The organism is Mycobacterium sp. SMC-13, from assembly GCF_045311035.1.
Classification (GTDB): domain Bacteria; phylum Actinomycetota; class Actinomycetes; order Mycobacteriales; family Mycobacteriaceae; genus Mycobacterium.
In genome coordinates this window covers 1-226854 of sequence record NZ_JBJIAI010000006.1, presented here as the reverse complement: position 1 = coordinate 226854, position 226854 = coordinate 1, and the positions used below count along the sequence as shown (strand labels likewise).

Here is a 226854-nt window from a genome sequence, read left to right as displayed (position 1 = left end):
ATCCACTCCGCGAAGATGGGATCGTTCAGGTACAGGCTCTTGCCCATCTTGCGGTGCTGCGCACCGAAACCGGCGAGCACCCACACCGGGCCGTTGGTGACCGGGCCATCGGCGGCCAGCACCAGCGGGCTCTGCTTGCCCTCGGCCAGCGCCCGCAGACCCTTGACGGCTTCGTCGTGGTCGTGCGCGAGAATCACTGCGCGCGAACGGCCGTGGTTGCGGCGCGACAGCGAGCGACCGATGGACTCCAGCGAGTAGGACCGGCCCACCTCGCTGTCGATCCAGTCCGCCAGCTCAGCGGCAGCCGACTTCTTGCGCGAGGTGAGGAAGCCCGAAACCGCAAGCGGGACAATGCGCTTGACCGGCTCGGCAGCCTCCAGCTCGGCGCGGCCGGCCTCGATCAGCTCCAGCGCCCGCTCGGTCAGGCCGGGGAGCTCGGGCTCGTCGTCGGTCCCGTAGCCGTAGAACTCGGCGTCACCACGCGTGTCGTTGTCGTCGTCGATGAACTCGCCGTACTCGTCCATCTTGACGCCACCCACGTAGACGGCGCCCGCATCCGAGGCCGGCTTCTCCTCGGCCACAACCTCTTTCGGCTCCGGCTCGACGAGGTCACTGGGCAGCACCTGACGCATGACGATGTGCGCGTTGGCGCCACCGAAACCGAAACCGGAGACACCGGCGATGGCGTGACCGCTGTAACGCGGCCAGTCCGACAGCTCGGCGTTGACCTTGAGGTGTTCCTTGTCGAAGTCGATGTACGGGTTGGGGCCCGCGTAGTTGATCGACGGCGGCAGCTTGTCGTGGTACAGCGCCAGCGTCATCTTCGCGACGCTGGCCGCACCGGCGGCCGACTCCAGGTGTCCCACATTGGATTTCACGGCGCCCAGCAGCGCCGGCTTGTCGGCGGCGCGGCCACGGCCCACGACGCGGCCGAGCGCGTCGGCCTCGATCGGGTCACCCAGGATGGTGCCGGTACCGTGCGCCTCGATGTAATCGACGGTCTTCGGGTCGACGCCGGCGTCCTTGTAGGCCTTGCGCAGCACCGCTTCCTGCGCGTCGGGGTTCGGGGCCAGCATGCCGTTGGAGCGGCCGTCGTGGTTGATGGCCGAACCGGTGATCACCGCGAGGATCTCGTCACCGTCGCGACGGGCGTCGGCGACGCGCTTGAGCACGACCATGCCGCCACCCTCGGAACGGGCGTAGCCGTCGGCATCGGAGCTGAACGACTTGATGCGGCCGTCCGGCGCCAGGACGCCGCCGACCTCGTCGAAGCCGACCGTCACCATCGGGGTCACCAGGGCGTTGACACCACCGGCGACGACGACGCTGGCCTCACCCGAGCGCAGCGCCTTGACGCCCTCGTGGATCGCGACCAGCGACGACGAACACGCGGTGTCGATGGCCATCGACGGCCCGCGGAAGTCGAAGAAGTACGACACCCGGTTGGCGATGATGGAGCTCGCGGTGCCGGTGATGGCGTACGGGTGCGTGATCGACGGGTCGGACACCGACAGGAAGCTGTAGTCGTTGGTCGAGCTACCGACGAACACGCCTACCGACTCGCCGCGCAGCGACGACGCCGGGATACGGGCGAACTCCAGTGCCTCCCAGGTCAATTCGAGCGCCATCCGCTGCTGCGGATCGATGTTGTCGGCTTCCATCTTGGCCAGCGCGAAGAACTCGGCGTCGAAGCCCTTGATGTCCGACAGGTAGCCGCCGCGGGTGCGGGCCTTGGCCACGCGCTCGGCGATCCGGGGCTCGGACAGGAACTCTTCCCAGCGGCCCTCGGGCAGGTCGGTGATGGCGTCGCGGCCTTCGACCAGCGCCCGCCACATCTCGTCGGGCGTGTTCATGTCACCCGGGAAGCGGGTGGCCAGGCCGACAATCGCGATGTTCATCGCGTCGTCGTCGGCGTCGCGGGACCAGTCCTCGGCGTTCGCGGCGTCCGTGTCTTCCTCGGGCTCGCCCTCGACGATGACCTGCGCCAGCGACTCGATGGTCGGGTGCCGGAACGCCACCGTGGCGGTCAGCGTGACACCGGTGAGGTCCTCGATATCGGACGCCATGGCGACCGCGTCGCGCGACGCCAGGCCGAGCTCGACCATCGGCACCGACTCGTTGATGGAGTCCGCCGGCTGACCGGTGGCATTGGCCACCCAGTTGCGCAGCCACTCCCGCATCTCCGGCACGGACATGCCGTTAGCCCGAGCGGGAACCTGCCCCTCCTGCGGCGAAGTGTCGATTTCGTTCGAATTGTCTTCGGTGTCAGTCATTTTCACTGTTCACTTTCGCCGCCGGACAGGGTTGCCGGGTGTGGGTCAGTTCAGATCGTCGGGGAAGGCGTTGGCCACCTTGCCGCTGCGCAGCGTGCCGTCCAGGTACGCCGCACGGGTGGCCCGGCGGCCGATCTTGCCGCTGGAGGTGCGCGGGATGGCGCCGGCCGCGGTCAGCAGCACGTCGCGCACGGTGACGCCGTGACGGACCGCGATGGCGGCCCGGATGTCGTCGACGATCGGCTGCGGTTCGAGCTTGTGCGCGCCCGGGGCCCGCTCGGCGACGATGACCAGCTGCTCGGAGCTGTCGTCGGGATCGCGCTTGAGGCCCGAGTGGGCGTCGGCGAAGACCTCGTCGGGCAGCTGGTTGGCCGGCACCGAGAACGCCGCGACGTAACCGACGCGCAACGCCTTGCTGGCCTCCTGCGCCGAGTACTCGAGGTCCTGCGGGTAGTGGTTACGGCCGTCGATGATCACCAGGTCCTTGACGCGGCCGGTGATGTACAGCTCGCCGTCGTGGTAGGCGCCGTAGTCGCCGGTGCGCACCCAGGTGGCGTCGTCGGCCGCGCCCTCGGCGTGCGACGGGCTGGTGCGCGACTTGAGGGTGTTCTGGAACGTCTCGACGGTCTCCTCGGGCTTGCCCCAGTAGCCGGTGCCCATGTTGGCGCCGCTGATCCAGATCTCGCCGATCTGGCCGTCGGGCAGCTCGGTGGCGGTCTCGGCGTCCACGATGACGGCCCATTCGTCGACACCGACCTTGCCGGCGCCGGCCTGGGCGACAGCCTTCGGCGAGTCGTCCGGAACCACCACGAAGGTGCCGGTGTTGAGGGCGTCGCGATCCACAGACACGATGGTCGGCTCCGCCGCCGACGGGGTCGTCGACACCATCAGCGTGGCCTCCGCCAGACCGTACGAGGGCTTGATTGCCTTTGACGGGAAGCCGAACGGACCGAAGGCCTCGTTGAACCGGCGCACGGTCGCGGCCGAGATCGGTTCGCTGCCGTTCAGCACGGCCTTCACGTTGGACAGGTCGATGTTCCCCTCCTTCGGCACGCCACGGGCCGCGGCGTGATCGAAGGCGAAGTTCGGGGCCACCGAGATGACGCCACCGGTGTCGGTGTCCTTGCGGGCCATCTCGCGAATCCAGCGCTCGGGCCGGCGCACGAAGGCCGCGGGGGTCATGAACGTGAAGCTGTGGCCGATCATCGGCGCGATCAGCGCGGTGATGAGACCCATGTCGTGGAAGAACGGCAGCCAGGACAGACCGCGGTCGCCCTCTTCGCCTTCCAGGGCTTCGACGACCTGGACCACGTTGGTGGCCAGGTTGAGGTGGGTGATCTGCACACCGGTCGGGATGCGGGTTGAGCCCGAGGTGTACTGCAGGTAGGCGACGGTGTTCTCGTCGATGTCCTCGAACGGGATCCAGGTGGCCGCTACCTCGTTCGGCACGGCATCGACGGCGATGACGCGCGGACGCTCGTTGGCCGGGCGGCTGCGGAAGAACTTGCGCACGCCTTCGGCAGCGGCGGTGGTGGTCAGGATGGCCGACGGCTTGCAGTCGTCGAGCACGGCGTGCAAGCGGCCGACGTGGCCCGGCTCGGACGGGTCGAACAGCGGCACGGCGATGCGGCCGGAGTACAGGACGCCGTACATCGCGACGAGGTAATCGAGGTTCTGCGGGCACAGGATCGCGACGCGGTCGCCGACCTCGGTGACCTGCTGCAGACGCGCGGCCACGGCTTTGTTGCGGGCGCTGAACTGGGCCCAGGTCAGATCTTTGGCCTCGCCGTCACGCTCGATGGAGAAGTCGAGGAACCGGAACGCCAGCCGGTCGCCGCGGACCTTCGCCCAGCGTTCGACGTGCTTCACGATGCCGGCGCCGTCCGGGAAGGTGATCTTCCCGTTCTTGATGAACGGGTTGTGGAACGCCATCAAAAATCTCCTGTCACAGCCTGCCGTTCTGGCTACGTCGTGTGCAGCCAGTCACGCCAAATCCCGGCAAATGGTACCGGGCAGTAGCGATATGCCACCCCAAGATGCACGGGTCGATGATAAGACCGTGCTCTTAGCTATCTCTTAATGTTAGGTGACGCGAATTCGCAGGCCAAATCGCCCCACCTGTTTTGTACTGACCAGTAGCCAACCTGTGATGTCAGCCGTGTTTGGGGTGCGGCGCATCCTCGACGAGCTGCTTGGCCCAGTTCAGTGTCCACTGCGTCGAGGTCTGGCCGTCGAGGGTCCAGAACTGCGGCGTGTTGTACAACGCGTGCACCGGTCCCGCGGCGCTGCCGGACAGCGTCGCGAGCGTGCTGGGCAGGTTGACGACGTTGAACGCCTCGGTCGGCGCCGCGCAGATCAGGTCGCCCTTTCCGCAGATCTCGTTGACCCGGTCGTTGAGCGCGCCGAAGCCGCCGACACGCGGTCCCGTCATGTTCAGCCCCAGCATGCCGAGCGGCAGTTCGTGCAGTGTGATCTCGGCGCCCTGTCCGGGCGGGTTCGGACCGATGTCCTTGCCCACGTCGGGCTGACGGCGACCGTCGGCGATCAATGTCACGCCCAGCACCAGGTCCTGGTCGATGGGACCGCGGCCGTTACCGATGTCGCTGGCGATGTCACCGGCGATCACCGCGCCCTGCGAGAAGCCGATGATCACGAAGCTCGTCAGCGGGCACCGCTCGTTGATCGCGGTGATCTCCTCGACTGCCTTCTTCTTGCCCTCTTCGCGGCTGTCGTTGTACGACATCTGGTTGTCCGCGGCCAGCGGGTTATGGAACTGCGCGGTGTAGGGCACGGTGTACTGCGCCAACCGGTCGGCGCCGAACTGCTGGCCGAGCGGGTTGCTGACGTTCAGCAGCAGCGCGATGGGGAACGACGGCGTCGGGTTCAGCGGGTCGAGCGCCCGTGACGACTCCCAGGTGCCCGGGATCGAGATCAGCTGCACATCGGGGCAGTCGGCCGACTGGTACGCCGGCCGTGGCTTGGACGGCTTCGTGGTGGGACCCGAGGTGGGCGGCTGCGCCGACGGCGGCGTCGGGCCCGGAATCTCGCCGGGCTGACGCAGCCACACCACGATCGCGAAAGCGACCACGATGACCAGCAGCGCCACCGCGCCCGCCGCGGCAATGGCAAGGATGCGATGGCGGCGGCGCCGATTATTGGTGGCCATGTGGTGTGAGGTCTCCTGCGGGCTGAGTCAAACGGTTGTCATCCGAATCTAGTCAGCAGGCATCACGGACTGGTCACACCGACGGGTTCCGTCGGCAATATCACTCCGGTGGAACTAGCGGATGACGCTCACCAATTCGCCCGACATGGCACCGAGCTGACCGCTCCAGCTGCCCCAGTCGTGCTGCGGGCCGTCGGGGAAGTCGAAGTGCCCGTTGTGGCCGCCGACGCTGCGGTAGTGCGCGTAGAAGGCGCGGTTGCTGCCCTGCGCCTGGTCGCAGTAACCGATCATCGCGGCCGGGTCACTGCAGGTGACGGTCGACGGGCTGAACACCCAGATCCGGGTGTTGTTCTGGTTCAGCAGGCTCACGTGCACATCCGGGTCGTGCCACTTCCAGCGGCCCAGCTGCGGGGCGCCCCACATGCCGTAGGTGTCCACGCCGCCGAACTCGCGCATCCCGGCGGTGATGGCGCCGTTGAACGTCGTCGACGACGGGGTCAGGAATCCCGACAGCGAGCCCGCGAAACGGAACCGGTCCGGGTGGAACTCGGCCAGGGCCAGCGCGGCGGTGCCGCCCTGGGCCGCACCGACGACGCCGTGGCCGTTGGGGGCCAGGCCCTTGGTGGCGGCCAGATAGTCCGGGAGCTCCTGGCTCAGGAATGTCTCCCACTGCTTGCTGCCGTCCTGCTCCCAGTTGGTGTAGAAGCTGAACGCGCCGCCGGCCGGTGCGACGACCGAGATGCCCTTACCGGCCAGCGTGCCCATGGCATTGCCCGCGGTGACCCAGTTGCTCACGTCGGGGCCGGCGTTGAAGGCGTCGAGGAGATACACCGCGTGCGGACCGCCGGCCTGGAACGTCACCGGGATGTCCCGGCCCATCGCGGCCGAGGGCACCATCAGCGTCTCCACGCCCGCGGCCCGGGCCGTTCCGGTACCCGTCAGCAGGCCGCCGGCGAGCACAACCGCCGCCGCCGTCCCAGCCATCGTCCGGAACATCCCCCGCATTGCCTGCAGCCCCATAACCAACCTCACCTGTTCGTGATCGTCGAGCGTCCTGAACCCGCGTTGTAGTGAACCACATCACCTCGGCGGATGGTGACCGAACAACGGGAGGGAACGTTGCCACGGGGTGCCGCGGTGTGGGCCGGTCAGGGCATAAACGACTGGCGGCGACGACCCGTGAAGGTCGCCGCCGCCAGTGCGAGTTGTTGCCAGAGGATTTACCTCGGGATCAGGTTGTTACGCCTGGCCCGAAGCACCCAGCACACGCTGCAGGTCAGGCTTCATGGCCTGCAGCTGCTGGCCCCAGTAGCCCCAGTCGTGGGTGCCGCTGTTGGGGAAGTTGAACACACCGTTGGTACCACCGGCAGCCAGGTAGGTCTGCTGGAAGGTGCGGTTGGTGCGGATGGTCAGGCCCTCCAGGAACTTGGCCGGCACGTTGTCGCCGCCCAGGTCGCTCGGGTTGCCGTCGCCGCAGTAGACCCACAGACGGGTGTTGTTGGCGACCAGGGTGCCGATGTTGACGAACGGGTCGTTGCGCTTCCAGGCGTTGTTCGGGTCGCCAGTGGAGCCCCACATGTCGTCGGCCTTGTAGCCGCCGGCGTCACCCATCGAGATGTTGACCAGGAACGGCCACCAGCCCTCGGACAAGTTCAGGAAGCCCGACATCGAGCCCGCGTAGATGAACTGCTGCGGGTGGTAGATGGCGAGGGTCATCGCGGCCGAACCGGCCATCGACAGACCGACAGCAGCGCCACCGGTCGGCTTGACCGACTTGTTGGCCTGCAGGTAAGCGGGCAGCTCCTGGGTCAGGAAGGTCTCCCACTTGTAGGTGGAGCAACCGGCCTTGCCGCAAGCCGGCTTGTACCAGTCGCTGTAGAAGCTGGACTGGCCGCCGACCGGCATGACCATCGAAATGCCCGAGCCGTTGTACCACTCGAAGGCGGCGGTGTTGATGTCCCAGCCGTTGTAATCGTCCTGCGCACGCAGACCGTCGAGCATGTAGACGGCCGGCGAGCCGGCGCCACCGCTCTGGAACTGGATCTTGATGTCGCGACCCATGGCCGCGGACGGAACCTGCAGGTACTCAACCGGCAGACCGGGACGCGAGAAAGCCCCTGCAGTCGCCGTTTCACCGACGACACCGACAAGACCGGGCAGCGCTGCCGCGGCAACGGCCGCAACCGCCATCCGGCGCGGCATGGCCTTGGCCATCGACCGCATCTTCCCAACGAAACTCATACCGCTCCCTAATCTTTCCTATGACGGCGTACGGACAACCCTCATCCCCGCCTCTGCCGTTGAGGTGACGATCAGGCCGGGCGCACACGCCCGAGTGGTTATCGCCGCATGGTTCACCGGCGTTACCTACGCTTCAGACCGTGCCAGCGCTCGTGCGCTGAAACTACGGACCGGTAGCCGGTAAGCCAGTGTAAGGGGTCGACAGCCTCGGAGGCACATCGAGCCCACAGCGGTGCAGCTCGTATAACGGCACGCGATCGATCCGGTAACGGGTAAATGTGAACGCGTGTACCAGATTTGACATGAACCGGTGGAAGCCCATCGGCGCGCGCACCGAACTGAGCATGGTCTCGGTCTCCGGGCATGTCAGCGCGACCGCCGCCTGCGCCACCCAGTCCTCGTCCAGGTACGTCGGAATCCACGGGCGCTTGCGCAGGTACGGACCCTCGGCGACCGCCCAGTCCGGGAACAGGTCCTTGTCGTGGCCGATGCGCGCGTCGTCCAGCCGCGCCGTGTGGGCGGCCAGCGGGTTGGCGAGGCCGATCTGGTCGATCACCCGGACCTCGAGCGGCAGGTTCATGCCCATCATGCCCAGGTTGGTGAAAAAGACTGTGTGCGGACCTTTTTCGAACCAATTGGGCGGGGGTGGCGACGTCGGGTCCGGAACCGGCGGCGGCATGGCCGGAACCACGTCCCACTGGTCGTAGTTGCCCGACGGCAGCAGCAGCGCCCCCACCGGGGTGTTGTCGATGGCCGCCAGCACCGCCCGCATGCGCGGATAGTCCAGGTAGTCCGCGGCCGTCAGCGGATGCGCGTGCCCGGTGGCCTGCGAATAGAAGCGCCGTTCGTCGACGATGCCGGAGTAGGTCACGCGGGTGGCGTCATATCCGAGCCCTGGCGAGTTGGCCGCCCACAGCGACCAGCCGACGACCGCCAGCCACAGGGCCGCCGTCGTACCGGCGAGCGCGTAGCCGACCTCGCGGGCGATGTTCTTGCCGTCGGGAAGCACGATCGGAATCACCGCAACCGGGATGACCAGGCAGAACAGCGGAACCAGCAGCACCCGGCCGTGCATGAAGTCACCACCCTGGCGCAGCCAGTACAGGCCCTGCACCAGGCCACTGCCGGCCATGAAAATCACTACGGCAGTGGGACTTTGAATCCGGCGGGCCAGAGTGCTGTAGCCGCGCGGCGCCGACTGGCCCCACCACGGCCGGCTGTGAGTGACGAACAACACAATCGCCAGTGCCACCGTCAGCACCGCAGGCACCCACAACAGATAGGGCCGGTTGAAGTTGCCGAGGTAGACGAAGCCCTGCTGCCACTTGGACCCGGTGGCGTCCTTGGCCAGCGCCGTGATCGGCACCAACAGTCCGTAGTAGCCCATCCGGAAGATCTCGTAGGCGATCGGGAGCAGGCCACCGGCCACCAGGATGACGACGCGGCGGCGCCGGCCCCGGGCCGCGACCAGCAGCATGACCAGGGCCACCCCGCCGATCAACGCCAACTCGGGCCGCACCAGGACCGACAGACCGGCCAGACAGGCCAGGGCGCCGTCGAACCGGGCGCTGGTGAGATTGGCGTCGGCTTCGCGGCCCTCGGCGGATGCGCGCACGGCACCGCGGACGGGAGGAGCGATCGAGCTCTGGCACCAACACACCATCATCCACCAGAGCAGCCCTAGGTAGGCCATGATCAGGCCGTTCTCCAGGCCCGAGGTGGCGAAGTCACGCGCCGGCGGCACGGCCATGTAGACGAGGGCGCCGGCCGGCACCAGCAACGCGCGGCGGCCGCGCAGTCCGGGGGCGTACAGCCGGCCGGTGCCGAGCATCGCGAAGACCAGGCCCGCCACACTCAGCGTCAGCGCCAAGACCAGCGCCACGTACTCGAGCTGCACCGAGCCGCCGATCCAGGCACCGACGGTGACCAGATAGGTCCACAGCGTCGAGGTATTGGACTCGACGCGCTCACCGACGTTGAAGACGGGGCCGTTGCCGGCCAACAGGTTTCGCACCGTGCGCAGCACGATGAGGCCGTCGTCCGCGATCCACCGGCGCTGCCAGGCGCCCCAGCCAAACAGTGCGGCGGACACCACGACGCTCAACCACAGACTGATCCGCGCGGCCCGGCCATACGGGAAGACCGGCCCGCGCAGCAATTGCCGAGCGGGCGAATCGGTCACCGGATCAGTCCGGGCAGAATCGCGGCGACGAGCGTCGCGACCAGGGCGACGCCCAGCAGCTGCAGCACCCGGTCGTTCAGCACGATCTCCTCGGGCTCACCCGCCGCGCCACTGTCGACGTCGACGGCGTAACGCAGGATCGCGATGGTGAACGGCACCAACGACACCGCGAACCACGTGCCCTTGTTGCCCTCGAAGGCCCACAGGCCGTAGCAGAGCACCACGGCAGTCGCCGACAGCGTCCAGACGAACCGCAGGTAGCTGCTGGTGTAGGACTCCAGTGCCTTGCGGATCTTCGCGCCCGTGCGTTCGGCGAGTTGCAGTTCGGCGTAACGCTTTCCGGCCGACATGAACAGCGAGCCGAACGCGAACACCAGCAGGAACCACTTGGACAGCGGGATGCCGGCGGCGACACCACCGGCGATGCCGCGGAGCGGAAACCCGGAGGCGTTGATGCAGATGTCCAGCACCGCTTGATGTTTCAGGCCGAAACAGTAGGCCAGCTGGGACGCGATATAGACGGCCATGACGATCGCCAGGCTGGGCGTGAGCCACCACGAGATGGCCAGCGAGCCGACACCGAGCACGACGGCCAGCGAGTAGGCCAGCTGTACCGAGACGACGCCGGCGGCGATCGGGCGGTACTGCTTTGTCGGGTGCAGGCGGTCTGCTTCCACGTCGCGGGCATCGTTGATCAGGTAGATACACGACGCAGCCATGCAGAACACCACGAACGCGACGCCGACGGCTTTGAGCACCTCGGTGTAGCTGTAGTGCGCCTGCACGCCGAGGGCTGCCAGCGGTGCGACCAACACCAGGACGTTCTTCACCCACTGCCGCGGCCGCAGCGCCTTGACGATGCCGGCGGCCAGGTTCTTTGGTGGCCCCAGCTCCTGCGTCACTTCGGTCATGCCCCAGCCTTCGGTTCGCGCTTTGCAGTTCGCTCGGAAATCGCGCCGACTGATTCGGCGACCGCGGTTCCCACCACGACACCGGTCAGGACGTCAGTGGGATAGTGCACGCCGAGAACCAAGCGCGACAACGCCATCGGCGGCACCAGGAACCACGGCAGCGGCAGGCCCGTGGCCCGGCCGATGAGGATCGCGGCGGCGGTGGTCGACGTCGCATGCGCCGACGGGAAGCTCAGCCGGCTCGGGGTGCCGACGTTGACGGCGATGGCCGGGTGTTGCGGGCGTTCACGTTTCACGACCCGCTTGATCAGCACGGCCGCCGCATGCGCGAAGAAGGTGCCGACACCGGCCGTCACCCAGGCCCGGCGACGCTGCGGTTGCAGCAGCGCGCCCAGACCACAGACGGCGAACCAGCCCAGGCTGTGCTCACCGAAGTACGACAGCACCCGGGCGCCGGCGAGGACGCCGGGACGGCCGGTCAGTGCGGACTGGACGCCGACCAGGATGGCGTCCTCACCGCGCGGGACGTCGGCAATGACGTCACCCTCGATGCCTCCAGCGCCTTCGAGGCTCACCGGGCACCGGCCGATTCGGGCTGGGAGGCCAACAGCACGGTCTCCCACCTCTCCTTGCTCGTCAGCTCCGGCAGCGCGTTGCGGTAAACCTTCCGCAGGCGGTTGAACCTGCGGGCCAGCAGCGCCTGACGCTTGAGCGATTCCCGCAGCAACTCGAACATCTTCTCGCGGTCGCGCTGGCGGTAGACGACACCGCGGCCGTCGGCAGTGGTGACGGTGACACCGTCGACCATGCACAGCGAGAACCAGCGGGCGTCCTGCGTCGCGACGTTGATCTGCGGCCGCACATGGTGTTCCGGGTCGTGCGGCTTGAGCTGGTTGACGACGCCACGAGTGAGCCGGATCGCGATGGCCGGCGGGCTGGTGGGAATCTTGACCTTCCGGCGCCACTTCTTGTCCGATGGCGCGGGCAGCGAGGTGGCGCTTTCCAGCACAACGGCGTCGGGGTACTCGTTACGCATGGCGCGCACGTCGGGCAGTGCGGACTCGAGGATGGTGAACAGGTTGTCCGGCCCGGCGAGGAAGTCGTCCATCGCCCGGTTCTGGATGGCCACCGTCGAATACTCAAGGCACAGCAGGTGTTTCATGGTCGCCTTGAAGTGGCTCGCAACCAGGCCACGGATGTTGCCGTCCCAGTGCAGCGCCGCCACGACGAGGCGGTTGCGCAGGTGGAAGTACGCCTGCCAGTCGATGGCGTCGTCCTTGTCGCTCCACGCCATGTGCCAGATCGCCGCGCCGGGCAGCGTCACCGTCGGGTAGCCGTGTTCGCCCGCACGCAGGCCGTAGTCGGCGTCGTCCCACTTGATGAACAGCGGCAGCGGCTGCCCCAGCTCCTCGGCGACGGCGCGCGGGATCATGCACATCCACCAGCCGTTGTAGTCGACGTCGATGCGGCGGTGCAGGATTCGGCTGCGGTACTCCTCCTCGTCGGCGAGGGGGTACTTCGCGAAGTTGTGGTCGTACTCGGCGTTGATGGCGTGCGTCCACATGAAGTTGGCCGAGTCGACCATCTCGCCCATGACGTGCAGGTGCGAGGGCTCCTGCAGGTTGAGCATCTGGCCACCGACCAGGGTCGGCGTCTTGGCGAACCGGTTGAACGCCAGCGCCCGCAGGATCGAGTCGGGCTCGACGCGGATGTCGTCGTCCATGAACAGAATCTGTTCGCAGTCAGTGTGTTTCAGCGCTTCGTACATCACGCGGCTGTAGCCGCCGGAGCCACCGAGGTTCGGCTGGTTGTGGATGGCCAGCCGGTCGGCCAGCGGGGCCGCCGCGGCCGCGAAGTCGGGGTGGTCCTTCACCTTGTTCGCACCCTGATCAGACACGATGACCGCGCCGATCACCTGGTCCACCAACGGATCCGACGTCAGCGCCGCGAGCGCGTTGACGGCGTCCGCCGGCCGGTTGAAGGTCGGGATACCGATCGTGATGTTCGCCCGCCCGGGCGCTTCCACGGGCGCGTACCAGCCGGCGCCCAGCACCGTCACCGCGGTGTCGGTGGTGATGTCGAACCAGATCCAGCCACCGTCCTCGAACGGCTCCAGCCCGATCTCGAACTCGACCACTGCCGGCAGGCCGTCGTCGCCGCTGGCGATCTCGCTGCCGCCCACGGTGATTCGGGCGCCGGTCGCCTTCGAGCGGTAGACGTCGACACGCGCGCTGCCGGTCAGCTCGACGCGCAGCACCACCGAGGTCAGGATCGACCAGCGGCGCCAGTAGCTGGCCGGGAACGCGTTGAAGTAGGTGGCGAACGAAACCTCGGACTCCCCACCGATTTCCAGCGTGGTGCGGGTCGGGGCGTGCGCGCGCCGGGCGTTGGTGGACGACTCCTCGATGTACAGCTTGCGGACGTCGAGGGGCTCACCCGGACGGGGCAGGATGACCCGCGACAGCAGGCTCACCGCACGGGACTCTCCCGACGCCAATGCGCCGGACGGGATGTCGCTCATGGTCTTCAGCTACTTTCTGTACCGGCGTCGCCGAGTGCCGCGCCGTCACGCAGATGCGGCATCAGCACGTTGTCGTACATGTTCAGCGCACTGGCGATGGCCATGTGCATGTCGAGGTACTGATAGGTGCCCAGCCGGCCCCCGAACAGCACTCGGTTCTCCTCGGTTTCGGCCTTGGCCCTGGCGCGGTAGGCCGCCAGGATCGCGCGATCCGAATCGGTGTTGATCGGGTAGTACGGCTCGTCGTCGTCGTTGGCGAAGCGCGAGTACTCCCGCATGATGACGGTCTTGTCCGTCGGGTAATCCCGCTCGGGGTGGAAGTGCCGGAACTCGTGGATGCGGGTGAACGGCACGTCGGGGTCGTTGTAGTTCATGACGGGCGTGCCCTGGAAGTCTCCGATGGGCAGTACTTCCATCTCGAAGTCCAGCGTGCGCCAGCCCAGCCGGCCCTCGGAGTAGTCGAAGTAGCGGTCGAGCGGGCCGGTGTACAGCACCGGCGCGCCGGGGCTCTCGGCCCGCAGCTGCTCGCGCACGTCGAACCAGTCGGTGTTGAGCACGACGTCGATGCGCTCGTCGGCGGCCATGTTCTCGAGCCACGCGGTGTAGCCGTCGACCGGCAGGCCCTCATACGTGTCGTTGAAGTAGCGGTTGTCGAAGTTGTAGCGCACCGGCAGGCGGCTGATGATCGACGCGGGCAGGTCCTTGGGATCGGTCTGCCACTGCTTGGCGGTGTAGCCCTTGACGAAGGCCTCGTAGAGCGGCCGGCCGATCAGCGAGATGGCCTTCTCTTCGAGGTTCTGCGCGTCGTCGGTGTTGATCTCGGCGGACTGCTCGGCGATCAGGGCCCGCGCCTCGTCGGGGCTGTAATAACGCCCGAAGAACTGCGACACCAGGCCCAGCCCCATCGGGAACTGGTAGGCCTGGCCGTCGTACATGGCAAAGACGCGGTGCTGGTAGCCGGTGAAGTCGGTGAACTGCCGCACGTAGTCCCACACCCGCTGATTGGAGTTGTGGAACAGGTGGGCGCCGTACTTGTGCACCTCGATGCCGGTTGTGGGCTCGGCTTCTGAGTAGGCGTTGCCGCCGAGATGGTGACGGCGCTCGACGACCAGCACCCGCTTGTCGAGTTGGGTTGCCGCGCGCTCGGCAATCGTCAGTCCGAAGAATCCGGAGCCGACGACGATGAGGTCATAAGGGCCGGAGGACTGGGTCGCAGCGCCCCGGGAATCAGCGGAGGTCATCGGCGTTCAGGGTATCCGACAGAGGCCGTTCGGCCCGAAAACACCCGGTCGGGTCGGGCAGTGCGCGGGCCGGTCGCAATTCGCTCACGATTCCGCATCGTCACTCTAATCCCACTAATCACAGCTTTAACATCGATGACGTCAGTACCGACGACTCAGCAAGCCAGCTCGAGCCGTACCCCACAGATTGAGGAGACTTCCGTGCCTAACCGACGTCGACGCAAGCTCTCGACAGCCATGAGCGCAGTCGCCGCCGTGGCCGTCGCAAGTCCGATCGCACTCGTGGCGGTCGCCGAGATGACCCCGGCAAACCCGACTCCGCAGCACCGGGAATTCGTCCAGGCCGCGCTCGTGACCGACCTCCCCAACGAGGTCATGTCCGCGCTGTCGCAGGGCCTGTCCCAGTTCGGCGTCAACCTGCCGAACCTCATGGGCGGAGCCGCGAGCTCCCCCAGCCCCCTGACCGGCGGCCTGTCCCCGCAGACCGGCCTGACCCCGGGCCTGGGCACCAGCCCCAGCCTGGGCGCCACCCCAGGCCTGACCCCGCCGGCCGGCCTCACGCCGCCGGCCGGCCTGACCCCGGGCCTGGGCACCACCCCGGCGACCGGTCTGACCGCACCCGGCCTGACCCCGCCGACCGGCGCGACCGCACCCGGCCTGACCCCGCCCACCGGCCTCACCGGCACCAGCCCGTCGGCACTGACGCCGGGCCTGCCCGGCGCCGGCCTGCCCAGCGCCGGTCTCACGACCCAGGGCGCGACCCTCCCGAGCGTGAGCACGCCCGGACTGACCGCTCCCGGCCTGAACGCCACGGGTCTGACCACGCCGTCGATCAGCGCGAGCCCGGCCGGGCTCGGTGCCGCCGGCATGCCGATGACCGATCCCAACGCCAGCCTGGGCCTCGGCCCCGGCCAGGGCCTCGGTGGCAGCTACCCGATCCTCGGCGACCCGTCGGTCGGACTGGGCGGCGGCGACGGCCTCGGCCTCGGCGCGGCCCCGAGCAGCGGCGGCGGCGGACTGATCAGCGACCTGACCAGCGCGGCCAACCAGCTGGGCGCGACCCAGGCCATCGACCTGCTGAAGGGCATGGTCGTGCCGGCCATCACGTCGGCGGTCAAGTCCGCTCAGGCCGCCCCGGCGGCAGCCGCCGCGGCCGCACCGGCAGTGGCCGCTCCCGCGGTCTGACATCCGTCACACACAACTGAAGACCTGTAACCGAGACGGCACCGCAGAAGCCCCAAGGCTCTGCGGTGCCGTTGCGGCGTCTTGCAGAGAATTGACAGCCCAGTAATCCGTGTCGAAACACGGGTAACACCTGACACATACGTAACATTCGCGCTGTGCCGCGCCGTCGTCCCGCACCGTCAATACTGTTGTCCGCTCTGGCGGCGACCGTCGTGATGGTGCCGTTGGCCGTCAGCGGCATCCCCAACATCCCCGGCCTGACGGACGACAAGCCGTCGGCGCCGGAGCTCCACACGCAGCCACTGGCCGGCGTCGGGGGCGGACAGACCGTCCGGGAAATCCATCAGGACACTCCCTTCTCCCTGGTCGCGCTCACGGCGTCGGACTTCACCGGAACCTCGGCCCGGGTGCGCGCCCAGAAGGCCGACGGATCCTGGGGCCCCTGGTACGAGGTCGAGGCGCCAGATGGTGTCGGCGAGGCGCGCGCCACGACGCGCGGCACCGAACCCGTGTTCGTCGGCCGCACCAAAACCGTCCAGATCGCGGTGACCCGGCCCGCCGAAGCCGCTGCCACGCCACCCGCCGGCGACCGGCCGCAGGGTCCCGGCCTGGGGTACCGCCCCGTCGACGTCGAGAAACCGTTGGGCGCCAGCATGAAAGCAGTGCTCATCAGTCCGCCGGAGGCTCCGGCCGATGTGCAGTTCCAGCCGACCGCGTTGTCGGCGCCGAACCAGCCACCCAACATCATCAGCCGGGCCCAGTGGGGCGCCAACGAGAGCGTGCGCTGCGGACAACCGGTCTATGACCCGGGCGTGCGCGCCGCCATCGTGCACCACACCGCCGGCAGCAACGACTACGCGCCCGAGGATTCCGCGGGCATCGTCCGGTCGATCTACGAGTACCACACCCGCGAATTGGGTTGGTGCGACATCGCTTACAACGCCCTGGTCGACAAGTACGGCCAGGTTTTCGAGGGCCGGTTCGGCGGCATGACGCGCCCCGTCGAAGGCTCGCACACCGGCGGATTCAACGTCGACACCTGGGGTGTGGCGATGCTCGGCGACTTCGACGCCGTGCCCCCGACCCCGCTGCAGCTGAAGATGACCGGCCGGCTGATCGGCTGGCGGCTGAGCCTGGACCACGTCAACCCGCTCGGCAGCGTGGTGCTGACGTCGGGCGGCGGCTCGTTCACCCACTTCCCCGCCGGCGCGACGCCGACGCTGCCGACGATCTTCACCCACCGCGACGTCGGCAACACCGACTGCCCGGGTAACGCCGCCTACGCAGCCATGGGCGAATTGCGGGATATCGCAGCATCTTTCACGGCCCCACCGGGCGCCCTCAGTGCGATGGACATGCTGCGCGGCGGTGCCATCTTCGACAAGTGGCAGGCGATGGGCGGGGCGTCCGGCCCGCTCGGCGTCGCCACGTCACCGGAGGCCGCGGCCGACGGGCACACCCGCTACGCCACGTTCGACCACGGCGCCATGTACTGGTCACCGGCCACCGGCGCCCAGCCGCTCACCGGTGCCCTCTACGACGCCTGGGGCGCACTGGGTTTCGAACGCGGCGCACTCGGACTGCCGACCAGCGGCGAAATCGCCGAACCGCAGTGGATCGTGCAGAACTTCCAGCACGGCACTCTCAACTTCGACCGCGAGAACGGGACCGTCACGCGCGTCATCGACGGTGTGCCGCAAGAACTTCCGCCGCCGCCGAAGCAGGAGCCGGTGCAGCTCGAGCGGTTCAGCCGCATCGAGATGCAGAGCTGACCCGCTAGAGCCACCAGCGTTCGAGCACCCGGGCCACCCCGTCGTCGCTGTTGGTCGTGGTGACCTCGTCGGCAGCCTCGAGGGCCTCCGGATGCGCATTGCCCATCGCCACTCCCAGGCCGGCCCAGGTCAGCATCGGGATGTCGTTGGGCATGTCACCGAAGGTGACGACGTCGTCGGCGGTCAGACCCAGCGGGCGGATGATCTCGGCGACTCCCGTGGCCTTGCTGATGCCCAGCGGCACCACCTCGATGAGCCCGTTGTTGGTCGAATAGGTCAGGTCGCCCGTGACGCCGACATGCGGGGCCAGCGCCGCGGCCAGATCGGCACTGTGCGCGCCCGCCTTGCGGATCAACAGCTTCACCGCCGGCACGCTGAGCATGTCCTCCACCGACACCTCGGTGTTGTCGGGGTTGTGCCAGGCATGCTCGTAGCCCGGCGAGCTCGCGAACTGCGGCATGGACTCGTCGAACGCGGTACGGCCCACGCGTTCGACCGCCAGCCCGACGCCCGGGATCACCCGAGTGGCGATCTCGGCCAACTCGCCCAACGCATCCGGGCTCAAGGTGTGGGCCGAGACGATGCGGTCCGTCGCGGAGTCATAGAGCACCGCACCGTTGGCGCACACCGCAAGCGGCGACAGTCCCAGGGCGTCCACCACCGGCGGTATCCAGCGCGGCGGCCGGCCGGTGGCGAGCACGAACTTCGCGCCGTTCGCGACGGCGGCCTGCACGGCGGCGCGGGTCCGCGGCGTCACCCGCTCATGGGTGTCGAGCAGCGTGCCGTCGACGTCGGTGGCGATCAGCGCGGGCAGCATCACCGGCCCCCGGCTTCCCGACGGGCCCGCTCGGCCTTCTCCAGCACTTCGGCCTCCTCAGGCGTCGGGGCGCCGCCACCCAGCCGGCGCGGCACCCAGTACTCACCCGCCGGGTGCGGGTATTCCTCCTGCACCGCATGGAGCTGATCGGTCATGGTCTGCTGCAGCATCGCCATCACCTGGGCCACCGGACCGTTCGCCGAGATCGGCGCACCCACCCGAACGATGACCGGAATCTTCTTGCGCCCCAACCGCTTCGGGTGGTCCTTGGTCCACATCCGGTGCACACCCCAGACGATCACCGGGATGATCGGCACCTGCGCGTCGAGTGCCATCCGGGCCACGCCGGTCTTGAACTCCTTGAGCTCGAAACTGCGGCTGATGGTGGCCTCCGGGTACACCCCGACCAGTTCACCGGCGCGCAGCCGCTCGACGGCGACGGGATACGCGTCGCCACCGGAACTGCGGTCGACGGGGATGAGCCCGGCCCGCTTGACCAGGAAGTTGCCCATCGGCACCTGCTGCACCTCGGCCTTGAGCATGAAGCGCACCCGGCGGCGGCGATGGGTGGCGGCCAGACCCGCCGGCAGGAAGTCGACGTAAGCGGTGTGGTTGATCGCGATCACCGCACCGCCGGTATCCGGAATGTGTTCCAGCCCTTGGTAAGTGATCCGGGTTCCCGTGGCGGCGACGGCCGCCTTGGCGGCAATCTCGATGCCGCGGAAAACTGGCTCCATGGCGCTACTCCGGCGCACCTTCCGCCTGCCGCGCCGCCCGACGTGCCGCTTTCTCGCGGGCTTCGTCGAGGTCCATCTGGTCGGCCTCGGCCAGCGTCGGCGCCCCACCACCCAGCCGGTGCGGCACCCAGAACTCGCCGGCGGGATGTTCGGGATAGCGGTCCTGGACCTCCGACAGCAGGTGCTGCATCCGGGCGTGCAACAGCGCCGTCAGCTCGGCGGCGGGCAGCGTCGGGTAGATGGGCTCACCGACGTGGATGAAGATCGGCACCTTGGGGCGGCGCATGTTGCGCGGATGGCCCTTGGTCCAGATCCGCTGGGCGCCCCAGATGATGTGCGGGACGATCGGCACGTCGGCCTCGATGGCCATGCGGGCCGCGCCCGACTTGAACGCCTTGATCTCGAAACTGCGGCTGATGGTGGCCTCGGGGTAGACGCCGACGAGCTCGCCCGCCTTGAGTTGCTTGACCGCCTCGGCGTACGAGTCCGCGCCGCTGCCGCGGTCGACGGCGATGTGGCGCATCTTGCGCATCAGCCAGCCGCCGTACTTGTTGTCGAAGACTTCCTTCTTCGCCATGAACCGCACCTTGCGGCCCCGCTTCTGCATGACGGCGGGCAACCCGGCGAACGTGAAGTCGAAGTAGCTGGTGTGGTTGATCGCGACCACCGCGCCGCCGCTGACCGGCAGGTTCTCCGCGCCGGTCACGGTGAATTTCAGACCCTGTGCCCGCCACACCGTGCGCGCCAGTTTGATCACGGTGCCATATACCGGTTCCACGGGATCAGCCTAGTGCGGACCGCCGGTACTACGCCCGGAAAGGTAGGCAAGGCTAGTCAGGTGACCTTCCCCAGCGGACCTGTTCCCGTTCCCGACGTCGTCCACGCGCTGGCAGCCGGCCGTCCCGTGACCGCGGTCTGGGAGAACGAACTCGGCGGCGTGACGTTCGCCATCGGCGCCGGCGACGAGTACGTCAAGACCTATCCCGCCGAGCACGCGCCGTTGCTGACCGACGAGGCCGTCCGGCTGCGCTGGGCCGGCCGGTACATCGCCGTCCCGCCCGTGCTCGGCGAGGGCGCCGGCTGGCTGCACACCGTCGGCCTGCCCGGCCGCTCCGCCGTCGACCCGCGCTGGGCCGACGATCCCGAGACCGCGGCCCGCGCGATCGGGGCCGGACTGCGGGCCATGCACGACGCGCTGCCCGTCGCGGACTGCCCGTTCGGGCGGCCCTCCTGGGTCGGGGTGGTCCCCGACCCGGACCGGCTCGTGGTCTGCCACGGCGACGCGTGCTCGCCGAACACCCTGATGAGCGACGACGGCGCGTTCGTCGGGCACGTCGACATCGGGGACCTCGGGGTGGCCGACCGGTGGGCGGACCTGGCGATCGCCACCATGTCCCTGGACTGGAACTACCCGGGCAACTACGAGGCCGCCCTGCTGGACGCCTACGGAGTGGTGCGCGACGACGAACGCATCGCCTACTACCGCTCGCTCTGGGACGCTCCGGAATCCGGCTAGACTCGCTGGCGAACTCGTCACCGCCAAAAGGGGCATTAGTGCAGGTCACAAGCGTTGGACACGCCGGATTCCGGATCGATACCGCCGCGGGCAGCATTCTGTGCGACCCGTGGGTGAACCCTGCCTACTTCGCGTCATGGTTCCCGTTCCCCGACAACAGTCAGCTGGACTGGGACGCGCTCGGCGACTGCGACTACCTGTACGTCAGCCACCTGCACAAGGATCACTTCGACCCGGAGCACCTGCGCGCCCACGTCAACAAGGACGCGACGGTGCTGCTGCCCGACTACCCGGTGCCGGACCTGCGTCGTGAGCTCGAGGCCCTCGGCTTCCACACGTTCTTCGAGACCACCGATTCGGTGAAGCACCGCGTCAGCGGGCCCAAGGGCGACCTCGACGTCATGATCATCGCGCTGCGCGCCCCGGCCGACGGTCCGATCGGCGACTCGGGCCTCGTGGTGTCCGACGGCGAGACCGTCGCGTTCAACATGAACGACGCCCGCCCGATCGACCTCGACATGGTGGCCACCGAGTTCGGCGACGTCGACGTCCACATGCTGCAGTACTCGGGCGCCATCTGGTACCCCATGGTCTACGACATGCCGGCCCGGGCCAAGGAGGCCTTCGGCACCCAGAAACGTCAGCGGCAGATGGACCGCTGTCGCCAGTACATCGCGCAGGTCGGTGCGACCTGGGTGGTGCCGTCGGCCGGCCCGCCATGCTTCCTGGACGCCGAATTACGTTGGCTCAACGACGATCACGACGATCCGGCCAACATCTTCCCCGACCAGGCAGTGTTCCTGGACCAGCTGCGCAGCCACGGCCACGACGGCGGGCTGCTGATGATCCCCGGCACGGTGGCCTCGTTCACCGGGCCTGCACTGGACTCGCTGGTGCATCCGATTCCCGACGCCGAGGCCGAGGCGATCTTCACCACCGGCAAGGCCGCCTACATCGAGGCCTACGCCCAGCGCATGGCGTCCGTGCTCGCCGCCGAAAAGGCCTCGTGGGCACCGGCTTCCGGCGATTCGCTGCTGGAGCCGCTGCGCGCCAAGTTCGAGCCGATCATGGTGCAGAGCGACCAGATCTGCGACGGCATCGGTTATCCCGTGGAGCTCCGCATCGGTACCGAGACCGTGGTGCTGGACTTCCCGAAACGGGCTGTGCGGGAGGCGATTCCGGACGAGAAGTTCCGCTACGGCTTCGGTATCGCACCCGAGCTGGTGCGCACCGTGCTGCGCGACGACGAGCCGGACTGGGTCAACACCATCTTCCTGTCCACCCGGTTCCAGGCGTGGCGGGTCGGCGGCTACAACGAGTACCTGTACACGTTCTTCAAGTGCCTGACCGACGAGCGCATCGCCTACGCCGACGGCTGGTTCGCCGAGGCGCACGACACCTCGGCGTCCATCGAGCTGGGCGGCTACGAAATTCAGCGCCGGTGCCCGCACCTGAAGGCCGACCTGTCGAAGTTCGGGATCGTCGAGGGCAACACACTGACCTGCAATCTGCACGGCTGGCAGTGGAACCTGGACAACGGCCGCTGCCTGACCTCCAAGGGTCATGAGTTGCGGAGCGCCAAGCGGTGACGAGCGCCCAGTCCGGCGCTCGCCCGGACGCGCATTACGACGACGGCCAGATCTTCCTGGACCGGCAGGCGATCACGTTGCGCCGCTACCACTTTCCGTCGGGCACGTCGAAGATCATCCCACTCAGCGCGGTCCGTGGCTACAAGGCCGAGTCGCTCGGCTTCATCATGGACCGGTTCCTGATCTGGGGCGGCACCGACCCGCGCCGCTGGTTGCCGCTGGACATCTGGCGGCCCATCAAGTCGACGCTGGTGACCCTCGACGTCGTCGGCACCACCCCGGCGCCGGCGTGTACCCCGTTGCGGCCCAAAGAGTTTCTGGCCACGCTCGACGAGTTACTGGGAGAGCAGGCCGCTCGCCGACAGTGACCAAATGGCGGCTGCTACCACCTGGTGCCGTCGAGCCCGGGAATCACGCACCGCCCGTCCGCGGCGACGCGGCCGATGAGCATGCCGTCGTAGCCGGTGCAGGACGAGTTGAGCGGCTCGCAGGTGTTGATGGACGTGATCACCTTGTCCTGGCCGCACGGGGTACCCGGGGCAGGCGGATCGGCGGCGGCCACAGCAGCGCTGAAGCCCAACGCGAGCATCACCGTGGACGCGAGGACGAGAGAGCGGGTCGAGTCGAACATCATGGACACCTCCGGCCGATGGCCCCGACGTGCACCAATGCTACGCCGAAACCGGCGAGGTGAACCCGGCTAATTCGCGGTCCGCACCGTCTGCAGCAACTCCGAGACGTCGTCGGAGGCGGTGTCGTACACGCGCACGATCGCCCGGTCGCCCGGCTTGAGGTAGGTGGACTCCCCCAGCTCGGTGTAGCGCGTCGCGCCGATGCCGACGAGCAGATTCCTCGGGTGACCGCTCGCCACCATCAGGGCGCCGACATCCTCCAAAGGTGTGTCGTCCGAACCCTTCTGGTTCGCCAGCCGGTCCACGATCCAGTCCAGCAGCTGTGTCCCGTAGTACGAGTAGCCCAGCAGCGGGCTGTCCTGGCCGTACGCCTGCTCGACGCCGCTGCCGTCGTCCAGGAAGCTCGCCAGCCGCAGCGACGACGTCGGACCGTCGGGGCTCAGGTCGTCGATGGCGAAGAACTGCGGGGCCACCCCCTTGGACGCCGAACCCCAGTTCTTCTTGTGGCTGATCTTCGGCGCGTTGGGCCGGCGAATGGAGCAGTCGTTGAACGCGCCCAGCGCGAACGGCCGCAGCCCGACCACCCGGTCGCCCGACCACGACACCTCGCACGCCAGCCCGACCTCGGGCTCGATCTGCAGGTTCAGCGGGGTGTCACTGACCGGCAGCTGCACCGCATCGGTGGACAGCGGGAACTCGCCGAGAAACGTGTCGCTGCCCGGCGCGTACCACGGAAAAATGCCCTTGGGTGCCCCGCCCTCGGACCGGACATTGACGAAATCGACTGCCTCCCCGGCCTGTTCGAGGTGCCCGGCGAAATTGCCCGCCACCCCGAAGCCGAACCAGCCACGCATGTCGTCCAGGTCGAGATCGATCATGGCTGCCACCCTACTGCGGCCGTGACCAGCACCGACAAGCCACAACCAAGTCGCGCTTAAGTCACGGGCACCACGCTGTGCGCAACCGATCACGAGGAGTCTGCTGTGCCCACCTCCGTCCCCGCCGTCAGCGTCGCACCCCGCCAGGCCGGCGAGCCCAAGCCCGACCTGCTGGGCATCAGGCTGGCGCACCGCGCCATGCTCGTCGACCTGGTCCGGCTCACCGAGCTGGCCAAGGCCGTGCGCGACCGCGACGTCATCTGCACGCCCGCCCGGGCTCGCGCCATCTCGCAGTACATCGAGATGCTGTGCGACTCGATCCATCACCACCACAGCACCGAGGACACCGTGCTGTGGCCGGTGATCCAGGCCAGCGTCGGCGCTCACCTCGACCTGAGCGAACTCACCGACGACCACGCCGCGCTGGACCCGCGCCTCGATCAGCTGCGGGCGCGCGCCGCGGCGTTCCGGCTGTCCAACGGTGACCGCAAGGTCGCGTTCCTCATGGCGTTCGAACTGGCCGAACTCACCGCGCTGCTGACCGAGCACATCAACGACGAAGAATTCGACCTGTTCCCGCTGATCACCGAGCACGTATCGGTGGACGACTGGGAGGACGTGGAGGCGGCCGCCCGCGCCGGCAGCCGGATGTCGTTCGACGGCCCGCGTTCACTGGCCGTGATGACCGACGACGAGCGCGCCTCGATGGCAGGCAAGTTGAGCATCGGGTTGCGGGCGTTTCTCGCGGTGCTGATGTTCCGGCATAGGCGCGTCGTGCGCACCGTCTTCGGCGACCTCGCGGAGAGCCGGTACGAGGCCCTGGCCGGCTAGTCGATGAAACTCAGCGCCTCGGCGGCGAGCCGGGACCGCAGCGCGTCGGCGGCCTTGCGGTAGGCGCGGGCCTCGTCAGGCCGGCCCAGCGCATCGGCGGCCGCTGCCAGCGCGTCGTCGACGGGCCCGACCATGAGCCCGTCGACCCCGAGCCCGGCGATGCTGCCGGAGTAGCGCTCGAGTTCGGCTGCGCGGGCCCGCACCTCGTCGAGGTCACCCATCGCGACCGCGGCATTGACGCGCAGGACGGTGAACGGCACCCAGAAATAGGCCCGCTCAATCGGTTTGCGGTCCGGCCAGAGCGCCCGGGCCTCGGCCTCGCGGTCCCGCGCGACCAGCGCCAGCACCGCCGCGTCCAACGCGGCGACCGAAATCTCGCGGTAGAAGAACACCAGCTCGTCGGCCAGGGTGCCCAGGTCGCCGAGACAGAACTCCCCCGTCACCCGGCCGACCATCGCGAGCTTCGCGCCGTTGGCGGCGCCGTTTTCGGCCATCCGCGCGGCGAGGTCGGTGTAGGCGCTCACCGCCTCTTCCAGCCGGCCGGCGAGCAGGTACATCCGGGCCTGGAACAGCCCCAGCACGCCGAGCAGATGGACCAGCTGGCCGGTGCTCGCGCGCGCCACCGCGAGGTCGACGTGGCGCTTCGCCGTCGCCAGGTCGGACCGGTTGCCGGCGGCCAGCGACAGCAGCCAGTGCGCCACCGCCTGGTAGTCGGCCTGCTCGGCGGCCTCCGCGGTCTGCAGCAGTTCGGCGGCGAGCACGTCGCGCTCGCCGTCCAGGTCGGGGCCGAGGGCGCAGAAGGCGTGCACGTTGAGCGCGGTGCACAGCAGGCGGCCCGCCCCCGGATCGTCGGCGTACACCTGCCGGGCCAGCGCGAGCATCTCGGTGCTGGCGGCCAGCGCACCCTCCGGATCGTTGCCCTCCAGCTCCACATAGAGCGCCTTGAGCAGCCGGATGCGGTCCGCCGCAGAGACGTCGCCGGCCAGCACGTGCCGCAGCAGCCCAATCATCTGGCCGTCGGATTCGTCGTACTCGCGGTCGCGCCACACCAGCGGGGTGTCCCACGCCGTGAGGATGCGCACCACCAGGTCATCACGCGACCGGCCCGAGACCAACTGCAGCGCGCATTTCATCTCACTGCGCGCCGTGACGGCGTCGCCGGACTGCGCGAGCGCGGCGATCAGGCCGCAGCGGACCTCGATGTCCTGGTCCAGCATCGCCACGCTCGGCGCCAGCTGCCGGCTGGCGGCGAGTTCGAGCATCTGGACCGCGGCGCGCCACTGCCGGGCGGCTTCGGCATGCGCCCCGACCGAACCCGCGTCCCGAGCGGCGGCGGTGGCGAAATCGGCTGCGGCCAAGGCGGTTTCCGCGGTAGCGGAGGCGACGGCGTGGTGGGCCAGAGCGGCCGGATCGACCGAGCGACCGGGTGCGCGCAGCAACTCGAGCGCCGCGGCGTGCAACCGCGACCGGCGCAGTTTCGAGGTGTCCTCGTACAGGGTGTCGCGGACCAGCCCGTGCGCGAACTGCAGCCGGCCGGGTGTCGGTTCGTCAAGCAGGCCCAGCAGCACGGCCGGTTCCAGTGCGTCGAGCAGATCATCGGGGTCACTGCGGCCCAGTTCGGCCAGCAGGTCGACGTCGATGTCGCGGCCCAGCACGGCCGCTTGACGCAGCGCGGTGACCGTCGGGCCGGGCAGCCGGGCCAGCCGGCGCCGCAGCACATCGCGCACCCCGACCGGCACCGACGCCCACACCGCATCGGGCCCCTCGGCGGCCATCAGCCGCGCCAGTTCCCGCACGAACAGCGGGTTGCCGCCGGTGCGTTCGCGCAGCAGGCGCAGCGCCTCGCCACTGGTCGTCAGTCCGCAGTCGGCGGCGACGGCGGCCGTGGCCGCGGCGTCCAGCCCGCCGAGAATCAGGTGCGCCGACGTGTGCACCGTCAGCGCCGCCCGCGCCACCTCGAGTTCGCCGCGATCCTCCGACGGGCGGTACGTCGCGATGACCAGGACGCGACGGTCCTGGGTGCGGTCGGCGACAAGCCGCAGCAGCTCCAGCGTCAGGCCGTCGGTGCGGTGCAGGTCGTCGAGGACGACGGCCAGCGGCTGCTGCTCGGCGACGGCGCTCAGAGCGTCGGCGACCGCCTGCCCGAGCCAGAACGTGCCCTGCTCGGCCGCGGCGCCGTCGTGCAGCAGCGGGGCCAGCGCCTGCCGGTCCTGATCCGTCGCATCGCCCAGCTCCCGGAGCACCTCGGTCCACGCCCAGCCCGCGGGCGCGCCGTGGACCTCCTGGCACCGGCCGTGCACGGTCCGCCAGCCGGCCGCGCGCAACCGGGCCGCGGCGGCCGCGGCCAGCGTGGTCTTGCCGGAGCCCGCCTCGCCGCCGATCCACAGCACCGCACTGGCACCGGCGGCGACGCTGCGTGCCGCGGCGTCGATGGCTGCGAGCTCCTCGGCCCGGCCGTACGCGACGAGGCCCGCCGGTTCGCGCGGCGCCGCGTCCGGGATCTCCGGCGCCGTCGCCCGGACCGGCGCGGGCCGCGACGGTTCCAGATGGTCGGCCTGCCGCAGGATGTCGCGCTCGAGATCGCGCAGCGCGCGGCCGGGCTCCAGGCCCAGCTCGTCGATCAGGTGCTCGCGGGTGCGCCGCAGTACCTCGAGCGCGTCGGCCTGCCGACCGGTGCGGTACAGGGCGGTCGCCAGGACTGCGGCCGCGCCTTCGCGACCCGGATGCGCGGCGACGTGTCCTTCCAGCGCCGCGACCGCGGGGCCGTACCGACCGAGCTCGACATGCGCGGCGGCATGGCTTTCCACCGCGGTCGACCGGAGTTCGGTCAGCCGTGCCACCTCCGGCACCGCCCACAAGGCGTCACCGGCCCCCGCGAACGGCTCACCGGCCCAGCCGGCCAGCGCCTCGTCGAGCAGCTGGGCGCGCCGCCGTGGGTCTGATTCGTCTTGCGCCGCAGTCACTTTCGCTTCGAAGTACCAGGCGTCGACGGCGTCGTCCGGCAGCCGCAGGCAGTATCCGGGCGCGGCGCTGACGAGGATGCGGGCCGGTGCCCGGCGCTGGCGATCAGGCTCCAGGACGCGGCGCAGATGCGAGACGTAGACCTGCAGCGCCGACAGCGCCTTGGGCGGCGGTTCGCCTTCCCACAGGTCGTGGATGAGCCGGTCGACCGACACCGTGTGCCCGCGGGCCGCCACCAACCGGGCGAGCAGCGCCCGCTGCATGCGCGCGCCCAGGTCCACCGGATCGGCACCGACCCAGGCCCGCACCGGGCCGAGCACCGTCACCCGCACCGGTTGTGCCACCGTCATGCCCCCGCCGACGTGGTTTCTTCTACTTGGGCTGTAACACCGAGGTGCCGACGTACGGCACCAACGCCTCGGGCACCCGGACACTGCCGTCGGGCTGCTGGTGGTTCTCCAGGATCGCGACCAGCCAGCGCGTCGTGGCGAGCGTGCCGTTGAGGGTCGCCGCCGTCTGCGGCTTGCCGTTCTCGTCGCGGTAACGCGTGGACAGGCGCCGGGCCTGGAATGTGGTGCAGTTCGAGGTCGACGTCAGCTCGCGGTAGGCCTGCTGTGTCGGTACCCAGGCCTCGCAGTCGTACTTGCGGGCCGCCGACGAACCGAGATCGCCTGCGGCGACGTCGATCACGCGGTAGGGCACCTCGATCATGGCCAGCATCTGGCGCTGCCAGGCGAGCAGCTTCTGGTGCTCGGCCTCGGCGTCCTCGGGCTTGCAGTAGATGAAGGCCTCGACCTTGTCGAACTGGTGCACGCGGATGATGCCGCGGGTGTCCTTGCCGTAGCTGCCGGCCTCGCGGCGGAAGCACGACGACCAGCCGGCGTACCGCAGCGGACCCTCGGACAGGTCCAGGATTTCGTCGGAGTGGTACCCGGCCAGTGGCACCTCCGAGGTGCCGACGAGGTACAGGTCGTCGGCCTCGAGGCGGTAGATCTCGTCGGCGTGCGCGCCGAGGAATCCGGTGCCGCGCATGACTTCCGGGCGCACCAGCACCGGCGGGATCATCAGGGTGAACCCGTTCTCGGTGGCCAGCCGGACGGCCAGCTGCAGCAGACCGAGCTGCAGCAGGGCGCCCTGGCCGGTGAGGAAGTAGAACCGCGAGCCCGACACCTTGGCGCCGCGCTCCATGTCCAGCAGGCCGAGGGCCTCGCCCAGTTCGAGGTGGTCCTTGGGGTTCTCGATCTCCGTCGGCGTACCGACGACATCCAGCACCTCGAAGTCGCTCTCGCCGCCGGCGGGCACGCCGTCGATGATGACGTTGCCGATCGCCAGGTGTGCGGCGGTGAACGCCTCTTCGGCCGCGACCTGTCGGGCCTCGATGTCCTTGATCGCCGCGGACAGTTCCTTGGCCTTCTCCAGCAGCGCGGGCCGCTCTTCCGGCGAGGCGGCACCGACGAGCTTGCTCGCCGCCTTCTGGTTGGCGCGTGCGGTGTCTGCCTCGGCGATGGCGGCGCGCCGGGCCGCGTCAGCGTCGAGCAGCGCATCCACGAGGCCGGGGTCTTCGCCACGGGACCGTTGCGATGCCCGTACCCGGTCCGGATCTTCGCGGAGCAACTTGAGGTCGATCACGGGCGTCAGACTACTTTTGTCGCCGCGGCCGTGGAATGTCGAGGGCCTCTAGCGGGGCACGGGCACAACCACATAACAGTACAACTGCAACTCTTGTCACAGCTCCTACGGCGGCTGTCACAATGGAACCGATGTTGGACGCACCCCCGGCAGTCGAACAGGGCCTGGACACGCCCCCAGACGCGCCGAAGACGACGACCACCTGGCAGCAGCGCATGCATGGCATGCATGCCACCGGGACGCAGCGCGCGCTCGTCCTCACCGCGCTCGGCGGACTGCTCATCGCCGGTGTCCTCACCGTCATGCCGGACGGCTCGCTCGGTCCGACCGGACTCGGCTTCAACACGGGCCGCGTCAACGCCGGCCGCGTCAGTGACACCCTCGACCACGCCAAGCCCGGTGAGTGCTTGAACTGGCCGGATCGCTCACCCGACGCCGTCGAGATCGTCGACTGCAAGAACGAACACCGCTTCGAGGTCGCCGAGTCCCTGGACATGCGGACGTTCCCGGGCAGTGAATACGGCCCCGATGCCGCGCCGCCGTCCGACGCCCGGATCAAACAGATCAGCCAGGAGCAGTGCCAGAACGCGGCGCGCGACTACCTCGGCCCGCGCTACGACCCCAACGGCAAGTTCGCGGTCAGCCTGGTCTGGTCCGGCGACAAGGCCTGGAAATCCAAGGGACAGCGCCGCATGCTGTGCGGCCTGCAGCTGCTCGGCCCGAACAGCCAGCAGCTGGCCTACAAGGGCAAGGTCGCGGACGTCGACCAGTCCAAGGTGTGGCCGGCCGGCACCTGCCTCGGTATCGCCCCGGCGACCAACCAGCCCATCGACATCCCGGTCGACTGCTCGGCGCCGCACGCCATGGAGGTCACCGGCGCGGTCAACCTGGCCGACAAGTACCACGACGTCATGCCGGCCGAACCCGACCAGCTGGCGTACATCAAGGACAACTGCACCAAGGCCACCGACGAGTACCTGGCCCCGGTGCAGCTGCGCGCCACCACACTGACGCTGATCTACAGTTCCATCGCGCTGCCCAGCTGGACCGCCGGCAGCCGGCAGGTGTCCTGCAGCATCGGTTCGTCGCTCGGAAACGGCGGCTGGTCGACGCTGGTCAACAGCGCCAAGGGACCGCTGCTGATCAACGGGCAGTCGCCCGTCGCACCGCCGGCCATCCCGGAGGAACGGTTGAACCTCCCGCCGATCCCGGTCGTCGAGCCGCCGGTGGACACGTCGTCGCAGAGCTCTTCGTCGTCGTCGTCTTCGTCTTCGTCGCAGGGTTCGCAGTCCGGCTCCTCCAGCCAGTCGAGCCAGAACCAGCGCGACCAGCAGACGTCGCAGTCGCCGCAGGGCAACCAGCACATGCCCGGCCAGACCGACACCTCCAACCAGCACGGCAACACCACCCCCGGCGGCCCTCAGCAGCAGCAGGGCAACACATTCCTCAACGGCCCGCCGCCCGCGCCGGCGCCGCCGCCCGGATTCGGCGCGCCGCTGGACGGACCGCCGCTCGAGGAGGCACCCGCACCGGCGCCGGCCGGACCCGTGGGTGGGGGTGCACCCCCCGGACCGGTGGTGCCCGCGCCCGCGCAATAGCCATGCCTGTCCGTATGGGGCAGCAGCGGTTCGAGGAGCTGGTGTCCGACGCGCTCGACCTGATCCCGCCCCGCCTCGCCGCGGCGCTCGACAACGTCGTGGTGCTCGTGCAGCCGCGGAACCCCGACGATCCCGGCATCCTGGGCCTGTACGAGGGCGTCGCGCTCACCGAACGCGATTCCTTCTACGCGGGCGCGCTGCCCGACACCATCACGATCTACCGTGACGCGCTGCTCGACATGTGCGACTCCGAGGAGGAGGTCGTCGACGAGGTGGCCATCACGGTGATCCACGAGATCGCCCACCACTTCGGCATCGACGACGAGCGGCTGCACGAGTTGGGCTGGGGCTGAGCAGCGCGGCAACGCGGTTTTGTCGGACCGCGGTGCTACAACAGAGGTCATGAGCACCACCTGCCGCAATTGCGTGGATGGGCTGGCGCACTGCCACGGCACGGTCATCGTGCACGTGGGCCTGCCGGCCGAATGTACCGACGAGATGTGCGCGCTGCCCGAATCCGAGCACACCCTGCGCATCGACTGCGACGTGGTGGGGTGTGGCTGCGCAGAACCCGCGATGGGTCTGCGCGCCACCGGATAGTCAGGCCATCGGGTCGGGCGCCGGCGGCGCTTCGGGGTCGTGCCCCGGGTAGAACGGCGGCGTCTTCGCACCCCACTGCACGCAGCTCCACCGGCCGTCGGTGATCGGGCTGAGCACCACGCATTCGGCGTTGAGCAGGTGATGCTCCAACGCGAAATCGGCGTCCACACCGGCCAATTGGGCGGCCACCAGCCGGATCGCGGCACCATGGCTCACCACCACGATGTCCCCGACCCAGTCGTGATCGTCGAGGCTGCGCACGCGCAGGTTCGTCAGCACCGGCACGTACCGATCCAGCACCTCGCGGCCGGTCTCGCCGCCCGGCATGGCGACATCCAGCTTGCCGCGCTGCCAGTCCTCGTAGATGGCGTCGAACTGCTCGATGGCGGCCGCGTCACTGCGGTCTTCCAGATCGCCGACCTGCACCTCGTGGATCCCGTGCGCCTCGACCGGATCGAGGCCCAGCCCATCTGCGATCTCGGCGGCGGTCTGCTGGGCGCGGGCCGCGACCGAATGCACGACGAGGCCGACGGGGTGTGCCCAGTCGATCCCGAAATCGCGAGCCTGCTGCCGGCCGAGTTGGGTCAGCGCCGCTCCCGGCGGCCGGGTGTCCAGCCGCTTGGCGACGTTCGCCTCCGACTGCCCGTGCCGCACCAGAACCAAACGGCCACTCATCCGCGTTGCCCCTCTCTCAACCCCGCCAACCACTGCGCTGCCTCATCGGTGACCGGCGGCGCCGCGCCGGCAGCCACTCCGGTCGGCCACGACCCCAGGTACCGCACATCGGCCACCCGGCGGTGCAGCGCCTTGAGCGCCTCGGCGACCGGCGCGTCGTCGATATGTCCGACACAATCCAGGAAAAAGATATACGTGCCCAATTCCGTTCTGGTGGGCCGAGATTCGATGCGGGTCAGATCGATGTCCCGGATCGAGAACTCCGTCATCGCGGAGACCAGGGCACCCGGTTCGTTGCGCAATCGCAGCACGACGGACGTCCGGTCGGCGCCGGTGCGCGGCGGCGGCGGACCGGGCCGGCCGACGAGCACGAAGCGCGTTCTGGCGTTGGGCTCGTCGACCACACCGTCGGCCAGCGAGTCCAGTTCCCACCGCGCGGCCGCGAGCGCGGTACTGACACCGGCGTCCACCAGACCTTCGGAAACCTGCTGCGCCGCACCGGCATTGGAGATCGCGGGCACCAGGGTGGCGTGCGGCAGCTGGTCGGCCAGCCAGCGGCGCACCTGGGCCGCGGCCACCGGGAACGCCGCGATGGTCGACACCGCAGCGGCGGTGACCCCCGGCCGGACGACGATGCTGAACGCGACGTCGAGCGTGTGCTCGGCGAAAATCTGTACTCCGCTGCCCGACGACAGGCTGTCCATGGTCGGCAGCACCGAGCCCTCGATGGAGTTCTCGATCGGCACGCACGCGTAGTCCGCGTCTCCCGCCCGGACGGCCTCCACGGCCGCGCTCGAGCTGTCACAGGCGACCGGTTCGAAATCCGGGTCGCCGGCGACCAACTGCAGCATGGCCGCTTCAGTGAAGGTGCCTTGCGGCCCGAGATAGGCGATGCGTGCCACGCCGCAACCCTACTGGCTGCCGGTCGGCCGATGCCCGCGACGCGGGCCTTTCGATAGGCCTTGCGCCAACACTCCGCGATAGTTAACTTAGGCTTACCTCACTTACTAGCGAAGGCGGGATATGCGCGACCTCACGACGACAATCGCAGCACCGACCACGGCCGAACGTGTCCGCAGCGCGTGCGCCCGGGCCGCCGACGCGACCCTGGCCGCCGACGGCGTCACACCGACGACCACGCCCGTGCATCACCTGCTGGCTGACGGCTCCGTCGCCCTGACCGTGCCGGCCGCGGGCCTGCTCGCCGCCACCGTCACGGCCGCCGGGGCCGGTGGCGTCGCCGCCATGCTGGAGCTGACCGACCTCGCCGCCCTGCCGCTGCGCGAACGGGTCCGCTCCCTCGTCTGGTTCCGCGGACGTCTCCACGATGTGCCGTCCGCCCGCGTCCCGGTCATGCTCGACCTGATCGCCTCAGAGCACCCGCACCCGGCATTGCTGCAGGTCAACACCGGCTCCGGGGCCGGTGACACCGACACTCCCTACACGCTGGTCCGCCTCGAGATCGAGTCCGTCGTGGTGGCCGACGCCACCGGCGCCGAGTCGGTGCCCGTCGGCGCGCTCCTGGAAGCCCGGCCCGACCCGTTCTGCGCCATGGAGTCGCACTGGGTGCAGCACATGGAGAGCGCGCACCGCGACATGGTCGACCGGCTCGCCAGCCGGCTGCCGGTGACGCTGCGCCACGGCCACGTGCGCCCGCTGGGCCTGGACCGCTACGGCGTCCAGCTGCGCATCGAACGCGAAGACGGCGACCATGACGTCCGGCTGCCGTTCACCAAGCCTGTCGACGACGTCACCGGCCTGAGCCGAGCCATCCGCACCCTGATGGGCTGCCCGTTCCTCAACGGGCTCCGCGCGCGCAAGATCTGAGCGCGTCGATGAGCCGCTTGCGCGAAGAGCGTCAGGGCGATGAGCCGCTTGCGCGAAGAGCATCAGGACGATGAGCCGCTTGCGCGCCGAGCATTAGACAAGCGCCGGTTACCGTAGCTGCGATGACCGGGCCGCAGCAGGAACACACCGAACGTCGCGCGCTGCGCCTCGAGATCGCCGTGGTGCTGGCCGTGACGTTCGGCCTGTCGGCCTACACGGCCGTGGTCAGCCTGGCCGAGGCCGTCATCCTCGGCTTGTCGGGGCAGAAGGTCGCGCTCAACCGCCGTCGCTCCCCGATCGACTTCATCGACTTCCTGCTCAACCTCAGCCCCGTCATCACCCTGGTCGGCTGGGGCTTCCTGGCGCTGTACCTGTTGTGGCGCAGCGGCTTCCGGCCCGCAGCGATCGGTCTGGGCCGCTTCCGGTGGCGCCCCGATCTGCTGGGCGGTCTGGGCCTGGCCGCGCTGATCGGTCTGCCCGGACTCGGGCTGTACGTGGCCGGCCGGGCGCTGGGCATCGGCGTGGATGTCGTGCCGAGCACGCTCGGCGACACCTGGTGGCGGATTCCGGTGCTGCTGCTGATGGCGTTCGCGAACGCCTGGGCCGAAGAGATCATCGTCGTCGGGTTCCTGCTGACCCGGCTGCGCCAGTTGGACGTCTCGGCGACCAAGTCGCTCGTCCTGTCGGCTCTGCTGCGCGGCGCCTACCACCTGTATCAGGGTTTCGGCGCCGGACTCGGCAACATCGCGATGGGGCTGGTGTTCGGGTACACCTGGCGGCGCACCGGCCGGTTGTGGCCGTTGATCATCGGGCACGGCGTGATCGATGCGGTGGCGTTCGTGGGCTACGCGTTGGCCGCCCGTCATTTGGGCTGGCTGCACCCGGCGTAATTCCGGGGCGAATTCCGCGCGACGTCAGCCAAGCCTTACCTATTCGCATTCAGCAATTCGAATTAATGGATATTGCATACGTCACACCGGGTAAGGATATGCTTTCCTGAATTAGGTTGACCTTGCATGACAAGGCCATTTGACCTGCACTATCTTCATTTTCATGACCGACGTGACGCGCCTCGAGACGAAATTCCACCAACTGCTCCAAGAACAGATTCGAAGCGAATTCGGCGCGTCTCAGCAATACATTGCGGTGGCCGTCTACTTCGATGGCGAAGACCTCCCTCAGCTCGCCAAGCACTTCTATGCGCAGGCCGTCGAAGAACGCAATCACGCCATGATGCTGGTGAAGTATCTGCTCGACCGCGACATCGACGTCGAGATCCCGGGCGTCGACCCGGTGCGCAACAGCTTCGCCTCCCCGACCGAGGCGCTCAAGCTCGCGCTCACCCAGGAACGCGTCGTCACCGAGCAGATCAGCCGGCTGGCCAGCGTGGCCCGCGAAGAGGGCGACTACCTCGGCGAGCAGTTCATGCAGTGGTTCCTCAAGGAACAGGTCGAAGAGGTCGCGACCATCACCACGCTGGTGAAGATCGCCGACCGCGCCGGCGAAAACCTGTTCAACCTCGAGGATTTCGTCGCCCGTGAACTGGCGGGCAGCGGTGCTGCCGACCCGACCGCGCCCGCGGCCGCCGGCGGCAACCTCTAGGCGGTCAGGCCTAGGCGTCCTGCCCGGCGTCCTGGCCGGTGTCCCGGCCCGCGCCCGTCAACCCGTTCTGCAACCAGTCCTTGGTTCGGCCCGGGTGATTGGTGGCGACCCAGCCGACACCGAGATCCGCGCAGTAGCGCACGTCCTCGTAATGGTCGACGGTCCAGCAGTACAGCGCACGCCCGTGCGCGGCGGCATGGTCGACCAGTTCGGGGTGCTCACGCAGCGTGGTGATCGACGGGCCCACTGCCGTCGCACCGACCGTCGTCGCCGCGCTGCCGCCCAGGTACCGCGACGTCTCGCCGAGCAGCACGGTCGGCAGCATCGGTGCGGCCCGGCGAATCCGCCACACCGCCGCCGCCGAGAACGACATCACCACGGCGCGGGCAAGGTCGGCGGAGGCCGGCGCCGCGATGCCGTACCGGTGCAGCAGGGCGAGCACCTTGCTCTCGACGAGCGCGCCGTACCGCACGGGGTGCTTGGTCTCGATGAACAGCTTCACCGGCCGGCCCCAGTCCAGCGCCAGCCGGATCAGGTCGTCGAGGGTGAGCAGGCCGGCCGCACTCTGGCCGCCGTCGGCCCGGCTGGGATGCCATGCGCCGTAATCCAATTCGCGCAGCTGCGCCAGGCTCATCTCACTGACCAGCCCGGTGCCGTTGGACGTGCGGTCCACCTTGCGGTCGTGCACGCACACCAGATGTCCGTCGCGGGTCAGCCGGACATCGCATTCGAGGCCGTCGGCGCCCTGGCTCAGCGCCAGTTCGTAGGCCGCCAGCGTGTGCTCGGGCCGCTCGGCCGATGCGCCACGGTGTGCCACCACGAAAGAGCTGTGGCGTGTGCCGTCCGTCCCGCCAGTGCCGTCCACGCCCATGGTCCTATGCTGCCGGTTCCTCCGCTGTGGGCTCAACCGGAACCGCCGATTGGGCACCTGATTCTTCGGCCTGCTCCGCGTCGACGACGACCCAGCGCTGTGCGGGTGCGTCGGCCTGCGTCCGCTCGAAGGCGTGATAGACGCGCAGGACCATCGCCAGCGACAGCATGCCCATCAGGTACGCGATGACCGTCACCTCAGTGCTGTCGGCGATGCCCTGCGGGTCCGTCGCGAACATGCCCACGATGGACCAGGCGACAACCAGACCCGACACGGCCCAGATCGCCCACCAGATGCCGATCGGGCGGCGCAACGCATTCACGCGGTTCTCGGCCGTGGCCATCTCGGTGACGAACACCGGCGCGAGGAACATGTTGACCACCGGGACGAGGCAGCCGACCCACAGCACCCAGCGGCGGCGCGGCTCGGTGGTGCCGGCGCGGTGATAGGCCGCCGCGCGGCGGGCGATCAGCCAGTTGGTGAGCACGATCGCCGTCGCCAGCACCGCGAACAACGCGACGACGCCGGCCGCGACGCCGAGCCAGCTGCCGGCGAGGGCGACCCACGGGTTCAGCAGCACGGTGCGGTTGATCAGCAGCAGGACGTAGCGCACGACATGCATCAGCGCCGCGGCGCCGAGCGCGATCATCGTGATGGCCGCGACCGTCTGCACCACAGCGGTCGACGGTCCGCGATGCGTCTGCTCCGGCTCGGCGGCCGGCCCGGAATCCTGGGCGAACTCTTCGGTCAGGCCCCAGCGCGGAATGTGGTCGTAATGCGGGGTCGGCCCCAACGGGGGCCGCTGCCGCCGTGGCTTCGGCGCAGGACCCGGCCGCACGGCGATCCACCGGTATCCGCGCGCCGACTTCGTCTGCCCGGCCGGCGTCTGCGCGTCGGGGGCCAGCAGCGGACCGCGGCAGCGCGGGCACCACTGACGCTGGCGATCACGCACGTTCCAACGCGTCGAGCACCGGGAACAGACCTGGATCACGGAACCAGCCTACGGGCCCGTCAGACGGCGCCGGGGGCGCCGTCGTCGGTGACGATCGCGCGACCGGCACCGGCCCACGCCAGCATCCCGCCGTTGACGTTGATCGGCTCGAACCCATTGCGCGCCAGGTAGTGCGAGACCTTCAGCGACCGGCCGCCGGCATGGCAGATGACGTACAGCGCGGCGTCACCGTCGATCTCCCCCAGCCGGGCGGGCACCTCGCTCATCGGGATGTGCTGGGCCCCTGCGGCGTGGCCACGGGCCCACTCGTCGTCTTCCCGCACGTCGAGCAGGACCGCGTCCGAGTCGAACGCGGTGGGCAACTGATCGACGTCGATCTGCGGCACGTGCACATCATCCATGCGTACATGCTGGCACGGGCGGGGCTCACGCCACCACCGCACGCCATGACAGCAATCGCAGAACTATCCACAGTTTCCACAGGTTCATCCACAGGGCGACGGGAGGCCCGCCGACGGCCGTACCGGCCACAGCGCGCCGAACGCATAATTGACTGGGGATAAACAAGGGGCCATTGGTCCCCGTTGATCAACAGGCCGACACGCGGCGTGAGCGAAAAAGCTTGCCGGGCTAAGTAAATCCGGGGCCGCAAATCCGGCCCGCCGCCGATGGGGCCCGATTTCCCCGTCCCGCCGGCAAACGGTTATGATCGGCGTCACAACATCGGGTTGTGACAATCCTCACTCCGCTCGAAATCGGGAACTCAGGGTTGTTCTGGCAGGTCAGGGAGTATGCAATGGCGGCACATCCGTTGCGTCCGGGTTCGGGCGCATCGCCCGAGTGGCAATCGGCGTTCCCGTCCCGCACACACAGCCAACTCGTCGCGTGTGTCCGCGCCGGCATCATCGCGCTGGTCCTGCTCGTCGTGCTCGTTCTGATCGTTCTGGTCTAAAGGCCCAACAGGCACCGATCCCACCCCTGTTCCGGGGGTGTCCTTGCGGTGCGCGCAGCGATGGAGCAATGTGGTCTGGGATCTGTGGACGAACCCCAACTAGGGTCGTTGATCCCGCACGCGATCATCTAAGGAAGGAATCCTGTGGCTGAGTACACCCTGCCGGACCTGGACTACGACTACGGCGCCCTGGAGCCGCACATCTCCGGTCAGATCAACGAGATCCACCACAGCAAGCACCACGCGGCCTACGTCAAGGGCGTCAATGACGCGGTGGCCAAACTCGAAGAGGCGCGGGCCGGCGACGACCACGCCGCGATCTTCCTGAACGAGAAGAACCTGGCCTTCCACCTCGGCGGCCACGTCAACCACTCGATCTGGTGGAAGAACCTGTCCCCCAACGGTGGCGACAAGCCGACCGGCGAGCTGGCCGCGGCCATCGACGACCAGTTCGGTTCGTTCGACAAGTTCCGCGCGCAGTTCACCGCGGCCGCCAACGGCCTGCAGGGCTCGGGCTGGGCGGTGCTGGGCTACGACAGCCTGGGCGGCCGTCTGCTGACCTTCCAGCTGTACGACCAGCAGGCCAACGTGCCGCTGGGCATCATCCCGCTGCTGCAGGTCGACATGTGGGAGCACGCCTTCTACCTGCAGTACAAGAACGTCAAGGCGGACTACGTCAAGGCTTTCTGGAACGTCGTCAACTGGGCCGACGTGCAGGAGCGCTTCGCCGCCGCCACCACCAAGACCAACGGTCTGATCTTCGGCTGATCTCGCGCTTTCCGGTAACGGGGCGTCGCGCATGTGCGCGGCGCCCCGTTCTCGTTACCACCGAAGCCCCCATCTCGCGAGCCGGAAGCCACATTCGGCCCACGTGACACTTCTGGCACTCGGGCCATCTTGCGTGCTAACGCGTCACTGCCGCACCCTGGAATCAGCGATCCACTGCCGTATCGACTGATTGCTGATCGAGTACCGGAGGGCAGCCATGGAGAGGTCTGGGCAAGCCGTCGAGATCGCGCCGTTCCATTCCGGCGGCGCGTTGAAGGGGTTCGTGGTGTCCGGCCGGTGGCCCGATTCCACCAAGGAATGGGCCCAGCTACTGATGGTCGCCGTCCGGGTCGCCTCGCTGCCCGGGTTGCTGGCAACCACCACCGTCTTCGGTACACGCGAAGAACTGCCAGAACATCCACAGCCGGGCACCGTCGGCCTCGTTCTCGCCGAAGGGCCCGTTGTTGGCGAAGCAGCGGTGACACCCGGATACTTCGCCGAGCATCAGCCGACGGCCCTGTTGATGCTCCACCCGCCCGCCGAGACGACACCCTCCCTCCCGGAGTGCCACGGCGCCGCGTCGGGGTGCCTGCTGCTACCGGGACTGCCTTACCTGGGACTGGAACATCGCGCCGCGTGGGTCGAAGCCGAAGCCGACGGCACCATCACCTCGATGGTCAGCAGGGTCGGCGTCGATCCCATCAGCCATCCCGACACCGCCATTCTGGCGATGCTGCTTGCCGCTTGACCCAACGGTGGGTTAACAGCAAAGAGGTCGGGTAATTCGCCATGTCGCCGGCCGGCGGCCCAGGGCGCTCCCCTTCCTGCTCACGCGGTTGCCACGTCCTGCCGCTCGGGTTAATCGTCGGTACGCTAATGGCAAACACTTCGGACGACACCGAGCGCCCGACACCCGGATTGCTGAATCATCCCCCGCCCGACAGCGATTGTGACGCGACGTGCAGCCGAGGTCCGGGCAAAATAGCACACGCGTCAAAATTTGCCTCATCAGGCCGCCGACCGGGACCGGGATCCACCCCCAGAACCCCAGCTCGGAGCCCTTTGAGCCGACAAATTTGGTAGCTGGAGCGACTTTTCCGTGGTTTGCACTTGGTTCCCGGCGCAACTCTCGCTACGATAGTCAGCAAATAGTGACACTGACGCCTGCGGATATCGCTAAGTGGAGGAATAACCGATGAGCATGACGTTCGCCGCTCGGCTGAACCGGCTGTTTGACACCGTCTACCCGCCCGGACGCGGCCCCCACACATCTGCCGAGGTGATCGCCGCACTCAAGGCCGAGGGTGTGACCATGTCGGCCCCGTACCTGTCGCAGCTGCGTTCGGGCAACCGGACCAACCCGTCTGTCGCGACCATGGCTGCGCTTGCCAACTTCTTCCGGATCAAGCCGGCTTACTTCACCGACGACGAGTACTACGAGAAGCTCGACAAGGAGCTGACCTGGCTCGCCAACATGCGCGACGAGGGCATCCGCCGGATTGCCGCTCGGACGGTCGGCCTGTCCCCCGAAGCCAAGAAGGACCTCGCCAACAAGGTCGACGAGCTGCGTCGCCAGGAGAACCTCGACAGCTGAACCGGTTAGCCCTATCGGGCTCGACCACATTACGACCAGCGGATTCCGTTAATCCGCTGGTCGTACTGCTTTCACGCGCCCGACGGACGCCTTCGGGGCGGTTCCGGGCGCATCCGCCTTACCCTGCCGATCCAGCTCGCGGTACTGCGCGGCAATCGCCAGAATCCACTCCCGATCCGAATACGTCGCGGGCTGCCTGAGCCAGCTCGGCCCCGGGAACTTCGTCCGCGAACCGCCCTTCGGACGGCTGCTACGGCCGTCGTAAATCCAGCTGGCCACCCGCCGCGCCTGCACATCCGGCGCCACGTCGACGCGTCCGGAACCGGCGGCCTCACCGGCACCGTCCAGGACGGCGGTGGCCTCCAGGTACAGCGCATCGGAGATCAGCGACATCTGCTCGGCCACCCGGAAGAGCAGCGGACCGCGGGGCCGCACACCGATCCCGATGTTCGGATGGCGGCGGCTCAATTCGGCGAGCAGCGGGGCGATGGTCCGCAGTTCGCGCCGCGCCCCGAACCAGTCCTCGACACTGGGCAGCAGCGAGCCGCTGGCCACCACCAGCATGGCGCAGCCGAGAATCGTCGCCGCCGCGCCGACACCGACCAGTTGAGTGCTGCCCACCGCCCGCAACAGGATGAAGGCGCTGGCCAGCACGATCAGCACGATGCCGACGCTGAAGACGAACAGGGCGCGGCCCCTTCGGGTGCGGTTGGAATTACGCACCCCGGCCCACGCCACCAGCGTCAGCGCCAACAACACGTACAACAACGGCAAGAGCCACGACAACGAGTTGCCGCCCGAACCCAGATTTCTGCGCAGGTACTCCTCGGGCGCCATCTCCGGCTGCTGCGGGGTCAGGAAGAACAGCACCAGCGTGAGCAACGCGATCGCCCCGGCGACGCCGTACTGGGCCAGGGCGATGCGGCGGATGACGAGCGGTTTACGACTCGACGATGCGGAGGTGATCATCACGCAACTGCCTGCGGCACAAGCGATCAGCGCCACCTGGCTGAGCATGCTGGACACGTTCGGCCAATGCAGGATGGTGTCGAGCAGGAGCGTGAGCGGCTCCCAGTTCAGTGCCGCGACCAGGCCGAGGCTGCCCAGCGCAACGATCATCGCGGCACTGACGAGGGACTGTTTGTTGACCAGCGCCCAACCGATACGCAGGCCGGTCGCCAGGCCGAGCAGGCCGGCGATAACCCAGATGATCAACCAAACGCCTCGCCGAGACGGATCTGGACGATCGAGGAGCGGTCAGAAGGCAGCCGGCCCAGCCGGTGGATGAGCAACGCGGCGAAATCCTCGGCTTCCTGTTCGGCTTCCTCACCGGCGGGCCCCATACAGCCGGTCCGCTGATTCAGCATGTAGCCGATGAGATCGGAACTCGCCAGTTCCATGGAGTCGCGGGCGGCCTCGACGACGGACACGCCCTCATGACCCAGCACCAGGTGGCCGAGCTCGTGGGCGAGGGTCCGGTCACCGGCCGGCAGTCCCTTCTGCAAGAGGAACACGTCGCGGTCGTTGTACTGGCGCCACTGCCCACAGACGCCGGGCGGCAGGTCGGCCATGGTCACCTCGATCGGGCGGCCACGGTCCTCGCTGACTGCTTCGACGAGACGGGCAAGTGAGACCTCGCCACGTCGCGGGGCAAGATCCAGCACCGAATTGACTGCGCGTGTGACACGGCGGCTCGCGGGCATGCCGAACCCCCTTTCGCTGCGATTGGCACGGTTGCCATCAATTGTGCCGCAGACCCATTGCCTCAGGTCATAAATCGTGCAGTGCCGCTGCGGCGGACCACGTGACCAGCGCGCGCCTGCCGGTAGCCGACCAGGCCACCGGCGCCCGTCAGGATGAGGATGCCGGTGAAGCCGGGAACGGCCACCGCGGCCACCTCGCTGAGACCGGCTGCGCGCAGGTAGTCAGGATATCCGGCGCGGAACGCGGGTTCAGCGATGATCTCGTTCTTGGTGCCGAACGTGGTCGGCTGCGGCGACCGCACCGCCGGGAGTTCTGCCGGGGCGCTGACGACGACCGGGTTGTCGAGCTTCAGCGCGGGAAACGCCGGCGTATCCAGCACCGGCGCCAGCGGTAGGCCCGCAGCCGGCACCGGCATGCGGTTCGGGCGCCCGACGTTCAGGTTCATCGTCGGAACGACTTGTGCACTCAGCATCGACAGCGACGTCTGCATGAAGGGCAGCGACGTCGCGGCGTCGAGCGTCGCGTTGGTGAGCCCTGCGACGAAGTCATAGACCGGCTCGATGTGGGCGAGGACGAAAACCGGGATCGCGGCGAGCTGCGCCAGCACCGGGATGTTCGACATGTCGGGCAGCTGCGGGAGCTGATCCCACTTCGGCAGTCGCGGCACCAGCGACGCCAGCGGGATCTTCGTCAGATCGATGCTCTGCACGGCCCCGGTCGGCGACGTGTGGACAGCCGCGGACGGCAGGGAGAACGTCAGACCCATCAGGTTGATGCTGGTGGTCGGTCCGGCCGGGGTCGCCTTGACCGTCGCCTTGGTGGGTGACGCGGTCGGCGACGCGGGGCTGTCCGAACCGCTTCCCGGCTTGACGCCGCCTGCGGTGGGCAGGCCGGGCAGGCCTGGCAGCTTGGGCAGACCCGGGAGCGACGGCAGGCTCAAGATGTTGGGCAGGCTCGGGAACCGGATGGCGGGGACGCTCGCCGCGGTCGCGGGCGCGGGACCGGTCGCGGCCGCCGGCTGCGGTTGGCTTGTCCCGCCCGTCGTCGCGGGTGCGGTGGTGCCGGACGTCGCACCGGTTTCCGTCTGCTGAGTCGACGAGCCGGCCGACGGCTGATGTTCGCCAGCGGCCGCGTTCGGCGTTCCAGAATCCTCGGGCCGCCCCGGAGAAGCGACATTATTTTGTTTGCTGGGGGCGTTGCTTTCAGACGCATTCTTGCCGGATTCACCGGTTTTGCCGGGGTCGTGAACACCGGCTTCAGAACCACTCTTGGCAACGCCGCCGGAGGCACCGCGCTTATCCTTTTTGCCGCCAGAACCGGCGCCACCGGGCGACGGCGCCTGTGACTGGCCGTCCGTCGGCTTGGCCGGCCGCGCCGGGGCCTTGTGCCCGCCACCAGCGGACGAGCTGCCACCGGGCTTCGTGCCGCCGTGAGAAGCCCCGCCACCGTGGCCACTCGAGTCACTACCAGAAGCTGCCGTATCAGCGAAGGCGTTCGCACCACCCAGGCCAGCGATCAACAGCCCAGATGCCATCAGCGCGGCAGCTGTAGCTATTCGTTGGCGTGGCGCCATCGTTCCCTCTGCTTTCATGGCATCAAAAACCCGCTCCGATGAATTCCTAATAATTGTCGCACAGCCGTCGGACTTTGTTTGCTGGATAAAGTAGCGAGAAATGTGGGAAATTCCACCCCCGAATTGCGGCGGAATTCGACCCATGGCCCGATGCCCGATTCGGGCCCACGGACGATAAGGTGACGTCACCATCGCAGCAAGATCGTGCACACGTGTCGAGACGACCGGGAGGTCAGCCGGAATGGGCCTGTTCAAGCGACGCAAGAGCCGGGCAACCCGTCGCGCCGAGGCGAAGGCGATCAAGGCGAAGGCGAAACTCGAGGCACGGCTGTCCGCCAAGAACGAGGCCCGGCGCATCAAGGCGGAAGGCCGTCGGCAAACGAAACGGGACCGGGCCGGCGTCAAAGCCCAGCGGGACAGCGACAAGATGGCACTCAAGGTTGCTGAAACGCAGCTGCAGGCGGTCCGTGAAGGCAAGCTGCTGTCGCCGACCAAGATTCGCCGGCTGCTGATGGTGTCGCGAATCCTCACCCCCGTTGTCGTGCCCGTGGCGTACCGGGCCGCGATTGCCGCGCGCGGTCTCATCGACCAGCGCCGCGCAGACCAACTGGGTGTTCCGCTGAGCCAGATCGGGCAGTTCTCCGGCGCCGGCGGCGCGCTGTCCGCCCGGATCGCCGGTGCGGAGCGCTCGCTGCGCCAGGTCGCCGAGAACAAGCCCAAGGACGCCGAGACCAAGCAGTTCGTGGCGACGCTGTCGAGCAAGCTCGCCGATCTGTCCGCCGCGGTGACGGCGGCGGAGAACATGCCGGCGCCGCAGCGGCGGACCGCGCACGCCGCCATCGAAAGCCAGCTCGACGGCATCGACGCAGACGTCCTGGCCCGCCTCGGGGTGTCCTGACCCACCCGGAGGAGCACCCGCATGGCAGACGAGCAGAAGTCCCCCGACGAGGAGTCGCAACCCGGCGTCCCCCCGAAGGAGACGCCGGCCAAGAAGACGCCCGCGAAAAAGGCGCCCGCGAAGAAGGCTCCAGCCAAGAAGACGCCCGCCAAGAAGGTGCCGGCGAAGAAGACGCCCGCCAAGAAGGCCGCAACCACCGCGCCGGCCAAGAAGGCCCCGGCGAAGAAGGCTCCACCGAAGGTCGCGCCACCCGCACCCCCGCCTTCCGAGGCGCCCGCGCCCCAGACGCCCGCTCCCGAGACCCCGGCACCCGCACCCCTGCCCGTGCTCGACCTGACTCCGCCCGTGCCGCAGCGCTCGCAGGTGCCGGTCACCGCGGTGATCGTCGCGAGCGTTCTGGCCCTGCTCGTCGTGCTGCTGGCCCGACGCCGCGCCGCCGGCTGACTCCGCGCCCTGAGATAATCGGCGGGTGACCATCGAACCCCGCGCCACTGCCGACCTCGTCGACGAGATCTATCCCGATGTCCGCAGCTGCGATCTGCAGCTGCAGAACTACGGCGGTCGAACCATGTTCGCCGGCCGCATCACCACGGTGAAGTGCTTCCAGGACAACGCCCTGCTCAAGTCGATCCTGTCGACGCCGGGCGACGGCGGCGTCCTCGTGGTCGACGGCGACGGATCACTGCACACCGCCCTCGTCGGCGACATCATCGCCGGCCTCGCGCACGACAACGGCTGGTCGGGCGTCATCGTCAACGGCCCGGTGCGCGACGCGTCGACGCTGCGCACCATCGACGTCGGCATCAAGGCGCTGGGCACGAACCCCCGCAAGGGCACCAAGACCGGCGCCGGCGAGCGCGATGTCGAGGTGACCTTCGGCGGCGTCACCTTCGTCCCGGGTGACATCGCCTACTGTGACGAGGACGGCATCGTCGTCGTCACACCGTGACATCAACACGGAAAAGCCCCCACCGTGAGGTGGGGGCTTTTCTCGTCTGACGGATCAAACCGTCACTGCGGCACGGTGTTTCGTGAACTGCAGCGCCTGCTCGTCGACCTTGCCGTACCGGATGGTCCGCATGTCGAAGAAGTAGTTCTGCTTGAGCTTCCACGGCGCTTCCGAACCCGACTTGGGCAGGCTGTCCATGGCCCGCTTGAAGTAGCCGGGCGTGAAGTCCATGAACGGCAGCTCGTCGACGCTGTCGCCCGGGTGCTGCGGCTCGACGCGGTCGAATCCGTTGGCGTCCATGTAGTTCAGCACGCGGCAGATGAACTCGGACACCAGGTCGGCCTTGAGCGTCCAGGACGCGTTGGTGTAGCCGAAGGTGATCGCCATGTTCGGCACGCCCGACAGCATGAGGCCCTTGTAGGTCATGCAGGACGGCAGGTCGATCGGCTCGCCGTTGCGGTTGGCGGTCGCGCCACCGAACAGCTGCATGTTCAAACCCGTTGCGGTGACGATGATGTCGGCCTGCAGCTCCTCGCCGGAGGTCAGCTTGATGCCATTCTCGGTGAAGGTCTCGATGGTGTCGGTGACGACGCCGGCCTTGCCCGAGCGGATGGCCTTGAACAGATCGCCGTTGGGCGCCAGGCAGACTCGCTCGTCCCACGGGTTGTAGCGCGGGCTGAAGTGCTTGTCGTAGTCGAAGCCCTCCGGCAGCCGGCGCTCGGCCATCTGGCGCAGCGCCTTCTTGAACACGGCCGGGAACTTGCGGGCGAGCTGGTACTGCCCGGTGCTGTAACCGATCTGCTTCCAGCGGTTCACGAAGTGCGCCAGGTGCTTCGGCAGATATTTGTTGGCCTGCTTGGCAATCGGGTCCTCGAGTGGCAGCGCACCGATGTAGGTGGGCGAGCGCTGCAGCATGGTCACGTGCCCGGCGCCGCCGTTCACCAGTGACGGGATCAGCGTGACGGCCGTGGCGCCGGAACCGATCACGACGATGTTCTTGCCGGTGTAATCGAGGTCCTCGGGCCAGTGCTGCGGGTGCACGATCTGGCCCTTGAAGTCGGCCGCGCCGGGGAACTCGGGCGAGTAGCCCTCGTCGTAGTTGTAGTAGCCGCTGCACACCGACAGGAACGACGCGGTGACCTGCTTTTCCTCGCCGCCGGCGGTGATGTTGATGGTCCAGCGGTTCTCGGCGTCCGACCAGTCGACCGAGGTGACGTGCTGGCCGGTGCGGATGTGCTGGCGGATGCCGTTCTCGTCGGCGGCCTCGTTGATGTAGTTCCAGATCGACTGGCCGTCGGCGATCGACTTGGCCGACTCCCACGGCTTGAACCGGAAGCCGAGGGTGAACATGTCGGAGTCCGAGCGGATGCCGGGGTACTTGAACAGATCCCAGGTGCCGCCGATGTTCTCCCGACGCTCCAGGATCACGTAGCTCTTGGTGGGGCAGCGGTCCTGGAGGTGCCAGGCGGTGCTGATGCCGGAGATGCCAGCACCGACGATGACAACATCGAAGTGTTCGATCATGGTACCGACGGTATCAACATGGTGTTGAGTCGGTCAACGGTGTGTTGAAAAACTCGACAAACTGTTAGGCTCAGCTGCGTGAGTACCGCTGCGCAGACCCGGGCGCCCCGGGGCCGTCGTGCGGCACGCCCCTCGGGCGACGAGCGCGAAGCGGCCATCCTCGCCACCGCAGCCGCCCTGCTCGAGCAACGCTCGTTCTCCGAGATTTCCGTCGATGACCTGGCCAAAGGCGCCGGCATCTCCCGCCCCACGTTCTACTTCTACTTCGCGTCGAAGGAAGCCGTGCTGCTGTCGTTGCTCGATCCGCTGATCAAGCGCGCCGACACCGGCTTCGACGGCGCGCTCGAGGACATGCCGGCGGACCCGAAGAAGGCCATCCGGCACGGCATCGAGATCTTCTTCAGTTCATTCGGCTCGCACCCGGCCACCGCCCGGGCCGGCGTCGAAGCGGTCAGAACAGTTCCCGAACTCCGCGAGTTCTGGGCCGGGCTCATGCAGAAGTGGATCAACCTCACCGCCGCACTGATCGCCGCCGAACGCTCGCGCGGCGCCGCGCCGGACACCCTGCCCGCCCGGGATCTGGCCACCTCGCTGAACCTGATGAACGAGCGCATGATCATGGCCACCCTGGCCGGCGAGCCGGGCGCCGTCGCGCACGACGACGTCGTGAACACCCTCACCCACATCTGGCTGAGCAGCATCTACGGCTGAAGTCCGCCACTCTTGCGCTACATCGCGTAATCCGGCAATTCGATGTCGTCGCGGAATTCCCGCCGGATCACCCAGGCCGCCAGTGCCGGGATATCCAGCAGCCGGCTGACGCGGTTACGGGTCCAGAGGCCGACCGAGGTCCGCGGTGCCAATACGCCCGCGAAAGCTCTGGCGGACTCTTGTTTGCCCTCGATCAGCGGTTGGACCAGCTGCTCATAGCGGCGAAACGCTTCACCGTGCTCACCGCCGGACCGGTCGAGTTCGCCTGCGAGCACGTACGCCTGGAGCATCGCCAGTCCGGTTCCCTCGCCCGCCAGCAACGACACGCACGAAGCTGCGTCCCCGACCAGTGCGACGCGACCCTGCGACCAGCGGTCGATCTTGATCTGACTGACCCGATCGAAGTACAGATCCTCGGCCCGATCCAGCGCGGCGAGGATTGCCGGGCACTCCCATCCGTCATCGCCGAAAACCCGCCGCAAAGCTCTCCGGACAGCGGTGCCGTCGGCCGTCTCCGCAGCGGTCAGCTGATCGTCGGAGACGATGAACAGGAACAGGGTCTTATCGTTCCGCTGCGCAAACCGGGCGACCACGCGCCCAGGCCTGCCGTGGGCGAGGTAGACGAGTTCATCGCGCGAGCGGTATCCGTCGGATTCGAATGCCGCGACCCAATAGCCCAGCTGCCTCTGGAATGTGGGGTCAGTGCCGAAAACCAGACTGCGCACCGTGGAATGAATGCCGTCGGCGCCGATCACTAGGTCGAACTCGCGGTGCCCGCCGTGTTCGAGCACGACCTCCACTCCCTCGTCAGATTGTTCGATCGCGGTGATCCGGTCGCCGAACACCGTCTCGACGTCGTCTCCGACTGCCTCGTAGATCAGCCTCGCCAGCTCGCCGCGCGGCAAGCTGATGTATCGCCCGTCGAAGACCCGCCGGAACGGGCTGACGGCGAACCCGCCTGTCTTGCGGCCGCGGCCATCGACCAGCCGGACCTGCTCGATCCCGTAGCCTGCCCGCTGTATTGCATCCGCCAAGCCCATCCGCTCGGCGATCGCGTAGCCGACGCCCCAGAAGTCGATGAGGTAGCCGCCGGTGCGTAGCTGCGGCGCCGTCTCGATCAGCACCGGGTCATGGCCGCTGCGGGACAACCAATAGGCCAGTGTCGGCCCGGCTATGCCCGCGCCACTGATGGCGATCTTCATGAGGTCGTGTCGAGCCGCAACTCGACCATCGGGAGCGCCGTGTGGGTTGGGCTCACTTCGGTACCCAAGGTCTGGTCGAGGACGCCTTTGAGTCGGGCCCAGGCGCGCGGATGACGGTCGATGTACGCACCCAGTGCCCGGTCGGCGGCCGACGGTGGCAGCACCCGCGCCGTCGCTGCCGTCGGCGGGCGGCTACCGGCGTAGACCCGCACCCGCGGATTGGCCGAAATGTTGCGGAACCAGTGGGCTTTCGTACCGAATCCGGAAGCCACCACGTAGGTAGCGGCCGACGGATGGTCGATGACTTCGAGGACGACGTAGCGGCGTGCCCCCGATGTGCGTCCGGTGTGTTCCAGCATCAGCATCCGCGATCCGAACAGCGCGCCCGCACGGGTCCGATAGATCCAGATCGGCGCGCGTACCAAGCGTCGGCACCGCAGCAGCCTGGCACCGCCGGCCGCCAAGCCACCAGTACGGGGCGTGGACATTGTTGTCTCCCTACCTTTCTCGCGCACTGTCGATGAGGCCGCTCACGTGGTGCCAGGCGATCCGGTCAGGCCATCGCGGTAGATGGCGAAGGCTTCGGTGGCCCAGCGCTCCATGCCGGCGGCGGTCAGCGGGTCGACCCCGAGCACTTCCGCGACGCGCCGACGCAGCATGAGCACCGCCAGGTCGTTGAGCAACAAGAAGGCCGCGCGCACCGCCGGATCGTCGCCGGCATCCGCCGTTCCGGCCGCCACCATCGCGCCGAGCGCGTCCTGGCTGATGGCGTACAACCGGGCGAACAGAACGGATCCCATTGCGCCGCCGGCGATCAGCGATCGGCCCAGGTAATCCGGAATCGGCGACTGTGGCGGCAGGTGGACGGCGAAGGCCTCGAGCAGCGTCGGCGTCGCGGAGGGCTGCGTGCCGTCTTGGACCGGTGCTGTCACCTCGGTCAGCAGCGCCTCCAGGGTCTGCACGACGTAGTTGTCGACCGCGTCCACCAGTCCGTCTTTCGAGCCGTAGTGCCGGACCAGCAGCGCGGGCGAGACACCAGCCGCGGCGGCGATGTCGCGCATCGTCACCGCGTCGGCACCGCGCTCGGCGAACAGGCGCAGGGCCTCGTCGCGAATCCGTGCCCGCGCGGTCCGGTCGTCGACCATGGGTGAATGCATGTTCACCAATGTAAACAATTGTTCAGCCGAGCGCCAGGCATTCATCGATGCGAACATATGTGCGAAGATTGGCCGGTGTCGGACGTTGAAGCAGCCGCGATCCTGCATGCCGACCTCGACTCGTTCTACGCATCGGTCGAGCAGCGTGATGATCCCGCGCTGCGCGGCCGGCCGGTGATCGTCGGCGCCGGTGTGGTGCTGGCGGCCAGCTACGAGGCCAAAGCGTTCGGCGTGCGCACCGCGATGGGCGGGCATCAGGCCCGCGGCCTGTGCCCGCAGGCCATCGTCGTGCCGCCGCGGATGTCCGCCTATTCAGAGGCGAGCCGCGAGGTCTTCAAGGTTTTCCATGACACCACGCCGCTGGTCGAGCCGCTGTCGGTCGACGAGGCCTTCCTCGACGTCAGCGGCCTCGGCCGGGTGTCCGGCACCCCGGTGCAGATCGGGGCAGCGTTGCGGGAAGCGGTGCGTGAGCGTGTGGGGCTGCCGATCACCGTCGGCATCGCGCGCACCAAGTTTCTGGCGAAGGTCGCGAGCCGCGAAGCCAAGCCCGACGGACTACTACTGGTGCCGCCGGACCGCGAGCAGGCCTTCCTGCATCCGCTTCCGGTGCAACACCTCTGGGGCGTCGGCGCCAAGACTGCGGAGAAGCTGCGCGAACACGGCGTCGAGACGGTGGCCGACGTCGCGGCCCTCACCGAGTCGGCGCTGGGCGCCATGGTGGGCGCGGCCATGGGGCGTCAGCTTTTCGCGTTGTCGCACAACATCGACCGCAGGCGTGTCACCACCGGCGTGCGACGACGGTCCGTCGGCGCCCAGCGCGCGGTGGGACGGCGTGGAAACACCATGTCCGACAACGACATCGACGCGATGATCATCAACCTGATCGACCGCATCACCCGCCGCATGCGCAGCAGCGGCCGAACCGGCCGGACGGTCGTCCTGCGGCTGCGGTTCGACGACTACAGTCGCGTGACGCGCTCGCACACCATGCACCGCGCGACCGCGTCGACCGAGGAAATCCTCACGGCCGCACGTGGATTGGTGGCGGCCGCCGGACCGATGATCGCCGAACGCGGCCTGACGCTGATGGGGTTCTCGGTGTCGAACGTCGACACCGCCGGCACCGAGCAGCTCGAGCTGCCCTTCGACGGCGAACCCGACACCGCCGCGGTGGACTGCGCCGTCGACCTGGTGCGCCAGAAGTTCGGCAACGCGTGCCTGACGCGCGGCGTGCTGGTCGGCAAGGACCCCGGCTGGGAAATGCCGATGCTGCCGGAATAGCGCGGAACGAAGCGGCGTTGGCGGAGTCATGCCGAGAAAACTGACCGAAGCCGAGCGTGAACAGTTCCTCGCCGACAAGCACGTAGGGGTGCTGTCCGTTGCCGCCGAAGATGGCCGTCCGCCGTCGAGTGTCCCCATCTGGTACGACGTCACCTCCGACGGGCTGATCCGGATCAACACCGGCGCCGGCAGCCGCAAGGCGAAGCTGATCCAGCAGGCGGGCGTAGTCTCGCTCGTGGTCCAGCGGGAAGAGCCTCCCTACCAGTACGTGATCGTCGAAGGCTCGGTCGTCGACACCGCCACGCCCGCGCCGGAAGACGCACGGGAAGCCATCGCGATCCGCTATCTGGGGGAAGAGGCCGGGCGCGAGTTCGTCCGTTCGATGGCAGGTGTTGCCACCGTCTTGTTCACTGTCCGCCCCGACCGCTGGCTCACGGCCGACTTCTCTGAAGAGGTCTAACCCACGCGATACGTCCATCCCGCATCGGCGACGCACTGCTGGATCGGGACCTTGATGTCGTCGGTCGTGATCAGGTGGTGCGTGCAGTTCGAATTGCCCGACCAGAACAGCTTCAGGTCGCCGGTGTCGTGGCACTCGATCCATTGGCCTTCGGCGTCCTGGCGCCATTCGACGAGGTGATCCACCGCGTGCAGGAGCCGGCTCTCGGCATCCAGGCGCAGATGGATTTGGAAGGTCAGCGCCACGGCCAGGTCTTCGAGCACCTGTCGCCAGTCCGGATCGTCCGACTTCCACTCGGCCACGAGGTCGACGCCCTCGGGAGCGCCGTCGCGGATGAGCCACGGGCGCGCCGGACTGTTCAGCTGCAGTAGCCGGTCGTGCAGGGTCACTTACCGGGGATGATTTCGATGCTGAGTGCGATGTCGGAACCCCGGATATCCGCGACTCGCGCCGTCGCGTGGCGACTCGTCTTGCCCGTGACGACGGTGCAGGTCTGGGTGGCCCCGATGGTGGCCTCGATGCCACCGTCGCAGGACACGGAATCGATGTTCGACGCGGTCTGCGTGCTCAGCTTGTTCTTGACCGCCGTCTCCAATTTGTCCTTGGACATGGTGGTGGCCCCGCTACCGACGTGAAACGAACACGAGGCCAGCAGAACTGCCGCAGCCAGCGTGGCGACCCGACGCGCTTTCGATCGAAGTGCCATGTTCACCGAGTATGCCCGCACACCGGCTTCAGAACTGCGCAACCACAAATCCCGACAACAGCACCAGGAATCCGCCGACCTCACCGAGGATCAGCGCCACCATCCCGGCGTGCAGACCACCGCTGGGGTGCTCGAACTGGTTGGTGGTGTCCTGCCGGAGCCCATGCTGGATGTACGCGGCGATGGCGACGACGAAGAAGAACACCAAAACCATTGCGGCCGTGAGGTTCACCCACGCCGGCCAGGAACTGAGCTGGACGAACACCGCCACCAGCAGTGTGGAGAACGAGTACAGCAGCGCGGCCCGGTGTGCGATGTCGACGTAGGGGTGGGCCAGATGGTCGGGGTTGACGGCCATCTGCCGGTACTTCCAGATGCCGAGGATCAGGGCCAGCAAGAAGATCAGGCCGGCGGCGAAAAGCGTGATGACGGTTGCGGTACCGAGAACCATGCGCCAGACGCTACGCGGCGGCCCAGGACAGCAGTCGCTCGACCGGCCAGGTGTTGACGATCCGGTCCTGCGGAACACCGGCATCCAGCGCCCGCTGCGCCCCGTAGCCGAGAAAGTCCAGCTGGCCGGGCGCATGCGCGTCGGTGTCGATCGAGAACAGACACCCGGTGTCCAACGCCATGTTCAGCAGCCGGGTCGGCGGGTCGCGCCGCTCAGGGCGCGAATTGATCTCCACCGCAACATCATTGGCGGCGCACGCCGCGAACACCGCTTCCGCGTCGAACTTCGATTCCGGCCGGGTGCCGCGCGAGCCCTCGACGAGGCGACCGGTGCAGTGACCCAGCACGTTCGCCTGCCCACCGGACACCGCGCGGACCATGCGCCGGGTCATCGCGGCGGCGTCCATGGCCAGCTTGGAGTGCACGCTGGCGACCACCACGTCCAGCCGCTCCAGCAGTTCGGGTTCCTGATCCAGCGAGCCATCTTCGAGGATGTCGACCTCGATGCCGGTGAGAATCCGCATCGGCGCGAACCGGTCCCGGATTTCGTCGATGACGTCCAGCTGCTGACGGAGCCGGTCCGGACTGAGCCCGTTCGCCACGGTCAGCCGCGGCGAGTGGTCGGTGAGCGCACAGTACTCGTGGCCCAAACGCTGTGCGGTGGCCATCATTTCACTGATGGGCGCCGAACCGTCGGACCAGTTGCTGTGCAGATGCAGGTCGCCCTTCAGCGCAGTGCGCAGCGCTCCCCCGCCCAAATCTGCTGCCGCCGTACGAAGTTGGACGAGCGCGTCGGGCTCACGACCGGCCCAGGCCTGCGCGATCACGGCTGCGGTCTTGGGTCCGACGCCGGCCAGCGTCTGCCAGCCGTTGGTGCGGCCCAGCTTCTCGCGTTGTTCGGGTGTCAGCGCCTCCACCACATCCGCGGCCTTGCGATAGGCCATGACGCGACGGGATTCCTCACGAGCGCGGTCCTTATAGAAGGCGATCTCCCGCAGCGCGGCCACTGGGTCCATGGCATCCAGTCTGCCAATGCGCGGAGGAAACTCACAGGAATTAGGAGCCCGTCGTGACTAGTTTCAATAAGCGTGCGATTCGCCTTCAAAACCTCACCGCAAGACACCACCTGGTCGGACATGCTCGCCGTTTGGCAGGCTGCCGACGACATCGACGTGTTCGAGTCCGGCTGGACCTTCGACCACTTCTATCCGATCTTCTCCGATTCGACCGGCCCCTGCCTGGAGGGCTGGGTCACGCTGACCGCGCTGGCGCAGGCCACCAAACGGCTGCGGGTCGGCGTCCTGGTCACCGGCATCCACTATCGACACCCGGCAGTGCTGGCCAACATGGCGTCCGCGCTGGACATCGTCTCGAACGGCCGGCTGGAGCTCGGTATCGGCGCCGGTTGGAACGAAGAGGAGTCCGGCGCCTATGGCATCGAGCTCGGCTCGGTCAAAGAGCGGTTCGACCGCTTCGAAGAGGCCTGCGAGGTGCTCAAAGGCCTGCTCAGCCAGGACACCACTACCTTCGACGGCAAGTTCTATCAGTTGAAGGACGCCCGCAACGAGCCGAAGGGGCCGCAGCAGCCGCATCCGCCGTTCTGCATCGGCGGTAGCGGCGAAAAGCGGACCCTGAAGATCACCGCCAAGTACGCCGATCACTGGAACTTCGTCGGCGGGACGCCGGAAGAGTTCGCCCGCAAGCGCGACGTGCTCGCCGCGCATTGCGCCGACATCGGCCGCGACCCCAAGGAGATCACCCTGTCGGCGCACGTCCGGCTCGGCCAGGACTGCGACTACCGCAAGGTGGTCGACGAGGCTGCGGGCCTGGGCGCCGAAGGCCTGGACCTGGCGATCATCTACATCCCCCAACCGCATGACCCGGCCGTGCTGGAGCCGCTGGCCGAAGCCATCCGGGACTCAGGCCTGCTCACTGCCTGAGATACGGCAACCGCCCGGAGCCGAGAATTCGGTTCCGGGCGGGCGTGCGTTCTTAATTATCGCGGAGGTCACAAATCGATAACGATCAGCAAAGCAGCTGACGTTACTGCCGAATACCGTCGGCCAGAGCGGTCGAGCGAGCGCTAGACGCCGAAGCGGACCATGTCCGCAGCGGTGACCAGACGCTCGTTCTTGGCCGGAAACTCACGGCTCTTGACCGGGTGGCGGAGCAGGGACCAGGCAATACGTCCCATGCGTGAACGCGATAGCGGGTTGTTGTACACGGTGATCACTCCTGCGGTCGGCGATTGGTTGCACCGTGGGGCCAGACTATCGCACGGCCCCCGCGATTTCATTACAACGCCGGTCATCGGCAAACCTTTGGAGGCGCGCCGAAAGTAACAGCGGCGTGTCGCGTGTGACTGGTGTGATTCATGTTGCGGAAGAAGCCCTTAATGGCCTCTTAATTTAAGAGAGTGACCAGCCGGGCAAGTGACCCACCAGACAATATGAGCTATGTCACTCGGGTGAATCAGACCGGAAGCTCGCGCGGCTTCCGGAACACGTCATCCAGTGTGACGGTGCGCAGATTGCGCTCCTTCAGCAGATCGACCAGTTGGCCGTAGACGTGCGTCACCGGCAGGTGGTTGAGATGGCCGATGACCACCGTCTGCTCCGTGAAGTACTTGCCCGCCATCTTGAGGATGTAGTCCTCGGTGACGATGTTCTCGTCGCCCAGCGATCCCGTCCACATGGTCGGCGTCGAGTAGCCGAGCTCCGCGGCGATCTTGTCGACGATCGCGTTGTGGCTGCCGTACGGCGGCCGGTAGTACGGCCGGGAGTCGACCCCGAAGGTCGACTGCAGGAACTTGTGGTTGCGCTCCAACTGGTCGACGATCTCGTCCTTGGACAGTTTCGCCAGGTCCGGATGCGACCAGGTGTGGTTGCCCAGCTGAATCTGGCCCGACTCCACGAGCGGCAGCATCAGGTCCCGGTTCTCGGTCCACGACTGGTAGCGGCCGTTGACGAAATAGGTGAGCCGCATGCCGGTGTCCCGTGCGAGCTTGGTGTACGCGCGCACCACCTCGGAACTCACGCCGTCGTCGAGCGTGATCGCCACGCGGTTGCCGGCCACGTCCGGCAGGCTGCTGAGCTCGCCGCCGCCCGGCAACGCCAATCCCATGCCCCGCTGTACCGGTTCCTTCGGAGCCTTCGGCGGCGCCGCGGCCACGGTCGCGGCCGGTCCGTCGACGGCGCACCGCGCCAGGCCGACGCCGGCCACCACCGAGGCCGACAAGCCCACGAGAAAGCGTCGCCGGCTCAGCTCGGAGCCGGCGAACAGGGATGCGGGTGCGCTGGTGTAGTTCGCCATAAGTATTCAGTTCTGGTCGATCGGGACCCGAACCGATCAATTGTGCAACTCCAGTCACACCAGCCTCACGCGACACACCCGACGGTATCGAGTCGTTATCAACGGCATCATCAGGTACCGAGGCGCGCCCCGACCGCGCTAGACGCGAGCAGGCACCTCGTCGTCAAGGAATTCCGGCGGGTAGTCCCCGAGATCGTCGGCACTCATGGCCGTCGCGCCCACCACACGCGGCTCCGACGTACTCAACCGCAACCAACCGACCGCACCGATCAGGAAGCACAGGTACACCAGCGGATACCAGCCGCTCATCACTTGGCCGATCCAGAACGGCCGCAGGTCGAGGAAATTCCAGTACACGCCGCTGAAGTACATCGTGGTGTGGTTCCGGCCGGGTTTGTGCAGCGTCCACATGAACACCGCCGCGAACAAGCCGGCGGCACGGTACGCCCAGCCCCGAGCCCAACCACCCTGCGTCGTACAGGCTTTCCCGACGAGCCAGAAGATCACCGGCGCGAACCAGACCCAGTGCGCAGCCCAGCTGAACGGCGAGACGGCACAACCGGTCAGGCCCACCACCACGAGAGCCAGGGCCTGCTCGCCGCGGCGGTGGGCCCACCACGCCACCGCCAGTCCGGCAACCAGGACCAAGAGGCTCAGGGTGATCCACAACCATTCAGGCCGTGGAAGTGGTGCGAAGAAGCGCGCGAGAAAGCCGTTGATCGACTGGTTCGCCAGGTGATCGATAGGCGCGATGTGCGTGGTATCTCCGAGGTGACTCCAGAACCAACCGCTGTCCGCCGGAAGGAATGGCCAGGTACCTACCATCGTTGCCACGAAAGTCCCTGTGGCAACGGCAAAAGTACGCCATTGTCGAGTCAGCAGCAGGTACGGCAGGAACACCAGCGGCGTCAGCTTGATGCCCGCCGCCAGCCCCAACCCGATACCTCGAGAACGGGAAGCTTTGGGCCGCAACAGATCCAGCAGCACCATCGCCATGAGCAGCACATTGATCTGTCCCCACCAGAGCGTGGCCTGCACCGGCTCGACATCTATGACCGTCACGCCGAGTGCCGCGCTGACCGTCGCCAGTCGCCAGTCAGCGCGAACGCCGGCCAATCGCATTGTGCGCCAAGCCAACAGCGCCAAAAGCCCTACCGACAGGACCAACAGCGACCACTTCGCGACTTCGAAGCCGGCCAACGCGAAAGGGGCAAGCAGCACTGTCGCGAACGGCGGGTAGACGAACCACGCCTCTTTCAACGCCGGCGTCTCGTACAACGGCTTGCCGTGCCAGAGCCCATCGACCGCAGCTCGGTACGTCGACAGGTCGAAGTCGTTCTCCATCAATCCGAAGAACTTCACATCGAACGGCACCAGCTGGTTGTGCACCACCAACGCCAGTATCGCGACCGCGACCGCACCCAACACCACTGGATGCGGCAGTCGCGTCGGCCCTCCCCCACTGCTCACCGGCCGATTTTATCGAGCAGTGCGTGCGGCGCCCGTCGCCAATCTGCACCACCCATGCAGCGTGAGAGTCACCGGTTCTGCGTTCCTGACGTGAAAAAACCGTGGCCCGGCGGTGCATCGCACCACCGGGCCACGGTTGATTGTCAGATCAGCGCTGCGGCGCAGCCGTCGGCTTGATGGGCTTCGGCAGCGCCGACTCACCCATCAGGTAGCGGTCCACGCCGGCGGCCGCGGCGCGGCCCTCGGCAATGGCCCACACGATCAGCGACTGACCGCGGCCCATGTCACCGGCGACGAAGACGCCGGGCACGGTGGTCTGGAAGTCGTTGTCCCGGGCCACGTTTCCACGGTCGGTGAGCTCGACGCCCAGCTCGGTCAGCAGGCCCTCACGCTCGGGGCCGACGAAGCCCATGGCCAGGAAGACGATGTCCGCCGCGAGTTCGAAGTCCGAACCCTCGACCTTCTCGAACTTGCCGGCCTTCATGACGACCTCGTGCACCTTCAGCGCCGAGACCTTGCCGTCGGTGCCCACGAACTCCTCGGTGTTGACCGAGAAGACGCGCTCGCCGCCCTCTTCGTGTGCCGAGGACACCCGGAACATGAGCGGGTAGGTCGGCCACGGGGTCGACTCGGCGCGCTCCTCCGGCGGACGCGGCATGATCTCGAACTGGTGGACGCTCTCGGCACCCTGCCGGTGGGCGGTGCCCAGGCAGTCGGCGCCGGTGTCACCGCCACCGATGATGACGACCTTCTTGCCCTTGGCCGTGATCGGCGGCTCGCCGTCGGGTCCGAGGACGTCGTCGCCCAGCTGCACGCGGTTACCCCAGGGCAGGTACTCCATGGCCTGGTAGATGCCCTCGAGCTCGCGGCCCGGGATCGGCAGGTCACGCCATGCGGTCGCGCCGCCGGCCAGGACCACCGCGTCGTAGTCTTCCTGCAGCTGCTCGACGGTGATGTCGACGCCGACGTTGACGTTGGTCCGGAACTGCGTGCCCTCGGCCGTCATCTGCTCCAGACGACGGTCGATGTGCCGCTTCTCCATCTTGAATTCCGGGATGCCGTAACGCAGCAGACCACCGATGCGGTCGGCCCGCTCGAGCACGGTCACGTCGTGGCCGGCGCGAGTCAGCTGCTGGGCAGCGGCCAGACCGGCCGGTCCGGAACCGACGACGGCGACCTTCTTGCCGGTCTTCACGTCCGGGATCATCGGCTTGACCCAGCCCTGGTCGAAGGCGTTGTCGATCAGCTCGACCTCGACCTGCTTGATCGTCACCGGGTCCTGGTTGATGCCGAGGACGCACGACGCCTCACACGGCGCCGGGCACAGCCGCCCGGTGAATTCCGGGAAGTTGTTGGTGGCGTGCAGGCGCTCGATGCCGTCGCGCCAGCGGTCCCGGTACACCAGGTCGTTCCACTCGGGGATGAGGTTCCCGAGCGGACAACCGTTGTGGCAGAACGGGATACCGCAGTCCATGCAGCGCGAGGCCTGGACCTGCAGGGTCTCCTTGGAGAACTCCTCGTAGACCTCTTTCCAGTCCTTGAGGCGCAGGTCGACCGGCCGGCGGACCGGGGTCTGACGGTGGGTGTGCTTGAGGAAGCCGTTCGGATCAGCCACGAGCGGCCGCCATGATCGCTTCGCTGACGTCCTCGCCGGCGGCCTCGGCCCCGGCGATCGCCTCCAGTACCCGCTTGTAGTCGCGAGGCATCACCTTGATGAACTGCTCCTTCTGATTCTGCCAATCGGCCAGAATCCGCTGTCCCACAGCCGATTCGGTGCCATCGACATGGGCGGTGATGATCTCGTGCAGCCACAGTTCGTCGGTGGCGTCCAGCGCATCGAGATCGACCATCTCGCCATTGATGTTGCCCGGCAGGGCGCCCTTCGGGTCGTAGACGAAGGCCATACCGCCGGACATACCGGCGGCGAAGTTACGGCCGGTCTCGCCGAGGATGACGACCTTGCCACCGGTCATGTACTCGCAACCGTGGTCGCCCACGCCCTCGACGACCGCGACGGCGCCCGAGTTACGCACCGCGAACCGCTCGCCCACCACACCGCGCAGGAACGCCTGCCCGCTGGTGGCACCGAACAGGATCACGTTGCCGCCGATGATGTTCTCCTCGGCCACGTAGCCGGCGGGCGCGTTCTTCGACGGGCGCACCACGATGCGTCCACCCGAAAGACCCTTGCCGACATAGTCGTTGGCGTCGCCGTTCACCCGGAGGGTGATGCCCTTGGGCAGGAACGCGCCGAAGCTGTTACCCGCCGAGCCGTCGAACGTGATGTCGATGGTGCCGTCCGGCAGACCCTGGCCGCCGTGAACCTTCGTGACCTCGTGGCCCAGCATGGTGCCGACGGTGCGGTTCACGTTGGTGATCTTCATGGCGAGGCTGACCGGCACCTCGGACTCGATGGCGTCCCGGCACTCGGCGATCAGCTGCTGGTCGAGCGCCTTGTCCAGACCGTGGTCCTGGCTCGACGTGCAGTACAGATCCTGCTTCATGAAGGCCGACTCCGGTTCGTACAGCACCGGGGTCAGGTCCAGCTTCTGCGCGCGGTAGTGCGCGATGGCCTTGCTGGTGTCCAGCGCGCCGACCTGGCCGACCATCTCGTTGATGGTGCGGAAGCCCAGCTGCGCCATGAGTTCGCGGACCTCTTCTGCGATGAACAGGAAGAAGTTCTCGACGAATTCCGGCTTGCCGGTGAACCGCTCGCGCAGCACCGGGTTCTGGGTGGCCACACCCACGGGGCAGGTGTCGAGGTGGCAGACGCGCATCATGATGCAGCCCGAGACCACCAGCGGTGCGGTGGCGAAACCGAATTCCTCGGCGCCCAGCAGCGCGGCGATGACGACGTCGCGGCCCGTCTTGAGCTGACCGTCGACCTGCACGACGATGCGGTCGCGCAGACCGTTGAGCAGCAGGGTCTGCTGCGTCTCGGCCAGGCCCAGCTCCCACGGTGCACCCGCGTGCTTCTGCGAGGTCAGCGGCGTCGCACCGGTGCCACCGTCGTGCCCGGAGATGAGCACCACGTCGGCGTGCGCCTTCGAGACACCCGCGGCGACGGTACCGACGCCGTTCTCCGACACCAGCTTCACGTGGATACGGGCCTCGGGGTTGGCGTTCTTCAGGTCGTGGATCAGCTGCGCCAGATCCTCGATCGAGTAGATGTCGTGGTGCGGCGGCGGCGAGATCAGGCCGACACCCGGGGTCGAGTGGCGCACCTCGGCCACCCACGGGTACACCTTGTGCCCCGGAAGCTGACCGCCCTCACCGGGCTTGGCGCCCTGGGCCATCTTGATCTGGATGTCGGTGCAGTTCGTCAGGTAGTGCGACGTCACACCGAAGCGGGCCGACGCGACCTGCTTGATGGCGCTGCGCCGCCAGTCGCCGTTGGCGTCCCGCTCGAAGCGCTCGACGTTCTCGCCGCCCTCACCCGAGTTCGACCGTCCGCCAAGGCGGTTCATGGCGATGGCCAGCGTCTCGTGGGCCTCGGCCGAGATCGAGCCGTAGCTCATCGCGCCGGTGGAGAACCGCTTGACGATCTCGCTGGCGGGTTCGACCTCGTCGATCGAGATCGGTTCGCGCACACCTTCTTTGAACGTGAACAGGCCACGCAGGGAGGCCATGCGCTCGCTCTGGTCGTCGACCAGCTTGGTGTACTCCTTGAACACCGAGTACTGCCCGGTGCGGGTGGAGTGCTGCAGCTTGAACACCGTGTCCGGGTTGAACAGGTGGTATTCGCCCTCGCGGCGCCACTGGTACTCGCCGCCGACCTCGAGCTCACGGTGTGCCCACTCGTCGGGCCGGTCGAGGTAGGCGAGGCTGTGCCGCGCCGCGACGTCGGCCGCGATGTCGTCGAGGTCGATGCCGCCGGTCGGACAGGAGATGCCGGTGAAGTACTCGTCGAGCACGCGCTGGCTGATGCCGACGGCCTGGAACAGCTGGGCGCCGGTGTAGGAGGCCAGCGTCGAGATGCCCATCTTGGACATCACCTTCAGCACACCCTTGCCGGCGGCCTTGACGTAGTTGGCCTTGGCCTGGTCGCTGGTCAGACCGGTGATGACACCGCGGTCGACCATGTCCTCGACGGTCTCGAAGGCCATGTACGGGTTGATGGCGGCCGCGCCGACACCCACCAGCATGGCCATGTGGTGCACCTCGCGGGCGTCACCGGACTCGACCACGAGGCCGACCTGGGTGCGGGTGCGTTCCCGGACCAGGTGGTGGTGGACGGCCGCCGTCGACAGCAGCGACGGGATCGGCGCAAGCCATTCGTTGGACTCACGGTCCGACAGCACGATGATGCGGGCACCGTTGCGGATGGCCTGCGACACCTTGGTGCGGACGTCCTCCAGGGCGCGGCGCAGACCCTCTCCACCGTCGGCGACGGGGTACAGGCAGCTGATGACCGCGGCGCGCATGCCGTGCTTGCGGCCCCGGATCTCGTGGTCGGGGTCGACGCAGATCAGCTTGGACAGGTCGCCGTTGCGCAGGATCGGCTGCGGCACGACGATCTGCCGGCACGAGTTCTCGTCCGGGTTCAGCAGGTCACCCTCGGGGCCGATGACGCCCGAGAGGCTGGTGACGACCTCTTCGCGGATGGCGTCCAGCGGCGGGTTGGTGACCTGTGCGAACAGCTGCTGGAAGTAGTCGTAGAGCATCCGCGGCCGCTGCGAGAGCACAGCGATCGGGGTGTCGGTACCCATGGAGCCCAGCGCCTCGGCGCCGGTGCGGGCCATCGGCACGATCAGCTGATTGACCTCTTCGTTCGTGTAGCCGAACGCCTGCTGGCGCAGCACCACGCGGTGGTGCGGCATCTTGACGTAGTCGCCCGGGGGCAGATCGTCGATGTGGAACAGGCCGTTGTCGAGCCACTCCTGGTAGGGGTGCTCGGCCGCGAGCTTGTCCTTGATCTCCTCGTCGTCGACGATCCGGCCTTCGGCCATGTCCACGAGGAACATCCGGCCGGGCTGCAGGCGCATCTTCTTGACGACGGTCGAGGGGTCCAGATCCAGGACGCCGGCCTCAGAGGCCATGACGACGAGCCCGTCATCGGTGACCCAGATGCGCGAGGGGCGCAGGCCGTTGCGGTCCAGGACCGCGCCGACGATGGTGCCGTCGGTGAAGCACACCGACGCGGGTCCGTCCCACGGCTCCATGAGCGATGCGTGGTACTGGTAGAACGCCCGGCGGGCGGGGTCCATGGTCTCGCTGCGTTCCCATGCCTCGGGGATCATCATCAGCACGGCGTGGTGCAGCGGACGTCCACCCAGGTGCAGGAGTTCGAGCGCCTCGTCGAACCGTGCGGTGTCCGAGGCGCCCGGCGTACAGACCGGGAAAATCTTGTTCAGGTCGTTGTGGTACCCGAACACGTCGGTGTGGATGAGCGCCTCACGGGCCCGCATCCAGTTCTCGTTGCCGTTGACGGTGTTGATCTCACCGTTGTGCGCGACCCGGCGGAACGGGTGCGCCAGCGGCCACGACGGGAACGTGTTGGTCGAGAAGCGCGAGTGCACGATGCCCAGCGCGCTCTTCATCCGCTCGTCCTGCAGGTCCAGGTAGAACGCCTTGAGCTGCGGGGTGGTGAGCATGCCCTTGTAGACGATGGTCTTGCCCGACAGGCTCGGGAAGTACACCGTCTCGCGACCGGGGCCGTCCTGGCCCGGGCCCTTGGTTCCCAGCTCGTGCTCGGCGCGCTTGCGGATGACGTAGGCGCGGCGCTCGAGCTGCATGCCGTCGGCGCCGGCGATGAAGATCTGCCGCAGGGTCGGCATGGCGTCACGCGCCAGCGCACCGAGCGACGACTCGTCGAACGGCACATCGCGCCAGCCCAGGACCTGCAGGCCCTCGGCTTCGACGATCTTCTCGACGGCCTCGCACGCCAGCTTGGCGTCGCGGGCCGACTGCGGCAGGAAAGCGATGCCCGTGGCGTAGCTGCCTTCGGCAGGAAGCTCGAAGCCTTCCTCGGCGCACACGGCGCGGAGGAACTCGTCGGGAACCTGCAGCAGGATGCCTGCGCCGTCGCCGGTGTTCGGCTCGGCACCTGCGGCACCGCGATGCTCCAGGTTCAGCAGTGCCGTGATCGCCTTGTCGACGATGTCGCGGCTCCGACGTCCGTGAATGTCCGCGACCATGGCGACGCCACAGGCGTCGTGCTCATGCGCGGGGTTGTACAGCCCGACCTTGCTGGGTCCGCCGTGCTGCGGCGCCATTCCCACCTAACCCTTCACCATCTTCTTTACGAAGCATCGCTTGACCGCCGCTTTCAACGGCGTCAGCGGACTGAGCGACGGTATGCCAGCGTGCAGCACTGAACGACGGGCCGTCCCGCTCGCCTCGATTGAGACAAAACGATATGACAAACCCGGCCTGACATGCCAACTTAGGCAGACCTAATGAGGTTGCTGTGACTGTGTTGCACAGCACTCTAAAGCTACCGGTCGGTAGGGCCAATTTTATTGGAGCCCTTGCGTTTTCGCCAATCAATTCCGGTCACACCCCGACGGGGCCCACCTGCACCACTGGTCACGACACCGCAATATGGTTTGCTAGAAGTCACATTTACGCAGGCTGTTACCAAAAGTTTATTTGCTGCAAAGATTGCTCAGATTCTTAGATTCCGGGCCGGTCAGCGGGCACCCGCCGGTCACCTTTGAGCTGCTATTCAGCAACAGCCGGGCTCCCGGCCGCCCACCGGTGGGATCCTCGAAATGCTGTTTGCTGACCCGGCTTTTTCGACAGGAATTGGAGGGTTCGACCAAATGAGTGCTCCCACGATGACACACAAGCTGGCGGCGGAGGCCGTCGGCACCTTCTGGCTCGTGCTCGGCGGTTGCGGCGCCGCGGTCTTCGCCGCCAATCCCACCGAACACACCTCTATCGGCATCGGATTCCTCGGTGTCGCAATAGCTTTCGGCCTCACGGTACTGACGGGCGTCTACGCCTTCGGCACCGTCTCGGGCGGCCATTTCAATCCCGCGGTCACGCTCGGCGCGGCCCTGGCCCGGCGGATCGACTGGAAGGCACTGCCTAGGTACTGGATCGCCCAGGTCATCGGCGGCCTCATCGCCGGCGCGGTCATCTACTGGATCGGCAGCGGCCAGAAGGGCTGGTCGGCGACCGGCAACATGGCCGCGAACGGTTTCGGGGACCACTCCCCGGAACATTTCGGCCTGGCGTCGGTGCTCATCACCGAAATCGTCCTGACCGCGATGTTCCTGTTCGTGATCCTGGGCTCCACCGACGCCCGGGCGCCGAAGGGCTTCGCCGGACTGTCCATCGGCCTGTCCCTGACCCTGGTCCACCTGATCTCGATCCCGATCTCCAACACCTCGGTGAACCCGGCCCGCTCGACCGGCGTCGCGTTCTTCAACGGCAACGGGGCGCCGACGCAGCTGTGGGTGTTCTGGCTGGCGCCGTTGGTCGGCGCCGCCATCGCGGGCATCGCCTATCCGCTGTTGTTCGGCACGGCCGAGACGGATCACGAAGCCGACGTCGTGGCCGCCGCCTAGATTTCCTTCAGGCTGGGAATCGCCTGGCGCGCACCGAATCTCGGATTGCGCGCCAGGCCGCTGGCCTCGAGCAGCCGTACCGCCCGATGCCGGTGCGGCCGGAGCGGTTCCAGCAGTTCGACCATCGCGGCGTCGTCGATCGGGTGGCCCAGCAGGGTCCAGCCCACCATCTTGGCCAGGTGATAGTCGCCGACCGAGAGCGCGTCGGCGTCGCCGAACGCCTTCTGCACCGTCTCGGCGGCCGTCCAGAGCCCGACTCCCGGCAACGACATCAGGGCCGTGATCGCGGTCTCGGCGGTCAGCCGCTCCAGCGCGTCGGCCCGCTGTGCGCAGCCGACCAGGGTGCGGGCCCGGCCCGGATCCACGTTCGCGCGGTGGAATTCCCAGGACGGGATGCGGCGCCACGCCTCGGCAGTCGGCGGCAGCCGCATGCCGGCCGGCGCCGGGCCGGGCGCAGGTGCGCCATACCGCACGGTGAGCTTGCGGAACGAATTCCACGCATCCCGGCCTTGCACCCGTTGCTCGAGGATCGCCGGGACCAGTGCCTCCAGCACCCGTCCGGTCCGGCACACGCGCAGGTGCGGCACGCGGCGCCAGGCCTCGGCAATGGTCGGTTCGGTGGGTGCGAATCCCGTGGCGTCGTCTTCGGCGCCGACCAGCGCGGGTAGGCGGTCCAGGAACTCGGCGGCGCCGTCGCCCCACACCTCGCAGTCGACGGTCCTGAGATCGGGTGAGCTGAGGCGCGCGGTGACCCCGCCGGTGCGCATCAGGCTGGTCCGCCAGATGACGCCGTCGACGGTCCGGAAGGTCGGATCGGTCCCTCCGCGGCGCAGCGGCGACAACGTCAGGCCGAGGCCGGCCGGGCCGTCCAGGGCCAGGCTGGCGGTGGGCACGGCTCCAGGTTAGGCGGGGTGCACCACGATGTCGGCCTTGTCGGGGTAGAACGCCACCCGGCCGGCGATCTCAGCCACCGCGGGGTACGGCTGTTCGTACGTCCAGATGACGTCTTCGACGCCGCCGACGTGGTAGTAGCCGGCGTCACCCTTGTACGGGCAGTAGCTGGTGGTCGTACTTCGGGACAGCTCCGTCTGGTCGACGTCGGCGAGCGGAACATATTGCACCGCTGGGTAATTCGACTCTTGCAGAGTGAGTGCGTCAGTGGTGTCCGCAACCACGCGGCCGTTGACCGTCACGGTGACACGTCCGGCGGTCGGCGTGATGGTGATGGGGTGAGCCGCACTGGGCTCGAGCACGGGACGCTCGGTCATGTTCAGTGCAACACCTTTCCCGGCGGCGCCGATTCCCGACATGACGCTGGGCCTGTCACCAGTGACAGGCCCAGCCATCAGACGGCAACTACTGACGGATTACAGCGCAATCCAGATGCCGAAGAACCAGAAACCCCACGCCATGAAGCCTGGATCCCACACCGGGTAGACGGTGTAGCCCCAGTAGTCGAACGGGGGCGGCGGCGGTGCCCACGGCGGGGGCGCCACCCAGATGATGTTCGGCCTGGGCGGTGGTCCCCAGCCCCACGGCCCAGGACCATGGCCCCACGGCGGCGGGCCGCCACGCCAGTGCCAGTCGCCCGGTCCCGGGTCGCCCGGCCTGGGGTGCCAGTTCCCCTGGTCGCCGGGATGCCAGTCCCCACGGCCATTGTCGTTGTCGCCCGGGTGCCAGTCGTCGTGATTGCCCGGGTTACCTGGCGGTGGCCCACCCGGCCCGCCGCCGGGATCACCGGGGTTTCCAGGTGGACCGCCGGGGTTTCCAGGTGGACCGCCGGGGTTTCCGGGCGGACCGCCGCCACCCGGTCCGTGTCCGTTACCCGGACCGTTGCATACCTGCATCGGCGGGCAGGGTGCAGGCTTCGCCTGCGCGATATTGACTCCTAATCCCATAATCGCCGCGCTCACACCGGTGGTGAGCGCGGTAGCTGCCACAAACGTCTTTTTGCTCATATCAACCCAACTCCTTCGTTGGAAGGTGCCGTCACGCGGTATATCGCCGGGATACCCCGAAACGGTTACCGCAAAGATCGAGCATTCTTGTTGCGCCACCGACAATTACCGCTTGCCCAACCCCAGGACGGTCTGTCTACGATCAGCGCCATGACCGCACAGGGACCCGCCTCCGTCACCGCCGCCATCGAGATCGCCGCCAGCCCGTCGGCTGTCTACGCGCTGCTGACCGATCTGCCCACCTTGGCCTCGCTCGCCGAGGAGGCACACACCATGGAGTGGCAGAAGGGGTCCTCGGCGGTACCCGGTTCGGTGTTCAAGGGACACAACCGCAACGGCTCGAAGACCTGGACGACCAGCTGCACCGTCACCGAAGCCGAGCCGGGCAAGACGTTCGGCTTCGCCGTGAAGTCCTCGATCGTGCCCATCGCGCACTGGCGCTACGACATCACCGAGACGCCGAACGGCTGCCGGGTCACCGAGTCCACGTGGGACAACCGGCCGGGTCTGTTGAAGCTGTTCGCCGCCTCGCTCACCGGGGTCGCCGACCGGGACGCGGCCAACGCCGAGAACATCCGGCTGACGCTCGAGCGGCTGAAGGCCCGCGCCGAGGCCGCCTGACCGGGCCGGGCGGTCAGCCCCACGAATACCGGTGGTACTGCGACATGTGGCGCATGCCGGGCACGGCGCGCATGACGGCGGCCATCACGCGCAGTCCCGTCGGCAGCAGGTTGTAGCCGTCGGGGCCGAGGGCGGACTCCCATGACAGCAGCCGCAGTCCCGGCACTGCCGACAGGACGTCGTCGGGGCCGTCCATGGCCCACTTCAACGTCGCGCCCGAACGGCGCACCACGGAGTTCGTCCACTGCAGCTTCACACCGAGCCGGCTGAAGGCATCGAATTGCAGTTCCCCACTTGGGAAATGCGCCACGATGCGACGGAACAGTGCCTGGCCGTCGGCCTCGCTGAGGTACATCGTGAGGCCCTCGGCCAGCATCAGTACCGGGCGGTCGGCCGGGATGCCGGCGAGCCACGCCGGGTCCGTCACCGATGCCGGGACGATGTGGCAGTGCTCGCGGGCCGGGTAAAGCTGACGGCGCAGCTCGGCGACCTCCGGGTAGTCGATGTCGTACCAGTCGACGCCGGGTCCCGGGTCCAGCCGGTAGTGTCGGCTGTCCAGTCCGCAACCCAGGTGCAGCACAACGGCTTCCGGGTAAACGGCCAGGAACTGCCGGGCCGTCTTGTCGAAGTAGGCCGACCGCAGCGTGACCCCCGGCGACCTGGCGGCCGTGATCGTGGTCTGCGACCAGTCGTAGTCGATGCGGGCGACGACATCGCGGGCGTAGGTGTCGTGCAGCACCGACTTCGGCAGGTCGGCGTCCAGTGCCTTGGCGTACAGCGTGGCCAGCATGGTCTGCGGTGCCCCGGTCAGGTCCACCTGCAATCTGTCCGTCATGGCTTCGACGCTAGCCGCGGTAGGCCTTGCCGCGCCACGACTTAACGCTGCACGGCGCGTTGTTCAGCCCCGGGATTTCTGGGCCTGCCGAGCCTTTCGCAGGCCCACCCAGAACCGCGCCGCTTCCCGCACCGCGTCCTCGACGGGCCTTGGCTCCCAGCCCAATTCAGCCCTCGCCTTGCTGCAGTCGACGGGCGCCTCAGCGCGCATCAGTCGCAGTGACGCCAGCGACATGTGTTCGTCGGTGCCCTTGAGCCGGCCTTTGACGGTGCCCAGGGTGGCGAGTGTGTACGTCACCGGCAGCGGCAGCGACTTGGCCGGCGCCGGCACCCCGGCCTCGGCCGCGGCGATGCGCGCCACCTCGGCATTGCTGATCATCTTGTCGGAGATCAGGTATCGCTCACCGGGCCGGCCCTTGTCGGCGGCCAGGATCAGCGCGCGGGCGGCGTCGTTGACGTCGACCGCTTCCAGCTCGATGCCGCTCATCACGAACGGCAGCTTCCCGAACGCGGCGCCGGCGATGATGGCGCCGTGCGGCGTACGGCCCCAGTCCGTTCCGCCGTACGTGGTGGACACACACATCGCGACGGCCGGCAGCCCGCGTTCCCGGGCGTACTGCAGCACCAGTTTCTCGGCCTGCACGCGCGAGCGCACGTACGGCGGCAGCGTGCGCTCGTCGGCGATGTCGTCCTCGGTGGAGACGAAGCCGCGCTTGCGCCCCACCGTGGCGTAGCTGCTCGTGAAGACGAATTTCCTTAGGCCCGACGCGATTTCGGGTTCAACCGCGACGTCCAGCACATTGCGGGTGCCCTCGACGTTGGTGCGGAACAACGGCGACGGATCCCGGAGCCAGCCGCGGGTGTCGACGACGCAGTAGTAGATGACGTCGGCGCCGGTCATCGCGGCCCGCAGGGTGTCGTTGTCCCAGATGTCGCCCTCGTAGCGGGTGACGGCGAGGTCGTCGATGCCGATGGTGTTGGCACCGGCCCGAACCATGACCCGCACGTCCTCCCCGGCCGCCACCAGCTGCCGGGTGACGTGCGAGCCGAGATAGCCGTTGGCCCCGATGACAAGCGACGTCATCGGCGTCCCCTACCGCCGAACTTCTGCATCCACTCCTCGGCCACCTCCGGCAGCGTGCCCAGCGCTTCGGCCTTCTTGCACCACGCCATGGTGGCCTCGAGGAACTTCATGGGGTTGTAGATGTCTTCCTGCTTGCTCCACAGGCCGTCGCCCGCGTACGTCATGATCGAGATGTTGGTGGCGCCGATGATGGTGCCGTCGCCGGGATCGCGCATGGGGTTGTCGAGCTCGCAGATGACCCGACCGGTCGCCTCGTCGTACACCTTCCACAGCGACGGGAACGACGTCATGTAGCTGCCGGGGAAGTTCTCCATGGTGTTCCAGATCCAGGGCCGCACCTCCTCGCGGCCGTGCATGGTGCCCATGGCGTGTTCGATGTACAGCACGTCCTCGGTGTAGTGGTCGGTCCACGGATCCCAGTCGCGCGTCTGGGCGGCGCGGTCCACGGTCTGCTCGAAGACGTCGAATGCCGCGATGAGTTCGTCGCGACTGAAGGTGTTGCCCGTCACAGGAAAACTAGAACACGTTCTAGTGACGTTTGTCGAGCACTTGCGCACTCGCCGGGAGTTCGGTTCGCTGGAATCAAAGCGAGGAGGCGTACATGACCGACACTGCGACCGCGATCCTGGCGGGCGGCTGCTTCTGGGGGATGCAGGACCTGATCCGCAAGCAGCCGGGTGTGCTCAAGACCCGGGTCGGTTACACCGGCGGGACCAACGATCACCCGACCTACCGCAACCACCCCGGCCACGCCGAGGCCGTCGAGATCATCTACGACCCCAGCCAGACCGACTATCGGGCGCTCCTGGAGTTCTTCTTCCAGATCCACGACCCGTCGACCGTCAACCGGCAGGGCAACGACGTCGGCACCAGCTACCGCTCGGCGATCTTCTACACCGACGACGAGCAGAAGCGCATCGCCGAAGACACCATCGCCGACGTCGACGCCTCGGGTCTGTGGCCCGGCAAGGTGGTCACCGAGGTGACGCCGGCCGTCCCGTTCTGGGAGGCCGAGCCGGAGCACCAGGACTACCTGGAGCGCATCCCCAACGGCTACACCTGCCACTTCCCGCGGCCGGGCTGGAAACTGCCCAAACGAGCGTGATTTGTGCACGATTTTCCGCGCGGGCCGCGGAAAATCGTGCACAAATCGCTAGGTGGCGGCGCGCTCGGCGATCAGCCGGGCCACGAGCTCGGGGTGCTGGTCCGGCAACCAGTGGTTTGCGCCTTCGACGATCTCGAACTTGTACGGCGCGTGGACGAACTGCTCGGTCGGCAGGGCACCCTTGCGGCCGAGCGCGATGTCGCCGTCGCTCCAGATGTATGTGGTCGGCCGCGTCACCGGGATGAACGCCGATTTCGGGTTCACGAACGGCATGGCGCGGTACCAGTTGAGTGCGGTGGTCAGGGCCCCGCTGTCGAACACCTCGGCCCGCGTGACAGCCAGCGCCTCATCGGTCATTCCGCTGCGCGGCATCGCCAACTGCGCGAACCGTTCGCCGAGCCACGGCAGCTGGAAGATCAGCATGTAGTACGAGTGCAGCGCCTGCGTCCCGACGGCCATCGCCTTCAGGAAGGCACCGGTATGGGGCACCGACACCGCGGTGAGGGTGCGCACCAGCTCGGGTTTGGTCGCCGTCAGCGCCCAGGCGATCGCGGCGCCCCAGTCATGCCCGACCACGTGCACCGGCCCGCCGACCAACTCGATCAGCGCGGCGACGTCGTCGGTCAGTTTGGGGATCGTGTACTGCCGCCGGCCCTTCGGCCGGGCACCGGGCGAGTAGCCGCGCTGATTGGGCGCCAGCGTCCGGAAACCGTTGGCATGCAACAGCTCCGACACGGCAGTCCAGGACTCGGCGGTCTGCGGGAAGCCGTGCAACAACACCACGACATCGCCGTCGACGGGGCCGGAGTCGACCACGTCGAAGGTCAGTCCGTCATGGCGGTACTGCGTAATCCGTTCGGTCACAGCATGAACCTACAGCGGGGTGACCCGCCGGCGTAAGGTCACGCGGCCGCCGTCTTTGGGCGTGTAGGCCACACCCCGCGAGAAGACCTTCTCCCCCGGCGCGCTGCTGACCTGAATGGCGAAGTGCCGCAACACCGTCCGCAGCACCACGTCCATCTCGACCTGCGCGAACACCGCCCCGACGCAGCGCCGGGTACCGCCGCCGAACGGCAGGAACGCCAGCGGCGGACGGCGCCCGAGGAAGCGCTCCGGGTCGAACCGCTCCGGATCGGCGAATTCCTTTGCGTCCTCGTGCATGTGGTCGATGGCGACGATGATCGAGAAGCCCCGCGGGATGACCCATTCCCCGAGCTGGAAGGTCGGCGCGTACACGTGCCGGCCGGCGAAGTCGATGATGGTGCGGATGCGTTGCACCTCGAGGATGGTCGCCTGGCGGTACTCGTCGGTGTCACCGGCTGCCACCTCGTCTTCGAGACGGCGCAGCACCTCGGGGTGGCGGGAGATCCGTTCGAAGACCCACGCCATGGTGGCCGCGGTGGTTTCGTGGCCGGCGGCCAGCAGTGTCAGCAGTTCGTCGGCGATGTCGCTGCGGGACATCGCCGTTCCGTCCTCGTAGGTGCTGCGCAGCAGCAGCGCCAGCACGTCGTCGCGGCTGTCGAGATCAGGGTCGGCCGCGACCGTGTCGATGAGTCTGCCGACGACCTCGTCGTACCGGCGCCGGTATTCGGCGAGCCGGCCCCACGGCGTGAAGCGGCCGTAGGTGCGCGGCGGCATGGGCAGCACCGCCAGTCGCGACCCCAGGGTGACCCACGGCGGGATGATGCGCCGTAGCTCGTCGAGGTGGTGACCGTCGGCGCCGAACACCGCGCGCAGGATGGCGTTGAGGGTGATGTGCATCATCGGTTCGAGCGTGGGGAACGACTTCCCCTCGGGCCAGGACGCCGCCGCACGCAGCGTCTCCTCTTCGAAGATGCGCTCGTAATTCTTGATGCTCTTGCCGTGGAACGGCGGGGTCAGCAGCTTGCGGCGCAGCCGGTGCTCGGAACCGTCGAGCGCGAACACCGATCCGCTGCCGAGGACGCGGGACAGGTTCGGCTGGATGTTGCCGACGTCGGCGGGGTTCGCGGCGAACACCTGCTTGGCCAACTGGGGGTCGGTCACCATGACGGCGCGGCCGAAAACCGGTGCATCACAGGTGAATACCGGACCGAGTCGCGGCACCATCCGGTTGACGAACCGGCGCCGATTGGTCGCGAACGCGACCCCTTGAAGAATCTTGGGCACTCCGGTCGCCGGTGGCAGATGGATCGCCGGGGCGCACTCGGTGAGTTCAGCGGTGACGGTTTCGGTCATGGCACGCTCCAAACCACTGTTTACGCGGTACCACGGTGTACCGCGTGGTTATCCGGTACGGTACCGGCTGGTACCAAAGGTGACAAGGGTTTTGGGAGAGCGATGGCAGGCAGCGAGGTCAACGCGGCGCAGACGGCTCCGCAGCCGTTCCGCGGGCGGCTGCTCGACGGGCTCGCCACCTCCCTGGAGACCCGGGGCTACCGCGACACCACCGTCGCCGACATCGTCCGGAACGCCAAGACCTCCAAGCGCACCTTCTACGACCAGTTCGCCAGCAAGGAAGAGTGCTTCGTCGAACTGCTGCGCTCCAACAACGACGACCTCATCGCCCGGATCCGCGCCGCCATCGATCCCGATGCCGACTGGGAGCAGCAGGTGCGCAACGCGGTCGACGCGTACGTCGCGCACATCGCCTCCCGGCCCGCGATCACCTTGAGCTGGATCCGGGAGGCGCCGGCGCTCGGTGACGCCGCGCTGCCACTCAATCGCCTGGCCATGGAGCATCTCACCGACATGGTCGTCGACCTCACCAGTGGTTCGGGGTTCCAGCGTGCCGGCATCGCCCCGATCGACCGGCCGGTGGCCCTGATCCTGCTCGGCGGTCTCCGCGAACTCACCGCACTGCTCGTCGAGGACGGCCGCGACGTCGCAGAGCTCACCGAACCTGCTGTCACCGCCGCGCTCGCGATGCTGGGCACCCGATCGTCAGCGCAGCATCAGCCGCGCTGACTTCTCCAGCCGCGCGGCGATCTCGTCGTACGACGTGAACCCCATGCCGGCCCGGACCAGCGCGCCCGAATAGAGCATCTCCAGCGACTCGATGACATCGTCGTCGACGTCCGGACCGAGCGCCGCGGCCAGTCGGGAGCGGATATCCGCGGCGATGCGCTGCCGCAGCACCTCGACGTCGGGGTCGCGGCCCAGCAGCGCGTTGGTGACGGCGCCGGCGAACTCCGGCTCGTCGATCACCAGTAGTGCGATGTGCCGCAGCACCTCGGTCACCCGCGTGGCAGGATCGTCGGAGTCATGCGCCGCGGGCGGCGACGACGCCAGGCGACGCCAGAACACCTCGGCGACCAGGTGTTCCTTCGACGAGAAGTAGGTGTAGGCCGTCGCCGCGCCGACACCGGCGTCGGCCGCGACCCGGCGGACCGTCAGCCCCGCGAAGCCTTCGCGGCGCAACAGGTCGAGCGCGGCACGGCTCAGCCGGTCGACCGTATCGGCCTGTTTGGCCGTCAACCGGCGCCGGGTGGGCTCAAGCGCCTGTTCAGACACGTGTCCGGACGCTACGGCAACGGGCGAACCGCAGCAAGCGGTCTACCGTGGACACATGCGGGCGTTGATCGTCGTCGACGTGCAGAACGACTTCTGCGAAGGGGGTTCCCTCGCGGTGTGCGGTGGCGGTGAAGTGGCCCGCGCGATCAGCGATCTGCTGGCCCGGCGCGAGTACGACCACGTCGTCGCCACGGCCGACCATCACATCGACCCGGGCGCGCATTTCTCCGACCAGCCCGACTACGTGACGTCGTGGCCGCCGCACTGCGTCGCCGGGACACCGGGCGCGCAGTTCCACCCGGAGCTCGACGTTTCCACGGTCGAGGCGGTGTTCCGCAAGGGCCCGTACTCCGCGGCCTACAGCGGGTTCGAAGGCGAGGACGAAAGCGGCACCACACTGGCGGACTGGCTGCGCACCCGCGGCGTCGACGAGGTCGACGTGGTCGGCATCGCCACCGACTACTGCGTCAAGGCCACGGCGGCCGACGCCGCCGACGCCGGGTTCCGCACCCGCGTCCTGCTCGATTACACCGCCGGGGTATCGGCCGAAAGCACGACGAATGCCGTTGCCGCCCTGAGAGATTCCGGTGTGACGGTCGCCTGAGGCACTTCCCGTCGCTCCGCTCGCCCCTAACGCGTCGGATCCACCGGCCGGCCCGACCACCGCGGCAACCGCCCGGCCTGCAGCGCCCGCACGCCCTCCTTGGCGTCGTCATGCGCCATCACCGCGAGATGAATCTCGGTCTCCCGCCGGCCCACCTCGTCGCGCGACAGGTCGAACGAGTCCCAGAGCAGCCGCTTGCTGGCGGCCACCGACATCGGCGCGGTGTTGTCCGCAATGTCGTGGGCCACCGCCAGCGCGGCCGGCAGCACCTCATCAGCGGGCAGCACGCGGCTCGCGATGCCGAGCTCCGCGGCGCGGCGGCCGTCGAAAGTCGTTCCGGTCAACAGGATTTCCGCGGCCCGGGCGATGCCGACCAATCGCGGCAATGCCCAATGCGAGTAGGCGTCCCCCACCACCCCGCGGCGCACCTGCACGACGCCGTAGCGGGCGTCGGCGGCGAAAATCCGGATATCGCACTGCAGCGCCAGGGTGAGCCCCAGCCCGATGGCGTGCCCGTTGACCGCCGCGATCACCGGCTTGCTCAACGACCACGCCGGAACCGGGATGCCGGCCGCACTGAACTCCGGGCCCGGCGCCGCGAACGTCTCGTCACCCGCGGCCAGGTCGGCCCCGGCGCAGAACGCCGGTGGCGCCCCGGTCAGCACGACGGCACGCACGTCGTCTGCCTGGTCGCACCGGGTGTAGGCGTCGGCGAGTTCTTCCCGCATCCCGTCACCAAAGGCGTTGCGCCGCTCGGGCCGGTTCAGCGTCAGCGTCACCACACCGCCGTCGAAGCCGGTCAGCAGCGTGCGGTATGCGGGGAACACCGCCCGAGTAAACCACGATTCTGCAATACCTCTGTAACAGAGCTATTGTTGAGACGTGCCCGCCCACACCGCTCCCGTCCCGGACCTCACGACCGACCTGTTCCACACGGTCGGCACGTTCCGCCGGCAGTTGCGCCGGACCGCCGGCGGGAGCTTCGCGGGCGTCACCCAGTCGCAGGCCGAACTGCTCAGACTCGTCGGCCGCCGGCCCGGCATCTCGGTTCGGGAAGCCGCACAGGAGTTGGGCCTGGCCGCCAACACCGCGTCGACCCTGGTCTCCAAGCTGGTCACCGACAACCTCCTGGTCCGCACCGTCGACCCCGACGACCGCCGCATCGGGCGCCTCCGGCTGACCGAGCCGGCCCAGCAGCTCGCCGATCAGACCAGTGCCTCCCGCCGGGCCGCCCTCGATGTCGTGCTCAATCAGCTCAGCACCGAGCAAATCGATGATCTGTCAAGGGGTTTGACCGTCCTGGCCGAGATGACCCGAATGCTCCAGGAGAGCCAGCCATGAGTACTCCCGCAATCGAATGCGATCACGTCACGCACTGCTACGGCGATTTCACCGCCGTCGACGACCTGAGCCTCACCGTCGACGTCGGGGAAACCATGGGACTGCTCGGCCCCAACGGCGCCGGCAAGACCACCCTGGTGCGCCTGCTCACCACCCTGACGCCCGTGCAGCACGGGCAGGTGCGCATATTCGGGCTCGACGCCGGCCGCCGCACCATGGATATCCGCCAGAACCTCGGCTATGTGCCGCAACAACTCTCGATCGAATCCGCCCTCACCGGACGCCAGAACGTCGACCTGTTCGCGCGGCTGTACGACATACCGCGCCGCGAGCGCCGCGACAGGGTCGACGACGCGCTGCGCGCCATGCAGCTGCTCGACGTCGCCGACCGGCCCGCCAAGACCTACTCGGGCGGCATGGTTCGGCGACTCGAGCTGGCGCAGGCCCTGGTGAACCGGCCGTCGCTGCTGATCCTCGATGAACCCACCGTCGGCCTGGATCCCATTGCGCGCGACAGTGTCTGGACCCAGGTGGCGAACATGCAGCGGGAGTTCGGCATGACGGTCCTGCTCACCACGCACTACATGGAGGAAGCCGACGCGTTGTGCGACCGGGTTGCCCTCATGCACCACGGCGTCTTGCAGGCCGTCGGGTCGCCCACCGATCTGAAGGCGTCGCTCGGTCCGGCTGCCACGCTCGAGGACGTGTTCCGGCACTACGCCGGGTCCGACCTGTCCGGGGACGACGACCGCCAGACCTTGAAGGACGTCCGCGCTGGAAGGAGGACTGCCCGTCGTGTCAGTTGACGTCGAACTCGTCGCCGCACCGCGCGGCGCCAGGCGCATCGGCGGGCTCGCCCGCCGGATGGGCGCCTTCGCTCTGGTCGAGTTGCAGAAGCTGCGCTACGACCGCACCGAGTTGGTCACGCGGACAATCCAGCCCGCCCTGTGGCTGCTGATCTTCGGCCAGACCTTCTCGCGGCTGCATGTCATCAACACCGGCAGTGTGCCGTACCTGTCGTTCCTGGCGCCGGGGATCATCGCCCAGTCGGCGCTGTTCATCTCGATCTTCTACGGCATCCAGATCGTCTGGGACCGCGATGCCGGCATCCTGGCCAAACTGATGGTGACCCCGTCGCCGGCCTCGGCGCTGATCACCGGCAAGGCGTTCGCGGCGGGAGTCCGCTCGATAGCGCAGGTGATCGGAGTTCTGGTGATCGCCCTGCTGATGGGCATCCATCTCAGCTTCAACCCGCTGCACATCCTGGCCGCCATGGCGGTGGTGATGCTCGGGTCGGCGTTCTTCGCTTGTCTGTCAATGACTCTGGCGGGCCTGGTCCGCAACCGCGACCGCCTGATGGGCATCGGCCAGGCCATCACCATGCCGCTGTTCTTCGCCTCCAACGCGCTGTATCCGGTGGACATCATGCCGGGCTGGCTGCGCGCGCTCTCCACCGTCAACCCGCTGTCGTACGAAGTGAACGCGCTGCGCTCGCTCCTGCTGGGCACGCCCGGCCACACCCTGCTGGACATCGCGGTCCTGGCCGTCGCCGCGGTGGTGGGCATCGCTGCGGCCTCGGCCCTGCTGCGCCGCCTGGTGCGGTGACGAACGCTGCGGCATTGGTGTCGTATCGCTCGGTCCTGCCTGCTGCGGCCTGAACAGCTGTTAGGTTCAACCCATCCGGCGGGGGTCAAGATCAACAGCAGTGCCTCAGATTGGAGTAAACGTTGCGCAACGTCACCAAGATCGCTGCAGCAGTCTTCACCGTCGCGGCAGTTTCCGCCGCCGCCACCGAAACCCTGTCCAACAGCCCGGCCACCATCCCGTTCATCCCGACGGGCATCAGCCAGTCGGCCAGCAGCGTCGGCTTCGCCGACTCCGACGTGTATGGCATGAACGCCGACGACATCAACCACACCTTCGACCTGATGTCGGCGACGGGCGTGCGCACCGTCCGCATCATCATCCCGTGGGCAGGCATCGAGGGCACCCAGGGCAGCTTCAACTGGGGCCAGGTCGACACCGTCGTCGGGGCGGCCAACGCCCGCCACATGTCGGTGGTCGGCGCGATCGTCGCGACACCGGCCTGGGCCGTCGCACCCGGTGCCATCCCGATCAGCAGCCCGCCCGCCTCCGCCGCGGTATACGGCGATTTCGCCGGCGCGGTCGCCGCGCACTACCGGGGCCGGGTTGACGCCTACGAGATCTGGAACGAGCCCAACGCCGTGATGTCGTGGACCTCCGGCCCGCAGGGCCCGGAGCCCGCCGTCTACGCCGACATGCTCAAGGCCTCGTACCCGAAGATCAAGGCCGCCGATCGCGGCGCCGTCGTCATCGGCGGTGTCGTCGGCGCGGTCGTGTCGTTCGGCTCGCTGACCCTGGACCCCGTCACCTTCATCCAGCGCATGTACGCCGCCGGCGCGGCCGGTTCGTTCGACGCGCTGTCGTTCCACCCGTACCACTACAACCTGAAGTTCTCGGCCGGCGCCGGCGTGCCCAACTCGCCGCTGAGCCAGACCGACGGCATCCACCAGGCCATGGCCGCCAACGGTGACGGCGGCAAGAAGATCTGGGCCACCGAGTACGGCGAGCCCAACTCGGCTGTCGACGAGGCCACGCAGGCCGACTACATCCGCGACTTCCTGGCCAAGTGGCGCACCCTGCCCTACGCCGGTCCGTCGTACATCTACACCACGCGCGACCGTGTCACCGGCAGCTCGAACCCCGAGGAATCCATCGGCGTCTACCGCTCCGACTGGACCCCGAAGCCGGCTCAGGCCGCCGTCAAGGCCATGGCCTGACGGTCATCGTCGGCGGTTGGTACACCTAACCGCCGACGATGTTCGCGATCGCTCCCAGCGGCAGGTCCAGCCAGTGCGGCCGGTGCCGGGCCTCGTATCCGGCTTCGTACACCGCCTTGTCGAGCTCGTAGGCGGCGAGCAGTTCCGCGTCGGGCTCGGCACCGCCGGCCTCGGCATAGCCTGTGCAGAACGCCGCCCGGTTGCGGTCGGCCCATTCCCGCGCACGCGCCGCGAGTTGCTTGCGGCGCTGCTCGTTGCCGCCGCCCTCGGTCAGCCGCTGGAACGCCGCGTACTGATAGGACCGCAGCATTCCGGCGACGTCCCGCAGCGGTGAGTCGGGTACCCGGCGCTGATCCAGTGACTGCCCGGGTTCGCCTTCGAAGTCGATCAGCAGCCAGGTCTCGGGGGTGCGCAGCACCTGGCCCAGATGCAGGTCGCCGTGAATCCGTTGCACCGTGATCGGCTGCCCCTCGAGCGCGCGGTAGCGACCCTCGATGGCCGCGGCGTACTCGCGGACCTGCGGCACCGACGCGGTCACCGCGGCCAGCCGCTCCAGCATGGTCTCGACGGGAAACAGCGCCGTGGCGGTGCCGAGTTCGGCGGCCAGCGTGGCGTGCACCGCGGCGACGGACTGGCCCAGCCGCTCCGACTCGCCGGCGAAGTCACCGCCGACCTCGTTGGCGTACAGGTCGCCCTCGGCGTACAGGTCCCGGGTGCTGGCGACCGCCATGTCCCAGCCCTCGGCGGCGTTGTCGGCGAAGCGGGCCAGCATGCCCAGCGCCGTCTCCGGTCCGCCGTCCAGCGACATCGTCCCCAGCAGCGGCGCCACATGCGGGCTACCGGCCCGGCCGAGCACCCGGGTGAGCTCGATGTCGGGATTCACGCCGGGTGTGACCCGGCGGAACAGCTTGAGGATGGCGGCTTCGTCGAACACGACGCTGGTGTTGCTCTGTTCGGCGCCCATCACGCGCGCCGTCTCGCCCGCCGGCAACTCGGCGTCGGACTCGGCGGCGAATGAGACCGGACCGACCGTCGCCGAGTCGGCGATCAGGCGCAGCAGCAGGTTCGCGACTTCCGGGTCACCCAGCGCGTCACCGACCTCGCCGTCGCCCTGGCGCAGCACCAGCTGGTACCGCTCGCCGGGGCCGTCGTCGTAGCTGACGTCGAGCAGCACCAGGTCGATGTCGTCGCGCAGCGCCACCACCAGTGCTGGTTCGGCATCGGCCAGCTCCCGGTTGCGGCCGGCGTACCAGCGCTGCTGGGTCAGGTATTCGGTCAACTGTGGATCCATCACGGCTCCTCACCGACGGGCGCACGCAACGAGAACCAGTAGAAACCATGCCCGGGCAGTGTCAACAGGTAAGGCAGTTCCCCGATGCGGGGGAATTCGACCTGGCCGGTCAGTTCAACCGGCGTGTAGCCGTTCCAATGCTGCAGGTTCAGTTCGATCGGCTGGGGAAAACGGGACAGATTGTTGACGCACAAAACAGTGTCAGCCTCACCACCATCTCGCACGAGCTCGCGCACGTAGGTGAGTGCCGACGGATTGGAGCCACCGAGTTCCCGGAACGAGCCGACGGCGAACGCGTCGTGCCGCCGCCGCACCGCGAGCATGGTGCGCGTCCAGTTGAGCAGGGAGTTCGTGGTGTCGCGCTGGGCTTCGACGTTCACCGCCTGATATCCGTACACCGGGTCCTGGCTCGGCGGGACGTAGAGCCGGCCGGGGTTGGCGGTGGAGAACCCGGCGTTGCGGTCGGCCGACCACTGCATCGGGGTGCGCACGCCGTCGCGGTCACCCAGCCAGATGATGTCGCCCATCCCGATCTCGTCGCCGTAGTACAGCACCGGGGACCCCGGCAGCGACAACAGCAACGCGGTGAACAGCTCGGTCTGGTTGCGGTCGTTCTCGAGCAGCGGGGCCAGGCGCCGGCGGATGCCGACGTTGGCTTTCATCCGCGGATCCTTGGCGTACTCGGAGTACATGTAGTCGCGCTCTTCGTCGGTGACCATCTCCAACGTGAGCTCGTCGTGGTTGCGCAGGAATATGCCCCACTGCGCGAGGTCCGGTATCTCCGGGGTCTGCGCCAGGATCTCCGAGATCGGGAACCGGGACTCCCGGCGCACCGCCATGAAAATCCTTGGCATCAGCGGGAAATGGAACGCCATGTGGCATTCGTCGCCGCCCGTCTCGGGGTCGCCGAAGTATTCGACGACGTCGGCGGGCCACTGATTGGCCTCCGCCAGCAGGACCCGGCCGGGGAATTCGTCGTCGACCACCTTGCGGCAGCGCTTGAGGAAGGCGTGCGTCTCGGGCAGGTTCTCGCAGTTGGTGCCCTGACGCTCGAACAGGTAGGGCACCGCGTCCAGCCGGAATCCGTCGATCCCCAGCTTCAGCCAGAAGCGCAGCACGTCGATCATCGCTTCCTGCACGGCCGGGTTGTCGTAGTTCAGGTCGGGCTGGTGGGAGAAGAAGCGGTGCCAGTAGAACTGCTTGCGCACGGCGTCGAAGGTCCAGTTGGACTCCTCGGTGTCGACGAAGATGACGCGCGCGTCCTGGTACTTCTCGCTGGTGTCACTCCAGACGTAGTAATCGCCGTAGCGCCCCGAGGGGTCGCGACGGGACTCCTGGAACCAGGCGTGGGCATCCGAGGTGTGGTTCATCACCAGGTCGGTGATGACGCGGATGCCGCGCTTGTGCGCGGCATCCAGCAACGCGACGAAGTCCTCGACGGTGCCGAACTCCGGCAGCACCTTGTAGAAGTCACGGATGTCGTAGCCGCCGTCACGCAGCGGCGAATCGTAGAACGGTGGCAACCAAATACAGTCGACACCAAGCCATTTCAAATAGTCGAGTCGCTCGGTGAGACCGCGGAGGTCACCTGAGCCGTCGGCGTCTGAGTCGTAGAAGGCGCGGACCAACACCTCATAGAAAACCGCGTGCTTGAACCAGGTGCGGTCCTCGGGGAGGACTCGCGCGTGTCCGAAGTCTGCGGCGCTTGGATGTTCCACGCCACCGTTGGAGGCGTCCATCGTCAACCAACGTACCCGCGCCTGGGTAGGGTGCAAACGTGGCGACACGCGATCATGGCGACCCAGGTGATGCTCCGACAATCCCGCCGCCGCTGGCCGAAATCGTCAACTCGACGCGGCCCTCGGCCGCTGAAGAGGCCCGCACCATCGCGGCGTCGACCAACACCGGGACCCTGGCAACTCTGACGGCCGACGGCGATCCGTGGGCGTCGATGGTCACCTACGGACTGCTCGGCGGTTCGCCGGTGTTGTGCGTCTCGAATCTCGCCGAGCACGGCCGCAACCTCGCCGGCGATCAGCGGGCCAGCATCTCGATCATCGCGGCCAGCACCGACAAGGATCCGCTGGCCGGCGGCCGGGTCACCCTGGCCGGCCGGGTGGCGCGGCCGGACGGCGCCGAACGCGACGCCGCCCGGGACGCCCATGTCGCGGCGGTACCGGCCGCGAAGTACTACATCGACTACACCGACTTCGCCCTGTGGGTGCTGCACGTCGACCGGGTCCGATGGGTCGGCGGCTACGGCCGCATGGACTCGACCACAGGAGCGGATTACGCTGCGGCCCAGCCGGATCCGGTGACGCCCTCGGCCGCTGGGGCCATCGCTCACCTGAACGCCGATCATGCCGACTCACTGGCGGCCATGGCCCGGGTCCTGGGCGGTTACCCCGACACCGAGTCGGCGACCTGCACCGGCGCCGACCGCTACGGCCTGGACTTGCGGGTCAACACCGCCCGCGGCATGGCGTACACGCGGGTCGGCTATGCACAGCCACTCCAGTCCATCGATGAATTACGTTCCGCGACAGTCGAATTGGCTCGACTGTCCCGTCAGGTTTAGGATTCGCACCATGTCTGATCGCCCCGCGAGCTGGGAAGCCGCATTCGACCTGATCCGCACCCGCGGCTACGAGCGCCGCGAGGAGCCGTTCCGGCTCGCCAGCGGGCAGCTCAGCCATGACTACATCGACGGCAAGTTCGCCATCGACAACGGCGTGAGCATGACGATCGTGAGCAAAGCCGTGGCCGAACTCGCCGCGTTGCGCGGCATCGAGTTCGACGCCGTCGGCGGCCTGACCATGGGCGCCGACCCGCTGGCGCACGGCGTCGCAATGGTCACCGGCAAGCGGTGGTTCTCCGTCCGCAAGGAGCAGAAGGCGCGTGGCCGCGAGCAGTGGATCGAGGGCACCCGGATCGAGCCGGGCATCCGCGTCCTCCTGGTCGACGACGTGATCAGCACGGGCGGCTCGACGGAAATCGCGTACGAGCGGGTCGCCTCGCTCGGCGCGGTCGTCACCGGCGTCATCCCGATGGTCGACCGCGGCGACATCGCCACCGAGCGTTTCGCCAGGCGCGGGGTGCCGTTTGCCGCGCTGGTCAGCTACCGCGATCTGGGCATCGAACCGGTCAAGGACGTCTAAAGCGCGGACACGCGCGCCGATACCGAGCAATTGGCGCGACCCACCCCTAGCATCTGGGAGGTGGCTGACAGCGACGACCCAGAGCGCGAACTATCGCCGGGTGGCGTGCTGGAATCAGCCGCCGAGGAGCCGGACGACGACCCGGACACCGATCCGTTCCGCGCCGTCGACCCGGGGCCACACGGCACGGGACCGTTTGCCGGTCCGACGACCGGTTCGTTCGTCATCCCCGAACCGGAGCCGACGGGCGACACCTTCGACGCGTTCAACACCGACACCTGGCGGTTCCGCGAGCCGCCACCACCCTGGTACCGCAGGAAAGATGCCCGCCTGCTGCTGATCGTCGTCGCCGTCGCGGTGGTCGCTCTCGTGATTTCGCTGGTGGTCCTGGCCACCCGCCGGGATTCCGGATCCGACGAAGCCCCGGTCGAACCGTCACCGACGACGACCACCACCACGACGACGCAGGCCCCGTCGACCTCGTCGACGCCCGCTCCGCCGCCGCCTCCCCCACCGCCGGCCGAACCGCCTCCGGCCGCGGCACCCCCGGCGTACCACGCGCCGGCCGCGCCGCCCGCACCGACGCGTCCGCCGGAGATCAACGTGACCCGCATGCCCATGAGCGTCGCCCCGAACCCACACCGCCGCTGATGACCGATCCCGCCGCCCTGTTCTCCGCCGCGCCCGTCGCGGTGCTGGCGACGGTGTCCGGCGAGGGCCAGCCGCATGTGGTCCCCGTGGTCTTCGCGGTCAGCGGGGACCGGCTCTATACGGCGGTGGACGCCAAGCGGAAGTCGACGCAGCATCTGCGGCGGCTGGACAACATCGCGGCCAACCCGCGCGTGAGTCTGCTCGCCGAGGAATACGACGACGACTGGTCGCACCTCTGGTGGGCGCGGGCCGACGGCATCGCCACCGTGCACCCGAGTGGCGACGAGATGGCGATCGGTTACTCGCTGCTGCGGGCCAAGTACCACCAGTACGACCGGGTGGCGCTGGACGGCCCGGTGATCCGGGTCGCGATCAGCCGATGGAGTTCGTGGCACGCCTGAACAGCTTGAGTCTTGTGCCGACGGTTGCGACAGGAGCATGGTGGACGTGAGTCGTCGATAGGGGCACGCCATGGCCGACAAGTCGAATAGCTCATCCGGAGCCGCGCCCAGTGCGGACAGTCCGGCCGCGATCCGAAATGTGGTCCTGGTGGGGCCATCTGGGTCCGGCAAGACCACCCTGGTCGAGGCGCTGCTGCTCCATGCCGGCGTGCTGACGCGGGCGGGGACGGTGCTCGACGGCACCACGGTCTGCGATCACGAGCCGGCCGAAGTCGAGCAGCAGCGGTCGGTGGGCTTGGCGCTCGCCTCGCTTCAGCACGGCGCGGTGAAGGTCAATCTGCTCGACACCCCGGGCTACGCCGATTTCGTCGGCGAACTGCGGGCCGGGCTCCGCGCCGCCGACTGCGCGTTGTTCGTGATGGCCGCCAACGATGTGGTCGACGCTGCCACCAAGGCGCTGTGGCGCGAATGCGCCGACGTCGGAATGCCGCGCGCCGTCGTGGTGACCAAGCTGGACCACGCTCGCGCGACGTTCGCCGGAGCGGTGCAGTCCGCGCAGGAATCGTTCGGGGACAAAGTGATTCCGCTGTACCTGCCCGAGGGGGACGGGCTCGTCTCGCTGCTGGCCGACGATGCCACGTTGATCGAGGGCATCATCGAGGAGTCCGAGGACGAGACGTTGATGGAGCGGTACCTGGGCGGCGAACAGATCGACAACGCGGTGCTGGTCGCCGACCTCGAGCGCGCGGTGGCCCGCGGCTCGTTCTTCCCGGTGATCCCAGTGTGCAGCACCACGGGTACCGGAGCTGCCGAACTGCTCGACGTCATCGCCCGCGGATTCCCTTCTCCCCCAGAGCATGTACCGCCGCAGGTGTTCACCCCGGCCGGTGTGGAGAAGGCCGCGCCCGCCTGCGATCCCGCCGCACCGCTTCTGGCAGAGGTGGTGAAGACGACGTCGGACCCGTACGTCGGCAAGGTCAGTCTGGTCCGGGTGTTTTCCGGCACCATCAGGCCCGACACGACGGTTCACGTGTCGGGCCATTTCAATTCGTTCGCCGATCCCGCCGCCGGATGCGCCGCACACGACGACCACGATGAAGACGAGCGCGTCGGCGCGCTGTCGTTTCCGCTGGGCCGCAAGCAACGTCCCGCGGCCGAGGTGATCGCCGGCGACATCTGCGCCATCGCACGGTTGACGTGCGCCGAGACCGGGGACACCTTGTCGGACAAGGCTTCCCCGCTGGTGTGCCGGCCGTGGAGCATGCCGGCACCGTTGCTCCCGATGGCCATCGTGCCGCACGCCAAGACCGATGAGGACAAGCTGTCGGTGGGGCTGGCCCGGCTGTCCGCCGAGGATCCGACGCTGCGTATCGAGCAGAACCCGCAGACCCACCAGATCGTGTTGTGGTGCATGGGCGAAGCCCATTCCGCGGTGGTCCTGGATGCGCTGTCACGGCGGTTCGGGGTCGCGGTCGACACCACGGAGCTGCGCGTCCCGCTGCGAGAGACGTTCGGCGGCAACGCGAAAGGTCACGGTCGGCATGTCAAGCAGTCCGGCGGGCACGGACAGTTCGCGGTGTGTGACATCACCGTCGAACCGCTTCCGGAGGGGGCCGGGTTCGAGTTCGTCGACAAGGTCGTCGGCGGTGCGGTGCCGCGGCAGTTCATCCCGAGCGTCGAGAAAGGCGTCCGCGCCCAGATGGATCGGGGCATCTGCGGGTACCCGATGGTCGACATCCGCGTGACGCTGCTCGACGGCAAGGCACACAGCGTCGACTCGTCGGACTACGCCTTCCAGCTGGCGGGCGGCCTGGCCCTGCGCGAGGCGGCCGCCGCCGCATCGGTGAATCTGCTCGAACCCATCGACAGCGTGCACATCGTGGTGCCCGACGAAATGGTCGGCGCGGTGATGAGCGACCTGTCGGGGCGGCGCGGCCGCGTGCTCGGCACCGACACCGCCGGCGACTCCTGCACCGGCATCGACGCCGAGATTCCGGAGATCGAGCTGACCCGGTACCCGATCGAACTGCGGTCGTTGTCCCACGGCGCCGGGTCCTTCACCCGCTCCTTCGCCCGCTACGAGCCCATGCCCGAGGCGGTGGCGGCGCGGGTGCGCTGACCCCGCCGCAGTGACCCACGACTTTGGCAAACCTGATCGTGACTGACATCACCCGATGTCATAGTGTCGTCAGATTCGTGCGCGCGCGGGCGGGCACCAGGGATGTCAAAGGGGACACCTGTGGGGACACAGTCGGGGCTCAGTCTGCGTAAATCCGGTCGGTACCGCCTGGCAGCGATTGCCGCGGCCATGGGTATCGCCGCGGCGACCAGCCAGAACGTCGCCTGGGCCGAGACCGGGACGACCGATTCGCCAGGCACCTCGACCAGCCAGTCCGGACCGCAGAAGCCCGGTCCAGCCAAATCCAAGCCGGCGAACACCGACAAGAAGGACAAGAAGAAGCCAGGCAAGAAGGCCGGCAAGGCCGAGACCGGCGCGGACAAGTCCGGCACGTCGGGCACGAAGCCGGACACGGCGCCCGATACGTCGGTCACTGACCCCAAGTCAGACGCGGATCCGGAAGCCAAACCGGAGCCCACGTCCGACCCGAAGCCGGCCGCCAAGCCCGACCCCAAACCGGCCGTCAAACCGGCGAAGAAGGGCTCCGATTCGGTCAAGCCTGCCGGCGACGGCAAGAAGGCCGCGAAGCTCCAGCCCGCCACCGCGAGCGCGCCGGCCAAGGACGCGACGGTCAGCTCCCCGGCGGCCGCCACACCGGCTCCGGTCGCCGACGCCACCGCCCCCGCGCCGGTCAAGACGCCTGCGCCGACCACCCGGTTCGCGGCCCTGTCCGCGACCAACAACACCGTCGGCACCCTGACGACGCCGACGCCGACGCCACCGCAGCCGCTGAACCCGATCGCGAAGATCATCCAGCTGCCCGGTCACCTCATCAACACCGTTCTGCAGGTGCTCGATCTGACGGTCTCGCAGAGCGGCCCCAAGAGCCCGTTCAACTGGTCGCCGATTTCCGAGGCGCTGTTCGCGGGCTTCCGCCGCATCGAGGACATGCTCGGGCTGAGCAAGACGCCCACCGCGGCGCCCGTCGTCCCGGAGCTGACCTACACCGGGCCAACCAGTGGCGACACCCCGACGGTGGAGCAGTTCCTGAACGCCTCGGCCAACGCCTATGTGCTCGGCGCCCAGCCGGGCGATCTGAAGCCGTTCACCGTCAACGGTTTTCAGATGCAGACGTTCAATCCGTTGTCGGGCGCCGTCGGCAAGGCGTGGGTGACGCCCGAGGGCCAGATCATCGTCGCCTACCAGGGCACGACGGGCGGCACCAACCTGTTGTTCCACCCGCTGATCGCGCTGTCGCAGATCTTCACGGACATGCAGATCATCTTCACGCACACGACGCCGCAGGCGTTCTGGGACTCGTTGGCGTTCGAGCGGAAGGTCGAAGCAGCGGCCCTCGAGCAGGGTTACACCACCGACGACATCTTCGTCACCGGTCACTCACTGGGTGGTTGGGAGGCCCAGTTCGTCGCGCAGAAGACCGGTCGCGGCGGCATCGGCTTCGAAGGCCCCGGCCTGAACACGTCGGTCCCGGGCAACGGCATCAACTCGAACTTCGTGAACATCGAGACCTACGGCGACACCGCGGCGTACTTCGCCACCGACCTGCCGGGGCTGCAGCCGTTCATGCCGGCCTACGACCCCACCGGCGGCAGCAAGCCGCACTACGGCAACATCGTGATGATCGGCGACCCGGATGCGGTGAACCCGCTGTTCAACGCGTCCGCGCTGTGGGGCCCGAACCCGATCAACAACATCATCTTCGCCGTCGACATCCTCGGTAACTTCTTCGAGCACCACCTGCCCGGCATGCAGGCCTACAACCTCGGCGTCGCACCGGATCCCGGTGTGGTGCCGTGGCTGGGCTCCTACACCGGGCCGATCAACGACTGGGGCGACCTCGACATCTACGAACTGCAGCAGGCCGCCTCCGACGCCGGTGTCCTGATCGCCCCGTGACAGGGATTTGTGCACGATTTTCCGCGGCTGGCGCGGAAAATCGTGCACAAACCCCCGCTGATGGAACCGCGGCGCCGCCGCAAACGTCCGAATCTGTGTGCTCGACGACTACCTTCGCCGCCACGACGGCGTAATCACCCGCGCCCAAGCCCTGACCGCGGGGATCAGCGATGACGCCATCAGCCGCCGAGTCCGCTCCGGCCACTGGCTGCGCTGCGCTCCCGGAGTGTTCTTCGTCGACGATCGCGCATTCAGCGATGCGGCCCGCGTCCGCAGTGCCGTGTGGTCCTACGGCCCAGCGGCCACCGCCAGCGGACTGGCCGCCGCGTGGTGGCTGGGGATCACTCACTACGCGCCGGAGACGGTGGAAGTCACCGTGCCGAAGGTCAGCAATCACCGCAAGCGCCACGGCATCCGGGTCCGCCGCCGTGACTTGCAGCCACAGGACATCGTCGAACGCGACGGTCTGCGAGTCACCGCGCTTCCACTGACCGTCATCGAAGCCGCGACGCGGCGCGGCGGTGGCGCCAGACTCATGGACACCGCGTTGCAGCGTCACGTCGAGCTGAAGAAACTCTGGGAGGTGCACCTGCGCAACAAGGGACGACACGGATCGCCTGCGGCTCGGATACTGTTGCTGGCCGCCGAAGACGGGGCCCGGTCGCAGGCTGAACGCCTACTCGTAAAACTTTTGCGCCGTAACAAGATCACCGGGTGGAAGGCCAACTGCCCGGTCGCCGGATACAAAGTCGACATCGTGTTTCCGGCAGCAAGACTCGCCATCGAAGTCGACGGCTGGGCCTATCACAGCAGTGCTGACGACTTCGAGAACGACCGAAAGCGGCAGAACGCCATCTCGCTGCTCGGTTATCAGATTTTGCGGTTCACGTGGCTCGACCTGACCGAATATCCCGACCGGGTGCTCGCCGAAATCCGGAATGCCCTGCTGTCCAGGCACGCCGCCTGAAAATTTGTGCACGATTTTCCGCGGCAACCGCGGAAAATCGTGCACAAATCCCTGGGTCAGAGCAGGCCGAGCAGCTGCAGATCGGTGATGTACTTGACGATCACCGGTGCGGTGACATGCGGGATGTCCTTGTCCGGGCCCAGCTTGGCCTCCTGCACCGCCTCGCGGAACACCACCACCGGCGCGATCGACCCATTGTGCGGGTGCTCGGGCTTCTGGTAGTTGTGCAGCAGCGGCAGCAGTGACGCCTGGCGCTGCCGGTCCGGCAGGGCGCGCAGCGTGGTCTCGAACCGGGCCAGCCATTCGGCGTAATCATCAACGCGGGCAATGGAATACCCGGCCTCGATCAGCCAGTCGACGAACTCGTCCATGCCCAGGCCGTCCGAGTGCGGGTTCATCACGTGGTAGGTGACGAACTCGCCCGCGGGGCGCACACCGAGCGTGTCGATGGCCTCGGCGATGAACTCGACCGGCAGGCCGTCGTAGTGCGCGGCCTGCCGGTTGCCCTCGGCATCCAGCTCGTAGAAGGACTTCGGCGCGATGCCGGTGGCCACCAGCGAGAACATCATGCGGGTGAACATGTCGGGCAGGTTGAGCTGTCCGGCGTACGACGTGTCCGCGAGGATCATGTCGCAGCGGAACACCGAAACCGGCAGTCCGCAAAGATCATTCGCCTCGCGCAGCAGCACCTCACCGGCCCACTTGCTGTTGCCGTAGCCGTTGGCGTAACCGTCGTGCACGGCGCGCACGGGGCTCATCACGCGCACGTCGGCCTCTTCGGTGAACGTGCCCGGGGCCAGCTGGTCCCCGACACCGATCGTCGAGACGTAGATGTACGGCTTCTGCCGCGTGGTCAGCGCGATGCGGATCAGCTCGGCAGTGCCCAGTGCGTTCGGTCCGAACAGCTCGCTGTACGGCAGCACGTGGTTCACCAGCGCGGCCGGGTCGACGATGACGTCGACCTCGTCGGCCAGCCGTTGCCAAACCTGCTGCGACAGGCCGAGATTCTCGTCACCCTTGTCGCCGGCGATGACTTCGAGGTGATCGGCGGCCAGGGCCTGGTAGTGCGCCAGCAGCTTCGGGTCCCCGGAGTCGAACGTGGCGTCGAGACGGGCCCGGGCCTCGTCGTCGGACTTGGCGCGCACCAGGGCGATCACCTTGCCGTCGACCAGGTCCATGCGCTCCAGCCACTCCAGCGCCAGGTAGCGGCCCAGGAATCCCGTTGCGCCGGTGAGCAACACGGTGCGCACCTCGGCGGCCGGTCCCGGCAGCGACGGCGCGGCGGCCAGCGTCGCGGCATCGATGAACTTGTCCAGCGTCAGGTCCGCGGCCCGCACCTCGACGGCGTTCTTGCCGTGCACCGAGCTGAAGCTGGGACGCTTGGCGCCACCGCTGCGCTCGTTCTCGATGTAGGCGGCCAGCGCTGCCAGGTCGTTGGCGGGGCTCACGATGATGCCGACCTGGACCTCGACGCCGAAGATCTCTTCCAACAGGTTGCCGAAGGTCAACGCCGACAACGAGTCTCCGCCGAGATCGGTGAAGTGGGCGTCGGCCGACACCTCGCCGGACGCACCGAGCAGCGCGCTCGCCGCGCGGATGACGGTCGGCAGGGCGGGGCCCTCGGCGCCGTGCTGCCGCAGCTCGCGGAGTTCGTCGGCCTGTCCGGCGGCAAGACTCGCGTACAGGTCTTCCAGCGCCGGGCCGTAGTGCGCCTTGAGCTTCGGCCAGGCCAGCTTGCGGATGCCGGTCAGCAGCCCGTTCTCCAGCGAGAACGGTTCGGTCTCGATGATGAAGTCGCGGGGGATCTCGTAGGACTGCAGCTCGGCGGCCTTGGCGACCTCTTGCAGCGAGTCACTGATCCGCTGCTTCAGTTCGGCGGAATCCCAACGGGCCAAGGCATCTTCGGTCGGCACGACGACGGCCAGCAGGTAGGGCTGGGCGCTGTTGCCGTAGACGTAGATCTGTCGGACCAGCGGGCTGTTGTTGCTGAATGCCGCCTCCAGCTTGGCCAGCGTGACGAACTCGCCCTGCGCCAGCTTCAGCACGTTGTTGCGGCGGTCGACGTACTGGATCTGGTCGGGGCCGATCTCGGCGACGACGTCGCCGGTGCGGTAGAAACCGTCCTCGTCGAAGACGCTCGCGGTGACTTCGGGCCGCTTGTAGTAGCCCGGGAAGAGGTACTGGGTCTTCACCAGCAGCTCACCGCGCGGGTACGGCTGGTCGGTCAGGTAGTAGCCCAGGTCGGGCACGTCGACCAGCTTGTAGTCCAGGGTCGGCGGGCGCTGGATGACGCCGTCGAAGAAGACCATGCCGGCCTCGGTGGAGCCGTAGCCCTCCAGCAGGTGGATGCCGAGGAACTTCTCGACCCACGCCTTCAGCTCGTCGGTGATGGGCGCCGAGCCGGTCATCGCCTTGATGTAGCGGCCACCGATCAGATTCTGGCGCATGTCGGCCATCACCTGCTGCTCGATGTCGTCGCGCTCGGCCTCACCGGTGCCGGCGGGCACCAGCTTGTCGACGCGGCTCTGGAATTCCAGGTACAGCATCTCCCAGACGCGCGGCACCAGGTTCAGCTCGGTGGGCCGGGCGAGCGCGAAATCCTCGAGCAGAGTGGACAAGTCGCTCTTGGCGGCGAAGTAGACGATGCCGCCGTTGGCCAGGCTGGAGTACAGGATGCCGCGGCCCATGACATGGCTCATCGGCATGAACGCCAGGTTGATCGACGCCTCGCTGGGGCCGAACCACGCCGTGCTGGCCCGTCGCCAGAAGCTCGTCATGTTGCTCTCGGGGTACATCGCACCCTTGGGCGCACCGGTCGAGCCGGACGTGTAGATCAGCAGGGCCAGCGGATCGGCCTCGTCGAAGACCGGGGTCGGGACGTCGGGCAGTTGACGGCCGCGGCTCAGCAGGTCGCCGAAGGTCTCGACCGTGACGTTCAGGCCGGCCAGCGCGTCGCGCGCCTGGTCGATGGCGTCGCGCTCGTCATCGACCTCCGGGTGGTGGTCGAACACCAGGAACCGGGCGGGTGCGGGGCCACCGACCGCGAGTTCGACGGCGTCGGCGACGTAGTCCGCGCTGACCGCGATCAGTACCGGTTCGGTCTCGGCGACGATCGGCAGCAGCGACGACGCCGCGGAGCTGGTCTGCAGCGGCACCGAGACGGCGCCGATCTGCCCGAGCGCGGTGTCGATGACGGTGTAGTCGGTGCTGGTGAAGCCGAGGATGGCGACGCGGTCGCCGGCCTTGACGCCGTCGGCGTGCAGGGCGGCAGCGACGGCGCGGATGCGGTCCCACAGCTCCCCGTAGGTGATGGTGTCGTACTTCGGCAGCAGGCGGGTCACGGTGCGGCCGTTCTCGGTGACGAACTCGACGGCGCGCTGTCCGAGCGCGGTCCGGTCGGCATAGCCCTCGAGGACGGTCTTCACGATCTCGGGCAGTCGCATGCCGGGCTTTTCGACCGACTCGGCGACCGACTGCAGCGGCACGGCCGCGGCGAACTGCGGATCAGTGGCGGACAATTCTGCGATCCGGCGGGCCAGCCCGTCGGTAGTGCTCTCGGCATGGTCAATCGACATGAAGAAACCTCACGAAAAATCGAAATCTCGAATGGGGTACGCCCCGTTGCATCCCCACTATTTGAATGACGCTGGCGCGGCCGCCGTTGTTCCGGCGATTTCCTGCCAGTTCCCTGTGATTTGTGCACGATTTTCCGCGGTCACCGCGGAAAATCGTGCACAAATCCCTGGGTCAGAGCAGGCCGAGCAGCTGCAGATCGGTGATGTACTTGACGATCACCGGCGCACCGATGTGCGGAATGTCCTTGTCCGCACCGATTTTCGCGTTCTGCACCGCGGCCCGGAACCGCTCCACCGGGGCGATGGATCCCCGCACCGGGTAGCTCGGCTGCTGGTAGTTGTGCAGCAGCGGCAGCAGTGACGCCTGGCGCTGCCGGTCCGGCAGGCCGCGCAGGGCCGTCTCGAACCGGCCCAGCCAATCGGCGTAATCATCAACGCGGGCAATGGAATACCCGGCTTCGATCAGCCAGTCGACGAACTCGTCCATGCCGATGCCGTCGTCGTACGGGTTCATCACGTGGTACGTCTCGAACGTCGAGTCGGACGCGCCGGCCGCGACCTGCACGGCCAGGGTCGAGATGGATTCGGAGACGAACTCGACCGGCAGGCCGTCGTAGTGGGCGCGCTGCCGCTTGCCCTCGGCATCCAGCTCGTAGAAGGACTTCGGCGCGATGCCGGTGGCCACCAGCGAGAACATCATGCGGGTGAACATGTCGGGCAGGTTCAGCTGGCCGGCGTATGTGGTGTCGGCCAGGATCATATCGCAGCGGAACACCGAAACCGGAAGGCCGCAAAGATCATTCGCCTCGCGCAGTAGGACCTCACCGGCCCACTTGCTGTTGCCGTAGCCGTTGGCGTAGCTGTCGTCGACCGCCCGCACCGCGCTCATCACGCGCACGTCGGCGTCCTCGACGAATTCGCCGGGCGCCACGCCGCCGCCGACCGCGATGGTCGAGACGTAGGCGAACGGCTTGATCCGCGTGGTCAGGGCGATCCGGATCAGCTCGGCAGTGCCCAGCGCATTGGGTCCGAACAGCTCGCTGTACGGCAGCACGTGGTTCACCAGCGCGGCCGGGTCGACGATGATGTCGACCTCGTCGGCCAGGCGCTGCCAAACCTCTTGCGACAGACCCAGATTGGCCTCGCCCTTGTCACCGGCGATGACCTCCAGGTGGTCGGCGGCCAGCGCCTGGTAGTGCGCCAGCAGCTTCGGGTCCCCGGAGTCGAACGTCGCATCGAGACGGGCCCGGGCGTCGGCGTCGGACTTGCCGCGGACCAGGGCGATGACCTTGCCGTCGACCAGGTCCATGCGCTCCAGCCATTCCAGTGCCAGGTAGCGGCCCAGGAATCCGGTTGCGCCCGTGAGCAATACGGTGCGAACCTCCGACGCCGGCCCGGGCAGCGACGGTGCCGCGGCCAGTGTCTCGGCGTCGATGAACTTGTCCAGCGTCAGGTCCGCAGCCCGCGCCTCGGTGGCGTTCTTGCCGTGCACCGTGGAGAACGTCGGCCGCTTGCTGCCCGGCGCCCGCTCCCCTTCGATGTAGGCAGCCACCCCGGCCAGGTCGGTGGCCGGGCTGACGATCACTCCGACCGGCACCTCGACCTCGAAGATTTCCTCGAGCAGGTTGCCGAAGGTCAACGCCGACAACGAATCTCCGCCCAGATCGGTGAAGTGGGCGTCGCCCGTGACCTCGGAACCGGCGGCCCCCAGTGTGGCACTGACGGCGCGCAGCACGGTCTCGAGCACCGGCGCGTCAGACGCCCGCAGTGACCGCAGCGCACGCAGCTCGGCGGCCTGTCCTTCGGCCAGTTCGGCGTACAGCTGCTCCAACTCGGCGCCGTACCGGGCCTTCAGCTTGGGCCAGGCCAGCTTCCGGACGCCGGTCAGCAGCCCGTTCTCCAGCGAGAACGGTTCGGTCTCGATGATGAAGTCGCGGGGTACCTCGTACGACTGCAGCCCCGACTCACGCGCCACCGTCTGCAGGGCGTCGGCCAGTTCAGGGCGCAGGGCCTCAGCGTCAGAAACACCGGTCAACGCCTCCGAACTGGGCACGATCACGGCCAGCAGATAGGAGCGAGAGCTGTTGCCGTACACGTAGATCTGGCGGATCAGCGGGCTGGTGCCGAAGGCGGCTTCCAGCTTGGACACCGTCACGAACTCACCCTGCGCCAGCTTCAGCACGTTGTTGCGGCGGTCGAGGTACTGCAGATGATCGGGACCGAGCTCGGCGACGATGTCACCGGTGCGGTAGAAGCCGTCCGCGTCGAACACATCAGCGGTGACGTCCGGCCGTTTGTAGTAGCCCGGGATCAAATCCGTTGACTTCAAGAGCAATTCGCCGCGCGGGTGCGGACGGTCGGTCGACAGGTAGCCGAGTTCGGGTACGTCGACCAGCTTGTAGTCGAGTACCGGGGGACGGCTCACGTGGCCGCTGACCATCACACCGCCGGCCTCGGTCGAGCCGTAGGCCTCCAGCAGCTCGAGCCCCAGGAACTTCTGCACCCAGGCCTTGAGCTCCGGCGAGATCGGTGCCGACCCCGTCATCGCGACCAGCTGCCGGCCGCCGATGAGGCTGCGGCTGCGCTCGTCGAGCACTTGCTGCTCGGGAACACCGTCCAGGGCGCGACGGTCGACCTCGCTCTGCACCTCCTGGTGGATCATCTCCCACACCCGGGGCACGAAGGTCATCTGCGTCGGCCGGACCAGCGCGATGTCCTCCAGCAGGGTGGACAGGTCGCTCTTGGCGGCGAAGTACACGGTGCCGCCGTGGGCCAGCGTGCGGTAGACGGTGCCGCGGCCCATCATGTGGCTCATCGGCAGGAAGCTCAGGACGATCGAGGGCAGCGCGGGCTGCTGGTGCGTGAGACCGGTCCGCCACGCGTTGGTGACGAGGCGCTCGGGGTACATGGCGCCCTTGGGGGTACCGGTGCTGCCGGAGGTGTAGATCAGCACCAGCAGCGGGTCCACGTCCGCGGACACAGCGGGCTCGACGGCCGGCAGCGCGCCACCGCGCGCGACCAGATCCGCAAGAGTCTCGACCACGACGCCACGCTCGGCCAGGCGCGCGGCCGCCCGTTCGATGGCCTCGCGCTCGTCGTCGACCGCGGCGTGGTGGTCGAACACGACCACCCGCGTCAGTGCGGCGCCGGCGCCCAGAACCAGTTCGACGGCGTCGTCGAGGAACTTCACATCGGCGAACAGCGCGCGGGGTTCGGTCTCGTCAAGAATGGGGCGCAGCTGCTCGACGGGTGCGCTGGTCTGCAGCGGAACGGCGACGACGCCGGCGCGGGCCAGGGCGGTGTCGACGATCGTGAACTCGGCGCTCGTGAAGCCGAGCATGGCGACGCGGTCGCCGGGGGCGACGGCGTCGGGCCCGCTGAGCAGGGCGTTGTCGACGGCCTGGATCTGCTGCCAGACTTCGCCGTAGGTGATGGTGTCGTAGCGTGGCAGCAGCCGCGCCACAGTGCGGCCGTTCTCGGTGACGTACTCGACGGCGCGCTGTCCGAGCGCGGGCCGGTCGGCGTAGGCGGCCATGACCGTGTGGATGATTTCGGGGAGCCGGATGCCGGGCTCTTCGAGTGCGGCGGCGACCCCGGCGAGGGGGCGCGCGGCGGCAAGTTGGGGGTCGGCAGCGCAGAGGTCAGCGATGCGCTGCGTCAGCTCGTCGGTAAATACGGTTTCTTCGTTCGACATAACAACCTCATCAATTGGTTCACCAGCGTCGCCAATTACAACGTTAGCAAAACTAACGATATGCCCGTAATGGCTGTGGGAGAAACCACACCTATTGTTCAGCGCTCGGAGGTCGATTGCACCTGCGGCGGTGCGATCGGCGCCGCCACCTTCGCGCCCGCCTGCGTTTCGTACGCACCCTCGTCACGGCCGAGAGCGATGGTCGCGGCCGCCATGGCACCGATGGACACCACGAGCGCGACGGCCTCGGCGCCGGTCGTGTCGAAGCCCTCACCGAGCACCAGGGCGCCGAGTACGACAGCCACCACCGGTTCCAGCACCAGCATGGTCGGCACCGACGTCTGCAGCGCGCCGGCATGGAACGCCGACTGCTGCAGTACGGTCGCGACCGCTCCCAAGATGATGAGCAGGTACGGCGCCGGCGTCGTCAGCAACCCGAGCCAGCCCCGGTGCTGCAGTATCGCCATGAAGATCTTGGTGACGACCGCGACGACACCGAACAGCACGCCGACACCGACGGCCAGCAGGACCGCGCGAGCCCAGCCGCTGCACCGCAGCGCCAACAGCACGCAGCCGATGATCACCGCGGCGCACACCGCGGCGACCAGCACGATAACCCCAGGTGAGGCCAGGTGTTCGTCGCGTTCAGGCCGCGCCAGGACGACGAATCCCGCCAGTCCGATGGTCAGCAATCCGGCCCACAACCACTCGCCGCGCGTCACCCGGCGATGTGCCTGGCGCGCACTCAGCGGCAGCGCGAACAGCAATGCCGACACCAGCAGCGGCTGCACCACCAGCAGGGAGCCGTGGGCCAGCGCCAGCGCCTGGAAGACATAGCCTGCGACGGCCGCAGCCGTCCCGGCCCACCACAGCCGGCGGCTCAGCAGCGTCGACAGCATGACGACGCTGACGCCGTGTTCGGGCGGCACGTCGATGGTCGCGCGCTGGCGCACCACGATGCCGACGGCCGCGCAGACGGCCGCGCAGAGGGCGAAAAGCACCACCAGTCCGTGTTGGATCAACGGAGGCGTCCGATCAGCGTGGCCGCGTACCGCGCCACAGGGCTCACCGGAAACATCACGCCCAAAGGGTAGTCGAGCGGGACTATCTGTCCCACTCGCGAACCGTGCGCCCACCGACGCGTGGCGACGGTTCGCTCCGTCGAGCGTGGGCCGCGGCGCGACCGAACCCGGCATGTCGCCTCGTCAGGCCCCACGCTCGGCGCAGCACCCACGCAACGCGCCGCGTCGACTTACCGAAACCTTAAACATCTCTTATTTTTCTTAGACTTGGGGTACGGTCGATGCCATGCACACCAGGATCGCTCTCGTCACCGGCGCTTCCCGCGGCATCGGCGCCGCCGTGGCCCAGCAGCTCGCCGCGCCGGACACCCACGTCCTGGTGAACTACCGCGAGAAGGCCAAACGCGCCAACACCGTCGTCGACGGCATCCGGGCCGCCGGCGGCCAGGCCTCCGCGATCGGCGCCGACGTGTCCGACGCTGCCGCGGCCAAGGCCATGATCGACCGGATCGACAGCCGGTTCGGGCGCCTGGACATGCTGGTGCTCAACGCGTCGGGCGGCCTGGAGTTCGGCGCCGCGCCCGACTACGCGATGCGCCTCAACCGCGACGCCCAGCTGCGGCTCGTCGACCTCGCGCTGCCCCTGATGCCCGCCGGCGCGCAGATCGTGTTCGTCACCAGCCACGAGGCCCACTGCTACCCGCACCTGCCGGTGCCCGACGCCTACGCCCCGATCGCCGCCAGCAAGCGCGCCGGCGAAGACGCGCTGCGGGCTCTCCGCCCCGAATTCGACCGGTGCCGAATCGGATTCACCATCGTCTCGGGCGACATGATCGAGGGCACGATCATCGCCAGGTTGTACGAGCGCCGCGATCCCGAAGCGGTCGGCGCGCGCCGCAGCCGGGGACCGCTGCCGACCATCGAGGAGTTCGCGTCCGCCATCACCGTCGCCGCCACCGGACGCGACCTGCGTGACACCGTGTACGTCGGCGGCGAGGACCATCTGGTCCGGCCGGCGTGATCAGGGTTCGAGAATCACTTTGATGGCCGTGCGCTGATCCATCGCCGTGTAGGCGTCGGCGACTTGAGCCAGCGGCAGGGACAGGTCGAACACCCGGCCGGGTTCGATGGCGCCGGACAGCACATCGGGCAGCAGTTCATCCAGGTACGGGCGGACGGGCGCGATACCGCCGGCGACGTGGATGTTGGTGCTGAACAGTTGCTGCATCGGCAGTTCGGGGGCGCCGGCCGGCACCCCGACGAACCCCAGCGACCCACCGGGACGGACCGCCCCGAGTGCCTGGTGCATCGAATCCTTGGTGCCGACGCACTCGAGCACGCAGTCGGCGCCGACGCCCCCGAGCAGTTCCTCGATGGCCGCGATCCCGTCATCACCGCGTTCGGCGACGATGTCCGTGGCACCGAAGGCCCGGGCCAGTTTCTGCCGGTCTTCGTGCCGCGACATCGCGATGATCCGTTCCGCACCAAGACGTTTCGAGGCCAGCACCGCACACAGCCCGACGGCGCCGTCACCCACGACGACCACGGTCGCACCGGCGTGCACGTTCCCCGACCGGGCGGCGTGGTGGCCGGTGGACATGACGTCGGCCAGGGTCAGCAGGTGCGGGAGCAGTTCTGCGTCAGGCGATTCCGGCACCTTGACCAGGGTGCCGTCGGCGAAGGGCACCCGCACGTACTGGCCCTGCGCCCCGTCGAGCGCCTCACCGGTCTTGGCGGTGCCGCCCCACACCCCGAAGTTGACGCACGAGGTGGTGATGCCGTTGCGACAGTGCACGCAGGTGCCGTCACTGTCGGTGAACGGCGAGATGACGAAGTCCCCGACGCGCACATCCCTGACCTCGGCGCCGACAGCTTCCACGACCCCGATGAACTCGTGGCCGATCGGATGCGGCGCAGGCGTCGGACGCACCCCGCGGTACGGCCAGAGGTCCGAACCGCACACGCAGGTCCGCACCACGCGGACCACCGCATCGCCCGGTGACTGAATCGTCGGATCGGGGCGCTCCTCGAATCGAATATCGCCCGGCCCGTGGATGATCGTGGTCTGCACGGCTGTCCCGCCCCTTTCAGGTGTCGAATCCGACCCCTGAGTCTTGCCGAATCAGCCCGTCGGCGCGAGTACCAGTCCGCCGGTGGCGGCCGGAGCGGGTGCCACCGGCGCCGGAACCGCGGCTGGTGCCGCGGCGGGCACCGCTGCCGGAACCGCCGCGGGCACGGCCACCGGAACCGCTGCGGGTACCGCGGCCGCGACGGGAGCGGGAGCCGGCAGTGCGACCGGAGCGACGGCCGGGGCGGGCACCGGAGCAGGAGCGGGCGCCGGGGCCGGCGGCGGCACCGGGGCGCCCACGCCCAGCACGCGCAGCAGGTCCGGCTTCATGGCCTGCAGCTGCTGGCCCCAGTAACCCCAGCTGTGGGTGCCGTCCTTCGGGAAGTTGAAGACCGCGTTGCGGCCACCGGCCTGCTGGTACACCTTCTGGAAGTCCCGGTTGGAGCTGATGGTCAGGTTCTCCAGGAACTGGGCGCTGTAGAGGATGCCCAGGTCGCCCGGGGTGTCGAGGTCGGACGGCGTGCCGTTGCCGCAGTACACCCAGACAGCGGTGTTGTTCGCCACCAGCTGCCGGACGTTGACGGTCGGGTCGTTGCGCTTCCAGGCCGGGTCGCTGGCGATACCCCACATCTGGGTCGGGTTGAAGCCGCCGGCGTCCTTCATGGCGAAGCCGATCAGCGTGGGCCACAGGCCCTGGGACGGGTTGAGGAAGCCCGACAGCGAGCCCGCGAAGATGAACTGTGCCGGGTGCCAGATCGCGAGCGTCAGCGCCGAGCCGCCCGACATCGACAGGCCGACGACGGCGTTGCCGGTCGGCTGCACGCCCCGGTTGGCGGCCAGCCAGGCCGGCAGCTCCTGGGTCAGGAACGTCTCCCACTTGTAGGTGATGACGCCATTGTTGTTGGTGGCCGGCTGGTACCAGTCGCTGTAGAAGCTGGACTGCCCGCCGACCGGCATCACCATCGAGACGCCGGACTGGTAGTACCACTCGAACGCGGCGGTGTTGATGTCCCAGCCGCTCGCGTCGTCCTGGGCGCGCAGGCCGTCGAGCAGATACACCGCGTGCGGTCCGCCGCCCTGGAACTGGACCTTGATGTCGCGTCCCATCGCGGGTGACGGAATGTTCAGCACCTCAACCGCTTTCGCGGCCGCATGCGCCTGCGGGGCCACCGCGGGCACCGCCATTGCCGGAACCGTCAGGGCAGCGACAGCCGCCACCGCGAGCCGCCGCAGTTTCGCGCCGTAATTCTTGCCAAGAGTCGCCAACACGAGTGAAAACTAACGCCGTGCCGCGCCGGGCCGTTCGACCAACGCGCGGCGTGATCGCCTCGTTACCAAGGCGTTTGGCTATCGAGTCCAGAACCCGTCACGCCGCGCCGTGATCGGTGCCGTCACTGACGACCGTCACGTCGTCGCGGGTGCACGGTTCCTGGTGCCAGTCCCCGAACGGGTCCGAGTAGCCGGCCCACGTGTCGCGTGCCGCGAATTCCTCGTCGGTGAGCAGGGCGTCGTTCAGCGCGGCGGTCACATCGCCCGGACGGGCGCCGCACACCAGGATCGTCATCGCGGTGTGCCGGTCACCGAATTCGTTGTCCCACATCAGGTCTGCCAGCGCACGACGCTCGCGGTCCACGTAGGCCGCCTCACTGACGGTCATCGCGGCGATCCAGCGGCCGGCGTTGCTGACGCGCAGGCCACCGCCGGCCGACTCCAGCCACATGACGTGGCCGGGCCGGTTCGCGAGCCACATCCGGCCTCGCGTCCGGATCACGCCGTCCAGGAGGTGATCGATGGCGTCGTGCAGACGCTCGGGGTGGAACGGCCGCCGCGCGTTGAACTCGACAATCTGAACGGGCCCTTCAGGTTTCAGGCTGGGTTGTCCCGCGAGCAGCGGCCCGTGCGGCTCGTCGGCGCGCCCCAGCCGGGCGTCGGGCCACAGCGCGCGCAGCGCGTCCTCGACCAGGTCGGGCCCGGTGACGAGCTGTGCCCGCGGCGCCAGCCGGCGGCATACCGCGAGCAGCACGGGTTCGGCGTGGGTCACGACGAGGACGTCGGCGAATTCGGCCTGCCCCACTGCCACCTGCGCGACGGTCCGGCCGTCGGGCAGTTCGTCGTCACCCAGCGCGTCGGTGAGCCAGTCGCCGGCTTCGATGCACGTCACCACGCCCGCGATCACGACGTCGCGGGCAGCCGGTCCGTCGATGTATCCCGGACCCACCCGAACTCGAACATGGTTGATGGCCCAGCAGATCGGCTCGGGTTCCATCCACGGCTCCAGGTGGACGACGATGCGGTTGACGTCATCGCGCCGATGCAGCAGGCGTAAGTAGATCAGCAGGTCATTACGGACGGTGCAGGACACGCAGCCGTGGGCCAGTTCGAGCGCCGCCACGGTTTCGTTGACGATGCCGTGCGGCGCGGTGACGGTACGACGGCGCACGACGTGACCGTCGAATTGGTGCTCGACCAGCACCGTGCCCGGCGCCTTCAGTAGTTCTTCGGTCACGTAACCGGTCGGTCCCTGACCAGCCACGATGATCACCGGCGTCCGCATCGCCAACCCCTTATCGACAATCATTTTCAGTTCCGTCGGCCATCACGCTACAGTGGCAACCGACACTTGTCGAAAACGATTTTCATTAACGATAGGGCGGACACATGTCAGCGCACTGCCAGGTCACCGGGCGCGAGCCCGGTTTCGGCAACACGGTTTCGCACTCGAACCGGCGCACCTCGCGCCGGTGGAACCCCAACATCCAGAGCAAGACCTACTACTTGCCCTCGGAAGGCCGGCGCATCCGGCTCCAGGTCAGCGCCAAGGGCATCAAGGTGATCGACCGCGACGGCATCGAAGCCGTGGTGGCGCGGCTGCGCCGGGACGGGGTGCGAATCTAGATGTCCCGCACCGATATCCGCCCCGTGGTGAAGCTCAAGTCCACCGCGGGCACCGGCTACACCTACGTCACCCGCAAGAACCGGCGCAACGATCCCGACCGCATGGTGCTGCGCAAGTATGACCCCATCATCCGCAAACACGTCGACTTCCGAGAGGAGCGCTGAGCATGGCCAAGAAATCCAAGATCGCCAAGAACGAGCAGCGCCGGCTGCTCGTCGCCCGCCACGCCGAGCGCCGGGCCGAGCTCAAGGCCATCATCAAGTCCCCGGCGAGCACTGCCGACGAACAGTCGGCCGCCATGGCCGAACTCGCCCGCCAGCCGCGCGATGCCAGCCCGGTGCGGGTGCGCAACCGCGACGCCGTCGACGGCCGGCCGCGCGGCCACCTGCGCAAGTTCGGCCTGTCGCGGGTCCGGGTGCGCGAGCTGGCCCACGAAGGACAGCTGCCCGGCATCCGGAAAGCGAGCTGGTGATGGCGACCAAGCGCAAACCCACCCGACGCCCCGCCGCCGAGGCCAAGCGACCAGTGAAGAACATGCTGGCCAAGCTCGGCGTGGACCACCTCGACTACAAGGACACCAACAACCTGCGGTTGTTCATCTCCGAGCGCGGCAAGATCCGGTCCCGCCGCGTGACGGGCCTGACGGTGCAGCAGCAGCGACAGGTCGCCACCGCGATCAAGAACGCCCGTGAGATGGCGCTGCTCCCCTACCCCGGGATCAGCTGAACATCGTCAGCAGCGCCTGGGTCCGCCACATCGTCAGCCCGGCGAACAGGACCAACAGCACCGCCGTCACCGCGATCAGCGCCAGGAGTCGTTGCCGCGCAGGCACATACGCGAAGACCGCCGCCACCACGGTGCCGGTGACCAACCCGCCGACGTGCCCCTGCCAACTGATCGCCTGCGCGCTGACGGCGGGCAGCACGAAGGTGATCACGAGGTTGATGACGATCAGGCCGACGATGCCGCGGACGTCGAGCTGCAGCCGGCGGAACAACACGAACGTCGCGCCGAAGAGACCGAAGATCGCACCCGAGGCACCTGCTGTCGCCGAGTTCAGTGGCGACAGCAGGTACACCAGCACCGAGCCGCCGAGGCCGCTCAGGCCGTACAGCACGCCGAATCGCAACCGGCCCAGCCACTGCTCGAGCTGCGGGCCGACGGCCCACAACGCCCACATGTTGAACACGATGTGGGCCAGGCCGTAGTGCAGGAAGGCCGACGACGCCAGCCGGTAGTACTGGCCGTCGGCGACGGCGGGCGGCCACAGCACCAGATCCTGCTGCATCTGCACCGAGGTGTGCTGCAGCACGAACATCACCACGTTGACCGCGATCAGCGTGTAGGTGACCAGCGAACCCTTGGAGATGCGGCCGCCGAAGTGGGTCCGGGCCTGCCGCACCGACTGCTTGCCTTCGTTGACGCACTCCGGGCACTGCTGGCCCACGGCGGCTGCGGTCATGCAGTCCGGGCAGATCGGGCGGCCGCACCGGCTGCAGCTGACGTACGTCGGGCGGCTGGGATGCCGATAGCAGGTCGGCGTCGGGACGGTCATCAGTGAGCGTGATCTTCCGGGACTACAGCCGCCACAGGGCTTCCTGGCTGGTGCTGGCGATCAGCACCCCACCAGTGTCATACAGGGCTCCGGCGACCAGCCCGCGGGAGTCGGTGTTGTTCAGTCGGGTGACCTCGTACCGGTGCCAGTCACGCGGCACGAACGGCCGGTGGAACCACACCGCGTGATCCAGGCTGGCCGCGAAACCGTCACGCAGGCTCGCACCGTCGGGCCGCGCGACGGGCACCGGCCCGAAGTCCGACATGAAGGTCAGCGTGCACGCCCGGATCAGTGCATCGTCCTCGATCTCGTCTTTGGTGCGGATCCAGAACGGCGGCACGGCGAACGCACCCACGTCTTCCGGCCGCACCCGGATATCGAAGAAGTCGGCGGCGGTGAGGCTCGTCGCCTTGGACACCGCGGCGTCGAGCTCGAGGCCGCGCACCTCGGGGCGCTGCCAGTCGGCGCCGGGTTCGGGCACATGGAACGACGCGATCATCTCGAGGATCGTCTTGCCGTTCTGCTTCGCGGTGACGCGCCGGGTGTCGAAGGACCGGCCGTCTCGGGTCCGTTCCACGTGAAACTCCACGTCGACGCCGTACTGTCCGCCGCGGACGAAGTACAGGTGCAGCGACTGCGGCAGCTTGTCGGGTTCGACGGTGCGGCCCGCCGCACCGAGCGCCTGAGCGGCGATCAGTCCGCCGAACAGGGACCGGCCGGGCCCCTCGGTGGGCTGCGGTGCGATGAAGGTGTCACCGTCGCGCGCGAAGTCCAGGAGCTGGGCAATCCAGCTGAGCGCAGTAGAACTCATAAAGCGGCAGCGTATCCGCCAGTAGGGTCTGGCCGTGCGCCCCAGCCGCTCTGCCCTCTATCTGGCCACCGGCACTGGCATCGCCGTGTGGGCCGCAGGCGTCCTCTGGCTGGCCGTCGCACTGCATTCCGTCGACCACTACCTCGTCTCGTATTACCTCGCGGACTACCGGTTCGGTTTCATCCGGCGTGGACTCGCCGGGGAGCTCTTCGGTCCGGGCGACGACGCGGCATTCTTCGGGCGGGCCGGCGCCGCGCGTTGGGCCATCACCGCGCTGTACCTGTCTGCCCTGGCCGCCATTGCCGGCGCAATCGTGCGCACGGGCCGCTCGGAACGCCGGGTCATGCTGGCGTTGCTGGTGCCCGTGTTGCCGTTCGGTGTGCCGTTCGCGGTGTTCTCGGCGCGGCCGGACCTCCTCGGCGCGGCGGCGGTGGTCGCCCTCGCACTCGGTGTGGGCACCCGCCCGGCGGTGTCGTGCGCGGCGTACGGATTGCTCACCGCGGTCCTGGCGTTGATGCACGACGCGATTCCCCTCGAATTCGCGCTGGGTGCCGTCCTCGCGATCTATGCGCCGGCGCACGGACTCACCGCCGCGAGACGCGGGCGCTGCGCGGCGTTGGCGGTACTCCCGGGACTCGCGGTGGCCGGCCTCATCACGGCACTCACCCGGCGCGGGGTGGCCGACCGGCTGTGCGCGACGACACCCCACCGGCCCATGCGCATGATGGCGAGCTTTCACGATTTCCAGAACTTCGCCCGGACCGGCCGATTGCCGACACGCGACTTCCACGACTGGGCCTGCCGGTCGTACCTCAACACGTACCAACACAGCGTCCTCGACGAAATTCACACGGTCGCTGCGCGGGGCGCCGGCCAGATGGCGACCTCGCTGACGGTCGGCCTGATCGGTCTGGTGGCCTGCCTCGCGGCGGTCCAGTTCGTCGCCGGTGTGCCGATCCGCGACTTCCTGGGCGAATTCCGGGATCGCCGGGCCGCCGCGGTCCTTGCGCTGGCGCTGTATCTGCCGATATTCGTGACCGCATTCGACTGGATTCGGTGGATGCTGCTGATCGCCTTCAACGTCACCGTCGTGTTTCTGCTTTACCTGCGCGGCCGTCCGGAACTCGACCGACCACCGCCGTCGCGCGCGGCGTTCGTGGCGATCGTGTGCGCATTCGCCGCGTTGCCGCTGGGCCTGGCACCCGGCTGACGATCCGCGCCGGAATTCGCCGCCTAGGCTGAAGCGCATGGTTCAACGCCGGGGATTCAATGACGCCGTCACCCGTTTCTGGGGCTTCGCCGCTCCCGCCTACGACACCCAGGTGCTGCAGCGCTGGGTCTACCAACCTGCCCAGGACGAGGTCCTGGCACAGCTGCGGGCACACGACTCCCTGACCATCGCCGATATCGGCTGTGGCACCGGTATTTTCGCCGACCGGATCCAACGTGAGCTCAATGCCGTCGTCACCGGTGTCGACATGTCCGAGGGCATGCTGGCCCAGGCCAAGGCGCGGTCGTCGAACGTCACCTGGCTCACCGCGCCTGCCGAGGACCTGCCGTTCAACGATGGCGCCCTGGACGCGGTGGTGACGACGTCGGCGTTCCACTGGTTCGATCAGCCCGCCGCGTTGCGTGAGTTCCATCGGGTGCTCAAGCCGGGCGGTATCGCGGCCGTCACCACCATCAGCCCGCGGCAGGTGCTGCCGCTGCACGCGCTGTCGTCGCACATCCTGAACCCCGCCCACAATCCGTCCCCCGCGGAGATGAAGAAGCTCTTCGAGGACGCCGGGTTCACGGTGTCCGAGCAGCACCGGGTGAAGCGGCCGGCGTGGACGCTCATCGTGTCCGACCTGCTGACCGTCGGGACGAAGTAGCCGGCATGCCCGATCTGCACCCCGACGTCGCGGTCCTGGCGCCGCTGCTGGGCACCTGGGCCGGCACCGGTTCCGGTGAATACCCGACCATCGCTTCGTTCGACTACCTCGAAGAGGTCACGTTCGGACATGTCGGCAAGCCGTTCCTGGCTTACAGCCAGCGCACCCGCGCCGCCGATGACGGACGTCCCCTGCACGCCGAGACCGGCTATCTCCGGGTGCCCGCGCCCGGTCGCATCGAATGGGTGCTCGCGCATCCCACCGGCATCACCGAGGTCCTGCAAGGCACGATCAGCACCGACGGTGAGTTCGTGCTCGACCTCGCCACCACCGACATCGGGCGCACCGACTCCGCGAAAGAGGTTGACGCCCTGCGTCGTTGGTTCCGGCTCGACGGAGACACCTTGAGCTACAACGTCCGCATGGCCGCCGTGGGCATCCCACTGCGGCACCACCTCGCGGCTGTGCTGCATCGGAAGGACGCATGACGGAACCACAGACCGGCCGGATTCGGGTCCCCACCGACCTCGACTCGGTCACGGCCACCGGCACAGAAGACCACACCGACGTCGATCCGCTGGCGGTGGAACGCATTTGGCAGGCGGCACGGCACTGGTACGCGGCCGGGATGCACCCGGCCATCCAGGTCTGCCTGCGCCAGAACGGTCGGGTGGTGCTCAACCGCGCGATCGGCCACGGCTGGGGCAACGGGCCCGACGACCCGGCTGACGCCGACAAGATCCCCGTCGGCGTCGACACCCCGTTCTGCGTCTACTCGGCCGCCAAGGCGATCAGCACGACCGTGGTGCACATGCTCGTCGAACGCGGCGAGCTCGACCTCGACGCCCGCGTCTGTGATTACCTGCCGACGTACACCAGCCACGGCAAGGACCGCACCACCGTGCGGCACGTCGTCACCCACAGCGCCGGGGTGCCGCTGGCCACCGGGCCGCGGCCGGACCTCAAGCGGATGAACGACAGCGAGTACGCCCGCGAGATGCTGGGCAAGCTGCGGCCGATCTACCGGCCGGGCCTGGTCCACATGTATCACGGCCTGACCTGGGGCCCACTGATCCGCGAAATCGTCTCGGCCGCAACGGGTCGCAACATCCGGGACATCCTGGCCACCGAGATCCTCGAGCCGCTTAGCTTCCGCTGGACCAATTACGGTGTTGCGCCCGAAGACGTTCCGCTGGTCGCGCCGAGCCACGTGACCGGCAAGCCGCTGCCGGCGCCCATGGCGGCGGCGTTCAAGAAGGCCGTCGGCGGCACCCCGAACCAGATCATCCCGTTCAGCAACACCCCGGATTTCCTGACCAGCGTGGTGCCGTCGTCGAGCACGGTCTCCAACGCCGTCGAGCTCTCCCGATTCGCTGAGATGCTGTGTCGCGGTGGGGAACTCGACGGGGTTAGGGTGCTGCGGCCGGAAACGCTGCGCGCCGCGACCGCCCCGTGCCGCCGCCTGCGGCCCGACATCGCGGTGGGACTTCAGCCGATGCGCTGGGGCACCGGATACATGTTGGGCTCCAAGCGATTCGGCCCGTTCGGCCGGGACGCACCGGCCGCCTTCGGGCACACCGGGCTCACCAACATCGCGGTGTGGGCCGACCCGGCCCGGAACCTTGCCGCTGCCGTGGTCAGCAGCGGCAAGCCCGGTGGGCATCCCGAGGCCAACCGGTACCCGGCGCTGCTCGACACGATCGCCCGGGAGATTCGCCGGTCCGCGTAGCGGCGAAAAGTACGTGGGCTCATACGCGATGGCGATCTGCCGGTGATTGTTGAACTCAGGGACCGCTGACGGCCGCAGAAGGTACCTGAGTTCAACCACATTGGCACGAGCACGTTCTCACTGAAGCCGCGTACTTTCGCCGCCGCGGCAGCTCTCCAGACGACCGGTGCGATCCGGAGTACCTGACTACGCCTTGGATGCAGCCTTCGCGAACAGACGCAGCAGCACCTGGTTGATGGCGACCAACGCCAGCTTCACCGGCGGGAACGACGCGGTCGAGCTCAGCGAGTAGTCGATGCGCGTGCCGGAGCCCTCGGGGGTCAGCCGCACCTCACCCGCATAGCCCGGGAACGGCACGCCGGAGCGGGCCTTGTAGCCGAAGACGTTGGGGGCGTCGAAGGTGACGACCTCTTCGACGATCGCCGGCGCCGGCCCGGGGGCCGAGATCCGGCGGACGGCGCCCAGGCCGTTCGGCGCCGGGGTGCCGGGCTGATCGATGGTCACGCTGATGCCGGGACCCCAGTTGGCCATGCCTTCGTGGTCGATCAGGGTCGCCCAAACAACGTCGATCGGGCGGGCAACGGTGGTGGTTGCAGTCGATTGCATGGACCGATCATGCCGCACCCCCTTTCAGGGCGCCTGGCAGGCTGTCCCCATGCCCGGCCCAATGCCCGAAGTACCGTTGCGTGACGACCACACCGAGCTGCTGCGCCGACGGGCGCTCACCGAGGACGCCGCCCGGCCGGACGCCGTTCAGCGTCGGCACGACGCCGGCGGCCGGACCGCCCGCGAGAACATCCTCGACCTGGTCGACGACGGCAGCTTTGTCGAATACGGCCGGTTCGCCATCGCCGCACAACGGGCACGCCGCGACCTCGACGACCTGATCGCGCGCACTCCCGCCGACGGCCTCGTGGCTGGTACGGCCCACGTCGACGGCCACCCCTGTGCGGTGTTGTCGTACGACTACACCGTGCTGGCCGGCACCCAGGGCGCTCTCGGGCACCTCAAGAAAGACCGGCTGTTCGAACTGATCGAGCGGATGAAGCTGCCGACGGTGTTCTTCGCCGAGGGTGGCGGTGGACGCCCTGGAGACACCGACCACCCGACGGTGTCGTCACTGGATGTGCGCGCCTTCGCGCTGTGGGCCGGCCTGTCCGGCGTGGTGCCGCGGATCGCGGTGGTCAAGGGCCGCTGTTTCGCCGGCAACGCGGTGATCGCCGGCTGTTCGGATCTGATCGTCGCCACCGAGGACACGTCGATCGGTATGGGTGGTCCCGCGATGATCGCCGGTGGCGGGCTCGGGGACATCGCACCGGATGCCGTCGGCCCGATTTCGGTGCAGGCGCCCAACGGCGTGGTGGACGTCGTGGTGCCCGATGAGGCGGCGGCGGTCTCGGTCGCCCGGCAACTGCTCGGCTACTTCCGCGGACCCACCACACCCGGCACCGCGCCGGACCAAACCGCCTTGCGCACAATCGTTCCCGAGCGCGCCCGCCGCGCGTATCAGGTCGCGCCGATCTTCGAGACGCTCGCCGACGAAGGCTCTGTCACCTTCCTGCGGCAGAAGTTCGCCCCGGAGTTGGTGACCGCGCTGGCCCGGATCGAGGGCCGGCCGGTCGGGGTGCTGGCCAACAACACCATGGTCATGGCCGGTGCCATCACCGCGGCGGCGTCCGACAAGGCGGCCCGCTTCCTGCAGCTCTGCGATGCCTTCGGGATTCCCGTGGTGTCCCTCGTGGACTGCCCCGGATTCATGGTGGGACCGGCGGCCGAGGCCGAAGCACTGGTTCGGCGCGGATCGCGGCTGCTGGTCGCCGGCGCGGCCCTGCGCGTCCCGCTGATCGCGGTGATTCTGCGTCGCGGTTACGGCCTTGGCGCACAGGCGATGTGCGGCGGCAGCCTGCATGAGCCACTGCTGACCGTGGCCTGGCCGGGCGCACACCTCGGACCGATGGGACTCGAGGGTGCCGTGCGGCTCGGGCTGCGCAAGGAGCTCGAGGCCATCGCCGATGACGAGGCCCGCGAGCAGGCGGTACGGGATGCCACCGCCGCCGCGCAGGCCAACGCCGCCGCGCTCAACTCGGCTTCGATGTTCGAGATCGACGACGTCATCGACCCCGCCGAGACCCGGTCGCTGATCGCCGCGACACTGGCGACCGCGGAACCCGCGGGCCTGCCGCCGCGCCGGGGCTTCGTCGACACCTGGTGAACGGTCTCAATCCCGCACGCCGCGATACAGCTGACGACGCACGACGAACCGCTGCAACACCCGGTCGACGGTCCACGCCGGGAACCGGACGGCCTGTCCCCACGGCGTGAACACCTCCAGCCCGTCGGGCTGCGGACCGAGCACCGAACCCCACCGCACGGCCGGCGGCCGGTAGCGGCGCAGCTTGCGGGACCTCAACTGGGCGAGGACGTTTCGTGCCACCAGCGCACCGCCACCGTTACGGGCCGAGGTGCGCAACGGATCGGTGGCCGCGACATCACCGACCGCGAAAACACCCGGATACCCGGGCACCGTCAGCTCCGGGGTGACGCGGACGAAGCCGTCGTCGTCGAGGATCTCAGTAGGCAACCACGCCGTGTTGGGCCGCACCCGACCGACGGCCCACAACACCGCATCGGCCTCCCCGTCCGGTTGGCCGGTGCTGAATTCGATTGGTCCAGCGGTGATTTCGTCGCGATTCGGCGGCAGTACAGCGCGGTGCCCGAGATGCAGCCGGACGCCGAGTTCCGCCAACCGTTGCGCGACCCGCACCTGGGTCCCGACGTGGTAACCCGGAAGTATCTGTGCGCCAGGGAAATACAGGTCGACGACCTTGTCGGGCCAGCTGCGTGCCAGGTTCCCGGCACTGCTCACCGCCGTGGCGCCGCCACCCACGACGGCGATGCGCTGCGCCCGTGCCAGGCGTTCGTGGGTGTCATGCAGATCCGCCGCGACGTCGTCGGCGGTCTGCAGCGTCGGGCGGCGCCAGAACCCGTTGGTCGTTCCGGTCGAGATCACCAGCACATCGAACGGCTCGACCGTCTCGGTACCGTCAGCCGTCTCCACCGTGACCGTGCGGGCATCCAGGTCGGCGCCCGTCAGCGCCCCGTGCACGATCCGCACCGAATCCAGGCCACGGAATCTCCGGAAACCGATGAAGTAGTCCCGCGCCCAGGCGTCGGGCCGCGCGACGCGCATGCCGAGTTCCTGACCGCTGACCAGGCCGTCCTTGACCGAGATACCGACCACGTCGGCGTGCGGGGCCAGGCGGACAGCGGCGAGGATGCCGCTGTCCCCCAGCCCGGCGATGACGACGCGCCCCCGCACGTCAGGGCAGGATCGAGTCGACGTAACCGCCGTCGGCGCGCACCGCGGCGCCGGTGGTGGCCGACGACTGCTCCGAGCTGAGGTACACGACCATGTTGGCGATCTCCTCGGGCTCAATCAGCCTGCGCAGCAACGATTGTGGACGGAATTTGATCATGAACTCGCGCTGCGCCTCGTCCCACGGCAGGTTCTTGTCGACCAGCTGATAGACGAAGTCCTCGACGCCACCGGTATGCGTCGGGCCCGCGATCACCGAGTTCACCGTCACGCCGGTACCCGCCGCATCCTTGGCGAAACCGCGGGTCACCGCGAGCAGCGCGGTCTTGGACGTGCCGTAGTGGATCATCTCTTCCGGGATGACGATCGCCGAGTCGCTGGCGATCTGGATCGCGCGGCCCCACCCGCGCTCCGTCATCCCCGGGAGGTAGGTGCGGATGAGCCGCACAGCAGACAGCACGTTCACCTCGAAGTACCGCCGCCATTCGTCGTCGGTGATCTCCTGCGCCGGCGTCGACCCGAAGATGCCGAGGTTGTTCACCAGGATGTCGACATCCGGAAGTTGTTGGACGAGTTGGGCGACGCCGTCCTCGGTCGTGACGTCGGCGGCGACGCCGATGACGTCGGCGAATCCCTTGCCGGTGAGTTCGGCGACGGCCGCTTGGACGCGTTCTTCGCTGCGTCCGTTCACCGCGACGCGGGCCCCGCTGGCGGCCAGCCCTTCGGCGATGGCCAGCCCGATGCCCTGCGTGGAACCGGTTACCAGGGCGGTTTTGCCGGTCAGATCAATGTGCACAATCAGCCTCCAATGAATGTTCCGGTCACACAACGCTAGCGACCCCGCTGAATAATCCGTGGCATGACCGAACTATTGGTTCTGCACATCGCCAAGCGGGCGATCCTGGCCGTGTCCCTCGACGGTTCACGGGTCCGGACGCTGGTCGCCGATGTCGACGAGACGCCCGACGGCATCGTCGTCGATCAGGCCCGGGGCCACATCTACTGGACGAACATGGGCACGCCCGACCCCGAAACCGGCCGGACGTTCTTCACCCGTAACGGGTCGCTCGAGCGTGTGAACCTGGACGGTTCTGACCGGCGGACCATCGTGCCGCGGGGCGCGTTCACCACGGGTAAGCAGCTGACGGCCGACTTCGACGCGAGGTTGCTCTACTGGTGCGACCGCGAAGGCATGCAGGTGCTGCGCTGCCGGCTGGACGGCTCGAGCCTGGAGACGCTGGTGGTGGCGGGTAGCGGTCCGGATGCGCAAGACCCGCGGCACCACTGCGTGGGCATCGCCGTCGACCCGGTGCAGCAGTTGGTCTACTGGACGCAGAAGGGCGCATCCGACGCCGGCCAGGGCCGAATCTTCCGCTGCCGCACCGACATCCCGGTGGGGCACACCGCCGCGGGCCGTGCGGACATCGAGTTGCTGTGGCAGGACCTGCCCGAGCCCATCGACCTCGATCTCGACGCATCCGGAAACCTGGTCTGGACCGACCGCGGCGCCGAACCGAACGGCAACACGCTCAACCGCGGCCGGGTCCAGCCCACGGTCGGGACCTACGACATCGTGTCCCGCGGCTATCAGGAGGCGATCGGTCTGACCACCGCCGATGACACGACCTACTACGTGAGCGAGCTGCGCACCGGCGGCATCCGCGTCGTGAACCTCGCCGACGGGACCGACCGCGAGCTGACACAGCTGGGTCCTGGTGTCACCGGGGTTGCGCTGGCCGAGCTCTAGCTGGCCTGGATGAACGCCGCGATGCCCTGGCAGATGGCGTTGGCGTAGGTCTGCCACCCCTGCATGGTGGCCATCGCCGCGCCCTCCTGCGGGTTCTTCATGTTGCCGCACTCGACCAGGATCGACGGGTACTGAGCGAGATTCAGGCCTGTCAGGTCGGCCCGGCCGTACAGACCGTTGCTGCCGATGTAGGTCGCCGGCGTCAGCCCCGCGGCCACCATCTTGTCGCGCATGATCTGGGCGAAACGCACCGACGGCCCGGCCTGCACCTGGTTCAGCGGCGGCGCCGAGTAGTTGACGTGGAACCCGTGGCCGCCAGCGGGGCCCCCGTCGGCGTGGACGGACACGACCGCGTTCGGCCGTAGGGCGTTCGCCATCTCGGCGCGCTGGTCGACACACGGACCGAGAGCGTTGTCGTTGTTGCGCGACAGGTGGACCTGTACGCCGGCGTTCGCCAGCTGCTGCTGCATCAGCAGCACGACGTTCCAGGTGAACGAGTGTTCGGGGAAGCCCGCCGTCGTGGACGTGCCACTGGTCTGGCAGTCCTTGGTGCCGCCGCGGCCGGTGGGCACCTGCTTGCTGATCGACGAGTCATTGGCCCCGTTGTGCCCCGGGTCGAGGAACACGACTGCGCCGGCCAGACCAGCGGCTTTGGCCACGGGCGCGGTGAGTGACGACACAACGGCGGGCATACCGACCAGAACCGGCGCCGCGGCAGCCATTCTCAGCATGCGTCGGCGCGAGATGCAGCCGACGCCCTTACCTGCGTCGTCTCTTTCACACGGACTACTGGTCACTGATCGGATGCTACGGACCGAGACTGGGAACACCCCCGAGCGCCCTGACACGGTTCCGTCACGAAGCAATAACTTCTTTCGGGTTCGGCGTACGGTCGAGGCGTGGAGACGAATGTCGAGACAGCGGGTGTGGGGGCCCGAATCAAGGCCATAGCCGGTTGGGCCGCCACGCGCACCCGCAAGACCAGCCCATCACCACTGTTGCCGGCCTGGGAAGCCCCGCCGGCGCAGTACGGCGTCGGAGTGCACCACAACGTGGCGGTGCCGATGAGCGACGGCATCTCGCTGCGGGTGGATATCCACTATCCGACCGACCCGACGACGGGCGAGCCCGCTTCCGGCCCCTTCCCGGTGCTGCTGTCGATGACGCCGTACGGCAAGAAGGCACCCCCGCCGGCCGCCCAGATCGGTGGTGGCGCAACGCCGTACCTGATCCGGCGTGGCTACATCGAGGTGATGGCCGACGTGCGGGGTACCGGCGTGTCGGGCGGCTCCTTCGAGATGCTCGGACCGGAACAGGTGCAGGACGGCGTCGACCTGGTCAATTGGGCTGCCGCCCTGCCCAATTCGAACGGCCGTGTCGGCATGTTCGGCATCTCGTACCTGGCCATCAACCAGCTCATGACGGCCGCCGCGGTGGGTCCCGGCTCGCCGCTGAAGGCGATCTTCCCGGCGATGGCCGCCAACGATTTCTACCGCGACGTCGTCACCATGGGCGGCGTCCCGCACATGCGCACGGTCCGGGCCTACGGCGCCACCTACTCGCTGCTGAACGTCATCAACCCGGCGCTGGAGTTCGCGCATCGCGGTGGGCATGAAAGGCCAAGGGCCGGTGGTATTTCCGCGGTGCGCCAGCGCGGTCGCGACCAGCGCAGCTATTTCAAGAGCCTGATAAAAGACGCGATCGCCGGCGGTGACACCGCATTCGACGGCACGTTCTGGGACACCATGCGTCCCGCGGATGTGGTGCCGAAGATCGTCGAGAACGGTGTCGCGGTGTTTCTGGTGGCCGGCTGGCATGACGCCTTCCAGCGCGGCGCGCCCTTGAACTACGCGGCGCTGCAGAACACTTTCGCCGGGCGTCCTGCCGGCGCCGCCATGACCGCCGATCAGCCCGTCTCCGACAAGTTCCAGTTGATGGCCGGCCCTTGGTATCACGTCTCGGATCTCGATGGTCAGCATCTGCAGGCCTTGCAGCTGCGCTGGTTCAACCACTGGCTCAAGGACGACGACACCGCGGCCGTCACCGGTGCGCCGGTGCGCTTCCAGGCCATCGGCAGCCCTAAATGGTTCCGCACCAACGCCTATCCGTTCCCGGAGGCCACCCCGACGCGGCTCTACCTGGGTCTCGGCGGCGGCCTGCATGCCACCCCGTCGGCCGACGAGTCGATCGCCACGCTCCAATACCTTTCTCGCGGACCGGTTTCCGGGCGCAGCCTGGAGCAGTGGAGCCTCGGCATGGGCAGCTTCATGGTGTCGCAGACTGGCCGCAGTGTCCGGTACGACCAGGACAACTCCCGGCTGCAGCGCGACGCGCTGACCTACACCAGCGAAGCGTTCGATACCGAACAACTGCTCGCCGGTCCGGTCGGCCTCACGATCTTCGCCACCGCCGACCGCACCGAGACCCTGTGGGTGGCGCATCTGGACGACGTCTCCCCCGATGGCGTCAGCCGGCCGCTGACGCAGGGGGCGCTCCTCGGTTCGCATCGTGCCCTCGACCCCGAGGCGAGCTGGCTCCTGCCCGACGGCACCGTGCTACGGCCGCAACACATCAGCACCAAGGCGGCCGCCGAGCCCGTCGTGCCCGGTGAGCTGACCCGGTACGACATCGAGGTGTTTCCCACCGCGGCGCTCCTCGCCCCGGGCCACCGACTGCGGCTGACGCTGACGACGTACGACTTCCCTCATCTGGTGCCGACCCGCCCGCAGCGGACGGCCCTGGCGCGCGGGACGTATCGAATTTCCCAAGGCGGCGTCCACGCTTCGCACCTGGTCGTGCCATTGGCCGACCCGGCGGCGATGGCGCAGTCCTAGCGGCGGAAAGCTAGCCCAGGAAGCGCTGCGTGTAGGGCGCGAAGCGGGCCTTGAGGTCGTCGGGGTCGAGACCGAACATCTCGCACGACGTCTCGACCCGGCCCAGCCGGCCGCGTTGATGACCGGCCAGGTAGTCTGCCATCGCGTTGCGCTCGGTATCCGAAAGTTGTTCCTCGGCAAGAGCAAAGACGCTCGCGGCGGTGCCGAGATCGTCGGCCATGAAATCATCGAACCGGATGTCGATGGAGCGGTCCCGGCCGATGACCTCCCGGTCTCGGATCAGCGCGGCAAGCATGTGCTCCAGCCGCTGCACCCAGTACGAAGCGATGTGCTCGACGGGAACCGGGCTGCGGTGCATGCGCGCCGAGTAGGTGAGCATCGCGATCATCGACAGCACCACCGGTACGGGATCGCGGTGCGTGAAAACACCTACCACACCGGGTAATTCGGCGTTCAGCACCGGCAGTTGCTCGAGATGCTGCGGCGACTTGAGCAGCCAGCGCCGGCCGCCGCGCAGGTACTGCAGGGCTTTGAGCTGCGTCACCATGTGCCGGTAGTGCGGCGTCTGATCATGGGATTCGTAGTAGTCACGCCACGCGGGAACATCGGCCAGCGTCTCGAAGTACATCGTGGAAAAGTCGTTGGCCAGCAACTGGATTTCCTCGTGCACGTGGTCGGTGGTCATCTCGTGCATCAGCGGGAAATGCGGCATGACGATGTTCATCACGTTGACCGCCACGTCCATCCGCGTGCGCCGCGGGTCCGGCTCGATACCGGCTTCGGACGCCAGCGGGAAGGGCTCCATCGACTCCCAGTAGGGCAGGGTCCGGAAGGTTCCGGCGGCCGCCAGCAGGTTGTGCAGGTGTGTGGTCCCGGTACGCGGCAGGCCGACGATGACCACCGGGGGCAGCAGTTCGATGTCGTGAATCTCAGGGTGCCGCTTCAACAGATCGGTCAGCAGCAGCCGGTTCTTCAACAGCTGCAGCAGCTGGCCGTAGAAGTTGACCACGCCCGGGCCGTTGAAACCGTCGATCTGCCGGAGCGCGCCCAGCAGCACCTCGAGGCGTTCGCGGTAGTCGGTGGGGCCGAAGTCGTCGAGCCCGGTGTCGGCGCTCGCCTTGGCGTGCAGTGCGTCCGCATCGAGCGGACAGTCCGCCGCCATCATCGTCATCATGTCGCGGAACTGTTGAGCCTCGGCCGTGAAGGTGGGATGGGCCAGGTCATCGAGCCGGACAACGTCTGTGGTGTCAGTCACACCAATTATGTTACTATGAGTTCCGTAATGGCGAAAGAACTTGGTAGACCTCGTGATCGGCGCATCGACGACGCCGTGCTGGACGCGACCGTGAAACTCCTCGGCGAAGTCGGCTATGCCGCGCTGTCGGTGGACGCCATCGCCAAGCAGGCCGGCACCAGCAAGCCAGCGATCTACCGGCGCTGGCCCAGCAAGGCCCACCTCGTCCACGAGGCGGCATTCCCTGAAGGCATCGCCGCTGACCTGCCGGATACCGGCTCCCTCGCGGGCGATGTACGGGCGATGGTCCGCGACACCGTGGCGGTCCTCAGCACTCCCGCGGCCCGCGCCGCGCTCCCGGGACTGCTCGGCGAGATGACCGCCGACGCCACCCTGCACAGCGCCCTGCTGGACCGGTTCGCCGACGTACTCGGACCCGGACTGCATGCCCGCCTCGATGCCGCCGCCACCCGCGGTGAACTCCGCGCCGACGTGACCGCCACCGACCTGACCGAGGTCATCACGGGTATCGCCCTGCTCGCCGCCCTCACCCGCAGCGCCGCCCCCGATGACGACTGGATAGACCGCAACACCACACTGATCCTGAAAGGTATTGGCGCATGACCGAATCCGCTGCCGCATGGCGGGAACTCCTCGACACTCTCCGTGAGCTCGACACCTCTTTCCTGGAGGGCCCGCGCGCCGTCACCGACGACCGCCAGATCGCCGACGGCTACCGCATGCTCGCGACGGGTCTCGGGGTGGCGCTGGACTGCTACCTGTTTCCCGAGCCCGGCCGGCCACAGTTCGTCGCCGTCAACACCCCCACCCGGCATGACCGCCGTTGGGGCGGCGACAACACCGACGCCTACTACCACATGTGCCCCATCGACCCGGAGCGCAAATACCGCGTTTTCGGCAACAAGGGCGACAGCGTCTACCTCTCGCTGACCGCGTACAACGAGCCGTCTCCCGGCGCCTGGTCCAATCGCGTCGTCGCGATAATTCGTGACACCGACATCGAATTCGACGCCGACGGCAACTTCTCGTTCGAGCTCGGACCACTGCCCGAGGCGGCCGTCTTCCTCACCCGCGACTACCAGGCCGATCCGGCGACGGGCCGTCCCGTCACCTGGAACATCGAGGCACTCGATCCTCCGGAGCCGTTCCGGCACAGTGACGCCGCGACAGCCGCCGCGTTGCGGTCCAGCGCCACGTGGATCCGCACGCTGTTCGCCATCATGCCGATGCCGGTGGGCACCCGCCCCGACGAAACCTCGCTCGGCCACTCGATTGCCCACGTGGCCAATGAATTCGCGGCGCCGTACCAGGTGCCCGATGCCAACTTCGGCTGGTCGGCCCGCGACGCCTGCTATTCGTACGGCAGCTTCGTGCTCGCCGAGGACGAGGCTCTGGTCATCACCCATCGCCCGCCGGCCTGCCGGTTCTGGAACCTTGTGGTGTGGAACCAGTTCATGGCCACCCCCGGTGCCAGCGACGCCCGTAGCTCGCTCAACGGATACAGCGCGGTGCCCAACTCCGATGGCACGGTAACGGTCGTCCTGTCCCGCGGCACCACCACACACCCCAATTCGCTTACCACGCTGGACTATCCGCAGGGCAACCTGGCATTTCGCTGGTTCCTGACCGACCAGGTGCCGGACCGTCCCGAAGTCCAGCTGGTCAAGATCGCCGACGCCCCCACCTCGCCCTCCTGAGCGATTTGTGCACGATTTTCCGCGCTCACCGCGGAAAATCGTGCACAAATCACGGGACTATGGCGTCGATCGCCCGGTAGATCCGTTGCTCGCTGACGGGCCGCGGGGTGCCCAACTGCTGGGCCCAGAGGCTGACGCGCAGCTCTTCGATCTGCCGGGCGATGTCGCGGACGTCCTCGCCTTGGCACCGAAGCGGTGAAAGCGCCTGCAGCAGTTCGTCGTACGCATCCTGGACGGCGCGGACGCGGTCCATCCGCTCCCGGTCTGCGGCGGGAGCCTGAGGCAGCCGCTCCAGCCGCCGGCCGATCGCGGTCAGGTACCGGGTCAGGTCGGCGAGGTGGGTGACGCCCGTCGCCGCGACGAATCCGACCGGGAGCAGCCGGGCCAGCTGTGCGCGGATATCAGCGACGGCGTCGGCCTGGAGCGCAGAAGGCTTGTCGGGCAACGCAACCTGCGCCGTGTGCGCGGTGGTCAAGACGCGCTCGACGCGGCCGACGACGTCGAGCGTCGTCGGAACCAGTTTGGCGGCGACGGTGTCGCGCAACGCGCCGAAGCCAGCGGAGGTCCACACGGGCTTGGGCGCCAGCACCCGCACGGCGGCGTCGGCGCAATCCTCAAGGAGCGCAGCCAGGCTGCCGTCGGGATTGCTCGCCAGCGCGAGGCGCGCGCGGGGATTGAGCACGCGCTCGGCCGCCTTGACCGGCGACGGCGCGGCGAGCCGCAGCAACCGTCGCAGTCCTGGACCCATGGCCGCGGCCTGCTCCGCTGCCGTCGGGAACACCCGGATATCCACCGCCGCACCGGTATCCACGAACGCGGGAAATCCGCGCACGGTGTGCCCGCCGGCCGTGCTCTCCACGCTGCGCGGCAACTCGGACAGATCGTCGGGCCACGCCTTCAGACCCGTCCGCTGCAGATCGCCTGCGACGGCCCCGGCGACTGCCTGCCGCACCGAGCCGGCCAGTCGATCATGCAGCGCACTTAGGTCCTTGCCGCGCGCCACCTCGGCGCCGTCCTTCTCGACCGCGAAGGTGACCCGCAGGTGGTCCGGAACCTTGCTCAGGTCGAAGGCGTCGATCGGCACCAGAATGCCACTGCGCCTGCGCAGTTCGCGCTGCAGTTCCTCGAGCAGCGAGCCGTCTCCCGGATTGAGGTCCGGCAGCACCGCCCGCGCGGTGTCGGGTGCGGGCACGAAGTTGCGCCGCAGGTCCTTGGGCAGCGATTTGATCAGCGCCGTGACCAGCTCTTCGCGCAGCGCGGGCACCTGCCACGCGAAGCCGTCACCGCCGAGCCGGGCCAGCACCTCGACCGGAACGTGCACCGTGACACCGTCATCGGCGGCGCCGGGCTCGAATCGGTAGCTCAACGGCAGCGAGAGGTCGCCGGTCTGCCAGGTGTCGGGCTGGTCGGCGTCGGTGTCAGTGCGCAGTAGATCCTCGCGCGTCATGGTCAGCAGGTCCGGCGTCACATGCCGCTGCTTCTTCCACCAGGCATCGAAATGCCGTGCCGACACCGCGCTCTCGGGCACCCGCTGGTCGTAGAAGGCATACACCTCGTCGTCGCCGGCCAGCAGGTCGCGGCGGCGGGCGCGCTCTTCCAGCTCCTCCAGTTCGGTCCGCAGGCGGGTGTTGTCGCGGAAGAAGTGGTGCCGGGTCTGCCAGTCGCCTTCGACCAGCGCGTGCCGGATGAACAGCTCGCGCGCCACCACCGGATCGACCTGCGCGTACCCGACCCGACGGCGCGGCACCAGCGGCAGCCCGTAGAGCGTCACTCGTTCGAACCCCATGACCGCACCCCGGCGGGCGTCCCAGTGCGGCTCACTGAAGGTGCGTTGCAACAGATCTCCGGCGACCCGCTCGACGGTCTCCGGTTCGATGCGTGCCGCGATGCGCCCGAACAGCCGGCTGGTCTCCACCAGATCCGCGACGACGATCCAGCGCGGCGGCTTCTTGGTCAGCACCGAACCCGGCGCCAGGACGAACCGCGAGTTGCGAGCACCCTGGTAGTCCCGCGTCTCGCCTTCGCACAGCCCGACGTGCGACAGCAGCCCTGCGGTCAGCGCGGTGTGGATGCGCAGCGGGTCAGCATCATCGCCCGACTCCCGGATGCCGAGATCGCCCGCGATGCTGCGCAATTGGCCGACCAGGTCCTGCCATTCTCGGATCCGCAGGTAGTGCAGGAATTCGTCGCGGCACATCCGGCGGAAAGCGCTGCCGGACAACTGGTTCCGCTGCTCGCGCAGGTAGTTCCACAAGTTGAGGTAGGAAATGAAGTCCGAATGCTCGTCGGCGAAGCGGGCGTGCTTCTGCCGGGCGGCCTCTTCGCGGTCCGACGGCCGCTCCCGCGGATCCGGGATCGACAGCGCGGCAGCCAGAATCAGTACCTCGCGGACGCAGCCTTCGGTGTCGGCTTGCAGGATCATGCGGCCGACGCGCGGATCCAGCGGCAGCCTGGCCAGCCGGCGTCCGACGTCGGTGATGGCGCCCTTCGTATCGAAAGCGCCCAATTCCTGGAGCAATTGGATGCCGTCGCGGATGCTGCGCGCATCGGGTGGGTCCAGGAACGGGAAGGCCTCGATATCGCCGAGCCCCAGCGCCGCCATCTGCAGGATGACCGCACCGAGGTTGGTGCGCAGGATCTCCGGGTCGGTGTAGCGAGGCCGCGACGCGAAGTCCTCTTCCGAGTACAGCCGGATACACACACCCGGCGCGGTACGACCGGACCGGCCGGACCGCTGCGCGGCCGACGCCTGCGAGATCGGTTCGATCGGCAACCGCTGCACCTTGGTGCGCCGGCTGTACCGCGATATGCGCGCCGTGCCCGGGTCGACGACGTACCGGATGCCCGGCACCGTCAGGGAGGTTTCGGCGACGTTGGTGGCCAATACGATCCGACGCGGCCCACCGGGCTTCGCGTTGAAAACCTTCTGCTGATCCGCGGTGGGCAGCCGGGCGTACAGCGGCAGGATCTCGGTCGGAAATGTGTCGCCGGACAGCGCATCCCGCAACGCCTCTGCGGTGTCCCGGATCTCGCGCTCGCCGGACAGGAAGACGAGCACATCGCCGGCCGGTTCGGATTCCAGCTCACGCACCGCGTCGACGATGGCTTCGGTCTGGTCCCGCGGCTCGGTGCGGACGATCTCGTGGTCCGGATCGTCGGGATCGTCGGTGTCGTCCGCGACGACCGGCACTTCCAAAGGGCGGTAACGGATTTCGACGGGATAGGTACGGCCCGAGACCTCGACGATCGGCGCATCGAAACTGCGTCCATGTTCGGCTCCGCCGAAGTGTTTCGCGAACCGCTCGGGCTCGATGGTCGCCGACGTCACGATGACCTTCAGGTCCGGACGTCGCGGCAGCAACTCGCGCAGATACCCGAGCAGGAAGTCGATGTTGAGGCTGCGTTCGTGGGCCTCATCGAGAATCAGCGTGTCGTACCGCAGCAGCCTCCGGTCCCTCTGAATCTCGGCGAGCAGAATGCCGTCGGTCATCAGTTTGACCAGGGTCGAGTCGCCGGCCTGATCGGTGAACCGCACGGTGTAACCGATGGCCCCGCCCAGTGCGGTGCCGGTTTCGTCGGCGATGCGCTGCGCCACCGTCCGGGCCGCCAGCCGTCGTGGCTGGGTGTGTCCGATGGTGCCGCGGATGCCCCTGCCGAGCTCGAGACAGATCTTGGGCAGCTGCGTCGTCTTGCCCGAGCCGGTCTCGCCGGCGACGATCACCACTTGGTTGTCGGTGATGGCCTTGGCGATCTCACCTCGACGATCGGTGACCGGCAGGTCGGGATAGGTGATCGCAGGAACAGCCGCGAGACGGCTGGCGATCACGCCCTCCGCGGCCGCGATCTGTTCGGCGATCTTCTCGGGATTGTCGCCCCGCAGATTCTTCAGCCGACGCTCCAGCCGCGCGGCGTCACGGATGGTCAGACCATCCAGACGATCACGCAGTTGGCGCAGCTGAAGGTCGGACACCAGTCCCAGGATAGGTGGTCCGCAGTCAGTCGCGTGTTGCCGGTACGTGCGGGATCGGGCAGCCCGGTGCGATGTCGGCCGTCTGATTGTGGTGGTCGTAGGGGGTACCGGTGATCCCATTGCGCGACGCCAGGAAGCGGGCAACCCCGAGCACCGTGCCCCACATGACGGTGTCGCTGCGACGGGCCGCCGCACGGGCCGCGGCGCCGGGCGTGTGGTCGAGCACGCGCCGGAAGCCGATGTTCGCGTGCACCAGCATCGCCGCCACAGCGGTCCACGGCACGAAATTGATATCGGCCCAACCGGTTCCGCGAATCATGGCTCGCATCATGTCGCGGCCACCGTAGTAGGCCAGGAGGCCGAGAAACGGGCTCACGCCGACTCGGGTCACCAGTGCCGACCGGAAGTTGTCAGCCGCGGCGCCGACCATGGTCTCGGTCCACTCCGACGGGCCACCGGCGTACGCGACGATGAAATCCATGGCCTCCAGGGCCTGCTTCGAGTCTTTGGGGATGAGTTCGTCGGCGACCCCGAACACCCGGGCGATGTACGCCCAGTACATCAGCGCCGCATCCAGATCCGCACGGCTGCAACGCCGTCCGTGGGCATGATCGATCAGCAGGGGTTGCAGTCCGAAGGTGATCGCCGCGTTCATCATCATCGCGTTGGAGATGGGGTTGCCGTGTTCGGCGAACTGTTCGTCACCCCAGGTGCGGCGCAAGCCGGCCCGAACCTGTGCGTGCATGAGCCGCACGCGCACGGTGTCCTTGAACGGCTCGGCGAAGCGCTCCAGCGCGCCGCGGTAGGTCATGTTGCGGAACCAGGCGGCGGTTTCGAGGTTGCGCCGGTAGAAGTCGCGGACGAATCGACCGGTTTCCCCGGTGGCATAGGCCACCTCGTCGCCGACGAACGTCCCGAAGGTGTCGCCCGCCGCCATCCCGAACTTCCCGGCGACGGAGGCGTTGTTCCAGAGTTGGCGGCCCCGTTCCCATTTCACCGGGTCGTACCACTCCGGTGGGTTGTCCAGGTCGGCGAACAACGCGATCAGTTCCGCGGGGGCGTGGTCCACCGACTCGATGCCGTGCTCGAGGGCCTGCTCCAGAAGGGCCCGTCCTTCGGCCATCCCGGTCTCACGGAACCGCGCGACGACGGCGTCCATCAGTTCGTCACCCTGCCAGAGGTGGTCGACGAACAGGTCGGTCCACGGCGTCGCCTTCGGCACGTCGCTGAAATCCAGCCACGGCGACAACTGCTGCCGACGGGTGTACGTCCAGATGGGCTCGAACCGGAGACGTGCGGGGGCGGGGCGTAAAGCCATCCCCGGCCGCCAGTAGTAGTCGTACGGATGACCGCCAGTGGGTACGTGTGAATTGCCAGAACGACGCTGTTCTCGGGTCGACGAAGCCATGCCAAAATGCTGACACGAGCATTTACTCGCATACAATTCGTTTCGTGACGGCCCGGTGAGCAGCACACAGCGGGTGCCGCGGCGCACCCCACGACAAGAACGCTCGCGTTTGATGGTCGAGCGCATCCTCGACGCCGGTCGGGAAGTACTGATCGAGCGGGGATACGACGGCGCCACGACGAATCGGATCGCGGAGGTCGCCGGCATCAGCCCGGGGTCGCTCTACCAGTACTTTCCCAACAAGGACGCGATCATCACCGCGATCGTCGACGCCCATACCGACCACGTCGTGCGCTCGGTGACCACGCGACTGGTGGAGCAGGTCGGCCAGCCCGAAGACCTCGGCAGCCTGCGGGAAGTCCTGGCGATCCTGCTGGGTGCGATGGCCGAACAGCCCGAGCTACTGCGGGCCCTGATCGAGCACACCCCTCGGCTCGGGCTCGGCAACAAGATCGCCGATTTCGAGCAACGTGTCGGCGAGCTTGCGATCGCCCACCTCCGGTTGCGGCCGCAACCGATTCACCACGCGGACACCAGAATCTGGATCGCGGTGCGCGCGGTCGAGCATCTGAGCATCCGCTACGTGCTCGACCGCCCGGACATCGACCACGACGAATTTCTCGACGAACTCGCCGCGCTCATGGCGTCCTACATGATGGTTCGCACCTGATCGGCCGCGACATCACGGGATGAGCGGATCGCGGCCGGTCGAGCCCATCGCCGCACCGGCCAGGCGATGTTCCAGCCCCTGGACGACGCGCAGCACGGTTGCCCGTTCCGCTTCGCTCAGATCGCCGACGGTCAACTCTTCGATCTCGCGCCACACACCCTCGATCTGGTCCCGCAGTCCGCGGCTGGCCGGCGTGGCCTCGATCAGATGGGCACGCTTGTCCTCGGGGCTCGGGAAGCGTCGGACGAACCCGGCATGCTCCAGCCGCTGGATCATGCGGGTCATCGTCGGCGCATCGGAGCTCGTGAGTCGCACCAGATCCGTCTGCCGAAGCGGGCCGCGGTCCCACAGGTACATCATCACCAGCTCCTGGCCCGGGTACAGGCCGAGGGGACGCAGCAGCGTCGCGATGATCGTTCGCGTCAGCCGGGTGAGTTGAAAGACCGCATGACTGACGGGACCGCTGCGGGCCGCCGTCGGCAATGCCATCGCCTCGCACGTCTCCCGGTCTTCATCGCCGTCCGTCGCCATCGACACCCCCAGAAACTCATTGGTTGTCTAACCATCTTACTTCGGCTAGATGACAAGGAAACCCCAGTTGGAATAGCCGTCGGAAGATACTTGTTCGAGCAAGTATCTAGAAAGGCGGCGCCATGAACACCACCCACCACACCGGCACCGAGCTCCGTCGTTCCATCTTGCGCCTCATGACAGGGACCGCCGTCGGACTGTCGGCGCTGTCCATCGCGCTGGCCGCGCCCGCGGCGGCGAAAGGCCCGCATCCCGGCCCGGTGATCGACCGCCCCGAGCCGACCAGTTCAGTCAGCGCGCAGACCAATGCCGGCCGCACGTCGACCACTCCGATGACACCCGCCGGACGCACGGCGCCCGGCGCTATCCCCCGGTCTCAACCGGCGGTTTCCATCAGCGCGCAGCAGTACACCGGAGGGGCCGACAACCCCGCCGCGAATCAGATTCGTAAAACGTCGGACTCCACCGACGGTCCGGGCGACACCGCCCGCCGCGCCGACGTCCGCATGCCGACCATGCCCGGCGGACTGACACCCGCCGACGCTGGGCGGTTGTTCGGGGGAATGTCCGGAGCCTCGAAATAGGCTCCGTCACAACGCCGTATCGGCGCGAGAGGCTAGCCCTTATCGGGCGCCCAGTACTCCAGCATCTCGGCGAACGTCTCGAACGCCGGCTTGGAGACGCCGTAGGCGGCTTCCAAGTGGATGCTGATCGGGAAGCCGAGCTCGCCGACGCCATCGATGACGCGCTTGTACAGGTCGAGCATCAGCGCGCGTTTGGCCGCGGGCTCCTCGCCGGCCAGCCGGGAAACGAAGTCCTGCTCGGCGGCGACCAGAGGGTTGCCCGGATCCTGGATCAGCCAGTTGATCAGTCCGACCTTCGACTCCATCTTCGGGACGAACCCGAACGACAGCAGAATTTCGGGGCGGTGCTCGGTGGTGGCAGCGAACTCCTTGAGGAAGCCCACGATCGTGTCCGAGTACAGCAACTGGGTCATGCCGTAGGTGGCGCCCTGGTTGATCTTGAAGTTGAAGCGGCCCTGCTCGCCGTCGCGCGTCGGGATCAGGATGACGCCGCGATTCGGCACCTGGTCGCGGTAGATCGTCAACGCGTCGGTCGGCGCCACGCCGGCGCCCTCGCCGTCGCTCATGGTGCGCGGGACGCCGACGAAAGCGATGCCGTCGAAGTCCGCGTCCTGCAGCACCGCCAGCCGCTTCGAGAGCGCGTCCTCGTCGAGGAACGACGTCACCTGCGTGCACAGCCCGCGGATCCCGGGCAGCTCGGGCTTCATCAACTGCCAGAAGTCGAGGACGTCCATCTTCGGCTTCATCTCGACGGGCCGGTCGCCGTCTTCCTCGATCATCCCGGGGATCATCACGTGCCGGATGCGGCCCTCGAGGCCGACGGCCGCGGCGTTGAGCAGCACCTTGTGCGCCTCGTCGACCGCAAACTGGGGGCCGCGCTCAATATTGGGCGGGACCAGTTCGAAGGCGATGGTGTTCAGGGTCACGACTCTGCTCCGGATCTCAGGACTACATACGGGGCGCAGGCGTCACTGACCGCTACGACCCGCAGGTCGTGTTTCCCGTGAAACCTCCACCCTACCGATGGCCTCCAGCAAAGAATCGGCCACGTCCGGCTTGCCAGCCGTGGTAAACCCGACCCGTGGCTGAACGCGTCAAGTTCCAGAGTTCCACCGGCCCCATGCTCGCCGGGATCATCGACCTCCCCGAGGGCACCCCGCGCGGCTGGGGCGTCTTCTCACATGGCTTCACACTCGGCAAGGACTCCCCTGCCGCGGCGCGCATCTGCAAGCAACTGGCCTCCGATGGCATCGGGATGCTCCGCTTCGACGCCATCGGGCTGGGCGATTCGGACGGCCACTGGGGCGACGGGTCCTTCACCCACAAGACCAACGACGTCATCGAAGCGTGCAAGTTCATGTCCGACCGCGGCACGCCGTCGGCTCTGTTGGTGGGCCACTCGTTCGGCGGGGCGTCGGTACTCGCCGCGGCGCGGCAGGCGCCCGGGGTGCGCGCGGTGGCGACGGTCGCTGCGCCCATCGACCCGTCGCACGTCGAGAAGCAGTACGACGACATCCTCGACTGCGTGCTCGCCAACGGCAGTGCGCAGTGGATGGTCGGCGGCCGCGAACTGACCCTCAAGCGCGACTTCGTGGAGGACGTCCGCGCGGCCAAGCTGCACGCCAAGATCAAGGACCTGCACCTGCCGCTGTTGATCCTGCACTCCCCCACCGACAACACCGTGGGCATCGAGAACGCGAGTGAGATTTTCCGGACGGCCCGCCACCCGCGCAGCTTCGTCTCGCTGGAGGGCACCGAACACCTGCTCACCGGGCCGGGACAGGCCAAGCGTGCGGGACGGATCATCGGCGCCTGGGCCGACGCCTATCTGGGTCCGGACAAGGCGCGTCCGCGGTAACGCGACAACCCGCGCTTCAGTTACCGGCCGCCTTGTTGGCCTTCGCGATGGCCGCGGCGAGCTCCTCCAGTAGCGGCGGCACGTCCAATTCGGTCACCACGGCTTCGATGAAGACCAGATCATCTGGGTGGGCAGCCGCGTCGGCCAGTGCCGCGTCCAATTCGCCGCAGGTTGTCGCCCTGTGCGACAACGGGTTCCGGATACCCAGGGCAGCCGGGATGTCGCGCCACTGCCAGCCCACGATGTCGTTGTACGGCGCGGTGGGGCCGTGGATCGCGCGTTCGACGGTGTAGCCGTCGTTGTTCACCAGGATCACCACGGCGGGCACGCCCTCGCGGCCGAACTGGCCGAGTTCCTGGATCGTCAGCTGCGCGGCGCCGTCGCCGATGAGCAACACCGGACGACGGTCCGGCTCCGCCAGACCCGCACCGAGTGCGGCCGGCAGCGTATAGCCGATGGACGCCCACAACGGCTGACCGATGAACGCCACACCGCTGGGCAGCCGGTGCCGGGCCATGCCGTAGTACGACGTGCCCTGCTCCGCCAGGACCACATTGCCCGGCGTGAGAGCACCACAGACCTTGTCCCACAAGGCCTTCTGCGTGAGCGGCTGATCCGGTTCGAGGATCGCGTCGGGCGCGTCGGGCACCGGCTGCGGTACGGCGGGCGACCTGGTGGGCCGGGACTTCAGGATGCCGGTGATCGCCTCGAGCGCGGCCGACATGTCCAGTGGCGCAAAAACTTCCCCGGCCACGGTGCTCTGGTTGGGCCCGATGTCGATGGTCCGCGCGGTATCGATCTGCTGCGTGAACGACGCGCTCACCATGTCGGTGAACTGCACGCCGGCGGTGAGGAGCACCGGGGCGTCTTCGATGGCCCGGCGGACCGACTCCTGACTGGAGGTGCCGGCGTAGATGCCGAGGAACTCCGGCGCGGATTCGTCGACCAGGCTCTTGCCCCACATCAGCGTGGCGTGCGGCACGACGTCGGCCGCCAGCAGTGCCTCGAGCTGCGGGACGGCTTCCAGTCGGTGCACCAGCAGGTCGGCCAGCACCGTCAGCTGATGCTCGCCGATGAGACGGGCGGCGGCCACGGTGAACAGCGAGAGCGCCCGCGGGCTCGTGCCGCTGGTGTACCGCGGCAAGGGCCCGGTCGGTGGTTCGACCGGGAACCGGGCGACGTCGGTGGCCAGCATCAGGTAACCGGGCAGCTTGCGCTCGTGCACTTCGGACAGCACCCGGTCGATCTCGCGCGTGGCCGTGGCCGGCACGAGTTTGGCTTGTGCGCAGGTGATTTCGCGGGCGATGCGCAGAAAGTGGTCGAAGTCGCCGTCACCGAGCGAGTGGTGGATCACCCGGCGGGAGCCTTGCACGTCGATCGACGGCGTGCCGACGATGTGCACCACCGGGACATGCTCGGCGTAACTGCCCGCGATCGCATTGGCCGTCGATAGCTCACCGACACCGAATGTGGTGATGAGCGCCGCCATGCCGCGCAGCCTGCCGTAGCCGTCGGCGGCGTACCCGGCGTTGAGTTCGTTGGCACTGCCGACCCACCGGATATCCCGGTGGGCGATCACATGGTCGAGCAGTTCCAGGTTGAAATCGCCTGGCAAACCGAAAATCTCGGTGACACCCAGTTCGGCGAGCCGGTCCAGTAGGTAGTCACCGACGGTGTATTCGGGCATCCCGGCCTCCCTGGGGTCGCTGGTATGGCGATGGTAACCGTCCAGGCCCGAACACCGCCCGACAAGCACTACCATGACGGCCATGACCGTTCGCCCGCGCCGGATCGTGTGGCAGGTTGCGGCACTGTCGCTGCTCGCGGCCTGCGGTTCGAACACGTCAGCGACGCCGTCGTCGAGCACTTCGAGCGCATCGCCGCCCACGACCACGACAGCCCAGCTCCCTTCGCCGGTCCCGATCGTGCCGATGAAACCGAATGCGCGCCAGGCCAAGTGGGTCGACCTGCAAGTCGGCGACTGCCTGAGCACACCGCCGCCCACCGACCCGAGCGTCGTCGAAGTGACACTGGTGGACTGCTCCGCCCCGCACATCGCCGAGGTGTTCCTGCGCGCCAACGTCGCGGTCAACGACGCCATCGCCGGTGTCGCCGATCAGCGGTGCGCGGCGGGCCTGACGCAGTACGCCGGCCAGGACAGCCGGTACACCTCGACCTACCTGATCGATTCGAACATGGACCGCACCGGACACACGCCGCTGCCCAGCACCGTCATCTGCCTGCTGCAGTCGGCCACGGGCCTCTCGTTGAACGGCTCCGCTAAGGCTTAGCCGTCAACAGGATGTATTGGGCGGCAACCTGTTCGTGCACGTCCTTCAACTCGGGGCCACGTGCCTCGATGGCGTAGTCACCCGCCGGCGCGACACAGTAGAACTGCTTCGGATTGGCCAGCAGGATGCAGCGGCTCAGCGTCAGGGCCGGCACCGGATCGGCGGTCTCGGTGCCGTCGACCGACACCTCCTTGCCGAAGGTGTTCGCCACGTTGACCGCAGACGCCGGGTCCTTGGCCCGATACACGCTGGTCTTTCCACGGGCGAACGCCGTCACGCCGTTGTCCTGGAACACCTTGCTCGAGGTGACCGGGTTGCTCTGGAAGTGCAGGGCCCCGGTGCCCGAGTAGACGGCGTTCTGTGAATTGCGCGGCGCGTCGGTCTGCAGCGTCAACGCCAGCAGGCCCGTCGGATCGATCGGCACGGCCGGCAGTTCCGCCGCGGGTTTGAACGGCTCGATCGCGGCGGCCTGCGCGCCGATCGCCTTGGTCACCAACGCGATGGCCGGATCAAGACCGGCCGTTGACTGTGCCAATTGCGTCAGGACATAGGGACCGTGCGCGGTGAAGGACCGCACGGTGGTCAACTTCGTGCCGCGGGAATCGACGTCGTACGTCGACGCCAGCGCATCCGGATGATCGGGAATGGCAACGGTTTTCGGCACCGCGCCGCGGATGTTGAGCTGAAGCGCAGCAGCGTTCATCTCGCCGGCCGCGGCGCCGGCGTCCTCGGGCGAGGCAAAGCGCAGCACGCCGTTGATCAGCACGGTCTTGGTCGCAGACTCACGCGCCGAGACGAACCCATCGATGAACTTGTGCCTGCCGGCCGCGGTCGCGATGCTCTCTGGACCGAACTGAGCCAGCAAGCCCGGCTCGTCGATGACGAAATATGTTGACAGATAAGGCTCGGTGAGTGTGCTGTCGACCTGCCAGGGCCCCACCACGTAGCCGGCCAGCTGTTGCGCCTCCAACCTCGCGCCGGCCTCGGGCGCACCCGCGGTGCCGTAGGGCTCATGGGCCTTGGTCGGGTACTTTCCGGGCTTCAACTGCGCAGGGGCGACGATCGCCGGCGGAGGTGGTGCCGTCGAGGTCGCCGGCTTGGTGGCTGACGTGGCGGGGCTGGACTGCGTCGACCCGCCACCACAGCCCGCGGCCAGCACCGCCACCGCGACCACCGCTCCACAGCTCACCAGACCCCGCATGCGTCCCTCCCCTGCCGACTGCAGACCAACCTACTCAGTGTCAGGTCTTCGCGGCACTGAACTGCATCACATGCCCAAACACCTTGGTACTCGTATCGATACGCAGCCCGTGGCGCCGTCCTTCGGCCGCCAGTTCATCGGGGTTCACCAGCCGGAACGGCGACCGGTCCACCCGGTGCACCGCCGTGGCCACCGGTGTCCGCGTCAGGTCGTAACCGACGAACACGCCTCCGGGCTTGAGCACCCGGGCGATCTCCGCGACCGCGGCCTCCCATTCGATGACGTGGTGCAGCACCAGGCAGCTGACCACCGAATCGAACGCGCCGTCGTCGAACGGCAGGCGGGTCGCATCGGCGCTCTGCACGGTGACGTCCGGGTTGTCCTCCAGCCTCCGCGCCGCGGCGTCGACCATCACCGGGTCCAGGTCGGTCGCGGTGATCGACAACCCGGGACGCGCCGACGACAGCCCTTCCGCGATTGCCCCACTCCCGGAACCGATCTCGAGCAACCGTTCTCCCAGCTGGTCGGTGGGCAGGATGTCGAGGACGGCACGGGTGGTGGTTCTCCACATGGCGCCGCAGCAGAAGGCCCGCTCGACCCTGGACATCACCGGCATTGCGGTCTCCTCCTCGTAGTGTCCTTCGAGTATGGAACCGCCTGCCTCCTCAGTACTTGGACGGATCCGTCGAATCCCGCAGCGCCCGGGCGATCTCGGACGGCGCCGCGCCGGTCATCTCACGGCATACCCGGTTGGCATGGGAGCCGTCGGCGAATCCGGCCAGATGCGCGGCGTCGGTGACCTGCTCACCGCCGGCGAGATGTTTCAACCCGGAGAGCAGTCGGGCCCAGCGGGTGGCCGCCGAGAAGGAGACACCGGTCTGCTGCCGGCACAGGCGGCCGAGGTAGTCCGGTGACACCGCGACCTCGTGCGCGATCGATGCCAGGTCCACGGATTCGGTTGTGCCGCTGTAGATCAGGTCCATCGCCTGCTTCAGCTGCGGATGCAGTCCGGGTTGTTGTCCCGGATCGCCGCAGAGACGCTGGATCAGCGTGGCGGCGGCCAACTCGGGGTCGGTGTCGAACGCGGCGGCCACGGCCTGTGCGAGCGCCTGGTCGTCGGCCGGCAGCCAGATGCCGTCACCGGATTCGCTCTGACTGAGGGCGTGCAGCGCTGCCCCGGGCCAGGTGTGCGGCGCCAGATACAGGGCCAACGTCAGATCGGTGGGCGCCGACCACACCGCGTGGCCGGCGCCGCTGGCGATGACGACGACGTGCCCGCTCCGGGGCGCCGCGCCGTCTGTTCGGACCGTCAGCGGACCCGTCAGGCCGACACCGATCTGCACCGCCGGATGGTGGTGAATCTCCAGGTCGCCGAACGTGCCGACGACCATGACCTGCGCTGGACCGATCTCCCAGACGCGCATGCCTCATGCTAACGCCGCGGCCGGCGCCGCACTTCTGCTAACGCCGCGGCTGCCGCCGCTCGATGACCTCCAATGCCTGTTGCGCCCACCGCAGATTCTCCTGCTCGAACGCGATGCCGCGCATCAGCGTCAGGTAGGGCCCCACGCGCTCCGCCTCGGACAGGAACATCGCCTCGCTGCGGCCGCCCAGTATGCGGCTGCGAATCCGTTCGTAGAGCTCGAGTTGATTGGTGGTCCACTGGATTCGGTCCCTCAGGCCCGCGCACACGGCCTCCGCATTGCCGCTGTCGACGGTGGACACCTGCACCAGTAGGTCGTCGCGCATGGCCAAGGGCTTCGGCGTGGCCTCGGTGAATGCATGCACCGCCTTCCGGCCGGCATCGGTCAGCGTGAACATCCGCTTGTTGGGCCGCCGCTCCTGCTCGACGACACGGGCCTCGATCAGCCCGTCGGCCGCGAGTCGGTCGAGTTCGCGGTACAGCTGCTGCGGGGTGGCCATCCAGAAGTTGGCGACGGACGCGTCGAAGCCCTTGGCCAGGTCATATCCCGAGGCCTCACTGTCGAGCAGGGCCGCCAACACGGCGTCACGCAGAGCCATGTCCAGGAGTCTAATAGTCAACAAAGTGATTAGTCACATATAGACATGCCGAGCTTGTCCCGCTAGCGTCACCCGTACCTAATCACCAAATTGACTATGCGAGGTATGCGATGCAGGCATTCCGCAAGGCGGTCGAGGCCGCTGACGGCGAAGCCATGGCCGCCTGTTTGGCCGACGACGTGGTGTTCACCAGTCCCGTCGCCTTCAAGCCCTACCCGGGCAAGCCCATCACCGCCGCCATCCTGCGCGGCGTGCTGCGAGTTTTCGAGGACTTCCGCTACATCCGAGAGATCAATGACCCCGAAAACAACAGCCACGCTTTGATTTTCGAGACCAAGGTCGGCGGCAAGACGATCAACGGATGCGACTTCATCCACGTCAACGACGAGGGCCTGATCGACGAGTTCACCGTCATGGTCCGGCCACTGTCGGGAGCGCAGGCCCTGTCGGAGGCCATGGCCGCCCAGTTCCCGCAGATCCAGGCCGAGGCCGCCGAAGCCATCGCCGCCCTGGCCTCGAAGGGGCAGTGAGCATGAAGATCGGTCTCGGCATCAACTACGCCGGCGGCTTCAAAGAGGTTGTGGCCGAGGTCGCCGATCTCGAAAAGGCCGGCCTGGACGTCGTTTTCGTCCCCGAGGCATACTCTTTCGACGCCATCAGCGCACTCGGCTATCTCGCCGCCGCCACCGAGCGGGTGGAACTGGCCTCCGGCGTCCTGCAGCTCTACACCCGCACACCCACGCTGACGGCGATGACCGCCGCCGGCCTCGACTATGTGTCCGACGGCCGGTACATCCTGGGTCTCGGCGCCTCCGGCCCGCAGGTGATCGAAGGCTTCCACGGCGTCCCCTACGACAGCCCGATCGGCCGGACCCGCGAGGTCGTGGAGATTTGCCGCCAGGTGTGGCGCCGCGAGCGACTCGCCTACCAGGGCAAGCACTACACCATCCCCCTCCCGGAGGGCCAGGGCACGGGGCTCGGTAAGTCGCTCAAGCTCATCAATCACCCTGTGCGCGAGCGCATTCCGGTGCTGCTGGCCGCACTCGGCCCGAAGAACGTCGAGCTGGCAGCGGAGATCGCCGAGGGCTGGCAGCCGATCTTCTACATGCCGGAGAAGGCCAAGGACGTCTGGGGCGACGCGCTCGCGGCCGGGTACGCCAAGCGCGACGCGACGCTGCCGCCCATGGACATCTACGCCGGACCGGCACTGGCCATCGGCGACAACGTCGAGGGAATGCGCGAGTTCATCAAGCCGCACATCGCGCTGTATATCGGTGGCATGGGCGCCAAGGGCAAAAACTTCTATCACAACGTGGCCACCAAGTACGGCTACGGCGCCGAGGCCGACCGCATCCAGGAGCTGTACCTGGCCGGCGACAAGGACGGCGCGGCGAAAGTCGTTCCCGACGAACTGGTCCGGGACATCTCGCTGATCGGTAGCCGCGAGTTCGTCAAGGAACGAGTGGCGGCATTCCGGGAGGCAGGCGTGACGGTACTCAACGTGGTGCCGATGGGTGCGACGACCGCCGACCGCGTCAAGCTCATCGAGGAGCTGCGCGAGCTGGTCTAGGCAGTCAGCCTCTACGCGCCAGGCTGACCGTACACCGCGACGACGACCGAACGGTCGGGGCTGTTCTCGGACCACACGCCCATGACGGTGTTGGCGCAGTTGGCCATGATCGCGTAGGTCGGCGGATCGTAGTACCACTGGTTCAATACATCCAGGTTGTTGATGGCGATGGACCGGTTGATCGCAACCGTCTGAAACACCTTGCCCCGGAAGCCCGCTGCTTCCGCGCGCCGCTGTGCCGTCGACCCGTCCGAGCCGAGGTCGCCGTCGAGGTCGCGGTTGTTCAGCACATCGTTCGCGTGCCACTCAGCGGCGAGCCGTAGCTGCGGGCTGACCGCCACGTCATTGGTGCAGCCGGCCTGGTGCTGAATGGTGTAGACGTTGGCGACCACGCTGTTGTTGAGGCGTGCGTTGTCGGCCTGGGCCACCGCAGGCAGCGCGGCGCCGCACGCGAAGACCGCCAGGATCACCCCGGCGAATCGGGTACTCACTGTGCCCCCGGTCGATAGTTGCCTGCGGAATTGCGCAGCGGCCCGATCAGCTCGGGGCACAGTTCGTTGATCACCTGTCCGACAAGATAATTCGCCTGGCCTTCGTCGCCACCCGCGACGTCGACCTTGATGTCACCGATGATCTGCCCGTAACTCCGGCCCGCGGCGATCTTGTCGCACACGCCGCGCCCGTAGGCGATGGCGGCATCGCCGCTCGGGAAGTTGAACCCGCCCCGCACGTTGACGCTGTTCACGTAGGTCACCGGGTCGGCCTGCACCGACGGCACCATCCATCCGGCCGCGGCCCCCGCGGCGAACAACATCAGCAGCCCCCGCGTCACACGGGATCGAACTGTGAGATCAGCCATCGATCGTGCACCTTGTCGAGAGTCACCCGCACCGTCGAGGTCGACGCGGTGGGCGCGTCGGCACCGATGGTGGTCGTCTGGTTCACGAAAACCAGTACCACGGCATGGTTTTCGGTCGCCGACACCGAGGCGGCGTCCGGAACGGTCGCGACCGCGGAGATGTGTTTCTGCTTGGCCCCGGGCGCCACGACGGTGTCGACCAACTTGGTGTACTCGTCGCGGAAGCCGCCGGCCAGCCGGCCGGTGGCCGACTTCAGCTCGGTGTCAACCGTTTCCGGCCGGTAGGACAGCATGGCGACGGTGCCGTCACTTGCCGCCCGCACCGATTCGGTGGCCGCGGCTTGCGCGAGCCGCACCGACCCGTCCTGCCAGTTGAAGTACCCCGCAGCGACGGCAAGCAGCATCGCCGCGAACGCCAATGTCAGACCCGTCCACCGCGCCCAGTGCTTCCGTGAATCACTCTGCACCGCTGCGGGTTCGGCTTCGACAACCGTCGCCTCGGCGGCCTCGGTCTCGTCGGGTTCGACGGGACGTTCTTCGACATCCACTGTCATGATCTGTCCTTCATGTTGCCCTGACCGTCCGATCTGCTCATGACACGAACTGGACGTTGGAAATTCGGGCGCCCGCGCCGTCCTTGGCGACGCTGATCCGCATGCGCCAGTTTCGTGGTGGACCGGCCGGCGCCTCGGCCAGCGAGGTCCGCACCGACACGGCGAGAAGTACCTGTGCCCCATCACCGTTCACCGATTCGAGTCCGGCTTCGGTGACGGTGCCCTCGGATTTCGATCGGGCCTGCTTGACCACCGCGACGAACGGCTCGGACCGGCGCTGGAAGTCGTCGCGGAACGCGCCGGTCGACGAATCGAGTATGCGGCGAATGTCGGTGTCCGCCTCGGTGTAGCTGATCGTGGTCAGGTTCAGCGCGGCCTGGCGTGCGGTCTGCACGTACAGGTTCCGCAGTTCCTGCGCCTGTTCGGACTGGTGTGCGCGAAAGCCCAGCCAGCCCGCCAGGGCACCGCCGGCGACGACCAGCGCCAGACCGGCTGCGACCACCGGCGAGATGCGCGCCAACCGTTGCCGCAGTGACGGTTTCCGTGCCGCGACAGCATCATCGTCGGCTTCGCCGACGGTGTCTAACTGCTCGGGGTCAGCATGCTCTGCCATGTCTTGCCTTTCTCGGTGGCGGCCAGGTCGGAGTCGGTGTACGGCTTCCCGTCGGGCCCGACGTACCCGCCGGTCACAGGGTCATAGGGCACCAAGGCCACCGGAGGCGCCGGGGGCGCGGGTCCAGGTGCGCCACTGGGGCGCTGCCGGGGATCGGTGCCCGGCGCGTACTGCGGTACCCCTTGCCCCGTCAGCGTGGCGTTGGGATCGCCCTTCCAGACGTATCCGTCGTTGAGGGGCACGTACTGCTCATTGCTTTCGCAGAGTTCTACGGTCGGTGCGCGCTTGGCCGGATTGTTCTCGCACGGAATGTTCCGTACGCCACGGACATTCAGGTCGGAATCCTGCGGAACCCGGCAGTACAGCTCACCGGCGGGACGTTCGGGATAGTCCACCTCGGTGGGTACCCGCTGCTGCTTGATCGGCAGGAAGCCGGTGTTGCACGGGGGCGGCAGGTTCATGTTCAGTTTGAAGTCCAGATAGATACCCCGATAGGGGGTCTTGAGGTCCGAGTCGGCGACCGCGATCGCCGACATCAACGCGGTGCCCTGCGGGAACAGCACCAGCAGTTGTTCGGTGTCGTGCCGATAGACCACCGCGATCTCGCCCAGGCTCACCATGTTGGCCAGCAGGACCGGCAGTGCGGGAGCGAACCTGTTGAACAGGGCGCGGCCCTCTTCCAAGGTCGGCTGGCCGAGCTTGAGCAGCTCGGCGAATGCCGCATCCTGGGCCTTGAACTGGCCGGTGATGGACGCGAGCCGCTGCGCCCACGTGGCGATCGAATCCGCTGTCTGCACTTGGGAGTTCAATACCGTGGGGCTCTCGTCGATCAGTTGCGTGATCGGGCCGACGGTCTTGCCGGCCGCGATGGCCAGCGACGTGGAGCCGTTGACGATGCGCGACAACTCAGGTCCGAGTCCGCTGACCGCTTTGTCTGCTTCGTCGACGACGGTACGCAGATTGTCCTGCGGGATGGCTTCGAGCGCCCGGTTGGTCGCGTCGAGCAGGTTGCCGATATCCGGCGGAATCCGCACCTTCGCCACCGGGATGGTCGCGCCGCCGCGTAGGGTCGGGCCGGCATCGGATTGCCCTGTCGCAGGGATCAATTCGACGAACTGTTCACCGACGGCCGAGCGGCTGTGTACCGCGGCCGACACGTCCGCCGGCACCTTGATGGCGGAGTCGAGGTTAAGCTCCGCGCGGACCCCGCCCGTCGTGACATCGACAGCCTTGACCCGCCCGATCTCGGTGCCGCGGTACGTGACCACTGACGTCGGGTACAGCCCGCCGGATTCGGGCAGCTCGACCGTCACGGTGTAGCGGCCGTACCCGAGCAGCGTCGGTACGTGCACGAAGCCGAATGCCATGACGCTGCACGCGATCACCGTGACGGCGCCGAGGATCGCCAGCTGGATCCAGACGGTCCGGGACAACCGCAGCCGCAGCATGTCAGTACCCCCCGAAGTGATAGGGGGCGATCAGGGGGTGCCCGCGGTGTACGGGCTGGGCATCTGACCGATCGTGCGGCCCCACTGCATTTCGAGTTCGGTGAGGTTGCCCTCCCACCGGGTGCCGGTGAACAGGCTGCTGTCGAGCCGGCTCAGCGTGAGGTCGATGATCATCGTGATGTTGGCGAAGTCGCCCCGAAACCAGTTGCCGAGGCCGGAGCCAGCGCCGGAGGTCCGGGCGCCGGACCACCCGGCGGCGGCGCGGGCAGTGGCTCACGATAGGGGTAGCGCGGGTCACCAGGATTTCCGGTGATCGCTTCGGGCAGCGTGAGATTCGGCGGTCCGCCCTGGCCGGTGCGGGGATACAGCGACGGCAGCGGCGGAGTACCCGGCTGACCGGCGCCGGGCTCGGTCAGCTGCGACGGCAGCAGCACGTTGGGGTCCAAGCCCAAGTCGGAGAACGCCGCGTCGACGAACGGCTGATCGAACTGACCCGGGAACAGGTTGACGAGTGACGCTTTGAAGAACGGTCCCGCACCCAGCACTTCGCCGAACGACATCGCGTACCGGCGCAACAGGTACAGCGTGCGCTGCAGCTCCTGCTTTCGGTTGTCGAGGATGCCGAGGACGCCGTTGAGCTTGTCGACGGCCGGCTTGAGTTGTGTCCGGTTGTCCTGCACCAGACCGGACAGCTGGACAGTGGCGGCGCTGACACTGGTCATCAGCGTCTCGACCGAATTACGTTGCGACAGAACCTCACCCAGTAATGCGTCGGTGTTGACCACCAGTTGCGCGATCTGGTCACTGCGCTTGGCCAGCACCGCGGTCACCTTGTTCGCATCGGCGAGCAGCTGCCGCAGCTTGGCGTCGCGGGTGCCGAGAGTGTCGGAGAATCGCGCCACGCTCTCCAGCGCCAGCTTCAGGTCGGGAGGGGTGTTCTGGAATGTCTGCGCCAGTGTCTTGAGTGCCGAAGACAGCTGCGTGGTATCCAGGCCGCTGATGGTGGTCGTCAGGTCACCCAACGCCGCAGGCAGGTCGTACGGCGAGGTGGTGCGTTCGATCGGGATGGGGCCGTTCAGGTTTCGGTCACCGCGCGGTGTCAGCTCCAGCACCTTGGTGCCCAGCACGGTCTCGGTCTTGATCGCGGCCTCGGTGCGGTCGCCCAGCTCGACACCGTCACGCACTGTGAAATCCACCCGAACCTTGGCGCCCTCCAGGTGAATTCCCGAGACCCGTCCGACGCCCAGGCCCGACACTCGGACGTCGCTGCCAGTCTTGATGCCGCCCGCGTCGGCGAAGTACGCCTGATAGTCGGACGTCCCCTTGATGAACGGAATCTTGTCGTAACTGAAGGCCGCGACGACGATCGTCACGATCAGCGCGATCCCGGTCACGCCCACCGCCAACCGGTTCCGTTCGGCCAGTGGCTTGATGTTCAACTTGATGCGCGTCACTTGGGTGTGCACCGCCCCGAATCCTGGCCGGCCACTTTGACGTACACCGGCTGGCCGCCTTTTCCGTTGAGCTTGAGCAGTGCATCGCAGAGGTAGAAGCCGAAGTAGTCGCCGTACAGCCCGTTGCGCGAGAGAATCTGGTACGCGTCGGGCAGCGTCCGCACCAGTTCGTCGACGTAGTCGTGGTCGGCCATGATCTGGCCGGAGACCCGGTCCGTCTGCTGCACAAACTGTTTGATCGGTTCACGAGCCACCGTCAGCAGGTCGGCGAACGACCGCGCCGCGGTGTTGATGTTCGCCACGCCGGTGGCGATGTCGGATCTGCGGTCGGCCAGCCCCTGAACGAGTTGCGAGAGTTTGTCCAGCCCATCGGCGAACTGGGTGTCACGCGCCGCGAACGTCCCCAGCACGGTGTTCAGGTTGGTGATGACCTCACCGATGAGCTGGTCCCGGCCCGCCAATGTTGTTGTCAGTGCCGAGGTCTGGGCCAGCACCGAGGAGATGGTGCCGCCCTGCCCCTGGAACACCCGCAGCAGTTCGCCGCTCAACGCATTGACCTGGTCCGGATCGAGCGCACGGAACAGTGGGCGGAAGCCGCCGATGAGCGCGTCGACATCCAGTGCCGGCGACGTCCGGGACAACGGAATGGTCTGGCCCGGCAGGAGTTTGCGCACCGACCCGGGGCCCTCCTCGAGCGCCAGATAGCGATCGCCGATCAGGTTCTCGTAGCGGATGGTCGCCGTGGTGCCTTCGGTGAGCGTCAGGTTTCTGTCGATGGCGAAGTCGATGGTGACGGTGCCGTCGCGGTGCAGGTTGAGGCTCTTGACCTTCCCGACCTCCACGCCGGCGATGCGAACGAAGTTGCCGCCCTTGAGCCCCGACACGTTGCTGAACACCGCCTGGTAGGAAGCCCGCGAATCGAAACGGAACTGCCCGAACACCGTCAGCAGCCCGAACATGAAGAGCAGGCTCACCACGGTGAAAATCACGACGCGGGTGGCGATCCCGCGAATCCGGCTTCTCACGGCGCCCCCGGCTCGGGTTGGGGTACACCCATCTCAACACCGGGCAGCCCCGGTGCCGGCCCGCCCGGGTACCGAATCCGCGGCGGTTCCGGTTGCGGTTTGGTCACCGGGAAGTAGTTGGCGAAACCGGGGAAACCGATACCCGGGTTGGGCCGCATGTCCAGGCCGTCACCGAAACCGGTGTCGGTCACCAGGTATTTGACCGGAAAGTTCTTGCTGACGTCGGGCAGCGAACCGCAGCTCGGCTTACCACCGGGCCCGCCGCTGGCATTGACGACGGGCAGGTTGTCGGGGAACCGGTAGGGGTCGGCGCCGGCCAGCAGCGCGGCGTCCATGATCACCGATTTACCGTTGCCGCCCATGGCATATCGACCACCGTGTTCGAGAACCATTGAGCACCCTGGAACAGGCAGGTATACGTCGGCGAGTATTTGTCGAGCAGTGCGGTCGTCGGCCTCAGCAGTTCCATCGACCGGGCCAATGCGGTCTCGTTGGTCCCGATGGTGTCGATGCCGGCCTGGGAGAAGCCGACCGCCGACAACAACAGGCCGTCCAGCTCCTTCGACTGGCGGGCGATCGTGGTGGCGGTGGTCGAGAACGAATCCAGGCTGGACACGATGTCCTGTGCCGCGATCGAATACGCCTGCGCGGTCTGCCCGAACAGCTGCCAGTCCGTGCGCACGGTGTCCATGCGCGGATTCACCTCGAGCAGAACGTGGTTCGCGTCGGTGATGGCTTGGCCGATGACGTCGCCCTTGCCGCGCAACGACTCGGCCACCGCCGAGAGCACAGAGTTGAGCTTCGTCGGACCGATCACCTGGACCACCGACTGCAGGTTCTCGAATACGGTGTTGACCTCGACCGTCACGTTCTGCGACTGCAGTACCGCACCTGACCGGAGGTGGCCCGCACTGGGACCGCTCGAGGGTACGTTCAGTTCGACGTACTTGGCGCCGAACGCAGTGCTCGACCGGATCTGAGCTTCGACATTTCCGGGCAACTGTGCAAACGGTCCCGGGTACATCCGGAGCTTCAGCGTCGAAAGTACATGTCCCGCAGTATCTGTGCGACTACCGATCGATTCGACCTCGCCGATCTGGACACCCCGGAGTTTCACCTTCGCGCCGTCTTCCATCACCAGGCCGGCACGGTCGGAGATCAAGGTCAACGGTACGAATCCCCGCAAGGATCCGGAGAACAGCAGCCACGTCATCGCGGTCATGGCGACGACCAGGATCACCAAGACCGGCGCCCACCAGATCGGGTCGATCTGCTCACGCCGAGTTCCGTTCGCTCCCTTCGCCATCCGGGTCAGCCCGCGAGGTGGAAGTTGCCGGACTGACCGTAGACGGACAGCGTGTGGTGAGCAGGATGAACACGCCGGCGGTGATCGAGGTGCGCACCGCGCGGCCGACGGCCTCACCGACACCGGCCGGTCCGCCGGAGGCGGTGAAGCCGTAGTAGGTGTGCACCGCCATCACCGCGGCGGCCATGGCCAGCGCCTCGAAGAAGGACCAGGCCAGATCGTTGGGGTGCAGGAACGTCGTGAAGTAGTGGTCGTAGACGCCCCGCGACTGGCCGTAGATCATCGTCGTGCCGAACCGGGTGGCCAGGAAGGACATCAACACCGCGACGGTGTAGATCGGGACGACGGCCACCACCCCGGCGACGATCCGGGTCGCAGCCAGGTATGTGACCACCCGGATGCCCATCACTTCCAGGGCGTCGATCTCCTCGTTGATGCGCATGGCGCCGAGCTGCGCTGTCGCGCCGGCACCGATCGTGGCGGCCAGCGCCACCCCGGCGGTCGCCGGGGCGATGAAGCGCACGTTCAGGAAGGCCCCCAGGAAGCCCGTGAGGGCTTCGATGCCGACGTTGGACAGGGTGTTGTAGCCCTGCACCGCGATCAGGGCACCGGTGGACAGGGTGAGGAACCCGACGATGACGACCGTGCCCCCGATGACGGCGAGCGCACCGGTGCCCATGCCCATGACCGCGATCAGCCGCAGCACCTCGCCCGGATAGCGCCGGACGGCGTCCGCGGTGGCGGCGAGGGCGCTGCCGTAGAAGGCCGTCTGCTCGCCCAGCCGGCGAGTCGCCGCGATCGCCTGGTCGGTGAGTTCGCTGAGGTGTGACGGGCGGTCGACCTCGACATCGGTTGTCATGGCGCCACTTTCACGCCGAACGCGGTTGCCAGGATGTTGCGGCGACCATCGAATACAGCATCGCCGCGACGAACGTCGCGGCGAGCACACGCGGTACGACCAAGGCCGGAATCGGCTTGACGCCAATGACTTTCATGGCGTCGATCTCTTCTCGGATGGTGCGCGCTCCGAGGTCGGCACACATGGCCGTCGAGCCGGCACCGGCCACGACGATCGCGGTGACCACCGGCCCCACCTGTGTCACCGAGGCCAGCGCAGCGCCGGCACCGGACAGGTCGCCGGCACCGACCTCGATCAGCACGATGTTGAGCGTGAAGACGATCAGCACCGTGTAGGGAATGGACAGCACGACGGTCGGGACGACGGAGACCCGGGCGACGAACCAGATCTGCTCGATCAGTTCCCGCCAGGCATACGGTGGACGCAGCATCGCGGCGAATGTCTCGCCGGTCAGGACGATGAAATCGCCGACCGCTACGGCGGGGCGTGCCCAGGCCGCGGAGGCGCGCGGAGACGACTGAAGCGTTTGCGCCACAAGCTGCCTCCCAGTGCCGATCCGTCGTCGAACTTGGCCCGGACGTTAGGAAGGCACCAGTTTGCTGTCAACGCAACAGAATCGGGTACGACGTCGTCAATTGCCGAAGATGCAGGTTGACTCAACGCAATTGCTTCGGCTCACCCGGATTGAATCGCACTGAGCCAAAACCTACCTACAAGTGCCCTGGTTACGGTGTCGCGCAGTCCCACGAACCCGTCCACCGCAGGCATCTCCCCCTTGTTGATGACGTAGTTCGCTGAAATCGCGTCGGCGAGGTCGGCTTTGCCGAGTTGAACGCCGTTACTCGTCGTCTTGGCCGGCTCGAGTCCGGTGTCGGCGTTCGGGACGGCCCGGACTCCTCTTGATCAGCCCATCTGCTCGCAGCTGTCGGCCGGCCGAGGTTTGCCGTCGATACTGCCCGGCGCTGCCGAACCGTGCCGCCGACAGCGATCAAATTTACGAATCCGAACAATTCTGAAAAGGAGAACGCGGACTTCCGTCGGCAATTCAGAAATTTGCGAGCTGATGAATAAAGCGGCCGATTCGCCGAAATAGCGAAGCGGCCATTGTCAGACCCGATCTAGGGGATCCATTTGCCCGGCTTGTTCCAGTGCCCCGGGGGCGGAACGAACGGCAGATGACCGATCTGACCTGGGGGAACACCGAACAGCTGGCCGACTTGACCCGGCGACGGGGCTGGAATCCACCACCAGGTATTGTCGGCGTTCGCCTGACCCGCGCCCAGTCCGATAGCAGCAAAGCTCAGGGCGCCTGCGGCAACAATTGCGAATTTATTGATAGACATGTCCGACTCCTTGTCAGCCCATCAGATGTCATGTATTCCATGATGCCACCGTGTGCTGTGGACCGCTATCAAGAATTGCCGGGCTAACGTTTGCTCACTCGTTGTGTGCGACACCCTGCGACGACGTCTCGGCGGCAGCAGCCTTCACCGGCTTCGCCTTCGGCGCCGCACCGCGCGGCGACGGATCCTTCGGACCGGCATCGGCTGCCTTGTCGACCACCGGTTTGCCGCTGCCCGTTGCGTTCTGCCCGGCCTTCTTACCCTTGCCGCGCTTCGGCGCATCGGCCTGCTTCGGCGCATCGGCTGATTTCGGCGCTTCGGACTTCGGCTGATCCTTGGTCGCTCCCGCCGAGCCCTTCTCGCGCGCGGGCTTCTTGCCGTCGGACTCTGCCTTGACCGCGTCCTTGCCGTCAGGCGCCTTCGTCTCAGGCGTCTTCGATTCCGGCGCCTTCACGTCGGGCTCGACGCTCGCGGGGTTCTTGGGCTCCGTGGACTTCTCGTCCACCGGCTTCACCTCGGGCTCCTTGCCAGGTTCCTCAGCCGGTTCCTTCACGGCATCGGGTCCGCCGGCGTCCTTGACCTCGGTCTCCTTGACCTCGGTCTCCTTCACCGGGGCGACCTTCACACCGGTCGCGGGCTCCTGCTTCGTCGCACCCGCGGCCTTCGGCGAGTTCAGTTCCGCCGCAACCTCTTTCATCGTGGCGACGGCCTTCAGCGCGGCCGTCGGGTTCACGGCAGCGACCGAGGTCGGAGGACGGATGATGTCGCCGATCTTCTGGATGATGTTCGAGATACCCGCGACCACGGCCTTCGTCACGTCGACCGCGGTGTTCGCCACCCATTTCACGCCCTGCACCACGGCGTTGGTCACCCATTTGACCGTATTGACGACGGCTTGCGTCACCGCCTTGGTGACGTCGACAAACGCATTCCACGCCGCGTCAACGACTTTCACCACGGCTTGCCCGATCTTGACGACGGTATCCACGACTGCGCCGATCGCCAGCCGCACCGCGGCCAGGATGCGCGCAGCGATGCCCTCGACGCCCCCGACGCCATTGAGCCGCAGGATTTCCTGCGCGATGACGAATGCGGCCTCCTTCGGGATCCAGTCCGCATAGAAGACGCCGAACTTGCCGGCGCCCGGCTGATCGTCGCGGGTGGTGTAGATGAAGATCGGCCCGCCGTAGAACTGGCCGTCGGTGGACATGGTCTGCCAGGTCTCGATGAGGTTCTTGATGAACTCGGCCTGAGTGTGCTCGCTGACGTTGTTGGTCGGCACCCCGTACTCGGTGATCCAGATCTTCTTGAGGCCGTCGCCGTTGGCCGCCATGAGGTCGTAGATCTTCTGAATCTGGGTGAACGGCGACAGGACGACGTTCTCCCCGTCGGAGAACTTCAGCGTCTCCTGGTACGGGTGGAACGCCAGCGCGTCGAAGTAGCCCTTCGCGCCGGCGGCGTACATACCGTTCACGTAGTCCACCGGGTTCATCGTGACGCCGCCGAAGGTGAAGACGCTGCCGAGCCCTGCGGCGATGACGGTCGCGGTCGGGTCAGCAGCCTTGATCGCCGGATAAGCGGCCTTCAACAGGTCGGTGTAACTCGACGGCGAGATCGGGTCGTAGAAACAGACGCAGTTGACCTCATTCCAGACCTCGTACGCCGAGATGGTCTTGCCGTACCGCGTCGCGACCTGGGTCATGAAATTCGCGTAACCGGATCAGGTGTCTTCGCACCGGGGAAGTTCCCGTCCGTCCCGGCCCAGACCGGCGTGCTGTTGACCATTGCGAGCACGCCCATGTTGCGGGCCTTCGCCGCGTTCATGATGTCGTCGATCGGCGCCCAGTTGTACTGGTTCGGCAGCGGCTGCGTGTACACCCACGGGATGTAGACCCGGACGTCCTGGACGCCCATCGATTGCAGCATGTCCAGCGTCGTGTCGATGTCCTGCTTCGACATCCCGTACAGGCTGGAGTCGGCCATCCCGATGGTCGACGGCGCCGAGACGATCTCGGCGGTCGGCGTCACCGCGGTGTGGGTTACCGGCTGCACCAACTGCGCCGCATATGCGCAGACCACCGCCAGCGGAATCAACACGGTCAACACCCGGTGCATTGCCCTGCAGCCGAGTCTGCCGATCCGTCCAGCCACCAAAGCCCCCTTGAAGCGCTACCGAGCGACGCGTAATCACCACTCAAGGCAAATTTACGTCCGCGGATGGTAACCCGTAGGCGATTTGCCGGAGTCTCCTCACCCACTGCACGTCAGCGGCGTGAGCCGGTACCACCTACCGGCGGCGGATCGCCGTCGTTCGCCAGGCTGCGGTTATTTACGATGCTGGCAAAATTCTTTGCCAGAAGCGCTGCGACAGCCGTTCACAACTGTTAATTTTCTGTCTGTACTGCGGCACGACACCCGTCTGCCAGACTGCAGTGCGGTAATGCCGCAGTAGCGGTCAATCTGCCGGGGTCCGATGGCCGTGCGGCGTGACTATGGAGGAGCCGAAATGGCTGGTGCACACCGTCGCCCGCAACGCCGGAAGCTGGCGGTATCGACATGGCTGGGCACCGGCGTGGCCGCGGTCGGGGTCAGTGCCGCACTCCTCGGTAGCGCCGCAATCGCGAGCGCCGCCCCGTCGACCGGCTCCGAGTCCGCCTCGTCGTCCGCGCCGGCTCAGCCCAAGAAGGGACCTGCGCAGAAGACCACCAAGAACAAGAAGAAGGACGCGGCCGCTGCTGCGGACGCGGCGGACACCAAGCCCGCATCGGACACCAAGTCCGCATCCGCCACCGACTCTTCGGCTGACGCTTCCACCGACAGCGCCAACGACGCCAAGCCCACGCGCAATCGCCGCGCCAAGAGCGACGACAACGGCCGGTCCGCGTCCGCGCCCAACGCCGGCACCGTCGCAAAGCCGCCCACGACCGCCGCCCAGGCGGTGACCAAGAATCCGTCGACGAAGAATCCGCTGAAGACCGCCGCAGCGGTCAAGCCGGCCACGGACACCACGACCAAAGACGCTCCGAGCGCGACGCCCGCCGCCGCGTCGGCCCCGGCGTCGGCGGCCTCTGCCCCGCAGGTCACCGTCGCCGCCGCCGAAACCTCCACGGCCGCAATCACTTCCGTCCCGAATGCCACTGTGAAGGCGCTGAGCAGCGTCACGTCGCCGACGGCCCCCGCCAACATCTCCGGGCTGCTGTCGGTGCTCGCGGCCGTCGGCCAAGCAGTCGGGGCCGCCACCCTGGCCACGGAGGAATCCCTGGCCGGGGCCGTGGTCGGCACGACCAAAACCGTGAGCAAGCTGCTGGGCATCACGCCCGCACTGGCCACCACCACCGAAGGGACAAGTGCCGCAGCGACTCTCACTCCGGCGCCCACAGAGACGTGGCAGCCGGGCCAGACTGTTACCGCGGACGAGTACATCAACACCGCGCTGGCTGAGATCGCGCAGGCGCGCACGCTCCTCGGCACCAGTTGGGTGAACGGGTACTCCCGATACGAGTTGCGGATGGCGGCCACGTATCTCACGACGTACCAGGCGAACCAGCAGACTCTGATGGACGCGTACGCGGCCAACCCGAACACGACGAACCTGACTGCGCTCAAGGCGAACGAGGCGCTGATCGGCAAGTCCGTGACCGCGCTGAAGACCGCGCGTTACTGGTCGGCGAATCGCGACATCAAGGCCATCATCGTCGACGCCACCACCAACGCCCGCATCTACGCGTCGGTTCCGCTGTCCATGTATGCGGGCGTGGAACCGATCGTCACCATCTCGGTGAACGGCGGGCCGAGCATCAAGGTGCTGGTGGACACCGGATCATCCGGCCTGGTGGTGAACGCCAAGAACGTCGGCCAGACCGGTCTCGGCAATTCAGTGGGCACCGGCACCGGCGCCTACAGCGGCGGGCTGACCTACACCTACAACACCTACAACACCACGGTGAACTTCGGCAACGGCATCGTCACGGCGCCCGTCCCGGTCGACATCATCACCGATCCGGCGCAGCAGACCGCGTTCGCCAATTTCCTGAAGTACAACGGCGTCGTGGGCGTCCTGGGTGTCGGCACCAACGCGGTGGGCCCGGGCCCCGGCCTGGTCACGACCGGCCTGCCCGGCGCGCTGAAGAACGGCATCTACATCGACGAGGCCGGCAAGACCCTGACCTTCGGCCCCAACCCGCTGCCGGCGCGCGTCACCACGTCGGGATCGCCGAACGTGATCGGTTCCGTCAGCATCAACAACGGGTCGAAGACGCCGATCAACCTGCTCATCGACTCCGGTGGCGTCACCGGCACCCTGCCGTCGACCATCATGGGCAGCACCATCCCCGTCGGCACCGTCATCTCGGTGTACGACAGCAACGGCGTACTGCTCTACACGTACACGACCACGTCGTCGTACACGCCGGTGGTGACCTCCGACGCCTACAACGCCGAGTTGATGAACACCGGGGCAATGCCGTTCCTGCACAACCGGATCTACATCGACTACTCCACCGCAAACGGATCGACCGTCTTCGACCTGTAGCCGCGGCCCGAAACCGGCCGCTGTTCCGCCACGCTCCGTGGTGGGACGGCGGCCGATTTCGTGTCGAATTCCGGCGCGCAATACCCAATCATCAGGCGGTTCGAGCGGGGTTAACAAAATACGCGATCCCGCGTTGCGGATCTGACGTGCCCGTTAGTCTTCTCGCACGTGGTCGCCGGTTAACGTAGTCCAGCTATTCACTGGACGCGACTGATGGGAGACAGCCAGGTGGAGAATCTCATGGCCAATGCGTTCGCCTACCCCTGGTGGGTGTACGTCACCATCCCGTTGGGCGCGGCATTCGTCGGCTGGGTCACCAAGATCATGGCCCTCAAGATGATGTTCTACCCCGTCGAGTTCAAGGGCATCCCGCCCTACCTCGGCTGGCAGGGCCAGATTCCCAAGCGCGCACCGAAAATGGCTGCGGTGGCGGTGGATTCGCTGACGTCGGAGATCCTCAAGCCCGAGGAGATGTTCGACAAGATCGACCCGAACGAGTTGGTCAAGGAACTCGCCGAACCGCTGCGACAGACCTCCGCCGAGATGGTCGACACCATCATGATGTCGTTCCAGCCGCAGGTCTGGCGCGCCACACCGGACCAGCTCAAGGACGTCGTCGTCAAGAACGTCGAGAAGCGCATCCCGGTCGCGATGGCCGCGATGTTCGACAAGATGCGCGGTCAGGTCGACCAGATCTTCGACATCAAGCACATGGTCGTCACCAACCTGGTGCGCGACAAGGTCACGCTCAACACAGTCTTCCAGGACATCGGCAAGCCGGCGTTCAAGTTCCTCATCACGTCCGGCCTGCTCTTCGGCTTCCTGATCGGTCTGGTGCAGGCCGTGGTGTTCGGCATCACCAACTGGCACTGGTCGCTGCCGCTGTTCGGCCTGCTGACCGGTGGTCTCACCGACTACGTTGCGCTGCAGATGATCTTCCGGCCGTTGGAGCGCAAGAACGTCTTCCTCGGCATCAAGTGGCAGGGCGTGTTCCAGCGCGAACGCAAGCAGGTCGTCGAAGGCTACGCGGCACTCATGGCCCGGGAGATCTTCACGCCCCAGGCGATCATGGAGAGCATGCTCAACGGCCCGTCGTCGGACCGGTTCTTCGACATGATCTCCACCGAGATCAGCGCGACCATCGACAAGCAGATGGGCTTCACCGGCAAAATCATCAAGACCGTCGGCGGCCGCCAGTACGTGGACATGAAGAAGCAGATCACCGACTCCATCATCGACAAGCTGCCCGAAACATCCACCTACATCGAGGGATACATGAGCGATCGCCTCGATCTCGAGAACGTCATGGTCAGCAAGATGATGGTGCTGGACTCACTGTCGTTCGAGAACCTGCTGCGCCCGGCGTTCAAGGATGACGAATGGATCGTCGTCGTGCTCGGCGCCGCCCTCGGTTTCCTCTTCGGTGAGCTGCAGGCGCAGCTCATCCTGCTGCTGGCGCACTGACGCAGGGTTCTAGGTCTGGCCGGGTGTTCCGGTCAACTTCCGGACGGTGAGAACCTCGCTGTCGCGGAAGGCCCGCCCGTTGGGGTAGAGCAGATCGCTGAACCAGACCTTCGGCTCCGCGGGGGACGGGTGCTCCCACGAATCCCACGGGAAGTAGGTCTGGGTCTTGCCGGCCACGAGTCCCCAGCTGTACGCACCGACGTTGCGCTGCTTGGCAATTGGCAGAATGCCTTCGACGGTGCTGCCCTGGTTTCGGGCGAGGTACTCGGTACAGATGATCGGCCGGCCCAGTGGGGCAAGCTCATCAATCCGGGCCGAGAAGTCGGCCGGCTTGGCGTAGCTGTGGAACGAGATGATGTCCGAGTTGTCCAGCTGGATCGACGCGATGGCGCTGCGCTGCGCGGGGTTGGCCCAACTTCCCTGCCACACACCGCTTGTCAGCGGCTGCGTGGGGTCGACGGCGCGTGCCCACGCGAACACCTGCGGGAGCAGGTCGGCAACGACTTTCATCTTGTCGCTGCGCTCGACCTTGCGATAGACGTCAGCCGGGTTGTCGGGCTCGTTCCACAGATCCCAGCCGAGCACGCGGTTGTCGTTGCGGAACAGGTTGATCACGCCCGTGACGTAATTCTGCAGTACGGCACGGTAATTGGGATCGGCAATGCGGTCCGCACCCGGGCTCTGCACCCAACCCGAGTTGTGGACGCCCGGGGTGGGCGCCCGTTGCACGCCGAGTTTGGGGTGCGGGTCCCAGCATGAGTCGAAGAACACGAACAGCGGCTTGATGCCGTTGTTCGCCGCGATGCTGACAAACTGCGTCAACCGCTGCGAGAAGCCGCGCGGGTCCTGGGCCCACAACAGATCGTGCAGGAAGACGCGGACGGTGTTGAACCCGAACCAGCGGGCGGCGCCGAGTTCGGCGTTGATGCGGCCGGGGTCGTAGGTACCGGCCTGGAACATCTCCAGCTGATTGACCGCGGTCGAGGTGATGTAGTTGCCACCGACCAGCCAGCCCTGTCCCTGGTACCAACTGTTGGCCCGTTCGGGAGTCCAGCGCGTCCCGGCCGCGGACGCCGGAGCTGGTCCGGAGAATCCGGCCATGGCAGAGCCGGCCGCCAGCAGCAGCGGCACCTTGAGAGCGGTTCTGCGGTCCACCGCACGAGGCTACTGATCTTGATGGGGTGCGTGGGGCGTGCTTATCGAGTTGCAACAAACACGATGTCGGGTGGTGACGTCAGTCGGCGCGCTCAGGCGTTGATACCGGCGGTGAGGATCGCCGCGAGCTCGCGATATGCGCTGGCATCGTCGAGTCCGGTACTCTCGCGGACCCGGCGCTGCTGGATGCGCACCATCATGGTCGACGCCAGGTCGGCCGCGAAAGACGCGTGGACATTGCGGAATTCGCCGCTCTCGACACCGTCGGCGATCATCTCGTGGACCCGCCGGGCCGCGATCTGGGTGTTCTTCTCGTAGACGCTGCGGGCCGGGGCGAAGGCGTCCAGGTCCACCATGAACTGGTCCGACGCGGCATCGAGCACCGTCCCCACCGCGGACAGATAGGCCGTGATCCGCGCCCGGGCTCCGTCGACTCCGGCCACCAGTTGCTCCACCTCGTCGGTCGCCTGCCGGAAGAACTGCACGGTCGCCGCGCGGACCAACTGCTCCTTGCTGCCGGCCAGCGTGTAAAGCGTCGACTTCGAGCAGCGCAGCCGCCCGGCGATGTCGTCGAGCGTGAGGTGGGCGAAGCCCTCGTCGAGGAACAGCGCGATCAGGGCGTCGAACAGCTCGGTGCGGCGGCGGGTGCCGAACGCCGGGGACGTGCGCGTGCTCACAACGGCATAGTACTGCGGGCCCTTTACTCAGTACTACTCAAACAGTACTGTGTCAGGTAACTCAGTACTGCCCGACGTATTAGTGGAGTCTCCGGTGCCTGTCGATCGCCTCTTGCCCAACGATGAAGCCCACGCGCTCATCGAGCTCACCCGCGACATCGCGGACAAGGTGCTGGATCCCATCGTCGACCAGCATGAGAAGGACGAGACGTACCCCGACGGGGTGTTCCCCACCCTCGGCGAGGCCGGGCTGCTGAGCCTGCCGTATCCCGAGGAGTGGGGCGGCGGCGGCCAGCCCTACGAGGTGTATCTGCAGGTGCTCGAAGAGCTCGCGGCCCGCTGGGCTTCCGTGGCCATCGCGGTCAGCGTGCACAGCCTGTCGTGCCATCCGCTGATGACGTTCGGCACCGACGACCAGCGGCAGCGCTGGCTGCCGGAGATGTTGAGCGGCAACCTGATCGGTGCCTACAGCCTCTCCGAGCCGCAAGCCGGTTCCGACGCCGCGGCACTGGCCTGCAAGGCCGTCGCATCCGACGACGGGTACCGGGTCACCGGTTCGAAGGCCTGGATCACGCACGGTGGGCTCGCCGATTTTTACACCCTGTTCGCGCGCACCGGCGAAGGCTCGCAAGGCATCTCGTGCTTCCTGGTGCCCGCCGGCACCGAGGGGCTGTCCTTCGGTCGGCCCGAGGAGAAGATGGGCCTGCACGCGGTGCCCACCACGTCGGCGCACTACGACAACGCGTTCCTGCCTGCCGAGCGCCTCATCGGCGCCGAAGGACAAGGCCTGCCGATCGCGTTCAGCGCGCTCGACGCCGGCCGGCTCGGTGTCGCCGCGGTCGCCGTGGGGCTGGCCCAGTCGGCGCTGGATCAGGCGGTGGCGTACGCGCAGGAGCGAACGACGTTCGGACGCAAGATCATCGATCACCAGGGGCTCGGTTTCCTGCTTGCCGACATGGCCGCCGCAGTCGACTCGGCACGCGCCACCTACCTGGATGCCGCCCGCCGACGCGACGCCGGGCTGCCCTACTCCCGCAATGCGTCAGTCGCCAAACTGGTCGCCACCGACGCTGCCATGAAGGTCACCACCGACGCCGTCCAGGTGTTCGGCGGCGCCGGCTACACCCGCGACTACCGCGTGGAGCGCTTCATGCGCGAAGCCAAGATCATGCAGATCTTCGAGGGCACCAACCAGATTCAGCGACTCGTCATCAGCCGCAGCCTGGCCAAGTAGCGGGCCGCCGGGCTACATCCGGCTGACGTCGATGATGGCGTTCGCGAATTGCGCGGGCGCTTCTTGCGGCACGTTGTGACCGATGCCGTCGAGGACGCGGTGCTCGTACGCCCCGGTGTACATCGAGCGATATCCCGCGCCATCCTTCGCGGCGCCGTCGAAGTCGCTCCCGATGGTGATCGTCGGGACGTGGATCGGCGGCTTGGCCTGCAGCCGTTGTTCGTCTGCCTCGTAACGGCTTTCACCTTCGGCGAGGCTGAGGCGCCACCGGTAGTTGTGGATCACGATGGCGACGTGGTCGGGGTTGTCGAACGCGCCGGCACTCAGTCCGTAGGCCGCATCGGTGAAGTGCCACAACGGCGAGGCCTTCGACCAGATCAGCCGATTGAACTCCTTGGTGTTCTTCCGGTAGCCGAGTTCTCCACGCGGCGTGGCGAAGTAGTACTGGTACCACCACCCCAGCTCGGCCTCCGGATCCAACGGCTGCAGGTTCGCGGCGCGATTCACGATGATGTACCCGCTGACAGCGACCAGACCGGCCACCCGCTGTGGCCACAGGGCGGCGACGGCATTGGCTGAGCGTCCACCCCAGTCAAAGCCGCCCAGGATCGCCCGCGGGATGTTCAGCGCATCCATGAAAGCCACGACGTCGGCGGCCAGTGCGGACTGCTGACCGTTCCGGACCGTGGTGTCGGAGACGAATCGGGTCGACCCGAAACCACGCAGGTACGGCACGATCACGCGGAAACCCTGATTCGCGAGCAGCGCGGAAACGTCTGCGTAGCTGTGGATGTCGTAGGGCCAGCCGTGCAACAGCACGACCGGCGTGCCGTCCGCCGGCCCCGCTTCGACGTAACCGACATTGAGGTCGCCGGCCCGAATCTGCTTGACCGCGTTCAGGTTGTGCTGCGGGGCGGGCGGCGGTGCCGCCTTCTCGGCCGCAGCCGGCTCCGGTGACGAACCGCATGCCGCCAACGACGCGGCGCCGACCGCTGCCGTCGCCATCAAGCCGAACTGCCTTCTGCTGAAGCCGCTCACGGTCCGCCGTTCCTTCCAGAGTGTCTCGATTCGGAGCCCACGATTCACCACCGCGGTGCCTGGCACCCATCTCACCGTCAGATGTGCATCGTGTCCAACGATGTATGTCGATAGGACACATCTGTTTGAGAGATGAGACCTGGCCACGATGTCAGACTGCCGCCCACCCGCCATCCACGCTGAGGACGACACCGTGAATGTTGGCGGCATCGTCGCCGGCCAGGAACGCGACCGCGGCTGCGACCTCTGCCGGCGTGCTCATCCGCCGGGATGGCAGCCGGTCGAGCACCGGCTGGACGTGGTCGGCGAACTCCTGTTGCCGCTCTGTCGCGATCGGTCCCGGGGCCACCGCATTGACCCTCACCCCGAATGGGCCGTACTCGTCGGCCCACGAGGTGGTGAGCGAATGGATCGCCGCCTTGTTGGAGTTGTAGATCGCCGAGCCGGCGGCGCCACGCAGTCCCGTGATCGATCCGATGTTCACGACGACTCCGCCACCGTTGCGCACCATGGCCGGGGCGATGATCCCGGTCAGCAGAAACGGCGCGAAGACGTTGACCTCGAAGGCCTCCCGCAGCACATCGGGGGCGACATCGGCGGTCGGCGTCGGCATCAGCAGCGTGGCGGCGTTGTTCACCAGGATGTCCAGCCGTCCGCCTGCCGCTTCGGTGGCGCGTTCGGCAAAAGCGCGGATCGTACCGTCGCCGCCCGAGAGATCGGCCGCGACGAACGACGCCTCGCCACCGGCCGCGCGGATTGCCGACACCACCTCTGCGCCACGATCAGGGTTCCGTCCACTCACCACAACGTGTGCGCCTTCGTCGGCGAGCCGGCGGGCGATGGCAGTGCCGAGACCTCCCGTCGAACCCGTGACAAGTGCTGTGCGGCCGGACAAACGCGTATCTTCTGGACTCATGAGTCCACATGCTGCACCGGGCAAAATGGACCCGCAAGTCCAAAAACTGACTACCAAGGGGCAGGCCACCCGCGCCCGGATCATCGACGGCGCCGCGGCCGAGATCCGGGAGCGTGGTGTCGCGCTGACCACCATCGAAGACGTGATGGCGCGGACCCGGACTTCGAAAAGCCAGATTTTCCACTACTTTCCGCGCGGGAAAGAGCAGTTGCTGCTCGCTGTTGCAACGCTGGAATCACAGCGCGTGCTCGACGACCAGCAGCCCCATCTCAGCGAGCTCACCTCGTGGGCGGCCTGGCAGCGCTGGCGGGACGTCGTGGTCGAACGCTATCGCCGACAAGGCCAGAACTGCCCGATCGCGGTGCTGATGTCCGAGATCGGCCGCACGAGCACCGGCGCACAGGCCGTCACGGCCGAACTGATCGACTCCTGGCGGGGCGCCATCGCCGACGGCATCGTGGCGATGCAGCAGCAGGACAAGATTGCGCACAGCGTCGACCCCGCGCGGGCAGCAGCCGCGCTGCTGGCCGGCATCCAGGGCGGAGTCGGCATCATGCTCGCCACCGGCGACCTCACGTATCTCGAAGCGGCCCTGGACGAGGGAATCAGCGCACTGCGGCAGCGATAGCCACCCGAACCGCACCGGCGTGATCTCGCCGGCTCACACGGCACCCGTAATTGTTAGTTCGCCTACAGGTCACCCCATCTGCGTTGACAGCCGTCAAGGCCGCCGAGAAGGATCGGCGGCATGGCCGCCAAGACCGAAGAGCAGGTATTCACCGAAATCGAGACCCGCCTCACGGCCAAGTTTGCGGACCTGCCCCCGGCTCGGGTGACCACCGTCATCGACGTCGCGCGCCGGCAGTTCGCCGACAGCACGATTCGCGACTTCGTCCCGCTCCTCGTCGAACGTCGCGCCGAGGAAGAACTCGCACGACAGCTGGCCGACGACTCCGCCATCTAGCCCTATCCACTCGGCCGCGCCGAGTTTGCCAGCCTCACAACGGGTTCCGGCACCGATCCGTTACCCGCCGAGACCTCTCTGTGAGGACTTTGAGGCTATTGAAACGATGCGGTCACGGTCGCGGCTCAGTCCCATGTCGAGCGCGCATCCGATTGAAAACATGTCTTGAACCAGCCTCTCGCGGTGCCCTACGGTTCAGCTGCGCAAATTTTCGGCGCTGTAATTTAAGGGCACATTCAAGGAGACGCCGGTGATGATCAGCTTTGGTCGAATCGCTGTGAAAATAGTTGCCAGCGCCGGTGTGTGCGCGACGGCCGTGGCCGTGAGCCCGACCGCAGCGGCAGTCCCACTCAAGACGGGCGGGTACGCGTGCGACGCGAGCGCCGTGGCACCTGCCGCAGGGGCACCCGCCGCCGCGGCAGCAGCTGCACCCTGCGCCGCGCCCGCCGTCGAATCCTCGGGCATCGTCGGCCCGCTGGCGGCCGCGCCGGTCGTTCCGGCAGCCGTCCCGCCGGTCCCCGCGGTCGTCCCGCCTGTCCCGGCAGCGGTGCCTCCCGTCGTGCCCCCGATCCCCGCCGGCTTGCCGATCGGGGCGCCCATCCCGATTGCCGCGGCCCCCGCCGCCATCCCGATGGACATGGGTGGCGTCGCCGATGGCAAGGAGGCCCGGACCCTGCGGCCCGTCGACGCCGGCGGCCCGACCCCCAATCTGCCGACCCAGCCCGGTCCGCAGAACTGAACCAGCCAGCTGCACAACCGCTTTCACCGAAGCACCCGAGCCCTCGTGGCTCGGGTGCTTCAGGCGTTCGGGGCGCAGAGTCAGCAGACCGCGGCAGCCACATCCTGTTGACGCTGTACTGAGGGCGCATTTGTGCGAGTAGACAGCGCCCTGACTTCAGGATCAACCCACCGTGGCCCGCAACCCGGATCGACCCTGAACTGAGGGCGCACTTGTCCGAGTAGGACCGCCTTGGCAGCGAAAGAGATTGGGGCGCAGCCTAACTAAGGCTCGACGATGACCGGATCACCGACGTTGACGGTGTTGTAGTACCACTCGGCTCCAGCGGGCGCCAGGCCGATACAGCCGTGGCTGACGTTTTCGAAGCCCATCGACTCGACGGCCCAGGGCGCCGAATGCACGAACAGTCCGCGTCGGCTGATCCGTACCGCGAACTCGACCTCCGTCATGTACCCGTCCGGATGATCGACGGGAATGCCGACGCTGCTCGAATCCATCAGTACATTGCGGTCTTTCGCCAACACGGTGTACTTACCGACCGGTGTCGCATACTCCGGACGACCCAAGGTCGCGAGCAGCGTGCCGGACTCACCCAGGTGCGGAAGGTGGTGCGGCGCCGGCATATCCGGCTGGGTCTGGCCGTCCACGGTCACGGTGAACGTGTGATCGGCGACGTGCGCGGTCCCGACGACCGCCGGACCGGTGGTGACTGCCATCGGCTGACCACCAACCGTCAACTTGATGGTGCTGTGCGCGGGCCAGAATCCGTCCGGATTCCATTGCACCACTTTGTTGTCCAGCCATTCGTACTTGCCCGTCATCGCCGGCGTCGACGTCACATCCAGGGCCATTTCGGCGGCCGCACGATTGGTGATCGGCCGCTTGAACGTCACGATGATCGGGTGCGCGACGCCGACCGGCACGCCCTGCGTCGGCTGCGTCGACTCGATGATCGAGCTCAACGGCAGGCGAATACCCGCCGTCTCGATACCGAGCGCACCGCCGGTGGTAGTGGTGGCGACCACGACCACGGCAAGGACACCGTGTACAAACACCCGCATATATCCGACCCCTTTGTGCGCTGGCCGCATGGTTGAACACCGTCATGGTATGGGGCGGTAAACGCCGAAATCCGTACGGCGCGTCAATATTTCGGTCAAAGATTCGTCACGGATTGGCCACCCAACATCACGACGCAGACCACCAGGAACAATCCCAGAGCCGATCGTCGCATCGACGACCCCGCGATGCTGCCGGCGCTGATCTACGGCGCGATCGTCGTGCCCCATCTCAATGTGGATATGTCGCGGAGATGTTGATCTTGAATCACGAAGTGCTCGACACCGAACCGGGCATCGATGAATTCGCCGTCGCGCCAAAGTAGTTTCCGCAGAATATATTTGTGCGCACATTCTTCACAACTTCTCGCCAGTCGTGGGAAAAATGAAACAGCTAACCGAGTGCACTTAGTGGAAGCATTCCGAATGGCGGGAGAACCGCTGATAGGCCGCGGATTTCGATCTCGCTGACTGGGAAGTAGCAATTGTAGATCCCGCATTCGTGGATACGTTATTGCCGCCACAAATCCGTGGTCCACGAGGGGAGTATTGCGGTGAAGCGTTTGTCCGGCATGGATGCCATGTTCTTGTCCATGGAGGGCACTGAATGGCCACAGCACACGCTGGGGTTGATGATTCTGGATCCCAGTGACGCACCAGGATTCAACTTCGAGCATCTGCGTGATCACCTCGACCGCCGGCTGCCCTACCTGCCGTCGTTCCGGCGCCGGATCCAAGAGGTGCCACTGGGCCTGGACCGGCCGGTGTGGGTCGACGATCCCGCGTTCAAGCTCGACTACCACATTCACCGCGCGGCGCTGCCCGCTCCCGGTGGCGAAAAGGAACTCGCCGACGTCGTCGGCGAAATCCTGGCCCGTCAGCTCAACCGCAACCAGCCCCTGTGGGAGAGCTGGTTCGTCGAGGGCCTCGAAGGCGGCCGCGTCGCCTTCATCGCCAAGACCCATCACTCGATCGTCGACGGCGTGTCCGGCGCCGGCCTCTCGTCGGTGCTGTGCGACGTCACTCCCGACGCCAAGGGCCCGATCGTCGAGCTGCCCGACGAGGCCGAGCAGCCCCGTCATTCGAGCCTCGAACTGTTCGCCAAGGGCACGCTGTCGGCCGCGACCACGCCGCCGAAAGTCGTTCAGTACCTTGGTCAAACCGTCCGCAACGCGGTGACCACCATCAGCCATCTGCGGCGTGATGACCCGCCGCCACGCCCCATGAGCGCCCCCAAGACCAGCTTCAACGGCGCGCTCAGCTCACACCGCAGCTTCGCGTACACGTCGCTGCCGATGGCGCACATCAAGCACGTCAAGAACGGTCTCGGTGTCAAGGTCAACGACGTGATCCTGAGCGTCGTCGCCGGCGCGCTGCGCACCTACCTGACCAAGCGCGACGCGCTGCCCGAGACTCCGGTGCTGGCGACCGTGCCGATGTCCACGCGCGACGCGGGCGACGAGACCCCCGGCAACCACGTCCACACCATGATCGCCTCCATGTGCACCGATGTGGAGGATCCGGTCGAGCGGCTGTCCGCCATCCACAACGGCATGAACAGCGCCAAGGCACTCGCCGAGGATCTGCAGGCCGGCCAGTCCATCGGTCTGACCGACTTCGCGCCGCCGGTACTGCTGAACCTGGCGTTCAAGGGCTTTCGCGCCGCCAAACTCGAGGACAAACTGCCCCTGGCCAGCAACCTCATCGTCTCGAACGTGCCCGGCCCGCCGATCCAGCTCTACATGGCCGGCGCCAAGATCGAGCACATCGTTCCCGTCGGCCCGCTGACCGTCGGCATGGGCATCAATGTGACCGTCTTCAGCTACGGCGGCAACGTCGACGTCGGCATCCAGGCCGATCCGGACCTCGTCGATGACCCGTGGGAGATCCTCGAGGGCGCCAAAGCAGAGCTCGACCGCCTGCTCGCCGCATCCGGCTGGGAAGAGCCTGTCGCGAAGAAGAACTCCCCCGCGGCCAAGAAAACCGGTGCCGCAATCCCACCGGGTGGGAGCTCCGCCGGCAGCGCCGAATAGATGTGCTTGCCTTCACACGAGGGCAGACGCAACGGCGCGATCCGTGCCCTGACGACGGAAAGGAAGTAACTGCAATGGCAGATTCGGACAGCTTGTCGGACGTGGTGGCCATTGTCACCGGTGGTTCACGCGGTCTCGGCGCGTCGATGGCACGGCACATCGTCGCCGGCGGCGGCAAGGTCGTCATTGCTGACGTCCTCGACGATGAGGGCAAGCAGTTGGCAGCCGAACTCGGGGACGCTGCGCGCTACACGCATCTCGACGTGACGGATCGCGCCCAGTGGGATACGGCCGTCGCACTGACGGTCGCGGAGTTCGGCAAGATCACCGGCTTGGTGAACAACGCCGGCATCTCCACCGGCCAATTCATCGAGCACGAACCGCTGGAGCACTTCCGCACGGTGCTCGACGTCAACCTGGTCGGCGTCTTCAACGGCATCCAGTCCGTCATCGCGCCGATGCGCGCTGCCGGCGGTGGCTCGATCGTCAACATCTCCTCGGCCGCGGGCTTGATGGGGCTGGCACTGACCGCCGGCTACGGCGCCTCCAAGTGGGCCGTCCGCGGCCTCGCCAAGATCGCCGCCGTCGAGCTCGGCACCGACCGCATCCGGGTGAACTCCGTGCACCCAGGCATGACCTACACGCCGATGACGGCAAACATCGGCATCCAGCAGGGCGAGGGCAACTACCCCAACACCCCGATGGGTCGCGTCGGCGAGGCCGACGAGATCGCCGGCGCCGTCACCTACCTGCTGTCGCGCGCCGCCTCATACGTCACCGGCGCCGAGATCGCGGTCGACGGCGGCTGGTCCGCCGGCCCCACCGTCAAGTACGTGATGGGTCAATAACTTCATAGGCGACCAGCCAATCGTCCGCCAGTTCAACATGTTTGAGCTGAACGCGGGTGCGCGCCGAGGGCCATCGGCGCGCACCCGCGGGCGGGACGACTTCCAGCAAGGAGACAATGGTGTCTGCCCCACTGAGGAACGATGAGTTGCCCGAGTCGCCCATGGTGAGCCGTCCGGACTGCATGGACGTCGGCGAGCGCATGGCCGTGGCTCCGCACGTCGCGATCGATGAAGCCGTGCTCGCCGTCATGCGCCTGCGCCAACCGAAGCTGCCGGCGGAAGCCGCACCGGACCGGCTCGCCGCCGACCTGGACAAGGCCGCGACCATGTTCAAGAGGCGGGGCTGGATTTCCAAACCGTCGAAGTACCACCGCACTCCCCCGAAACTCAACGACGCCGACGTCCTGCGCTGGAGCACCCACAGCGGCCCACTCGGGCACGAGTCGATGTCCTTCGCATCGGAATTCGACGCCCGGTCGTTCGAGCCGGGTGCGGGCCGGTGGCCCGGCAATGGCCGCAACGACACCGTCACCGTCCGGCTGCTGCGCCGCCCAGACTCCCCCGCGCCGTGGGTCGTCGCCCTGCACGGTTTCGGCATGGGATCGTCGCGCTTCGACCTGAACGTATTGTGGGCCAACTACCTGCACCACAAGCTCGGATACAATGTGGCGCTGCCGATTTCGCCATTGCACGGGCCGCGCCGCGAGTCGGCCGACGGCCAGCTGCTGTCCCTCGATCTCGCCTCGATGCTGCATGGCATCACGCAGGCCGTGTGGGATGTCCGCCGGTTGGTGAGCTGGATTCGCAGCACCACCGATGCCTCGGTGGGCCTCTACGGCGTCTCGCTCGGTGGCTACCTGTCCACCGTCCTGGCCGGCCTGGAACGGTTCGACGCGGTGGCCGCGGCGCTGCCATTCGCCGATCCACTCGCGCTGCTGACGCACCATGGCCCGCCCGCGGAGTACCGGGACGTCATCGCCTCCGACGACGCGCGGGCCGTCTTCCAGGTCGTGTCCCCGTTGGCGCTGCCGACGGTCGTCGCACCACGGGACCGGACACTGTTCATCGCCAAGGCGGACCGGCTGATTCCGGTGGAACAGTCGCAGGCCCTTGCTGATTCGTGGCACGCCGAGCATGTGCGCTGGGTCAATGCGGGGCACGTCGGGTTCACCTGGACCCGCGCGGCACGCGGAATTCTCGGCCGTCGGTTCCGCGAGTCACTCGGCACCGCGTAGGCCGGTATCCCGATCATGGCGAACTCCGCACCGTTCCCGTCCTGGGACTCGTTCCCGAACTGGGACGCGGTGTCGTCGTTCTGGGCGTCGACCGCAGGCGGCGCACTCACCAGCGGCCCGGCCGGCGCCTACAAGTCCCTGTTCGACACGGTGCGCAAGCAGGTCGTCGGTCGCCGCATGACCGTCAAGCTCAAATCGGGAGAGATGACGCTGACGGTGACGGCCATCGATGCCGACCTCGATATGCGGAGCCTCTCGGTCGGCCAACTCAACACCGTCTCGATCTCGGCGTCCGACATCGTCTGGGATGGTTGGCAATTCGACAATGCCACCGTTGTCCTGCACAACACCCACATCAAACCGACCAATACCCCGGTCCTCGTGGCGGCACCGCTCGATCTGACCATCGAGATGTCCACCACGGCGCTCGACAAGATCATCGACCGGGCGTCGTCGTTGCCGGGCCGGGCCGCGCCGAAGTTGCTCGGCCGGATCGACGCCGGTGGTGTCGCGCAAATCCGTTGGGCCAGAAGGCCTGACATCGGCTATCTCGAGGTGGACGCGACCATCGACGGGTCGACGCTGTTCGTGAAACCGCGAATGGTCGCGTTGCGCCGGGCCCGGTGGCACCTGCCGAACCGGTTGCCCGCCTATCGGATTCAGCTGCCGAAGCTGCCGCGTGAACTCGCGCCGACGTCCGTCAGCTTCAGTCCCGAGACGCTCCGGTTGACCGGGCGGATGCCCGAGTGGCGGGTAGCGGTGCCGCGCCGCCGCATCGAAGAGGCCGTCAACCAGCTCAACCAGGTGGGCAAGGCGCTCAATCTCAGCTGGATGGCGCGCGGCCGCTAGCTGCCGATCCTGGGAATGCGATCGCCGAAGAGCCGCAACGCATTCTCATAGCCGACCTTGCGGCGATCGGACTCGTCCATCGGATACGACGCCAGGAAGTTGGCCCCGTCGACGTTGTCGTCCATCGGGTAATCCACCGAGAACATGACGCGGTCGGTGCCCATGACCGCCAAGGTGCACGCCATGGCCGGCGGGGAGAAATTGCCGCTCGTGGTGAAGTAGAAGTTCTCCCGAAGATACTCCGACGGCAGTTTCTGCAGCCGGCCACCCGACCCGCCGAGCCCGTAGTACCGATCGGTGCGAAAAGCGGTGAAGGGCAGCATCTCTCCGAGATGACCGAGAATCATCTGCAGGTTCGGGTGCCGGTCGAACAGGCCCGAGTAGATCAATCGCAGCGCGTGCGTGCCCGCTTCGACGGCGAACCCCCACGACGCCAGGTGCAGACCCTGGTCGACGTACGGCGCGAACCAGGCATCCATCACCGCCGGGTGCGGGGTGGTGGGGTGCAGATAGAGCGGAACCCCCAGCGTCTCGGCGGTGGCGAACAACGGCTCGTAGGCGGGGTCGTCCAGATACCGGCCATGGGTGTGGCCGTTGATGAGCGCGCCCACCAGACCGAGATCGACGACAGCCCTGCGCAATTCGGCCACCGCGGCGTCCGGGTCCTGCGTGGCGAGAGTGGCGAAGCCGCCGAACCGGTCGGGATACTGCCGCACCGTCTCGGCGAGATCATCGTTGGCGCGGCGCGCGTAGTCGACGGCCAGCGCGGCGTCGTCGTACTCCTGCACACCGGGGTCGAAGAGGGACAGGATCTGGAAGTCGATGCCGGCGGCATCCATCTGCTCCAGCCGCAGCGGCCCACGGTCATAGAGCCGGTCGAAGCCGAGGCGGTTGTTGGACTCCAGCCAGGTGGCGACCACGTTGCCGTCACTCGCCGGGTTCCACGCGTAATGCTCTTCCAGCGCGATCAGGTGCATAGGCCGAGGATAAGTCAGAGAGCGAAGACCTGGCCGTCGCGCGCGACGGTGATCTTGCCCCGATAGCGGCGGCCGATTGCATCCCGCCACTTCGAGTCGGGCAGATCGGTGGGCGAATAGTGGCTCAACACAACATGCTTGGCGCCCGCCGCCGCGGCGACTTCACCCACCTGCTCGGCGGAGGTATGGGACCGGACCAGGTAGCCCGGCGGGAACCTACTGTTGTTGCCGCCGTCGGCGAGGCTGAACTGTGCTTCGTGCACCAGGATGTCGGTGCCCCGCGCGAGCGCGATCAGGTTGTCGGACTTGGTCGTGTCGCCCGAGAACGTGACCGAGACGCCAGCTCGCAGGAGGTCGAACCGGAAGGCGAAGGCCGGGTACACGTCGTAGTGGCTCACCAGGGTCGCGGTGACGCGCACATTGTTGTCGGTCATGACCGGGAAGGGGTCGGTGCGCGGCGCCCGGTTCTGGTAGTCCGAGCCGGGTGGCACGACGACCTCGTGCACATTGACCAGGTTCTGGATGTCGTCGGTGCCCATGTCCCGGATGAAGATGTTGCTCGTGTAGGCGAAAGCCCGGTGTAGCGCATCCGTCATGGCCGCGATGCCCGGTGTGGGATCGGCCGGCTCGACGGTCGGTGGGTTGGGGTTGCCGACCTCGCTCGGCGGCAGCCCACCGGCGGGGCCGGGTCCGTACACCGACACCGCGCCCTTACCCGGTGACGCGGTGTAGCCGCCGGACAGGAAGAAGCTGTAGTAGTCGACGATGTGATCGGTGTGCAGGTGCGTGATGAACAGGCTGCGCAGTTGATCGAACCTCAGCCCCGCGTTCGTGAAGGCGTTCAAAGAGCCCAGGCCGCAGTCGATCTGGTAGACGTCGTCACCGATCTTGAGCGCCGACGAGATGCCCGTCCGATTCGGTACCGGCGGCGGCCCTGCCTGCACCCCGAGCGTGATCAGTGCGTTCTGCGGCAGCGCCCCGCCGCCCGGCGCGGCTGAACTGCCGGCCGCGGTCGCGAGCGCGGCGCCGCCGAACAGCGCGGACACCGACGCGGCAATCGCGGTGCGCCGGGAAATCGCATCGACGCCGTCGGCGCAGTCAGGGCCACACCCGTGCATGACGGCAACGTATCGCCCTTTTCGCCGAAACCGTGGTCTCGGCGCGCGGAATCAGCGTGCTGCGTTGCGCGCCAGGTCGATGGCGAACGACTTCACGAACGTGCCCGCACCGGGTTCGCCGCGGCCGCACGACCCGTCGGACTCGCCGACGCGCTTGACCCACAGGTACGCATCGGCGTGCGCGCCGGCGGTGTCGGTGGTGGGTGCGACGCCCAGCGCGCGGCCGTCCGGGTTGCACCAGTACATCGGGTCGCCCTCGGCGGGCCCGGCACCGTTGCGCGAGGTGTCGATGACGTAGTGCGCGCCGTTGGTCAGGCCGGAGATCGCCTCGCCGTACCCGATCTCTTCATTGGTGGTGAAGTAGTTGGTGGTGTTGAGGCTGAAGCCGCGGGCCTTGGCGACACCGACATCGTTCAGCCGCGAGGCCATGGTCTCGGCGCTCACCCAGCGCGAGTGCCCGGCGTCGATGTAGACCGCCGCCGCCGGGTCGCGGGTCAGCGTGTCGACGGCGTAGCGGATCAGGTCGAAGCGCTCCTGCCGCTGGCCTGCGGACAGGCAGTCGGCCATCGCGAGCGCGTCGGGCTCGACGATGATCGCCGCCGGCGAGCCACCGAGGCCCGCCGCGACGCTGTCGATCCAGGCGCGGTAGCTGTCGGCCGAGCCGAATCCGCCCGCTGCGTAGCTACCGCAGTCGCGGTGCGGGATGCCGTACAGCACCAGCACAGGGGTGGCGCCCGCGGCATTCGCGGCACCGGCCAGGCCGGCAACGGTGCCGCCGACGGTCGAGGCGGGGAACGCCTGGTCGAGCCAGTAGGCCTGCGGCGTGTTGGCGATGGCGGTGAGCTCGGGGCTGGGCGGGTCGGCCTGTGCGGCGGCGGCCCGGGCCTTCGAGATCGGGTCGGCGTAGAAGGGCCGGCCGGCCAACGGGTTGCTGTCGTCGACCAGCCGGATCGACGGGGCGGTGGCATCGCGCGGCGCCGGGTCGACGGTCAGGCCGACGCTCGCGACAGCGGCGACGGCGAGGAGGGGAGCGGTCCAGCGGGCGACAGCGCCAACAGCCGAAGAGATCACCTCAGGAAAATAGTTCGACTTGGTCAATAAGCGCCAATCGGGGGCCAAAGTTGGTGTGCGAGTGATCAATGTGGCTGGTTGCTACTTCGGCCCTCGTCCGAACCGATGCCCATCCTGTTCCTGCGAACACCAGGATCATCTCGGCCTCCCCACCCGGCCACCGATTGGCCGAATGTGGTGTGTACACCCGGTTCCTACGCGAGGACAGACGACGATGACCACAGTTAAGGCTCACGCGATTCCGTTCAACGGGGTCCGGATGCGGTTCGACAGCGAAAAGACATTCGATGAACTGAGTGCCGATCTGCTCGCCGATATCGGTACCGAACCCGCGCAGATAACGGACCTGCAGGCGCTGGCGGATCGCGACTGGAGCGCGTTCGCAGCGGACGTGCAGCGACAGGCCGGACCGAGCGATTTCATGTTGATGCACCTGATCGACCACACCCGGTGGCTCAGCACCGCCGGCGTAGAGCGCAAGGCCCTGCGCGTCATCCTGGGCAATCCGCTCATCGCGATCACCATGATTCGGCACGACCTCATGGCCGGGCTCTTTGCTCCCGTGGAGGTGCTGCTGACGGAAGAGGATGACAGCCGGAGCGCCTTGACCTACGTCAAACCGTCGTCGCTGATGGTTGTCGACGACAACCCGCCGCTACTGGCGGCGGCACTGATCTTGGACGACAAACTCGCCGCTCTGGCCGCGAAAATCTCGAGCACCGGCGACGCAGCGTGAACTCGACCGGCGCGTCGGCTCTCCGTCACCACTTTCGATCTGGAGCCGAGGGAGAGGCGCTGCCCTAACGGTGCCCGCCGCCACCGCCTCCATGGTTGATCACGCCCGTGCCGGGGTAGAGGTACCACTCGTCATCGCCGAACGGGAACTCGTCATCGCTCGCGATGACCGGCGGCGACGCGGCCGGCACCGACGTCGGGCCGCTGATCTCACTGCCCTGACAGACGGTCACCGACGGGTCGCAGATGTCGGCCTGCGCAGCCGGAGCGACCAGGACGCCAACCGCCACGCCGGCCGCCACGAACAGTGCCGTCTTCTTCGAGAGGTCCATGGCGGGTCCTGTCATCGCACGTCCGGAATGCGCTCCGGATGCAGCATCTCGGCGTAGCGCAGCTGCTCGGGGATGCGGAATCCGTCGACCAGCACCTCGGCGTACGGCCGGAGCTTGCGGCAGCGATCGTTGATCCCGGCGGTGACGGCCTTGGCCCGATCCATGGACAGGAAGCGGTGCTCGATGTACCACGCCTTGTCCTCTTCGATCACCGACAACGCATACAGGTCGCACAGGAGGCCGAAGATCTCGCGGGCCTCGGGATCGGTGCACGCATCGATGCCGGCGGCGAAAGACTCGAACACGATGCGGTCGATGTGGGCCGAGGCCGCGTGCAGCACGTGGTCCTGCACCGAGTTGAACGCCTCGAAGGGACTCATCTCCTTGGAGTTGGCCTGCAGTCGGCGGGCCACGGTCGACAACAGGTAGTCGGCCCGGTCCTCGAACATCTTGGCCTGCGTGCCGCGGTTGAAGAGGCTGCCCTCTTCCTCGTTGTCCTGCCGGGTGTCGAGCAGGTTCTGCAGGATGGTCTCGGTGCCGGTGCTGCGGCGCACACGCTCCCGCGCCGTGCTGGTCGCGAACTTCACCCACTCGAACGGGCTCATGCCCTTGATGTCGTCGGCGTACTCGGTGAGCAGGTGTTTGGCCACCAGCTGCGTCAAGACGTGGTTGTCGCCTTCGAAGGTCGTGAAGACATCGGTGTCGGCCTTGAGCGCGATGAGGCGGTTCTCGGCCAGATAGCCCGCACCGCCGCAGGCCTCGCGACATTCCTGGATGGCCTTGGTGGCGTGCCACGTCGCGGTGGCCTTGAGGCCCGCGGCCCGCGCTTCCAGTTCCCGCTGCACCTCGCCGTCGGGTTCTTCGACGTCCTGCAGATCGTGCAGGTCCGACACCAATTCGTTCTGCGCGAACTGCAGCGCGTACGACTTCGCGATCAGCGGCAGCAGCCGACGCTGGTGCACCAGGTAGTCCATGATGAGGACTTCGTCGTCGGTCTTCGGCGCCTCGAACTGCCTGCGCTGCAACGCATACCGGGTCGCGATGTCCAATGCGACGCGCGCGGCGGCCGCGGCGCTGCCGCCGACCGTCACGCGGCCCCGGATCAGCGTGCCCAGCATCGTGAAGAACCGCCGGTTCGGGTTTTCGATCGGGGACGAGTACGTCCCGTCCTCGGCGACGTCGCCGTAGCGGTTGAGCAGGTTCTCCCGCGGGATGCGGACGTGGTCGAACTGGATGCGGCCGTTGTCGACACCGGGCAGTCCGCCCTTGTAGTGGCAGTCCGAGGTTCGGATGCCGGGCAGGTCGTTGCCGTACTCGTCGCGTATCGGCACGATGAAACAGTGCACGCCGTGGTTCTCGCCCTTGGTGATCAGCTGCGCGAAAACCGCTGACACCTGGGCTGATTCGGCCGCACCGCCGATGTAGTCCTTGCGCGACGTGGGCGTCGGTGAATCGATGACGAACTCGCCGGTGGCCGGGTCGTACGTCGCGGTCGTCTCCAGGGACTGCACGTCACTGCCGTGCCCGGTCTCGGTCATGCCGAAGCAGCCCACGAGGTCCAGGTCGATGGCCTTGCGCACGTACGCCTCATGGTGGCGTTCCGTGCCCAGGTTGTCGATGGCGCCGCCGAACAGGCCCCACTGCACGCCGGCCTTGACCATCAGCGACAGGTCGCTCATGGCCAGCATCTCGATACGGGCGATGGTGGCGCCCGCATCACCGTTGCCGCCGTGGCCCTTCGCGAAGGCGTCCTCGGCGGCCCCGCGCGACGCCATGTACTTCATCTGCTCGGTGACCTTGGCCCGGGCCACCGCGGTGTCCGGGGTGTAGTGCGGCTTGAACAGCTCCGCGGAAAGCTCTTCGCGAATAAGGTCTTTCACGTCGCGCCAACGCCCGTCGAGGGCGTAACGGAGATGTTCGGCGGTCGTCGTCACAAAGAGTCCCCTCCATCGCACGGTCGCGGTGACGACCGCATGGTCCATCTAGCGTTCAATGCTGATGCCGTACAGATCAATGCTATGCGGCAGCGACTTCTGTGGGTTCAGCGTAGCGCCGCGCAGCACCGGACCGGATTCGTTCAGTACGTGCGCCAGGAAGGCCTGCCCGAGGAACACCGACAGGCCGGCTCCCGGGCAGCCCTGCGGGCCGTGGCTGAAGAAGTTGTACGACCAGTCGCTGCCGGCGTCCCCGCTGACCCACTCACCCGGTGAGAACCGGTCGGCGTAAGGGATCCGGTCGCGGTTCCGGTGATTGAACACGTTGTAGATGAGGACCTGCTTGCCTTCGGGCAGCACTGCGCCACTGGGGAATTCGATGTCCCGGGTCGCGACTCGACCGAACAGCCCCGTCGTCGGCCACAACCGCATGGTGTCGAGCAGGCACCCGCCCAGATACTTCAGCGAGGCGATGCCCTGGCCCGAGTTGATGTCGGCCGACGCCAGCTCCGCCCGGACCTCACGCAGGTTCTCCGAGTGGGTGGACAACACCGCAAGGGTCCGGAAAGCGTTGGCCGCCAGGGTGTCCCCCATCGCGAACAGCCAGTGGATCACCTGACTCGCGGGACTCGCCGTCTCCGGTGGCGTCGTCTCTGCGATCAGCGCGGCCAGACTGCCCGGCTCAGGATCCTTCAGGTAGGACTCGATGTGCCCCACGAACTCCGGGTAGCCGGGCGCCGGCTCGCCGGGCATCCCGTTGCCCGCCGACATCAGTTCGCTGAGCTGTGAGGTGAGCCTGGCGTCGTCCGCGGCCTTGTCACCGAAGACCACGCAGCGCGTCAACCGCTGGAAGGCGGCGTTCCACGCCGCCCACTTCAGCTCTCCGGAGCCCAGGCCTTCGACGGTCCGCGCGACCTTCTCGACGAATGCCTGCGCCAGCCGGTGCACCGGGTGGCCGGTGTCCAGCACCGCCTCGGCGAACCGCCTGCGGTCCTCCCACGGCTGCCCGCGCGAGATGGTCAGTGCGTCCGGCTGGAACGCCGCCATGCCCTCGCGTTTGGGCTTCGGGTCGGAGGCGAACGGGTCGGGCGATCCACTCAACACGAACTCCAGGTCGTCGGGGTGATGCACCAGCAATGCCTCGTCGGCGACGACCCGCACGTAGAACGGACCGGGCCCGTAACTTCGGACCATGCCTTCGACCAGCTGGTACCCCAAGTAGTCCGAACCCAAACCGGATGCGATGCGCGTGGGCAACTCTCGCTTGTTGAACAGTCCCAGAAGGACATTCGGCACGCCGATCTGGGCGGTGAACCGAACCCCTTCGACGATGGATGCGTGCGGGAAATCCTCGGCCATCGTCCGTCAGCCCCAGGGCAGGTAGGCGCGGACCGAGTCGGCCAACTGCACCACCGGGTTCTTCTTCCCCGGCACCGGTGCACCCAGCTTCGGCCACGGTGCGAACACCCGCTCGACGTCGCCGATCACCGGCTCCAGCTCCGGGTAGTGCCGCAGCATCACGTCTTTCATGGTGTTGTTGTTCACCCAGTCGAACCCGACCTGCGTGTACACCTCGGGCTTGAAGTCGTTGGTGAAGAAGCGGTCGCTCTTGAGCCGGCGCGACGCCATCAGGATGAAGATCCGGAAGGCGGTGTCCGAGAAGCCGAATCCCTTCGGCGGCTGCTCGGCCTGCATGCCGATCTGCAGGTCGACGGCGTCGACGTCACCGTTGTAGACCTCGTTGATCTCCCGCGCCCACTGCTTGTTCGGCGTGATGTCGTCGATGGTCTTGCGCCGCGGCATCCGCAGTGCTTCGCGGAAGTCGTTGTAGCGCGGCACACCTCGCTCCCGGTCGCGCACGATGTCGAGGGTGGCGAGGTCGGTGACCTGGCCGTCGACGCGGGTCAGGTTGCGCAGCGCGTTCGGGTAGTTGTGCAGGCACACCGCGCCGGCGCTGGCGAGCCCGAACGAGTACCACATGTCGCCCATCTGGAGCTTGTCCATGAAACCGCGCGTGTAGCTGCCCTGCAGCTGGGTGAAGTCCGCCTTGACCAGGTGCTCGCCGGACTCCAGCGAGAAGAAGTTCCAGTCATCGGGGATCAGCGGGTGCATGCGGTAGACCGAGACGAATTCCTCGGTCAGCGAGAAGGGCGCAGCGTGGTGATCGGTCGACGATCCGACGACACCCGAGAGCGCCTCGCTGTCGCCGATGCGGCCGATCTTGTCGCGGAACGTTTCGCCAAGCGCGCCATACCAGTTCGCGTTCATGCCGATCTGCAGCGCCGGGTGCCGCAGGACGCACGGCGTCCACTCGACGGTGTGGATCTTGGCGATCAGCGCCGACACGACGAGCACACCGAGTTCGAAGAGGCGCTGGTCGTCGAAGCTCGGGTAGGCCTTCTTCAGTGCGTCACAGACGGCGTTGTGCTCACGCGCGAACATCGTGTGCAGCAGGCCGGTGCCGACCCAGTAGTTCTCTTTCATGCCGGTGAGGTCGATGCCGGGGATGTCACTCTCGGGCAGGCGGCCGCTCGGGTCGACCTTGACCTTGCCGTCGACGAAGGTGCGAATCTCCGCCTGGCGTTCCTTACCGCTGCCGTAGACCTGCGAGCCGTCCCACCAATGCGTCTCCGCATTGGCGAAAACCGGTGCGGGACAACCGTCGGCGATCTCCCCGCGCAGCGGGATGGTGCACCGGATCTTCATCGGGTTCTCGGGGAAATGATCATCGGCACTGAGCGGGATGTCGATGGTCTTGTCCGCGACACCGTCGCCGTGGAAGAACCAGTTGTGGTTCTCGAACTGCAACCATGCGGCGGCGAGTGCGTTGATGATGCCCGCGGGCTTGAAGTCGTCGCGGGCCATCAGCTTGCGGCTGATGACGCGGGGGTCGGGCTTGAGGAGTCGCTTGACGTCGGTGACGGTCATCGACAGCGGGACGTTGCGGCCGAAGCCGGTGCCCTTGGCGCCCATGTGCGGGTCTTGGAGATCGTTCCAGGTGCCATCAGGCTGACGAGCGCGACGCACCTCGTCGGTGGGCTGGCCCAGGTCGTCGGACGGCCGCATGCCGTACGCCTCGTAGAGGTTGTGCTCACGCAGCTCGTCACGGGTCTTGGACAGCGCGTTCAGCTGCAGCAGGAGAGAGGGGTATTCGTGCCACTGTGACGGAATCATGTTGTCGCCGTTTCTTTTTCGAAGTTGGTCGGTGGTCGTCGGATGATCTGGGATCCGTCAGCGAGGCGTGCGCAGCGCGAAGTATCCAATCTTGCTGAACCGGTCGGCGCCGGTGTTGAACAGAATCTTGCCGAGGTAGACGCCGGGTACCAGCTCCACCAACTCGTCGCGGATGCTGCGGATCACCAGCCGCGGATTGGATTCCACGTTGGCGTAATCGATGACCATCACCTGGCGGTCGGGATCGTCCTTGCCGGCTTCGACATACGTGGCGAAATCGAAGGCGAGTTTGCCCGACTCGGCGTCACGCATCGAGTACAGCGGCCACAGCAATTTGCCGACCAGGCCGGTGCTGCGCGTCAGCCGGTTGTCCCCGGTACCACTGTCCGAGTCGAAGCGTTTGCCCTGCCACGGCATCCAGAGAGCGGTGACGGCCCGGGTCACCGTGTCCAACGCAGGGTTGGTCGTCATCATGACCAGGATGCCCTCGGTCGGACCGTCCAGATCGACGGGCGGCGTACCCAGCCGGAAAAGGTCGTTGAGCTGTGCTTCGGCGGCATCGGCATTGTTGTCGGCCAAGGTGGAGAGCTCGACGATCCAGCTCCACGCCGAGTCGACCGCGCCCGGTTGACCCTCCGCCGCCGATTTTCGCAACCATTCCAACCTGTCGTCCGCAGCAGAATCTGCGGTGGTTTCTTGTTCGCTCATCGGCACCATTTCCGTTGAATTTCGAGTACCCGCGGAGCATGATAGTGATCTGCGCCACTCTTCGCGGGTGTTTCAAGACGATCGTCCAAACTTTGCCGGCGCGTGCAGAAGTGCCTGATCAGAGGAATAGACTTAGAATTTCCCGCCAGTTCACTGCCACCTCATCAGCCACTGGAGCCCTGTGGATACCGCCTCGAGCCGCGTTGCAGGCCGGTTGTCGGGTCCGCGCGGACAAAAGTTCGCTGCGCGCCGCCAGGCACTGGCCGCCCAGGCCACCAGCGGGCTTGCTGAACTGGGTTTCGCGCGGGCCAGCATGCGCGAGCTCGCCCAGCACTGCGAGATATCGCTCGGCGTTCTGCATTACTACTTCGACGACAAGGACGACCTCGTCATGTGCTGCGTGCGGCAGTACAAGGACAACTTCATCGACCGGTACAACTCCATCGTCATCGACGGCAGCTCCGGGCCGGAGCTCAAGACCCGCATCAGCGGGGCGCTGAGCAATTCCCTGCGCGAGTCGGCCGTCATGCACCGGCTCTGGTACGACCTGCGCACGCAGGCGCTCTTCGACGACCGTTTCGCCGCCAGCATCAACGAGATCGATGACAGCCTCGCCGCGCTCACATGGAAGGCCGTCATCGCCTACGCCGAGCTCACCGAGTCCGCCGTCATCGTCACGCCCGCCATCGTCTACGCGACGGCCGACGGCCTGTTCCACCGCGCGTTGCGCGACCTGATCACCGGAGACACCGACGCGCCACAACGACTCGCACACGAAATCGAGTCGGCGCTGGACGATTTCGTCGGGTCGCCGGCCTGAGCATCCGCCCGGGGTCGCTCGCGACGCCCTACCGTGGTCGGACATCAAGATCAGCCCTCGGCGCGATGTCTGCGACCGTGCGGATTCGTAGCGTCGATGCCATGACACACGCACACGTTCCGACCCCCGCAGAAATGCTGCGGGATTGGCTGCGCCACAGCGCTCAGCAGTTCGCCGACGCGGTCACCGCAGCCGGCACGTGGATTCAGAGCCGCACACATTGGCCTGAACACCGGGCCGAATACTACCCGCCGCGGCGCGACGAGTCCTTCGAGGAAGCGGCCATGGCCCGCGAAATGTACCGGCTCTGAGGCGCTTTCACCGCTACTCCGGCCCGCGATCGCCGCGTTTGGCGAACTCGGCCGGCGAGCATCCGACAACCCGCGCGAATGCCGCGCTGAAGGCGCTTGCCGAGCTGTAGCCGACCTTGCCGGCAATCGCCGACAGCCCGGGCCGGTCGCCCAGCAGCATTTCCCTGGCCCGCGCGACCCGCCATTCCGTGAGGTACTGCATCGGCGGGATGCCGACGGTGCGGGAGAACCGCTCGGCAAAGACGGCCCGGGACATGCCCGCCGTGCGCGCCAGCTTCTCCACCGTCCACGGCGCGGCCAGATCTGCGTGCAATGCCCGGAGCACCCCGGACAACGCCGGATCAGCCAGTCCCCCAAGCAATCCCTGCTCGACCGACGCGTGGTCGGTCTCGAACCGCCACGCCTCGATGAGCAGCACCTCGACCAGGCGCTCGAGGATCAGGTCCCGGCACCGGTTGTGCTCGCCGGCCTCCTCGGCGATCAGCTCCACGATGCGGCCGAGTCGGGCCGCGCCCGGTTCGCCGCGCCGAATGAGAATCGCCGGGGGCAACAGCCGGGCAACCAGTTCCGCGTTCGCGCGATCGAACTGGAAGTATCCACCCAGCATCCGCATGGTCGGCGCGCTGTCGCCGTAGGCGGCGTCACCCTCGATGTCGATCGGCGCATCCGTGGGCGGCAGCGCCGGATCGCTCGCCAACACGAAGCTCGGTGTCTCCGGCAACAGCAGGAAGTCGCCCGCGCGGAGTTCGATCGCGTCGCCGTCCTCGGGACGGAACCAGCATGCGCCTTCGAGCATCACACAGAAGGACGGATCGGTATAGCGCGGCTTGCGGACGCTCCATTGACCGCCACCGGCCACGATCTTCGACCGCACCGCCCGGCACCGCAACAGCGCGACGATGAAATCGAGCGGGTCCGTTGCCATTTCGACACGGTACCCGCGACCGGGCGAGTACGTGTCTATTCGCTGTGCGCGGCGACGAGGGCCAGCGCGTCCGGGCCCGCCGCGAACCGCAGCCGGCCCGACGTATCGGTCGCGGCCTGGTAGACGACCTCGGCCACGTCGGACGCCGTTGTGAACACGTCGACGTCGCCGAACGCGGCCATGACCGGTCCCGCGAACTCCTCGTATTCCGTCGGCAGCAGGCCGTCCATCCGGTCGGCGCCGTTGGCGGCGAAGTTGGTGCCCGGTCCATAGCCGGGCTCGACGAGTTTGGCAGCCACTCCGAAGAATTCGAGCTCCAATGCCAGCGAGCCGGTGAAACCCTCGATCGCCGCCTTGCTCGCGGTGTACACCGCCGCCAGCGGCATCGGCGCCAAGGTCGCACTGGAGGTCACGTTCACGATGACACCGGACCGCCGTTCACGGAATTGCGGGACCACCGCCTGCGTCATCGCGATGACGCCAAAGGTGTTGGTCTCGAACACCTCCCGTGTCGTCGCCATCGGGGTGGCCTCGAACGCGCCCACCACCCCGACGCCGGCATTGTTGACCAGCACGTCGATCGGGCCGGCGGCCGCGATGGCGCCGGCGATGCTCTGCGGATCCGTGACGTCGAGCGCCAACACCCGGACGCGGTCCGAGTCCGGAAGTAGCTCGGGCCGTGGCGTTCTCATGGTCGCGACGACATTCCAGCCTTGCGCATGGAAGTGCCGGGCGATCTCCAGCCCGTAGCCCGACGAACAACCCGTGATCAGCACTGTCTTCATAGCTCAAAACGTAGAGTCACCGAACGCGACGATCAATGCGCTTTCGTCTGAGATTCATGCGTGATCGTCTTGGCGACCTCCCGCGCTGCGCGATCACCGGCCTCGATCGCCCCTTCGATGTAGCCGGCATGTTCGGTCGCCGTCTCCGTTCCGGCCCAGTGAATCCGTCCGGTGGGCGTCGACGCCACGGGGTAGAAGCCGTCGCGGGTGCCCGGCACCGGCAACGCGGAGTAGCCACCACCGGCGAACACGTCTCGGTGCCAGGACTTTTCGTGCCAACTCGCCGGTCGCTCGACGTCGTTCTCGAGGCGCTGAGCCAGCCGGCGTAGCAGCAAGGCGCGGCGGCTGTCGGCATCCAGGTCGTCGAGTGCGCGGGCCGCGGGTCCGCCGACCAGCATGCACAGATGGCCGGGACCGACCGGCGGCGAGGTATCGAAGACCGCGACGCTGGGCTCCCCGAGCAGCACGCATTCCGCATCGCCGCGCGCCCGCCAGAACGGCGTGTCGTAGACCGCGATGGCCTTGTAGACCGTCCCCATGAAGGTGTTGCGCTGCAAGGCCATCCGTTCGGGCGGCAATGGCGGTTCGAACGCGATGTTCTTCGTCATCGGTGGCGGTACCGAGACGATGACCCGCTGCGCCGCCACCGTGCCGGTGCTGGTGTCGAGGACCACGCCGTCGATGGTCTGACGGATGGCGGTGACGCGGCAGCTCGTCCGGACCCGCGCACCGAGCGCGGCGGCGAGTCGCTCAGCGAGCGTGCCCGCACCCTCCGCCACGAGTGAATCCTGCGCTCCGCCGCGTGTTTTCATCATGGTCTGCAGGCCGCCCTGATAGCGGACCAGCTCGAGAAAGGCCTGCACCGAAAGCTGATCGGGCGCGGCACACGACGTGGTCTCGACCAATACCCCGAGCAGTCGACGCGCGCGGTCGGACGGAATCCGGTTCAGCCAGGACTGCACCGTCGCGGTGTTCCACCGGCGCGGCACGGGAAGCCGGCTGAGCAGCTCGGCGGTCGCCAGCGCGGCATGGGCCGCGAGCATCGGCGGCGAGTTCGGTGGGACGGTCTGCGCGCCGTCGATGATCACGGGCGCCGTCGGCGTGTGCATCTGGAAACGCGTCGCGCCGAGTTCGTCGACCAGATGTTCAAACCTGTGGTGTCCCTGGCCGATCCACTGACCACCGAGATCGAGTCGCGAACCGAGCGCGGATGTCTCGGCCAGCGTCCGTCCTCCCACCCGGTCCGCGGCCTCGAGCACCAGGACGTCGATACCCTGCCGCTGGAGGTCGCGCGCGGCGATCAGACCGGATACGCCGGCGCCGACGATCGCCACGGCGGTCTGCTGTGTTTCGGTGTTCATGGTCACGCCCCTTCGGCCAGGATGGCGTCCGCCGCACGGTAGCCGGATCGAATCGCGCCGTCCATGTAGCCGTTCCAGACATCGGAGGTCTCGGCGCCTGCCCAGTGGATACGGCCGACGGGCGCCGCCACGGCCTTGCCGTACTGCGTCCACACACCTGCGGCCAGCCGGCCGCCGTAGCAGCCCCGGCTGAATTCCTCAGCGGTCCAGTCTTGTTCGAGAACGTCGAAGGGGTCGGCGGCCCGCGGACCGAAGTACTTCACCAGATTCCGGGTGACGAGGTCGCGGCGCTCCGCGGCGGTGAGTTCTGCCGCCCGCCGGGCGTGTGCGCCCTCCAGGAACCCGACGAGGACGCCACAGGAGCTGTCGGCCGGCGAGTTGTCGAGCACGACGTTGAACTCGTCGTCGAGGCTCATGACGAAGCCCGACAGACCGGCATCGCGCCAGAACGGCGTCGGATACCCGATGTTGAACTTGATGACCGAGCCCGCAGGGAACTGCTGGGTCAGCGCATCGCGCGCCGCGGGCAGCGGCGGGCTGTAGCGGAGCCGCCCGGCGAGAGTCTGCGGTACCGCGACCACGACGCGGTCCGCCGCGAGCTGCCCACCGTCGTAGGTCACCGTGACCCCAGAGGCATCCTGGGCGATGCCGCTGACAAAGGTGTTGAGCCACAAGGCATCTCCGAGTTCGGCGGCTATGCGCTCCGAGATTTGGTGGGTGCCGCCGACCACGCGGGACTCCTGTGCGCCGCCGGTGGTCGAGATGAGCACCTCGAGGCTCGTCCCGGATTTGACGTAGAACAGAAAGTGCAGGAGCGACAGTTCAGGCGACTCGGCGGAGAACAGCGCGGGAACGATCAGGCGAAAGAACCGCAGCGCCACGGCGTCGGTCGTCTGGCCGACCAACCATTGGTCGAGCGCCTGGCGGTCCAGGTCGGTCGCGCCGGCCGTGGTCCACGGCGAGCCGGTGTCGACGGTCTGGGCGAGCTGCTCGATCTCCAGCCAGAGCCGCCCGACCTCGGCGAGGGTCTCCGGCGGAAGACCGAACGTCTCGTCGGCGTAGCGGTGGTTCTGTCCGTCGTAGACGGTGATCGCATCCCCTTCGTCGTAGGACGCGAACGTCTCCAGCCCCAGTTCATCGATCAGGGCCAGCACCGCGTCCTGTGTCGGCCCGACCCACTGGCCGCCCATCTCCACCGGCACCCCGTTGCTGAGCGTGCCGCCGAGGTTGCGGCCGGCCACCCGGTCCCGCGCCTCGAGCACCACCACGGTTTTTCCGGCCTGGCTGAGCTTGCGCGCGGCGCTGAGCCCGGCCAGTCCGGCTCCCACGATGACGACGTCGACACGATCCATGGCGTTCTCCTGACGCTTACCGAATTCCAAGTCATACAACTGACTGACTTTGACGATAAGGCACATCTGCGCTGGCGGCAAGGTCGCTCGCTCAGTCCGAGGAGACGGGCTGCACGGCGGCGGCCCCGAGAATCATGGTGATGAGCGTGTCGAGATCCTCGTCTGCGCGCACCGGATCGGGATCGACGACGTACTGTACGATCAGTCCGTCGATGCCCGCGAGGATCGTCCGCGCGATACTCCGATAGCCGATCGCCACCGTCTCGTTCGCCCGTGCGGCGGCCTGCTCGCACCAGTGGGCCACGACGTCGACATACCGCTCGTACTGCCAGCGCGCGAGGTCTTCGAGCCCGGGAGTGCGCAGCGCTTGGACCACCAGCTCGAACTGGACCAACTGCAAATTGTTGTGGCCCACCACCAACGTCTGCCAGAAGCCGCGGATACCTTGCCGGACGGCATGTTCCAGGCCGTCGTCGAGATCGGCCGAGGTACGCAGAACCTCCGCGATCTCCTCGACCACGTCCTCGATCACGGCACGCAGCAGCTTCTGCTTCGTCGGGAAGACGTGTTGCAGTGTGCCGAGCGGAATTTGCGCCTCATCGGCCACCGCGCGCATGGTCGTGCGGGCGACGCCGTCGCGAACCAGCACGTCGCGCGCGGCGGCGATGATCTGCCTGCCCCGTACGGCTGACTCGACGTAGACCACCTGCCGACCCCTCGATCGATTCCTCTGACAGGCGTGAGACTACGCGCCCCCGTTCCCGTGGAATCAGGGCGACGGTAAATCTTCACAGCCCGTGGACAGCCTCCTACTTTCGGTGTGATGGCGTGCGCGCCTGACCGATAGCCGACGACGTGAGGAGCGTGATGACCACCCGCGAGGCCCCGGTGGCCGCCGCGGCACCGGGTACCGAACCTGCTGCAGTGCAGCCGGTTTCCTGGATCAGCCGCGTCCGCGCTCGGCGCTGGGAAATCCTCCGCTGGCTGTCACCGCTGGCGGTGCTCATCCTGTGGCAGGCCGGCAGCGCGTGGGGCCTCATCGATCCCGAGGTCCTGCCGGCACCGCAGACCATCGCGGAGGCCGGCATCGAGCTGATCGGCAACGGTCAACTCGCCGAAGCATTGCGCGTTTCGGGAATCCGCGCGGCCGAAGGACTCATCCTCGGCGGCGTCATCGGCGCCGCTCTCGGCGCCCTCGTGGGCTTCTCGAAGTGGGCGGACGCCACGGTCGACCCGACGATGCAGATGATCCGGGCACTGCCCCACCTCGGCCTGATCCCGCTGTTCATCGTCTGGTTCGGCATCGGCGAACTCCCCAAGGTGCTGATGGTCGCGTTGGGTGCCGCGTTCCCGCTCTACCTCAATACCTCGTCGGCAATCCGCCAGGTCGACCCCAAGCTCTTCGAAACGGCTGCCGTACTCGGCTTTTCGCCCCTGCAACGGCTGCGGACCGTCGTCATCCCCAGCGCCGCACCCCAGGTACTGGTGGGCCTGCGGCAATCGCTTGCCATCTCGTGGCTCACGCTCATCGTCGCCGAGCAGATCAACGCCGACTCAGGTGTCGGCTACCTCATCAACAACGCGCGCGACTTCCTCCGCATCGACGTGATCATCTTCGGCCTCGTCGTCTACGCGCTGCTCGGCATCATCACCGACGCACTGGTGCGGATTCTGGAGCGCCGTGCTTTGCGCTACCGCGTCTGAAAGGCACCCTGTGACAGCACTTTACGAAGTACCCGTGGAACCGCCGGTGGTATCGGAACCGCCCGCAGCGGAGTTGCGTTCGGTATCCAAGTGGTACGGCGCCAATCGGGTGCTCGACGAGGTCAGCCTCCGCGTGAAGCGCGGCGAGATCGTCGCGCTCGTCGGGCGCAGCGGTTCCGGAAAATCGACGATACTGCGGGTGCTTTCCGGCATCGCCGGTGATTTCCAGGGCGAGCGCGAGGTACAGGGCGCGCCGGCCGTCGCCTTCCAGGAACCCCGGCTGTTCCCGTGGCGGTCCGTTCGCGACAATGTCCGATACGGCCTGACCCGCGCCAAATTGTCTCGCGCCGAGGCGCTTTCCCGCGCCGACCAGGCCCTGGACGAGGTGGGCCTGGCAGACAAGGCGCAGGCGTGGCCGCTGACCCTGTCCGGTGGTCAGGCGCAGCGGGTGTCCCTGGCCCGCGCGCTGGTGGCGGAGCCCCAACTGCTGTTACTCGACGAGCCCTTCGGCGCGCTCGACGCCCTCACCCGACTGTCGATGCACCGCCTGCTGCTGAACCTCTGGCGCCAGCACAACTTCGGGGTGCTCCTGGTCACGCATGACGTGGACGAGGCCATCGCACTGGCCGACACCATCGTCGTGCTGGAGAACGGACGGGTGGCGCACACCCTGCCGATCGCGAATCCCCGACAACCACACGGTCAGCGCGACCAACGCACCGACGACTACCGCACCGAGCTACTGACGCGGCTCGGTGTCTGACAGGAGAAGACTGTGACGCATTCCCGGGCAGCACGGCTGCTCTCCATCCTGGCCGCCGGAGCACTGCTCACCGCCTGTGTCTCCAGCCGCGACACCAAGAACGAAGTGGCTGTGCCCCAGACAGTTCCGGCAGCGGACCTGTCCGGACTGACGCTGCAGGTGGGTGATCAGAAGGGCGGTACCGAGTCGTTGCTCCGGGCCGCCGGGGAGCTCGACAACGTGCCCTACAAGGTGCAGTTCTCGACGTTCACCTCCGGACCGCCCCAGGTCGAAGCGGCTACCGCGGGCAAGATCGACTTCGCCGTCACCGGGAACACGCCGCCGATCTTCGGCGCTGCGGCAGACGCGAAAATCCGCGTCATTTCGGCCTATTCGAACAGCGCGGCCGGTGACCAGATCCTCACCCCCGCCGGCTCAGCGGTGCATACCGTGGCCGACCTCCGCGGGAAGAAGGTCGTCGTCGGCAAGGGCAGCTCGGCACACGGCCATCTGTTGCTTCAGCTGCAGAAGGCCGGCCTGACGGTCAAGGACATCCAGCTGGTGTTCCTGCAGCCGGCCGACGCCTTCACCGCACTGAGCCAGGGGCAGGCCGATGCCTGGGCCATCTGGGATCCGTACACGGCCCTGGCCCAGAACCAGCTCAAGGTCCGTACCGTCGTCACCGCCGAAAGCGTCACCAACGGCTACGGATTCGGCATCGCCTCGGTGGCCGCGCTGCAGGACGCCAAACGCAACAGCGCGCTGGCCGACTTCGTCCAACGGGTGGCGCGGGCCTCGCTCTGGGCCAAGGACCACCCCGACGAGTGGTACCAAAAGTACGCTGCCGCAATCGGAATCGATCCGCAGGTGGCCCGTGTCGCGCAGTCTCGGAGCCTGCGGCTGCCCATTCCCATCAACGATGCGGTGATCGCCTCTGAGCAGCAGCTCGCCGACGCGTTCACACAATCCGGACAGATCGACCACAAAACCGCCTTTTCGCAGTTCGTCGACAACCGGTTCGGCGATCAGTTGTCACAGTTCTGGACCACCGCAAAATAGGAGGATCGTCTTGTCCGCCAAGTTCTTCTGGTTTCTGCCCACAAACGGTGACAGTCGCTCGATCGTCGGCGCGTCGCACGCGTCATCGCACCACACGGTCCCCGCGGGATACCGCAAGCCCAGCCTGCGCTACCTCGGTGAAGTGGCCCGCGCCGCCGACCGGCTCGGGTACGAGGGGGTGCTGACCCCGACCGGAACCTGGTGTGAGGACGCCTGGTTGACGTCGGCAGCCCTGCTCGAGCAGACCGAACGACTCAAGTTCCTGGTCGCCTTCCGGCCCGGTCTGGTGCCGCCCACCCTGGCCGCGCAGCAGGCAGCGACTTTCCAGCGATTCTCCGGAGGACGGCTGCTGCTCAACATCGTCAGCGGCGGCGACGATGTCGAGCAGCGCCGCTTCGGCGACTGGCTCAGCCACGATCAGCGGTACGAACGCACCGGTGAATTCCTCGAGATCGTGCGCGACGTCTGGCGCGGCGGCCCCGTGGACTACCGCGGCAGGCACTACTCCGTCACCGATGCCCGCGTCTCCGAACCACCGAACCCGTTGCCGCAGCTGTACTTCGGTGGATCGTCACCGGCCGCGCTGCCCATCGCGGCGGAGCATGTCGACGTCTATCTGACGTGGGGTGAACCGCCGGCCGCCGCGGCCGCCAAGATTGCACAGGTGCGCGAACTGGCCAAAGCCCGCGGCCGCACCCTGCGGTTCGGCATCCGACTGCACACCATCACCCGCGACACCTCCGCAGCCGCCTGGGCCGTCGCCAATTCTCTGCTGGCCGAGTTGACGCCCGAACAGATCGCCAAAGCCACAGCACTGCATGCCAATTCCGAATCCGAGGGGCAACGGCGCATGACCGCGCTGCACGGTGGACGGCTCGACCACCTCGAGGTCTACCCGAACCTCTGGGCCGGTGTCGGTCTGGTCCGCGGTGGCGCCGGGACCGCACTCGTCGGCAGCCATGAAGAAGTCGCCGCGCTGATCTCCGAGTACCACGACCTGGGATTCGACGAGTTCATCCTCTCCGGCTACCCACACCTCGAAGAGGCCTACTGGTTCGCCGAAGGCGTGCTGCCGCTGCTGCGCAAGCGCGGTGCCCTGGCCGCCTAGTCCAGGTTTGCGCTGGGATCGTCGAGATCGCTGTGCTGCAACGCCATCGGGGTGATGGCCGGTAGATCGCCGCCGGCGACCACCATCCGGGCGATCGGGGTCAGCGCCTGGAACAGCGTCTCGACCTCGGCGTCGCTCAGCACGTCGAGCGTCGGCAGCGCGGCCGCGTCGGTGCGGTACTCGATGTCGTTCTTCAGCTCGCGTCCCGCGTCGGTCAACGAGCCGTCCGCCGTCACCAGGCCCCGCGCCGCCAGCCGCGCGGTGACGGCGTCCCACTCGGCGTCGTCGTAGTCGCGCGTGGACACGACCTTGTCCCGGGTGGTGCGGCCCGCCGCGACGTGCAGCACGTTGGATTCACGGCCGGTGATGCCGGCCGCCACGAGAGCGGCCACATGGGCGTCGCCCCGCTGTTCGCGCAACAAGGTTGCCGCGTGCCACAGCGCGGCCACCGGCTCGTCGGGCCACGGCGCCGCGGACAGGGCGGCGAACAACGGCCGGCCGTCGACGGCTGCGCCGCGCGCGACCCGGCCGAGCAGATCGGCGGCGGGACGCAGGGTGTCGTCTGCGGTGAGGCCGTAGCGGCGCAATGCGGCGACCGCGCCCGCTTCCCTGGCCGCGAGCGCCTGTTGAGGCGTCGCGATGTCCCACGCACCGGCGAGCGACTTCGCGACGCGGTGGGCGGCGAAGTTGTAGAAGATCGCCTCGACGACCTGCGGCGGCACCGGGCCCAGGGGCGCTGACCGGGTGACGAAGTAGCCGCTCCAGAAGCTGCGGTAGCCGAGGTCGACGGCCGCCGCGCGCGCCTCGGGCGCAAAGTACGTGATCGCGTGCACGGGTTCGTATCGCTCGAACAACCGACGGGCCAAGGTGGGTGTGCGGGCCATGATGCCAGTCAAGCACGCGGCCGCGGAGACCCGCGAACAGCCTCCGCGGGCCCCGGAATCACGTGGTTTTGGGCACATTTGCCGCCGCTCGGCGCAGGTAGACGGCGCATCGACGTGTGTTGCCGCCCCCACGCCGCGTAGGGTGCTTTGGTCGGCCTCAGCGAACATGTCGATAGAAAAGTTGGGCACAGTCATGACGACAGCAGCAGAAGCGTCGCCGCTCGAAGCGCGGATCGGCCACCACTACCAGATGGACGGCACCTACCTGGTCGGCCGCGAGAAGCTGCGCGAGTACGCCCGCGCGGTGCAGGACTACCACCCTGCGCACTGGGACGTCGCTGCCGCCAACGAGCTCGGCTATGCCGACGTGATCGCGCCGATCACGTTCACCTCGACGCCCGGCATGAAGTGCAACCGGCGGATGTTCGAGTCGATCGTCGTCGGCTACGACACCTACCTGCAGACCGAAGAGGTCTTCGAACAGCACCGCCCGATCGTAGCGGGTGACGAACTGGTCATCGACGTCGAGCTGACGTCCGTGCGCCGGACCGCGGGCCGCGACTTCATCACCGTGACCAACACCTTCACCGACACCAAGGGCGAGCGCGTCCACACGCTGCACACCACCGTCGTCGGCGTGACGGCCGAGGACATCGACGGCGACGTCAAGACGGCCGTGCAGAAGGCGATGATGCACGACATGAACATCCTGGACATCGGCTCGGAGGAGTACCGCAAGACGGTGCGCCCCGAGGGAGAGGTCCGGATCGCGACCGACGCGGCCCGCACGCCGGGCACTCCGTCGTTCGATGACGTATCCGTCGGTGACGAACTGCCCGCGAGTCACCTGCGGCTGTCGCTCGGCGATCTCGTGAACTACGCCGGTGTGGCCGGCGACGCCAACCCGATTCACTGGGACAAGGACCTGGCGCAGCTGGCCGGCCTGCCCGACGTCATCGCCCACGGCATGCTGACCATGGGTCTGGGTGCCGGATACGCCTCGACGTGGTCCGGCGACCCCGGTGCCGTGAGCCGCTACACCGTGCGCCTGTCGGCGCCCGCGGTGGTGCCGGCCACCGAAGGCTGCGACATCGAGTTCAGCGGCAAGATCAAGTCGCTGGATCCCGAGACCCGCACGGGTGTCGTCATCGTCGGCGCGAAGTCGGGCGGCAAGAAGATCTTCGGCCTCGCGACCATGGACGTCCGCTTCCGCTGATCCGCTACTGCGGGAACAGAACCGCGGGATTACCCGACATCGCCGACCACCGGCTGATGCGGTTGACGATGCGCCAGCCTTCGGGCCGCCTGGCCCAGGTGTCGGTGTATTCGCCGTTGGTGTCGAAGGTGTCCGCCGAGAGCGGGCCGAGGCCCTGGTGCCGGGCCTGTACGTACGCCCGGGTCACTGCCGTGTCGTCGTCGCGCACCTCGACCTGGATCGAACCGATGAGATGCTGTGTGCCGCCGCACTTTTCGAGATATCGGCGGAACGTCGCCACCAGCGCGGGCAGGCCTGACTGCGGCCCTTGGTCGCCATAGTCGAACGTGACGTCGTCGGCGAAGACCTGCGAAGCCTCCGCCCAGCGCTTGCCGTCGACCACGCGCGCGAACGTGCCCAAGCCCGTCCGCAACTCCTCGGCGTCCACCAACTTCTGCACGGCGCTGTGCGTTGCGGCGTCTGACATCCAGTTCTCCGTCCTGCTCGTCCTCCGCATCCTATGGCGGTCGCAAGTCTTGTCGGCCCGTCCCGATTGGAGTAACGTCGCCATTGGAATAACGTTGCTATCTCAATGAGCACGGAGGAACCATGAAATCCGTCCGCCTCCAGGACGTCGCGATGCCCAAGGCAGAGCGCCAGAGGATCGACCGCCGGTACGACTTCCTGCTGAAGCTGCACGGCAAGAACGGGAAGAAAGCTCTGGCGATAGCGGAGGCCCCCCGGATCGACAACGGGTACTTCGGGCCCGATTCGATCAGCTGGAAGGTCTACGAGAACGTCATGGTTGCCGGAATGGGCGCCCTCTCAGGACTTTTCATCTCGGTGCTGGACCCCGACGGGGCCTACGGCGTCGGTCACCACACCACGTACTACTACGACACGATCGGCCGGATCCGGCGCAGCCTCCACTTCTTCGCCGGCGCCGTCGCGGGCGACACCACAAGCGCCGAAAAAGTGGGAGTTGACCTGTTCCGCAAGCACTCTCACATCACCGGCGAGGTCCCCGCGACCGGCGAGCTGTTCCAGGCCAACCACGTCGAGACGCTCAAATTCACTTATGTCGTGGGCTGGCCGCACCTGTGGCGCGCGTACAAGGCATTCGGAGACCCCAATGCGACCGACGACGACGAGCGCCAGTTCTACCGTGAGCAGGTCAAGGTCTGTCAGCTGATGGGTATGCCGGCGGGCGAGCTGCCGGACACCCCCGAGGAAGTCGAAGCGTGGGTGCAGCGGGCCGAGCAGGAGCTCATGGCATTCACGCGCCCGGCGCAGGAACTCACCGACTTCATGACCCATCCACCGGTGACACCACTGAACCCGAACCTCGTCATCGGAAGTCTTATGCGGGTGGCGATCTGGGCCGCCATCCCGCTACTGACACCGTATGTGCGACAGATCTGCGGCCTCGAGGACTACCGGATGCGGCCACGGCTGGGCACCCTGTTGGTCAAGGCGACCGTCAAGGCGCTGCAGAACCCGATCTTCGACCGCATCTTCATCCCGTACTTCGGCCCCGAGATGTGGGGGTATCTGCACAACGTGATTCGCCACGCCGACAGCACCGGCTTCGTCGAGATGACGCACGACCCCGGCCTGACGCTGCAGCACGGCAAGCGCGGCACGATGTGCCCGTTCGCCGTTGTGGGAGCGGTCAGTTGAGCCGGGTTGACGTCATCAGCAATGAGCGGGTGTTCGATGACCGGCACCACCTGCACGAGTTTCAGGACTTCTGGCGCGACGGACCGGTGGCGCTGGTGTTCCTACCGCAGTTCGGCAGCGCTTTCGGCCTGGCGCAGGCCAGAGAGCTGACCGGTCGCTTCGATGAGGTGGAAGCGCTTGGCGCCCAGGTGATCCTGATCGGCATCGGCACGTCGATCCAGGGCTTCACATTTCGAAAGCGGTCCGGAGCCCGCACTCCCGTGATGGTCACCGAGGACCACACCCTTTACCGCACAATGGGATTGGCCGCCCGACCGCGATGGTTGAACCCGATCCGGAATGCGAGCGCATTTCTCGACTTCGTCCGGGCCGGGATCTACCCCTATCAGCGCACCGGCGATCCGCGCCGGCTGGGTGGCGTGTTCGTCGTAGAACGAGGCGGGCGACGGGTCGCGTGGGAACACCGTGCGCGGTACGCCGCGGACCTGGCGGCCGGGAGCGACGTGGTCGCAGCGCTCCGCGCCGTTGCGGCACAACGGGTGACGGCGGGGACGGACTGACTCGGGCTCTATTTGCCGACGACGAGCGCGTCGAACCACAACCGCATGTTGGCGACCATCAGCGAAGCGCCCCGCTCGGCGTCGATCGTGCCCAGCGCCTGGGCCATCGCGATGCCGGCGCCGGTCGCCACCGCCACTTCGATGGCGTCGTCCATCAGCGGGTGATCGGCCGGAACCCCTTCGGGCACAGCATCTTCCAGCAGCACCCGCGTCGATTCCTTGAACCGTTCCAGCGCCTCACGGGCCTTGCCGAGCTGCTCAGGGTCGTGGAAGGTGCTGGTGACATACTCGGCGGTCAGCACGACGAGGTTGGGCTCGGCGCCGATGCGGGCCCACCAACTCGCGAGCGCCGCCAGCCTGTCGTCGGTGGAGACGCCGGCCGCCACGAGCGGTCCGAGCAGTTGATTGAGTTCGGCCATGGAACGGTTGCGGATCACCTCGAGGCACAGCGCTTCCTTGCCCTCGAAGTTGCTGTAGACCGCGCCGATGGTTCGTCCCGCCTCCGCCGCGATGGCCGCGAGCGACGTGGCGTGGTACCCGTTGGCGTAGAACTGTTGCTCTGCGGCATCCAGCAATTCCTGCCGCGTCTGCGCTTGACTCTCCGCCCGAGTCAGCACCTTCCGAGCCGCCACCACGTCCTCCACATCCTCCGCACGACGAGCCTCGATACTATCGCTATCCAGATAACAGGCCAGCTTAAGGGCCCTTTTCGCCGCGATCGCAGCCTTTCGGATAATTGCACCATCCGAATGTGATAATTATTTAGGATGGACAAGGCCGTAACCACGGGTACCGACAACCCGTTGCTCGACGAGCTCGGACAACCGCGGGCAGTACTCGAGAAGCTCACCCCCGAGGAATCTGCCCAGCTGCTCAGCCTGCTCAAGAAGGCGAAGGTGGCCCATCAGCGCAGCCTGAACGACTCGCTCGACGATGGGCTCAAGGTACTGCCCCGGCTGATCCGGCCCGCCGCCCGCAAGATCCTGTTCGGAAGGTGACCCACTGATGGCCGACATCCTGACCCGTGCCCAGCTGTCGCTGCTCGCCGCGCTGCTGCAGACCGACGCCGCAAACCTGGCCAGTCTAGAACGGCTCGGCGCCGACGACCTCAAAGCCCTCCGCGGAGCGCTGTCCGACGCGCTGTTCGACGAACAGGCCGAAGCCTTCGCACGCGTGGGCAAGCTCGCGCCACTCGTCCCAAATGCTTTGGTGGTGACCGTGGCTCACCGCGCGGTGCCGCCGGAAGTCGCGGGGCGCGTCGGCGGCGCCGTGGGACTGGCACACGGAGACCGCGCCATCGGGGTGCTGTCCGGGCTGAAGCCGGCGTACCTCGCCGACGCGGCGCCGTACGTCGACCCACGCGTCATTCCCCACTTCGCCCCGCGACTGCCCGCCAAGCTGCTGATCCCGGCCGCGAGGGAACTGCTGCGACGCCGCGACTACCTGACTGCGTCGCGGTTCGTCGAATTCGCCACCGACGAGCTCATCGTGGCGTTCGAGCGAGCCATCGATGACGACGAGGGCATCATCCTGACTGGCGTCCTGGTATCGGACACGCACGTCATGAACGACATCATGCGGGCCGCCGGACCGGACCGGTCCCTGCGGATGGCCCGGGCCGCGGCCGCGGGGAAGCCGGAAGTGCTCGCAGCATTGGTGTCGCTGCTGAACCGCATCGACCCCGAACTCGCGCGGCCCGCGGTCACCGAACTGCTCGGCCATCCCGACATCGACGTCGTGGTGCACGTACTCGAAGTCGCCACCGCCGAAGGCGTTGTCGTCGAGTTACTCGAGACCTCCGCCGTGCTGGACGGCGAGGCTCGCGCACGCCTGGCGAGTCTGGAGGCCTGGCAACGGATCACCCGCGAGGCAGAGTCCTGGGCACACGAGACACCTGCGTAGTCGGGCCGGTACGTTGATGGCGTCGTTGCACCGATTCCGTGGGAGGCAGCGTGGCACGCCGACTGCCTGAAGGGCGTCTTGCGCGGGGCGGCAAACTGGGCGCCCTCGCCGCGAAGCAGGCCGTGCGCGGCGGCCGCACCCGGCTGTCGATGGTCGGCCGGTCGGAACGCGCCAAGGAACTGCTGGCCGAGCGCGCCACCATCCAGATGGCCGAGAATCTCGTGACGGTGCTGGGCTCCATGAAGGGCGCCGCGATGAAGCTCGGCCAGATGCTGTCGGTGATCGAGCTGGATCTGGTGCCCGATTCGCATCGGGAGCAGTTTCGGGAAAAGCTCGCCGCGCTGCGGGATCAGGCGCCGCAGGCGCCGTTCAGCGCCATGCGCGAGGTCATGGAAACCGACCTCGGACCCTTGTCGGGCGTTTTCGCCGATTTCGACGAATCCCCCACGGCCGCAGCATCAATAGGCCAGGTGTACCGAGCGCGGTTGCGCGACGGCCGCGACGTCGCCGTCAAGGTTCAGTACCCGGGCGTGGATCGGGCCATCCAGGCCGACATGCGCAATCTCGCGCTGCTGATGAAGCTCTGGCGGTTGTGGCCATCAGCGAACACCGCCATGCTCGACGAGATCACCCGGAACTTCGAAAGCGAACTGGACTACCTGCGCGAGGCCGACACCCAGCGCGTCGTGGCCGAGCAGTACCGAGGACACCCGTTCATTGTCGTCCCCGACAGCGTGGTCGAGTTCTGCACGCCGCGGGTGCTGGTCACCGAGTACCTCGACGCCACGGGCTTCGAGCACATGCGCACGCTGCCGGCGGCCGACCGCAATCACATCGGAGAACTGGTCTACCGCTTCTATATCGGCTCGCTGTTCACCAACCATGAATTCTGCGGTGATCCCCACCCCGGCAACATCATGCTGGCCGCCGACGGACGGGTCGGCTTCGTCGACTTCGGGCTGTACAACCGGATGGACCCCGCGAACGTGGCATTCGAGCTCGATTGCTTCCACGCCGCGATCGAAGGCCGTGCCGACGACCTGTACCGCCTGATGCTGGGCCGCGGCATCGTGGACACGGAATCCGGTGTGACAGCCCAGGATTGCCTGGAGTACATCTGGGCCGCGAGCGAATGGCACATGATCGACGAGGACCTCACCATCACGCCTGAGCTGGCCACTGGCGCCGTCGTCTCGGCCATCGATCCGCGGCAGACCGAGTTCGCGGGGATGAAGCGGCAGATGCTGCCGCCCGAGCATGTCTTCTCCCGGCGCGCCGACTTCCTCACCTTCGGCACACTGGGACATCTGCAGAGCACCAACAACTGGTACCGCATCGGCCAAGAATGGTTCTTCGGCCGACCCGCGGAGACCGAGATCGGCCGCGAGATCGCGCGCTGGCGAGCGAGCCGTTAGCCCACGACGGCCACGCTGTCCGCGGCCAGCACCTCGGCAGCCGCCCGCTCCCCAGAGCGCACCGCACCGTCGATCCAGCCGCACATGATGGCCGAACTTTCCGTTCCGGCCCAATGGATCCGCCCGCACGGCGTCCGCAGCGCGTGGCCGAACTCGGTGAGCACGCCGGGCGGTGCGTGACTGATCATGCCGCCGCCGGAGTAGCGCTCGACCGTCCAGTTCTGCTCGTGGTAGCTCACCGGCGACGCGGCCTTCGCCCCGAACCGGTCGACCAGTTCGTTGACGACGACGGCCTTGCGTCCCGCCGGATCGAGCAGCCCGAGCCTGCGCGCGGCCGGGCCTTCGGTGATGACGCACATGATGCCCGGCGTGCCGGTGTCGGTGCAGGCGTCGATGGTCAGCGTGGCCGGACTGCCCGGTGCGGCCGATTGACCGCACAGGCCGTCCGCACGCCAGAACGCCGTCTCATAGACGACCGAGATCTTGTAGACGGCGCCGCTCGGCATGCGCCGGTGCAGGAACATCCGGTCGACGGGAAGCCCTGGCGCGTAATCGATTTGGGAAGCGACGGCCAACGGTACGGCGACGATCGCGTGCCGGGCCCGGACCGTCCGCCGCTCGGCGTGGACGGTCACCCCGTCGTCGTCCTGCGCGATGAGGTCCACCGGGCACGAAAGATGTAGCGCGGCACCGAGTTCGGCGGCCATCGGGCCGTAGATCGCTCCCATGCCGCCACGCACCCGGGCGTCCTGCGCGCCGCCGGCGTTGGAGATGACGAACACCGGTCCGCCACCGGACCCCATCTGATGCAACGCCCACAACAGTGATGTCTCCGATGCGGCAGAGGTGTACACCCCGGCCATGGCCATGTCGAGCATCTCGCGTGCCTGATGCGAGCGGATATTGCGATGCAGCCACTCTCCCAAGGTGATTCGGTCCCACTCGGCGGCCTTCTTGGCCTGCCACGGGGCGTCGAACGGGATGGTCTTGCACATCTGGCCGATCTCGAGGAGGCCGGCGCCGAGATTGGCGATGGCCCACGGGCTCATCGCCCACGGGATGGTGCCGGAGTACCGGTGCTTCTTGCCGTCGACGATCATCATGGCGTCGCCGTCGACGTACTCCTTGTATTCGGTCACGCCGTATTCGGCCATCAGGGCCTTGATGCGGTCCTGCCCCGGACCGACCCACGCGCCGCCGCGGTCGATCCACGTCCCGTCTGGGAGGACCTCGGTGAAGGTACGACCCCCGACCCGGTCCCGCGCCTCGAGCAGGGCCACCGAACGGCCCGCCTGTTTCAGCCGCAGGGCGGCGGTCAATCCTGCGAAACCCGCTCCCACAACACAAAAGTCGACATCGGCCGGCATGAGTCGCCCTTCGCTTCCGAAGTTCCGTTCTCGTTCCACACGCCTGCGATCAGGTGCGGTGGCCGGGCCAACTCATCGACGGCGAGGGTGGGCTGAGCTCAAGGTACGCCGGCCACCGTGGTGCCGAATCCGGATTCGCACAAAATATGCGCGCGCGTAAATGCGGATTCAGTCCGGCGCCGATAGCCTCGGCCCCCCAGCAGAAATGCGGTGGCACGCGTCGGACCCGTCTGGCATAATCGAACATATGTACGAACACGTAGGGATCGGGGCCGGCGGTGTGCTGGTTCACGATGCCTCTGTGGTCGATGCGGTGGTGCATTTCGCGCGGGTGTCGAATGTCGCTGAGTGCGGGAAGTTTCGGGCGATCGCTGATCTGGTGGCGTTGCGTGTCGATGACGAAGATGGTCGGCAGTGGTGGGCCTGTGATGGGTGGGATGCTGCGGTCGCCGAGGTGGGTGCGGCGCTGGGGATCGGGAAGCGTGAAGCGTCGGGGCAGTTGTCGATTGCGGTCGCGTTGCGGTTCCGGCTACCTCGGGTGGCGGCGGTGTTCGCCGACGGTGGGGTCTCAGCGCGGACGGTCGGGACGATCTGTTGGCGTACCCGTTTGGTGGAGGATCCCAATACGCTGGCGGTGATCGATGTTGCGTTGGCGGGGGCGCTGTCGGAGTGGGCGGGGTTGTCCCGCAAGAAGATTGAACGCAAGATCGACGGTTGGGTGCAGAAGTTCGACCCGGCCGCGGTGATCAAGGTGCGCTCGGCCGCGCGCCGGCGTGGGGTCGGGGTGGGCAAGCCCGATGATGAGACCGGGGTGGCGTCGATCTGGGGTGCGCTGCTGGCCACCGACGCCGAGCTGTTGGATCGGGTGCTGAACGAGATGGCCCGGCAGGTGTGTGAGGACGATCCGCGGACGTTTGGGCAGCGGCGGGCTGACGCGTTGGGGGTGTTGGCGGCTCGTGGGGATCGGCTGGTGTGCCAGTGCGGCAATCCGGATTGCCCGGCCGCTGGGCCTGATGCCCGGGCGGCGGCGGTGATGATTCATGTGCTCACCGATCGGCTGCCGGTGCCGGTGGCGGATCCGCTGCTCAGTGGGGATCCGGGCGCGCCCCCGACCCCGAATGCGCCTGCACCTGAGCCGGTGTTCACACCCGAACCTGAGCCTGAGCCCGCGCCGGTGGATGACCTGGCGCCCATGCCCGCGCCTGCACCGGCGGCCGACTCGGGGTCTGCCGACGCCCCGGCGCCTCCGGTGTTCGAACCGGCCGGCGACGCGGCGCCCACCCCCGGCGCTCATGCGGCGCACCCGCCGGTCCCGACTTCCGCTCCGACTTCCACCAAGCCCCCGGCGCCGGTGCGCACCCCGGTCGGTTATGTCCTCGGCGGCGGTGTGGTGCCCCCGGCGATGCTCGCGGACCTGGTGGCTCGCGGTGCGAAGGTCCGCACGGTCGCCTCGGCTGCGGATCTGGCTGAGGTGCCGCGCTACCGGCCGTCGGCGGCGATGGATGAATTCGTCCGGGTGCGGGCCATGACCTGCATGTTCCCGGGCTGCGATCAGCCCGCCACCGCCTCCGATATCGACCACACCATTCCGTGGCCGATCGGGCCGACACATCCGGGCAACCTCAGCCCGAAATGCCGCAAACACCACCTACTCAAAACCTTCTACGGCGGCCCTGACGGGTGGCAGGACCGTCAACAGCCTGACGGGACGATTGTGTGGACCGCACCCACCGGCCACACCTACATCAGCGTGCCCGAAAGTCGAATCCTGTTTCCCCGCACGGTCACCGACACCCCACTGCCGAACCCACCACCACAGGACACCGATCTGGACACCACCGCGGCTCCCGGCCGGGGCGTCATGATGCCCATCCGGCGCCGCACCCGCACCCAGAACCAGGCCCAGCAGATCGCCTACGAACGCGCCCGCAACCAAGCCGATATCGACGAGCGCGAAGCCGCACAAGAAGCCTTCGCCCGCCGACGCAAAGAACGCCAAGAACGCGAAGCCGCAGAAGCTGCAGAAGCCGCGGCGGCCGCAGAATCAGCAGAGCAACAAGACATCCCACCGCCACTGTGAGTGCAGCGTTAGTACGGGCTATACGTCGCCCGGCATGCCCGGCGGGCTGAGTGAACCGTCGACGTTCGGCACGACCGCGGGGGCCGGGATGCCACCTTCTGCGGCATTGTCGCCCGGGATCCCGTCGTCGGCCGGGGTCGAGAAGCCGCCGGGCCCACAGTTCCATTCCCACGGGAAACATGCCGGGAACGGCTGGATCGCCAGTGCGGCATCGGCCGGCGGGTTCGCGCCCAGTAGCGCGACAGCAACCGCACCCGCTCCCGCCGCCAGCACGCCATAGGTTCTCAACGCCATGGCAACCCCCAGTTCGCATCGTCAGATGCAACCGAAGCTACGCCGGCAAAGCCACACAAGGACCGGGAATCGGCTGATCGCCGCTAGGCGCCCGCGAGTTGGCCGACGACACCCATCGCGAGGTCTCTGGCGCGCATCAGCTCGGCGTCGTCGGCGAACAGTTCCCTTCGGTCGTTGCCGGCAGTGAGAAACGCGTCGATCTTGAACGCGTCGTCTGCCGGTGCCGACGAGCCCGCGACAGCCAGCTCGGTTTCCAGCAGCTTCAGCCAGCCACGCTTGAGCTTCCTGACCCCGTCCGCGACCGGACCGTCGCGACGGCCGTATTCGGCGGTGGTCGCCGCCATGAAACAACCACCGCGGAACACGCCGGCGGTCAGGTAGTCGACCCACGCGTCGATCAGCGCACGCAGCCGCGGCGCGCCGGGGGCCGCCTCGAGCGCCTTCGCGATGATCGTCTCGCGATAGATGTTTCGCGCCTCCGCCACCGCGGCGACCTGGATCGCCTCCCGATTCCCGAACACGGTGAGGATTCCGCTCTTGCTGACCCCGGTCGCCGTGGCCAGCGCGCCGACCGTGATCGAGTCGAGCCCGTGGGTCGTCGCGATCATCGCCGCCTCGTAGGCGACCTTCCGCCGGGTCGCGTCGCCGCGGACGCGTCGCCCATCCAACTGATCGTCGGTTGCCACCTCCGCATTTTATACGTGCGACTGGACGTAAATCTCTTTGATCATTACGCTCCGAAAGGCGTCCGATCGGACGTTCAATTTCGCGATGATGGGAGTGACGACATGCCTTCGAATCCGCAGCCGATACTCGAGGAGAGCATCGAGATCGCGGCCGCGCCCGAGACGGTGTGGACGTTGGTCAGCGACGTCCGCCGGATGGCCGAGTGGAGCCCACAGGTCGAATCGACCCGGTTGCGCGGCGGCGCCGAGCAGGTCGCGGACGGTGTCGAGTTCACCAACCTGAACAACAACGGCACCTTCCAATGGAAGACGCACGGCACCATCATCCGGTTGGACAACGGCCGCGAAATCGCTTTCCGGATCAAGGAGAACTGGGCCATCTGGTCCCTGCGCCTGGAGCCCACAGCGGGCGGGACCAAGCTCACCCAGCGGCGTGAGAGCCCCGACGGCAGCCCCGACGAGACGGTCCACGTCATTGACAATTACATGGGCGGGCAGGACGTCTTCACCGCATCCATGCGCGAGGGGATGCGCCAGACCCTGCAGGCGATCAAAGCCGCGGCAGAGTAGGCGACGCGGCCACGGCGGTTTCCCCTGCAGCGCAATCTGTTTGGTTATGGCTGTGTCGGTCAGGGCAGATTCATGCGCCAGTACAGCCCGGCCAGAAAGTCGGCCAGTTCAGCCGGCGTGGCCTCGAGATGTCCATCCGCCCAAGAGATCAGCAGTTCCGCAACGGCGCCCGACATGGCGAATGCCTTCATCCGAATATCGGCGGCACTGCTTTCGAACGATGAGGCTTCTGGCGTGGACCATCTCAAGAAACTGCCGGCGGTGCGGGCGAGTACTTCATTGCGGTGAACACCCGCACGACCGCCCGAGCCCAGACTTTCAACGAACAGAATGCGGATCATCCGCGGATCGTCCGACAACACGTCGACGGTTGCGCGCAGGGCGATCGACACGCGGGCAAAGCTGTCGACCGGCGCATCGACCATGGCGGCGTTCACCCGCGCATCGATCGCATCGGCAGCCGCATCGAACACCACACCGAACAATGCATTCAGATCGGTGAAGCTCTCGTAGAAATAGCGCTCTGTCAGGCCGGCCTCGGCCACCACGTCTTTGACGCGGACCGAACCTGAACCGGGAGAGCCAAACAAGCTCGTCCCGGCCTCGATCAGCTTCCGGCGCCGCTGGGCGATGCGCTCCTCGCCGGTGACGCCCCCGTATACGCGCCGCGTTCCGGAAACCGACACCCTTGGCCCCTTCGGTTCAGTTGATTCATGAGATGTCGCAAACGTACGTCTATCACCCGCGTGGGGCGACGTCATGCGCGTGGTGGACGATGTCGTGCAGGTGGTAGAGCGAAATGGTCGCGATGGTGAATTCGCTTCCATTACTGCGTAATCCGCGACGTTTCCAAGATTCCGCCGGCACATTGGCATAGGTGTCCGCGACGATGTTCGCGGCGTCGAACAGCTCGGTGGCGACCACGGCGGGGTCCTGCGAACCGTAGTCGTCGGCGATGGCCGTCTCGTCCTGGTCCCAGTTGGGGAACCGCGGATCCTCCTCGGTCAGCATCAGTCGGACGCGGTGGTCGAAGATTCGGTGCACGTCACGGATGTGGCATCCGTATTCGAGCGTTGACCAGACGTCGGGCCGCGGTCGCGACTTCACTCCGGAGCCGGCCAGGCGGTGCACCCAGTCAGCGGCATCGTCGCGGATCCGGCCGGCGACATCGGAGGGCTGGACGGACGACGCATCGAAGCCGCATTCAGGGCAGGCGCGCGTCAACACCCACGTCCAGTCCTTGGTGTCGGGCTCGATGGGCTCTGAAGTCGTCACGCGACCAGTGTCGCACCCGATCCGGTGCGGTGATTCGGATCGGTCCTCGACCAGCACGGGATAGCCTCTACGCACTCATCGAGCGAAGGGAATGGTCCGACGACGACGTCAACAGCTGTTGAGCCGTTCATCGACGGGTTCGTGTACGGCGAAGGACCGCGATGGCGCAACGGCCACCTGTGGTTCAGCGACGGACCGGCCGGCCGGGTGTACTCGGTGGGCGAAACGGGTGACCTCTCCGTCGAGGCCGAGGTGCCGCGCGCCTCCGGCCTCGGCTGGCTTCCCGACGGAACGCTCGTGGTGTCCACGCTCTTCGAGGCCACGATCCACCACGTCGACGCCCACGGAAACACCACTTCGACGTTCGATGTCAGCGATCTGGCCTGGTCGACCAACGACCTCGTCGTCGTCCCCGACGGCCGCGCATACGTCGACCTGTACAAACAGACCCGCGATGCACTCGTCGGCGAGATCGGCCTGGTGGACCAGGCCGGTGGCGTCCGCATCGTCGCGACCGGGCTCGCCGTCCCCAACGGCCTCGGCTTTCTGCCCGACGGGACCCTCGTCGTCAGCGAGACGAACGGCTCACGCCTGCTTGCCTTTACAACCGCACCCGACGGCAGTCTCGGCTCCCCCACGGTGTTCGCCGACCTCGGCACCGGCCGCCACCCCGACGGCCTGTGCGTCGACAGCGAGGGCGGCGTGTGGGTCGGCTGTTACGACACCGGCGAGTTCCTGCGCGTCATCGCCGGCGGCACCGTGACGCATCGGATCCCGATCGACCACGGCTGGGCCGTCGCACCCGCCCTCGGTGGCGCCGATGGGCGCACGCTGTACCTGGTTGTCGACGACACCACGCATGACGGTCTGATGCGCGGCGAGTCGGCCGGGCGGGTGTTGCAGACCCGCGTCGACGTACCCGCCGCACCGACGTAGTCCCAGCCCCTCACCCGCACGCGATACACCGAATGGAAGGCAACCCGATGGCTCCGAGCACCCGTCCCGCTGATGGGCCCCGTGCCGAGACCACCGCCCCGGCTGACGCGCCGATGCACCGCGACCTGAAGAACCGCCATCTGCAGATGATCTCCCTCGGCTCCGCGATCGGGACGGGTCTGTTCCTCATCTCGGGCACATCCGTGCAGACCGCCGGGCCGATCGTTCTGCTCGGCTATGCGATCGCCGGCATCGTCCTCTACGGCGTGATGCGGATGCTCGGCGAGATGGCCGTCGCGCATCCGGTCGCGGGGTCGTGGTCGGCCTACGCCCGCGAATATCTCGGCAAACCAGCGGGTTTCATCGCCGGCTGGAACTGGTGGTACGTCTGTGTCGTCGTCTGCATGGTGGAGTTGACGGCAGCTTCGGAGTTCATGGCCTTCTGGTTCCCGGACATGCCCCGCTGGATCACCACCGCGGTGTGCCTGGTGCTCATCACCGCCGCCAACACCTTCAACGTAAAAGCGTTCGGCGAATTCGAGTTCTACTTCACGCTGATCAAGGTGACCGCCGTCATCGCCATGATCGTCATCGGCATCGCGATCATCTTCGGCGCCGGCGACTACAACGTGCACGGCCTGCAGAACCTCTGGGCGCATGGCGGTTTCGCCCCCAAGGGGCTCGGCGCCTTCATGATCTCGCTGGTCGCGATCACCTTTTCTTTCGGCGGCATCGAGTCGCTCGGCACCGCCGCCGGTGAGGTCGAGGAGCCCGCCCGCAACATCCCCCGCGCCATCAATCAGGTGCTGCTGCGAATCCTGGTCTTCTACGTGGGCGCCATCGGCGTCATGCTGATCATCTGGCCGTGGGACAAGGTGGGCACGGAGGGCAGCCCGTTCGTGTTGATGCTCGTCGGCCTCGGGATCGGCGGCGCCGCAACGCTGCTCAACATCGTCGTTCTGACCGCCGCACTGTCGGTGGCGAACGTGATGACCTACAGCAACGCGCGCGTCCTGTACGACCTCGCCGCCAGCGGCCAGGCGCCACGGTTCCTCGCTCACACCAACGCCCGCGGCGTCCCCGTCCGTGCACTGCTGCTCAACTCCGGGTTCGTCGCCGTGGCGGTGCTGCTGAATGTCGTGCTGCCCGGGAAGGCGCTCGTACTCCTGATTCCCGTCGTGGTCGGCGCCGAGCTGATCACGTGGAGCATCATCGCGCTGAGCCATCTGCGATTTCGGGCGCGCGAAGGCGCCGGTGTCTTCAAGACACCGCTGTCACCGCTCACCAATTACCTGTGCCTCGGGTACTTCGCGCTGATCTACATCCTGATGACGCAGGATCCAGCCTCCCGTGCCGGCGCCATCGCTCTGCCACTGTGGTTCTGCGGTCTGCTCATCGTCGGATCCCTGCTGAACAGAGTGAGGCGCTAACGTCGAAGCGGTGAGGGTGTCGGGGTCGCGCGTAGCACGGGTATGCGCGGTGATGCTCGCCCTCGCGGCGTGCGGACACCCGACGCCGCCGCCGGCCGTCACCTCGCCGCCGACTGCTCGGCCTCCGGCCACGACAACTGCGGCCGCCACGCCGGTCCCGAGCGTCGTCCCGGCCGGCCCGTTCGCCGCGGTATCTCGCCTGGTGAACGACGCGCTCGCGGCGCATCGGTTGCCCGGCGCGGTGATCGAGATCGGGCATGCCGGCAAGGTCGTGTTCCGGCAGGCCTACGGCGCCCGCAGACTCGGTGACGAACCCGCGCTGGACGGATCTGCGGCCCCGGCGGAACCGATGACCGACGACACCATATTCGACCTCGCGTCGCTGTCGAAGAGCATCGCGACGACTGTCGCCTTCCTGCAGCTGTACGAAAAGGGCCTGGTCGCGGTCGACGAGCCCATCCAGACGTACTTTCCGGAATTCAATCCGACCAACGACCCACGCCGCGCCCAGGTGACGGTGCGGATGATGCTGACGCACACGTCCGGTACGGGTGGCGACCTCAGCCATCAAGGCCCGTGGGGGCTGACAAACGCCGACAAGGCCGAAGGCATTCGTCGTGCGCTCACCGCGCCTCTGGAGTTCGGTCCCGGCGAGGGATTCCACTACTCCGACCTCAACTTCATCATCCTCGGCGCCCTGATCGAGAAGATCACCGGCGAGTCTCTGGACAACTATGTACAGGACAACGTCTTTGCGCCGATGGACCTTGCCGATACTCGGTATCTGCCCGCCACCAAGGCCTGCGGCCCGCACCAGATTCGAGGCACGGCAATCGTTTTCGAAGGCGTACCGGCTGGACCGTGCCCGCCCGGAACCTGGAGTACCGCCCTACTGGGGCGCGTGGCACCGACCTCCCACGATGACGACACTCCCGGCATCAACCCCGACTTCGACCACTTGATCCGCGGCACGGTGCACGACCCGACGGCAAGGCGCATGGGCGGCACCGGAGGGAGCGCAGGAGTGTTCTCGACGGTTTCGGACATCGGCCGCTACGCGCAGGCGCTGATCGACCGGCTCGCCGGACGTCCGAGCCCGTTCCCGCTGGGGCGGAGCACCGCGGAATTGATGGCGACGCCGCAACAACCGGGGCACAACGCCGGGCAGGTGCCCGCGGCGAATGCCGCCAGCCGAGCGGCCGTCGAAAACCGGCCCAACACAACAGATCCGCTGCTGGCGCCGGACTATCCGGCGATCCCGGGACAAGAACTCCGGAGCTTCGGCTGGGACATCGACACCGAACATTCCCGACCCCGCGGCATGGTCTTTCCCGTCGGCAGCTTCGGGCACACCGGCTTCACCGGCGTCAGCCTCTGGATCGACGCGGAGTCGGACACCTACGTCGCGGTGCTGGCCAACGTGATCCATCAACGCGGCGGCCCACCTATTGCGAGGCTCAGCGGTGAGATCGCCACGGAAGCCGCACGGGCGCTACGCCTCTACGGGAGCTGACGGAGAATGCATGGGGTGACCTCACTCTCCGGCGCGAACAGATTCTGGATCAGCTTGACGGCGGGCCTCGGCGTCGGCCTGGCCACCGGGCTGCTGTTGCAGCGTTGGCCCGTCGGACTGCTGGCGGTCGTCATCGTCACCGCGGCGAGCTACGTCTCATGGGCGCTCGTGGCGCTGTGGCGGATGGGCCCCGAGCAGACGAAGGAGCACGCGGGTGAAGCCGACGTCGACGACGAGATCGGCGATCTGGTCCTGTTCCTCATCCTCACGGCCAGCCTGACCTCCATCGGAATCCTGCTGCTGTCCGCGAACGACGCGGACAAGGCGTCGTACGCAGGCATGTCGCTGGCCGCGATCCTCGCGACGTGGGCGCTGCTCCACACCATGTACACGGCGCGCTATGCGCGCATCTACTACGACGACGAACCCGGCGGAATCGACTTCAACAGTCCCGATGTCGATCCGCAGTACAGCGACTTCTTCTACTTCTCGTTCAACCTCGGGATGACCTACCAGGTCTCCGACACCGACGTCACCAGCTCTCAGATCCGGGCCGAAGTACTCCGGCACTGCCTCTTCAGCTACATCTACGGCACCGTGATCATCGCGTGCACGATCAACCTCGTCATCAACCTCGTCGGCTGATTGCTTCGCTCGCCGATCAGCGCGCGACGGACGGATTGGTTCAGTACTCTGCCGCGTGTGCCCGGTAGGCCCTACCTGACGATCGACCTCGCAACGGTGCGCAGGAACGTTGCGGCGTTACGCGGCGCCCTGCCCGCGGCCGAAATCCGGTACGCGGTGAAAGCCAACCCGGCCGAGCCCATCCTGCGGCTCCTGGCAGGCCTCGACTGCGCCTTTGACGTCGCGTCCGTCGGTGAGGTCTCCCTGTGCGCGGCGGCGGGCATCGACGGCGCCCTGATGACGTTCGGCAACCCGCTCAAGAAGCCGGCCGAGATTGCGCACGCGTTTGCGCGGGGCGTCCGGCGGTTCACCTTCGACACCGCGGCCGGCCTGGCGGCGATCGCCGAGAACGCGCCGGGCTCGAGCGTCGAATGTCGCATTGCGCCGACGTTTCCGTCGTCGGTGACGCCGTTCGGGCACAAGTTCGGCTGCGCGCCCGCCGATGCGGCCGGGTTGTTGAGACAGGCTGCCCGGTCGGGACTCCGAGCGGACGGGGTGGCTTTCCACGTCGGCTCGCAGCAGCTCGATGCGGACGCGTGGGAGATCGGCATCCGATGCGCGCGTGACATTTTCGAGGCCGTACCCGGCCTGACGACACTCAACCTGGGCGGCGGCATCCCGATCTCGTACGACGCACCCGTACCCGGCGTCGCGATCGTGGGTGGCGCCATCGCCGACGCCCTCGGACGGCACTTCCCGGCGCTACCCCACGTCGTCATCGAACCCGGGCGCGCGGTGGTCGGTTCGGCCGGCACGCTCTCGTCCGAAGTCGTGTCGGTGCGGACCGGCACCGACGGCCGCCGCTGGGTGTACCTCGACATCGGGCGCTACGGCGGCCTGGCCGAGACCGAGAACGAATACATCCGGTACCGGCTGCGCACGAACCGCGACAGTGATCCCGTCGACAACGCCGTGGTCGCCGGCCCGACGTGCGACGGCGACGACGTGCTGTACCGGCGGTATCCGCTGCCGGTGACGCTACGCCCGGGTGACCTCGTCGAGATCGATGCGGCGGGCGCGTATACGACGAGCTACGCCTCGTCGTTCAATGGATTTGTCCCGCTGGCAACGCAATTCGTGGAGGTCACAGATGCAGTCACAACCGGGTAGCAGCTTTGCGGGCTGTCACGTGCTGGCCGAATTCACCGGCGTCGACCGCGACCTGGCCAACGATCGCGTGCGGCTGCGCCACCTGCTGCGCACCTCCGTCGAGCGGGCCGGAGCCACGGTGTGCGACATGGTGGACAAGCGCTTCGAGCCACACGGCGTGACGGTGTTGGCGTTGCTCGCCGAATCACACGCCTCGATCCACAGCTATCCCGAACGCGGCGCGATGTTCGTCGACGTCTTCACCTGCGGTGAATCGGCCGACGCCGAGGAGGCCGTCCGGTTGCTGCGACAGGCCGTGGGTGCGGCAGATGCCCACATCCACACGGTGTTTCGCGGAGCGGGACGGCAGATCGTCGAGCCGATGGCACCCGGCATCACCCGCACCTGGCAGCTCACCGATGTGCTGTGCGATGTCCACACCGAATTTCAGCATCTGGTGATCGGCCGGACGGAGCAGGGCATCTCACTGTTCAGCGACTCGGACCGGCAGAGCACCGAATTCAGCCAGCTCGTCTATCACGAGGCACTGATGGTGCCGGCGCTGCTGCTGGCCGAGACCGTCGACCGGGTGCTGATCATCGGTTCCGGCGAAGGTGTGGCCAGCCAGATGGCTGTCGCCGCCGGGGCCACGCACGTCGACCACGTCGACATCGACCGCGAGGCCGTCCGGCTCTGCGCCGAACACCTGCCCTACGGCTACACGCCCGATGAATTGGCAAGGGCCGAAGCCGGACTCGGCCCCGTCACAGTGCACTACACCGATGGATACGAGTTTGTGGCAGATTACTCCGGACCCAGGTATGACGTCGTCGTCATAGATCTCCCCGACGAACGCGCTGAGGCCGCCCAGCACAACCGCCTCTACGGCGCCGAGTACATGAAGCTGTGTGGTGACATCGGCACCGTCGTCACCGGCCAGGCCGGCTGCCCCACGCTATGGCGCAACGAGACGCTGCTCCGGTCATGGGAGCGTTTCGGCGAAACCTTCGGCACCGTGGTCTATTTCGGCAGTGACGAACACGAGTGGGCGTTCCTGTCCGGTACCACCGGCGTCGTGGAGGATCCGCTCGCCACGATGACGGCTCGGCTGGAGGCGCTGCCATATCGATGTCAGACGATCGACGCCGCGGCGTTGGCGGCAGCGACGACGCCGCCGATGTCCCTGCGGGAGAAGAGTCGGTAGCCGACGCCGAGTAGGGTCGGTGCCCATGCGACTCGTCGGTACCGCCTTGGCCTTGGCAGGTGCGCTCACAATGCTCGGACCGATGGCTACCGCGTCCGCCGATGCGGCGAGCCCGTTCGACGTCTCCAACCCCACCGTCGGGCACCTTGACCCGGCGTTGTTGGCCGCCATCCAGCAGGCGGCGACCGCAGCCGCGGCCGAGGGCATCCCCATGACGGTCACCTCCGGCTGGCGCACTCCCGAGTTCCAGCAACAACTGCTCGACGACGCGATCCAGACCTACGGCAGTTACAACGCGGCGCGGCAATACGTTCAGACGTCACAGCAGTCCAAGCATGTCAGCGGTCAGGCGGTCGACATCGGCGGCCAGAGCGCCGACAGGTGGCTGATCGCCAACGGTGCACGCTTCGGTCTGTGCCAGATCTACGCCAACGAACTCTGGCACTTCGAGCTCGCCACCGATGCCCAGGGGGCATGCCCGCCGTTGCTGCCCAACGCCGCCAGTTGATCAGCTGAGCGAGAGCGCCTGCGCGTCGTCATAGGACATCGCGGCGGGAGTCGGCGCGCCCGTAGCGTATGCCGTCGCCGCCGCGGCAGCTTGCGTGATGGCGACGCGGAACGGCAGTGACCCGGTGCTCACGCGACGGACGCCGAGTTCGCCGAGCCGGCGGAACGGCAACTGGGCGAGCAGGTTGAGTGGAATATCTCCGAGCTCGGCGACGAGCTGCTCGATCACGCGCTCGTCGCGCAGGCCGGGTACGAAGACGCCGTCCGCGCCGGCGTCGACGTACGCCGATGCGCGTCGGGTGGTGTCAGCCGTGGGCAGATGCAGCCAATAGGTGTCGACGCGGGCGTTGACGAACACGTCCGGCGCGGCAGCCTTGAACGCCGCGATCAGCGCGCACTGCTCGTCGAGCGCCGCGAGGTGATCGCCGCGGCCGTCCTCGATGTTGACCCCGGCGATACCGATGGCGTGCAGCTCCGCGGCCAGAGCTGCCGGGTCCATCCCGAAACCCGCCTCGATGTCGACCGTCACCGGAACCGGCAGCCGAGCCAATGTCCGTGCCAGAGCGAGAGTTTCCGCCCCGGTGGCGCCGGCGGCATCAGGCAGTCCGTATGAGGCGGCGACGCCGAGACTCGTCGTCCTCACCGCGCGAAATCCCGCGCGGACAAACGCTGCGGCGGAGGCGAAGTCCCAGGCGTTGGGTAGGAGGAGCGGTTCATCGCCGCGGTGCAGGTTCACGAACTGTGCGGCGGGCTCGTCCATGCATCCATGGTGCCAGCCATGGCGCGATGTCCATTCAGCACGGGATGATGTATGCCGGATCTGTGGTCATGTCCAGCCACTTCCCGTATGCGATTCCGCCTACAGCTCGCACCCGGGAACACACCTCGCCCTGTGTGGTTCCACCGAATGCGTACACCGCATATATCGGATTCCCAGCGTCAGTTGCCTGCCGAAGAGACGGGCACGACATGTCTGTTCGCAGATAGCCCGCGCCTGGATTTGCATCGAGAAGTCGTTGCACGCCTTGTTCGTATTCACCCGGCGTCGTCACCGATCCAAGAATCACAATTCCCTGACCGTTGCACCTAGGAGCCGTCATCGGGGTACCCAAACCGAGATCGCCAGCTGGCACCGATGACGACCTCGGCCGTGGCGGTGCGCCACCAACGGGTGGCTGGACGGGGCGCGTCACTGTAACTGCAGGAGCAGTCATGGTGACCGTCTCAGCACCCGTTTCGTTGGCGGGGGCCGCTTCGGCAGCCGGAGGTGTCGATGCTGACGGCGAGGTAGATGAGGACGTGCCCCCCAACCGAGCACCAACGAAGGCAACTAGCCCAACCGCAGCAAGGAGCGCTACGGCGCCCGCAAATAACACCGGCCGACGACTCGGGCGTTGATGCGGTGACGCGGCCCGACGTTGTTGCCCGCCGGGCGATGAACCGGATACCGGTGTTGCAAGTTGGGTTGCAGAAGTCGGGCCGGCTGTGCCTACGCTTGAGTGAGCCAACGCCATCGCGAATTCGCTGCAGCTACCAAACCGCTGGGCCGGGTCCTTCGACATCGCCTTGGCCAGGACTCTCTCCATTTCGGCCAACTCCGGGCGTGTCGTTGTCAAAGATGGTGGGGCAGCAGACAGATGACTGCCAATGACGACAGCCGGGTTGGAATGCACGAATGGCGGCGCACCGGTCAACAAATGGAACGCCGTGCAGGCCAATGCATATTGATCGGAACGGCCGTCCACTGCGCCACCGGTAAGCTGCTCAGGGGCCGCATAGTCCACCGAGCCAACTGTCATATTGGTGGCCGTGAGACCGCCGGTGTCATGGACACCTCGAGCAATACCGAAGTCGGCCAACAAGATTCTGCGATCCGACGAACGTGGGTCGGCCATCAGGATGTTCGATGGCTTTACGTCACGATGCAAGAGGTACCGCTCGTGGGCATAGTCGAGCGCACCGGCGATCGCAGACACGATGTCGCCCACATCCTTCGGCGGCATCCCATGCGGATAGCGGTCTCGGAGCAACTTCGCCGCGTCGGTACCGTCGACGTAATCCATCGCAATCCACAGCTGGCCGTCCTGCTCACCTCGGTCGTGGACAGCAACGATGTGCGAGTGCCAAAGGGACGCGGCGATATCGGCTTCGCGGGCAAAGCGCTGACGGTATTCACCATCAGCACTGACCGCGGTAGGAAGCACTTTCAACGCTTCGAGCCGTGGCAACCGCGGGTGCTGGGCAAGGTACACCTCCCCCATCCCACCCGACCCCAACAGGCGAATGACCCTGTAGCCAGCGAATACTTCCCCCTCAGCGACCGGCATTCCGGCATCCTATCGAGCGTGTCCCCGGCCATCCGCAAAATCGACGTAGGCAGCATCCGGCGCACGTATGGTGTCCGACATGGACCTGCCGCCAGCCAACGCGATCGGAGGCGCCGTAACCCGCAGACAGGCGCTTCGATTGATCGGCGGCGCAGGACTCGCCGCCTCAGTCGAGGCGTGTAGCAACACCCCCAAAGCGGTCATCGGCACAACGGCACCGTCAAGCCCAACGACGCAAGAACTACAGCGCGCTTCAGTTTCGACGGTCCCACCCGTACCCAAGCCGAACCCCGCGACATTGCTATGTCGCAATGCGTGGGGAGCTCGACCCCCGCGACCCGGCGGGCAGCGGCATACGGTGAACCGACTGACGCTTCACCACAGCGGCGTCATACTCGGAGACAACAAGCGAGCACCTTCGCGCCTGCGTCAGCACCAGCGCTACCACCAAGATAGCCACGGTTGGATCGACATCGCCTACCACGTCAGTGTCGACCGCAACGGACACATCTACGAGCTGCGGGCCCCGCAGCTCTCGGGCGACACAGCGACCGACTATGAAACCGCCGGCCACTTCCTGGTCGTCTGCGAGGGCGACTTCGACAAGGAACTTCTCACTGAGGCCCAGATCCACAGCACTGCAGTGGCGTTCGCATGGGCCGCACAAACCTTCGGCGTTGCGCCCAGCACGCTGGCGGGCCACCGCGACATCGCATCGAGTGCCTGCCCCGGCGCGAACCTCTATGAACGCGTCAGCTCAGGTGAACTCCTACACCGCATCGAGGCGCTACTTGCCGGTGGCGGTGTCACCCTAGAACAACTGTGTGGGCCAGCGGCCGTCGAGATCGTTGACGCGATCGAGTCTGGTCAAGGCTGACGATGCCAACATCGTGGCCGCCGAACCGTTCGGTGGCCACCGAATTGTCACCGTCGCACACTGGGTCTATGACAGCCGAATGCCTCGCCGCCGTTGCGTCCGCGATGGCCGACAGTACGCGCGCCCGCATGCTTATCGCGCTCATGGACGGGCGGGCCTGGACGGCAAAGGAATTGGCTGCACACGCCGGTGTCGCAGCCTCGACCGCCACCGAGCACCTCAACCGATTGGTGACGGTGGGGCTGGTCAGCGAACGCCGGCAAGGGCGCCATCGCTACGTCGAGCTGGTGGACGCCGGCGTCGCCGAGGTGCTCGAGTCACTCGCGGTGCTGGGAGAGCAGCCGTCCACACCGCCACGCGGCATGCGCGAAGCGGTGATCAACAGTGCCCTCGCACGCGGGCGCACCTGCTACGACCATTTCGCCGGGAGGCTGGGGGTGACCATCACCGAGGCGTTGCTCCGACCGGGATTGCTCGACGAGTCGTTGACCCTCACCACCGATGGACGCCAGTGGCTGACGGATGCGCTGGGCTCGCCGTTCGAACCGGGGCGCCGGGCCGCGACGCGCGCGTGCCTCGACTGGACCGAGCGACGCAGACACCTGGCGGGCGCGGCGGGCGCGCACATCGCGACCGCGATGTTCACCCAGGGCTGGGTACGGCGCATCGGCAGCAGCCGGGCAGTCGTCGTGACACCGTCGGGTAGCGCGGGCCTTGAGCGACTGCTCGGAATTGCGGCGGCGACGCAGTTTTCAGCGGCGGGCTAGGCGTTCGTCGATTTCGATGGCCTGGGCGAGCGCGGCAAACGGTGCGCGCTGAACCGACTCCGACGTGCCCGGCGCCTCCGGATGCCATTGCACCGCAAGCACCCAACCGTCGACGGCCTCGAACGCCTCGATCAGGCCGTCGGCCGCGTGGCCGGTGGCCACCAACCCGTCCCCCAGTGACGCGATGCCCTGGTGGTGGGCCGAACCGACGATGATCTGGTCGGACTCGTGGGCAGCACGAACTCGGCTACCTGCTGCCAGGGCAACCGGATGCCAGCCGAACAACTCGCCGGCCGTCGTACTCCGATGCGGGACTTCGCCTGGTACCAGGTCGATGTGGAGGTCCCCGCCGCGAAGCACATTCAGCACCTGCGCGCCCCGGCAGATGCCGAGCACCGGCAACCCAGCTTCCGCTGCTCGTGCCGCCAGCGTGAAGTCGAGTTCGTCCTGTTCGTCATTGACGTCGTACACCGCCGCGGTTGCGACCTGCCCGAAGCGCTGCGGGTTGATGTCTCCGCCGCCGGGCAGCACGAGACCACCGACGTCGGACAGCGCCACGAACGGATCGTCGACGACCAGCGGTGTCAGGCCGGCCGCTTCGACCAGTTGGACGATCCGGTCGAAGAGTTCATTCGCCGCGATGACGCGCGGGTCGTCACCGACCGAGAACCGGCGCGGTACGACGACAACGGGTGCGGCCACTATCGGGTCTGTCCTCTCATCGCGGGTCAGAAGTATCCGGAGTTGGGCGGCAGCGCGCCGTTGACAACGAAATCCCCCGTCGCCCAGGCTTTGTACGCCAGCGGGTTGTGGCTGGCGATGGTTCGCGCGTTACGCCAGTGTCGGTCGAGATTCAGTGTACGAGCTGTGGCCGATGCGCCACCGGTGTCGAACAGTCGCTGCGCGGCATCGAGGGTTAGACGTTCCGCGACGAGTTGGGCCTTCGCCACCTCGATTGCGGCAGCACCGATGGCCTGTTGGTCGTCGATCTGGCCGGAGTCCACCACCCGATCCAGTGCCGCCGCGGCGCCGAGCGTGACCGCGGTGGCGGTCGACGTCCAGGCGGCGATCTCCCCGACCGCCTGCAGGATGAACGGGTCCTGGGTGGCCGAAGGGGTCAGCCCGTGGGCGGCGGGACGTGCCTTGTTCTGGACGAACCAAACGGCGTCGCGCAAGGCGCCCTTGGCAATTCCCACTGCCACCGCCGTGAGGTACAGCTGCAGGAACGTCTGGCTGTGCGCGAGCCGGTGATCCGCAGGCACCAGCGACACCTCATCCTCGTGGACCAACACCGACTCGAAAGTCGTTGCACCGCTGGCGGTCAGCCGCTGCCCGAAGCCGTCCCAGTCGTCGAACAACGTCACGCCTTGGCGATCGGCCGGAATGATCACGTGCACTTCGCGGCCGTCCTCGCGTTCGGCCGACACCGCGATCAGGTCGGCGTAGAGGGTGCCGGTCGAGTAGAACTTCTTGCCGTCCAACCGGTATCGGCCGTCACCCGTGGCACGCAACGTGGTGCCGATGGCCGCGGGAGATGCGCCCACGGCTTCGGTGATCGCGTTGCCGACGATCTTTCCGCTGAGCACATCGGGGAACCAGCGGGCCCGCAGGGCGTCGTCGCCGCGGTTACCCAGGAGCCGCTCGACGAGTCCGAAATGGGCGCGCAGCGCCTGGGCCACGTTGGAGCTGGCCTGCGCGATATCGATGACGGTCTCGATGACATCGACGATGGAACCGCCTGGGCCACCGTACTCCTGGGGGATCCGGAGTGCGAGGACGCCGGTGTCGGCGATCGCGCGGATCGCCTCATGGTGCAAGGTTCGGGTCAGCTCATGCTGGGCGTCGTCCGCGCCCAGCCTCTCGACGACCGGCGCCAGCGACGCCCGCCGGTCCGCGACCGACCCTGCGGCCAATGCCGTGATGGTCATGGGATTTCCTTCTCAACTCAGCGGAACAGGGGCAGGATGTGGGCCGCGAAGCGCTCCATCTCGGCTTCCAGCGGCTGGAACTGCAGCATGAACAGGTCGATCCCGAGGCTCGCGAATGTCGTGATCCGTTCGGCCACTTGCTCGTAACTACCGATGAGCCCGGCCAGCGTGCCGCCGTTGGTGCCCACGCGCGCGACACCCTCGTGCACCTTGAACATGGCGGTGGCCGGGTCGGCTCCCACCGTGCGGTCCCGCTGTCCCGAACCGTCAACCAGGCCCTGCAGGTATTCGAATTCGTGCTGCGCCTCTTCCTCCGACTCACGGGCGATGACGAACGCCGACAGCCCGAACTGCAAGGGCTCCGGCTTATTCCGCTCACGACGCCGCATGTCGTCGATGATCTCGGCGGCATCCTGTGGCGGCCGCCCGTTGAGGAAGAACACGTCGGCCTGCGCTGCCGCCAGGGCGCGCGCCGCTTCGGACTCCCCGCCGAGGTAGACGCGCGGGGTCCGCTCGAGGGCCGGCCGCAACTGCGCGCCGGCCGCGACGGCCCCGTCCAGCCCGGATTCGATGGCATCGCCGCGCCACAGCCGACCGACGATGTCGAGCCACTCCCGGGAGTACTCGTATCGGTCACCGTGCATGACGTCGCCGAGGCCGATTGCCTCCAGCTCAGGGAGGAACCAGCCGCTGACGAGGTTGATCGCCACCCGGTCGGAGGCGATCTGTTCGATATTGGCAACGGTTTTCGCGAAGACCAGCGGATTGAACAGCAGCGGCTTGATCGCGCCGATCAACTCGACGCGGCTGGTGGCCTCGGCCAGCCCGGCCAGCGTCGACCAGGTTTCCAGTACGTCGTGTTCGGCACCACCCGGATGCAGGACGTGCTGGGCGATCAGCGTCGAGTCGAAGCCCAGCTCTTCGGCGCGCACGATGAGATCGCGCGTCCGGTGGTAGCTGGCATCGGGCACCTCGACGGGATGTGTTCTGGCACCCCAGGTTCCGTAGACGGGTGCCCACACCCCGAAGCGCGGCGCGGTCAATGTCGTGGTCATGAATTCTCCAGGTAACGCCGGAATTCCCAGTCGGTGACAGCACTGGAGTACTCGTCCCACTCGCTCTGGGCGATCTCGGCGAAGTCATGCACGGAGTCCGCGCCCAGGATGTCGACGATGGCGTCATCGCTGCGCGCCAGCGCGATCGCGACGCTGAGCGATTCCGGTAGCCGCACCCCGACGTCGTAGAGATTGCCGGTCTGCGGCTCTGACGGATTGCGTCGGGCTTCCAGGCCGGCCACGACGGCGGCCAGGGCAGATGCGATGAGCCAGTAAGGGTTTGCGTCGGATGCCCCGGTGCGCAGTTCGATTCGCGTCGCCTCGGGCGTCGACTCCAGCAGCGACCGGACGGCGGACGTCCGGTTGTCCCGGCTCCACGTCAAGGTCGCCGGGGCGAACGATCCGGGGACGTACCTGCGGTACGCGTTGACCGAGTGCGCGCCGAACAGCGTGATCGACGGCAGGTGTTCGAGCAGGCCGGCGATGGCGTGCAGACCGACCTGGCTCTCGGTCCCGTCGGCGCCGGCCAGAACCGGCTCACCGTCACGCCACAGCGAAATATGCAGGTGCGCAGAACTTCCGGAGTGCTCCGAGAACGGCTTGGGCATGAACGTCGCCAACTTGCCGTTGCGCCGGGCGATCTCCTTGACGGCGTACTTCAACCGGGCGCTGTTGTCCGCGGCGTCGAGCGCGTCGCTGTAGACCAGATTGGCCTCGACCTGTCCCGGACCGTATTCGGTCAGCAGGCCCTCCAGGGAAGTGAACTCGCGCAACACCGAATAGAGCGCGCTGAGCACCGGTTCGAGCGTGTTGGCATTCTGCAGCGAGTAGGCGTGTACGTCGTCCTGGAAGATCGATCCGTCGGCATTGAGCAGGTAGAACTCGAACTCGGCGCCGACCTTCGCGGTGTACCCCAGGTTCTCCAGCCGCTGGATGACGCGCCGCAAGACCGCACGGGGATCGAGCGGTGACGGCGTGCGGTCGTGACCGACGATGTCGGAGATGACGTGCCCCACCCCGGATCGCCACGGCAACTCACGGAAGGTGCTCAGGTCGGGTACGGCGAAAGCGTCGGGGTAGCCCGTGTTCCAGTTGGTCGACCGAAGGCTCTCGATCACCCGCGCGTTGGAGTTCCACGCGAGCGCTCCGTCGCAGAAGCCGAACCCGGAAGTTCCAGCGCGAGAGCGGAATTGCTCGACAGGCACCCGCTTGCCCAAGGCGTGGCCGAACTGGTCACTCCACGCCACCTCGACCTCCGTGATGACGCCGGAGTCCAGCAGGTCGACAACGCTCCGGTGCCGCTCGTCAATTGCTGCGTCCGCGGTCAACGCCATCTCAGCCCTCCTCTCCCGCCGGGGCGACCGACTCGGTTCGCGCGCGGCGGTAGCCCAGCACGGCACCGCCCACGAAACCCACTACGAGCACCAGGATTACGGCCAACGCCAACCCTGACGACCCGCCGACCAGGTCCTTGAGGTTCACCAGAATCAGGACCAGGAACGCCACCAGCCCGGCCAGGCCCAGCGCCGGCGCGACCCGGACGCGCAACACCGAGTAGTGCCGCCGGTCCCGGGCGAAGAACGTGAGCACAGCCGCGCTCGTCAGCACCATCAGGGCGAGCACACCGACCGTGGTGATCCCGGACAGCCAGGTGTAGAACTCTGTGCTCGGGTCCAGCTTCGCCACGATGGCGACACCGATGATCGCGAGGATCAGTGCCGACAGCGCCAACGACGCGACGTGCGGCGAGCCGTGACGGGTGTGGGGCCGGCCGAAAGCCGCGGGCAATACACCCCGGCCGGACAGCGCGAACAGGTAGCGGGACACCACGTTGTGGAAAGACAAGATGCAGGCGAAGAGGCTCGTGACGAAGAGGACCTGAATGACGTCCGCTCCCACCACGCCCAGGTAGCGCTGGGCGGTGTCGACCAGCATGGTGCCGCCCGAATTCGTCGCACGCTCAAGGGCTTCGCGATCGCCCCACGCCGAGATCAGTGCCCAGCTCGAGACCGTGTAGAAGACGCCGATCACCGCGAGCGCGAGGTACGTCGCGTACGGAATGGTGCGGTCCGGATCGCGTGCCTCGTCACGGAAGATGGCCGTCGCCTCGAAGCCGAGGAACGAGATGATCGCGAAGAGCAGCCCGATACCCGGTGCGCCCGAAGTGATCTGCGCGGGGTCGAGCAGTCCCGTCGACAATCCGTGGTCACCACCGCGAGCGACGATGACCGCGTCGAGGACGACGACGATCGCGATCTCGGCGACCAGCAAAACCGCGAGCACTCGACTGGACAGCTCGATGTTGCGGTACCCGAGGTAGGTGATCACCGCGAGCCCGGCCAACGCCCATACCGGCCACGGCAACTGGGGTACGCCGACGAGGGCCAACAGACCGCCGAGCTGCGGACCTAGCAGGCCGTAGACCGCGGCCTCCATCGAGGCGTACGTCAGGACCGCCACGAACGCGGCGCCGATGGCCGGGCTGGACCCGAATCCTTGCTGCACATAGGAAAAGAACGCCCCGGCCTCACGCACGAAGGGCGTCATCGCGGTGAAGCCGACGGCGAACAGCAGCAGCACGAAGGTGGCGATGACGAACGTCGCGGGGAACCCTGACCCATTGCCGGTGGCGATGCCCAAGGGCACCGGCCCGCCGATGACGCCCAGCGGCGCCGCTGCGGCCAACACCATGAAGACGATGGCCGGGATCCCCAAGTTGCCGCGAAGACGCTGCGCGCCGGCCGGAGGCCCACCATCGGTGCGCACCGCCGTATGTTCGACTGTCATGACGCCCCTTGCTGGTCGATGAATGTTGTTGGAGACAAAAGCTATTGGTCGGGGTGGACGCGCTCCAGCGGGCAGGACACCGGCGCTGACAATGCGTCACATGCCGTAACATTCGGCGGACTTCAGGGCCGCAGATTCGGCATCCGGTCGGTAGTCTTCATGGCATGGCGCCGCGGGTGCGTCAGTCAAAGGGGTTGGCAGTGGGGACCATTCGATCGCTTCATGGCACCGGCCACGTCCTGCGCGTAGGGGCGACACCGGTCCCGCACGCCGAGATCCTCGATCACGTCCGCCCGGTGCTCGCGCGCGACGGCATCGACCTCCACGTCGAGGTGTTCGACACCTTCGACGAACCGAACCACCATCTGGTCACCGGGACGATCGACGCCAACTTCTTTCAGTACCTGCCATTCCTCGACGAGTTCAATGCCGCCTCGGCCCAGCGACTGGTCCCCGTCGCACCGGTGCACATCGAGCCGTTCGCGCTGTACTCGGAATCGATATCCACTGTCGGCGACGTGCCGCAGTACGCACAGGTGGCGCTGCCCGGTGATCCGGCGAACGTCGGGCGCGCCCTGCACATCCTTCGCGACCTGGGTCTGCTCACCCTGCGTGAGGGTGAGGTGGCTGCCCCCGGCGTCGACTCGATCATCGCGAACCCAAAGCAGTTGCTGTTCAAGGAAATCGCCAGCGCGCGCCTGGCTGATGTCCTCGCCGACTTCGATCTGGTGTTCCTGTTCGGCAACTACGCCATGGACCGCCAGATCGACCTGCAGTGGGCGCTCTATTGTGACCACGCCAACCGCGACTACGCCGAGTACCTCGTCGCGCGCCCGGACAACCACGACAGCGAACCAATCAGGCTGTTGGCCAACGCTTTACAGTCAGATTCGGCGCGTTCGTTCATCGCCCGCTCGTACGCCGGCCTGGTGGTACCGGCGTTCTGACGGTCACGCCGACCGGATCGGCCGCTGGTCCCGGAACCGTGTCGAGGACTGCGGGTCGAAGCGATAACCCTTGCCACGGACGGTCGTCAGCGTCAGGGCGTGTGCACCCAGCTTCACCCGGAGCCGGCGCACATGGGTGTCGACAGTCCGCATCGAGGCGAAGCCCGCGTCCCAGACGTTCTCGATCAGCTCTTGTCGCGAGATGATCCGTCGCGGGTGCTGCGCCAGATAGGCCAGCAGCTCGAATTCTTTGTAGGCCATGGCGATCTGGTGACCATCGACGCTGACCTGCCGGGTGGTCCGGTCGATCATGAGTCCATTCACCGGCTGCGGAGCGCGGACCGGAGCGGTACCGGCCACCAACTTCTCCACCCTGGCGCCGGGCACGCGATACGCGAGAAATGCGCTGAACTCGTCCATCAGAGTCGTCACCTGAGCCAGTGCATCGCGGGTGGGAAGCTCCACCGTCAGCACCACCTGCGGTGCCCGCACGCTGCGGCCCTGATACATGCACACTCCCTCATCGATCCGAACTCCAGTGTTCGCGAGGACGACGGCGCTGGACATCGTTACCGTCACCTTGAATCGAACGAGCCTCCGCACTGGCCGACAAACGACGGCCGATGAAACAGTCTGGTCACGATCTGGAATCAGCACGTCACGGCCACAACTTTCACATCTGTCGCATTGTTAACATCTCGAAATGCAGGACTTCCCGGAGACCACCGGCCTTCGGCGCCCGTTCTCGCGTCGTGATGCGCTGCGCTATGCCGGCGCCGCGTCGGCACTGGCTGGGCTGAGTGCGGCCGGTCTCGGCCTGCCGACGGCCGCGGCCGCCGCGCCCACGCTGATCGACTTCGCCATGAAGCAGATTCCGGCGCAAGACATTCGGGCCGCCGGGCACGCCGGCGTCGTCAACTATGTCTCGACATCGCGCCCCGGCTCATCGATGGGCGCCAAGCCGATCACGCTGCCGTATGCCCGGTCACTGGCCGCGGCCGGACTCGCGATCGTGAGCAACTACCAGTACGGCAAGCCCGGCGGCACCGCGCCGTCCGATTTCACGCGCGGTTACGCAGGCGGCGTCGCCGATGCGCGCACCGCCTGGCAACTGCACACCGCGGCGGGCGGCGGTCAGAGCGCACCGATCTTCTTCTCCGTCGACGACGACATCAGTCGCGAAACCTGGAACAACGTTGCACTGCCGTGGTTTCGCGGCATCAACTCGGTCCTCGGCCCGCAGCGCACCGGCGTCTACGGCGGCATCAACACCTGCCAGTGGGCCGCAGCCGACGGTGTCATCGGCCGCTCGACCACGCCCGGCAAGGTGTGGGCGTGGCAGACCCGATCCTGGTCGGGCGGCAAGGTCTATCCGGCGGCGGTGATGTACCAACGGATCGTCAGTACCGCGTCGAATCCGGGTCCGGTGGTCGGTGGTCTCGAGGTTGACGTCAGCGACGCCCTGGCCGCCGACGTCGGGCAGTGGAACCTGCATCCGTGAGGACACGGTCGTGACCACAGCCATGGAGATCCATGGCTGGCGCGACCTCGGCTGGATCGTCGGCATCGCGCTGGTGATCATGATCGGCTCGCTGGTGATCACGCCGGTGTTGGTCCGACGTGGGCTCAAGACACCGGCCGGGCTCCGGCTGATCAACCGGATCAGCGTGCGGGCGGTCCAACTGGTGAAGCGGCCGATCACCATCATGGTGCTCGATGAGGTCATCGACGTCATCAAGACCGGTCACTACACCCGCAACATCTCCAACGCCATCGAAGAGAACTACACCGAGCTGAAAGCCCTTGCGGCCGACAAGATCCGCACCGATTCGGGCATACCCGTCATCAGCCGAATCCCCGGGTACGACAAGGTCGTCGGCCAGGCGAGCGAATCGGTGATGCACGTCCTCATCGCGATGCTCGCCGACCCCCGGATGGACGAGTTCGTCTCCGACCTGCTCCGCAACAATCTCGAACAAATCCAGGACGCGGTCCGCCGCCGCGAGCACGAGCGCGCCGCGTCGTTCCGACAGGCCGGCGCGCCCGCGACGGCAGCAGTCGCTGATGCCGCCACGTCGCGACCTCCGTCTGGTGACGTCTGATCGCCGGCTACAACTCGGTGACCCGTCCACCCCCGACCAGCCACGAGCGATCCAACCGGACGTTCTGCAACATGCGGCGGTCGTGCGTCACCAGAAGCAGTGCGCCGTTGTAGGTTTCGAGCGCCTGCTCGAGCTGCTCGATGGCCGGCAGGTCGAGATGGTTGGTGGGCTCATCGAGCACCAGCACATTCGTCCCGCGTGCCTGCAGCAGCGCCAGGCCCGCCCGTGTTCGCTCTCCGGGGGACAGCTCGTCGACGGTGCGTTCCACATGATCGGCACGCAGGCCGAACTTTGCGAGCAGCGTGCGCACGTCCGCGGTCGGCCATGACGGAACGAATTGCTCGAAGCGATCGACGAGGCGGCTGTCGCCGGTGAAATCGGCACGGGCCTGGTCGATCTCGCCGATGGCGACATTGGCGCCCAGACTCGCGCGGCCCTCGTCAGGCTGTTGCCGACCGAGCAGGAGCCGCAGCAGCGTCGACTTTCCCGCGCCGTTGGGGCCGGTGATACCGATCCGCTCGCCGGCATCGACCTGCAGCGACACCGGACCGAGGACGAAGTCCCCCTGTCGCACAACGGCATCGTCGAGCGTCGCGACAACCGAACTCGACCGCGGTGCCGCACCGATGGTGAACTGGAGCGTCCACTCCTTGCGGGGCTCCTCGACTTCCTCGAGGCGGGCGATCCGGCTCTCCATCTGGCGGACCTTCTGCGCCTGCTTCTCGCTGGACTCGGTCTGTGCGGCGCGCCGGTTCTTGTCATTGTCGGGTGCCTTGCGCATCGCATTGCGCACACCTTGACTCGACCACTCCCGCTGCGTGCGTGCACGCGCCACGAGATCGGCCTTCTTCTCGGCGAACTCGTCGTACTGTTCGCGGCGGTGCCGCCGCGCGACCTCACGTTCTTCCAGATAGCTCTCGTAACCGCCGCCGTAGACGGTGGTCCGGTTCTGCGCCAGATCGAGCTCGACAACGCGGGTTACGGTGCGGGCCAGGAACTCTCGATCATGGCTGACCAGCACCACACCGCCGCGGAGATTCCCCACGATCTCTTCCAGGCGCGCCAGTCCGTCGAGGTCGAGATCGTTGGTCGGCTCATCGAGGAGGACGATGTCGAAACGCGACAGCATCAACGCCGCCAACCCCACGCGCGCCGCCTGCCCGCCCGACAACGCCGTCATCAGCGTCGACTCCGGCCGCACCGCGTCGGAATCGAGCCCCAGGTCGGCCAACACCGCCGGCAGTCGTTCCTCCAGATCTGCCGCACCTGTCGCCAGCCAGTGATCCAGAGCAGCGGAGTAGGCATCGGCGTCCGCAGTCGAATCGGCCAGCGCCTCGGCTGCGGCGTCCATCGCCTTGGTCGCGGCCGCACATCCGGTGCGACGCGCGACGTACGCGGCGACCGTCTCCCCCGGCACCCGCTCGTGCTCCTGCGGCAGCCAGCCCACGAAAGCGTCGGCCGGCGCCAGACTCACCACGCCGTCAAGCGGTGCGAGTTCGCCCGCCAGGATCCGCAACAGCGTGCTCTTGCCGGCACCGTTGGAGCCGACGACGCCGATCACATCGCCGGGCGCCACCGTCACGTCGAGCCGCTCGAAGAGCGTGCGGTGGGCGAATCCGCCGGCGAGGTTGGTCGTGACGAGCGTCGCGGTCATGGGCCAATCGTCGCATCACCGCGGCAGCCCGATCCTGCGCGGAGCCGCCTACGCCGTGATGCGCATTTCCTGGCCCGGATGCGAGCTCAGGGTGACGACGACCGTGCCGCTCCCGGTCGCGAAGTTCTTGTTCGCGTAGCCGATGAAGCCGTAGTGCCCGTCGATCGTCGAGACCGCGGAGATGTCGCCTTGCCCGGCGGCGCCGGTGTCCAGATTGCGCCACGCGGCCGTCACCGTCAGGGAGCAGGAGCCGTCGTAGATGCCGGCGTCGTAGCGGATCGACACCCCGATGCCGTGCCCGACGTCATTGCCGATCTGAACCGGCGTCTGCTGCGCGTCGGCGCTCACGGTGCCACCGCATGTCGGGGACGCGACCACGGGAACGGCAGCCAGTTGTCCGAACGCATCGGCATGGGCCGTCACCAGCGACAACCACGGCGCGGCGACCGCGGCGACGAGCGCTCCGGCCGCGCGCAATGGGGTCATGTCAGTGCTATCGGCGCGGGCGGCGGCAGTGTTAGCGCCCGGCGGTGGGCATATTTCCCGTACCCCAGGCGTTATCAACGTTTGTCTCAATTGTCACATGGGTACCGTTGATAACAGCACCCCAGTGTGGGTGCTCCGCTCGACAGAGAGTCCATACGTAGAAAGAGCCGAATGGGTTATCGCTATGAACACAGTTCTGTACTTCAGCACCAACGGCGCCGTTTATGAGACCCGCGCCTACACACCAGCGGACATTACCGATCTGATTCAAGGCCAACGGCTGCAATGCCTGACCAGCACAGACCGACAGTTCGACTTCTGGTTCAGCCCGACGGCACGCCGGTGCCAGCGCCGCATCAATCGCAAGGCAACCGAACTGTTGCTGGCGACAACGACTTTCACGGCGAAGACCGTCCCTCTGCTGCGTGGGTCCATTGTCCTGGCCAGCCATGACGCCGACGGCGATCTCGACGGGCTGAGCTGGCTGCAGCTGGATCAGCTGTCTGGACTGAATCGCACGCTCACCGCCCGCGATGAGCGAATCCTGAATCGCCGCATCATGCGCGAAGAGCGCCGCCTGCGTGGCGAGACGGCCACCAAACCACGCGTCGCCGCCGCCTCCACTCCGTCGACCGCGAAAGCTCAAACCGGCTTGCGCTGGACGGGTTTCGCGGCCCCGGCACAGTAACGGCCGGGTCCTCTCACACTGCTTGACGCGTACCGGCCGACCAGGCCGGATCCCGGCCGATGAACCCCATCAGCCGGGCCACCGGGCCCGCGTCGTCCGCAACCACGACGGGTGGCCCGTACTGCCCCGATGAGCGCAGCAGGTCCTCGATCCCCGTCATCCCGGCGAGCATCTGCTCAGCGAACTCGGGGTCCAGGCCGGAGTCGCGCCCGATCGCGGCGGCCAGATCCCAGGTGTGCATGTACACGTCGGCGGTGTAGAACCGGTCGATGGCGTCGGCAAGCCGGTGTGAGCCCGCCATCGGATGGCTGAAGTCGCCGTCGGCCGCGTCGCCGTCGAGCAGACCCTGCACCGCCGCGGTGTGTGCGACCCACGCCGTGAGCGGGTCGTCGGCGACGGGCGGACCGACGGGCAACACCACACCGCCCGCACCGAGGAATTCGGTGAACCAGCCGACGAGGTGCCCGACGATGTCGCCTGCGGTCCAGTCCGCCACCGGCGTCGGAGCCGACCAATCCCGCACGGCTGCAGCATGTTCGGTGAATCCGGCGGCGATGCGGCGGTGCCGTTCGGCGGCCGTGAGTGCGTGCAGCGCAGCCATGGCGCTCAGAGCTCACCGAGCAGTGCGTCGAGTTTCGCGTAGCCCTGATCGACGCCCGTCTCCATCCCGGAGGCCAGCCAGGCGTCGCGTCCCTCGAAGCTGTCCACCAACGACTGGCCGTGGAGCCGGGTGCGGCCGTCGCCGAGATCCTCGAACCACAAGGTCTCGAGCGAGACGGCGTCGGGCATGCCCTCGAAGGTGAACGTCTGGACGATCTTGTCAGCGGCGACGGTGTGGAAGCAACCGCGGAAGCCGAACTCCTGACCGTCCCGGACCGCGACGTAGCGCCAGCTGCCGCCGTCTCGGGCGTCCCACTCCACGATGCGAGTGTCCATACCGTCGGGCCCCACCCAGCGGGCGAACACCTCCGGATCGGTGTGCGCCTTCAGCAATTGCGCTGGGGTGGCCTGGAAATCACGGGTGATGCGGATGAGTGGCACGTCCTTGTCGGCTTCGATGACGGCCTGCGCGGTGTTCATGATGCTCTGCCCTTTCGTCGCGGTTTCGATTCGTTGTCATTCATCTCTGCCAGCACCGCATCCAGGCGCTGGTAACGCTGTTCGGCCTGCTGTTGGTAGCGCTCGATCCACTTGGTCATCAGGTCGAACACCTGCGCTTCCAAGTGCACCGGCCGGGTCTGTGCGGCCCGGCCCCGGCTGACCAACCCGGCATCCTCGAGCACTTTGAGGTGCTTGGACACCGCCTGCATGCTGACGTCGTACGGTTCGGCGAGTTCGCTCACCGTTGCGTCAGCCGTCGTCAGCCGGGCCACGATGTCCCGTCGGATCGGATCGCTCAGCGCCGCAAATACTTTCGACAGCTGGTCGGTCATCTTCTTCCTCAACTATTTGGTTGAGTACGAGTGTGCGCGCCGGCGCGTGCGTTGTCAACCCATTGGTTTAATACAACGTCACCAGGTCGTCCGGCGAGTGCCGCTACTGCGACCGATATCGGGCTGAGGCGAAAGCGTGGCCTCAGTCGAGCACCTTGGCGTGGCAGCAACCGCTAATGTGCACACGCACAGGTGGCAAACCACACGTGGTGCGGATCAGCGTGCGCAGCGAAAGGCGGTGAGGTCGACGTTCAACGAACTGTGGGGTTGGTTGCTCGATCGCGACTGGACGTTGAGCCAGATCCACACCCCGATGGAGTGGTTCGCGTTCCTCAGCATTCCGTTGTTCACCGCGGTGATCGGCTGGCTCATCAACTGGACCGGCCTGATCATGCTGTTCTATCCCGTCAACTTCCACGGGTTCAGAATCCCGGGAATGGCCGAGCTGGCACGGCTGTTGCCGCACAAACTTCAGGAGATCCCCGGCATCCTGCAGGGCGGGGTCGGCTGGCAGGGCATCGTGCCCGCCCGTGCGGCCAAGATGGGCTCGATCGCATCCGACAAGGCCATCGCCAAGCTCGGTACGCCCGCGGAGTTCTACCAGCAGCTCGAGCCGGACATGATCGCCGAGCACATCGTCAAGCTCTTCGAAGCCGAGATCCCGCAGCTCGTCGACGAGGTGATGATCGCCAACGACCCCCAGTTCTGGCGCGACCTGCCGACCGTCGGCAAACGCGCGATCGTCGCGCGGGTCCAGTCGCAACTACCGGACGTGGTGCGGTCGATCACCACCGAGATCGGCATCCACATCGACCAGCTGCTCGACCCCAAGATCATGGTCATCGAGCACTTCCGGAAAAACCCTGACCTCGTCATCCGCGTCTTCAAGGACATCGGCCAGCGCGAGCTGAACCTGATGGTCAACTTCGGCTTCATCTTCGGGTTCCTGCTGGGCATCCCCGTCGCGTTCATCGACCACTGGTTCCACACCTGGTGGATGCTGCCGATGCTCGGCGTCATCGTCGGCTGGATCACCAACGCGCTCGGCATGTGGCTCATCTTCGAACCGACCGAGCCGACCCGCTATTTCGGCATCAAGTTCCAGGGCCTGTTCCTGCGGCGGCAAGAGCAGGCCGCCGAGGTGTACGCCGGGATCATCGCCGACGACGTCATCACGCTGGAACGCATCGGCGACTTCCTGATCGACGGTCCGAGCGGCGACCGCACCCGCCAGATGATGGCGGCCGCGCTCGGCCCGGCCATCGACCGCGCAGCCGGACCCATCCGGGGTGCGGCGCGGGTGGCACTCGGCGCCCAGGCCTACGACTCGATCAAGGCCGGCTTCGCCGCCGAGGCCGTCGGCCGGACGCTGACGCCCTTCAAGGACGAAGAGTTCTCGAAAGCGCAATCAGGGAAAATCCGCACACTGATCGCCCAGCGCACCAAAGAACTTCCGCCGACCGACTTCGTGGAGATGCTGCGTTCGGCAATCAGGGAAGATGAGTGGATGCTCTACGCTCACGGCGCGATCATGGGCGCCGCCGGTGGCTTCCTCCACTACGGCATCTTCTTGGGACTTGGTGTGGCATGAGTGACAACCGACGCCAGCCGCCCAGACGACGCCACGCCCAGTGGGGACCAGTCAGCGCCACATTCTCTCCCTCATCGGAACCGTCCGCGGCGCTCCTACCCGCGAGCGAGATCGGCGAAGCACTGCCCGGCCTCGTCCGCCTGGCCGCGACGGCCTGGGTACGCACGGCGGAATGGACCCTCGTTGCCGGGCTCAAAACGGGCCGGCGCGCACTCGAGATAGTCGCCGACCCGGCATCGGCGGCCGACACCGCACGCGAGCTGATCTCCGGCGTCGCGCAGGCCGGCACCGTTTTCGGCGAGGTGGCCAAGGCCGTGTCGAACGGTGTCTCGGTGTCGCAGGCCGTCGTCCAGGTCAGCGCCTCGCTCACCGACACCGCGACGACGACGCACACGGTGTCACACCAGCAGGAAGACGAAGAGCGCCAACGCCAAATGGAGCAGTCGTTGCGTGCTCAGGGGCAGGCGCTGCTGACCCGCTCGCGCGACGTGTGGAACACCGAACGCGGCCACCCCGCCTACGCCCGCATCCTCGAGGAGATGGCGCCCGACGAGGCCCGCATCCTGCTGCTTCTCCTGCGCGGCGGCCCACAGCCGGCGGTCGACGTCCGCACCGGCGGCCCCATCGGCATGGTGTCCTCGCGGCTGGTGGCTCCGGGCCTCAACATGATCGGCCCGCGGGCGGGCCTGCGCTATCTGGACAACGTGCCCGCCTACCTCAACAACCTGTTCCGGCTGGGCCTGATCTGGTTCTCGCAGGAGCAACTACGCGACCCGCTCGAATACCAGGTGGTCGAGGCCCAACCGGACGTGCTGGCCGCGATGCACTCGGTGCGCGCGCACAAGGTCGTCCGCCGTTCAATCCACCTCACCCCGTTCGGCGTCGACTTCTGCCGCGCCTGCCTGGTATCCGAGGACGAAGACGTCGCCGCCCTGCCCGAGCATCAGGCGCCACACGACATCGAGTGAAGGGTCGGGGCGCTCCTAACCGTGCGCGTCCGCGAGCTGCGCGGCGATGGACTCGATGGCCTGCGTCAGATCCAAGTACGGGATGTCCGGATCGCGTTCGTGGTAGATCGCGGTGACGATGATCGGAAGCGTCGCAGCGGCTTCCGGGTAGTTCTGGATGTCCATGCGAGCGACCGCCTCGGCCACCGGCACACCGTGGTCGTACAGGCGGGTGGCGTCGGTGTGCAGGGTGGACCAGAACCGGATGCCGCGGTCGATGGCCGCGTTGATCTCGGGTCCGATCAGGACGGGACCGTGCCCGGCGACGACTGTCCGGGCTCCGAAGGCGCGGATGCGCTCGAGCGCCCTGATCCAATTCGGGATCGAGCCCGACCAGGTGACCGCAACCGGGTTGTGCGTCAACAGATCTCCGGCGTACAGCACACCCAGCTCGGGGAGGTAGGCGATGGCGTCGCCCACGGTGTGCGCCGGCCCCAGTTCGTGGAGTTCGACGTCGAGTTTGCCGACTCTCAAGGCCTTTTCACCGTTGAAGGTGGTGTCGGCGGCACGAACCCGTACTTCGGAGAAGTCGAACGGCCGTCCGAGTGGTGCGAGCGCCTGCAGTGGACCGCCCGGCTGGGTATCGGTGTTGAGCAGTTTCGTGGTGAGGTCGGCATGTTCCTGAGTCATCAGCGCACTGGCGGCTTCGGTGGTGATGATTTCGGTATCAGCGGCGAATACCTGATTGCCGAAGAAGTGGTCACCATCGGTGTGGGTATTGAAGACGTACCGCACCGGCGCTGACTCGGTCAGTACGTCCATCTGTGCGCACATCGCTCGTGCGTGTTGCACGTCGTAGAGGGTGTCGATGACGAGCGCTTCGCCGGCACTCACCACCAGGCCGGCATTGGCCAAGCCGAGGGCTTCATTGCCGGACAGGAAAACATGGGCTCCCCCACCGAGGTCGAATAGGCCTTCCTCGAAAGGGATTTCGTCGGTCATCGTTCGTCCTTTGCTCGTTCGTCGTGCAGCTTGGCGGTGGCGTCCACCAAAATGTTCGCCGCGTCAATGCCGCCCTTTTCGGGGACGATGCCGAGGGTCTTGATGAACATCGCAGTCATCACGTAGTGGCCGGCCAGCAGGGTGATCTCGGCAATTTCGTTGTCGGAGAAGAACTCCTGCATCGCTTCCGTGCTCGCCCCGCCGTCCTTGATCTGCGCCAGCAGGTCATCGACGAACGCGATGAGCACATCGACGCGCCGGTCTCCGAACTCTGTGGCTCCTGACGCGACACCGTCGATCATCGACTCTGATACTCCGGCGGCCCGCGCCTCGGGCACGTGGTGATGGAGCTCGTACGGGGCGTTCGTCACCGCGCCGACACGCACGATCACCAACTCCCGCGTGTCGGCCGCAAGCGCGCCCGTCCGGAACGAAAGCCCTAGTGACAGATACGGCTTCGCACTGGACCTGGTCATGACCAAACCTCGCGACAGGTTGGCCGGAAACAGGTCATAGACCTCGCGTTGCGCGGGATCGAGGTCCGAGCAATGATCAGAACCTGTGGATGAGCCTCGGCGAGGCGGCGTAGGAAAGGGCGCACCTTCCCGAGGATGATCTGA

At 67.3% G+C, this 226854-nt stretch carries 222 protein-coding genes and 4 pseudogenes (1 of these 226 only partly in view); 101 read left to right on the top strand and 125 right to left on the bottom strand.

Annotated features, from left to right (window positions below; all coding sequences use genetic code 11):
* The 10 genes from pks13 to glf form a co-directional block, all read right to left on the bottom strand.
* Positions 1 to 2273, bottom strand: partial view of a polyketide synthase Pks13 gene (pks13, locus tag ACJH6I_RS11680; RefSeq protein WP_406774513.1) — the start only. Its footprint begins 3166 nt before the window's first position; only the first 2273 of its 5439 coding nucleotides appear in the window; it begins with the start codon at positions 2271 to 2273; its stop codon lies beyond the left edge, outside the window.
* 45 nt (positions 2274 to 2318) lie between these two features.
* Positions 2319 to 4205 (bottom strand): long-chain-fatty-acid--AMP ligase FadD32, encoded by a 1887-nt coding sequence (gene fadD32, locus ACJH6I_RS11675; RefSeq protein WP_406784089.1) that lies wholly within the window; start codon positions 4203 to 4205, stop codon positions 2319 to 2321.
* Between the two features lie 220 nt (positions 4206 to 4425).
* Positions 4426 to 5439 (bottom strand): cutinase family protein, encoded by a 1014-nt coding sequence (locus ACJH6I_RS11670; protein ID WP_267325952.1) that lies wholly within the window; start codon positions 5437 to 5439, stop codon positions 4426 to 4428.
* Between the two features lie 114 nt (positions 5440 to 5553).
* Positions 5554 to 6423: an alpha/beta hydrolase-fold protein gene (locus tag ACJH6I_RS11665; protein WP_234785360.1), complete on the bottom strand. Its 870-nt coding sequence runs from the start codon at positions 6421 to 6423 to the stop codon at positions 5554 to 5556.
* 255 nt (positions 6424 to 6678) lie between these two features.
* The gene (locus ACJH6I_RS11660; protein WP_029104783.1) at positions 6679 to 7680 is read right to left on the bottom strand and encodes an esterase family protein; all 1002 of its coding nucleotides are present in this window, start codon (positions 7678 to 7680) and stop codon (positions 6679 to 6681) included.
* A 163-nt stretch (positions 7681 to 7843) separates the two neighbouring features.
* The gene (gene zomB / locus ACJH6I_RS11655; RefSeq protein WP_406784088.1) at positions 7844 to 9862 is read right to left on the bottom strand and encodes a flagellar motor control protein ZomB; all 2019 of its coding nucleotides are present in this window, start codon (positions 9860 to 9862) and stop codon (positions 7844 to 7846) included.
* Positions 9859 to 10773 (bottom strand): decaprenyl-phosphate phosphoribosyltransferase, encoded by a 915-nt coding sequence (locus ACJH6I_RS11650; protein ID WP_061007002.1) that lies wholly within the window; start codon positions 10771 to 10773, stop codon positions 9859 to 9861. The genes zomB and ACJH6I_RS11650 overlap by 4 nt, the downstream gene beginning before the upstream one ends.
* A complete protein-coding gene (locus ACJH6I_RS11645) occupies positions 10770 to 11309 on the bottom strand; it encodes a phosphatase PAP2 family protein (RefSeq protein WP_061007007.1) in 540 nt (179 codons plus the stop codon). Before ACJH6I_RS11645 ends, ACJH6I_RS11650 begins: the two co-directional genes overlap by 4 nt.
* A gap of 35 nt (positions 11310 to 11344) precedes the next feature.
* On the bottom strand, positions 11345 to 13294 hold the full coding sequence (locus ACJH6I_RS11640; RefSeq protein WP_061007003.1) for a glycosyltransferase: 1950 nt from the start codon (positions 13292 to 13294) through the stop codon (positions 11345 to 11347).
* 5 nt (positions 13295 to 13299) lie between these two features.
* A complete protein-coding gene (gene glf, locus ACJH6I_RS11635) occupies positions 13300 to 14535 on the bottom strand; it encodes a UDP-galactopyranose mutase (protein ID WP_061007004.1) in 1236 nt (411 codons plus the stop codon).
* 201 nt (positions 14536 to 14736) lie between these two features.
* Here glf and ACJH6I_RS11630 point away from each other — a divergent pair, with 201 nt between their 5' ends.
* Entirely contained in the window at positions 14737 to 15720 is a 984-nt protein-coding gene (locus tag ACJH6I_RS11630; RefSeq protein ID WP_406784087.1) for a hypothetical protein, read from the top strand.
* A 155-nt stretch (positions 15721 to 15875) separates the two neighbouring features.
* Complete coding sequence (locus ACJH6I_RS11625; protein WP_406784086.1) at positions 15876 to 17492, top strand: N-acetylmuramoyl-L-alanine amidase; 1617 nt, start codon at positions 15876 to 15878, stop codon at positions 17490 to 17492.
* Between the two features lie 4 nt (positions 17493 to 17496).
* Here the strand turns inward: ACJH6I_RS11625 and ACJH6I_RS11620 are convergent, their stop codons facing one another.
* From ACJH6I_RS11620 to ACJH6I_RS11610, 3 genes are read right to left on the bottom strand one after another with little or no spacing between them, the layout of a single operon-like run.
* Entirely contained in the window at positions 17497 to 18309 is an 813-nt protein-coding gene (locus ACJH6I_RS11620; RefSeq protein ID WP_138251133.1) for an HAD family hydrolase, read from the bottom strand.
* Positions 18309 to 19046: a lysophospholipid acyltransferase family protein gene (locus tag ACJH6I_RS11615; RefSeq protein WP_406784085.1), complete on the bottom strand. Its 738-nt coding sequence runs from the start codon at positions 19044 to 19046 to the stop codon at positions 18309 to 18311. The genes ACJH6I_RS11620 and ACJH6I_RS11615 overlap by 1 nt, the downstream gene beginning before the upstream one ends.
* Positions 19047 to 19050: 4 nt before the next feature.
* Positions 19051 to 19824, bottom strand: a complete 774-nt coding sequence (locus ACJH6I_RS11610; protein WP_061002440.1) for a 1-acyl-sn-glycerol-3-phosphate acyltransferase — start codon at positions 19822 to 19824, stop codon at positions 19051 to 19053.
* 60 nt (positions 19825 to 19884) lie between these two features.
* Here ACJH6I_RS11610 and ACJH6I_RS11605 point away from each other — a divergent pair, with 60 nt between their 5' ends.
* From ACJH6I_RS11605 to ACJH6I_RS11595, 3 genes are read left to right on the top strand one after another with little or no spacing between them, the layout of a single operon-like run.
* Entirely contained in the window at positions 19885 to 20562 is a 678-nt protein-coding gene (locus ACJH6I_RS11605) for an aminoglycoside 3'-phosphotransferase (RefSeq protein ID WP_061002437.1), read from the top strand.
* A gap of 38 nt (positions 20563 to 20600) precedes the next feature.
* A complete protein-coding gene (locus tag ACJH6I_RS11600) occupies positions 20601 to 22151 on the top strand; it encodes a Rieske 2Fe-2S domain-containing protein (RefSeq protein WP_138251115.1) in 1551 nt (516 codons plus the stop codon).
* A complete protein-coding gene (locus tag ACJH6I_RS11595) occupies positions 22148 to 22519 on the top strand; it encodes a hypothetical protein (protein ID WP_212807556.1) in 372 nt (123 codons plus the stop codon). The genes ACJH6I_RS11600 and ACJH6I_RS11595 overlap by 4 nt, the downstream gene beginning before the upstream one ends.
* Before the next feature lie 14 nt (positions 22520 to 22533).
* Here ACJH6I_RS11595 and ACJH6I_RS11590 read toward each other — a convergent pair whose 3' ends face one another.
* Positions 22534 to 22782, bottom strand: a complete 249-nt coding sequence (locus tag ACJH6I_RS11590) for a hypothetical protein (RefSeq protein ID WP_244872731.1) — start codon at positions 22780 to 22782, stop codon at positions 22534 to 22536.
* Positions 22783 to 22851: 69 nt separating this feature from the next.
* The gene (locus ACJH6I_RS11585) at positions 22852 to 23661 is read right to left on the bottom strand and encodes a DUF5718 family protein (RefSeq protein WP_318983993.1); all 810 of its coding nucleotides are present in this window, start codon (positions 23659 to 23661) and stop codon (positions 22852 to 22854) included.
* 105 nt (positions 23662 to 23766) lie between these two features.
* Between ACJH6I_RS11585 and ACJH6I_RS11580 the strand changes: the two genes are divergently transcribed.
* Positions 23767 to 24492, top strand: a complete 726-nt coding sequence (locus ACJH6I_RS11580) for a hemerythrin domain-containing protein (RefSeq protein ID WP_212807559.1) — start codon at positions 23767 to 23769, stop codon at positions 24490 to 24492.
* Here ACJH6I_RS11580 and ACJH6I_RS11575 read toward each other — a convergent pair.
* Positions 24489 to 27803 carry a BTAD domain-containing putative transcriptional regulator gene (locus tag ACJH6I_RS11575; RefSeq protein ID WP_318983994.1) on the bottom strand — a complete coding sequence of 1105 codons (3315 nt, stop codon included), beginning with the start codon at positions 27801 to 27803 and terminating at the stop codon, positions 24489 to 24491. The two genes, ACJH6I_RS11580 and ACJH6I_RS11575, sit on opposite strands and share 4 nt — an antisense overlap.
* A gap of 22 nt (positions 27804 to 27825) precedes the next feature.
* The gene (serS, locus tag ACJH6I_RS11570) at positions 27826 to 29082 is read right to left on the bottom strand and encodes a serine--tRNA ligase (protein WP_212807563.1); all 1257 of its coding nucleotides are present in this window, start codon (positions 29080 to 29082) and stop codon (positions 27826 to 27828) included.
* Between the two features lie 122 nt (positions 29083 to 29204).
* On the opposite strand from serS, the gene ACJH6I_RS11565 reads away from it, so the two are divergent.
* The 3 genes from ACJH6I_RS11565 to ACJH6I_RS11555 are packed head-to-tail and all read left to right on the top strand — an operon-like array spanning position 29205 to position 31280.
* On the top strand, positions 29205 to 30680 hold the full coding sequence (locus ACJH6I_RS11565; protein ID WP_406784084.1) for a septum formation family protein: 1476 nt from the start codon (positions 29205 to 29207) through the stop codon (positions 30678 to 30680).
* Positions 30681 to 30682: 2 nt separating this feature from the next.
* Positions 30683 to 31033, top strand: a complete 351-nt coding sequence (locus tag ACJH6I_RS11560; protein ID WP_212807567.1) for a metallopeptidase family protein — start codon at positions 30683 to 30685, stop codon at positions 31031 to 31033.
* Between the two features lie 49 nt (positions 31034 to 31082).
* Positions 31083 to 31280, top strand: coding sequence for a hypothetical protein (locus tag ACJH6I_RS11555; RefSeq protein ID WP_212807569.1), 198 nt, complete (start codon positions 31083 to 31085; stop codon positions 31278 to 31280).
* Here ACJH6I_RS11555 and ACJH6I_RS11550 read toward each other — a convergent pair whose 3' ends face one another.
* Complete coding sequence (locus ACJH6I_RS11550) at positions 31281 to 31955, bottom strand: histidine phosphatase family protein (protein ID WP_318983995.1); 675 nt, start codon at positions 31953 to 31955, stop codon at positions 31281 to 31283.
* A complete protein-coding gene (pheA, locus tag ACJH6I_RS11545; protein ID WP_318983996.1) occupies positions 31952 to 32857 on the bottom strand; it encodes a prephenate dehydratase in 906 nt (301 codons plus the stop codon). The genes ACJH6I_RS11550 and pheA overlap by 4 nt, the downstream gene beginning before the upstream one ends.
* A gap of 121 nt (positions 32858 to 32978) precedes the next feature.
* Between pheA and ACJH6I_RS11540 the strand changes: the two genes are divergently transcribed.
* The 3 genes from ACJH6I_RS11540 (at position 32979) to ACJH6I_RS11530 (ending at position 35384) form a co-directional block, all read left to right on the top strand.
* Complete coding sequence (locus ACJH6I_RS11540) at positions 32979 to 33782, top strand: DUF2470 domain-containing protein (protein ID WP_318983997.1); 804 nt, start codon at positions 32979 to 32981, stop codon at positions 33780 to 33782.
* Positions 33783 to 33904: 122 nt separating this feature from the next.
* Complete coding sequence (locus tag ACJH6I_RS11535; RefSeq protein WP_212807576.1) at positions 33905 to 34672, top strand: CPBP family intramembrane glutamic endopeptidase; 768 nt, start codon at positions 33905 to 33907, stop codon at positions 34670 to 34672.
* Between the two features lie 163 nt (positions 34673 to 34835).
* Positions 34836 to 35384, top strand: coding sequence for a ferritin (locus ACJH6I_RS11530; RefSeq protein ID WP_318983998.1), 549 nt, complete (start codon positions 34836 to 34838; stop codon positions 35382 to 35384).
* Positions 35385 to 35394: 10 nt separating this feature from the next.
* On the opposite strand, the gene ACJH6I_RS11525 is transcribed toward ACJH6I_RS11530, so the two are convergent.
* Genes ACJH6I_RS11525 through ACJH6I_RS11515 form a run of 3 tightly spaced genes read right to left on the bottom strand, consistent with a single transcriptional unit; the run spans position 35395 to position 37608 of the window.
* Positions 35395 to 36255, bottom strand: coding sequence for a glycerophosphodiester phosphodiesterase (locus tag ACJH6I_RS11525; RefSeq protein ID WP_318983999.1), 861 nt, complete (start codon positions 36253 to 36255; stop codon positions 35395 to 35397).
* Positions 36256 to 36259: 4 nt separating this feature from the next.
* Positions 36260 to 37207, bottom strand: a complete 948-nt coding sequence (locus ACJH6I_RS11520) for a DUF4328 domain-containing protein (protein ID WP_318984000.1) — start codon at positions 37205 to 37207, stop codon at positions 36260 to 36262.
* Positions 37208 to 37266: 59 nt separating this feature from the next.
* Positions 37267 to 37608, bottom strand: a complete 342-nt coding sequence (locus ACJH6I_RS11515) for a rhodanese-like domain-containing protein (protein ID WP_318984001.1) — start codon at positions 37606 to 37608, stop codon at positions 37267 to 37269.
* A gap of 395 nt (positions 37609 to 38003) precedes the next feature.
* Between ACJH6I_RS11515 and ACJH6I_RS11510 the strand changes: the two genes are divergently transcribed.
* The 4 genes from ACJH6I_RS11510 (at position 38004) to ACJH6I_RS11495 (ending at position 40521) form a co-directional block, all read left to right on the top strand.
* Positions 38004 to 38159: a hypothetical protein gene (locus ACJH6I_RS11510; protein ID WP_212807585.1), complete on the top strand. Its 156-nt coding sequence runs from the start codon at positions 38004 to 38006 to the stop codon at positions 38157 to 38159.
* A 144-nt stretch (positions 38160 to 38303) separates the two neighbouring features.
* A complete protein-coding gene (locus ACJH6I_RS11505) occupies positions 38304 to 38927 on the top strand; it encodes a superoxide dismutase (protein WP_212807586.1) in 624 nt (207 codons plus the stop codon).
* 217 nt (positions 38928 to 39144) lie between these two features.
* Positions 39145 to 39675, top strand: a complete 531-nt coding sequence (locus ACJH6I_RS11500; protein ID WP_318984002.1) for a peptidase — start codon at positions 39145 to 39147, stop codon at positions 39673 to 39675.
* Positions 39676 to 40122: 447 nt separating this feature from the next.
* Entirely contained in the window at positions 40123 to 40521 is a 399-nt protein-coding gene (locus ACJH6I_RS11495) for a helix-turn-helix transcriptional regulator (protein ID WP_212807588.1), read from the top strand.
* 48 nt (positions 40522 to 40569) lie between these two features.
* Here ACJH6I_RS11495 and ACJH6I_RS11490 read toward each other — a convergent pair whose 3' ends face one another.
* The 3 genes from ACJH6I_RS11490 to ACJH6I_RS11480 form a co-directional block, all read right to left on the bottom strand.
* Positions 40570 to 41736 (bottom strand): hypothetical protein, encoded by a 1167-nt coding sequence (locus ACJH6I_RS11490; protein ID WP_318984003.1) that lies wholly within the window; start codon positions 41734 to 41736, stop codon positions 40570 to 40572.
* Complete coding sequence (locus tag ACJH6I_RS11485) at positions 41733 to 42224, bottom strand: ImmA/IrrE family metallo-endopeptidase (RefSeq protein ID WP_061006642.1); 492 nt, start codon at positions 42222 to 42224, stop codon at positions 41733 to 41735. The genes ACJH6I_RS11490 and ACJH6I_RS11485 overlap by 4 nt, the downstream gene beginning before the upstream one ends.
* A 62-nt stretch (positions 42225 to 42286) precedes the next feature.
* On the bottom strand, positions 42287 to 43165 hold the full coding sequence (locus ACJH6I_RS11480; protein ID WP_318984004.1) for a hypothetical protein: 879 nt from the start codon (positions 43163 to 43165) through the stop codon (positions 42287 to 42289).
* Between the two features lies 1 nt (position 43166).
* Here ACJH6I_RS11480 and ACJH6I_RS11475 point away from each other — a divergent pair, with 1 nt between their 5' ends.
* The 4 genes from ACJH6I_RS11475 (at position 43167) to rraA (ending at position 45645) form a co-directional block, all read left to right on the top strand.
* A complete protein-coding gene (locus ACJH6I_RS11475) occupies positions 43167 to 43316 on the top strand; it encodes a hypothetical protein (RefSeq protein WP_406784083.1) in 150 nt (49 codons plus the stop codon).
* A gap of 723 nt (positions 43317 to 44039) precedes the next feature.
* On the top strand, positions 44040 to 44696 hold the full coding sequence (locus ACJH6I_RS11470; RefSeq protein WP_212807597.1) for a DUF6474 family protein: 657 nt from the start codon (positions 44040 to 44042) through the stop codon (positions 44694 to 44696).
* A 21-nt stretch (positions 44697 to 44717) separates the two neighbouring features.
* Positions 44718 to 45140 carry a hypothetical protein gene (locus ACJH6I_RS11465; protein ID WP_406784082.1) on the top strand — a complete coding sequence of 141 codons (423 nt, stop codon included), beginning with the start codon at positions 44718 to 44720 and terminating at the stop codon, positions 45138 to 45140.
* A 25-nt stretch (positions 45141 to 45165) separates the two neighbouring features.
* Positions 45166 to 45645 carry a ribonuclease E activity regulator RraA gene (gene rraA / locus ACJH6I_RS11460; RefSeq protein ID WP_212807599.1) on the top strand — a complete coding sequence of 160 codons (480 nt, stop codon included), beginning with the start codon at positions 45166 to 45168 and terminating at the stop codon, positions 45643 to 45645.
* 54 nt (positions 45646 to 45699) lie between these two features.
* Here the strand turns inward: rraA and ACJH6I_RS11455 are convergent, their stop codons facing one another.
* The gene (locus ACJH6I_RS11455; protein WP_212807600.1) at positions 45700 to 47169 is read right to left on the bottom strand and encodes an NAD(P)/FAD-dependent oxidoreductase; all 1470 of its coding nucleotides are present in this window, start codon (positions 47167 to 47169) and stop codon (positions 45700 to 45702) included.
* Between the two features lie 78 nt (positions 47170 to 47247).
* Here ACJH6I_RS11455 and ACJH6I_RS11450 point away from each other — a divergent pair, with 78 nt between their 5' ends.
* Positions 47248 to 47880 carry a TetR/AcrR family transcriptional regulator gene (locus ACJH6I_RS11450; protein WP_212807602.1) on the top strand — a complete coding sequence of 211 codons (633 nt, stop codon included), beginning with the start codon at positions 47248 to 47250 and terminating at the stop codon, positions 47878 to 47880.
* Between the two features lie 17 nt (positions 47881 to 47897).
* Here ACJH6I_RS11450 and ACJH6I_RS11445 read toward each other — a convergent pair whose 3' ends face one another.
* The 3 genes from ACJH6I_RS11445 to ACJH6I_RS11435 are packed head-to-tail and all read right to left on the bottom strand — an operon-like array spanning position 47898 to position 50239.
* A complete protein-coding gene (locus ACJH6I_RS11445; protein ID WP_212807611.1) occupies positions 47898 to 49082 on the bottom strand; it encodes an FAD-binding domain in 1185 nt (394 codons plus the stop codon).
* Positions 49079 to 49570 carry a nitroreductase family deazaflavin-dependent oxidoreductase gene (locus tag ACJH6I_RS11440; protein WP_212807613.1) on the bottom strand — a complete coding sequence of 164 codons (492 nt, stop codon included), beginning with the start codon at positions 49568 to 49570 and terminating at the stop codon, positions 49079 to 49081. Before ACJH6I_RS11440 ends, ACJH6I_RS11445 begins: the two co-directional genes overlap by 4 nt.
* 42 nt (positions 49571 to 49612) lie before the next feature.
* Entirely contained in the window at positions 49613 to 50239 is a 627-nt protein-coding gene (locus ACJH6I_RS11435) for a TetR/AcrR family transcriptional regulator (RefSeq protein WP_212807615.1), read from the bottom strand.
* A 57-nt stretch (positions 50240 to 50296) separates the two neighbouring features.
* On the opposite strand from ACJH6I_RS11435, the gene dinB reads away from it, so the two are divergent.
* Together dinB and ACJH6I_RS11425 are read left to right on the top strand one after the other, a co-directional pair.
* A complete protein-coding gene (gene dinB, locus ACJH6I_RS11430) occupies positions 50297 to 51520 on the top strand; it encodes a DNA polymerase IV (protein WP_212807617.1) in 1224 nt (407 codons plus the stop codon).
* Positions 51521 to 51548: 28 nt separating this feature from the next.
* Positions 51549 to 51980 carry a pyridoxamine 5'-phosphate oxidase family protein gene (locus ACJH6I_RS11425; RefSeq protein WP_212807618.1) on the top strand — a complete coding sequence of 144 codons (432 nt, stop codon included), beginning with the start codon at positions 51549 to 51551 and terminating at the stop codon, positions 51978 to 51980.
* On the opposite strand, the gene ACJH6I_RS11420 is transcribed toward ACJH6I_RS11425, so the two are convergent.
* Genes ACJH6I_RS11420 through ACJH6I_RS11405 form a run of 4 tightly spaced genes read right to left on the bottom strand, consistent with a single transcriptional unit; the run spans position 51977 to position 54152 of the window.
* Positions 51977 to 52369, bottom strand: a complete 393-nt coding sequence (locus tag ACJH6I_RS11420) for a hypothetical protein (RefSeq protein WP_212807620.1) — start codon at positions 52367 to 52369, stop codon at positions 51977 to 51979. The two genes, ACJH6I_RS11425 and ACJH6I_RS11420, sit on opposite strands and share 4 nt — an antisense overlap.
* Entirely contained in the window at positions 52366 to 52686 is a 321-nt protein-coding gene (locus tag ACJH6I_RS11415; protein ID WP_212807622.1) for a DUF4333 domain-containing protein, read from the bottom strand. The genes ACJH6I_RS11420 and ACJH6I_RS11415 overlap by 4 nt, the downstream gene beginning before the upstream one ends.
* Positions 52687 to 52714: 28 nt before the next feature.
* On the bottom strand, positions 52715 to 53137 hold the full coding sequence (locus ACJH6I_RS11410) for a hypothetical protein (RefSeq protein WP_212807624.1): 423 nt from the start codon (positions 53135 to 53137) through the stop codon (positions 52715 to 52717).
* A 10-nt stretch (positions 53138 to 53147) separates the two neighbouring features.
* A complete protein-coding gene (locus ACJH6I_RS11405) occupies positions 53148 to 54152 on the bottom strand; it encodes a PHP domain-containing protein (protein ID WP_212807626.1) in 1005 nt (334 codons plus the stop codon).
* Positions 54153 to 54224: 72 nt separating this feature from the next.
* Here ACJH6I_RS11405 and ACJH6I_RS11400 point away from each other — a divergent pair, with 72 nt between their 5' ends.
* Complete coding sequence (locus ACJH6I_RS11400; protein ID WP_212807628.1) at positions 54225 to 55076, top strand: LLM class F420-dependent oxidoreductase; 852 nt, start codon at positions 54225 to 54227, stop codon at positions 55074 to 55076.
* A gap of 532 nt (positions 55077 to 55608) precedes the next feature.
* Here ACJH6I_RS11400 and ACJH6I_RS11395 read toward each other — a convergent pair.
* The 4 genes from ACJH6I_RS11395 to gltB form a co-directional block, all read right to left on the bottom strand.
* Complete coding sequence (locus tag ACJH6I_RS11395; protein WP_029119172.1) at positions 55609 to 56400, bottom strand: polysaccharide deacetylase family protein; 792 nt, start codon at positions 56398 to 56400, stop codon at positions 55609 to 55611.
* Between the two features lie 186 nt (positions 56401 to 56586).
* A complete protein-coding gene (locus ACJH6I_RS11390; RefSeq protein ID WP_406774503.1) occupies positions 56587 to 57918 on the bottom strand; it encodes a glycosyltransferase 87 family protein in 1332 nt (443 codons plus the stop codon).
* 148 nt (positions 57919 to 58066) lie between these two features.
* A complete protein-coding gene (locus tag ACJH6I_RS11385; RefSeq protein ID WP_406784081.1) occupies positions 58067 to 59533 on the bottom strand; it encodes a glutamate synthase subunit beta in 1467 nt (488 codons plus the stop codon).
* Positions 59526 to 64133 carry a glutamate synthase large subunit gene (gltB, locus tag ACJH6I_RS11380; protein ID WP_406774525.1) on the bottom strand — a complete coding sequence of 1536 codons (4608 nt, stop codon included), beginning with the start codon at positions 64131 to 64133 and terminating at the stop codon, positions 59526 to 59528. The genes ACJH6I_RS11385 and gltB overlap by 8 nt, the downstream gene beginning before the upstream one ends.
* 549 nt (positions 64134 to 64682) lie before the next feature.
* On the opposite strand from gltB, the gene aqpZ reads away from it, so the two are divergent.
* Entirely contained in the window at positions 64683 to 65432 is a 750-nt protein-coding gene (aqpZ, locus tag ACJH6I_RS11375) for an aquaporin Z (protein WP_406774502.1), read from the top strand.
* On the opposite strand, the gene ACJH6I_RS11370 is transcribed toward aqpZ, so the two are convergent.
* The 3 genes from ACJH6I_RS11370 to ACJH6I_RS11360 form a co-directional block, all read right to left on the bottom strand.
* Positions 65429 to 66325 carry a DNA-3-methyladenine glycosylase family protein gene (locus ACJH6I_RS11370; RefSeq protein WP_406774501.1) on the bottom strand — a complete coding sequence of 299 codons (897 nt, stop codon included), beginning with the start codon at positions 66323 to 66325 and terminating at the stop codon, positions 65429 to 65431. The genes aqpZ and ACJH6I_RS11370 overlap by 4 nt on opposite strands.
* A gap of 9 nt (positions 66326 to 66334) precedes the next feature.
* A complete protein-coding gene (locus ACJH6I_RS11365) occupies positions 66335 to 66700 on the bottom strand; it encodes a DUF427 domain-containing protein (protein WP_212807638.1) in 366 nt (121 codons plus the stop codon).
* Positions 66701 to 66799: 99 nt separating this feature from the next.
* Positions 66800 to 67279, bottom strand: coding sequence for a chitin-binding protein (locus tag ACJH6I_RS11360; RefSeq protein ID WP_406774500.1), 480 nt, complete (start codon positions 67277 to 67279; stop codon positions 66800 to 66802).
* Between the two features lie 261 nt (positions 67280 to 67540).
* Between ACJH6I_RS11360 and ACJH6I_RS11355 the strand changes: the two genes are divergently transcribed.
* The gene (locus ACJH6I_RS11355) at positions 67541 to 68011 is read left to right on the top strand and encodes an SRPBCC family protein (protein WP_212807640.1); all 471 of its coding nucleotides are present in this window, start codon (positions 67541 to 67543) and stop codon (positions 68009 to 68011) included.
* 13 nt (positions 68012 to 68024) lie between these two features.
* On the opposite strand, the gene ACJH6I_RS11350 is transcribed toward ACJH6I_RS11355, so the two are convergent.
* The 3 genes from ACJH6I_RS11350 to ACJH6I_RS11340 all read right to left on the bottom strand — a co-directional run bounded on the left by ACJH6I_RS11350 (position 68025) and on the right by ACJH6I_RS11340 (position 70438).
* A complete protein-coding gene (locus ACJH6I_RS11350; RefSeq protein ID WP_212807641.1) occupies positions 68025 to 68846 on the bottom strand; it encodes a class I SAM-dependent methyltransferase in 822 nt (273 codons plus the stop codon).
* A 63-nt stretch (positions 68847 to 68909) separates the two neighbouring features.
* Complete coding sequence (locus ACJH6I_RS11345; RefSeq protein ID WP_212807642.1) at positions 68910 to 69929, bottom strand: NAD-dependent epimerase/dehydratase family protein; 1020 nt, start codon at positions 69927 to 69929, stop codon at positions 68910 to 68912.
* On the bottom strand, positions 69926 to 70438 hold the full coding sequence (locus tag ACJH6I_RS11340; protein ID WP_212807643.1) for a nuclear transport factor 2 family protein: 513 nt from the start codon (positions 70436 to 70438) through the stop codon (positions 69926 to 69928). Before ACJH6I_RS11340 ends, ACJH6I_RS11345 begins: the two co-directional genes overlap by 4 nt.
* 92 nt (positions 70439 to 70530) lie before the next feature.
* Between ACJH6I_RS11340 and msrA the strand changes: the two genes are divergently transcribed.
* Entirely contained in the window at positions 70531 to 71034 is a 504-nt protein-coding gene (gene msrA, locus ACJH6I_RS11335) for a peptide-methionine (S)-S-oxide reductase MsrA (RefSeq protein ID WP_212807644.1), read from the top strand.
* Between the two features lie 48 nt (positions 71035 to 71082).
* On the opposite strand, the gene ACJH6I_RS11330 is transcribed toward msrA, so the two are convergent.
* Positions 71083 to 71898, bottom strand: coding sequence for an alpha/beta fold hydrolase (locus ACJH6I_RS11330; RefSeq protein ID WP_406784080.1), 816 nt, complete (start codon positions 71896 to 71898; stop codon positions 71083 to 71085).
* 9 nt (positions 71899 to 71907) lie between these two features.
* Complete coding sequence (locus tag ACJH6I_RS11325) at positions 71908 to 73251, bottom strand: cytochrome P450 (RefSeq protein ID WP_212807646.1); 1344 nt, start codon at positions 73249 to 73251, stop codon at positions 71908 to 71910.
* 102 nt (positions 73252 to 73353) lie between these two features.
* Here ACJH6I_RS11325 and ACJH6I_RS11320 point away from each other — a divergent pair, with 102 nt between their 5' ends.
* Positions 73354 to 73980, top strand: a complete 627-nt coding sequence (locus tag ACJH6I_RS11320; protein ID WP_212807647.1) for a TetR/AcrR family transcriptional regulator — start codon at positions 73354 to 73356, stop codon at positions 73978 to 73980.
* Here ACJH6I_RS11320 and ACJH6I_RS11315 read toward each other — a convergent pair.
* A complete protein-coding gene (locus ACJH6I_RS11315; protein ID WP_212807648.1) occupies positions 73957 to 74526 on the bottom strand; it encodes a TetR/AcrR family transcriptional regulator in 570 nt (189 codons plus the stop codon). The genes ACJH6I_RS11320 and ACJH6I_RS11315 overlap by 24 nt on opposite strands.
* 55 nt (positions 74527 to 74581) lie before the next feature.
* Here ACJH6I_RS11315 and ACJH6I_RS11310 point away from each other — a divergent pair, with 55 nt between their 5' ends.
* Entirely contained in the window at positions 74582 to 75130 is a 549-nt protein-coding gene (locus tag ACJH6I_RS11310) for a nicotinamidase (protein WP_406774499.1), read from the top strand.
* A 26-nt stretch (positions 75131 to 75156) separates the two neighbouring features.
* Here the strand turns inward: ACJH6I_RS11310 and ACJH6I_RS11305 are convergent, their stop codons facing one another.
* A complete protein-coding gene (locus tag ACJH6I_RS11305) occupies positions 75157 to 75957 on the bottom strand; it encodes an enoyl-CoA hydratase-related protein (RefSeq protein ID WP_318984021.1) in 801 nt (266 codons plus the stop codon).
* Between the two features lie 55 nt (positions 75958 to 76012).
* Between ACJH6I_RS11305 and ACJH6I_RS11300 the strand changes: the two genes are divergently transcribed.
* The 4 genes from ACJH6I_RS11300 to ACJH6I_RS11285 all read left to right on the top strand — a co-directional run bounded on the left by ACJH6I_RS11300 (position 76013) and on the right by ACJH6I_RS11285 (position 79272).
* The gene (locus tag ACJH6I_RS11300; protein WP_406774498.1) at positions 76013 to 76471 is read left to right on the top strand and encodes a MarR family winged helix-turn-helix transcriptional regulator; all 459 of its coding nucleotides are present in this window, start codon (positions 76013 to 76015) and stop codon (positions 76469 to 76471) included.
* Positions 76468 to 77277: an ATP-binding cassette domain-containing protein gene (locus tag ACJH6I_RS11295; protein WP_406774497.1), complete on the top strand. Its 810-nt coding sequence runs from the start codon at positions 76468 to 76470 to the stop codon at positions 77275 to 77277. Before ACJH6I_RS11300 ends, ACJH6I_RS11295 begins: the two co-directional genes overlap by 4 nt.
* A 58-nt stretch (positions 77278 to 77335) precedes the next feature.
* Positions 77336 to 78076 (top strand): ABC transporter permease, encoded by a 741-nt coding sequence (locus ACJH6I_RS11290; RefSeq protein ID WP_212814504.1) that lies wholly within the window; start codon positions 77336 to 77338, stop codon positions 78074 to 78076.
* 122 nt (positions 78077 to 78198) lie between these two features.
* On the top strand, positions 78199 to 79272 hold the full coding sequence (locus ACJH6I_RS11285; RefSeq protein ID WP_318984024.1) for a cellulase family glycosylhydrolase: 1074 nt from the start codon (positions 78199 to 78201) through the stop codon (positions 79270 to 79272).
* 25 nt (positions 79273 to 79297) lie between these two features.
* Here ACJH6I_RS11285 and ACJH6I_RS11280 read toward each other — a convergent pair whose 3' ends face one another.
* Positions 79298 to 80563 (bottom strand): maltokinase N-terminal cap-like domain-containing protein, encoded by a 1266-nt coding sequence (locus tag ACJH6I_RS11280; RefSeq protein WP_406784079.1) that lies wholly within the window; start codon positions 80561 to 80563, stop codon positions 79298 to 79300.
* The gene (gene treS / locus ACJH6I_RS11275) at positions 80563 to 82302 is read right to left on the bottom strand and encodes a maltose alpha-D-glucosyltransferase (RefSeq protein WP_406784078.1); all 1740 of its coding nucleotides are present in this window, start codon (positions 82300 to 82302) and stop codon (positions 80563 to 80565) included. Before treS ends, ACJH6I_RS11280 begins: the two co-directional genes overlap by 1 nt.
* A 38-nt stretch (positions 82303 to 82340) precedes the next feature.
* Here treS and ACJH6I_RS11270 point away from each other — a divergent pair, with 38 nt between their 5' ends.
* The 7 genes from ACJH6I_RS11270 to ACJH6I_RS11240 all read left to right on the top strand — a co-directional run bounded on the left by ACJH6I_RS11270 (position 82341) and on the right by ACJH6I_RS11240 (position 89776).
* Positions 82341 to 83141, top strand: coding sequence for a HugZ family protein (locus ACJH6I_RS11270; protein ID WP_406784077.1), 801 nt, complete (start codon positions 82341 to 82343; stop codon positions 83139 to 83141).
* A gap of 10 nt (positions 83142 to 83151) precedes the next feature.
* Positions 83152 to 83721: an orotate phosphoribosyltransferase gene (locus ACJH6I_RS11265; RefSeq protein WP_293018253.1), complete on the top strand. Its 570-nt coding sequence runs from the start codon at positions 83152 to 83154 to the stop codon at positions 83719 to 83721.
* Positions 83722 to 83781: 60 nt separating this feature from the next.
* A complete protein-coding gene (locus ACJH6I_RS11260; RefSeq protein WP_406784076.1) occupies positions 83782 to 84372 on the top strand; it encodes a hypothetical protein in 591 nt (196 codons plus the stop codon).
* Positions 84372 to 84773: a TIGR03668 family PPOX class F420-dependent oxidoreductase gene (locus ACJH6I_RS11255; RefSeq protein WP_064858050.1), complete on the top strand. Its 402-nt coding sequence runs from the start codon at positions 84372 to 84374 to the stop codon at positions 84771 to 84773. The genes ACJH6I_RS11260 and ACJH6I_RS11255 overlap by 1 nt, the downstream gene beginning before the upstream one ends.
* A 70-nt stretch (positions 84774 to 84843) precedes the next feature.
* The gene (locus tag ACJH6I_RS11250; protein WP_406784075.1) at positions 84844 to 86892 is read left to right on the top strand and encodes an elongation factor G; all 2049 of its coding nucleotides are present in this window, start codon (positions 84844 to 84846) and stop codon (positions 86890 to 86892) included.
* 120 nt (positions 86893 to 87012) lie between these two features.
* Positions 87013 to 88809 carry a hypothetical protein gene (locus ACJH6I_RS11245; RefSeq protein ID WP_406784074.1) on the top strand — a complete coding sequence of 599 codons (1797 nt, stop codon included), beginning with the start codon at positions 87013 to 87015 and terminating at the stop codon, positions 88807 to 88809.
* A 97-nt stretch (positions 88810 to 88906) separates the two neighbouring features.
* Entirely contained in the window at positions 88907 to 89776 is an 870-nt protein-coding gene (locus tag ACJH6I_RS11240; protein WP_406784073.1) for a DUF559 domain-containing protein, read from the top strand.
* A gap of 56 nt (positions 89777 to 89832) precedes the next feature.
* Here ACJH6I_RS11240 and car (ACJH6I_RS11235) read toward each other — a convergent pair whose 3' ends face one another.
* From car (ACJH6I_RS11235) to ACJH6I_RS11225, 3 genes are all read right to left on the bottom strand, one after another.
* Entirely contained in the window at positions 89833 to 93351 is a 3519-nt protein-coding gene (car, locus tag ACJH6I_RS11235; RefSeq protein WP_406784072.1) for a carboxylic acid reductase, read from the bottom strand.
* A gap of 172 nt (positions 93352 to 93523) precedes the next feature.
* Positions 93524 to 97045, bottom strand: a complete 3522-nt coding sequence (car, locus tag ACJH6I_RS11230) for a carboxylic acid reductase (protein ID WP_318984032.1) — start codon at positions 97043 to 97045, stop codon at positions 93524 to 93526.
* 98 nt (positions 97046 to 97143) lie between these two features.
* A complete protein-coding gene (locus ACJH6I_RS11225; RefSeq protein ID WP_318984286.1) occupies positions 97144 to 98052 on the bottom strand; it encodes a DMT family transporter in 909 nt (302 codons plus the stop codon).
* A 301-nt stretch (positions 98053 to 98353) separates the two neighbouring features.
* On the opposite strand from ACJH6I_RS11225, the gene ACJH6I_RS11220 reads away from it, so the two are divergent.
* Positions 98354 to 99088: an SDR family oxidoreductase gene (locus tag ACJH6I_RS11220; protein ID WP_318984033.1), complete on the top strand. Its 735-nt coding sequence runs from the start codon at positions 98354 to 98356 to the stop codon at positions 99086 to 99088.
* Here the strand turns inward: ACJH6I_RS11220 and ACJH6I_RS11215 are convergent, their stop codons facing one another.
* The 3 genes from ACJH6I_RS11215 to mrf all read right to left on the bottom strand — a co-directional run bounded on the left by ACJH6I_RS11215 (position 99089) and on the right by mrf (position 102689).
* Positions 99089 to 100138, bottom strand: coding sequence for a zinc-dependent alcohol dehydrogenase family protein (locus ACJH6I_RS11215; RefSeq protein WP_318984034.1), 1050 nt, complete (start codon positions 100136 to 100138; stop codon positions 99089 to 99091).
* Positions 100139 to 100189: 51 nt separating this feature from the next.
* Entirely contained in the window at positions 100190 to 101320 is a 1131-nt protein-coding gene (locus tag ACJH6I_RS11210; protein ID WP_318984287.1) for an alpha/beta hydrolase family protein, read from the bottom strand.
* Positions 101321 to 101501: 181 nt separating this feature from the next.
* Positions 101502 to 102689 carry a ribosome hibernation factor-recruiting GTPase MRF gene (gene mrf, locus ACJH6I_RS11205; protein ID WP_346415345.1) on the bottom strand — a complete coding sequence of 396 codons (1188 nt, stop codon included), beginning with the start codon at positions 102687 to 102689 and terminating at the stop codon, positions 101502 to 101504.
* A gap of 104 nt (positions 102690 to 102793) precedes the next feature.
* On the opposite strand from mrf, the gene rpmB reads away from it, so the two are divergent.
* The 4 genes from rpmB to rpsR are packed head-to-tail and all read left to right on the top strand — an operon-like array spanning position 102794 to position 103757.
* Positions 102794 to 103030 carry a 50S ribosomal protein L28 gene (rpmB, locus tag ACJH6I_RS11200; protein ID WP_061010101.1) on the top strand — a complete coding sequence of 79 codons (237 nt, stop codon included), beginning with the start codon at positions 102794 to 102796 and terminating at the stop codon, positions 103028 to 103030.
* A complete protein-coding gene (gene rpmG / locus ACJH6I_RS11195) occupies positions 103031 to 103195 on the top strand; it encodes a 50S ribosomal protein L33 (protein WP_020099644.1) in 165 nt (54 codons plus the stop codon).
* Positions 103196 to 103197: 2 nt separating this feature from the next.
* Complete coding sequence (rpsN, locus tag ACJH6I_RS11190; protein ID WP_346415299.1) at positions 103198 to 103503, top strand: 30S ribosomal protein S14; 306 nt, start codon at positions 103198 to 103200, stop codon at positions 103501 to 103503.
* Positions 103503 to 103757 (top strand): 30S ribosomal protein S18, encoded by a 255-nt coding sequence (rpsR, locus tag ACJH6I_RS11185; protein WP_318984036.1) that lies wholly within the window; start codon positions 103503 to 103505, stop codon positions 103755 to 103757. The genes rpsN and rpsR overlap by 1 nt, the downstream gene beginning before the upstream one ends.
* On the opposite strand, the gene ACJH6I_RS11180 is transcribed toward rpsR, so the two are convergent.
* Positions 103750 to 104586 (bottom strand): rhomboid family intramembrane serine protease, encoded by an 837-nt coding sequence (locus tag ACJH6I_RS11180; protein ID WP_346415300.1) that lies wholly within the window; start codon positions 104584 to 104586, stop codon positions 103750 to 103752. The genes rpsR and ACJH6I_RS11180 overlap by 8 nt on opposite strands.
* A 22-nt stretch (positions 104587 to 104608) precedes the next feature.
* Positions 104609 to 105397 (bottom strand): acyl-CoA thioesterase domain-containing protein, encoded by a 789-nt coding sequence (locus tag ACJH6I_RS11175; protein ID WP_346415301.1) that lies wholly within the window; start codon positions 105395 to 105397, stop codon positions 104609 to 104611.
* A gap of 34 nt (positions 105398 to 105431) precedes the next feature.
* On the opposite strand from ACJH6I_RS11175, the gene ACJH6I_RS11170 reads away from it, so the two are divergent.
* Genes ACJH6I_RS11170 through lipE form a run of 4 tightly spaced genes read left to right on the top strand, consistent with a single transcriptional unit; the run spans position 105432 to position 109000 of the window.
* Positions 105432 to 106607, top strand: coding sequence for a hypothetical protein (locus ACJH6I_RS11170; RefSeq protein ID WP_346415302.1), 1176 nt, complete (start codon positions 105432 to 105434; stop codon positions 106605 to 106607).
* Positions 106608 to 106644: 37 nt separating this feature from the next.
* A complete protein-coding gene (locus ACJH6I_RS11165; RefSeq protein ID WP_029119202.1) occupies positions 106645 to 107271 on the top strand; it encodes a class I SAM-dependent methyltransferase in 627 nt (208 codons plus the stop codon).
* A gap of 5 nt (positions 107272 to 107276) precedes the next feature.
* Positions 107277 to 107759, top strand: coding sequence for a peroxynitrite isomerase (locus ACJH6I_RS11160; protein WP_029119203.1), 483 nt, complete (start codon positions 107277 to 107279; stop codon positions 107757 to 107759).
* Positions 107756 to 109000 (top strand): lipase LipE, encoded by a 1245-nt coding sequence (lipE, locus tag ACJH6I_RS11155; RefSeq protein WP_346415303.1) that lies wholly within the window; start codon positions 107756 to 107758, stop codon positions 108998 to 109000. Before ACJH6I_RS11160 ends, lipE begins: the two co-directional genes overlap by 4 nt.
* A 186-nt stretch (positions 109001 to 109186) precedes the next feature.
* Here the strand turns inward: lipE and ACJH6I_RS11150 are convergent, their stop codons facing one another.
* Entirely contained in the window at positions 109187 to 109606 is a 420-nt protein-coding gene (locus ACJH6I_RS11150) for an SRPBCC family protein (protein ID WP_226520140.1), read from the bottom strand.
* Between the two features lie 61 nt (positions 109607 to 109667).
* Between ACJH6I_RS11150 and ACJH6I_RS11145 the strand changes: the two genes are divergently transcribed.
* Entirely contained in the window at positions 109668 to 111212 is a 1545-nt protein-coding gene (locus ACJH6I_RS11145; RefSeq protein WP_406784111.1) for an acyl-CoA carboxylase subunit beta, read from the top strand.
* Between the two features lie 6 nt (positions 111213 to 111218).
* Here ACJH6I_RS11145 and ACJH6I_RS11140 read toward each other — a convergent pair whose 3' ends face one another.
* Both ACJH6I_RS11140 and ACJH6I_RS11135 read right to left on the bottom strand, forming a co-directional pair.
* Positions 111219 to 112319: an NAD(P)/FAD-dependent oxidoreductase gene (locus ACJH6I_RS11140; RefSeq protein ID WP_212807668.1), complete on the bottom strand. Its 1101-nt coding sequence runs from the start codon at positions 112317 to 112319 to the stop codon at positions 111219 to 111221.
* 1 nt (position 112320) lies between these two features.
* Positions 112321 to 113112, bottom strand: coding sequence for an SDR family NAD(P)-dependent oxidoreductase (locus ACJH6I_RS11135; RefSeq protein ID WP_212807669.1), 792 nt, complete (start codon positions 113110 to 113112; stop codon positions 112321 to 112323).
* Positions 113113 to 113175: 63 nt separating this feature from the next.
* Here ACJH6I_RS11135 and ACJH6I_RS11130 point away from each other — a divergent pair, with 63 nt between their 5' ends.
* Positions 113176 to 114063, top strand: a complete 888-nt coding sequence (locus tag ACJH6I_RS11130; RefSeq protein ID WP_212807670.1) for a hypothetical protein — start codon at positions 113176 to 113178, stop codon at positions 114061 to 114063.
* Here ACJH6I_RS11130 and ACJH6I_RS11125 read toward each other — a convergent pair.
* Entirely contained in the window at positions 114060 to 114794 is a 735-nt protein-coding gene (locus tag ACJH6I_RS11125; protein ID WP_406774522.1) for an Rv3717 family N-acetylmuramoyl-L-alanine amidase, read from the bottom strand. The two genes, ACJH6I_RS11130 and ACJH6I_RS11125, sit on opposite strands and share 4 nt — an antisense overlap.
* 333 nt (positions 114795 to 115127) lie before the next feature.
* Here ACJH6I_RS11125 and ACJH6I_RS11120 point away from each other — a divergent pair, with 333 nt between their 5' ends.
* Complete coding sequence (locus ACJH6I_RS11120; RefSeq protein WP_346415347.1) at positions 115128 to 116897, top strand: CocE/NonD family hydrolase; 1770 nt, start codon at positions 115128 to 115130, stop codon at positions 116895 to 116897.
* Positions 116898 to 116907: 10 nt separating this feature from the next.
* Here ACJH6I_RS11120 and ACJH6I_RS11115 read toward each other — a convergent pair whose 3' ends face one another.
* Positions 116908 to 118071 (bottom strand): sulfotransferase, encoded by a 1164-nt coding sequence (locus ACJH6I_RS11115; protein WP_346415348.1) that lies wholly within the window; start codon positions 118069 to 118071, stop codon positions 116908 to 116910.
* 108 nt (positions 118072 to 118179) lie between these two features.
* Between ACJH6I_RS11115 and ACJH6I_RS11110 the strand changes: the two genes are divergently transcribed.
* Together ACJH6I_RS11110 and ACJH6I_RS11105 are read left to right on the top strand one after the other, a co-directional pair.
* The gene (locus ACJH6I_RS11110) at positions 118180 to 118755 is read left to right on the top strand and encodes a TetR/AcrR family transcriptional regulator (protein WP_346415349.1); all 576 of its coding nucleotides are present in this window, start codon (positions 118180 to 118182) and stop codon (positions 118753 to 118755) included.
* A complete protein-coding gene (locus ACJH6I_RS11105) occupies positions 118752 to 119849 on the top strand; it encodes a DUF1214 domain-containing protein (RefSeq protein WP_406784071.1) in 1098 nt (365 codons plus the stop codon). The genes ACJH6I_RS11110 and ACJH6I_RS11105 overlap by 4 nt, the downstream gene beginning before the upstream one ends.
* A 49-nt stretch (positions 119850 to 119898) precedes the next feature.
* On the opposite strand, the gene hrpA is transcribed toward ACJH6I_RS11105, so the two are convergent.
* On the bottom strand, positions 119899 to 123819 hold the full coding sequence (gene hrpA, locus ACJH6I_RS11100; RefSeq protein WP_406784070.1) for an ATP-dependent RNA helicase HrpA: 3921 nt from the start codon (positions 123817 to 123819) through the stop codon (positions 119899 to 119901).
* Positions 123820 to 123844: 25 nt separating this feature from the next.
* A complete protein-coding gene (locus tag ACJH6I_RS11095; protein WP_135357394.1) occupies positions 123845 to 125227 on the bottom strand; it encodes an oxygenase MpaB family protein in 1383 nt (460 codons plus the stop codon).
* 112 nt (positions 125228 to 125339) lie between these two features.
* Between ACJH6I_RS11095 and ACJH6I_RS11090 the strand changes: the two genes are divergently transcribed.
* Entirely contained in the window at positions 125340 to 125897 is a 558-nt protein-coding gene (locus tag ACJH6I_RS11090) for a TetR/AcrR family transcriptional regulator (protein WP_135357436.1), read from the top strand.
* 12 nt (positions 125898 to 125909) lie between these two features.
* On the opposite strand, the gene ACJH6I_RS11085 is transcribed toward ACJH6I_RS11090, so the two are convergent.
* Complete coding sequence (locus ACJH6I_RS11085) at positions 125910 to 126428, bottom strand: MarR family winged helix-turn-helix transcriptional regulator (RefSeq protein WP_061003816.1); 519 nt, start codon at positions 126426 to 126428, stop codon at positions 125910 to 125912.
* A gap of 122 nt (positions 126429 to 126550) precedes the next feature.
* On the opposite strand from ACJH6I_RS11085, the gene ACJH6I_RS11080 reads away from it, so the two are divergent.
* Positions 126551 to 127012 (top strand): hypothetical protein, encoded by a 462-nt coding sequence (locus ACJH6I_RS11080; protein WP_406784069.1) that lies wholly within the window; start codon positions 126551 to 126553, stop codon positions 127010 to 127012.
* Positions 127013 to 127044: 32 nt separating this feature from the next.
* On the opposite strand, the gene ACJH6I_RS11075 is transcribed toward ACJH6I_RS11080, so the two are convergent.
* Positions 127045 to 127938, bottom strand: coding sequence for a mycobacterial-type methylenetetrahydrofolate reductase (locus ACJH6I_RS11075; RefSeq protein ID WP_406784068.1), 894 nt, complete (start codon positions 127936 to 127938; stop codon positions 127045 to 127047).
* A gap of 155 nt (positions 127939 to 128093) precedes the next feature.
* Between ACJH6I_RS11075 and ACJH6I_RS11070 the strand changes: the two genes are divergently transcribed.
* Positions 128094 to 128870 (top strand): S9 family peptidase, encoded by a 777-nt coding sequence (locus tag ACJH6I_RS11070; protein WP_061003773.1) that lies wholly within the window; start codon positions 128094 to 128096, stop codon positions 128868 to 128870.
* Positions 128871 to 128886: 16 nt separating this feature from the next.
* On the opposite strand, the gene ACJH6I_RS11065 is transcribed toward ACJH6I_RS11070, so the two are convergent.
* The gene (locus ACJH6I_RS11065; RefSeq protein ID WP_406784067.1) at positions 128887 to 130557 is read right to left on the bottom strand and encodes an alpha-keto acid decarboxylase family protein; all 1671 of its coding nucleotides are present in this window, start codon (positions 130555 to 130557) and stop codon (positions 128887 to 128889) included.
* Positions 130558 to 130639: 82 nt separating this feature from the next.
* Here ACJH6I_RS11065 and ACJH6I_RS11060 point away from each other — a divergent pair, with 82 nt between their 5' ends.
* Positions 130640 to 131161 carry a hypothetical protein gene (locus ACJH6I_RS11060; RefSeq protein ID WP_406784066.1) on the top strand — a complete coding sequence of 174 codons (522 nt, stop codon included), beginning with the start codon at positions 130640 to 130642 and terminating at the stop codon, positions 131159 to 131161.
* Here ACJH6I_RS11060 and ACJH6I_RS11055 read toward each other — a convergent pair.
* The 4 genes from ACJH6I_RS11055 to ACJH6I_RS11040 are packed head-to-tail and all read right to left on the bottom strand — an operon-like array spanning position 131151 to position 134384.
* The gene (locus ACJH6I_RS11055; protein ID WP_406784065.1) at positions 131151 to 132362 is read right to left on the bottom strand and encodes a hypothetical protein; all 1212 of its coding nucleotides are present in this window, start codon (positions 132360 to 132362) and stop codon (positions 131151 to 131153) included. The two genes, ACJH6I_RS11060 and ACJH6I_RS11055, sit on opposite strands and share 11 nt — an antisense overlap.
* Before the next feature lie 40 nt (positions 132363 to 132402).
* Complete coding sequence (locus ACJH6I_RS11050) at positions 132403 to 132978, bottom strand: class I SAM-dependent methyltransferase (protein ID WP_135357397.1); 576 nt, start codon at positions 132976 to 132978, stop codon at positions 132403 to 132405.
* A 49-nt stretch (positions 132979 to 133027) separates the two neighbouring features.
* A complete protein-coding gene (locus tag ACJH6I_RS11045) occupies positions 133028 to 133786 on the bottom strand; it encodes a helix-turn-helix domain-containing protein (RefSeq protein WP_406784064.1) in 759 nt (252 codons plus the stop codon).
* Positions 133787 to 133823: 37 nt separating this feature from the next.
* Positions 133824 to 134384 (bottom strand): PadR family transcriptional regulator, encoded by a 561-nt coding sequence (locus ACJH6I_RS11040; protein ID WP_135357399.1) that lies wholly within the window; start codon positions 134382 to 134384, stop codon positions 133824 to 133826.
* A gap of 110 nt (positions 134385 to 134494) precedes the next feature.
* On the opposite strand from ACJH6I_RS11040, the gene ACJH6I_RS11035 reads away from it, so the two are divergent.
* Positions 134495 to 134914: a nuclear transport factor 2 family protein gene (locus ACJH6I_RS11035; protein ID WP_406784063.1), complete on the top strand. Its 420-nt coding sequence runs from the start codon at positions 134495 to 134497 to the stop codon at positions 134912 to 134914.
* 2 nt (positions 134915 to 134916) lie between these two features.
* Positions 134917 to 135954: an LLM class F420-dependent oxidoreductase gene (locus tag ACJH6I_RS11030; protein WP_029104802.1), complete on the top strand. Its 1038-nt coding sequence runs from the start codon at positions 134917 to 134919 to the stop codon at positions 135952 to 135954.
* Positions 135955 to 135965: 11 nt separating this feature from the next.
* Here the strand turns inward: ACJH6I_RS11030 and ACJH6I_RS11025 are convergent, their stop codons facing one another.
* The 11 genes and pseudogenes from ACJH6I_RS11025 to ACJH6I_RS10975 form a co-directional block, all read right to left on the bottom strand.
* Positions 135966 to 136445 carry a CAP domain-containing protein gene (locus ACJH6I_RS11025; protein WP_061003760.1) on the bottom strand — a complete coding sequence of 160 codons (480 nt, stop codon included), beginning with the start codon at positions 136443 to 136445 and terminating at the stop codon, positions 135966 to 135968.
* Complete coding sequence (locus ACJH6I_RS11020) at positions 136442 to 136813, bottom strand: DUF732 domain-containing protein (RefSeq protein ID WP_234785525.1); 372 nt, start codon at positions 136811 to 136813, stop codon at positions 136442 to 136444. The genes ACJH6I_RS11025 and ACJH6I_RS11020 overlap by 4 nt, the downstream gene beginning before the upstream one ends.
* Positions 136783 to 137367 (bottom strand): hypothetical protein, encoded by a 585-nt coding sequence (locus ACJH6I_RS11015; protein WP_061003758.1) that lies wholly within the window; start codon positions 137365 to 137367, stop codon positions 136783 to 136785. The genes ACJH6I_RS11020 and ACJH6I_RS11015 overlap by 31 nt, the downstream gene beginning before the upstream one ends.
* Positions 137368 to 137404: 37 nt before the next feature.
* Positions 137405 to 137980 (bottom strand): hypothetical protein, encoded by a 576-nt coding sequence (locus tag ACJH6I_RS11010; RefSeq protein WP_061003756.1) that lies wholly within the window; start codon positions 137978 to 137980, stop codon positions 137405 to 137407.
* Positions 137950 to 139428, bottom strand: a complete 1479-nt coding sequence (locus ACJH6I_RS11005; RefSeq protein WP_406784062.1) for an MCE family protein — start codon at positions 139426 to 139428, stop codon at positions 137950 to 137952. Before ACJH6I_RS11005 ends, ACJH6I_RS11010 begins: the two co-directional genes overlap by 31 nt.
* Before the next feature lies 1 nt (position 139429).
* Positions 139430 to 139641: pseudogene (locus tag ACJH6I_RS11000) on the bottom strand (mammalian cell entry protein); the annotation flags it as partial.
* Complete coding sequence (locus ACJH6I_RS10995) at positions 139599 to 140882, bottom strand: MCE family protein (protein ID WP_406784061.1); 1284 nt, start codon at positions 140880 to 140882, stop codon at positions 139599 to 139601. The gene ACJH6I_RS10995 and the pseudogene ACJH6I_RS11000, both read right to left, overlap by 43 nt.
* A complete protein-coding gene (locus ACJH6I_RS10990; RefSeq protein ID WP_406784060.1) occupies positions 140879 to 141907 on the bottom strand; it encodes an MCE family protein in 1029 nt (342 codons plus the stop codon). The genes ACJH6I_RS10995 and ACJH6I_RS10990 overlap by 4 nt, the downstream gene beginning before the upstream one ends.
* Positions 141904 to 143213: pseudogene (locus tag ACJH6I_RS10985) on the bottom strand (MCE family protein). The gene ACJH6I_RS10990 and the pseudogene ACJH6I_RS10985 overlap by 4 nt, the downstream one beginning before the upstream one ends.
* Before the next feature lie 5 nt (positions 143214 to 143218).
* Positions 143219 to 144072, bottom strand: a pseudogene (locus tag ACJH6I_RS10980) (ABC transporter permease).
* A 34-nt stretch (positions 144073 to 144106) separates the two neighbouring features.
* Positions 144107 to 144502, bottom strand: a pseudogene (locus ACJH6I_RS10975) (MlaE family ABC transporter permease); the annotation flags it as partial.
* Between the two features lie 745 nt (positions 144503 to 145247).
* Between ACJH6I_RS10975 and ACJH6I_RS10970 the strand changes: the two are divergent.
* Complete coding sequence (locus tag ACJH6I_RS10970) at positions 145248 to 145502, top strand: hypothetical protein (RefSeq protein WP_406784059.1); 255 nt, start codon at positions 145248 to 145250, stop codon at positions 145500 to 145502.
* 7 nt (positions 145503 to 145509) lie between these two features.
* Here ACJH6I_RS10970 and ACJH6I_RS10965 read toward each other — a convergent pair whose 3' ends face one another.
* Entirely contained in the window at positions 145510 to 147117 is a 1608-nt protein-coding gene (locus ACJH6I_RS10965; protein WP_406784058.1) for a hypothetical protein, read from the bottom strand.
* Positions 147114 to 147512: a beta-galactosidase gene (locus ACJH6I_RS10960; RefSeq protein ID WP_162563496.1), complete on the bottom strand. Its 399-nt coding sequence runs from the start codon at positions 147510 to 147512 to the stop codon at positions 147114 to 147116. Before ACJH6I_RS10960 ends, ACJH6I_RS10965 begins: the two co-directional genes overlap by 4 nt.
* A gap of 409 nt (positions 147513 to 147921) precedes the next feature.
* Between ACJH6I_RS10960 and ACJH6I_RS10955 the strand changes: the two genes are divergently transcribed.
* Both ACJH6I_RS10955 and ACJH6I_RS10950 read left to right on the top strand, forming a co-directional pair.
* Positions 147922 to 149946: a PecA family PE domain-processing aspartic protease gene (locus tag ACJH6I_RS10955; protein WP_162563495.1), complete on the top strand. Its 2025-nt coding sequence runs from the start codon at positions 147922 to 147924 to the stop codon at positions 149944 to 149946.
* A 213-nt stretch (positions 149947 to 150159) separates the two neighbouring features.
* Positions 150160 to 151410, top strand: coding sequence for a DUF445 domain-containing protein (locus ACJH6I_RS10950; protein WP_162563494.1), 1251 nt, complete (start codon positions 150160 to 150162; stop codon positions 151408 to 151410).
* A gap of 9 nt (positions 151411 to 151419) precedes the next feature.
* On the opposite strand, the gene ACJH6I_RS10945 is transcribed toward ACJH6I_RS10950, so the two are convergent.
* Entirely contained in the window at positions 151420 to 152565 is a 1146-nt protein-coding gene (locus ACJH6I_RS10945; RefSeq protein WP_406784057.1) for a cellulase family glycosylhydrolase, read from the bottom strand.
* A gap of 92 nt (positions 152566 to 152657) precedes the next feature.
* Positions 152658 to 153242 (bottom strand): TetR/AcrR family transcriptional regulator, encoded by a 585-nt coding sequence (locus ACJH6I_RS10940; RefSeq protein WP_133426269.1) that lies wholly within the window; start codon positions 153240 to 153242, stop codon positions 152658 to 152660.
* 94 nt (positions 153243 to 153336) lie between these two features.
* Here ACJH6I_RS10940 and ACJH6I_RS10935 point away from each other — a divergent pair, with 94 nt between their 5' ends.
* A complete protein-coding gene (locus tag ACJH6I_RS10935) occupies positions 153337 to 154476 on the top strand; it encodes an acyl-CoA dehydrogenase family protein (protein WP_133426270.1) in 1140 nt (379 codons plus the stop codon).
* A 12-nt stretch (positions 154477 to 154488) separates the two neighbouring features.
* On the opposite strand, the gene ACJH6I_RS10930 is transcribed toward ACJH6I_RS10935, so the two are convergent.
* Together ACJH6I_RS10930 and ACJH6I_RS10925 are read right to left on the bottom strand one after the other, a co-directional pair.
* Positions 154489 to 155481: an alpha/beta fold hydrolase gene (locus tag ACJH6I_RS10930; protein ID WP_267326062.1), complete on the bottom strand. Its 993-nt coding sequence runs from the start codon at positions 155479 to 155481 to the stop codon at positions 154489 to 154491.
* A gap of 184 nt (positions 155482 to 155665) precedes the next feature.
* Positions 155666 to 156430, bottom strand: coding sequence for an SDR family NAD(P)-dependent oxidoreductase (locus ACJH6I_RS10925; RefSeq protein WP_133426271.1), 765 nt, complete (start codon positions 156428 to 156430; stop codon positions 155666 to 155668).
* 25 nt (positions 156431 to 156455) lie between these two features.
* On the opposite strand from ACJH6I_RS10925, the gene ACJH6I_RS10920 reads away from it, so the two are divergent.
* The 3 genes from ACJH6I_RS10920 (at position 156456) to ACJH6I_RS10910 (ending at position 158133) form a co-directional block, all read left to right on the top strand.
* Complete coding sequence (locus ACJH6I_RS10920; RefSeq protein ID WP_406784110.1) at positions 156456 to 157058, top strand: TetR/AcrR family transcriptional regulator; 603 nt, start codon at positions 156456 to 156458, stop codon at positions 157056 to 157058.
* Between the two features lie 120 nt (positions 157059 to 157178).
* Positions 157179 to 157394 carry a three-helix bundle dimerization domain-containing protein gene (locus tag ACJH6I_RS10915; RefSeq protein ID WP_064858904.1) on the top strand — a complete coding sequence of 72 codons (216 nt, stop codon included), beginning with the start codon at positions 157179 to 157181 and terminating at the stop codon, positions 157392 to 157394.
* Between the two features lie 322 nt (positions 157395 to 157716).
* A complete protein-coding gene (locus ACJH6I_RS10910; protein ID WP_406784056.1) occupies positions 157717 to 158133 on the top strand; it encodes a hypothetical protein in 417 nt (138 codons plus the stop codon).
* Positions 158134 to 158396: 263 nt separating this feature from the next.
* Here the strand turns inward: ACJH6I_RS10910 and ACJH6I_RS10905 are convergent, their stop codons facing one another.
* A complete protein-coding gene (locus ACJH6I_RS10905; RefSeq protein ID WP_318984066.1) occupies positions 158397 to 159194 on the bottom strand; it encodes a L,D-transpeptidase in 798 nt (265 codons plus the stop codon).
* A 551-nt stretch (positions 159195 to 159745) separates the two neighbouring features.
* Between ACJH6I_RS10905 and ACJH6I_RS10900 the strand changes: the two genes are divergently transcribed.
* From ACJH6I_RS10900 to ACJH6I_RS10885, 4 genes are all read left to right on the top strand, one after another.
* Positions 159746 to 161224 (top strand): wax ester/triacylglycerol synthase family O-acyltransferase, encoded by a 1479-nt coding sequence (locus ACJH6I_RS10900; protein ID WP_318984067.1) that lies wholly within the window; start codon positions 159746 to 159748, stop codon positions 161222 to 161224.
* Between the two features lie 74 nt (positions 161225 to 161298).
* A complete protein-coding gene (locus tag ACJH6I_RS10895; RefSeq protein WP_318984068.1) occupies positions 161299 to 162072 on the top strand; it encodes a glucose 1-dehydrogenase in 774 nt (257 codons plus the stop codon).
* A 119-nt stretch (positions 162073 to 162191) separates the two neighbouring features.
* Complete coding sequence (locus ACJH6I_RS10890; protein ID WP_234789642.1) at positions 162192 to 163307, top strand: alpha/beta hydrolase; 1116 nt, start codon at positions 162192 to 162194, stop codon at positions 163305 to 163307.
* A 15-nt stretch (positions 163308 to 163322) separates the two neighbouring features.
* On the top strand, positions 163323 to 164156 hold the full coding sequence (locus tag ACJH6I_RS10885) for a hypothetical protein (RefSeq protein WP_318984069.1): 834 nt from the start codon (positions 163323 to 163325) through the stop codon (positions 164154 to 164156).
* On the opposite strand, the gene ACJH6I_RS10880 is transcribed toward ACJH6I_RS10885, so the two are convergent.
* The 3 genes from ACJH6I_RS10880 to ACJH6I_RS10870 are packed head-to-tail and all read right to left on the bottom strand — an operon-like array spanning position 164153 to position 167322.
* Positions 164153 to 165133, bottom strand: coding sequence for an amidohydrolase family protein (locus ACJH6I_RS10880; RefSeq protein WP_318984070.1), 981 nt, complete (start codon positions 165131 to 165133; stop codon positions 164153 to 164155). The two genes, ACJH6I_RS10885 and ACJH6I_RS10880, sit on opposite strands and share 4 nt — an antisense overlap.
* 14 nt (positions 165134 to 165147) lie before the next feature.
* A complete protein-coding gene (locus tag ACJH6I_RS10875; RefSeq protein ID WP_318984071.1) occupies positions 165148 to 166251 on the bottom strand; it encodes an MBL fold metallo-hydrolase in 1104 nt (367 codons plus the stop codon).
* A 51-nt stretch (positions 166252 to 166302) separates the two neighbouring features.
* Positions 166303 to 167322, bottom strand: a complete 1020-nt coding sequence (locus ACJH6I_RS10870; RefSeq protein WP_318984072.1) for a glycoside hydrolase family 6 protein — start codon at positions 167320 to 167322, stop codon at positions 166303 to 166305.
* Positions 167323 to 167536: 214 nt separating this feature from the next.
* Between ACJH6I_RS10870 and ACJH6I_RS10865 the strand changes: the two genes are divergently transcribed.
* A complete protein-coding gene (locus tag ACJH6I_RS10865) occupies positions 167537 to 168058 on the top strand; it encodes a DUF302 domain-containing protein (RefSeq protein WP_318984073.1) in 522 nt (173 codons plus the stop codon).
* A 64-nt stretch (positions 168059 to 168122) separates the two neighbouring features.
* Here ACJH6I_RS10865 and ACJH6I_RS10860 read toward each other — a convergent pair whose 3' ends face one another.
* The 5 genes from ACJH6I_RS10860 to ACJH6I_RS10840 are packed head-to-tail and all read right to left on the bottom strand — an operon-like array spanning position 168123 to position 174205.
* Positions 168123 to 168389, bottom strand: coding sequence for a hypothetical protein (locus ACJH6I_RS10860; protein WP_064858896.1), 267 nt, complete (start codon positions 168387 to 168389; stop codon positions 168123 to 168125).
* 11 nt (positions 168390 to 168400) lie between these two features.
* The gene (locus ACJH6I_RS10855; RefSeq protein WP_318984074.1) at positions 168401 to 170323 is read right to left on the bottom strand and encodes an acyl-CoA dehydrogenase; all 1923 of its coding nucleotides are present in this window, start codon (positions 170321 to 170323) and stop codon (positions 168401 to 168403) included.
* Between the two features lie 48 nt (positions 170324 to 170371).
* Positions 170372 to 171682 carry a cytochrome P450 gene (locus ACJH6I_RS10850; protein ID WP_318984075.1) on the bottom strand — a complete coding sequence of 437 codons (1311 nt, stop codon included), beginning with the start codon at positions 171680 to 171682 and terminating at the stop codon, positions 170372 to 170374.
* A gap of 6 nt (positions 171683 to 171688) precedes the next feature.
* A complete protein-coding gene (locus ACJH6I_RS10845; protein WP_318984076.1) occupies positions 171689 to 173497 on the bottom strand; it encodes a peroxidase family protein in 1809 nt (602 codons plus the stop codon).
* A gap of 57 nt (positions 173498 to 173554) precedes the next feature.
* Entirely contained in the window at positions 173555 to 174205 is a 651-nt protein-coding gene (locus tag ACJH6I_RS10840; RefSeq protein WP_318984077.1) for a hypothetical protein, read from the bottom strand.
* 181 nt (positions 174206 to 174386) lie between these two features.
* On the opposite strand from ACJH6I_RS10840, the gene ACJH6I_RS10835 reads away from it, so the two are divergent.
* Together ACJH6I_RS10835 and ACJH6I_RS10830 are read left to right on the top strand one after the other, a co-directional pair.
* The gene (locus ACJH6I_RS10835; protein ID WP_318984078.1) at positions 174387 to 175025 is read left to right on the top strand and encodes a TetR/AcrR family transcriptional regulator; all 639 of its coding nucleotides are present in this window, start codon (positions 174387 to 174389) and stop codon (positions 175023 to 175025) included.
* Positions 175026 to 175126: 101 nt separating this feature from the next.
* Positions 175127 to 175336: a hypothetical protein gene (locus ACJH6I_RS10830; protein ID WP_318984079.1), complete on the top strand. Its 210-nt coding sequence runs from the start codon at positions 175127 to 175129 to the stop codon at positions 175334 to 175336.
* Positions 175337 to 175349: 13 nt separating this feature from the next.
* Here the strand turns inward: ACJH6I_RS10830 and ACJH6I_RS10825 are convergent, their stop codons facing one another.
* The 5 genes from ACJH6I_RS10825 to ACJH6I_RS10805 form a co-directional block, all read right to left on the bottom strand.
* On the bottom strand, positions 175350 to 176261 hold the full coding sequence (locus ACJH6I_RS10825; RefSeq protein WP_318984080.1) for an AraC family transcriptional regulator: 912 nt from the start codon (positions 176259 to 176261) through the stop codon (positions 175350 to 175352).
* 35 nt (positions 176262 to 176296) lie between these two features.
* Positions 176297 to 177046: an SDR family oxidoreductase gene (locus ACJH6I_RS10820; protein ID WP_318984081.1), complete on the bottom strand. Its 750-nt coding sequence runs from the start codon at positions 177044 to 177046 to the stop codon at positions 176297 to 176299.
* Between the two features lie 32 nt (positions 177047 to 177078).
* Positions 177079 to 178407, bottom strand: coding sequence for a flavin monoamine oxidase family protein (locus tag ACJH6I_RS10815; protein WP_406784055.1), 1329 nt, complete (start codon positions 178405 to 178407; stop codon positions 177079 to 177081).
* Between the two features lie 2 nt (positions 178408 to 178409).
* A complete protein-coding gene (locus ACJH6I_RS10810; RefSeq protein ID WP_406784054.1) occupies positions 178410 to 179759 on the bottom strand; it encodes a flavin monoamine oxidase family protein in 1350 nt (449 codons plus the stop codon).
* Positions 179760 to 179850: 91 nt separating this feature from the next.
* Positions 179851 to 180465 (bottom strand): TetR/AcrR family transcriptional regulator, encoded by a 615-nt coding sequence (locus ACJH6I_RS10805; protein WP_318984084.1) that lies wholly within the window; start codon positions 180463 to 180465, stop codon positions 179851 to 179853.
* Positions 180466 to 180626: 161 nt separating this feature from the next.
* Between ACJH6I_RS10805 and ACJH6I_RS10800 the strand changes: the two genes are divergently transcribed.
* Genes ACJH6I_RS10800 through ACJH6I_RS10785 form a run of 4 tightly spaced genes read left to right on the top strand, consistent with a single transcriptional unit; the run spans position 180627 to position 184372 of the window.
* Positions 180627 to 181463 (top strand): ABC transporter permease, encoded by an 837-nt coding sequence (locus ACJH6I_RS10800; RefSeq protein ID WP_406784053.1) that lies wholly within the window; start codon positions 180627 to 180629, stop codon positions 181461 to 181463.
* Between the two features lie 10 nt (positions 181464 to 181473).
* Positions 181474 to 182226, top strand: a complete 753-nt coding sequence (locus ACJH6I_RS10795) for an ABC transporter ATP-binding protein (RefSeq protein ID WP_061003688.1) — start codon at positions 181474 to 181476, stop codon at positions 182224 to 182226.
* 12 nt (positions 182227 to 182238) lie between these two features.
* Positions 182239 to 183264 carry an ABC transporter substrate-binding protein gene (locus ACJH6I_RS10790; protein ID WP_061003686.1) on the top strand — a complete coding sequence of 342 codons (1026 nt, stop codon included), beginning with the start codon at positions 182239 to 182241 and terminating at the stop codon, positions 183262 to 183264.
* 10 nt (positions 183265 to 183274) lie between these two features.
* Positions 183275 to 184372 (top strand): LLM class flavin-dependent oxidoreductase, encoded by a 1098-nt coding sequence (locus tag ACJH6I_RS10785; RefSeq protein WP_061003685.1) that lies wholly within the window; start codon positions 183275 to 183277, stop codon positions 184370 to 184372.
* Here ACJH6I_RS10785 and ACJH6I_RS10780 read toward each other — a convergent pair.
* The gene (locus ACJH6I_RS10780) at positions 184369 to 185256 is read right to left on the bottom strand and encodes an SCO6745 family protein (RefSeq protein WP_406784052.1); all 888 of its coding nucleotides are present in this window, start codon (positions 185254 to 185256) and stop codon (positions 184369 to 184371) included. The genes ACJH6I_RS10785 and ACJH6I_RS10780 overlap by 4 nt on opposite strands.
* A gap of 193 nt (positions 185257 to 185449) precedes the next feature.
* On the opposite strand from ACJH6I_RS10780, the gene ACJH6I_RS10775 reads away from it, so the two are divergent.
* On the top strand, positions 185450 to 186472 hold the full coding sequence (locus ACJH6I_RS10775) for a fused (3R)-hydroxyacyl-ACP dehydratase subunits HadA/HadB (RefSeq protein WP_053854963.1): 1023 nt from the start codon (positions 185450 to 185452) through the stop codon (positions 186470 to 186472).
* A 4-nt stretch (positions 186473 to 186476) separates the two neighbouring features.
* Here ACJH6I_RS10775 and ACJH6I_RS10770 read toward each other — a convergent pair whose 3' ends face one another.
* Positions 186477 to 186938 (bottom strand): nuclear transport factor 2 family protein, encoded by a 462-nt coding sequence (locus ACJH6I_RS10770; protein WP_207546808.1) that lies wholly within the window; start codon positions 186936 to 186938, stop codon positions 186477 to 186479.
* 122 nt (positions 186939 to 187060) lie between these two features.
* Between ACJH6I_RS10770 and ACJH6I_RS10765 the strand changes: the two genes are divergently transcribed.
* A complete protein-coding gene (locus tag ACJH6I_RS10765) occupies positions 187061 to 188131 on the top strand; it encodes an oxygenase MpaB family protein (protein ID WP_064858882.1) in 1071 nt (356 codons plus the stop codon).
* Positions 188128 to 188691: a peroxiredoxin-like family protein gene (locus tag ACJH6I_RS10760; protein WP_064858881.1), complete on the top strand. Its 564-nt coding sequence runs from the start codon at positions 188128 to 188130 to the stop codon at positions 188689 to 188691. The genes ACJH6I_RS10765 and ACJH6I_RS10760 overlap by 4 nt, the downstream gene beginning before the upstream one ends.
* 8 nt (positions 188692 to 188699) lie before the next feature.
* On the opposite strand, the gene ACJH6I_RS10755 is transcribed toward ACJH6I_RS10760, so the two are convergent.
* Positions 188700 to 189323, bottom strand: coding sequence for a TetR/AcrR family transcriptional regulator (locus ACJH6I_RS10755; protein WP_061005475.1), 624 nt, complete (start codon positions 189321 to 189323; stop codon positions 188700 to 188702).
* A gap of 135 nt (positions 189324 to 189458) precedes the next feature.
* Between ACJH6I_RS10755 and ACJH6I_RS10750 the strand changes: the two genes are divergently transcribed.
* From ACJH6I_RS10750 to ACJH6I_RS10740, 3 genes are read left to right on the top strand one after another with little or no spacing between them, the layout of a single operon-like run.
* A complete protein-coding gene (locus ACJH6I_RS10750; RefSeq protein ID WP_061005466.1) occupies positions 189459 to 189689 on the top strand; it encodes a hypothetical protein in 231 nt (76 codons plus the stop codon).
* Between the two features lie 7 nt (positions 189690 to 189696).
* Positions 189697 to 190593: a hypothetical protein gene (locus ACJH6I_RS10745; protein ID WP_061005464.1), complete on the top strand. Its 897-nt coding sequence runs from the start codon at positions 189697 to 189699 to the stop codon at positions 190591 to 190593.
* A gap of 50 nt (positions 190594 to 190643) precedes the next feature.
* On the top strand, positions 190644 to 192008 hold the full coding sequence (locus ACJH6I_RS10740; RefSeq protein WP_406784051.1) for an ABC1 kinase family protein: 1365 nt from the start codon (positions 190644 to 190646) through the stop codon (positions 192006 to 192008).
* Here ACJH6I_RS10740 and ACJH6I_RS10735 read toward each other — a convergent pair.
* Complete coding sequence (locus ACJH6I_RS10735; RefSeq protein ID WP_406774457.1) at positions 192005 to 193375, bottom strand: flavin monoamine oxidase family protein; 1371 nt, start codon at positions 193373 to 193375, stop codon at positions 192005 to 192007. The genes ACJH6I_RS10740 and ACJH6I_RS10735 overlap by 4 nt on opposite strands.
* A 247-nt stretch (positions 193376 to 193622) precedes the next feature.
* Here ACJH6I_RS10735 and ACJH6I_RS10730 point away from each other — a divergent pair, with 247 nt between their 5' ends.
* The gene (locus ACJH6I_RS10730) at positions 193623 to 195455 is read left to right on the top strand and encodes a DUF222 domain-containing protein (RefSeq protein ID WP_406784050.1); all 1833 of its coding nucleotides are present in this window, start codon (positions 193623 to 193625) and stop codon (positions 195453 to 195455) included.
* A gap of 18 nt (positions 195456 to 195473) precedes the next feature.
* On the opposite strand, the gene ACJH6I_RS10725 is transcribed toward ACJH6I_RS10730, so the two are convergent.
* Entirely contained in the window at positions 195474 to 195749 is a 276-nt protein-coding gene (locus ACJH6I_RS10725; protein ID WP_212807709.1) for a hypothetical protein, read from the bottom strand.
* An 83-nt stretch (positions 195750 to 195832) separates the two neighbouring features.
* On the bottom strand, positions 195833 to 196435 hold the full coding sequence (locus tag ACJH6I_RS10720; protein ID WP_406774455.1) for a TetR/AcrR family transcriptional regulator: 603 nt from the start codon (positions 196433 to 196435) through the stop codon (positions 195833 to 195835).
* 102 nt (positions 196436 to 196537) lie between these two features.
* On the opposite strand from ACJH6I_RS10720, the gene ACJH6I_RS10715 reads away from it, so the two are divergent.
* On the top strand, positions 196538 to 197005 hold the full coding sequence (locus ACJH6I_RS10715) for an SRPBCC family protein (RefSeq protein WP_406774454.1): 468 nt from the start codon (positions 196538 to 196540) through the stop codon (positions 197003 to 197005).
* Between the two features lie 59 nt (positions 197006 to 197064).
* Here the strand turns inward: ACJH6I_RS10715 and ACJH6I_RS10710 are convergent, their stop codons facing one another.
* Together ACJH6I_RS10710 and ACJH6I_RS10705 are read right to left on the bottom strand one after the other, a co-directional pair.
* Positions 197065 to 197691, bottom strand: coding sequence for a TetR/AcrR family transcriptional regulator (locus tag ACJH6I_RS10710; RefSeq protein ID WP_406774453.1), 627 nt, complete (start codon positions 197689 to 197691; stop codon positions 197065 to 197067).
* Between the two features lie 52 nt (positions 197692 to 197743).
* On the bottom strand, positions 197744 to 198280 hold the full coding sequence (locus ACJH6I_RS10705; RefSeq protein ID WP_406774452.1) for a DinB family protein: 537 nt from the start codon (positions 198278 to 198280) through the stop codon (positions 197744 to 197746).
* A gap of 141 nt (positions 198281 to 198421) precedes the next feature.
* Between ACJH6I_RS10705 and ACJH6I_RS10700 the strand changes: the two genes are divergently transcribed.
* From ACJH6I_RS10700 to ACJH6I_RS10670, 7 genes are all read left to right on the top strand, one after another.
* Complete coding sequence (locus ACJH6I_RS10700; protein ID WP_406774451.1) at positions 198422 to 199216, top strand: SMP-30/gluconolactonase/LRE family protein; 795 nt, start codon at positions 198422 to 198424, stop codon at positions 199214 to 199216.
* 47 nt (positions 199217 to 199263) lie between these two features.
* Positions 199264 to 200646 carry an amino acid permease gene (locus ACJH6I_RS10695; protein WP_406774450.1) on the top strand — a complete coding sequence of 461 codons (1383 nt, stop codon included), beginning with the start codon at positions 199264 to 199266 and terminating at the stop codon, positions 200644 to 200646.
* 52 nt (positions 200647 to 200698) lie between these two features.
* Positions 200699 to 202159, top strand: coding sequence for a serine hydrolase domain-containing protein (locus ACJH6I_RS10690; protein ID WP_406784109.1), 1461 nt, complete (start codon positions 200699 to 200701; stop codon positions 202157 to 202159).
* A gap of 15 nt (positions 202160 to 202174) precedes the next feature.
* Positions 202175 to 202804: a DUF1345 domain-containing protein gene (locus ACJH6I_RS10685; protein WP_406774449.1), complete on the top strand. Its 630-nt coding sequence runs from the start codon at positions 202175 to 202177 to the stop codon at positions 202802 to 202804.
* A 57-nt stretch (positions 202805 to 202861) separates the two neighbouring features.
* A complete protein-coding gene (locus ACJH6I_RS10680) occupies positions 202862 to 203953 on the top strand; it encodes a type III PLP-dependent enzyme (protein ID WP_318985785.1) in 1092 nt (363 codons plus the stop codon).
* Positions 203934 to 205136: an adenosylmethionine decarboxylase gene (gene speD / locus ACJH6I_RS10675; protein WP_318985786.1), complete on the top strand. Its 1203-nt coding sequence runs from the start codon at positions 203934 to 203936 to the stop codon at positions 205134 to 205136. The genes ACJH6I_RS10680 and speD overlap by 20 nt, the downstream gene beginning before the upstream one ends.
* A gap of 70 nt (positions 205137 to 205206) precedes the next feature.
* On the top strand, positions 205207 to 205644 hold the full coding sequence (locus tag ACJH6I_RS10670) for a M15 family metallopeptidase (RefSeq protein WP_318985787.1): 438 nt from the start codon (positions 205207 to 205209) through the stop codon (positions 205642 to 205644).
* Here ACJH6I_RS10670 and ACJH6I_RS10665 read toward each other — a convergent pair whose 3' ends face one another.
* Both ACJH6I_RS10665 and ACJH6I_RS10660 read right to left on the bottom strand, forming a co-directional pair.
* The gene (locus tag ACJH6I_RS10665; protein WP_318985788.1) at positions 205645 to 206403 is read right to left on the bottom strand and encodes an isocitrate lyase/phosphoenolpyruvate mutase family protein; all 759 of its coding nucleotides are present in this window, start codon (positions 206401 to 206403) and stop codon (positions 205645 to 205647) included.
* A gap of 34 nt (positions 206404 to 206437) precedes the next feature.
* On the bottom strand, positions 206438 to 207970 hold the full coding sequence (locus tag ACJH6I_RS10660) for a serine/threonine-protein kinase (RefSeq protein ID WP_212807719.1): 1533 nt from the start codon (positions 207968 to 207970) through the stop codon (positions 206438 to 206440).
* 79 nt (positions 207971 to 208049) lie between these two features.
* On the opposite strand from ACJH6I_RS10660, the gene ACJH6I_RS10655 reads away from it, so the two are divergent.
* The gene (locus tag ACJH6I_RS10655) at positions 208050 to 208847 is read left to right on the top strand and encodes a peptidoglycan recognition family protein (protein WP_212807720.1); all 798 of its coding nucleotides are present in this window, start codon (positions 208050 to 208052) and stop codon (positions 208845 to 208847) included.
* 68 nt (positions 208848 to 208915) lie between these two features.
* Positions 208916 to 209614 carry a winged helix-turn-helix domain-containing protein gene (locus tag ACJH6I_RS10650; RefSeq protein WP_318985789.1) on the top strand — a complete coding sequence of 233 codons (699 nt, stop codon included), beginning with the start codon at positions 208916 to 208918 and terminating at the stop codon, positions 209612 to 209614.
* On the opposite strand, the gene ACJH6I_RS10645 is transcribed toward ACJH6I_RS10650, so the two are convergent.
* Genes ACJH6I_RS10645 through ACJH6I_RS10625 form a run of 5 tightly spaced genes read right to left on the bottom strand, consistent with a single transcriptional unit; the run spans position 209600 to position 215384 of the window.
* Positions 209600 to 210316, bottom strand: a complete 717-nt coding sequence (locus ACJH6I_RS10645; protein ID WP_318985790.1) for a gamma-glutamyl-gamma-aminobutyrate hydrolase family protein — start codon at positions 210314 to 210316, stop codon at positions 209600 to 209602. The two genes, ACJH6I_RS10650 and ACJH6I_RS10645, sit on opposite strands and share 15 nt — an antisense overlap.
* A gap of 26 nt (positions 210317 to 210342) precedes the next feature.
* Positions 210343 to 211542, bottom strand: coding sequence for an acyl-CoA dehydrogenase family protein (locus tag ACJH6I_RS10640; protein WP_318985791.1), 1200 nt, complete (start codon positions 211540 to 211542; stop codon positions 210343 to 210345).
* Positions 211543 to 211559: 17 nt separating this feature from the next.
* The gene (locus tag ACJH6I_RS10635) at positions 211560 to 212597 is read right to left on the bottom strand and encodes an LLM class flavin-dependent oxidoreductase (protein WP_318985792.1); all 1038 of its coding nucleotides are present in this window, start codon (positions 212595 to 212597) and stop codon (positions 211560 to 211562) included.
* Positions 212594 to 213931 (bottom strand): glutamine synthetase family protein, encoded by a 1338-nt coding sequence (locus tag ACJH6I_RS10630; protein WP_406774446.1) that lies wholly within the window; start codon positions 213929 to 213931, stop codon positions 212594 to 212596. The genes ACJH6I_RS10635 and ACJH6I_RS10630 overlap by 4 nt, the downstream gene beginning before the upstream one ends.
* 1 nt (position 213932) lies before the next feature.
* Positions 213933 to 215384 carry an APC family permease gene (locus ACJH6I_RS10625; RefSeq protein ID WP_318985793.1) on the bottom strand — a complete coding sequence of 484 codons (1452 nt, stop codon included), beginning with the start codon at positions 215382 to 215384 and terminating at the stop codon, positions 213933 to 213935.
* 200 nt (positions 215385 to 215584) lie between these two features.
* Between ACJH6I_RS10625 and ACJH6I_RS10620 the strand changes: the two genes are divergently transcribed.
* Positions 215585 to 216331: a MetQ/NlpA family ABC transporter substrate-binding protein gene (locus ACJH6I_RS10620; RefSeq protein WP_318985794.1), complete on the top strand. Its 747-nt coding sequence runs from the start codon at positions 215585 to 215587 to the stop codon at positions 216329 to 216331.
* A 3-nt stretch (positions 216332 to 216334) separates the two neighbouring features.
* Here ACJH6I_RS10620 and ACJH6I_RS10615 read toward each other — a convergent pair whose 3' ends face one another.
* Positions 216335 to 216898, bottom strand: coding sequence for a winged helix-turn-helix domain-containing protein (locus ACJH6I_RS10615; RefSeq protein ID WP_406784049.1), 564 nt, complete (start codon positions 216896 to 216898; stop codon positions 216335 to 216337).
* Between the two features lie 136 nt (positions 216899 to 217034).
* On the opposite strand from ACJH6I_RS10615, the gene ACJH6I_RS10610 reads away from it, so the two are divergent.
* Complete coding sequence (locus ACJH6I_RS10610) at positions 217035 to 217832, top strand: DUF1906 domain-containing protein (protein ID WP_318985796.1); 798 nt, start codon at positions 217035 to 217037, stop codon at positions 217830 to 217832.
* Positions 217833 to 217842: 10 nt separating this feature from the next.
* Positions 217843 to 218433, top strand: coding sequence for a hypothetical protein (locus tag ACJH6I_RS10605; protein WP_212807730.1), 591 nt, complete (start codon positions 217843 to 217845; stop codon positions 218431 to 218433).
* A 7-nt stretch (positions 218434 to 218440) separates the two neighbouring features.
* Here the strand turns inward: ACJH6I_RS10605 and abc-f are convergent, their stop codons facing one another.
* A complete protein-coding gene (gene abc-f / locus ACJH6I_RS10600; RefSeq protein WP_318985797.1) occupies positions 218441 to 220087 on the bottom strand; it encodes a ribosomal protection-like ABC-F family protein in 1647 nt (548 codons plus the stop codon).
* A 48-nt stretch (positions 220088 to 220135) separates the two neighbouring features.
* A complete protein-coding gene (locus ACJH6I_RS10595) occupies positions 220136 to 220573 on the bottom strand; it encodes a hypothetical protein (protein ID WP_318985798.1) in 438 nt (145 codons plus the stop codon).
* Between the two features lie 184 nt (positions 220574 to 220757).
* Between ACJH6I_RS10595 and ACJH6I_RS10590 the strand changes: the two genes are divergently transcribed.
* Complete coding sequence (locus ACJH6I_RS10590) at positions 220758 to 221261, top strand: hypothetical protein (protein WP_318985901.1); 504 nt, start codon at positions 220758 to 220760, stop codon at positions 221259 to 221261.
* Between the two features lie 13 nt (positions 221262 to 221274).
* Here the strand turns inward: ACJH6I_RS10590 and ACJH6I_RS10585 are convergent, their stop codons facing one another.
* From ACJH6I_RS10585 to ACJH6I_RS10575, 3 genes are read right to left on the bottom strand one after another with little or no spacing between them, the layout of a single operon-like run.
* Positions 221275 to 221862 carry a TIGR03086 family metal-binding protein gene (locus tag ACJH6I_RS10585; RefSeq protein WP_406774445.1) on the bottom strand — a complete coding sequence of 196 codons (588 nt, stop codon included), beginning with the start codon at positions 221860 to 221862 and terminating at the stop codon, positions 221275 to 221277.
* A gap of 5 nt (positions 221863 to 221867) precedes the next feature.
* A complete protein-coding gene (locus ACJH6I_RS10580) occupies positions 221868 to 222341 on the bottom strand; it encodes an SRPBCC family protein (RefSeq protein WP_406774444.1) in 474 nt (157 codons plus the stop codon).
* Complete coding sequence (locus ACJH6I_RS10575; RefSeq protein ID WP_406774443.1) at positions 222338 to 222694, bottom strand: ArsR/SmtB family transcription factor; 357 nt, start codon at positions 222692 to 222694, stop codon at positions 222338 to 222340. The genes ACJH6I_RS10580 and ACJH6I_RS10575 overlap by 4 nt, the downstream gene beginning before the upstream one ends.
* A gap of 238 nt (positions 222695 to 222932) precedes the next feature.
* Between ACJH6I_RS10575 and ACJH6I_RS10570 the strand changes: the two genes are divergently transcribed.
* Complete coding sequence (locus ACJH6I_RS10570; RefSeq protein WP_212807736.1) at positions 222933 to 224285, top strand: hypothetical protein; 1353 nt, start codon at positions 222933 to 222935, stop codon at positions 224283 to 224285.
* On the top strand, positions 224282 to 225253 hold the full coding sequence (locus ACJH6I_RS10565) for an Abi-alpha family protein (RefSeq protein WP_406774442.1): 972 nt from the start codon (positions 224282 to 224284) through the stop codon (positions 225251 to 225253). The genes ACJH6I_RS10570 and ACJH6I_RS10565 overlap by 4 nt, the downstream gene beginning before the upstream one ends.
* 15 nt (positions 225254 to 225268) lie before the next feature.
* On the opposite strand, the gene ACJH6I_RS10560 is transcribed toward ACJH6I_RS10565, so the two are convergent.
* Positions 225269 to 226234, bottom strand: coding sequence for an MBL fold metallo-hydrolase (locus ACJH6I_RS10560; RefSeq protein ID WP_406774441.1), 966 nt, complete (start codon positions 226232 to 226234; stop codon positions 225269 to 225271).
* The gene (locus ACJH6I_RS10555) at positions 226231 to 226743 is read right to left on the bottom strand and encodes a carboxymuconolactone decarboxylase family protein (RefSeq protein ID WP_406784108.1); all 513 of its coding nucleotides are present in this window, start codon (positions 226741 to 226743) and stop codon (positions 226231 to 226233) included. The genes ACJH6I_RS10560 and ACJH6I_RS10555 overlap by 4 nt, the downstream gene beginning before the upstream one ends.
* Positions 226744 to 226854: the final 111 nt, after the last annotated feature.

Coding starts and splice junctions, on each gene's coding strand:
- ACJH6I_RS11055 (WP_406784065.1), bottom strand. CDS start 132,362: ATGCGGGGTCTGGTGAGCTGTGGAGCGGTGGTCGCGGTGGCGGTGCTG.
- ACJH6I_RS11265 (WP_293018253.1), top strand. CDS start 83,152: ATGTCTGATCGCCCCGCGAGCTGGGAAGCCGCATTCGACCTGATCCGC.
- ACJH6I_RS11515 (WP_318984001.1), bottom strand. CDS start 37,608: ATGGATGATGTGCACGTGCCGCAGATCGACGTCGATCAGTTGCCCACC.
- ACJH6I_RS11110 (WP_346415349.1), top strand. CDS start 118,180: ATGGCGAAAGAACTTGGTAGACCTCGTGATCGGCGCATCGACGACGCC.
- ACJH6I_RS11125 (WP_406774522.1), bottom strand. CDS start 114,794: ATGCTGAGAATGGCTGCCGCGGCGCCGGTTCTGGTCGGTATGCCCGCC.
- ACJH6I_RS11065 (WP_406784067.1), bottom strand. CDS start 130,557: ATGCCCGAATACACCGTCGGTGACTACCTACTGGACCGGCTCGCCGAA.
- ACJH6I_RS11425 (WP_212807618.1), top strand. CDS start 51,549: ATGCCGAGAAAACTGACCGAAGCCGAGCGTGAACAGTTCCTCGCCGAC.
- ACJH6I_RS10730 (WP_406784050.1), top strand. CDS start 193,623: ATGTACGAACACGTAGGGATCGGGGCCGGCGGTGTGCTGGTTCACGAT.
- ACJH6I_RS10590 (WP_318985901.1), top strand. CDS start 220,758: ATGAACACAGTTCTGTACTTCAGCACCAACGGCGCCGTTTATGAGACC.
- ACJH6I_RS11005 (WP_406784062.1), bottom strand. CDS start 139,428: ATGCTGCGGCTGCGGTTGTCCCGGACCGTCTGGATCCAGCTGGCGATC.
- ACJH6I_RS11090 (WP_135357436.1), top strand. CDS start 125,340: ATGGTCGAGCGCATCCTCGACGCCGGTCGGGAAGTACTGATCGAGCGG.
- rpsN (WP_346415299.1), top strand. CDS start 103,198: ATGGCCAAGAAATCCAAGATCGCCAAGAACGAGCAGCGCCGGCTGCTC.
- ACJH6I_RS10575 (WP_406774443.1), bottom strand. CDS start 222,694: ATGACCGACCAGCTGTCGAAAGTATTTGCGGCGCTGAGCGATCCGATC.
- ACJH6I_RS11660 (WP_029104783.1), bottom strand. CDS start 7,680: ATGAGTTTCGTTGGGAAGATGCGGTCGATGGCCAAGGCCATGCCGCGC.
- mrf (WP_346415345.1), bottom strand. CDS start 102,689: ATGCGGACGCCGGTGATCATCGTGGCTGGTCAGGGACCGACCGGTTAC.
- ACJH6I_RS10875 (WP_318984071.1), bottom strand. CDS start 166,251: ATGCACGGGTGTGGCCCTGACTGCGCCGACGGCGTCGATGCGATTTCC.
- ACJH6I_RS11510 (WP_212807585.1), top strand. CDS start 38,004: ATGGCGGCACATCCGTTGCGTCCGGGTTCGGGCGCATCGCCCGAGTGG.
- ACJH6I_RS10895 (WP_318984068.1), top strand. CDS start 161,299: ATGGCAGATTCGGACAGCTTGTCGGACGTGGTGGCCATTGTCACCGGT.
- ACJH6I_RS10915 (WP_064858904.1), top strand. CDS start 157,179: ATGGCCGCCAAGACCGAAGAGCAGGTATTCACCGAAATCGAGACCCGC.
- ACJH6I_RS11435 (WP_212807615.1), bottom strand. CDS start 50,239: ATGCATTCACCCATGGTCGACGACCGGACCGCGCGGGCACGGATTCGC.
- car (WP_406784072.1), bottom strand. CDS start 93,351: ATGTCGATTGACCATGCCGAGAGCACTACCGACGGGCTGGCCCGCCGG.
- ACJH6I_RS11280 (WP_406784079.1), bottom strand. CDS start 80,563: ATGGATCCACAGTTGACCGAATACCTGACCCAGCAGCGCTGGTACGCC.
- ACJH6I_RS11475 (WP_406784083.1), top strand. CDS start 43,167: ATGTTGGGCAGGCTCGGGAACCGGATGGCGGGGACGCTCGCCGCGGTC.
- ACJH6I_RS11105 (WP_406784071.1), top strand. CDS start 118,752: ATGACCGAATCCGCTGCCGCATGGCGGGAACTCCTCGACACTCTCCGT.
- ACJH6I_RS10880 (WP_318984070.1), bottom strand. CDS start 165,133: ATGCACCTGATCGCGCTGGAAGAGCATTACGCGTGGAACCCGGCGAGT.
- ACJH6I_RS10955 (WP_162563495.1), top strand. CDS start 147,922: ATGGCTGGTGCACACCGTCGCCCGCAACGCCGGAAGCTGGCGGTATCG.
- ACJH6I_RS11180 (WP_346415300.1), bottom strand. CDS start 104,586: ATGACCGTCCCGACGCCGACCTGCTATCGGCATCCCAGCCGCCCGACG.
- ACJH6I_RS11150 (WP_226520140.1), bottom strand. CDS start 109,606: ATGCAATCGACTGCAACCACCACCGTTGCCCGCCCGATCGACGTTGTT.
- ACJH6I_RS11620 (WP_138251133.1), bottom strand. CDS start 18,309: ATGCTGCCCGCGCTGATCGCCACCGACGTCGACGGCACGCTGCTCGAC.
- gltB (WP_406774525.1), bottom strand. CDS start 64,133: ATGGCGCCGCAGCACGGCGGACCCAGCAAGGTCGGGCTGTACAACCCC.
- ACJH6I_RS10715 (WP_406774454.1), top strand. CDS start 196,538: ATGCCTTCGAATCCGCAGCCGATACTCGAGGAGAGCATCGAGATCGCG.
- ACJH6I_RS10650 (WP_318985789.1), top strand. CDS start 208,916: ATGACAGCCGAATGCCTCGCCGCCGTTGCGTCCGCGATGGCCGACAGT.
- ACJH6I_RS10610 (WP_318985796.1), top strand. CDS start 217,035: ATGCAGGACTTCCCGGAGACCACCGGCCTTCGGCGCCCGTTCTCGCGT.
- ACJH6I_RS10630 (WP_406774446.1), bottom strand. CDS start 213,931: ATGGCGTTGACCGCGGACGCAGCAATTGACGAGCGGCACCGGAGCGTT.
- ACJH6I_RS11175 (WP_346415301.1), bottom strand. CDS start 105,397: ATGAGTTCTACTGCGCTCAGCTGGATTGCCCAGCTCCTGGACTTCGCG.
- ACJH6I_RS11085 (WP_061003816.1), bottom strand. CDS start 126,428: ATGGCGACGGACGGCGATGAAGACCGGGAGACGTGCGAGGCGATGGCA.
- ACJH6I_RS10690 (WP_406784109.1), top strand. CDS start 200,699: ATGCTCGCCCTCGCGGCGTGCGGACACCCGACGCCGCCGCCGGCCGTC.
- ACJH6I_RS11345 (WP_212807642.1), bottom strand. CDS start 69,929: ATGACGTCGCTTGTCATCGGGGCCAACGGCTATCTCGGCTCGCACGTC.
- lipE (WP_346415303.1), top strand. CDS start 107,756: ATGACGGAACCACAGACCGGCCGGATTCGGGTCCCCACCGACCTCGAC.
- ACJH6I_RS11320 (WP_212807647.1), top strand. CDS start 73,354: ATGGCAGGCAGCGAGGTCAACGCGGCGCAGACGGCTCCGCAGCCGTTC.
- ACJH6I_RS11115 (WP_346415348.1), bottom strand. CDS start 118,071: ATGATGACGATGATGGCGGCGGACTGTCCGCTCGATGCGGACGCACTG.
- speD (WP_318985786.1), top strand. CDS start 203,934: ATGCAGTCACAACCGGGTAGCAGCTTTGCGGGCTGTCACGTGCTGGCC.
- ACJH6I_RS11325 (WP_212807646.1), bottom strand. CDS start 73,251: ATGACCGAAACCGTCACCGCTGAACTCACCGAGTGCGCCCCGGCGATC.
- rpsR (WP_318984036.1), top strand. CDS start 103,503: ATGGCGACCAAGCGCAAACCCACCCGACGCCCCGCCGCCGAGGCCAAG.
- ACJH6I_RS10825 (WP_318984080.1), bottom strand. CDS start 176,261: ATGGCAACGGACCCGCTCGATTTCATCGTCGCGCTGTTGCGGTGCCGG.
- ACJH6I_RS10770 (WP_207546808.1), bottom strand. CDS start 186,938: ATGTCAGACGCCGCAACGCACAGCGCCGTGCAGAAGTTGGTGGACGCC.
- ACJH6I_RS11670 (WP_267325952.1), bottom strand. CDS start 5,439: ATGGCCACCAATAATCGGCGCCGCCGCCATCGCATCCTTGCCATTGCC.
- ACJH6I_RS10765 (WP_064858882.1), top strand. CDS start 187,061: ATGAAATCCGTCCGCCTCCAGGACGTCGCGATGCCCAAGGCAGAGCGC.
- ACJH6I_RS11210 (WP_318984287.1), bottom strand. CDS start 101,320: ATGGCGGTGCCCGCGGTGGCCCCGCAGGCGCATGCGGCCGCGAAAGCG.
- ACJH6I_RS10820 (WP_318984081.1), bottom strand. CDS start 177,046: ATGAAGACAGTGCTGATCACGGGTTGTTCGTCGGGCTACGGGCTGGAG.
- ACJH6I_RS10865 (WP_318984073.1), top strand. CDS start 167,537: ATGACCACAGTTAAGGCTCACGCGATTCCGTTCAACGGGGTCCGGATG.
- ACJH6I_RS10640 (WP_318985791.1), bottom strand. CDS start 211,542: ATGACCATCACGGCATTGGCCGCAGGGTCGGTCGCGGACCGGCGGGCG.
- ACJH6I_RS10925 (WP_133426271.1), bottom strand. CDS start 156,430: ATGAGTCCAGAAGATACGCGTTTGTCCGGCCGCACAGCACTTGTCACG.
- ACJH6I_RS11495 (WP_212807588.1), top strand. CDS start 40,123: ATGAGCATGACGTTCGCCGCTCGGCTGAACCGGCTGTTTGACACCGTC.
- ACJH6I_RS10775 (WP_053854963.1), top strand. CDS start 185,450: ATGACGACAGCAGCAGAAGCGTCGCCGCTCGAAGCGCGGATCGGCCAC.
- ACJH6I_RS10655 (WP_212807720.1), top strand. CDS start 208,050: ATGGACCTGCCGCCAGCCAACGCGATCGGAGGCGCCGTAACCCGCAGA.
- ACJH6I_RS11590 (WP_244872731.1), bottom strand. CDS start 22,782: ATGTTCGACTCGACCCGCTCTCTCGTCCTCGCGTCCACGGTGATGCTC.
- ACJH6I_RS10735 (WP_406774457.1), bottom strand. CDS start 193,375: ATGCCGGCCGATGTCGACTTTTGTGTTGTGGGAGCGGGTTTCGCAGGA.
- ACJH6I_RS11160 (WP_029119203.1), top strand. CDS start 107,277: ATGCCCGATCTGCACCCCGACGTCGCGGTCCTGGCGCCGCTGCTGGGC.
- ACJH6I_RS10800 (WP_406784053.1), top strand. CDS start 180,627: ATGACCACCCGCGAGGCCCCGGTGGCCGCCGCGGCACCGGGTACCGAA.
- ACJH6I_RS11445 (WP_212807611.1), bottom strand. CDS start 49,082: ATGAAGATCGCCATCAGTGGCGCGGGCATAGCCGGGCCGACACTGGCC.
- ACJH6I_RS10950 (WP_162563494.1), top strand. CDS start 150,160: ATGGGAGACAGCCAGGTGGAGAATCTCATGGCCAATGCGTTCGCCTAC.
- ACJH6I_RS11095 (WP_135357394.1), bottom strand. CDS start 125,227: ATGGCTTCGTCGACCCGAGAACAGCGTCGTTCTGGCAATTCACACGTA.
- ACJH6I_RS10725 (WP_212807709.1), bottom strand. CDS start 195,749: ATGGCGTTGAGAACCTATGGCGTGCTGGCGGCGGGAGCGGGTGCGGTT.
- abc-f (WP_318985797.1), bottom strand. CDS start 220,087: ATGACCGCGACGCTCGTCACGACCAACCTCGCCGGCGGATTCGCCCAC.
- dinB (WP_212807617.1), top strand. CDS start 50,297: ATGTGCGAAGATTGGCCGGTGTCGGACGTTGAAGCAGCCGCGATCCTG.
- ACJH6I_RS11250 (WP_406784075.1), top strand. CDS start 84,844: ATGGCCGACAAGTCGAATAGCTCATCCGGAGCCGCGCCCAGTGCGGAC.
- treS (WP_406784078.1), bottom strand. CDS start 82,302: ATGGACGCCTCCAACGGTGGCGTGGAACATCCAAGCGCCGCAGACTTC.
- glf (WP_061007004.1), bottom strand. CDS start 14,535: ATGACCTCCGCTGATTCCCGGGGCGCTGCGACCCAGTCCTCCGGCCCT.
- ACJH6I_RS10830 (WP_318984079.1), top strand. CDS start 175,127: ATGACACACGCACACGTTCCGACCCCCGCAGAAATGCTGCGGGATTGG.
- ACJH6I_RS11535 (WP_212807576.1), top strand. CDS start 33,905: ATGACCGGGCCGCAGCAGGAACACACCGAACGTCGCGCGCTGCGCCTC.
- ACJH6I_RS11360 (WP_406774500.1), bottom strand. CDS start 67,279: ATGCAGGTATGCAACGGTCCGGGTAACGGACACGGACCGGGTGGCGGC.
- ACJH6I_RS11470 (WP_212807597.1), top strand. CDS start 44,040: ATGGGCCTGTTCAAGCGACGCAAGAGCCGGGCAACCCGTCGCGCCGAG.
- ACJH6I_RS11405 (WP_212807626.1), bottom strand. CDS start 54,152: ATGGACCCAGTGGCCGCGCTGCGGGAGATCGCCTTCTATAAGGACCGC.
- ACJH6I_RS11130 (WP_212807670.1), top strand. CDS start 113,176: ATGACCGAACTATTGGTTCTGCACATCGCCAAGCGGGCGATCCTGGCC.
- ACJH6I_RS11530 (WP_318983998.1), top strand. CDS start 34,836: ATGACCGACGTGACGCGCCTCGAGACGAAATTCCACCAACTGCTCCAA.
- ACJH6I_RS10660 (WP_212807719.1), bottom strand. CDS start 207,970: ATGCCGGTCGCTGAGGGGGAAGTATTCGCTGGCTACAGGGTCATTCGC.
- ACJH6I_RS10635 (WP_318985792.1), bottom strand. CDS start 212,597: ATGACCACGACATTGACCGCGCCGCGCTTCGGGGTGTGGGCACCCGTC.
- ACJH6I_RS11035 (WP_406784063.1), top strand. CDS start 134,495: ATGCAGGCATTCCGCAAGGCGGTCGAGGCCGCTGACGGCGAAGCCATG.
- ACJH6I_RS11030 (WP_029104802.1), top strand. CDS start 134,917: ATGAAGATCGGTCTCGGCATCAACTACGCCGGCGGCTTCAAAGAGGTT.
- ACJH6I_RS11290 (WP_212814504.1), top strand. CDS start 77,336: ATGGGCGCCTTCGCTCTGGTCGAGTTGCAGAAGCTGCGCTACGACCGC.
- ACJH6I_RS11465 (WP_406784082.1), top strand. CDS start 44,718: ATGGCAGACGAGCAGAAGTCCCCCGACGAGGAGTCGCAACCCGGCGTC.
- ACJH6I_RS10970 (WP_406784059.1), top strand. CDS start 145,248: ATGACCGATCTGACCTGGGGGAACACCGAACAGCTGGCCGACTTGACC.
- ACJH6I_RS10665 (WP_318985788.1), bottom strand. CDS start 206,403: ATGGACGAGCCCGCCGCACAGTTCGTGAACCTGCACCGCGGCGATGAA.
- ACJH6I_RS10930 (WP_267326062.1), bottom strand. CDS start 155,481: ATGGCGACGGCAGCGGTCGGCGCCGCGTCGTTGGCGGCATGCGGTTCG.
- ACJH6I_RS11560 (WP_212807567.1), top strand. CDS start 30,683: ATGCCTGTCCGTATGGGGCAGCAGCGGTTCGAGGAGCTGGTGTCCGAC.
- ACJH6I_RS11350 (WP_212807641.1), bottom strand. CDS start 68,846: ATGACGGACAGATTGCAGGTGGACCTGACCGGGGCACCGCAGACCATG.
- ACJH6I_RS11500 (WP_318984002.1), top strand. CDS start 39,145: ATGGAGAGGTCTGGGCAAGCCGTCGAGATCGCGCCGTTCCATTCCGGC.
- ACJH6I_RS11415 (WP_212807622.1), bottom strand. CDS start 52,686: ATGGCACTTCGATCGAAAGCGCGTCGGGTCGCCACGCTGGCTGCGGCA.
- ACJH6I_RS11615 (WP_406784085.1), bottom strand. CDS start 19,046: ATGGAGCCAGTTTTCCGCGGCATCGAGATTGCCGCCAAGGCGGCCGTC.
- msrA (WP_212807644.1), top strand. CDS start 70,531: ATGACCGACACTGCGACCGCGATCCTGGCGGGCGGCTGCTTCTGGGGG.
- ACJH6I_RS10695 (WP_406774450.1), top strand. CDS start 199,264: ATGGCTCCGAGCACCCGTCCCGCTGATGGGCCCCGTGCCGAGACCACC.
- ACJH6I_RS11410 (WP_212807624.1), bottom strand. CDS start 53,137: ATGGTTCTCGGTACCGCAACCGTCATCACGCTTTTCGCCGCCGGCCTG.
- ACJH6I_RS11555 (WP_212807569.1), top strand. CDS start 31,083: ATGAGCACCACCTGCCGCAATTGCGTGGATGGGCTGGCGCACTGCCAC.
- ACJH6I_RS10750 (WP_061005466.1), top strand. CDS start 189,459: ATGGACAAGGCCGTAACCACGGGTACCGACAACCCGTTGCTCGACGAG.
- ACJH6I_RS11665 (WP_234785360.1), bottom strand. CDS start 6,423: ATGGCTGGGACGGCGGCGGCGGTTGTGCTCGCCGGCGGCCTGCTGACG.
- ACJH6I_RS11310 (WP_406774499.1), top strand. CDS start 74,582: ATGCGGGCGTTGATCGTCGTCGACGTGCAGAACGACTTCTGCGAAGGG.
- ACJH6I_RS11220 (WP_318984033.1), top strand. CDS start 98,354: ATGCACACCAGGATCGCTCTCGTCACCGGCGCTTCCCGCGGCATCGGC.
- ACJH6I_RS10565 (WP_406774442.1), top strand. CDS start 224,282: ATGAGTGACAACCGACGCCAGCCGCCCAGACGACGCCACGCCCAGTGG.
- ACJH6I_RS11145 (WP_406784111.1), top strand. CDS start 109,668: ATGCCCGAAGTACCGTTGCGTGACGACCACACCGAGCTGCTGCGCCGA.
- ACJH6I_RS11540 (WP_318983997.1), top strand. CDS start 32,979: ATGCGCGACCTCACGACGACAATCGCAGCACCGACCACGGCCGAACGT.
- ACJH6I_RS10885 (WP_318984069.1), top strand. CDS start 163,323: ATGGCGAACTCCGCACCGTTCCCGTCCTGGGACTCGTTCCCGAACTGG.
- ACJH6I_RS10585 (WP_406774445.1), bottom strand. CDS start 221,862: ATGGCTGCGCTGCACGCACTCACGGCCGCCGAACGGCACCGCCGCATC.
- ACJH6I_RS10845 (WP_318984076.1), bottom strand. CDS start 173,497: ATGATTCCGTCACAGTGGCACGAATACCCCTCTCTCCTGCTGCAGCTG.
- ACJH6I_RS10920 (WP_406784110.1), top strand. CDS start 156,456: ATGGACCCGCAAGTCCAAAAACTGACTACCAAGGGGCAGGCCACCCGC.
- ACJH6I_RS11060 (WP_406784066.1), top strand. CDS start 130,640: ATGACCGTTCGCCCGCGCCGGATCGTGTGGCAGGTTGCGGCACTGTCG.
- ACJH6I_RS11045 (WP_406784064.1), bottom strand. CDS start 133,786: ATGCGCGTCTGGGAGATCGGTCCAGCGCAGGTCATGGTCGTCGGCACG.
- aqpZ (WP_406774502.1), top strand. CDS start 64,683: ATGAGTGCTCCCACGATGACACACAAGCTGGCGGCGGAGGCCGTCGGC.
- ACJH6I_RS10780 (WP_406784052.1), bottom strand. CDS start 185,256: ATGGCCCGCACACCCACCTTGGCCCGTCGGTTGTTCGAGCGATACGAA.
- ACJH6I_RS11485 (WP_061006642.1), bottom strand. CDS start 42,224: ATGCCCGCGAGCCGCCGTGTCACACGCGCAGTCAATTCGGTGCTGGAT.
- ACJH6I_RS10815 (WP_406784055.1), bottom strand. CDS start 178,407: ATGAACACCGAAACACAGCAGACCGCCGTGGCGATCGTCGGCGCCGGC.
- car (WP_318984032.1), bottom strand. CDS start 97,045: ATGTCGAACGAAGAAACCGTATTTACCGACGAGCTGACGCAGCGCATC.
- ACJH6I_RS10580 (WP_406774444.1), bottom strand. CDS start 222,341: ATGAACACCGCGCAGGCCGTCATCGAAGCCGACAAGGACGTGCCACTC.
- ACJH6I_RS10850 (WP_318984075.1), bottom strand. CDS start 171,682: ATGGCCGAGGATTTCCCGCACGCATCCATCGTCGAAGGGGTTCGGTTC.
- ACJH6I_RS11255 (WP_064858050.1), top strand. CDS start 84,372: ATGACCGATCCCGCCGCCCTGTTCTCCGCCGCGCCCGTCGCGGTGCTG.
- ACJH6I_RS11010 (WP_061003756.1), bottom strand. CDS start 137,980: ATGGCAGAGCATGCTGACCCCGAGCAGTTAGACACCGTCGGCGAAGCC.
- ACJH6I_RS10810 (WP_406784054.1), bottom strand. CDS start 179,759: ATGGATCGTGTCGACGTCGTCATCGTGGGAGCCGGACTGGCCGGGCTC.
- ACJH6I_RS11525 (WP_318983999.1), bottom strand. CDS start 36,255: ATGGGCGTGGACGGCACTGGCGGGACGGACGGCACACGCCACAGCTCT.
- ACJH6I_RS11440 (WP_212807613.1), bottom strand. CDS start 49,570: ATGTCCACGCCCCGTACTGGTGGCTTGGCGGCCGGCGGTGCCAGGCTG.
- ACJH6I_RS10595 (WP_318985798.1), bottom strand. CDS start 220,573: ATGACCCCATTGCGCGCGGCCGGAGCGCTCGTCGCCGCGGTCGCCGCG.
- ACJH6I_RS10615 (WP_406784049.1), bottom strand. CDS start 216,898: ATGTCCAGCGCCGTCGTCCTCGCGAACACTGGAGTTCGGATCGATGAG.
- ACJH6I_RS10670 (WP_318985787.1), top strand. CDS start 205,207: ATGCTCGGACCGATGGCTACCGCGTCCGCCGATGCGGCGAGCCCGTTC.
- ACJH6I_RS11640 (WP_061007003.1), bottom strand. CDS start 13,294: ATGAGCGACATCCCGTCCGGCGCATTGGCGTCGGGAGAGTCCCGTGCG.
- ACJH6I_RS11455 (WP_212807600.1), bottom strand. CDS start 47,169: ATGATCGAACACTTCGATGTTGTCATCGTCGGTGCTGGCATCTCCGGC.
- ACJH6I_RS10745 (WP_061005464.1), top strand. CDS start 189,697: ATGGCCGACATCCTGACCCGTGCCCAGCTGTCGCTGCTCGCCGCGCTG.
- rpmB (WP_061010101.1), top strand. CDS start 102,794: ATGTCAGCGCACTGCCAGGTCACCGGGCGCGAGCCCGGTTTCGGCAAC.
- ACJH6I_RS10625 (WP_318985793.1), bottom strand. CDS start 215,384: ATGACAGTCGAACATACGGCGGTGCGCACCGATGGTGGGCCTCCGGCC.
- ACJH6I_RS11550 (WP_318983995.1), bottom strand. CDS start 31,955: ATGAGTGGCCGTTTGGTTCTGGTGCGGCACGGGCAGTCGGAGGCGAAC.
- ACJH6I_RS10860 (WP_064858896.1), bottom strand. CDS start 168,389: ATGGACCTCTCGAAGAAGACGGCACTGTTCGTGGCGGCCGGCGTGGCG.
- ACJH6I_RS11080 (WP_406784069.1), top strand. CDS start 126,551: ATGAACACCACCCACCACACCGGCACCGAGCTCCGTCGTTCCATCTTG.
- fadD32 (WP_406784089.1), bottom strand. CDS start 4,205: ATGGCGTTCCACAACCCGTTCATCAAGAACGGGAAGATCACCTTCCCG.
- ACJH6I_RS10560 (WP_406774441.1), bottom strand. CDS start 226,234: ATGACCGACGAAATCCCTTTCGAGGAAGGCCTATTCGACCTCGGTGGG.
- ACJH6I_RS11565 (WP_406784084.1), top strand. CDS start 29,205: ATGGAACCGATGTTGGACGCACCCCCGGCAGTCGAACAGGGCCTGGAC.
- ACJH6I_RS11015 (WP_061003758.1), bottom strand. CDS start 137,367: ATGACAGTGGATGTCGAAGAACGTCCCGTCGAACCCGACGAGACCGAG.
- ACJH6I_RS10965 (WP_406784058.1), bottom strand. CDS start 147,117: ATGACCCAGGTCGCGACGCGGTACGGCAAGACCATCTCGGCGTACGAG.
- ACJH6I_RS11575 (WP_318983994.1), bottom strand. CDS start 27,803: ATGACGGTGGCACAACCGGTGCGGGTGACGGTGCTCGGCCCGGTGCGG.
- ACJH6I_RS11050 (WP_135357397.1), bottom strand. CDS start 132,978: ATGCCGGTGATGTCCAGGGTCGAGCGGGCCTTCTGCTGCGGCGCCATG.
- rpmG (WP_020099644.1), top strand. CDS start 103,031: ATGTCCCGCACCGATATCCGCCCCGTGGTGAAGCTCAAGTCCACCGCG.
- ACJH6I_RS11120 (WP_346415347.1), top strand. CDS start 115,128: ATGAGCGACGGCATCTCGCTGCGGGTGGATATCCACTATCCGACCGAC.
- ACJH6I_RS11585 (WP_318983993.1), bottom strand. CDS start 23,661: ATGATCGATCTCGACCTGGACGACATGCGTGGCTGGTTCGGCTTCGGG.
- ACJH6I_RS11355 (WP_212807640.1), top strand. CDS start 67,541: ATGACCGCACAGGGACCCGCCTCCGTCACCGCCGCCATCGAGATCGCC.
- ACJH6I_RS11040 (WP_135357399.1), bottom strand. CDS start 134,384: ATGGCTCTGCGTGACGCCGTGTTGGCGGCCCTGCTCGACAGTGAGGCC.
- ACJH6I_RS10840 (WP_318984077.1), bottom strand. CDS start 174,205: ATGAGCGAACAAGAAACCACCGCAGATTCTGCTGCGGACGACAGGTTG.
- ACJH6I_RS11020 (WP_234785525.1), bottom strand. CDS start 136,813: ATGGCTGATCTCACAGTTCGATCCCGTGTGACGCGGGGGCTGCTGATG.
- ACJH6I_RS11165 (WP_029119202.1), top strand. CDS start 106,645: ATGGTTCAACGCCGGGGATTCAATGACGCCGTCACCCGTTTCTGGGGC.
- ACJH6I_RS11295 (WP_406774497.1), top strand. CDS start 76,468: ATGAGTACTCCCGCAATCGAATGCGATCACGTCACGCACTGCTACGGC.
- ACJH6I_RS11650 (WP_061007002.1), bottom strand. CDS start 10,773: ATGACCGAAGTGACGCAGGAGCTGGGGCCACCAAAGAACCTGGCCGCC.
- ACJH6I_RS11365 (WP_212807638.1), bottom strand. CDS start 66,700: ATGACCGAGCGTCCCGTGCTCGAGCCCAGTGCGGCTCACCCCATCACC.
- ACJH6I_RS10905 (WP_318984066.1), bottom strand. CDS start 159,194: ATGCGGGTGTTTGTACACGGTGTCCTTGCCGTGGTCGTGGTCGCCACC.